Source organism: Sinomonas atrocyanea, assembly GCF_030812675.1.
GTDB lineage: Bacteria > Actinomycetota > Actinomycetes > Actinomycetales > Micrococcaceae > Sinomonas > Sinomonas atrocyanea_B.
The window spans coordinates 1-191756 of record NZ_JAUSTE010000009.1 but is presented as its reverse complement, the minus strand read 5'-3'; the positions used below and the strand labels follow the sequence as shown (position 1 = coordinate 191756).

General features: G+C 71.3%; 181 protein-coding genes, 2 tRNA genes, 1 pseudogene and 1 riboswitch. Of the genes and pseudogenes, 92 read left to right on the top strand and 92 right to left on the bottom strand.

Annotated features, from left to right (window positions below; all coding sequences use genetic code 11):
- Window positions 1–184 precede the first annotated feature (184 nt).
- A complete protein-coding gene (locus tag J2W20_RS13835) occupies window positions 185–1657 on the bottom strand; it encodes an NCS1 family nucleobase:cation symporter-1 (RefSeq protein ID WP_307007261.1) in 1473 nt (490 codons plus the stop codon).
- 227 nt (window positions 1658–1884) lie between these two features.
- On the bottom strand, window positions 1885–2520 hold the full coding sequence (locus tag J2W20_RS13830; protein ID WP_307007251.1) for a nucleoside/nucleotide kinase family protein: 636 nt from the start codon (window positions 2518–2520) through the stop codon (window positions 1885–1887).
- A gap of 113 nt (window positions 2521–2633) precedes the next feature.
- Here J2W20_RS13830 and J2W20_RS13825 point away from each other — a divergent pair, with 113 nt between their 5' ends.
- Window positions 2634–2762 carry a hypothetical protein gene (locus tag J2W20_RS13825; RefSeq protein WP_307007250.1) on the top strand — a complete coding sequence of 43 codons (129 nt, stop codon included), beginning with the start codon at window positions 2634–2636 and terminating at the stop codon, window positions 2760–2762.
- 3 nt (window positions 2763–2765) lie between these two features.
- On the opposite strand, the gene J2W20_RS13820 is transcribed toward J2W20_RS13825, so the two are convergent.
- From J2W20_RS13820 to J2W20_RS13770, 11 genes are all read right to left on the bottom strand, one after another.
- A complete protein-coding gene (locus J2W20_RS13820; protein WP_307007249.1) occupies window positions 2766–3413 on the bottom strand; it encodes a 4'-phosphopantetheinyl transferase family protein in 648 nt (215 codons plus the stop codon).
- On the bottom strand, window positions 3413–7519 hold the full coding sequence (locus J2W20_RS13815; RefSeq protein ID WP_307007248.1) for a Pls/PosA family non-ribosomal peptide synthetase: 4107 nt from the start codon (window positions 7517–7519) through the stop codon (window positions 3413–3415). The genes J2W20_RS13820 and J2W20_RS13815 overlap by 1 nt, the downstream gene beginning before the upstream one ends.
- Window positions 7520–7528: 9 nt before the next feature.
- Window positions 7529–8908 (bottom strand): aspartate aminotransferase family protein, encoded by a 1380-nt coding sequence (locus J2W20_RS13810; protein WP_307007247.1) that lies wholly within the window; start codon window positions 8906–8908, stop codon window positions 7529–7531.
- A 64-nt stretch (window positions 8909–8972) separates the two neighbouring features.
- Window positions 8973–9557, bottom strand: coding sequence for a hypothetical protein (locus tag J2W20_RS13805; protein ID WP_307007246.1), 585 nt, complete (start codon window positions 9555–9557; stop codon window positions 8973–8975).
- 210 nt (window positions 9558–9767) lie between these two features.
- A complete protein-coding gene (locus J2W20_RS13800) occupies window positions 9768–11261 on the bottom strand; it encodes an aldehyde dehydrogenase family protein (protein WP_307007245.1) in 1494 nt (497 codons plus the stop codon).
- A gap of 40 nt (window positions 11262–11301) precedes the next feature.
- Window positions 11302–12195 carry a 4-hydroxy-tetrahydrodipicolinate synthase gene (gene dapA / locus J2W20_RS13795; protein WP_307007244.1) on the bottom strand — a complete coding sequence of 298 codons (894 nt, stop codon included), beginning with the start codon at window positions 12193–12195 and terminating at the stop codon, window positions 11302–11304.
- Window positions 12196–12242: 47 nt separating this feature from the next.
- Window positions 12243–13625 (bottom strand): protoporphyrinogen/coproporphyrinogen oxidase, encoded by a 1383-nt coding sequence (locus tag J2W20_RS13790; protein WP_307007243.1) that lies wholly within the window; start codon window positions 13623–13625, stop codon window positions 12243–12245.
- A gap of 19 nt (window positions 13626–13644) precedes the next feature.
- The gene (locus J2W20_RS13785; protein ID WP_307007242.1) at window positions 13645–15012 is read right to left on the bottom strand and encodes an MFS transporter; all 1368 of its coding nucleotides are present in this window, start codon (window positions 15010–15012) and stop codon (window positions 13645–13647) included.
- A gap of 211 nt (window positions 15013–15223) precedes the next feature.
- A complete protein-coding gene (locus J2W20_RS13780) occupies window positions 15224–15907 on the bottom strand; it encodes a GntR family transcriptional regulator (protein WP_307007241.1) in 684 nt (227 codons plus the stop codon).
- Between the two features lie 3 nt (window positions 15908–15910).
- The gene (locus tag J2W20_RS13775; protein WP_307007240.1) at window positions 15911–16933 is read right to left on the bottom strand and encodes a homoserine dehydrogenase; all 1023 of its coding nucleotides are present in this window, start codon (window positions 16931–16933) and stop codon (window positions 15911–15913) included.
- Window positions 16930–17715 (bottom strand): FadR/GntR family transcriptional regulator, encoded by a 786-nt coding sequence (locus J2W20_RS13770; protein WP_307007239.1) that lies wholly within the window; start codon window positions 17713–17715, stop codon window positions 16930–16932. Before J2W20_RS13770 ends, J2W20_RS13775 begins: the two co-directional genes overlap by 4 nt.
- Window positions 17716–17941: 226 nt before the next feature.
- On the opposite strand from J2W20_RS13770, the gene J2W20_RS13765 reads away from it, so the two are divergent.
- The 5 genes from J2W20_RS13765 to J2W20_RS13745 all read left to right on the top strand — a co-directional run bounded on the left by J2W20_RS13765 (window position 17942) and on the right by J2W20_RS13745 (window position 24267).
- Window positions 17942–19336, top strand: a complete 1395-nt coding sequence (locus J2W20_RS13765) for an MFS transporter (protein WP_307007238.1) — start codon at window positions 17942–17944, stop codon at window positions 19334–19336.
- 1 nt (window position 19337) lies between these two features.
- Window positions 19338–19871 carry a gluconokinase gene (locus J2W20_RS13760; protein ID WP_307007237.1) on the top strand — a complete coding sequence of 178 codons (534 nt, stop codon included), beginning with the start codon at window positions 19338–19340 and terminating at the stop codon, window positions 19869–19871.
- A 105-nt stretch (window positions 19872–19976) separates the two neighbouring features.
- Window positions 19977–21407: an FAD-binding oxidoreductase gene (locus J2W20_RS13755; RefSeq protein WP_307007236.1), complete on the top strand. Its 1431-nt coding sequence runs from the start codon at window positions 19977–19979 to the stop codon at window positions 21405–21407.
- A 202-nt stretch (window positions 21408–21609) separates the two neighbouring features.
- Window positions 21610–22380, top strand: coding sequence for a hypothetical protein (locus J2W20_RS13750; RefSeq protein ID WP_307007235.1), 771 nt, complete (start codon window positions 21610–21612; stop codon window positions 22378–22380).
- 78 nt (window positions 22381–22458) lie between these two features.
- The gene (locus J2W20_RS13745; protein ID WP_307007234.1) at window positions 22459–24267 is read left to right on the top strand and encodes a cytochrome c biogenesis protein CcdA; all 1809 of its coding nucleotides are present in this window, start codon (window positions 22459–22461) and stop codon (window positions 24265–24267) included.
- A 458-nt stretch (window positions 24268–24725) separates the two neighbouring features.
- Here J2W20_RS13745 and J2W20_RS13740 read toward each other — a convergent pair whose 3' ends face one another.
- Entirely contained in the window at window positions 24726–25478 is a 753-nt protein-coding gene (locus J2W20_RS13740; protein ID WP_307007233.1) for an IclR family transcriptional regulator, read from the bottom strand.
- A gap of 137 nt (window positions 25479–25615) precedes the next feature.
- On the opposite strand from J2W20_RS13740, the gene J2W20_RS13735 reads away from it, so the two are divergent.
- From J2W20_RS13735 to J2W20_RS13700, 8 genes are read left to right on the top strand one after another with little or no spacing between them, the layout of a single operon-like run.
- Window positions 25616–26878, top strand: a complete 1263-nt coding sequence (locus tag J2W20_RS13735) for an MFS transporter (RefSeq protein WP_307007232.1) — start codon at window positions 25616–25618, stop codon at window positions 26876–26878.
- Window positions 26878–27198: a 2Fe-2S iron-sulfur cluster-binding protein gene (locus J2W20_RS13730; protein ID WP_307007231.1), complete on the top strand. Its 321-nt coding sequence runs from the start codon at window positions 26878–26880 to the stop codon at window positions 27196–27198. Before J2W20_RS13735 ends, J2W20_RS13730 begins: the two co-directional genes overlap by 1 nt.
- The gene (locus tag J2W20_RS13725; protein ID WP_307007230.1) at window positions 27195–28469 is read left to right on the top strand and encodes an NAD(P)/FAD-dependent oxidoreductase; all 1275 of its coding nucleotides are present in this window, start codon (window positions 27195–27197) and stop codon (window positions 28467–28469) included. The genes J2W20_RS13730 and J2W20_RS13725 overlap by 4 nt, the downstream gene beginning before the upstream one ends.
- Window positions 28466–29806 carry an aromatic ring-hydroxylating dioxygenase subunit alpha gene (locus J2W20_RS13720; protein ID WP_307007229.1) on the top strand — a complete coding sequence of 447 codons (1341 nt, stop codon included), beginning with the start codon at window positions 28466–28468 and terminating at the stop codon, window positions 29804–29806. Before J2W20_RS13725 ends, J2W20_RS13720 begins: the two co-directional genes overlap by 4 nt.
- A complete protein-coding gene (locus J2W20_RS13715; protein ID WP_307007228.1) occupies window positions 29803–30606 on the top strand; it encodes an SDR family NAD(P)-dependent oxidoreductase in 804 nt (267 codons plus the stop codon). Before J2W20_RS13720 ends, J2W20_RS13715 begins: the two co-directional genes overlap by 4 nt.
- Window positions 30603–31187, top strand: a complete 585-nt coding sequence (locus J2W20_RS13710; protein ID WP_307007227.1) for a 3-phenylpropionate/cinnamic acid dioxygenase subunit beta — start codon at window positions 30603–30605, stop codon at window positions 31185–31187. Before J2W20_RS13715 ends, J2W20_RS13710 begins: the two co-directional genes overlap by 4 nt.
- 27 nt (window positions 31188–31214) lie before the next feature.
- Window positions 31215–31388 carry a hypothetical protein gene (locus J2W20_RS13705; RefSeq protein ID WP_307007226.1) on the top strand — a complete coding sequence of 58 codons (174 nt, stop codon included), beginning with the start codon at window positions 31215–31217 and terminating at the stop codon, window positions 31386–31388.
- A gap of 14 nt (window positions 31389–31402) precedes the next feature.
- Entirely contained in the window at window positions 31403–31855 is a 453-nt protein-coding gene (locus J2W20_RS13700) for a hypothetical protein (protein WP_307007225.1), read from the top strand.
- 269 nt (window positions 31856–32124) lie between these two features.
- Here the strand turns inward: J2W20_RS13700 and J2W20_RS13695 are convergent.
- The 13 genes and pseudogenes from J2W20_RS13695 to J2W20_RS13635 all read right to left on the bottom strand — a co-directional run bounded on the left by J2W20_RS13695 (window position 32125) and on the right by J2W20_RS13635 (window position 42323).
- Window positions 32125–32741 (bottom strand): annotated as a pseudogene (locus J2W20_RS13695) (recombinase family protein).
- Between the two features lie 227 nt (window positions 32742–32968).
- Complete coding sequence (locus J2W20_RS13690) at window positions 32969–33493, bottom strand: flavin reductase family protein (RefSeq protein ID WP_307007224.1); 525 nt, start codon at window positions 33491–33493, stop codon at window positions 32969–32971.
- Window positions 33494–33592: 99 nt separating this feature from the next.
- Window positions 33593–34039: a redox-sensitive transcriptional activator SoxR gene (gene soxR / locus J2W20_RS13685; RefSeq protein WP_307007223.1), complete on the bottom strand. Its 447-nt coding sequence runs from the start codon at window positions 34037–34039 to the stop codon at window positions 33593–33595.
- Window positions 34026–34946 (bottom strand): ribonuclease Z, encoded by a 921-nt coding sequence (locus tag J2W20_RS13680; protein WP_307007222.1) that lies wholly within the window; start codon window positions 34944–34946, stop codon window positions 34026–34028. Before J2W20_RS13680 ends, soxR begins: the two co-directional genes overlap by 14 nt.
- A 35-nt stretch (window positions 34947–34981) precedes the next feature.
- Window positions 34982–35815 (bottom strand): urease accessory protein UreD, encoded by an 834-nt coding sequence (locus tag J2W20_RS13675; protein ID WP_307007221.1) that lies wholly within the window; start codon window positions 35813–35815, stop codon window positions 34982–34984.
- Window positions 35812–36423, bottom strand: a complete 612-nt coding sequence (gene ureG, locus J2W20_RS13670) for an urease accessory protein UreG (RefSeq protein WP_307007220.1) — start codon at window positions 36421–36423, stop codon at window positions 35812–35814. The genes J2W20_RS13675 and ureG overlap by 4 nt, the downstream gene beginning before the upstream one ends.
- An 18-nt stretch (window positions 36424–36441) precedes the next feature.
- Window positions 36442–37170: an urease accessory protein UreF gene (locus J2W20_RS13665; RefSeq protein ID WP_307007219.1), complete on the bottom strand. Its 729-nt coding sequence runs from the start codon at window positions 37168–37170 to the stop codon at window positions 36442–36444.
- Complete coding sequence (ureE, locus tag J2W20_RS13660) at window positions 37151–37636, bottom strand: urease accessory protein UreE (protein WP_307007218.1); 486 nt, start codon at window positions 37634–37636, stop codon at window positions 37151–37153. Before ureE ends, J2W20_RS13665 begins: the two co-directional genes overlap by 20 nt.
- Before the next feature lie 25 nt (window positions 37637–37661).
- Window positions 37662–39389, bottom strand: coding sequence for an urease subunit alpha (gene ureC / locus J2W20_RS13655; protein ID WP_307007217.1), 1728 nt, complete (start codon window positions 39387–39389; stop codon window positions 37662–37664).
- A gap of 27 nt (window positions 39390–39416) precedes the next feature.
- Window positions 39417–39725 (bottom strand): urease subunit beta, encoded by a 309-nt coding sequence (locus J2W20_RS13650; protein ID WP_307007216.1) that lies wholly within the window; start codon window positions 39723–39725, stop codon window positions 39417–39419.
- 9 nt (window positions 39726–39734) lie between these two features.
- The gene (locus J2W20_RS13645) at window positions 39735–40037 is read right to left on the bottom strand and encodes an urease subunit gamma (protein ID WP_307007215.1); all 303 of its coding nucleotides are present in this window, start codon (window positions 40035–40037) and stop codon (window positions 39735–39737) included.
- A gap of 569 nt (window positions 40038–40606) precedes the next feature.
- Window positions 40607–41788, bottom strand: coding sequence for a LysM peptidoglycan-binding domain-containing protein (locus tag J2W20_RS13640; RefSeq protein ID WP_307007214.1), 1182 nt, complete (start codon window positions 41786–41788; stop codon window positions 40607–40609).
- Window positions 41789–41867: 79 nt separating this feature from the next.
- Window positions 41868–42323, bottom strand: coding sequence for a GNAT family N-acetyltransferase (locus tag J2W20_RS13635; RefSeq protein WP_307007213.1), 456 nt, complete (start codon window positions 42321–42323; stop codon window positions 41868–41870).
- Window positions 42324–42708: 385 nt separating this feature from the next.
- Here J2W20_RS13635 and J2W20_RS13630 point away from each other — a divergent pair, with 385 nt between their 5' ends.
- From J2W20_RS13630 to J2W20_RS13620, 3 genes are all read left to right on the top strand, one after another.
- On the top strand, window positions 42709–43569 hold the full coding sequence (locus J2W20_RS13630; RefSeq protein ID WP_307007212.1) for a transglycosylase domain-containing protein: 861 nt from the start codon (window positions 42709–42711) through the stop codon (window positions 43567–43569).
- Between the two features lie 458 nt (window positions 43570–44027).
- Window positions 44028–44603 carry a dihydrofolate reductase family protein gene (locus tag J2W20_RS13625; protein ID WP_307007211.1) on the top strand — a complete coding sequence of 192 codons (576 nt, stop codon included), beginning with the start codon at window positions 44028–44030 and terminating at the stop codon, window positions 44601–44603.
- Window positions 44604–44687: 84 nt separating this feature from the next.
- Window positions 44688–45149: a GyrI-like domain-containing protein gene (locus J2W20_RS13620; protein ID WP_307007210.1), complete on the top strand. Its 462-nt coding sequence runs from the start codon at window positions 44688–44690 to the stop codon at window positions 45147–45149.
- Between the two features lie 573 nt (window positions 45150–45722).
- Here the strand turns inward: J2W20_RS13620 and J2W20_RS13615 are convergent.
- From J2W20_RS13615 to J2W20_RS13575, 9 genes are read right to left on the bottom strand one after another with little or no spacing between them, the layout of a single operon-like run.
- Entirely contained in the window at window positions 45723–46964 is a 1242-nt protein-coding gene (locus tag J2W20_RS13615; RefSeq protein ID WP_307007209.1) for a PP2C family protein-serine/threonine phosphatase, read from the bottom strand.
- Window positions 46965–47009: 45 nt separating this feature from the next.
- Window positions 47010–47513, bottom strand: coding sequence for a MarR family winged helix-turn-helix transcriptional regulator (locus J2W20_RS13610; RefSeq protein WP_307007208.1), 504 nt, complete (start codon window positions 47511–47513; stop codon window positions 47010–47012).
- Window positions 47514–47523: 10 nt separating this feature from the next.
- The gene (locus J2W20_RS13605) at window positions 47524–49029 is read right to left on the bottom strand and encodes a cryptochrome/photolyase family protein (RefSeq protein WP_307007207.1); all 1506 of its coding nucleotides are present in this window, start codon (window positions 49027–49029) and stop codon (window positions 47524–47526) included.
- Window positions 49026–49940, bottom strand: a complete 915-nt coding sequence (locus J2W20_RS13600) for a prenyltransferase (protein ID WP_307007206.1) — start codon at window positions 49938–49940, stop codon at window positions 49026–49028. The genes J2W20_RS13605 and J2W20_RS13600 overlap by 4 nt, the downstream gene beginning before the upstream one ends.
- Complete coding sequence (locus tag J2W20_RS13595) at window positions 49937–50332, bottom strand: lycopene cyclase domain-containing protein (RefSeq protein WP_307007205.1); 396 nt, start codon at window positions 50330–50332, stop codon at window positions 49937–49939. Before J2W20_RS13595 ends, J2W20_RS13600 begins: the two co-directional genes overlap by 4 nt.
- Window positions 50329–50664, bottom strand: coding sequence for a lycopene cyclase domain-containing protein (locus J2W20_RS13590; RefSeq protein ID WP_307007204.1), 336 nt, complete (start codon window positions 50662–50664; stop codon window positions 50329–50331). Before J2W20_RS13590 ends, J2W20_RS13595 begins: the two co-directional genes overlap by 4 nt.
- On the bottom strand, window positions 50652–52364 hold the full coding sequence (crtI, locus tag J2W20_RS13585; RefSeq protein ID WP_373458019.1) for a phytoene desaturase family protein: 1713 nt from the start codon (window positions 52362–52364) through the stop codon (window positions 50652–50654). The genes J2W20_RS13590 and crtI overlap by 13 nt, the downstream gene beginning before the upstream one ends.
- The gene (locus J2W20_RS13580) at window positions 52361–53275 is read right to left on the bottom strand and encodes a phytoene/squalene synthase family protein (protein WP_307007203.1); all 915 of its coding nucleotides are present in this window, start codon (window positions 53273–53275) and stop codon (window positions 52361–52363) included. The genes crtI and J2W20_RS13580 overlap by 4 nt, the downstream gene beginning before the upstream one ends.
- A gap of 1 nt (window position 53276) precedes the next feature.
- On the bottom strand, window positions 53277–54410 hold the full coding sequence (locus tag J2W20_RS13575; protein ID WP_307007202.1) for a polyprenyl synthetase family protein: 1134 nt from the start codon (window positions 54408–54410) through the stop codon (window positions 53277–53279).
- 105 nt (window positions 54411–54515) lie between these two features.
- On the opposite strand from J2W20_RS13575, the gene J2W20_RS13570 reads away from it, so the two are divergent.
- The 3 genes from J2W20_RS13570 to J2W20_RS13560 are packed head-to-tail and all read left to right on the top strand — an operon-like array spanning window position 54516 to window position 59232.
- Complete coding sequence (locus tag J2W20_RS13570; protein WP_307007201.1) at window positions 54516–55397, top strand: tryptophan-rich sensory protein; 882 nt, start codon at window positions 54516–54518, stop codon at window positions 55395–55397.
- Window positions 55394–56944 (top strand): SDR family oxidoreductase, encoded by a 1551-nt coding sequence (locus J2W20_RS13565; protein ID WP_307007200.1) that lies wholly within the window; start codon window positions 55394–55396, stop codon window positions 56942–56944. Before J2W20_RS13570 ends, J2W20_RS13565 begins: the two co-directional genes overlap by 4 nt.
- Entirely contained in the window at window positions 56941–59232 is a 2292-nt protein-coding gene (locus tag J2W20_RS13560; protein WP_307007199.1) for an MMPL family transporter, read from the top strand. Before J2W20_RS13565 ends, J2W20_RS13560 begins: the two co-directional genes overlap by 4 nt.
- Before the next feature lie 197 nt (window positions 59233–59429).
- Here the strand turns inward: J2W20_RS13560 and mgrA are convergent, their stop codons facing one another.
- Window positions 59430–60461: an L-glyceraldehyde 3-phosphate reductase gene (mgrA, locus tag J2W20_RS13555; protein ID WP_307007198.1), complete on the bottom strand. Its 1032-nt coding sequence runs from the start codon at window positions 60459–60461 to the stop codon at window positions 59430–59432.
- Between the two features lie 149 nt (window positions 60462–60610).
- On the opposite strand from mgrA, the gene J2W20_RS13550 reads away from it, so the two are divergent.
- Window positions 60611–61399 carry a COG4705 family protein gene (locus tag J2W20_RS13550; protein WP_307007197.1) on the top strand — a complete coding sequence of 263 codons (789 nt, stop codon included), beginning with the start codon at window positions 60611–60613 and terminating at the stop codon, window positions 61397–61399.
- A gap of 6 nt (window positions 61400–61405) precedes the next feature.
- On the opposite strand, the gene J2W20_RS13545 is transcribed toward J2W20_RS13550, so the two are convergent.
- A complete protein-coding gene (locus J2W20_RS13545) occupies window positions 61406–63178 on the bottom strand; it encodes a glycoside hydrolase family 15 protein (protein ID WP_307007196.1) in 1773 nt (590 codons plus the stop codon).
- A gap of 168 nt (window positions 63179–63346) precedes the next feature.
- Between J2W20_RS13545 and J2W20_RS13540 the strand changes: the two genes are divergently transcribed.
- The 3 genes from J2W20_RS13540 to J2W20_RS13530 all read left to right on the top strand — a co-directional run bounded on the left by J2W20_RS13540 (window position 63347) and on the right by J2W20_RS13530 (window position 65704).
- Entirely contained in the window at window positions 63347–64303 is a 957-nt protein-coding gene (locus J2W20_RS13540) for an aldose 1-epimerase family protein (protein ID WP_307007195.1), read from the top strand.
- Between the two features lie 70 nt (window positions 64304–64373).
- A complete protein-coding gene (locus J2W20_RS13535) occupies window positions 64374–65390 on the top strand; it encodes an SDR family oxidoreductase (RefSeq protein ID WP_307007194.1) in 1017 nt (338 codons plus the stop codon).
- Window positions 65387–65704, top strand: coding sequence for a hypothetical protein (locus J2W20_RS13530; RefSeq protein ID WP_307007193.1), 318 nt, complete (start codon window positions 65387–65389; stop codon window positions 65702–65704). Before J2W20_RS13535 ends, J2W20_RS13530 begins: the two co-directional genes overlap by 4 nt.
- Before the next feature lie 32 nt (window positions 65705–65736).
- Here the strand turns inward: J2W20_RS13530 and J2W20_RS13525 are convergent, their stop codons facing one another.
- From J2W20_RS13525 to benA, 9 genes are all read right to left on the bottom strand, one after another.
- Entirely contained in the window at window positions 65737–66222 is a 486-nt protein-coding gene (locus J2W20_RS13525) for a MarR family winged helix-turn-helix transcriptional regulator (RefSeq protein ID WP_307007192.1), read from the bottom strand.
- 56 nt (window positions 66223–66278) lie between these two features.
- Entirely contained in the window at window positions 66279–66557 is a 279-nt protein-coding gene (gene catC / locus J2W20_RS13520) for a muconolactone Delta-isomerase (RefSeq protein ID WP_307007191.1), read from the bottom strand.
- A 9-nt stretch (window positions 66558–66566) separates the two neighbouring features.
- Complete coding sequence (locus tag J2W20_RS13515; RefSeq protein WP_307007190.1) at window positions 66567–67670, bottom strand: mandelate racemase/muconate lactonizing enzyme family protein; 1104 nt, start codon at window positions 67668–67670, stop codon at window positions 66567–66569.
- Window positions 67660–68613 (bottom strand): LysR substrate-binding domain-containing protein, encoded by a 954-nt coding sequence (locus J2W20_RS13510; RefSeq protein ID WP_307007189.1) that lies wholly within the window; start codon window positions 68611–68613, stop codon window positions 67660–67662. Before J2W20_RS13510 ends, J2W20_RS13515 begins: the two co-directional genes overlap by 11 nt.
- A gap of 93 nt (window positions 68614–68706) precedes the next feature.
- A complete protein-coding gene (locus J2W20_RS13505) occupies window positions 68707–71535 on the bottom strand; it encodes a helix-turn-helix transcriptional regulator (protein WP_307007188.1) in 2829 nt (942 codons plus the stop codon).
- A 60-nt stretch (window positions 71536–71595) separates the two neighbouring features.
- On the bottom strand, window positions 71596–72444 hold the full coding sequence (locus J2W20_RS13500; protein ID WP_307007187.1) for a 1,6-dihydroxycyclohexa-2,4-diene-1-carboxylate dehydrogenase: 849 nt from the start codon (window positions 72442–72444) through the stop codon (window positions 71596–71598).
- Entirely contained in the window at window positions 72441–73505 is a 1065-nt protein-coding gene (gene benC / locus J2W20_RS13495; protein WP_307007186.1) for a benzoate 1,2-dioxygenase electron transfer component BenC, read from the bottom strand. The genes J2W20_RS13500 and benC overlap by 4 nt, the downstream gene beginning before the upstream one ends.
- A 21-nt stretch (window positions 73506–73526) precedes the next feature.
- The gene (gene benB, locus J2W20_RS13490) at window positions 73527–74045 is read right to left on the bottom strand and encodes a benzoate 1,2-dioxygenase small subunit (RefSeq protein WP_307007185.1); all 519 of its coding nucleotides are present in this window, start codon (window positions 74043–74045) and stop codon (window positions 73527–73529) included.
- A gap of 25 nt (window positions 74046–74070) precedes the next feature.
- On the bottom strand, window positions 74071–75420 hold the full coding sequence (gene benA, locus J2W20_RS13485) for a benzoate 1,2-dioxygenase large subunit (protein WP_307007184.1): 1350 nt from the start codon (window positions 75418–75420) through the stop codon (window positions 74071–74073).
- Between the two features lie 257 nt (window positions 75421–75677).
- On the opposite strand from benA, the gene catA reads away from it, so the two are divergent.
- Window positions 75678–76535 (top strand): catechol 1,2-dioxygenase, encoded by an 858-nt coding sequence (gene catA, locus J2W20_RS13480; protein WP_373458018.1) that lies wholly within the window; start codon window positions 75678–75680, stop codon window positions 76533–76535.
- 126 nt (window positions 76536–76661) lie between these two features.
- Window positions 76662–76949, top strand: a complete 288-nt coding sequence (locus tag J2W20_RS13475; RefSeq protein WP_307007182.1) for a hypothetical protein — start codon at window positions 76662–76664, stop codon at window positions 76947–76949.
- Here the strand turns inward: J2W20_RS13475 and J2W20_RS13470 are convergent.
- Entirely contained in the window at window positions 76946–77686 is a 741-nt protein-coding gene (locus tag J2W20_RS13470; protein ID WP_307007181.1) for a sigma-70 family RNA polymerase sigma factor, read from the bottom strand. The genes J2W20_RS13475 and J2W20_RS13470 overlap by 4 nt on opposite strands.
- A gap of 255 nt (window positions 77687–77941) precedes the next feature.
- Between J2W20_RS13470 and J2W20_RS13465 the strand changes: the two genes are divergently transcribed.
- On the top strand, window positions 77942–79006 hold the full coding sequence (locus J2W20_RS13465; RefSeq protein ID WP_307007180.1) for a sodium:calcium antiporter: 1065 nt from the start codon (window positions 77942–77944) through the stop codon (window positions 79004–79006).
- 63 nt (window positions 79007–79069) lie between these two features.
- On the opposite strand, the gene J2W20_RS13460 is transcribed toward J2W20_RS13465, so the two are convergent.
- Window positions 79070–79618, bottom strand: a complete 549-nt coding sequence (locus J2W20_RS13460; RefSeq protein WP_307007179.1) for a TetR/AcrR family transcriptional regulator — start codon at window positions 79616–79618, stop codon at window positions 79070–79072.
- Window positions 79619–79713: 95 nt separating this feature from the next.
- On the opposite strand from J2W20_RS13460, the gene J2W20_RS13455 reads away from it, so the two are divergent.
- The 4 genes from J2W20_RS13455 to J2W20_RS13440 all read left to right on the top strand — a co-directional run bounded on the left by J2W20_RS13455 (window position 79714) and on the right by J2W20_RS13440 (window position 83447).
- Window positions 79714–81000, top strand: a complete 1287-nt coding sequence (locus tag J2W20_RS13455; protein WP_307007178.1) for an MFS transporter — start codon at window positions 79714–79716, stop codon at window positions 80998–81000.
- Between the two features lie 32 nt (window positions 81001–81032).
- Window positions 81033–82004, top strand: coding sequence for an ABC transporter ATP-binding protein (locus J2W20_RS13450; RefSeq protein ID WP_307007177.1), 972 nt, complete (start codon window positions 81033–81035; stop codon window positions 82002–82004).
- Between the two features lie 2 nt (window positions 82005–82006).
- A complete protein-coding gene (locus J2W20_RS13445; protein ID WP_307007176.1) occupies window positions 82007–82858 on the top strand; it encodes an ABC transporter permease in 852 nt (283 codons plus the stop codon).
- Window positions 82859–82991: 133 nt separating this feature from the next.
- Window positions 82992–83447, top strand: a complete 456-nt coding sequence (locus tag J2W20_RS13440; RefSeq protein ID WP_307007175.1) for a TM2 domain-containing protein — start codon at window positions 82992–82994, stop codon at window positions 83445–83447.
- A 17-nt stretch (window positions 83448–83464) separates the two neighbouring features.
- On the opposite strand, the gene J2W20_RS13435 is transcribed toward J2W20_RS13440, so the two are convergent.
- Window positions 83465–84367: an ArgP/LysG family DNA-binding transcriptional regulator gene (locus J2W20_RS13435; RefSeq protein WP_307007174.1), complete on the bottom strand. Its 903-nt coding sequence runs from the start codon at window positions 84365–84367 to the stop codon at window positions 83465–83467.
- 45 nt (window positions 84368–84412) lie between these two features.
- On the opposite strand from J2W20_RS13435, the gene J2W20_RS13430 reads away from it, so the two are divergent.
- A complete protein-coding gene (locus tag J2W20_RS13430; RefSeq protein WP_307007173.1) occupies window positions 84413–85042 on the top strand; it encodes a LysE/ArgO family amino acid transporter in 630 nt (209 codons plus the stop codon).
- A 114-nt stretch (window positions 85043–85156) separates the two neighbouring features.
- Here the strand turns inward: J2W20_RS13430 and J2W20_RS13425 are convergent, their stop codons facing one another.
- Both J2W20_RS13425 and J2W20_RS13420 read right to left on the bottom strand, forming a co-directional pair.
- On the bottom strand, window positions 85157–86194 hold the full coding sequence (locus J2W20_RS13425; protein ID WP_307007172.1) for a lactonase family protein: 1038 nt from the start codon (window positions 86192–86194) through the stop codon (window positions 85157–85159).
- Window positions 86195–86233: 39 nt separating this feature from the next.
- A complete protein-coding gene (locus tag J2W20_RS13420) occupies window positions 86234–86656 on the bottom strand; it encodes an SRPBCC family protein (protein WP_307007171.1) in 423 nt (140 codons plus the stop codon).
- 231 nt (window positions 86657–86887) lie between these two features.
- Here J2W20_RS13420 and J2W20_RS13415 point away from each other — a divergent pair, with 231 nt between their 5' ends.
- Together J2W20_RS13415 and J2W20_RS13410 are read left to right on the top strand one after the other, a co-directional pair.
- Entirely contained in the window at window positions 86888–88300 is a 1413-nt protein-coding gene (locus tag J2W20_RS13415; RefSeq protein WP_307007259.1) for an aldehyde dehydrogenase family protein, read from the top strand.
- 176 nt (window positions 88301–88476) lie between these two features.
- A complete protein-coding gene (locus J2W20_RS13410; RefSeq protein WP_307007170.1) occupies window positions 88477–89823 on the top strand; it encodes a serine/threonine-protein kinase in 1347 nt (448 codons plus the stop codon).
- A gap of 109 nt (window positions 89824–89932) precedes the next feature.
- Here J2W20_RS13410 and J2W20_RS13405 read toward each other — a convergent pair whose 3' ends face one another.
- Together J2W20_RS13405 and J2W20_RS13400 are read right to left on the bottom strand one after the other, a co-directional pair.
- Window positions 89933–90454 (bottom strand): SRPBCC domain-containing protein, encoded by a 522-nt coding sequence (locus tag J2W20_RS13405; RefSeq protein WP_307007169.1) that lies wholly within the window; start codon window positions 90452–90454, stop codon window positions 89933–89935.
- Window positions 90455–90514: 60 nt separating this feature from the next.
- On the bottom strand, window positions 90515–91333 hold the full coding sequence (locus J2W20_RS13400; RefSeq protein WP_307007168.1) for an oxidoreductase: 819 nt from the start codon (window positions 91331–91333) through the stop codon (window positions 90515–90517).
- Window positions 91334–91373: 40 nt separating this feature from the next.
- Between J2W20_RS13400 and J2W20_RS13395 the strand changes: the two genes are divergently transcribed.
- The 3 genes from J2W20_RS13395 (at window position 91374) to J2W20_RS13385 (ending at window position 94166) form a co-directional block, all read left to right on the top strand.
- Window positions 91374–92363, top strand: coding sequence for an NADPH:quinone reductase (locus J2W20_RS13395; protein WP_307007167.1), 990 nt, complete (start codon window positions 91374–91376; stop codon window positions 92361–92363).
- 267 nt (window positions 92364–92630) lie between these two features.
- Window positions 92631–92888, top strand: coding sequence for a metal-sensitive transcriptional regulator (locus J2W20_RS13390; protein WP_307007166.1), 258 nt, complete (start codon window positions 92631–92633; stop codon window positions 92886–92888).
- Between the two features lie 63 nt (window positions 92889–92951).
- A complete protein-coding gene (locus tag J2W20_RS13385; RefSeq protein ID WP_307007165.1) occupies window positions 92952–94166 on the top strand; it encodes an aminotransferase class I/II-fold pyridoxal phosphate-dependent enzyme in 1215 nt (404 codons plus the stop codon).
- Between the two features lies 1 nt (window position 94167).
- Here J2W20_RS13385 and J2W20_RS13380 read toward each other — a convergent pair whose 3' ends face one another.
- From J2W20_RS13380 to J2W20_RS13370, 3 genes are all read right to left on the bottom strand, one after another.
- Complete coding sequence (locus J2W20_RS13380; RefSeq protein WP_307007164.1) at window positions 94168–95661, bottom strand: DUF5129 domain-containing protein; 1494 nt, start codon at window positions 95659–95661, stop codon at window positions 94168–94170.
- A 112-nt stretch (window positions 95662–95773) separates the two neighbouring features.
- A complete protein-coding gene (locus J2W20_RS13375; protein ID WP_307007163.1) occupies window positions 95774–96775 on the bottom strand; it encodes an aldo/keto reductase in 1002 nt (333 codons plus the stop codon).
- 42 nt (window positions 96776–96817) lie between these two features.
- Window positions 96818–97216: an RNA-binding S4 domain-containing protein gene (locus J2W20_RS13370; RefSeq protein WP_307007162.1), complete on the bottom strand. Its 399-nt coding sequence runs from the start codon at window positions 97214–97216 to the stop codon at window positions 96818–96820.
- A 63-nt stretch (window positions 97217–97279) separates the two neighbouring features.
- On the opposite strand from J2W20_RS13370, the gene J2W20_RS13365 reads away from it, so the two are divergent.
- Window positions 97280–97426 carry a hypothetical protein gene (locus tag J2W20_RS13365; protein WP_307007161.1) on the top strand — a complete coding sequence of 49 codons (147 nt, stop codon included), beginning with the start codon at window positions 97280–97282 and terminating at the stop codon, window positions 97424–97426.
- Between the two features lie 91 nt (window positions 97427–97517).
- On the opposite strand, the gene J2W20_RS13360 is transcribed toward J2W20_RS13365, so the two are convergent.
- Window positions 97518–98015 carry a uracil-DNA glycosylase gene (locus J2W20_RS13360; RefSeq protein WP_307007258.1) on the bottom strand — a complete coding sequence of 166 codons (498 nt, stop codon included), beginning with the start codon at window positions 98013–98015 and terminating at the stop codon, window positions 97518–97520.
- Window positions 98016–99102: 1087 nt separating this feature from the next.
- Between J2W20_RS13360 and J2W20_RS13355 the strand changes: the two genes are divergently transcribed.
- Both J2W20_RS13355 and J2W20_RS13350 read left to right on the top strand, forming a co-directional pair.
- Complete coding sequence (locus J2W20_RS13355; RefSeq protein WP_307007160.1) at window positions 99103–99546, top strand: GNAT family N-acetyltransferase; 444 nt, start codon at window positions 99103–99105, stop codon at window positions 99544–99546.
- A gap of 308 nt (window positions 99547–99854) precedes the next feature.
- On the top strand, window positions 99855–101378 hold the full coding sequence (locus tag J2W20_RS13350) for a DHA2 family efflux MFS transporter permease subunit (protein ID WP_307007159.1): 1524 nt from the start codon (window positions 99855–99857) through the stop codon (window positions 101376–101378).
- Between the two features lie 41 nt (window positions 101379–101419).
- Here the strand turns inward: J2W20_RS13350 and J2W20_RS13345 are convergent, their stop codons facing one another.
- Both J2W20_RS13345 and J2W20_RS13340 read right to left on the bottom strand, forming a co-directional pair.
- Window positions 101420–102214 carry an SDR family oxidoreductase gene (locus J2W20_RS13345; protein WP_307007158.1) on the bottom strand — a complete coding sequence of 265 codons (795 nt, stop codon included), beginning with the start codon at window positions 102212–102214 and terminating at the stop codon, window positions 101420–101422.
- Window positions 102215–102455: 241 nt separating this feature from the next.
- Complete coding sequence (locus J2W20_RS13340; RefSeq protein ID WP_307007157.1) at window positions 102456–103850, bottom strand: bifunctional pirin family protein/GNAT family N-acetyltransferase; 1395 nt, start codon at window positions 103848–103850, stop codon at window positions 102456–102458.
- Window positions 103851–104185: 335 nt separating this feature from the next.
- On the opposite strand from J2W20_RS13340, the gene J2W20_RS13335 reads away from it, so the two are divergent.
- A complete protein-coding gene (locus J2W20_RS13335; RefSeq protein ID WP_307007156.1) occupies window positions 104186–104593 on the top strand; it encodes an ArsR/SmtB family transcription factor in 408 nt (135 codons plus the stop codon).
- Window positions 104590–105078, top strand: coding sequence for an SRPBCC family protein (locus J2W20_RS13330; protein WP_307007155.1), 489 nt, complete (start codon window positions 104590–104592; stop codon window positions 105076–105078). The genes J2W20_RS13335 and J2W20_RS13330 overlap by 4 nt, the downstream gene beginning before the upstream one ends.
- 215 nt (window positions 105079–105293) lie before the next feature.
- On the opposite strand, the gene J2W20_RS13325 is transcribed toward J2W20_RS13330, so the two are convergent.
- Window positions 105294–106175, bottom strand: coding sequence for a rhomboid family intramembrane serine protease (locus tag J2W20_RS13325; RefSeq protein WP_307007154.1), 882 nt, complete (start codon window positions 106173–106175; stop codon window positions 105294–105296).
- A gap of 9 nt (window positions 106176–106184) precedes the next feature.
- Window positions 106185–106730, bottom strand: coding sequence for a peptidylprolyl isomerase (locus J2W20_RS13320; RefSeq protein ID WP_307007153.1), 546 nt, complete (start codon window positions 106728–106730; stop codon window positions 106185–106187).
- Between the two features lie 164 nt (window positions 106731–106894).
- Between J2W20_RS13320 and J2W20_RS13315 the strand changes: the two genes are divergently transcribed.
- On the top strand, window positions 106895–107941 hold the full coding sequence (locus J2W20_RS13315) for a hypothetical protein (RefSeq protein WP_307007152.1): 1047 nt from the start codon (window positions 106895–106897) through the stop codon (window positions 107939–107941).
- A 151-nt stretch (window positions 107942–108092) separates the two neighbouring features.
- Complete coding sequence (locus J2W20_RS13310; protein WP_307007151.1) at window positions 108093–108962, top strand: glycosyltransferase; 870 nt, start codon at window positions 108093–108095, stop codon at window positions 108960–108962.
- Between the two features lie 2 nt (window positions 108963–108964).
- Here J2W20_RS13310 and J2W20_RS13305 read toward each other — a convergent pair whose 3' ends face one another.
- From J2W20_RS13305 to dnaA, 14 genes are all read right to left on the bottom strand, one after another.
- Window positions 108965–109870, bottom strand: a complete 906-nt coding sequence (locus J2W20_RS13305; protein WP_307007150.1) for a DMT family transporter — start codon at window positions 109868–109870, stop codon at window positions 108965–108967.
- A 60-nt stretch (window positions 109871–109930) separates the two neighbouring features.
- Window positions 109931–111013: a DUF1648 domain-containing protein gene (locus J2W20_RS13300; RefSeq protein WP_307007149.1), complete on the bottom strand. Its 1083-nt coding sequence runs from the start codon at window positions 111011–111013 to the stop codon at window positions 109931–109933.
- Entirely contained in the window at window positions 111010–111402 is a 393-nt protein-coding gene (locus J2W20_RS13295) for a GntR family transcriptional regulator (protein WP_307007148.1), read from the bottom strand. Before J2W20_RS13295 ends, J2W20_RS13300 begins: the two co-directional genes overlap by 4 nt.
- 226 nt (window positions 111403–111628) lie before the next feature.
- A tRNA-Ala gene (locus J2W20_RS13290) sits at window positions 111629–111701 on the bottom strand.
- 18 nt (window positions 111702–111719) lie between these two features.
- The gene (locus J2W20_RS13285) at window positions 111720–111839 is read right to left on the bottom strand and encodes a DLW-39 family protein (RefSeq protein WP_307007147.1); all 120 of its coding nucleotides are present in this window, start codon (window positions 111837–111839) and stop codon (window positions 111720–111722) included.
- A gap of 34 nt (window positions 111840–111873) precedes the next feature.
- Window positions 111874–111947, bottom strand: a tRNA-Ile gene (locus J2W20_RS13280).
- 62 nt (window positions 111948–112009) lie between these two features.
- Window positions 112010–112627: a DUF3566 domain-containing protein gene (locus tag J2W20_RS13275; protein WP_373458017.1), complete on the bottom strand. Its 618-nt coding sequence runs from the start codon at window positions 112625–112627 to the stop codon at window positions 112010–112012.
- Window positions 112624–115284 (bottom strand): DNA gyrase subunit A, encoded by a 2661-nt coding sequence (gene gyrA, locus J2W20_RS13270; RefSeq protein WP_307007146.1) that lies wholly within the window; start codon window positions 115282–115284, stop codon window positions 112624–112626. The genes J2W20_RS13275 and gyrA overlap by 4 nt, the downstream gene beginning before the upstream one ends.
- A gap of 34 nt (window positions 115285–115318) precedes the next feature.
- Window positions 115319–117298, bottom strand: a complete 1980-nt coding sequence (gene gyrB, locus J2W20_RS13265; protein ID WP_373458021.1) for a DNA topoisomerase (ATP-hydrolyzing) subunit B — start codon at window positions 117296–117298, stop codon at window positions 115319–115321.
- A 335-nt stretch (window positions 117299–117633) separates the two neighbouring features.
- On the bottom strand, window positions 117634–118173 hold the full coding sequence (locus J2W20_RS13260) for a DUF721 domain-containing protein (RefSeq protein ID WP_307007144.1): 540 nt from the start codon (window positions 118171–118173) through the stop codon (window positions 117634–117636).
- On the bottom strand, window positions 118166–119452 hold the full coding sequence (gene recF / locus J2W20_RS13255) for a DNA replication/repair protein RecF (protein WP_307007143.1): 1287 nt from the start codon (window positions 119450–119452) through the stop codon (window positions 118166–118168). The genes J2W20_RS13260 and recF overlap by 8 nt, the downstream gene beginning before the upstream one ends.
- Window positions 119453–119471: 19 nt before the next feature.
- A complete protein-coding gene (gnd, locus tag J2W20_RS13250) occupies window positions 119472–120356 on the bottom strand; it encodes a phosphogluconate dehydrogenase (NAD(+)-dependent, decarboxylating) (RefSeq protein WP_307007142.1) in 885 nt (294 codons plus the stop codon).
- Between the two features lie 60 nt (window positions 120357–120416).
- Window positions 120417–121541: a DNA polymerase III subunit beta gene (gene dnaN, locus J2W20_RS13245; RefSeq protein ID WP_307007141.1), complete on the bottom strand. Its 1125-nt coding sequence runs from the start codon at window positions 121539–121541 to the stop codon at window positions 120417–120419.
- A gap of 515 nt (window positions 121542–122056) precedes the next feature.
- The gene (gene dnaA / locus J2W20_RS13240) at window positions 122057–123481 is read right to left on the bottom strand and encodes a chromosomal replication initiator protein DnaA (RefSeq protein ID WP_307007140.1); all 1425 of its coding nucleotides are present in this window, start codon (window positions 123479–123481) and stop codon (window positions 122057–122059) included.
- Window positions 123482–124082: 601 nt separating this feature from the next.
- Here dnaA and rpmH point away from each other — a divergent pair.
- The 8 genes from rpmH (at window position 124083) to J2W20_RS13200 (ending at window position 129688) form a co-directional block, all read left to right on the top strand.
- Window positions 124083–124220 carry a 50S ribosomal protein L34 gene (gene rpmH, locus J2W20_RS13235; protein ID WP_074588526.1) on the top strand — a complete coding sequence of 46 codons (138 nt, stop codon included), beginning with the start codon at window positions 124083–124085 and terminating at the stop codon, window positions 124218–124220.
- Window positions 124221–124269: 49 nt separating this feature from the next.
- On the top strand, window positions 124270–124671 hold the full coding sequence (gene rnpA / locus J2W20_RS13230; RefSeq protein ID WP_307007139.1) for a ribonuclease P protein component: 402 nt from the start codon (window positions 124270–124272) through the stop codon (window positions 124669–124671).
- Entirely contained in the window at window positions 124655–125071 is a 417-nt protein-coding gene (gene yidD, locus J2W20_RS13225) for a membrane protein insertion efficiency factor YidD (protein ID WP_373458016.1), read from the top strand. Before rnpA ends, yidD begins: the two co-directional genes overlap by 17 nt.
- 21 nt (window positions 125072–125092) lie before the next feature.
- Complete coding sequence (yidC, locus tag J2W20_RS13220) at window positions 125093–126058, top strand: membrane protein insertase YidC (protein ID WP_307007138.1); 966 nt, start codon at window positions 125093–125095, stop codon at window positions 126056–126058.
- Window positions 126055–126594 carry a Jag family protein gene (locus J2W20_RS13215; protein WP_307007137.1) on the top strand — a complete coding sequence of 180 codons (540 nt, stop codon included), beginning with the start codon at window positions 126055–126057 and terminating at the stop codon, window positions 126592–126594. The genes yidC and J2W20_RS13215 overlap by 4 nt, the downstream gene beginning before the upstream one ends.
- 44 nt (window positions 126595–126638) lie before the next feature.
- Window positions 126639–127277: a 16S rRNA (guanine(527)-N(7))-methyltransferase RsmG gene (gene rsmG / locus J2W20_RS13210; protein ID WP_307007255.1), complete on the top strand. Its 639-nt coding sequence runs from the start codon at window positions 126639–126641 to the stop codon at window positions 127275–127277.
- Between the two features lie 238 nt (window positions 127278–127515).
- Window positions 127516–128391 (top strand): ParA family protein, encoded by an 876-nt coding sequence (locus tag J2W20_RS13205; RefSeq protein WP_373458020.1) that lies wholly within the window; start codon window positions 127516–127518, stop codon window positions 128389–128391.
- A 79-nt stretch (window positions 128392–128470) separates the two neighbouring features.
- Window positions 128471–129688: a ParB/RepB/Spo0J family partition protein gene (locus tag J2W20_RS13200; RefSeq protein WP_307007135.1), complete on the top strand. Its 1218-nt coding sequence runs from the start codon at window positions 128471–128473 to the stop codon at window positions 129686–129688.
- A 3990-nt stretch (window positions 129689–133678) separates the two neighbouring features.
- Here the strand turns inward: J2W20_RS13200 and trxA are convergent.
- The 5 genes from trxA to J2W20_RS13175 form a co-directional block, all read right to left on the bottom strand.
- Window positions 133679–134008, bottom strand: coding sequence for a thioredoxin (gene trxA, locus J2W20_RS13195; protein WP_066501726.1), 330 nt, complete (start codon window positions 134006–134008; stop codon window positions 133679–133681).
- A gap of 27 nt (window positions 134009–134035) precedes the next feature.
- Window positions 134036–135010: a thioredoxin-disulfide reductase gene (trxB, locus tag J2W20_RS13190; RefSeq protein ID WP_307007134.1), complete on the bottom strand. Its 975-nt coding sequence runs from the start codon at window positions 135008–135010 to the stop codon at window positions 134036–134038.
- Between the two features lie 208 nt (window positions 135011–135218).
- Window positions 135219–136916, bottom strand: a complete 1698-nt coding sequence (locus J2W20_RS13185) for an ABC transporter substrate-binding protein (protein ID WP_307007133.1) — start codon at window positions 136914–136916, stop codon at window positions 135219–135221.
- A gap of 77 nt (window positions 136917–136993) precedes the next feature.
- The gene (murJ, locus tag J2W20_RS13180) at window positions 136994–138958 is read right to left on the bottom strand and encodes a murein biosynthesis integral membrane protein MurJ (RefSeq protein ID WP_307007132.1); all 1965 of its coding nucleotides are present in this window, start codon (window positions 138956–138958) and stop codon (window positions 136994–136996) included.
- A gap of 8 nt (window positions 138959–138966) precedes the next feature.
- Window positions 138967–139473 (bottom strand): NUDIX hydrolase, encoded by a 507-nt coding sequence (locus J2W20_RS13175; RefSeq protein WP_307007254.1) that lies wholly within the window; start codon window positions 139471–139473, stop codon window positions 138967–138969.
- Between the two features lie 137 nt (window positions 139474–139610).
- On the opposite strand from J2W20_RS13175, the gene J2W20_RS13170 reads away from it, so the two are divergent.
- The 16 genes from J2W20_RS13170 to J2W20_RS13095 all read left to right on the top strand — a co-directional run bounded on the left by J2W20_RS13170 (window position 139611) and on the right by J2W20_RS13095 (window position 157547).
- Entirely contained in the window at window positions 139611–141083 is a 1473-nt protein-coding gene (locus J2W20_RS13170) for a CCA tRNA nucleotidyltransferase (RefSeq protein ID WP_307007131.1), read from the top strand.
- Window positions 141084–141091: 8 nt separating this feature from the next.
- Window positions 141092–141682: a histidine phosphatase family protein gene (locus J2W20_RS13165; RefSeq protein WP_307007253.1), complete on the top strand. Its 591-nt coding sequence runs from the start codon at window positions 141092–141094 to the stop codon at window positions 141680–141682.
- Window positions 141683–142326: 644 nt separating this feature from the next.
- Window positions 142327–142575 (top strand): hypothetical protein, encoded by a 249-nt coding sequence (locus J2W20_RS13160; protein ID WP_307007130.1) that lies wholly within the window; start codon window positions 142327–142329, stop codon window positions 142573–142575.
- A gap of 79 nt (window positions 142576–142654) precedes the next feature.
- On the top strand, window positions 142655–143515 hold the full coding sequence (locus J2W20_RS13155) for a S1 family peptidase (protein ID WP_307007129.1): 861 nt from the start codon (window positions 142655–142657) through the stop codon (window positions 143513–143515).
- Between the two features lie 69 nt (window positions 143516–143584).
- Window positions 143585–145045 carry a glycosyltransferase family 87 protein gene (locus J2W20_RS13150; RefSeq protein WP_307007128.1) on the top strand — a complete coding sequence of 487 codons (1461 nt, stop codon included), beginning with the start codon at window positions 143585–143587 and terminating at the stop codon, window positions 145043–145045.
- Window positions 145038–146450 carry a sensor histidine kinase gene (locus J2W20_RS13145; RefSeq protein WP_307007127.1) on the top strand — a complete coding sequence of 471 codons (1413 nt, stop codon included), beginning with the start codon at window positions 145038–145040 and terminating at the stop codon, window positions 146448–146450. The genes J2W20_RS13150 and J2W20_RS13145 overlap by 8 nt, the downstream gene beginning before the upstream one ends.
- Window positions 146447–147076, top strand: a complete 630-nt coding sequence (locus tag J2W20_RS13140; protein ID WP_307007126.1) for a response regulator transcription factor — start codon at window positions 146447–146449, stop codon at window positions 147074–147076. The genes J2W20_RS13145 and J2W20_RS13140 overlap by 4 nt, the downstream gene beginning before the upstream one ends.
- 272 nt (window positions 147077–147348) lie before the next feature.
- Window positions 147349–150048 (top strand): ATP-dependent helicase HrpB, encoded by a 2700-nt coding sequence (gene hrpB, locus J2W20_RS13135; RefSeq protein WP_307007125.1) that lies wholly within the window; start codon window positions 147349–147351, stop codon window positions 150046–150048.
- Window positions 150049–150092: 44 nt separating this feature from the next.
- Window positions 150093–151775 (top strand): ABC-F family ATP-binding cassette domain-containing protein, encoded by a 1683-nt coding sequence (locus J2W20_RS13130; RefSeq protein WP_307007124.1) that lies wholly within the window; start codon window positions 150093–150095, stop codon window positions 151773–151775.
- A gap of 37 nt (window positions 151776–151812) precedes the next feature.
- A complete protein-coding gene (locus J2W20_RS13125; RefSeq protein ID WP_307007123.1) occupies window positions 151813–152340 on the top strand; it encodes a GNAT family N-acetyltransferase in 528 nt (175 codons plus the stop codon).
- 191 nt (window positions 152341–152531) lie between these two features.
- A complete protein-coding gene (locus J2W20_RS13120) occupies window positions 152532–152981 on the top strand; it encodes a response regulator (protein ID WP_307007122.1) in 450 nt (149 codons plus the stop codon).
- 143 nt (window positions 152982–153124) lie between these two features.
- Window positions 153125–153400, top strand: coding sequence for a hypothetical protein (locus tag J2W20_RS13115; protein ID WP_307007121.1), 276 nt, complete (start codon window positions 153125–153127; stop codon window positions 153398–153400).
- A gap of 197 nt (window positions 153401–153597) precedes the next feature.
- Window positions 153598–153795: a hypothetical protein gene (locus tag J2W20_RS13110; protein ID WP_307007120.1), complete on the top strand. Its 198-nt coding sequence runs from the start codon at window positions 153598–153600 to the stop codon at window positions 153793–153795.
- A gap of 76 nt (window positions 153796–153871) precedes the next feature.
- Window positions 153872–155905, top strand: coding sequence for a penicillin-binding transpeptidase domain-containing protein (locus J2W20_RS13105; RefSeq protein WP_373458015.1), 2034 nt, complete (start codon window positions 153872–153874; stop codon window positions 155903–155905).
- 40 nt (window positions 155906–155945) lie between these two features.
- Complete coding sequence (locus J2W20_RS13100; protein ID WP_307007119.1) at window positions 155946–156689, top strand: MBL fold metallo-hydrolase; 744 nt, start codon at window positions 155946–155948, stop codon at window positions 156687–156689.
- Between the two features lie 117 nt (window positions 156690–156806).
- Entirely contained in the window at window positions 156807–157547 is a 741-nt protein-coding gene (locus tag J2W20_RS13095) for a GAF and ANTAR domain-containing protein (protein ID WP_307007118.1), read from the top strand.
- A gap of 46 nt (window positions 157548–157593) precedes the next feature.
- On the opposite strand, the gene J2W20_RS13090 is transcribed toward J2W20_RS13095, so the two are convergent.
- Window positions 157594–157842, bottom strand: coding sequence for a DUF3072 domain-containing protein (locus tag J2W20_RS13090; protein ID WP_307007117.1), 249 nt, complete (start codon window positions 157840–157842; stop codon window positions 157594–157596).
- 105 nt (window positions 157843–157947) lie between these two features.
- On the opposite strand from J2W20_RS13090, the gene J2W20_RS13085 reads away from it, so the two are divergent.
- The 9 genes from J2W20_RS13085 to J2W20_RS13045 all read left to right on the top strand — a co-directional run bounded on the left by J2W20_RS13085 (window position 157948) and on the right by J2W20_RS13045 (window position 168418).
- Window positions 157948–158514 carry a COG4315 family predicted lipoprotein gene (locus J2W20_RS13085; RefSeq protein WP_307007116.1) on the top strand — a complete coding sequence of 189 codons (567 nt, stop codon included), beginning with the start codon at window positions 157948–157950 and terminating at the stop codon, window positions 158512–158514.
- 107 nt (window positions 158515–158621) lie between these two features.
- Complete coding sequence (locus tag J2W20_RS13080) at window positions 158622–159884, top strand: MFS transporter (protein ID WP_307007115.1); 1263 nt, start codon at window positions 158622–158624, stop codon at window positions 159882–159884.
- Window positions 159885–159894: 10 nt separating this feature from the next.
- Window positions 159895–161430, top strand: coding sequence for a bifunctional phosphatase PAP2/diacylglycerol kinase family protein (locus J2W20_RS13075; protein WP_307007114.1), 1536 nt, complete (start codon window positions 159895–159897; stop codon window positions 161428–161430).
- Window positions 161431–161576: 146 nt separating this feature from the next.
- A complete protein-coding gene (locus J2W20_RS13070) occupies window positions 161577–162560 on the top strand; it encodes an ABC transporter ATP-binding protein (RefSeq protein WP_307007113.1) in 984 nt (327 codons plus the stop codon).
- Window positions 162557–163420 (top strand): ABC transporter permease, encoded by an 864-nt coding sequence (locus J2W20_RS13065; RefSeq protein WP_307007112.1) that lies wholly within the window; start codon window positions 162557–162559, stop codon window positions 163418–163420. The genes J2W20_RS13070 and J2W20_RS13065 overlap by 4 nt, the downstream gene beginning before the upstream one ends.
- A gap of 7 nt (window positions 163421–163427) precedes the next feature.
- On the top strand, window positions 163428–164675 hold the full coding sequence (locus tag J2W20_RS13060) for a sensor histidine kinase (protein WP_307007111.1): 1248 nt from the start codon (window positions 163428–163430) through the stop codon (window positions 164673–164675).
- Entirely contained in the window at window positions 164672–165388 is a 717-nt protein-coding gene (locus J2W20_RS13055) for a response regulator (protein ID WP_307007109.1), read from the top strand. Before J2W20_RS13060 ends, J2W20_RS13055 begins: the two co-directional genes overlap by 4 nt.
- A 92-nt stretch (window positions 165389–165480) precedes the next feature.
- Window positions 165481–165598, top strand: a riboswitch (SAM riboswitch).
- 38 nt (window positions 165599–165636) lie between these two features.
- Complete coding sequence (locus J2W20_RS13050; RefSeq protein ID WP_307007108.1) at window positions 165637–166980, top strand: MFS transporter; 1344 nt, start codon at window positions 165637–165639, stop codon at window positions 166978–166980.
- A 58-nt stretch (window positions 166981–167038) separates the two neighbouring features.
- A complete protein-coding gene (locus tag J2W20_RS13045; protein WP_307007106.1) occupies window positions 167039–168418 on the top strand; it encodes an LLM class flavin-dependent oxidoreductase in 1380 nt (459 codons plus the stop codon).
- A 145-nt stretch (window positions 168419–168563) separates the two neighbouring features.
- Here J2W20_RS13045 and J2W20_RS13040 read toward each other — a convergent pair whose 3' ends face one another.
- Window positions 168564–169769, bottom strand: coding sequence for a S53 family peptidase (locus J2W20_RS13040; protein ID WP_307007105.1), 1206 nt, complete (start codon window positions 169767–169769; stop codon window positions 168564–168566).
- A 246-nt stretch (window positions 169770–170015) separates the two neighbouring features.
- On the opposite strand from J2W20_RS13040, the gene J2W20_RS13035 reads away from it, so the two are divergent.
- The 3 genes from J2W20_RS13035 to J2W20_RS13025 are packed head-to-tail and all read left to right on the top strand — an operon-like array spanning window position 170016 to window position 172577.
- A complete protein-coding gene (locus J2W20_RS13035) occupies window positions 170016–170522 on the top strand; it encodes a hypothetical protein (protein WP_307007103.1) in 507 nt (168 codons plus the stop codon).
- A complete protein-coding gene (locus J2W20_RS13030; protein WP_307007102.1) occupies window positions 170491–171228 on the top strand; it encodes a glutamine amidotransferase in 738 nt (245 codons plus the stop codon). Before J2W20_RS13035 ends, J2W20_RS13030 begins: the two co-directional genes overlap by 32 nt.
- A gap of 50 nt (window positions 171229–171278) precedes the next feature.
- Window positions 171279–172577 (top strand): M18 family aminopeptidase, encoded by a 1299-nt coding sequence (locus J2W20_RS13025; RefSeq protein ID WP_307007101.1) that lies wholly within the window; start codon window positions 171279–171281, stop codon window positions 172575–172577.
- 25 nt (window positions 172578–172602) lie between these two features.
- Here J2W20_RS13025 and J2W20_RS13020 read toward each other — a convergent pair whose 3' ends face one another.
- Both J2W20_RS13020 and J2W20_RS13015 read right to left on the bottom strand, forming a co-directional pair.
- Window positions 172603–173259: a DUF1345 domain-containing protein gene (locus J2W20_RS13020; RefSeq protein WP_307007100.1), complete on the bottom strand. Its 657-nt coding sequence runs from the start codon at window positions 173257–173259 to the stop codon at window positions 172603–172605.
- A 65-nt stretch (window positions 173260–173324) separates the two neighbouring features.
- On the bottom strand, window positions 173325–173939 hold the full coding sequence (locus J2W20_RS13015; RefSeq protein ID WP_307007099.1) for a hypothetical protein: 615 nt from the start codon (window positions 173937–173939) through the stop codon (window positions 173325–173327).
- A gap of 607 nt (window positions 173940–174546) precedes the next feature.
- Here J2W20_RS13015 and rpsF point away from each other — a divergent pair.
- The 6 genes from rpsF (at window position 174547) to J2W20_RS12985 (ending at window position 178390) form a co-directional block, all read left to right on the top strand.
- On the top strand, window positions 174547–174852 hold the full coding sequence (gene rpsF / locus J2W20_RS13010) for a 30S ribosomal protein S6 (protein ID WP_066501662.1): 306 nt from the start codon (window positions 174547–174549) through the stop codon (window positions 174850–174852).
- A gap of 63 nt (window positions 174853–174915) precedes the next feature.
- Window positions 174916–175512 carry a single-stranded DNA-binding protein gene (locus J2W20_RS13005; protein WP_307007098.1) on the top strand — a complete coding sequence of 199 codons (597 nt, stop codon included), beginning with the start codon at window positions 174916–174918 and terminating at the stop codon, window positions 175510–175512.
- Window positions 175513–175590: 78 nt separating this feature from the next.
- A complete protein-coding gene (gene rpsR / locus J2W20_RS13000) occupies window positions 175591–175830 on the top strand; it encodes a 30S ribosomal protein S18 (protein WP_026820365.1) in 240 nt (79 codons plus the stop codon).
- A 16-nt stretch (window positions 175831–175846) separates the two neighbouring features.
- Window positions 175847–176299: a 50S ribosomal protein L9 gene (rplI, locus tag J2W20_RS12995; RefSeq protein ID WP_066501660.1), complete on the top strand. Its 453-nt coding sequence runs from the start codon at window positions 175847–175849 to the stop codon at window positions 176297–176299.
- Between the two features lie 179 nt (window positions 176300–176478).
- Window positions 176479–177153 carry a CE1759 family FMN reductase gene (locus J2W20_RS12990; protein ID WP_307007095.1) on the top strand — a complete coding sequence of 225 codons (675 nt, stop codon included), beginning with the start codon at window positions 176479–176481 and terminating at the stop codon, window positions 177151–177153.
- Between the two features lie 94 nt (window positions 177154–177247).
- Complete coding sequence (locus J2W20_RS12985) at window positions 177248–178390, top strand: dipeptidase (RefSeq protein ID WP_307007093.1); 1143 nt, start codon at window positions 177248–177250, stop codon at window positions 178388–178390.
- Between the two features lies 1 nt (window position 178391).
- On the opposite strand, the gene J2W20_RS12980 is transcribed toward J2W20_RS12985, so the two are convergent.
- Complete coding sequence (locus J2W20_RS12980; RefSeq protein WP_307007092.1) at window positions 178392–179126, bottom strand: hypothetical protein; 735 nt, start codon at window positions 179124–179126, stop codon at window positions 178392–178394.
- 468 nt (window positions 179127–179594) lie between these two features.
- Here J2W20_RS12980 and dnaB point away from each other — a divergent pair, with 468 nt between their 5' ends.
- Complete coding sequence (gene dnaB, locus J2W20_RS12975) at window positions 179595–180983, top strand: replicative DNA helicase (protein WP_066501646.1); 1389 nt, start codon at window positions 179595–179597, stop codon at window positions 180981–180983.
- Between the two features lie 85 nt (window positions 180984–181068).
- Here dnaB and J2W20_RS12970 read toward each other — a convergent pair whose 3' ends face one another.
- Entirely contained in the window at window positions 181069–181428 is a 360-nt protein-coding gene (locus J2W20_RS12970; RefSeq protein WP_307007088.1) for a VOC family protein, read from the bottom strand.
- A 270-nt stretch (window positions 181429–181698) separates the two neighbouring features.
- Here J2W20_RS12970 and J2W20_RS12965 point away from each other — a divergent pair, with 270 nt between their 5' ends.
- Window positions 181699–183129, top strand: coding sequence for an amino acid permease (locus J2W20_RS12965; RefSeq protein ID WP_307007087.1), 1431 nt, complete (start codon window positions 181699–181701; stop codon window positions 183127–183129).
- A 74-nt stretch (window positions 183130–183203) separates the two neighbouring features.
- Here the strand turns inward: J2W20_RS12965 and J2W20_RS12960 are convergent, their stop codons facing one another.
- Entirely contained in the window at window positions 183204–184007 is an 804-nt protein-coding gene (locus J2W20_RS12960; protein WP_307007085.1) for a class I SAM-dependent methyltransferase, read from the bottom strand.
- Between the two features lie 104 nt (window positions 184008–184111).
- Here J2W20_RS12960 and J2W20_RS12955 point away from each other — a divergent pair, with 104 nt between their 5' ends.
- The 3 genes from J2W20_RS12955 to J2W20_RS12945 all read left to right on the top strand — a co-directional run bounded on the left by J2W20_RS12955 (window position 184112) and on the right by J2W20_RS12945 (window position 186599).
- Window positions 184112–185473 carry an MATE family efflux transporter gene (locus tag J2W20_RS12955; protein ID WP_307007084.1) on the top strand — a complete coding sequence of 454 codons (1362 nt, stop codon included), beginning with the start codon at window positions 184112–184114 and terminating at the stop codon, window positions 185471–185473.
- Window positions 185474–185521: 48 nt separating this feature from the next.
- Entirely contained in the window at window positions 185522–186145 is a 624-nt protein-coding gene (locus J2W20_RS12950) for a hypothetical protein (protein WP_307007082.1), read from the top strand.
- Window positions 186146–186209: 64 nt separating this feature from the next.
- Window positions 186210–186599, top strand: a complete 390-nt coding sequence (locus J2W20_RS12945) for a hypothetical protein (RefSeq protein WP_307007080.1) — start codon at window positions 186210–186212, stop codon at window positions 186597–186599.
- A gap of 4 nt (window positions 186600–186603) precedes the next feature.
- On the opposite strand, the gene J2W20_RS12940 is transcribed toward J2W20_RS12945, so the two are convergent.
- On the bottom strand, window positions 186604–187158 hold the full coding sequence (locus tag J2W20_RS12940; protein ID WP_307007079.1) for a CGNR zinc finger domain-containing protein: 555 nt from the start codon (window positions 187156–187158) through the stop codon (window positions 186604–186606).
- An 81-nt stretch (window positions 187159–187239) separates the two neighbouring features.
- Here J2W20_RS12940 and J2W20_RS12935 point away from each other — a divergent pair, with 81 nt between their 5' ends.
- Entirely contained in the window at window positions 187240–188247 is a 1008-nt protein-coding gene (locus J2W20_RS12935) for an EamA family transporter (RefSeq protein ID WP_307007078.1), read from the top strand.
- Window positions 188248–188365: 118 nt separating this feature from the next.
- On the opposite strand, the gene J2W20_RS12930 is transcribed toward J2W20_RS12935, so the two are convergent.
- The 3 genes from J2W20_RS12930 to J2W20_RS12920 all read right to left on the bottom strand — a co-directional run bounded on the left by J2W20_RS12930 (window position 188366) and on the right by J2W20_RS12920 (window position 191279).
- Complete coding sequence (locus J2W20_RS12930) at window positions 188366–190627, bottom strand: heavy metal translocating P-type ATPase (RefSeq protein ID WP_307007077.1); 2262 nt, start codon at window positions 190625–190627, stop codon at window positions 188366–188368.
- A gap of 4 nt (window positions 190628–190631) precedes the next feature.
- Complete coding sequence (locus tag J2W20_RS12925) at window positions 190632–190862, bottom strand: heavy-metal-associated domain-containing protein (protein WP_307007075.1); 231 nt, start codon at window positions 190860–190862, stop codon at window positions 190632–190634.
- Window positions 190863–190940: 78 nt separating this feature from the next.
- Window positions 190941–191279, bottom strand: a complete 339-nt coding sequence (locus J2W20_RS12920; protein ID WP_307007073.1) for a metal-sensitive transcriptional regulator — start codon at window positions 191277–191279, stop codon at window positions 190941–190943.
- Window positions 191280–191756 lie beyond the last annotated feature (477 nt).

Genomic DNA, 191756 nt, shown 5'->3' with positions numbered 1-191756 from the left:
TTTTTTTGTATGCGACCTCGTTTGGGTGGGCGCGGGGGGGGGGGGGGGGGGGGGGGTGGGGGGGGGGGGGGGGGGGTGGGGGGGGGGGGGGGGGGGGGGGGGGGCGCGCCCGGGGGGGGGGGGGGGGGGGGGGGGCCCCCCCCCACCGCCGTCGTGCTCGTGGAGGCGGACGGACCGGGGAGTCTCAGTGGACGCTGGGGACGGCGATGGCCTCGCCGTCGACGTCCTCGAAGGCCTGCTTCCGGTCGGCCAGCGCGTAGAAGTTCACGGCGGCGATGCCCGCGCCGAAGAACCAGGAGAAGGAGCTCAGGGCGCCCAGGGCCGGGATGAACGCGATCGCGAGGGCCACCGCGGCGGCGGGCACGAGGGCGGCCACGGCCCTGGGGTTGACGCCCCTGCGGTAGTGGTAGGCGCCGGCGGCGTCCTCGGAGTACAGGGCGAGGACGGAGACCTTGCCGCGGCGGACGAGCCAGTAGTCGGCCATGATGACGCCGAACAGCGGGCCCAGCAGGGCACCGAGGCCCCCGAGGAAGTACACGATCACGACAGGGTTGTTGTACAGGTTCCAGGGCAGGATCAGCAGGCCGATGACCGCCGAGACGAAGGCCGCCCTGCGGAAGTTGAGCCTGCGGGGGAAGAGGTTGGTGAGCGCGTAGGTGGGGGCCACGAAGTTGGCCATGAGGTTCACGGCGACGGTCAGGACGAGCAGGGCCGTGCTGGCCGCGGCGAGGAGGAAGGTGTTCGGGATCGAGGCGACCACGTCCGAGGGGCTCTCGATGAGGTGGCCGTCGATCTTGAACTGGGCGCCGGCGAGGACCACGCTGATGGCGCCGAAGAGGAGCATGTTGATCGGGATGCCCCAGAAGTTGCCCTTGACGATCGACTTCTTGGTCCGGGCCGAGCGCGTGAAGTCGCAGAAGTTGAGCACGAACGTGCCGTAGATCGAGACCCACAGGGCGCCGCCGCCGAGGATGTGCAGCCACATGTCGCCACCCGAGAGGTCCTTGCCGGTGCTCCAGGCGATGGAGAAGCCGGCTTTGGCGAACATCCAGACTGCGAGCGCGAGCATGGTCGCGAGGATGATGGGGCCCGCGAAGGCCTCGTACTTGCGGATCATCTCCATGCCGTAGGAGACGATGACGACCTGGACGATCCACAGGAAGACGAAGGCTATCCAGCCGAGCGGGGACAGGCCGAGGATGGAGCCGCCGTCGAGCGGCTTGAGGCCGGGGAAGACGGCGATCACGAGGACGCGCAGCACCACCGAGGCGAGGTACGTCTGGATGCCGAACCAGGCGACGGCCACCCCGCCACGGGTGAGGGCGGCGATCTGGGCGCCGTGGATGCCGAACGCGATCCGGCTCATGACCGGGAACGGCACCCCGGTCTTCTGGCCCATGAATCCCGAGAGGTTCAGGAGGGCGAAGAGGAGGACTGCGCCGACGCCGAGGGCCGCGAGCACCTGCCAGCCGCCGAGGCCGAGGGCGAAGAGCCCGATCGCGAAGGCATAGTTGCCGAGGCTGTGGACGTCGTTGGCCCACAGGGTGAAGATGCTGTAGGCGGTCCAGCTGCGTCCCCTGCGCTGCGTGGGGGCGAGGTCGGTGTTGTAGAGCCGCGGGCTGAGGCCCGCCGGAAGGGTCGCGGTGGTGTGGCTCATGGGTGCCTCCGCTTCGCCTTCGATGTTCAGCTGCTGGACGGCGGTGTCCGGGATGCTGGTCATGGGGGAACTCTCTGGTCTGGGATGGGGGGTCTGCGCTCGAAGGGTGCGATCGCTTGTCCTCGACGGGATGTGATCCCGATCTCTTTGGTATACCAAAGATAGATCCCCCGAAGATGTTCCACAAGAGGGTTTTTTATTTTCGCATTGCGGAATTAGGGAGAGGGTCAGCCCTCTTCGCGGACAACGAGGTCCGCGCGGTGCCGGGCCGCCCTGACGAGGCGCGCGTTGGTCTCGTCCGAGTCGAGCACCCACGCCCGGGCTTGGTCGGGATCCTTCCCGAACTCGATGTGCCGGCGGATGAGCCGGTCAACGCGCACCCCGGGGTCTGCCTCGAGGTACCAGACCTCGCGCAGGCGGGCCCGGGCGGCGGCCCAGGGGGCGTCGTCGAGGAGGAGGTAGTTGCCCTCGGTGATGACGAGGCGCGCCTCCGGCGGGACCTCGATGGCGGCGGCGAGGGGCTGCTCGAGCCGGCGCTCGAACCCGGGCGCGTAGATCACCGAGCCCGCACCGGCGGCGATCCTGCCGAGGAGGGCGGCGTAGCCGTCGGGGTCGAAGGTCTCCGGTGCGCCCTTGCGGTCGAGGAGCCCGAGCCGGGACAGCTGGACATCGGCGAGGTGGAACCCATCCATCGGCACGTGCGCTGCCCAGCCTTCGCCGTGTGAAGAGCGCAGCCTGTCGAGGAGCCGCTCGGCGAGCGTCGTCTTGCCGGCTCCGGGCTCGCCGCAGATGCCGAGGATGGCCCGTCCGCCGCCGTCCGGGACGAGGGCGGCGGCGCGGCGTGCGAGCGCGTCGAGGTTCATCAGCCGTTCGGCGCCGCGGCGGGATCGGACTCGAGCTGGTCCATGAGCCAACCCTAGCCGCCTCGACCGCGTGCCTCGCCCGAAACGGGCCCTCGGACCTCTACGGTCTTGGAGTGGCCACGGATGAGGAACTCGAGGGCCAGACGTCCATCGAGGAGGCGCTGGCGGACCTCGGCGAGCCCTGGACTGCGCCGGCCGACGCGGACCCGGACTCCGACTCGGGCGAGCCCACCCTCTTCTGAGCGCTAGGCCGGGACGACCACGGACGTGGCGACCACCCCGTGCGCAGCCGTCCACCGCCCGGCGAAGCCCGTCAGCTCGACTCCTGCGACGACGGGCCCCGCCACGAGGAGCCCGGCGCGGAACCGGCCGCCCGGACGGAACTCGACGAGCACCTCCTCGAATCCCAGCCACCTCCCCGTCAGGGGATACCAGGCCTTGTACACGGCCTCCTTCGCGCTGAACAGGAGTCGGTCTGCCGCCACGCCCCTCCAGGCGCCCGGGGCCTTGGCCGCCCGCTCCCCCGCGCACGCAACGAGGTCCAGGACGCCGGCGGGCAGCGGCGCGTTCGGTTCGGCGTCGATGCCGAGGCTCGCAACCGCCCGGGACGGGGCCACCGCCGCGGCCCTGTAGTGAGGGCAGTGGGTCATGCTCCCGACGATCCCGGCCGGCCACACCGGAGCGCCATCGGCTCCCGGGACGAGGGGCGCCGGGGCCATGCCGAGCTCAGCGAGGGCCTCGCGGGCACACGCGCGCACGCCCGCAAAGTCGGCCCTCCGCGCCGCCGTGCAGCCGGCCACCGCCTCGACCTCCTCGGGGAAGAGCACGACGCCGGCCCGGTCGCCGAAGCGTTCTTGGGCCCGGACCGCCGCCGGCAGGATGGCCCGCAGCATCAGGTCCGCCGTTGCCCGGACGACTCCGACGCCAGCGCCGGGAGCAGCTGGGCAGGGTTGCCGCCGAATCTGGCGGCGGCCGGCACGTCCTCGCCCTTCATGACGAAGGAATCCGGCTCGACGACCGTCCCGTCGCCGAGGCTCACGCCGTAGTGGACGAACGCCTTGACGCCGAGCGTGCAGCCGGAACCGATAGCGCTTTCACCAAGCTTGAAGGCCCCTCCCTCCATCGAATGGCACTGGATCTCGCTCAGCGCATTGAACGTGCAGTCGTCACCGATGGTGACCGTTGTCTTTTCCGGAATCCCGCAGCCGTCGTCGAACAGCCGGCGGCCGACCTTCGCACCCAGGATCCTCCAGAGCGCCCCTTTGAACGGCGTACCGTTCAACGCCATCATGTAGGCGTCGTTGCCGAGCTTCCAGAAGCGCTCGTGCTGCCAGAATTCGCGCTGATAGATCGAGCAGAACTTTGGCACGAGCCGGCGGAATCCGCGGCCAGCGCATTCGACCACCGCGTAATAGCAGATGGTGAAGAGGAAGATCGCCAGGACCGCCCCTGTTGCCGTCAGCACGGCCTGAGCCCGGTCGATTGTCAGGGCAAAAGTGCCGATCAGCAAGGTCGCGAAGGTGTATCCTTCGCGCGCCAGCAGGAAGAGCAGGATCGTCACGGCATTGTGCCAATTCTTCGCCCTCAGCGCGGCCGTGAATGCAGGTCCGCTCTTGAGCTCGTCAAAGGCGGCGTCGGACTGGACGCTCCGCGGGATCTCGAAGCTCGGCGACCCCAGGAGTCCGACGTTCTGCCGAAGAGGTCCGTCGAGCGGAACCATCGCCTTGGTGGCGAGGAGGCAGTTGTCCCCGGCCTTGGCGTCCGGAGGGTAATGGACGTTGTTCCCCAAGAAGCTTCCCGCGCTGATTGACACCGGCGAAATCCGGAACGAGCTGCTCGAGAACTGCGCGCTCATGACTGACAGGCCATCCGCGACCATCGTGCCGCTCCCTACCGTGCAGGCGAAGGGGCTTTCATGCTTGACCTCGGGGCCAAAGTTGGAGCCGGTCTGCACCAAATCCGGCATCTTGTAGCCGACCAGCCGAAGATAGTGCGCGATGAGGGAGCTGTCGCCTGTGAGCTGGAGGAGGAATTTCAGGTTGGTGAGACGGCCGATTGCGCGATGGAGCCCGTAGTGCAGACCGTACAGCGGGTAGACCGTGCCCGGCCTGAGCAGGAGATTCATCACCCGGGGGACCACCGCGATGCTGAGGAGGAGCGCTGCGATCAGCCCGGTCAGCACGAGGGAGGCGATGCCGAGCAGGCGGAGGTAGTAGGCAAGATTGCCGGTGTCAACTCCAGCAGCATCGACGGCGAGCGGAACCAGGACCATGGCCACGCTGGTTCCGGCCGGGATGACGAGTAAGACGGTGAAGACGAGATTCCATGCGCCATAGAGGAATCTGCGGGCCGTGCCGCAGGGGGCCGGCGGGGCCCCGCTGTAGTCGACCGCACAGGGCTGGGCCGGAGATCCGTGCCACGACTGGTGGTCGGGGATGGCCTGCCCGGCGTAGAGGGCGGACGCGTGGCCGAGCTGGGCGTAGTCCCCGACCCTGGCGCCGAGGTCCACCACGGTGGCCTCGCCGATCACTGCGCCCTCGCCGACCGTGACGGTGCCCGTCTGGATCATCCCGTCGAGCGCGCGGTAGCAGTTGAGGCTCGCATCCTTGCGGACCACGGTCCGGGCCGCGACGGTGAGCAGGTCAGTGCACACCGGGACCTCGGTGGTGAAGACCGTCGCGCCGCGGCCGATTCTGGCCCCCAGTGCCCGCAGGTACAGCACGTACAGGGGTGAGCCAGCCAGCAGCCGCATCGGGCTGCTGCGGATCACGGCGCGAACGAGCCAGAACCGGAAGTAGCGCATGGACCACACGGGGAACTCGGTGGTCCGCCACCGGCCGATGATCAGCCACTTCGCTGCCACGGGCAGCAGGCACAGGGCGGCGTACACCACGCCCCCAAAGAGCGTGGCGCGCAGCCACCGGTCCAGCGGGTCGGCAGCGGCACTGAGGTACTGGAAGCCGGTGGCCATCCCGAAGCCGGCCAGGAAGGCCCCGAGGACATAGGTCAGCGCCTGGAGGGTCCCGCAGAGCACGTACTGGAACGTCGTGGCGCGCGGCGGCGCCGTCGGCGTCAGGGGGGAGGCCGCTGCAGCGGCTGCCGGGGCCGGGGCTGACGGCGTGGACATGGCGAGCGACCGGACCGTCGGGTGAAGGTAGATGTCCTTCATCGAGACCGGCACGAGGCCGGGATCCTTCCTGACGATTGCGCAGAAGCGCGCCATGGTGATCGAGCTCGCGCCGAGGTCGGCGAAGAAGTCGGCCTCGACTGAGACCGTCGGCTCCCCGAGGGCCTCGGCGAGCGCGCCAGCGAGCTTCGCCTCCCGGTCCGTGGCCGGCGGCGCGGGCGCGGGCGCGGCGGCGTCGCCCCGCCGGCCGGGCGGGGGCAGCCGCCGGCGGTCCACCTTGTCGCTGGGCAGCAGCGGGAAGGCGTCCAGCTCCTGCAGGAAGGCCGGCCGCATGTACGCGGGCAGGGCGCGCCGGAGGTGGTCGCGCACGACGGCGGGTTCCACACTGCCGCCGTCGCGCCGCCTGCTGTAGTACGCAGCGAGCTCGACGACCCCGGGGCTCGGCTCGTGGGTGACGACGGCGGCCTGGGCGACGCCGGGGACCTGGAGGATGACGGATTCGACCTCGGCGAGCTCGATCCGGTAGCCGTGGACCTTGACCTGGGAATCGATCCGGCCGTGGTACTCGATCTCTCCGTCGGCATTGATGCGGCCCAGATCGCCGGTGCGGTAGATCCGGTGGCTCGGATTGTCGGGGAGGTCCAGGAAGTCCGGGATGAAGGCCTTCTGGGTCAGGTCCGGACGGTTGACGTAGCCGCGGGCCAGGCCGACCCCGGCAAGCCCGATCTCGCCGAGCTCGCCGGCTCCCACGGTGCTGTTGCTCTCGACGTCGAGGATCACTGCCGCATAGGTCGGAAGGGGCGTGCCCAGAGTCGGCGCGCGGTGCGGGTCCACCACCGACCACGTGGCGGTGACAGTGGCCTCGGTGGGCCCGTACACGTTGAGGAACCGGCGCTCGGGCCGGTGCCAGCGCTCCACGAGGTCCGGCGGGCACGCCTCTCCGGACACGAGCAGGAACCGCAGGCCCGGGACGTCGTCCTCGATGGTGGACAGGAGGGTGGGGACGCAGCACAGGGCCGTGACCGTGCGGCGCTGCAGGAACTCGGCGAGCTCGATCCCCACGAGGCTCGTGCTGCCGTCCTTGGGCACGAGGGTGGCGCCGCTCATCCAGGGGACCCAGATCTCCTCGACGGAGAAGTCGAAGGCCGTGGTCATGCCCTGGTAGACCCGGTCGTCCGCCTGGATCCCGTAGACGCCCGCGGCCACGCGGACAAAGTTGCAGATGCTGGCGTGCTCGACCGCGACCCCCTTGGGCCTGCCCGTCGACCCGGAGGTGTAGATGATGTACGCCAGCTGGTCCTGCTCCGGGCCGCGCTCGTCGCCGCTGAGGCGCCACGGCGACTCGGAGCCGATCGTCGCCTCCTCCTCGTCGAGGTACACGGCCCGGGCTGTCCCCTCCGGCACCACGTCGCGGAGGTGGGACTGCGAGAGCAGGGTGGTCACGCCGGCGTCGTCCATGATGTAGGAGAGCCGCTCCGGCGGGAACGCGACGTCCAGCGGCACGTACGCGGCGTGCGCCTTGAGCACGGCCAGCATGGCCGCATAGGTGAACACGGGCTGGTCGAACAGCAGCGCCAGCCGGTCCCCCGCCCGCACGCCGCGGGCGCGGAGGCGGCGGGCGAGCCGGTTGGTCCAGGCGTCGAGCTGGTCGTAGGTGAGGGTGAGCCCTCCGGCGTCGACCGCCAGCCTGTCGCCGTGCCCCGCGTCCCGGAGGCGGTCGCAGGCCTCCTCGAAGAGGGTCTCGAGCCGCTCGCCCGGGCGCCACCGGATCCCGTCGTCGCCCGAGGCTGCGAGGAGGACGTTCCCGCGCGGGCTGCTGTCTCCGGAGCCGGCACGGGCTGGGGCCTCCCGGGTCGCGAGGTGCTTGGGCATGGTGGCCTCCTACGCGCCCGGCTGGGCCGCGACTTCCTCGGTGACCGCGTCGCGGAGGATCGCGCAGGCGGTGGCGACGACCTCCTCCGTGACGTTAAGCGGGGGCAGGAGGCGTACCACGCAGTCCTGCCGTCCGCCGCATTCGAGGATCAGCCCGTGCTGGAGGGCGGTGAGCTGGATGCGGCGGGCGAGGTCACCGGCGGGCTCGCCTGAGACCGGGTCCGCCATCTCGATGCCCCACATGAGCCCGCGCCCGCGCACGTCGCGGACCCAGGGGCTGGCCGTGAGCGGTTCCAGCAGCGCGACGATCTGCTCTCCGCGGGCGCGGACGTTGCCGAGGATGTTGTCCCGACGCATGATCCGCACTGCGGCGGTCCCGGCGGCGAAGGCCAGCTGGTTGCCGCGGAAGGTCCCCGTGTGCGCGCCGGGTGCCCACACGTCGAGGGACTTCCTGTAGAAGATGACGGCCACGGGCAGCCCGATCCCACTCAGCGCCTTCGAGGCCACGATGACGTCCGGCTCGAGGTCGTACTGCTCGAAGGCGAACCAGGTCCCGGTGCGGCCATAGCCTGCCTGCACCTCGTCGACGATGAGGGGCACCCCGAGCTCATGGGCCACGCGCCCCACGCGGCGCGCGAACTCGGGAGTGGCCGGGATCACGCCACCCTCGCCCTGGATTAGCTCGAGGATCACGGCCGCGGGCCGGGGCACTCCCCCGTTGCTGTCGTGGAGCGACCGGTCGAGGTAGACGGCGCAGTTCGTGTCGCAGGTCTCGGGCGTCAGTCCGAGCGGGCAGCGGCTGCAGTAGCTGTAGGGGAAGAAGTGGACGCCGGGCATCTGGTTGCTGACCGGTTCCTTCTGCTCGAGGAGGCCGGTCACAGCCATGGCGCCGGCAGTGCTGCCGTGGAAGCCGCCCTGGAACGAGACGATGTCCCCGCGCCCGGTGGCCGTCTTGCACAGCTTGATGGCGGCCTCGACCGCGTTGGCGCCCGTCGGCCCGCAGAAGTGCACCCTCATGGAGTCGCGCAGGGACTCGGGGAGCGTGGACAGGGCAGCCTGCGTGAACTCCTCCTTGAGCGGGGTGGGAAAGTCCAGCCCGTGCGTCAGCCGTGCCAGCTGGTCCGTCACCGCGTCCGCGAGCTCCGGATGGTTGTGGCCCAGCGAGAGCACGCCCGCACCGGCGAGGAAGTCGATGAAGACGTTCCCGTCGACGTCCCGGACGAAGGACCCGGAGGCCTCCTCGAGGGCGATCGGGAGGTGGCGGGGGTAGGTGCGCGCGGCCGACTCGACGTCGTCCTGGCGCGCCAGCATCCGCGCCGAGACCGGCCCGGGCAGCGGTCCGGCGACCCGAGGCCCGCGGAAGGTGTCCGAATCTGGGGTGACAGTCATGGACAGCGCCTCGTTTCTCTCATCGCGGCGGGAAGGCGGACTGTGATCGTGGGGGACGGTGCGTTCAGGCCGTCCGGCGGCCGAGGTGGAGCCCCGCATCGAGTGCGTCGATCGCCTCGGGGACCCGGGCGGCGGGTATCACCACGGCCAGGCAGAAGTCCGAGACCGAGATCGGGCCGGTCGGGATGCCGGCGGCCGAGAGGATGGCGACGAAGTCGGGCACGATGGTCGAGGCGGACCGCAGCCCGTTCCCCTTCAGCGAGAGCTTGGCCGCGTCGTCCCGGTAGCGCAGCCCGCTGAACCCGATGGACGTCCTCCGGCGGCGCAGGGCCTCCATGGCCCGCGGCCGGTCGCGCACGGGCGAGGTGAACATGATGTCCCTCATGCCGTCCCCGGGCATCGGGCCGCTCTCGGAGAACATGTCCACGCCCGTTCCGGCCTCGGCGAGGGCCAGCAGGACGGCCGCGACGCGGTCAGCACCGCCAGGGCTGCCCGCGACGGTGATCTCGGCGACCGGGCCGTCCACGCTCAGGCCGGAGATCTCGGCCTCCTCCGTGAACGGTCTGTGCCGGGGAGGCTCCGTCAGGAGCCCGCCCTCCGGTCCCGGCGCGGCACTCCTGCGGGTCCCGGAGTAGCTTCCGCGTGGCACCAGGAACAGTTTTGCGGCGCGGAAAAGCGTCGATAACGTGACCATGTCGGGCCTCCTCACAGTGCGCCCTACCGGTCTGAGTTGCCCCCTCGCCTCAGTCGCTGCGGCTCTGCTACAAGAGTGGAAGCATTGCTCGGGCCGCTGGAGGGGAAAAGGTCCTGTCCCTTCCAGCGGCCCGGATGTTACTGCTGGGGCACGTGGCGCTCGGCCTCAGCGGCCGTGGCTGTACATGACGTGCTTGGTCCGGGAGAAGTCCTCGAGGGCGTAGAGGGAGAGGTCGCGGCCGTAGCCGGATCCCTTGAATCCGCCCCAGGGGGCCTCGGTCGCGATGACCAGATGGGAGTTGACCCAGACCGTGCCGAAGTCGAGCCGGCGCGGGATCGAGAGCGAACGGGCTGCGTCCGCAGTCCAGACCGAGGCCGCCAGGCCGTAGACGGTCTCGTTGGCCCGGGCCACGGCCTCCTCGTCGGTGCTGAACGTCTCCACCGACACGACCGGGCCGAAGATCTCGTTCCGGACGATCCCGGCGCCGGGCGGGACGTCGGTGACGACGGTGGGCTCGATGAAGTAGCCCGGGCCCTCGAGGGCGTGGCCGCCGACGGCGACCGTGAGCCCCTCGGCGCGGATCCCGTCGAGCGCCGCGAGGACCCTGCGGTGGTGAGCGGCGGAGATCATGGATCCCATCTCGGCGCCGGTGCCGGGACTGCCGACGGTGATCGCCGCGACCTCCCGCACCAGCAGCTCGGTGAAATCCGCGGCAACGGACTCGTGGACGAGCACGCGGCAGGCGGCCCCGCATTCCTGGCCGGCGTTCCAGAAGCCGGCCGAGCGGACGCCGCGGGCGGCCGCCTCGAGGTCGGCGTCCCCGAACACCACAACGGGCGCCTTGCCGCCCAGCTCGAGGTGGACGCGCTTGACGGTTGCCGCCGCGGTGGCGGCGACCTTCTCCCCGCTGCCGACGCTGCCGGTGATCGCCACGAGGTCGACGTCGGGGTGCTCGGAAAGCCGCTGGCCCACGACGCGGCCGGTTCCGGTGACAATGTTCAGCACGCCCGCCGGCACCTCGCCCGCGATGAGCTCGGCCAGCTTGAGCGTTGTCAGCGGGGTCTGCTCGGAGGGCTTCAGGACGAGGGTGTTGCCTGCGCCGAGGATCGGTGCGATCTTCCACGCCGCCATCAGCAGCGGGTAATTCCACGGGGTGATGACGCCGACCACCCCGACGGGCTCCCGGTAGACGACCGACGTGTGGCCCTTCGCGTAGTCACCGGCGCCGAGGGCGGTGAAGGCGCGCGTGGCCCCGGCCGAGAACCGGAAGGTGTCGATCGCGCTCGAGATGTCGTCCTCGGCCACCGCCTCTGGCTTGCCGGTGTTCGCGGCCTCGAGGGCCTCGAGCTCCTCACGGTTGCCCTCGATGAGGTCTGCGATGCGCAGCAGCACGGCGGATCGCTCGGCCGGGGTGGTCTGGGCCCACTCGGCCTTCGCCGCGACGGCGGCCGCCACCGCGGCGTCCACATCCTCCACCGAGCCAGCCGGGACCCGCATGAGGAACTCCTCGGTGGCCGGATTCTCCACCTCGGAGACGGCGCCGGAGCCCGGGGCCACGAAGGCGCCGTTGATGAAGTGGCCGAACGGTGGCAGCGACGGCGCGGGGGCGCTCTCCGCCCGCTGGACGGTGAACGATTCGGCGGCTGCTGATGTGGTCATGGTTCCTCCTGTGGTCGAGGGAATCGGGGGCTGCTCCGGGCTACGCGACCGGCTGACGGAGCGAGGCGAGGGCCCGCTCGAGGCGGGCGTGGTCCGCGGCGGTGAGCGGCGCCGTCGGACGTCGCGGAGAGCCGGCGGGGAGCCCCTGGAGGGCGAGGCCCGCCTTGACGGCCGGGATGAAGGGGGCGGAGAGGAGGGCGTCGATGACCGGGTACACGCAGTTCCACGTCTCCCGGGCGCCGGCGAGGTCGCCCTCGGCGATGCGCCGGGCGACGGCGACGATCTCCTCGGGCACGACGTTGGCGGTGCCGGCCATGACGCCGGCGGCGCCCTCCACGAGGGCGCTGTAGAGGTAGGCGTCCCAGCCGATGAAGGTGCCGATCACGTCGCTGTGGTGGTGGATCAGCTGGAGCGCCTGCTCCCAGTCGGCGCTCGAGTCCTTGATGTAGCGGATGTTCCCCACGCGCTCGGCCAGCGAGCGGACCGTGGCGGGATCAAGGTTGACGCCCGTCACGGCGGGGATGTTGTAGAGCATGACGGGGAGGTCGACGGCGGCGGCGACGTCCTCGATGTAGGTGACCGTCTCCTCCACGGAGAGCGGCTCGTAGTAGGGGGTGACGAGCATGAGCACGTCGGCGCCGGAGGCCTGGGCGTGCTTCGAGAGGCGGATCGCCTCGGCGGTGGAGGTGGCTCCGGTCTGGGCGATGACCGGGACACGGCCGGCGGTGTGCTCGATGACCGTGTCGATCAGGAGCAGGCGCTCCTCGGAGGAGAGGGCGCCCACCTCGCCGGTGGAGCCGGCGGCGACGACGCCGTCGACGCCGGCGTCGATCGAGCGGTCGACGACGCGGCGGAGGGCTGCGACGTCGATCGCCTCGTCGGCGTCGAAGGGGGTGGTGAGGGCGGTGAGGACACCGCGGAGGTCCTTGGACATGAGTGATTCCTTCGGTGGGTGGTGTTCGTGGGTCTCTTCAGGCGCCGTCAGGCGACGGACTTCACGGCGCTGGGGCGCGCCTGGCGCGCGGTGGCGAGCAGGCTCGCGGCCTCCTGCGCGGCGGAGAAGCCGGAGGTGATGGAGCTCTCCGTGTAGAGCGTGCCTAGGAAATCGCCGGCCAGGAAGACGCGGTCGGCGCCGCGCATGAGGGTGGACTGGATCTTGGCCCGCCCGGGGAAGCAGTAGGGGGAGGCGACCTTCCACCGTTCGGTCCGGGCCTCGACCACGCTGTCGGCGAAGCCGTGGCCGAGGACTTGGTCGAGGTCGGCGAGGTGGGTCGCGATGACCTCCTCCTCGCTCTTCTCGAGAAGGGCCCGGCCCAGGCTGGCGGGGGAGAACGTCATGAAGCTGCCGCCGGGCTGGCGCACGGACTCGGTGCCGCGGACGATGCTGGCCTGGTTCAGGGCGATCGCGAACGAGCGCTTCGGCGCGGCGATCGCGTAGATGTCGTCCCAGGGGCGCGGGCCCTCCTCGTCGGTGAGGAAGGCGGTGCTGACGTGGGGGCCGTACTTGATCTGGCCGAGGGCTCCGCGGAGGTCCTCGGGCAGGTCCACCCCGATCCGGTGCGAGACGTCCGCGGTGGTGGCGAGGACGACGGCGCGGGCCTCGACCTCGCGCTCGACCCCGTCCTGGGTGTAGCGGACGAGGACGGAGTTCTTCCGGTGGACGACCTCGTGCACGGCGGCGCCGAGCTGGATGCGGTCGCCGAGCGCCACGGCGATGGACTCGGTCAGGGTCGAGGGGCCGCCCACGATCCCGCGGTTGAGGCCCTGGCCGAAGCCGAGGACGAGGCTGAAGTATCCGATGCCGGCGCCGGCGGAGATCTGGTCCATGTCCCCCGCCGAGCGGGTGACCGTGGTCTTGAACAGGGCCGCGGCGTCGTCGTCGATGCTGCCGATGAAGTCCTGGAACGAGGTGGTGTTCTCGAAGTCGTAGATGCGCTGCTGGCGCTGGGCGCCGGACTCCCCGGGGCGCTTGCGGACCACGCCGGTGTACTTGGCGACCCCGGCCACGACCTTCATGCCGGCCCTGAGGGTGTCGAAGCGGCCCCGGAGGGACATCGGGATGCGGAACGGGTAGGTCGCGATGTGCCCCTTGCGGATGAACTTCCCGTTCATCGACAGGGCCTGGAGGGAGCCCGGGATCTCGACGGCGGAGACGCCGACCTCGTTCAGCAGCGAGTCGGTGGAGGAGCCGGGGCCGGCGAAGACGTGGCCTCCCCAGTTCAGCCAGTACGGGCCGCGCCGCTCCGAGCGGATCCTGCCGCCGACGCGTGTGTCGGCCTCGAGCAGGAGGGTGTCCCAGTGGCGCAGGCGCCAGCCGGCTGAGAGGCCTGCGAGTCCGGCACCGACGATGACTACGTCTTTCATGTCCTTTGCGTTCTTTCTTCTAGGAGCGGGAGAGCTTGGGGGAGCGGGCGCGGACCCGGCGCGGCTGGGGGGCGGTGAGGGCTGCGCTCTCGGTGAGCGAGAGCCCGCGGGTCTCCGGGGCCCAGACCAGCGAGATCAGGGCGCCGAGGAGGGTGATCACGCCGGCGATGATCATGGTGGTGCCGATGCCGAGGCCGGTGAGGGCGAGCGGGACGAGGTAGGTGCCGGCGGCTGCGCCGATGCGGGAGAGCGAGGAGGCCAGGCCCACCGCGGAGCCGCGGATCTCCGTGGGGAAGAGCTCGTTGGGGTAGACCCACTGCATGATCTGTGTGCCGCCGATGAGCACGGCGTAGCCGGCGAAGAGGGCCATGATGGCCACGGTCGGGGCGCTGGGGAACAGGCCGAGCAGGAGCAGGGCGATGCCGGACCACAGGAAGCTGTGGATCATGAGCGGCCGGCGCCCCATCTTGTTCACGAGCAGGACGGCGACGATGCAGCCGATCATGAACATGATGGTGATGACCGCGGAGCCGATCTGGCCCATGCTGCCGTCGAGGTGCAGGGCGCCCAGGATGGCGGGGGCGAAGGCGTAGACGGCGAAGAGCGGGACGACCGAGGCGGTCCAGAAGATCGTGACGAACGCGATCCGGCCGCCGTAGCCCGAGCGGAACAGGGCCTTGACGTCAAGGTTCTCCTTGACCTCGTCCGGCAGGTCCGACACGGTGACACTGGGGCCGAAGACGGTCTGCAGGGACGCGTTGGCCTCCTCGATGCGGCCCTTGCCCGCGAGCCAGCGCGGGGATTCCGGGGTGCCGATGCGGGCCAGGACGATCGCGATCGCGGGGAGGGCGGCGCTGGCGAGCATCCAGCGCCAGCCGTCCGGTCCGAGCAGGGTCAGCAGCTCGCCGACGACGTAGGCCACGGCCGCGCCGACGAACCACATCGTCACGAACAGGCCCAGGAGCGGGCCACGGTACTTCCGCGGCGAGAACTCGGCCAGCAGGGACGTCGCGATCGGGTAGTCCGCCCCGACCGCCACCCCGATGAGCAGGCGCAGGACGAACAGCCAGCCGAAGTCGCCCACGAAGAACTGCAGGGCGGAGAAGACAATGATGGCGATGAGGTCGACCGTGAAGAGGACCTTCCGGCCGAACTTGTCGGTCAGCCAGCCGCCGAGGAACCCGCCGAAGAGGATGCCGACGAGGGACGATGCGCCCACCAGGCCCTGCTGGCCGTCGTCCAGGTGCCATTGCGGGGTGAGCTGGGCGAGAGCGACTCCGATGATCGAGAGCACGTAGCCGTCGAGGAACGGGCCCCCGGAGGAGAACAGGGCAAGCTTTTTGTGGAAGGTGGACAGCGGGGCGTCGTCCAATGCGTTCTTCGTCATTGAAAACTCCTTGGTGATATGGCACCGCGAGAGGGCGTCTGAAGGAAGGACCGAGACGTCGACCCCTGTGCTGCACATCCAGGGCCCCGGGTCGCTGTGTGATCTACGCCTCACCACCAGATTAGAATTTGATCAAAGATCGCGCAAGACTTTTTGATCAAAGATCTAGCTAGGTGGCAGGGCTCGCACCTGCCGACATGGCCTCAGCTGCTCAGTGGCCGTCCCGCTGGGCGGCGAGGAGCGCGCGGATGCGGTCCGTGGCGTTGGCGAGCGAGGCATCGTTGATCCGTGCCGCGGCCGCGGCATCGTGGCCCCGGGCGGCGGCGATGAGGTCCTGCTGGTAGCGCCAGAGCACGTCGTCCTCCTGGCGCTCGAGGCTCCCCTGGGCGCCCACCATCTTGTAGGCCCGGCACTGCTGCCACAGGCTCCGGATCATCTGCACGAGCACCGGGTTCCCGGCCGCCCGGTAGAGGATCTCGAGCAGCGCTTCATCGTGGTCGAGGAGCGCCGCGGCCTGATGCTCGTCGATGGCCTTGCGCATGAGGTCGTACTCGGCCTGCATCCTGTCGCAGTCCTCCGGGCTGACCCGCTCGCTCCCGAGCCGGGCCGCCTCGACCTCGAGGAGGCGTCGGACGTCGTAGACATGCAGCAGCTCCCCAAGCGTGAGGGACTTCACGACCGCGCCGCGGTGGGGCTGCCGCTCCACCATGCCGGCCTCTTCGAGGCGGCGGATCGCCTCCCGCACCGGCATCGGGCTGGTCCCGACCTGCTCCGCAAGCTCCCGGACGGTCAGCCGGGTCCCGCCGGGCAGGTCACCGCTGAGGATCGCCTCATGGATCGTCTCGTAGACCTGATCCGTCAGCAGGGCGGGCTCGGCCTTCCGGGAGATCGGCATAGATCAAATATACAAATGCTCCGGACCGCGCTCGGCCAAGAGGTGCTCGAAGTCCTTGAGCGCGGCGGCGGCGGTAGCCCGGGGGTCCGAGGCACCGCCGGTCACCGTCAGGGTCCCCATCTCGGCGGTCACCGCGCGGAGGCCCTTCATGCTCCCGCGCAGCTGGGCGAACGGGTGGCTCCCCCCGTAGAGGCGGAGCCCTACCCCGGCGCGGAACCCGCCGCCGTCGTGCTCGGCGAAGCCGACGAGCCGCGGCGTCAGGCCCTCGGACGCCCACCGGGCGATGTCACCGGGAGTCACCGCCGCGATCCCCTCCCGCGGGAGGTCCTCGAGGCGCAGGCCCGCGTCGAGGACGGCGTTAGCGATGATGACCAGCTTGGCGGCGGTGTCCCAGCCGTCGACGTCGAAGCGGGGGTCCGGCTCGGCGATGCCCCGGGCCTGGGCGAGCGCCACCGCGTCCGCCAGCCCGAGGCCGGCGGTGGCCATCTGGTCGAGGACGAAGGTGGTGGTTCCGGTCAGGACCGCTTCGAAGCCGTGGAGCGTGGCGCCGGCGAGGCTGTGCGCGAGGAGGTCCACGGTGGGCAGGGCCGAGGCGGCGGCGCCGCTGAAGCGCAGGCTTCCGCCGTGCTCGCCGGCGAGGCGCAGGAGCCCGCGGAGGTCGACGACGAGCGCGCCCTTGGACACCGCGATGGCGTCCAGGCCGTGCGCGAGGGCCCAGCGGAGGTAGCCCAGGGCTGGGCCGCCGGTGGCGTAGTCGCTGGGTCCGGCCTCGATCAGCACGTCGGGGCGGAGGGCGTCGAGGAAGGCCTCGCCGGTGAGGCCCGGCACGAAGCCGCCGCGGTCGGCGAGCCGTTCTGGCGCGAGGCCCGTGGCATCGATGAGGCCCCCAGCCGAGCCGCAGACCCCAGTGATCCTCGCGTGGACGCCGTGGCGCGACCGGTAGGCCGCAGCGCGTGCCTGGAGCATGCCGGCGACCTCCCGGCCTATCCGGCCGTAGCCCGTGACCGCGACGTCGACGGTCCTCACGCCGGCGCGCCCCTGTGGGACGAGGCGTCGCCGAGAGCTGCGCCGCCGTCCGGCGCGTGGAGCTCGCTGAGCTCGGCCATGGTGCGCGTCATGATGGCGCGCATGGCGGCGTAGGCGGCGTCGGGGTCGGAGCGCTGGACGGCGGCGGCCACGTCCATGTGGAGCTGGAGCGCGTCCGGGTGGGGGCGGGAGGGCATGAGGCCGAAGTGGGTGCGCCCTGCCAGGACCTCGGCGACGCTGGGGTGCAGCGCCGCGAACATCTCGTTGCCCGAAGCGGCGAGGATGAAGCGGTGGAACTCAGTGTCCACCCGCAGGAAGCGCTCGGCATCCTCGCTCTGGCCCGCGGCCCACAGCTCCCCCGCGAGCTCGAGGAGCTGCGCGGTCTCGCCCTCGCTCGCGCGGGTCGCGGCCAGGCGGGCGGCCTCGGGCTCGACGGCGCCGCGCAGTTCGGTGAGCGACCGGAGCTGGGCGAAGCGGCCCGCAGAGGCCAGCCGCCACTGGATCACCCGGGGCGCGAAGACGTTCCACTCGTTGGCCGGGAGGATCTGGATGCCCAGCCGCCGGCGCATGGCCACGAGGCCCATGGCGGCGAGGACGCGGAGCGCCTCGCGGACCACCGAGCGGGAGACGGCGTAGCGCTCCTCGAGCTCCTCGATCTGGATCACGCTGCCCTCGGCGAGGGCCCCCTCGGCGATCGCCGATCCGAGGCTCTCCACGAGCTTGGTGTGGAGGCCACCCGACTCGGAGGGTCCCGCCCGACGCGGCGAACCTGCCTGTGCCATGGCGCTCCTTCCCCGTCCTGTTCCCTCCGTTGGGGACTTCTACATCATAGCTGTTGCACAGATCACCTCTTTAGATATGATCTAAACCTTGCCGGAATGGCAAAGAACAGATGTAAGAACCATCGGGAGTGACTATGGCGTCAGCTCATGCGGCCGCGCTGGCCAGTGCCGCGCACCGGGACTCCCAGCGAGGGAGACCATGATGGACCAAACGACAATCAGGCGGTTGTCCGACCAGGCAACCGACGTCCTGCTCAACAAGAACGGCACCTCCTCCAGCCGCCGCGGCGGCTGGATGATGATCGCCACGATCCTCATCGAGGCGTGGGACCTCTACGCGATCTCCTTCGTGCTCGTCTTCATCAGCGCCGAGTACCACCCCACGGTCGCGCAGCTCGGCCTCGTCACGGCCGGCGTGCAGGGCGGCGCGCTCGTGGGCGCCCTGCTGGGCGGCTACGTCGCGGACAGGCTGGGGCGCAAGCGGGTGTTCGTGCTCACGATGGTGCTGTTCATCGTGCTCGCGATCGCGCAGGGGTTCTCCCAGAACGTCTGGGACCTGATCATCCTCCGCGTCCTCATCGGCATCCCGCTCGGGTCCGACATCTCCAACGGCTACGCCTACATCATGGAGTCGATGTCGAAGGGCTCCCGCGAGGTCATGGGCAGCCGGTGGCAGTTCATGTTCGGCCTCGGCGAGGTCTTCTCGATCGTGGTCATCACCGTCATGTACATGACCGGCATGGACCACGCGGTCCTGTGGCGCGTGGCCCTCGCGATCGGCGCGATCCCCGCGTTCATCCTGCTGCTGGCCCGGCTCGACCTGCCCGAGACCCCGCTCTCGCTCATCCAGCGGGGCAAGTTCACCAAGGCCAAGGAAGTCTCGCTGCGCCTCTTCGACGAGCCGCTGGACATGCTCCCGAACGAGGACGTCGAGATCGAGCGGCCCAAGGTCGGGGACTTCCTGCGGGTCACGTGGGCCGACAGGACCCGCCGCCGGGCCACGATCTTCGGCTGGATCTCCAACGCCTGCCAGGGCGCGGAGTTCACGGCGTTCGGCTTCTACCTCCCCGTCATCCTCGTCAGCGCGGGCGTGGGCGTGGTGGGCGGCGGCGCCGCGGCGAACATCACGGGCACCAACTTCGTCACGGCCGGCATCTACGTGCTTGCTACCATCTCGGGGCTCGTGGCCCCGATCATGATCACCAAGATCGGCCACCGCGGCGTGTCCATGTGGGGCTTCGGCCTCGCCTTCGTCGGCCTCCTGATCGGTGCCGCCGCCCTGGGGGCGAACATCCAGTGGCTGATCGTCCTGGGCGCGTGCGTGCTCATGTGGGGCCACTACTGGGCCGCGTCGAACGGCATGACGGTCGTGTCCATGGTCGCGCCGGCGCGCTTCCGCGCCACCGCCTCGGGATTCGGCTACGTGTTCGTGAAGGCGGCCTCGTTCTTCGGCGCGTTCGTCTTCCCGCTCATGACCGCCTCCTGGGGCAAGGTCGGGGCCACGGTCGCGGTGTCCGCCCTCTCGCTGATCGGGTTCCTCTCCGCCAAGTTCATCCTGCCCGAGCTCTACGGCTACGTGGACCGGGAAGGGGCGCCCGAGGCCGCCGAGCTCAAGGCCTGACATGGAGCTCTCCCCCGAACCGGGCCTGTGGGTCGTGATGGGCGTGTCTGGCGCCGGCAAGACCACGGCGGGCCAGGCCTTGGCGGCACACCTCGGCGTCCCGTTCGGCGACGCCGACGATCTGCACCCCGCGGCGAACGTTGCGAAGATGCAGTCCGGGATCGCCTTGGACGACGCCGACCGCTCACCATGGCTGGCCGCGGTCGGGGCGTGGCTGGCCGAGCGCAGTGGCGGAGCGGTGATGAGCTGCTCCGCCCTGCGCCGGGCCTACCGGGACACCCTGCGCGAGCACGCGGGGCCGGTCAGGTTCCTGCACCTGGCCGGGGCGGCCGAGGTGGTCCGCGCCCGCGTCGAGGCCCGGGAGGGCCACTACATGCCGGCCTCGCTCGTGGAGAGCCAGTACGCGGCGCTCGAGCCCCTCGGGGACGAGGAGGACGGAATCACGGTGGGCTTCGACGAGCCGGTCGAGATCATCGTCGGACACGCGGCGGCCTTGGCCCGGCGCGTCACAGGGCACACGCGCATGGCCTCTTGACCCGCCCGAGGAGGGAGCGTAGACCGAAGGGGTCATCGGATCGCTCTGGCTGGGTTTCGCACGGTGCGGTCCGCCCTCGGTCTCGTGAGCATGCTGGAGCCAGCCATGGGTACCGAGCGCTTCGATGTTCTCCGCGAACAGGTCCGCGGGCAGGTCATAGAAGACGATGATCCCGAGTACGAGGCGGCGCGCCACGTCTTCAACGGCATGGTGGACCGGCGGCCCGCCGCGATCCTGCGGGTGTCTCAGGTCGCCGACGTCATGGCGGCCGTCCGGTTCGCCCACGGGCTCGGCATCGACGTTGCCCTCCGGGGCGGCGGCCACAGCGCGCCGGGCTTCGGGACGGTCGACGGCGGGCTCGTCCTCGACTTCTCGGCCCGCCGCGGGGTCCGGGTCGACCCCGCGGCGAGGACGGCCCGCGTCGAGGCGGGCGCGACCTGGGCCGACTTCAATCACGCCACCCACGCGTTCGGTCTCGCGAGCACGGGCGGCATCATCGGCACGACCGGCGTCGCCGGCCTGACCCTGGGGGGCGGGATCGGCTACCTGGCCCGGAAGCACGGACTCTCGTGCGACAACGTGATCTCTGCAGACGTCGTCCTCGCCGATGGCACCTTCGTGACGGCCAGCGAGACGGCAAACGCTGACCTGTTCTGGGCCCTGCGCGGCGGCAGCGGGAACTTCGGGGCCGTGACCTCGTTCGAGTTCCGGTTGCATCCGGTCGACACGGTCCACGTGGGGCTCGTCTTCTACGACGCGGCACTCGGGGCCGACATCGGCGCCTCGTACCGCGAGTGGCTCGCCGACGAGCCGGAGGAGATGGGCGCCTTCCTCGGGTTCCACCAAGGCCCGCAGGTACCGTTCCTCCCGGAGGAGTGGCACGGCAGGCCGGTTGCCGTGGTTGCCGGCATGTGGACGGGCGACGTCGACGCCGGACCGGCCCACTGGCAGCCCCTGCTCGACGCCGGACCGGTGCTCGGTTCCATGTTCGCGCCGCTGCCGTATCCGGCCCTCAACGTCATGTTCGATGGCCTCAGCGGGATCCCCGGCCTCCAGGGCTACTGGAAGGCGGACTTCCTCCGCACGCTCAGCGACGACGCGCTCCGCGTGGCGGTCGAGCACTCCCCCGGCATCCCCACCGTGCACTCGGCCAACCACTTCTACCCCATCGACGGAGCGGTGCAGCGCGTTGCACCCGATGCCACGGCCTTCCCCTACCGCGACGTCCGGTTCGCTCCCGTCATCGCCGGGCAGTGGCCCGACCCCTCGGAGAACAGCCAGAACATCCCTTGGGTCCGCGACTACTGGTCCGCCCTCCACGAGTACTCAGAGCCCGGAGGCTACATCAACTTCCAGGACACTGACGACCAGTCCAGGATCGAGGCCAACTACGCCGGGAACTACGCCCGGCTGTCCGCGGTGAAAGCAACGTACGATCCGGACAACTTCTTCCACGTCAACCAGAACATCAAGCCTGCAGCGGCAGCAGCGGCAGATGCGGTGGCCGCGCCGACTGAAGGTGCCCCCACGTTCTGAGCGAGAGCCTGGGTTCCGGCACTCCTACCTGTTCTGCGTGCCCTCAGTACTTGGTAGCCACGCGGGGTGAGGACCCTTCCACTCGACTTGCGCCTGATCAGGACGCTATTCGGCTTGACCGCCTTTACCGCCTTTCCCGCCTCTGAGGACCGTGGATATCAGGCACCGGGAGCCGGTTCCGGCCCGATCAGAGGTCGTCGCCATGGCCCAGCTCCCAGCCTTCAAGAGCTCGCGCGTCGTGCCGTCAGCGGTCGTCGCCTGCCTACTGGGTATCGGAGGACTGTCCGCCGTCGTTCCTGCTCCCTCTGTTCCGACCACCGCGGTCCGCGAGGCCACCCTGGCTCCCGATCCCGCCGTGGAGCAACGCGCGCTGGCCGAGCTCGCCCGTGAAGCAGCTGACCTGCAGGTTGCGCAGACCGTCGAGAGCGCCCGAGCGGAAGAGTCGCGCCACCGCGCTGCACAGGAAGCTGCCGCCCAGCAGGCGGCGGCACGGCAGGCGGCGGCGCAGCAGGCCAAGCGGCAGGCCGCTGTCCAGCAAGCCGCGTCAGCCGAGGCGCAGTCCCAGGCGCAGGCCTCCCACACACAGCCGGCGCAGGTCACGGCCATGCCTCCCGCGGCGGTCCAGCGGCCCGCACCCGCCCAGCCACCGAGCACCTTCATCCCGGTCGTCGGCGCCGGAGCCCAGGCCTCCGTGGACGCCTGCCAGGGACCAGTCCGCTTCACCCCCGTCACGGTGTCGATCAGCATCGCCGAGCACGACCTGTGCGGTGGATGGAACAGGATGAGCTGGATCCAGCCGGGTACCAAGGTCACGGTGCAGGGGTACGGCACGTTCACGGCTTTCGCGCGGATGGTGGTGCCCAAGGGCGCAGGGGAGGGAGTACTCGGAGGCTTCGCCGGCGGCTACCCGCCCATCTTCCTCCAGACGTGCATTCCCGGGACATCGCAGATGCTGCTCATCGCACTCCACTGACGGCCTGTGCGGGGGCCCTCGGCTGCCGTCCGGTGCCACGACCCAATCCGTGCCCGGTCCCCGCCCCGAACAGGAGGCATGGGCGAGAACATACTCATCGGCTTCCTCGGCGGGCTCATCACGGGCATCTCGCCCTGCATCCTCCCGGTCCTGCCGGTGATCTTCTTCTCCGGCGGGCTCGACAGCGCGCGGAGGCGGTCGCCGTCGTCCGTCTCGGTCCCGGCAGGCGCAGGGGGCGACCTCGGCGCCGCACGGGGTGACCTCGGCGCAGGGGAACGGCAGGCGTCCCGCTGGCGGCCGTTCCAGGTGATCGGCGGGCTCGTGCTGAGCTTCAGCCTCGTCACGCTGCTGGGCTCGCTCGCGCTCTCGGCGCTCGGGCTGCCGCAGGACGTGCTGCGCTGGGCCGGCATCGCGGTGCTCGCGGCGGTGGGGCTCGGGCTCATGGTCCCGCGGCTCGAGGAGTGGCTCGAGAAGCCGTTCTCGTGGATCCCGCAGCGCCGCGTCGACGCCCGCCGCGGCGGGTTCGGGCTGGGGCTCGCGCTCGGGGCGGTGTTCGTCCCGTGCGCGGGACCGGTGCTCGCCGCCATCACCGTCTCGGGGGCCACCGGGCGCATCGGGCCGGAGACGGTGGCGCTCACCCTCGCGTTCGCGGTGGGGGTCTCGGTGCCGCTGCTGTTCTTCGCCCTCGCCGGCCGCGGCCTCGCGGAGCGGCTCAAGGCCTTCCGGCGGCGCCAGCGGGGCATCCGCCTCACGGCCGGGGTGCTCATGATCGCCCTCGCGGCGGGCCTCGCGCTCGACCTCCCGGCCACCCTCCAGCGCCTCATCCCCGACTACACGGCGTCCCTCCAGGACCAGCTGCGCCCCTCGGCGGGGACGCCCCTGGACCTCGGCGGCCTCGTCACCGACGAGAACCGCGCCCTCTCCACCTGCACCCAGGGCGCCACCTCGCTCCAGGACTGCGGCCCCGCGCCCGCCCTGCGCGGCGAGACCGCGTGGATCGGCTCGCAGCCCCTGGACCTGAAGAGCCTGCGCGGCAAGGTGGTCCTCATCGACTTCTGGGCCTACTCCTGCATCAACTGCCAGCGCTCCCTGCCGCACATCGTCCAGCTCAATGACGCCTACAGGGCCGCCGGGCTCGAGGTCATCGGCATCCACACCCCCGAGTACGCGTTTGAGCGCGAGCAGCGCAACGTCGAGGCAGGGGTGAAGGAGCACGGCATCGACTACCCCGTGGCGATGGACAACTCCTACGCGACGTGGACCGCGTACCGGAACCGCTTCTGGCCGGCCCAGTACCTCATCGACGCCAACGGCACGGTGCGGCACATCCAGCAGGGCGAGGGCGGCTACCAGACCACCGAGGCGCTCGTGCGGCAGCTGCTCTCCGACGCCCATCCCGGGATCGCGCTGCCGAAGCCCGTCGAGTCGGCCGGCACCGCCGTCGCCTCCGGGACCACGCCCGAGACCTTCCTCGGCGTCGCCAAGCAGAACGCCTACGCGGGCTCCGGCGCCTACCGCGCGGGCCCCGGCAGCTTCTCCTTCCCCGCCCAGCAGCGCCCGGACTCGTTCGCGCTCTCCGGGTCGTGGACGCTGGACTCGCAGCGGATCACCGCGGGCTCCGCGCACGACGCCGGGGCCTCGCCTGCCGCCGCCGGGGCGCCTTCCACTCGGTCTTCGGTGCGGTTGAACTTCCGCGCCCGGCAGGTCCAGGCCGTGGTGGGCGGCACGGGGAAGCTCACGGTCACGGGGCCCGACGGCGAGCGCACCGTCGAGGTGGGCGGGACCCCGCGCTCCTACGTCCTCCTCGACGGGGACCAGCAGCGCTCCGGCGCCCTCGAGGTCGAGGCGAGCCCCGGCGTCGAGCTCTACTCGTTCACGTTCGGGTAGGGGGAGTGCGGGACCGCTTGGTAGGTCGGAACTGCGGCTTCAGACCGCCATATCAAGCGCAATGCCAAGGAATCGAGCGTGGGCGCGCGCTGGGTAGTACATCATCGACGAACCGAAACGGCTGGCTGGACCCAATTCGGCCTGCTGGACTGACTCTTCCGGAGCATCCGGGGCTCGGATGCTCTGCAAGACCCTGCACATATGTCGGCAACTCCCCGTGGACAAAGCCCCACGGCGCACGTGGAGAGGCTGGTTCGACGCTTCCGCAGCCGATGCGAGCCGACCCCAGGCTCACGAAGGGGGCGCCAATAATCGACCTTATGTCAAGCAAATGTTTCATAACCCGCATGCTGACGTCTCAGGCGGTCGCCCCTGCGGGACCGACCCCATCGGAAGCACTGGCAGCGAAGGCCCAATCGTCCTCCAGCTTCGACCACCCGGCTGGCCCTGTCCGGAGGCTACGATCCGAGCGTTTCGCTGATCTGCAGGGCAGTCTTCTTCACTGCGTCGATGATGCCCTCGGCCTTCTCGTCGTTCATCAGGAACGCAGGGCACGGGACCGAAAGGGTTCCGACGAAGACTCCTTCGTTCTGGATCGATGCGGCGGCGCTCCAGACGCCTTCGTCGATCTCCTCGCGGCTGACTGCCCAGCCGCGCTCGGCATCCCTTCTGACTTCCTCGAGGAAGCCCTCGATGCCTGAGACAGGCGGCAGCTCGCCGCGGGCGATCGCCTCCTTAGCGTAGGACAGGCGGTCCTCCTCGGCCTGCGCCGCGAGCAGCAGGTGCGCACTGGCCCCCCGCAGGGGCGGGAGGTGCTGGCCCACCTCGAAGGACAGCCGGAGCCGGCGGGGGGCCTCGATCCGGTTGGTGCAGACGGGCAGCCCCGCGATGGGCTGCACGAGGAGCACGGTCTCCTGGGTCTCCTCGGCGAGGGCCTGCATGAACGGCCTGATGACGTCGATGAGCGAGGTCGCGCGCCTGGCCGCATGGCCGAGCGCGATCACCCTCATCGTGAGGCGGTACTGGCTCCGGCCGGCCTCTTCGACCAGTCCCATGTCCCGAAGCATGGCGACGTACCGATGCGCCGAGGGCACCGGCATCTCCACCGCCTCAGCGAGCTCTCGGACCGTCGCCAGCGGTACCCGTTCGAAGGCGAACAGCAGGTCGATGGCACGTCTGGCACTGTCGGCCCCCGTCTTCGCAGCAGGCATAGCCCCTCCTTGTTGACTCGATCACACGCACTGATCTATCGTCTAATCATTCCTTGAAACTACGTTATCACACAGCGATAGAACTGGCAATGATGGCGCCTCTCCCTTCCGAATCCCTGAGAACATCTGGAGGCTCAATGTCGAGCGTCGAAGCAACCGAGGCGAAGCCTCAAACCCGAGCGGCCTCATACCGGTGGCTGATTCTTGCCGCCTGCTGGGCATCGTTCACCCTCACCTCGATAGACCGCTCCACGTGGGGGCCGGCGTCGGTCTTCGTCGGTGAGAACCTCGCTGTGCCGATCGCGGGCCTCGGGGCCTTCGCTACCGCCTACTACGTCGGCTACGTGGTCACGAACGTCTGGAGCGGCTTCGCCTCGGACGCGTTCGGGGGCCGCATCGTCCTGACGATCTCCCTGCTGGGGGCCGGCGTGACGATGATGCTGTTCGGCTCGGTCACCAGTGCCGCCGTCGGGATCGCCGTCCAGGCCATCGTCGGCTTCTTCGCCGGAGCTGACTACGCAGCCGGAATCCGCCTGATCGTGAGCTGGTTCAAGTCCAAGGACCTCGGGCTCGCCCTGGGCATCTTCACTACCGCCACCTCCATCGGCACTGCTGTCGCCAACCTCGTCGTGCCCGCGCTCATCACGGCCTCCGGATGGCGCACCTCGTACCTGCTCTTCGGCGCCATCTCGGTCGTGCTCGCGATCGCCCTGTTCTTCACCCTCCGGCCGGGCCCGCTGCTGGCCGAGCGGGGCCAGATGGCCAAGGGCGGCTTCAAGCGCGACGTCGTAGGCCTGCTCCGCAACTCGAACCTGCTCCTGACCTGCCTGGGCGGATTCGGTGCCTTCTGGGGCCTGTACGGCTTCGTCACGTGGGCGAACGCCCTGATGATCAAGGGCAAGGGCGTCTCCCCTGTCACGGCCGGGCTCGTCGTCGCCATCGCTGCCTTCGCGGCCATCGCGGCGAAGCCGATCATCGGATGGGTCTGCGACCGCTTCTTCGGGGGAGCCCGGAAGATCCCCTCGATCGTCCTGCTTGCCGCCTTCACCGCCCTCCTGATGGTGTTCGGCGCGCTCGACACCCCGACCGCCTTCATCTGGGCCGCGCCGTTCCTGGGCTTCACCGCCTACGGCTGGTCGCCGCTGCTGGTCTCCCTCGTGCCCCGCATCGTGCCCGGGACCGTCTCGGGCAGCGCCTCCGGAGTAGCCAACGGGATCTGGCAGCTCGGGAGCGTCTCGGCCCCCTTGGTCGTCGGCGCGGTCTTCGCAGCGAGCCACTCGTTCGAATCGGCCTTCCTGGCCCTCGCCGCGGGCCCCGTCGTGGGCCTCGTGATCCTCTTCTTCGTCCGGGAACGACGGGCGGAGCCAACAGTCCGGTCTGCAGAGAAGGAGACGGCGTAATGCCGAAGATCGTATTCGTCCACCCAGAGGGTGAGACGCAGGAAGTGGACGCCGCGGAGGGATCGAGCGCCATGCGCGCCGCCCTCACCGGCGGCGTCGAGGGAATCGCCGCCGACTGCGGCGGCGAGGCCTCCTGCGCCACCTGCCACGTCTTCGTCGACGAACAATGGCTGACCCAGGTGGGCCAGCCCGGGCTCGACGAGGACGACATGCTCGAATTCACCACCTGCACCCGCCAGCCCAACAGCCGCCTCTCCTGCCAGATCAGGATGCGAGACGAACTCGACGGCCTGGTACTGAACCTCCCGGAGTCCCAGTGAACACAGGAACCGTCATCATCGGCGCCGGGCAGGCCGGCGCACAGCTCGCGATCTCCCTCCGAGAGCTCGGCTACTCAGAGAAGATCACCCTCATCGGCGACGAGGAGCACCTCCCCTACCAGCGCCCGCCCCTGTCCAAGGAGTACATGTCCGGGCAGCTCGCGGACTTGGAGCTCCCACTCCGCACGGCCGACTACTACGAGAAGCACGCTATCGAAGTCGTCACCGCAGACCCTGCAGCCCGGATCTGCCGGGAAGAGGCCGCCGTGACCCTCGCCTCGGGCCGGCGAGTGCCCTACACGCAGCTCGTACTCGCAACCGGCGCCCGCAACCGCAGGCTGCCCTTGGAAGGCAGAGAGCCCGCCAACGTCCACTACCTGCGGACCAGGGACGACGCCGCGCGGCTGCGCGAGGCACTCGGCGCCGCCCAGGACATCCTCATCGTTGGAGCAGGCTTCATCGGCCTCGAGTTCGCCTCAGTGGCGCGCCTCGCCGGGGCCCGCGTCACCGTCGTCGAGATGGCCGACCGCGTCATGGGCAGGGCTGTCTCCGAGGAGATCTCGGTCTACTTCGCGGCCCGCCACACCGCGTGGGGAGCGGAGGTGCTGTGCAGCACCTCCGTCGACGAATTCCAGCGGGCCGAGGACGGCCGGGTCACCGCTGTGCGTATCGGGGACAGGACGCTGCCCGTGGACCTCGTCCTCGTCGGCATCGGCGTCATCCCCAACGCAGAGCTCGCCCAGGAAGCTGGTCTGGCAGTCGGCAACGGGATCGTCGTCGACTCCGGACTGACGACGTCGGACCCCTCTGTCTTCGCGATCGGCGACTGCGCCAGCCACCCACGCCCCGAAACGGCAGGCCTTGTGCGGGTCGAATCCGTCCAGAACGCCGCAGACCAGGCAAGGTTCCTCGCCCGCCGCCTGTGCAGCCAGGACGGCGACTACGCCGACGTGCCCTGGTTCTGGAGCCACCAGACCGGCGACAAGCTCCAGATCGCCGGGCTCGCCCAGCCCACCGACGGCACCGTCGTGCTGGGCGACCCCGGCGCCGGCCACTTCTCCGTCGCACGGGTCCGGGACGGCAGGCTCGCCGCCGTCGAATCGGTCAACAGCCCCGGCGACCACCTCGCCAGCCGCCGGCTCCTGGCCAACGGTGCCCAGATCACCGAGGAACAGCTGCACCAGCCCGGCTTCACCCTCCGCAAAGCCCTCCACGCCGCCCCGGAAGGGGCCCCCACCAACCACCGACTTCTGGAAAGGACGACACGATGACTGACATCACCACCGAGGCCGTGGACGGCCTCGTCGACATCGAGCGGGGCTACATCAGCCGCGAGCTCTTCGTCGACGCCGACCTCTACAAGGAGGAGCTCGACAAGGTCTTCACCCGCGCCTGGCTCTTCGTCGGGCACGAGAGCCAGATCCCCGAGAAGGGCGACTTCTTCACCTCCCGTATGGGCGAGGAATCGGTGATCCTGTGCCGCGACAAGGCCGGCAAGATCCAAGTCTTCCTCAACTCCTGCCGCCACCGCGGCATGAAGGTCTGCCGCTACGAGTCTGGCAACACTTCCCTGTTCACCTGCCCTTACCACTCCTGGACCTACACCACCGACGGCAAGCTCCAGGGCGTTCCCCAGTACCGCACCCTGTACGAGGGCAACCTCGACCGCGAAGCCAACGGACTCGTCTCCGTGGGCAGGATCGCCAACTACAAGGGCACCATCTGGGCCACCTGGGACAAGGACGCCCCCGATTTCCTGACCTACCTCGGTGACGCGAAGATCCACCTCGACCAGGCCCTGGACTGCCGAGACGGCCGCGCGGGCGGATCCGAAGTCATCGGCATCCACAAGTGGATCCTGCCCTCCAACTGGAAGTTCGCCGCCGAGAACTTCCTCGGCGACACCTACCACAACCCCAGCCACCGCTCAGTGGACCTCATCGGCATCGGGCCCAGCGCCGAGTCCGGGAAGAAGGGCCGCCGCGACGACGAGCTCGAGAAGGCCCAGCACATCTGGGCCAGCTTCCCCCAGGGCCACGGCGTCCACTCCGCGCTGCAGCCCACCGAGAACGAGTACATCGAGTCGTTCCTGGACAGCCCGGTCCTCGAGGAGTACTTCCGCCACTGCTACGAGGAGCGCAAGGCCCGCCTCGGCGAGGAGGCCCGGCTCCTGCCGTTCGTCGGCTCGATCTTCCCGAACACCTCCTACCACGGCCGCCAGCCGCGCGGGCTGTGCGCTTGGCACCCGCACTCCCCTACGAGCACCGAGGCCTGGCGGTACTTCCTCGTGGACAAGGACGCACCCACCGAGGTCAAGGACTACCTGCGCCGCTACTACATGCGCTACTCGGGCCCTGCCGGGATGACCGAGCAGGACGACATGGAGAACTGGCTCTATGCCACCGCGGCGAGCACCGGCACCGTGGCACGGCGCTACCCCTTCAACTACCAGCAGTCCCTCGGCCTGGCCCAGGACGGCTACGAGGGCTACCGCGGCGACATCACCCTCCAGCCCACCGAGCAGATGGCCCGCGGCTACTACCGCACTTGGCAGAACTACATGCGCGGCGCCTCCTGGGACGCGATCCTTGGCGGGGCAGGGAAGTGAACGGATCCAAGGTCGCGGTCGTCACCGGGGGGACCTTCGGCATCGGTCGTGACATCACCCTCGGCCTGGCCGAGAAGGGCCACAGTGTCGTGGCATTCGGGCTCGAGGCAGCCCAGGTCTCCAGCACCGCCGAGGGATCGGTGAGCAGCCTGCGCTCAGAGGTCGAGCGGCGCGGCCTGAGCGTGGAGGTGCTCGATGCCGACGTCACCGACGCGGCGGCAGTCGCCGGAGTCGTCGACCACACGCTTACCCACCACGGCAGGATCGACGCCCTCGTGAACAACGCCGCCGTCGGCCCCCTCGGAACGGTCCTGGACACCGACGAGGAACTCTTCGAGCGGATCCTCTCGGTGAACCTCAAGGGCCCGTACCTGACCTCCCGCGCCGTGCTGCCGCACCTGCTCGAGGGCGGCGGCGGCTCGATCGTGAACATCGGCTCCGGCGCGGGCTGGGGGAAGCCGAACATGGCCGCGTACGCGGCCAGCAAGGGCGGGCTGTTCGCCCTCTCCGCCGCGACGGCCTACGACTTCTTCCACGACCGGGTCCGGGTCAACACCGTCGTCCCTGGCGGCGGCGGGATCGTCTCCGGGATCTCGCTCGGCCGCATGGGGGCGAACGCGGCCTCGTTCGGGAAGGGTGCCGCCGGCTCGGCCGCGGGACGCCCCGTCAACGGCAACGACATCGCCAATGTCGTGGCGTTCCTCATCAGCGATGCGGCCGAGGCCATCTCCGGCACGGTCGTGGATGTCGGCTGCTTCTCCCACCAGGGCGGCCCCGTGAACAGGAAGAAGGAATCATGACCATCCAGGAAACCACCGCGGAAGCGCCAGCCGGATACCACCCCGCTCGGGACGAGACCTACTACCGTCTCAGGGCCGACCTCGAGGACTTCCTCTACAGCGAGGCCGAGCTCCTCGACAGCCGCAACTTCAAGGCCTGGCTCGACCTCTTCACAGAAGACGTCAAGTACTTCATGCCGATCCGGCGCAACGTCAAGTTCGGCCAGCACTCAGACCGCGAGAACACCCGCTCCGGCGAAGGAATCAGCTGGTTCGACGAGGACAAGTGGACCCTCGGCAAGCGCGTCGACCAGATCCTCACCGGCGTGCACTACGCCGAGGAGCCCCTCTCACGCGTCTGCCACATGGTCTCGAACGTCCAGATCCTGACCACAAGGGAGAACGAGAACAGCCAACTCGAGGCCGAAGTCCGATCCCGGTTCCTCGTCTACCAGAACCGCGTCGAGTACGAGACCTACACCTTCGTCGGCAAGCGCACCGACACCCTCAGGCTCACCGAGGAAGGCTGGAGGATCGCCCGACGGGAGATCATCCTCGACCAGAACGTCCTGCTCGCCAAGAACCTCACCGCCTTCTTCTAAACCACCAATTCACGCAAGGAACAGCCGATGATCAACATGCTTGACCTCGCAGCGGGCACCCGAATCGAGCTCGTCGACGGGCGCAGGGCAACAGTCGAGGAGAACATGGGCGATGGCCAATGGGTTGAGGCGCGGCCGGACGGCGCCGAGGCCGGCGAGCTGACCCATTCCCAGGACATCGCACGAGTCCTGCACGACTGAACCAAGGAGGGATCATGCTGCGCTTCGACCACATGCCCAGCGACTACAACCCGATGTTCCTCTTCCTCGGCAACCGCGAAGACCTCGTGGCATTGGCCGAGGTCCTCCGGGGCTACGAACAGAACCCGGCACCGGTCGACGTCCGCAAGGTGCTCCGAGACGCCGGTGGGCGCTCGAAGTTGACCATCATCCCGGGAGAGGGAAACGACGCACCCTATGGGCTCAGACCCACAGCCGACCACAACCAGTTCACCTGGATGGTCAACGCCTGGCAGGCCGGGCAGATCGCAGCCCGGATCGAGGCCCTCGCAGCCGAGGACCTCAAGTCGGGGAACGACATCATCGAACTCGGCCTCGAAGGCGAGATCCCCGTGAAGGTCTCAAGAGGCGAGTTCACCGAGAATTTCCTCACCCCCTGCCACCATCTCGACCCCGACTACCGTCCAGGACTCAGCCGGGAGCCCTGACCTCGGCTCAGGACACGGGTGCCGCCGAGCATTCACCGTTTGCACGATGCGCCGGCGGCACCCCACCATCTCCCCTCATGAGGCGTCCGCCGCCGAACCACACCGGCCGCACACCCATTGAACGGGGGCGTTCTGCGACCGAGGCGCCGGTCGCTAGAAGGGCCTTCACCGGCACGGCCCCGGATTCCTCCAGACACCGACCTCGACCAGTCGCTCCTGAAGAGCCCGGCCGAGGGCGGAAGCACTGGCTGGGGGCTCTTGTTCCGACGTCAGCGCCCTGACTGCTTCGAGAGGTGCCGGTAGGTGGTCGGCCGAGTGACTCCGAACTCGGCGGCGATCTGCGCCACCGTGTGGACACGCTTACCGTCAGGGCCGGTCTCCTCGTACATCTCCCGGGCCAGGCGCACCTGCCGTGGTCCGAGCTTGGGCTTCTGCCCACCGGTGCGGCCGCGAGCCCTGGCCGCCGCGAGGCCGTCACGCGTCCGTTCGGACATCAGTGCGTGCTCGAACTCCGCGATCGCACCGAGGATGTGGAAGAACATCTTCCCCACCGGGGTCGAGGTGTCGATCCCCTGGTCCAGGACCACCAGGTCCACGCCCGTGGCCTCGAGGTGTTTGGAGACCTCGATCAGGTTTTCTAGCGACCGACCGAGCCTGTCCAGCTTGGTACCACCAGCTGGTCCCCCGCCCTGTTCGCCGACAGCAGCGCCTTCTCCAGCCCAGGCCGGGAGGCGAGCTTCCCGGAGGCCGAGTCCACGAAGACCTGCTCGCAACCGGCCGCCGCAAGAGCATCCTGCTGGGCATCTACATGCTGGTCCCTCGTCGAGACCCTTCCGTGCCCACCCGCATGCGCGAACCGTATCAGCAACAGGGGAAAGCAAAACATAGTCGCGTACACGACAAACATTACAGATCGAGCCTTGGAAATCCGTGGCAGCTTAAGGGTGTCTACGAACTGTCTCAGAAACGATCGTTTCCACACATGAGCGGACGCGGGCGTTCTTGACGATCGTACGGCCAGAGGAAGCGTCGTCTGACGCCCGAGCTCGAGGCGAGTGCCGGCGTCGACGCCTACTCGCTCACCTCCAGCGAGGCCCTCGCACCAGCCGAGAATCAGTCGACCCGCGAATGCGCGCCCAGCGCGTGGAACGCGCGGTCGTGGTACACGAGCGGCGCACCGTGGTGCCCCTGGGCGAGCACCTCGAGCACGGTCGCGGCCAGCAGCACGGAGCCGCCCACGGGCACCCGGTGCGTGATGGCGCAGCGCAGCGCCCAGGGCGCGGCGCGGAGCCAGGGCTCACCGGTGGGGAGCTCCTCCCAGTCCATCGCGTCGGTGAACCGGGGGGAGCCAGGGGTGGCGAACGTGCGGACCAGGCCGACCTGCCCGGCGTCGGCGAGGTGGACCAGGACGGTGTCCGCCTCCGCGATGTGCACGGCCGAGCGGCCGCCGGAGACGGACAAGGCCAGCGAGGGCGGATCGACCGCCACCGACGCGACGGAGGAGGCCGTGAGCCCCACCGGCCCCTCGGGGCTCGCGGCCGTCACCACGGCCACCCCCGCCGGGTGGGAGCGGAAGGCGTCCCGGAAGAGGGCGGAGTCGGCGCCGGAGACGCTCAGGAAGGTCGGGGTCACAGTCATGCCTGGTCTTTCGTCGGGGCGCCCGAGCACCTCGGGACCTCCTACGACGCTAGGACCTCAACAATCGTTGAGGTCAATCGAACGTGACCATTGTCACCCCTACGGCTCGAGTGCCGAAGCCCCGGACGTGCCGAGCCTGTCCTCCGGGTTGACGAGGCTGCAGGTCGAGAGCGAGAGGCAGCCGCACGCGATGCACCCGTCGAGCCGGTCCCGCAGGTGCTCGAGCCGCGCGATCCGCCCGTCGATCTCGTCGCGCCACGTCCTCGAGAGCCGGCCCCAGTCCTGCTGGGTGGGCACGCCGTCGTGCGGGAGCAGCTCGAACGCGTCCGCGACCGTGGCCAGCGGGATGCCGGCGCGGTGGGCGGCCTTGATGACGGCCACGCGCCGCAGGATCGAGCGCGGGTAGCGCCGCTGGTTCCCGGACGTGCGGCGGCTGTGGATGAGCCCCTGCCGCTCGTAGAAGTGCAGCGCGGAGACGGAGAGCCCGCTGCGCGCCGCCAGCTGGCCCACCGTCAGCTCCTCCGCCTCGCCGCTACCCGTCGCCATCGCGGTCCCCCTCCCCCATCCAGGCCCCGCGCCGCCGCGGGAAGCCGAACCTGTCCAGGTCCGCGGCGGCGCGCACGACGGCGTTCCCCGCCCGCCGCCGCGCCTGGCCTTCCAGCCCGCCCACCTCGGGATACCGGGACGAGAAGTGCGTCAGCACGAGGTTCCGGGCCCCGGCGGATCCGGCGAGCGCGCCCGCCTGCCCGGCGGTGAGGTGGAGGTACTGCTCGGCGAGCGCGGCGTCGTCGTCGCTGAACGTGCACTCGGCGACGAGGAGGTCGGCGCCGTCGGCCAGCGCCTCGGCACCCTCGCACGGGGCGGTGTCCATGACGAAGGCGAAGCGCTGCCCCCGCCGGGGGACGCTCACGTCCTCGAGCCGCACGCGGCGGAGGCGGCCCTCGCGCTGCAGGCGCGCCACGTCCGGGCCGCGGATGCCGGCGGCAGCGAGCCGCTCCCGCACGATCGTGCGCCCGTCCGGCTCGGCGAGCCGGTAGCCGAAGGTGTCGATGCGGTGCCTGAGGGGCTCCACCGCGAGCCCGGCGGCGATCTCGCCGGCCGCGCCGTGCGGCACAAGGCGCAGGTCGATCCCCGGCGTCGACACCGAGACGAGGGCCCGGACCGTGCCCTCCCCCGAGGCGGGGTAGTGCAGGTGGACGGGATGCTCCACGCGGTCGAGGGCCAGGCGCGAGAGCACCCCGGGCAGCCCGTAGCAGTGGTCCCCGTGGACGTGGGTGAGGCAGATGCGCGTCACCTTCGTCGCGGCCGCGCCGGCGTGGATCATCTGCCGCTGCGTGCCCTCGCCCGGGTCGAAGAGGATCCCCTCACCGTCCCAGAGCAGGAGGTAGCCGTTGTGGTTGCGGGCCCGGGTGGGCACCTGCGAGGCGGTGCCGAGGACCACGAGTTCGCGCATCTGCCCAGTATCGCCCGCACGGCTCCCCAGCAGCGTCAGTACTTGCGCAGGTCCAGAGCGCCCTGCCCGTGCCAGGCGGCGCGGAGCGCGTTGACCACGGCCAGGAGGAGCCCGTCCACGGCCTGCGTCGAGCGGCCGAGGACCCTCAGCGCGAATCCTGGCACGGGCAGGGCCGAGACGCCCCCGAGCAGGTCCCCTGCCCGCTCGGCGAGGAGCGCCCTGGCCAGGCCCACCGTCTCCTCGCCCGCGCGCGGGTCCACCACGAGCAGCGAGCCGAGGTGGGAGCGGCCTTCGAGCAGCCCGAGGGCCGCCATCCCGCCCCGGCTCGCCGAGGGCTCGAGGACGAGGTTGTCCAGGGCCACGGGCCGGCCGCCCATGGTGACCTCGGTGCGCAGGCGGAGCCTCTCGTAGCCGAACGGCGCCCCGGACGGCGACCAGCCCGGGGTCACGACCTCCGCCACGACGAGGCTCGCGGACGGGTCCATCTCGATCCGCGTCTCCTGCTCGTAGCGGGAGGCCCGGTAGGCGATGAGCTGGTCCGGGAGGTAGTCGAACCGGCTCCCGGGGCCGAGCCGGACCGTCAGGTCCTGGGCGACCCGGTCCCGCGGCGTGCGGTACACCTTGGTCGCGGCCTGGGTGGTGAGCAGCAGCTGGGCACCGTCCTGGACGGTCACGCCCAGGCGGTAGCGGTCGCCGTCCAGGTACGCGCCGCCGGGATTGACGACGACGTACGTCACCTGGCCGGTCCCGTCCAGGTACATAGGGCGCAGCACGCGCAGCGCCCCGCGGTGGTACTGCGCGGCGGCCACGGACCGCTCCCCCCGCAGGCCGATCACGAGGTCGAGCTCGCCCCGGGCGAGCAGGCTCATACGAGGTCCACCATGAGGACGTCGTGCTTGAGCCAGTGGACCACCTGCTCGAGCCCCTCGTCCGTCTTGAGGTTCGTGAAGCAGAAGGCCTTCTCGCCGCGGAATTCCCGCGAGTCCGCCTCCATCACGGACAGGTCGGCGCCCACGTGCGGGGCGAGGTCCGTCTTGTTGATGATGAACAGGTCCGACTTGATCATGCCCTGCCCGGCCTTGCGCGGGATCTTCTCCCCCTGCGCCACGTCGATGATGTAGATGGAGAAGTCCACGAGCTCGGGGCTGAACGTCGCCGAGAGGTTGTCCCCGCCGGACTCGATGAAGATCACCTGCAGGTCGGGGTGCGCCTCGATGAGCCGGTCCACGGCGGCCTGGTTCATCGAGGTGTCCTCGCGGATCGCGGTGTGCGGGCAGCCGCCGGTCTCGAGGCCCACGATCCGGTCAAGCGGGAGCACGCTCGTGCGCGCGAGGATCTTGGCGTCCTCGACCGTGTAGATGTCGTTCGTGATGGCGGCCATGGAGATCTCGTGGCTCAGCGCGCGGGTCAGGCGCTCCACGAGCTGGGTCTTGCCGGCTCCCACAGGGCCGCCGATTCCGATCTTCACCGGGTGCATGCTGCTGTCCTTCCGTCGTCAGCTCATGAAGAGCCGGGCCCTCTGGGTCTCGTGCTGCATCTGGGCGATCTCGAGCCCCGGCGGCACGGCGCCGAGGTCCCTGCGCTCGAGCCCGCGGATCCGGTCCGCGGCTGCGTCCACGCGGGGCCGCAGGGCGCCGAGGACCCGCTGGCCCGCGTTCTGGCCCAGGGGCACGCCGCGGACCGCGTTCTGCGTCAGGGTGGTCACGGCGGAGAACAGGTACGCGCGCACGAGGTCGTGCGCGGGCACGCCGTGGTCCGCCCCGATGAGCGCGAAGGCGATGGCCTGGTGCCCGCGGCAGCGCCCGGCGTCCACGAGCTGCCCGTACCGCTCGAGCCGGGACCCCGGCAGCGCGTTCCGGCCGATCTCGATCAGCCGCCGGCCCATGGTCACCCCCGCGGTGCGGAGCTGGAGCGGGAGGGCCTGGGCGTGCAGGAGGGCGTCGAGGTCGTCGAGGTCGTCCGCGGCGCCACGTTCGACGCCGGCGCTCGCCTCGGCGGCGAGGCGCACCGCGAGCCCGTCGGCCGGCACGAGCTGGTGGTCGAGGAACTGCTCGAGCCACGCCCGGAAGCTGGCCTCGTCGTGGACGGCGCCGCGGTCGAGGTAGGTCTCGAGCCCGAAGCTGTGGGCGAAGGCCCCGGTCGGCAGGGCCGAGTCGCACAGCTGCAGCAGCGGCAGGAGCCAGTCCGTCACGTCCGCGCGCCCGTCAGTGCGTGTGCCCGGCATGGCGGAACGGCACGGGCATCACCCGGTCGCCCCGGGCGTAGGGGACCCGGTGGTGGTCGAGGTAGTCCTGGACGGTGTGGTCGTACTGGACCACCATGACCTCCGCCCCATACTCGGAGGCGGCGTCGAAGAACTGCGCCTGCAGGTGCCGGTTGCCGAGGGCGTGCGCGGTCACCCCCATTTCGTGGATCGACCGGGGGGCGATCACGAGCACGTCGGTGGCCTCGACGGAGACCACGACGACGCCGTGCTCGTCCCGCACGAGGATGTCGCCGTCCCGGAGGTCGCCGTCGGGCCCCGGGGCCGCGGCGAGCCGCAGCCCGATCTCGCGGCCGTGGTCCGTCGTGACCCGCTGGATGCGCCGGACGAGGGCGGCGCTGGGCAGCACGACCTTCTCCACGTGCAGCCCCTCGAGCTCGTCGTCGGTGAGCTCGGAGACGTTGCCTGCAACGGCTTCAACGATCATCGAGAAGACCATCCTTCCGTCAGCCTCAGAAGAGGAAGTAGCGCTGGGCCATCGGCAGGACGTCCACCGGGTCGCAGGTGGCCTGCTCGCCATCGACCCTGACCTCGTAGGTCTCGGGGTCCACCTCGATCTGCGGCGTCTCCCCGTTGAACTTCAGGTCTGCCTTGCGCAGGTTCCGGATGCCGCGGACCGGGCGGACGCGCTTTCGCAGGCCGAGGGCCTCGGGCACGCCGGCGTCCACGGCTGCCTGGGACATGAAGGTGATCGAGGAGTCGTGCACGGCCGTGCCCATCGCCCCGAACGCGGCGCGCATGGTCTGCGGCTGCGGCGTGGGGATCGACCCGTTGGAGTCTCCCATGAGCGAGCTGACGATCTGGCCCCCCTTGAGGATCGCGTAGGGCTTGACGCCGAAGAACGCGGGGTCCCACAGGACGAGGTCGGCGAGCTTGCCCACCTCGATGCTGCCGATGTACTCGGCCACGCCGTGGGCGATGGCCGGGTTGATCGTGTATTTGGAGATGTACCGCTTGATGCGGAAGTTGTCCCCGCGGGCGCTGTCCCCCTCGAGCTTGCCGCGCTGGGCCTTCATCTTGTCCGCGACCTGCCAGGTCCGGATGACGACCTCGCCCACGCGGCCCATCGCCTGCGAGTCGGAGCTCGTGATCGAGAAGACCCCCAGGTCCTGCAGGACGTCTTCCGCCGCGATGGTCTCGGGCCGGATCCTCGAGTCCGCGAACGCCACGTCCTCTGGGATGTCAGGGTTGAGGTGGTGGCACACCATGAGCATGTCGAGGTGCTCTTCTTCGGTGTTGCGCGTGTAGGGCAGCGTGGGGTTGGTCGAGGCCGGCAGCACGTTGGGCAGCCCGGCGATCCGGATGATGTCAGGGGCGTGCCCGCCGCCGGCTCCCTCGGTGTGGTACGTGTGGATCACCCGGCCGGCGATCGCCGCGATGGTGTCCTCGACGAAGCCGCCCTCGTTGAGCGTGTCCGTGTGGATGGCGACCTGGACGTCGTACTGGTCGGCCACCTTGAGCGAGTTGTCGATGGCCGCGGCGGTGGCCCCCCAGTCCTCGTGGACCTTGAGCCCGATCGCCCCCGCCTTGATCTGCTCGGCCAGCGGCCCGACGGAGCTCGCGTGGCCCTTGCCGAGGAAGCCCACGTTGAGCGGCACGTCCTCGACCGCCTTGAGCATGTTCGCGAGGTTCCACGGCCCGGGCGTGACCGTGGTCGCCTTGGTGCCCTCGGCCGGGCCGGTCCCGCCGCCGATGAAGGTGGTGATCCCGGAGTTGAGGGCGGTGGCGAACTGGTCGGGGCTGATGAAGTGGATGTGGGTGTCGATCCCGCCGGCCGTAACGATCCGGCCCTCCCCGGAGATGACCTCGGTGCTGGGCCCGATCACGATCGTCACCCCGTCCATGATGTTCGGGTTGCCGGCCTTGCCGATCGCCAGGATCCGCCCGTCGCGCAGCCCGAGGTCGGCCTTGTAGATCCCGGTGTAGTCCAGGACGATCACGCTCGTGATCACCGTGTCCGCCACCTCGAGGTCCCCGGGCGCACCGTCGCGCACGGTGTTGCCGTCCTGGCCCATCCCGTCGCGGATGACCTTCCCCCCGCCGAAGACCGCCTCGTCGCCGTGGCCGGTGAGGTCATCCTCGATCTCGAGGAAGAGGTCTGTGTCGGCCAGGCGCACGCAGTCGCCCCGGGTCGGTCCGTAGAGGTCGGCGTACTGGCGCCGGCTCATCTCGAAGCTCATGGATCTCCTCCTGCCGCCGGGTCCGATTCAGTCGAGGGGTCCGTTGACGGCATTGGAGAAGCCGTACACGGCCCTCGCCCCCGCCATGGCCACCAGGCGGACCGTCTTCCGGTCCCCCGGCTCGAACCGGACGGCGGTGCCCGCCGGGATGTCGAGGTGGAAGCCGCGCGCGGCCGCGCGGTCGAAGTCCAGGGCCGGGTTCGCCTCGGAGAAGTGGAAGTGGGAGCCGACCTGGATGGGCCGGTCGCCGGTGTTGGTCACCGCGAGCTCGACCGTCGCGCGCCCCTCGTTGCACACCACGGGGCCGTCGGCCAGGACGTATTCGCCGGGGATCATGGGCTGCTCCTATCGGATGGGATGGTGCACGGTGACGAGCTTGGTGCCGTCGGGGAAGGTGGCCTCGACCTGCACGTCGTGGACCATCTCGGGCACGCCGTCCATGACGTCCTCGCGGGTGAGGATCGTGGTCCCGTGGCTCATGAGCTCGGCGACGGTCCTGCCGTCCCGGGCGCCCTCGATGAGCTCGTAGGTGATGATCGCCACGGCTTCGGGGAAGTTGAGCTTGAGCCCGCGCGCCTGCCGCCGGCGCGCCAGGTCCGCCGCCACCACGATCTGCAGCTTCTCCTGCTCGCGGGGTGTGAGGTGCATGGGCAGCTCCTTGCGCGCGGTACGACCGGGGCGGACCCCTTCACCCTAGGACCGGAGCCGGGGGTTGTCGCGCACGGGAGGGGAAACTCCCCGGGAACTCCCAGACGCGCGGCCCCTAGACAGGGAACCATCTGAAAGTCACCTCTTGGGAGTCACCTCCTGTGGGTGCTCTTAGCTGCTTGATTCAGGACCACCTGCCCCCGGACCGGCGTGCTGTGACGGTTTCTCTCGGCCCGCTGCTTGCCGTGCACCAACGAGCCCAGGCAGCACGGACCCCACCCTTGTAGAGGGAGCGTGAGACGAACCGCACCGTCACGGACCGCCACGGCTGATCGCTTGCGGCCTTCCCCGCGCGCCGGAGCCCAGCGCCGGTGACGAGCAAGGAACACGGCGGCCCAGAGGACAGGCTGGGCGAGCACGACGAGGGGGAGGCCGATGTCTCCCCAGAGAGGCCCGCCGTAGCCGAGGATCCGCACCGCGCTCGAACTCGTGCGTGCGCACCACAGTCGCTGCCGTCGCCGGCCAGTCCTCGTGAAGGGGCCTGGCCAGGAACCAGAAGCTCGTGACGGTCATCTGTGGATGGGTTTGGTCAGATCGAGGCTGATGGTTTGACCTGGGGCCAACTCTCCCGAGGACAGATCGGCGAAGGAGTACCAGACGGTGCTGGTGCCCGTGACTGGGCGGTTCGCCCGTTCCAGATCCGCGACCTCCGGCACTCCGAAGCGAAAGGCCACCTGACGCTCGGTGTCCCCCGGCGCGGTGGTGTAAGTCAGGGGAATCCCGTCGGCGTCGGCGGTGAAAGTGCCATGCGCACCCTCGATCGTGACTTCACCAGGTACGAGTCTTACCTTGGTCCCGGGCGGGATGGGCCGGTCTGCTGTGAGGGTCGTGTTCCACCGCAGCAACTGATCTGTGGTGCAACGGAATTGGTAGCCGAGGCTATCGAAAGAGTCACCGTCGACGGTGGTGTAGTAAACGGCCTGGCCGAAGGAATTGCTGACGCTCGTCCCTCGACCGGATCGGCTGTCAACGGGGTTCTTCTGGAGCTGTATGTAGGCGCCAGTCCGGACAAAGTAGACATTCCCTTTCTCGTACGTGAAGGCCACCTTGTTCGCCTCGGCCAGCTGTTCTTCTGTGATTCCAAACCGGTAAGTAATCCCGCCAAGGGTGTCACCGGGCTCGATGGTGTAACCGGTGGGTATACCGTTCGTATCCACGGTTGCCGTCCCTTTCGCACCGTCGATTGGACCTGGAGCGGGGATCAGTCGAAGCCTGGTGTTGGGCACCAATGCGCTGCCGGGCTGAATCCCGTTGAATTCAGCGAGTTTCCTCTCCGTCATGCGGAAGGACGCAGCCACAGCCGCTGTCGTGTCACCCGGGACTGCGGTGTAGTAATCGACGTTGCCAAAGGAGTCGGCAACCGTAGGTCCAGCCAGGGCAGCTTTTCCAGAGCCGGTCGGTGTCGCCGCCGGGGTGACTGCCACGCCGGTCGGGACCGCAGCAGTGCTGCCGGGATGCGACGCCAGCGTCGAGGCGGCCAGCACACTCGCAGCGACTGCCGCTGCAGCAAGCCCGGCGACTGCGTAACGCCCCCAATAGCGCTTGGCGGCCGTTCGGCGGAAGGTCACAAGCGCACCATACATCCGTCTCTCTATGAGCGAACGCAACAACAACCGCGTCAGGCGTATCGAACTCAAGGTCGTGATACTGATCAAATACGCTTGGGCGCGGTGTTTCAACTGAGCTGGCATCTAACGGATGTATCCGACGAAGTTCATGACTTCGCAGAGGGTTGGCGGCGGAACCGATTCTTGAGTGCGCGCGCGATCCCTATCGTGACGCTTCGAAGAGGATCAGATCTGCTCGTCCGTCGTCTGCTCTCACCCCACGGATTTCCTTGGTTCGGCCTCTGGGCTGGAACCCCAGGGCCTCGTGCATCTGGATCGAGGCGGTGTTGTGCTCGTTGGCGAAGTAGTAGGCAGTGGACGACCGGGTCCAGATCCACTCAAGCCGTGCTCGTGTGAGTGCGGACCCGATTCCGAGCCTTCGGCTCTTCGGCCCGACGACAACGCCGCCCAGATAGTGGCCTGCTGGTGCGGCTCCGTCGGGTTCTTCGTGGAAGTGGGTCTTGGCCATGCCGACGACTTGGTCGTCCGAAACCGCGGCAAGGACAACCCTGTCCTTCGATCGGGCGATCATCGCGGCGGTCCATCGCGGCCGATTGCTGGCGTCGCAGAGAGCTTCAACCGCGGCCAGATCGTCCGGAGTCGCTTCGCGAATCAACATGAGAACAGCGTATTCAGGGAACTATTGTCGGCCCGTGCCCGGTCCTCGATGGCGAAGCGCGCCGGCCCGCCTTCCGGGGTAGGGGGCCGTTTGCTCTGAGGTTCGTCGCCTAGACTGACCCGGCCCGCCCTCTCCATGGGACCACCTCGCTAACCTCAGGAGCCCGTTCACCATGGACTATCAGGCCGACACGACGCCTTCGCCACCTCCACGCCTCCATGGGCGCGGGGTCACCCCGTTGGGCCCGGTGGACGCCGAGCCCTCGGCGCCGCCGCGGGGCTGGAAGGACCGCCGTCGACTGCCGGCCCTGACTGCGCCAGAGCAGGAGGACCGCGAGCCTCGCGAGCGGCGTCCGCGGGGGCACCTGCCCCGTTTCCCGCAGCCATTGAAGCCCAGGCGGGGCAAGGACAGGAAGCCTCGGGGCCGGTTCCGCAGAGCCCTGCGGCTCACGGCGGTCGTCAGCGTCGTCGCGATCGTCGCGAGTTTCGTCACAGCGATCGCCTACAACTGGATCACGCCTCCGCGCACCGCGTTCATGCTCGAGGCCGGCGAACCGACCGTGTACCAGTACGCCTCGCTCGACCACATCAGCCGCTACACGGTCGCGTCTGTCATCGCGCATGAGGATGAGGAGCTCGGGACGCGTGTGGGCGCGTTCTCCATGAACGACTTCACAGCGCGGGCGCAGGCCTTCGCATCGGGACAGCCTGATCCGAGCGGTTCGACCGTCCCCCAGCAACTCGTCAAGAACATCTTCCTGTGGCCGAGCCAGGACCCGCTGCGGAAGGGCATCGAGGCCGGGCTCTCCGAGGAGTTCGACTTCCTCATGCCGAAGAGCCGGATCATGGAGCTGTACCTCAACTACGCACAGTTCGGCCCGAAGCTGTTCGGCATCTGCGCGGCGAGCTGGTACTACTTCAACACGCCACCGTCGCAGCTCACCCAGTACGAGTCTGAACAGCTCATGGGGGTGCTCCCGGACCCCGACAACGTGCGGCGAGCGCCCAGCGGCGGCCTCGACATCAGCGCGAGCGCGAATCCCGAGGCGGTCGATCTCATCAACGGCGCGGCGAACGTCTGGGTCCCCCAGCAGCTCGCAGGGATGGGCGGCTGGCAGGCCGCCGTCAAGACCATCGGCATCACGGACACCGCGGCAGACCACGCGGCGACCGAGGGCAACCCGGACGGCTGCTCGACAATGCCGCAGGACGTCGCCAAACGACTGCAGTCCGAGGGCGTCGGCTAACTAGCCCTGGCTCACTGCGGCCAGGGGTACAGGGACGGGGCAGCCCGGTGAAGGTGCCCATGCTGCCGTCTTCTTCGACGAGGAGTTTGCCGTGCTCGTGCGATCCGGCGGCGTGCGCGAGGGCGGCGATGACGAGCTGGAGGTTGTGGCGGTCGGACCTGTCGCAGCGGGCGTCCGTCCCGAGCCAGACCCGGCCTTCTTCCTGCTGGATTCAGGGGGCGGCAGAGGTCATCGACACCGCACACATCACAGCGGACCAAGCCGCGCAGCAGATCGCGGATTCGGTGCTTGGCCGCTGAGGGGCGCCGCAGCCGCGGTGACTGAACGACCCTTCGCTCGCGCGCCGCCGAGCGCCAGGGTGTGCCGGCCGAGAGCTTGAGCCCATGACAGAGCTGGGCGTCGTCGGAGCGAGAATATGGGGGCATCAGGCGAGATTCACGGGGACAAGGGACACGACGATGCCGGAACTCCTGATCGACTTCATCACTTCACTCGACGGCAATGCGGCCGCCGAGGGCTGGCCGGGCTGGTGGGGACTCGAGGGGCCCGAGTACCTGGCCTGGCTGAGAGCCTCACCCGAAGCGACCCACACCGTCCTGATGGGGGCGACAACCTACCGTCTCATGTCTGGCTTCGCCGCTGCGGGCGAGCCCGGCACGGAGCCCCTGGCGGGCATGTCGAAGATCGTCTTCTCGACGACGCTGCGCGAGCCACTCGCCTCGGCGAACACAGAACTCATCGCCCGTGACGCCGTCGAGGCCGTCCGGGAGATGAAGTCCGGCGCCGTGAAGCCGATGCGCACGATCGGCAGCCTCACCCTTTGCCGCTCCCTGCTGAAAGCCGGTCTCGTGGACCGATTCCGGGTAGTCGTCTTCCCCGTCATCACCGGCAGCACCGGCCGAGAGCGGATCTACGACGGCCACCCGGATGTCGCTCTCGAGATGGTCAACAGCCGCACCTTCGACGGCCGCATCCAGCTGCTCGAGTACACCCCGACCGTTCTCTCCGGGCCCCCGGGCACCGCGGGCCCCTGAACCGGGCCAACCACGGTTCGGCCGAGGATTGCTCATCTCAACCGTGGGTGCAGCAACGGCAAATCCTCGGTCTACACTCCAGTCATGACGGTCTCCGTCGACGTGCGCACTGTTCTCCCCTGCAAGCTGGCCGCGGTCCGGCGCGCGGTCGCGCCGGGCGAGGTCGGCTCGGCATGGGGGCCCGCGGTGGGCAAGGTCTGGAACTTCATCCGCAGCCAGCCGGGTCTGTGGTCGAACGGCCATAACGTCTTCGTCTACCACCACTCGAACGAGCCGGGCACGCCCATCCTCTGCGACTTCGGCGTCGAAGTCACGCGAACCTTTGAAACGGCGGGCGAGGTCTACGCGACCGAGACTCCAAGCGGCGAAGCCGCTGTTGCGGTCCACCGCGGAACGTACGATCGCCTGAACGAGACGTACAAGGCGATCGACGAGTGGATGGCGGCGAATCGTCGGGAGTCTGCCGGACACTCCTGGGAGATCTACGGAGATCCGACGCCGGATCCATCCGAGACGGAGACGACGATCGTGCGCCTCCTCAAGTAGGAGACGGGTCCAGTCCCCTGCCCTGCTTGAAAGGGGCGTCATCGGGTCGGCCTCCGATACTCGCGCACGGGGCTGCCCAATGAACGGGAAGGAAGTTATCTGGCCGGCGCAGGATCTGCCATTTCTCCGCGGGTGCCCGGGACAAGTGAGAAGCCTCGATACATCAAGTCAGAGAAAATGACCGGAGCAGCCGCTCTCGGATACTGGGCGAGACACGTATGCCGGCCGGACATCGTGCCCAGCGGAAACCTCCGGTGCGTCCGGACAGGATCGGCCGATCGGAGCTGCGTCTACCCGGCGCGATGGGTTGCCCGGTGAGCGTACGACGAGCGCAGCATCCCAGCACCGGCACGAGTCCCGTACTGGTCTTGGTCTCGAGTCAAGGCGCCATCCGGTCCAAGTTCTGACTGACAGACCCACGCAGGAGGTGACTCCCAGAAGGTGACCCACAGGAGTGGCCTTCAGGACGTGGCCACGCTGTACCGGGTTGGGCTGTCTCATCGAGGGGCGAGGCCGCAGGTAGCACCTGCCAGCGATGGTCTTCTCATGCCATGGGACGCGGCGCGCAAGGAGCTACTGCCGCGCTGCGGCCTCGCCCGCGGACGGGAGCCGGCGCAGAGCCAGGACCGTGGCGTCGTCGTCGTGCCCCCTCCGCTCGGAGAAGGCGATGACCCGGTCCACGAGCTCGCGGACCGAACCGTCGGCCACGCGCTTCCGCAGGACCTTCGCGACCGCCTCCTCGAGGCTCGGGAAGAGGTCCAGGAGCCCGTCGCTGACCACCACGAGCGTCTCCCCGGGCGCGAGGTGCTCGGCCCGGGGCTCCCACGCGGCGTCAGGCAGCAGCCCGAGCGGCGGACCCGAGGTCGCCAATCGCCGAAGTCCGCCCTGGAGATCGAGGATGAAGGCCAGCCCGTGGCCGGCGTCCACGTACTCCATGGTCCCGGTCTCGGGGTGGACGCGCACCGAGTGCAGCGTCGCGAAGCTGGCGGAGTCCTCGAACAGCTGGCCCGTCGCATCGGCGACCTTGCCCATGGTGTCCCGCAGCGTGTTGAACTGGGAGGCGCCGAGCAGCACCGCGCGCAGCGAGGCTGCCACGAGCGCCGCAGGGATGCCATGGCCCATCACATCGGCCAAGTGGAGCTGGATCTCGCCGGTGGAGAGGAGCTGCCAGGCGAAGAAGTCCCCGCCGATGTCCTGCGAGGCCACACATCGGCCGGCCATCTCGTAGCCGGGCACCTCGAGCGCCAGGCTGGGCATGAGCATCTGCTGGACCTCGCCGGCCCGCCGGAGTTCGCCGGAGAGCCCGATCTCCCGTTCGGCAAGCGCCGCGAGGTCGGCAAGGGCTGCCCGGTCACGGTCGTCGAAGGTGCGCGGGACGGTGTCGACGATGCACAGGGTCCCGATGACCACGCCGTCTCCGGAGTTGATCGGGCAGCCGGCGTAGAAGCGGATCCCGTCCGCGACGAACATGCCGTCGCAGAAATCGGCGTCCTCGGCGGCGTCCTCGATCACCGTCAGAACGCCGCTGCGGACGGTGCGGGCACACATCGATTCGCCCAGGGGGACGGCAACGAGGCCCTCGAGACCGGATTCGGCCTTGGTCCATTGCCGGTCCTCGGCGATGAAGTTCACGGCAGCGCCGGAAGCATCGAAGAGCCGGCGGGCCAGCCGCGCGATGCGGTCGAACCTCTCCTCCCGGGGCGTGCCGAGGATGCCCAAGCTGTGCAGGGCCCGCAGGCGGACTTCCTGGCCGGCGTCCACGGCTGCGCCTGTGCTGCGCGCGCCGCCCTCCGGGCGCACTGATCCCTCACTCACGCCGCCAGCCTACCGGTGCCCGCAGCCCGGGACATGCCCGCGGCGTCAGCCCGGGGCGTTCACCTCGTTGCGGGCGTCCGTGATGGCCTGGATGAGGCGCGCGACCATGCCCTCCACGAGCTGGAGCTGAGCGGGGGTGTACTCGGCGAGCACCGGGAGCATGTGCCGGACCATGGGGTCGAACATCTCCCGGCCCGTCTCCCGGGCGCTCGGGGTGGGCGTCACCTCGACCTGCCGGCGGTCGGTGCTCGAGTGGCGCCGCTCGAGGTGGCCCGACGCCTCGAGCCGGTCGATCACCGAGGTCATGGCGGCGGAGCTGAGCACGAGCCGCTCGCGCAGCGCACCGGGGGTCGCCCGCTCCCCATGACGCTCGGCCTCCATCACGGCATTGAGCGCGTGGACGTCGTTGCGCGCGAGCCCGTGCTTGCGCCGCACCGTCTCTGCGTAGCGGTCTGCCTCGTTGGTGAACTTCTGCAGCAGGAACATGAGCTCGAAGCCCGGGGCCCCGCGCATCTGCTCGCGGCCCGCGCTCGGGTCTGAATCATGCACGGCGGACATTCTAGGCCCGCCGCCTTCCCTGGCCGCGGCCCTGCGCCTCGCTGAGCGAGCGGTAGGCCTCGAGCGCCTCAGCCCGGCTCTCTCCCAGGTCCACGCACTCGGCGGGGTACTCGTCGGTGCCGAGCTCCGGGATCCAGGCCCTCGCGTAGGCGCCGTGCGGATCGAACTTCTTCTGCTGGGTGCGCGGGTTGAAGATGCGGAAGAACGGGGCGGCGTCCGCGCCCGAGCCCGCGACCCACTGCCAGTTGAAGGGGTTGGAGGCCGGGTCCGCGTCCACGAGGGTGTCCCAGAACCACCGCTCGCCGAGGCGCCAGTGGATGCCGAGGTTCTTCACCAGCAGGCTCGCAGAGACCATCCGGACCCGGTTGTGCATCCAGCCGGTGGCCCACAGCTCGCGCTGGCCGGCGTCGACCATCGGGAAGCCGGTGCGCCCGCGCCGCCACGCGTCGAGCAGGCGGTTCGCCTCCCGGTCGCCGAGCACGACGGCGGGCGGGCCCCCGTGCGCGCGGCCGCGCCCGGCGTCGTGCGCGCCGCCCTTCCCCGCGTGCGGGAGCCACCACGGGTACGCGTCGAACTCGCGGCGGAGGTTCTCCGAGGCGAGGTCGGCGTGGTGGTAGAGGGTGTGCCAGGCGAACTCGCGCCAGCCCAGCTCGGAGGCGAACACGGCGCTGCCCTCGGGGGCGGCGCGGCGCCGGTCGGCCACGGCGTGCCAGACCTGGAACGGGCTCACGTGGCCCCAGCGCAGGTACGGCGAGAGGCGGCTCGTGCCGGGGCGGTCTGGCAGGTCCCGCTCGTCGGGGTACAGCGCCACGGCCGTGTCCGCGGTGTCCGGCCCCACGAAGTCCTTCAGGAGGGCCAGCCCGGCCTCCTCCCCCGGCGTCCAGGCCTCGGCGAGCGGCCCGGACCAGTCCGGGTCCCGGGGCAGGAGCGCCCATGCGTCCAGGCCGTCGCCGGCGGGGACGTGCTCGGGCGCCTCGCGCTGGGGGCGCGGGATGGGCAGCGGGTGGCGGTGGTCCCGGCCGGAGAGCTCCTTCCAGAACGGGGTGAAGACCTTGTAGCCGGTGCCCTGCTGGGTCAGGACGTCCCACGGCTCGTGCAGGAGGGAGGCCTGGAAGCTCTCCGCCTCCCGCCCCGCGCGCCGCAGGATCGACTTCACCGCGGTGTCGGCGCGGCGCTCGGGGCCGCCGTAGCGGCGGTTCCAGGCCACGTAGCCGGCCCGGGCCTGCGCGGCGACGTTCGGCACCACCGCGGCCGCCGTGCCCCGGCGCAGCACGAGCGGCACCCCGAGGCGCCCGAGCGAGCCGCGCAGGTCCTCGAGGGCGTGGTGGAGCCACCACCGCGCGGCCCCGCCGAGCGGACGGATCCCGGGCGACTCCTCGTCGAGGACGTACAGGGCCACGGTGGGGCCGTGGGCGAGGGCCGCGCGCAGGGCCGGGTTGTCGCGGACGCGCAGGTCGTCGCGGAACCAGACCAGGGCTGGCGTGGGGGCGGTGTCGGTGGAGGTCATGCGTGCATCCAGACGGAGATGATGAGGAGGGTGACGGCGAAGCCGGTGAGGTAGTTGAGCCAGAGGAAGCGGCGCCAGCCGGCCCGCGTGGCCCCGGCCGTCGCGTCCGTGACGGACCAGAACGCGCCGGAGCTGGCCGCGTACGGGAGGGCGAGCACGGGGGCGAGCCGCACGAGGCCCTCCGCCCAGGCGGTGAGGGCGAGCAGCAGTGCGCCCGCGGCGAGGTAGCCGAGGACGGCGAGCCGCACCGTGGCGCGGGCCCCGAACAGGGTGGCGATCGAGCCGATCCCGGCCTCCCGGTCCGGGCCGATGTCCTGCACGGCGCCGAACGCGTGGCTCGCCATTCCCCAGAGGAAGAACGCCGCGAGGACGGCCACCGCGGTCGGCGGGGCGCCGCCGCCGGCGAGGGCCAGGCCGTACACGGCCGGGGAGACGAAGTGGGTGCTGGAGGTGATGGAGTCCAGGACGGGGCGCTCCTTGAACCGCAGGCGGGGCACGCTGTACGCGGCGACGGCGAACAGCGAGACCGCAAGGACCGCCCAGCTCGCCGGCGGCCCTCCCGCCACCAGGGCCAGGACGAACGGCACGCACGCCCCCCACGCGGCCACGAGCGCCGCCCGGTGCATGGGCGGCGGGAGCACGGCCCCCTCGGCCCCGCCCTTGCGCGGGTTGAGGACGTCCGAGGCGTAGTCGAAGACGTCGTTCGTGCCGTACATCGCGAGGTTGTACGGGACGAGGAAGAACAGCGTGCCGACCACGAGCCGCCAGTCCACCCCGCCGCCGGCGAGCAGGTACGCGGCCGCGAACGGGTAGGCGGTGTTGACCCATGAGAGCGGGCGGGAGGAGACGAGCAGGGCCGCGGGGAGGGAGTGGCGGGCCCGGCTCGCCGGGGCGGCGGAGGCGGCGGTCATGGGCGCTCCTCGGTTCTCAGGGCGCGCGCCCCCGGCGCACGACGGCGGTCTTCCGGACGGCGGCGTTCATCCGCACGGGCGCTGCGGACGGCCTGCCGGGCCGTGAGCGCGCGCCACAGGAGGGGCACGAGGACGGCGGCGACGATCGGGTAGGCGAAGTCCTCGATCGGCACGGCGCCGAGGAACAGGCCAGTGAGCGCCGAGGGAGCGTACGCGTACAGGCCCAGGAGGATGAGCACGTTGTCGAACGCGGCGGTGAGCACGAGCAGCACCGCGCCGCCGGCGAGGATCGCCGCCCAGGGCCCCGGCCGGCGTCGTGCGCGGCGGACCAGCAGCGCGGCGAGCGCCGCGGCCAGGGCGAGGAAGACGAGGTCGACCACGAGGTAGCTCACGGGCGCACCCCCCGCCGGCGGGCCGCGCGGGCGGCGAGGGCGTGCTCGGCCCCGGTGTACAGGGCGAGGGCTGTGTAGCAGAAGAACGCGAGGAAGAGGGGCTCCTCGAGGGGCAGCTGCGGCGCGAGCATGATCCCGGTCATGAGCGGCGAGCCCGGGTGGAGGAAGATGCCGGCCGCGATCCCGGCGGCGTCCCAGGCGAGGAAGAAGACAGTGCCGGCCGCGACGGTGAGGGCGGCGGCGCGGGGGGCGCGCCAGAAGGCGAGGCGGAAGCGGGCGTCCAGGGTCGCCACGCCGGCGGCCGAGACGAGGAGGGCGATCAGGTAGGCCACGGGGCCTCCTCCCGGTCGCGCAGGTCGCGCAGGGTGTGCGGGCCACGAGGGGCAGGGCCCGCCCCGGCCTCGACGGGCCCGCGCACGGGAACGAGCGCCGGGCCCACGGGGCCGGGCCGCCGCTCGCCGCGCACGCGCTTGAGCACGAGCTCGGCGCTGATGAGGCACATCGGGACGCCGATGCCCGGGCGGACCGAGGCGCCGGCATAGAGCAGCCCCGCCACGCGCCGGCTCGCGTTGGGCGGCCGGAAGAAGGCGCTCTGCCCGAGGGTGTGGGCGAGCCCGAGGGCGCCGCCGCGCCACGCGTTGACGTCCTGGGCGAAGTCCGCGGGGCCGAGGGTGCGGCGCACTGCGATCCTCTCGGCCAGGTCCGGGATTCCGGCCCAGCCGGCGATCTGCCGGACCGCGCCGTCCGCGATCGCCTCGACCTGCGGCGAGCCCGCCCCGTCCACGCCGCCGCGGCCCCATGCGGGGGCGGCGGCGGTGGGAACGAGGACGAAGAGGCTCTCGTCTCCGGCCGGGGCCACGCCGGGGTCGGTGGCGCTGGTGCGGGAGACATACAGGGAGGTCGTGGCGGCGGGGGCGCGGCCGTCGCCGATCCGGGCGAAGCCGTCCTGCCAGTCGCGCGAGAAGAACAGGCTGTGGTGGGCCAGCTCGGGCAGCGTCCCGCGGACGCCCAGGTACGCGAGCACTGCCCCCGGGCCCGGATCGCGCCGGGCCCAGGCGGACTCGGGCTGGCTGCGCAGCGCCGGGGGAAGGAGCTCGGTCTCGAGGTGGTGCAGGTCCGCGGCGCCGACCACCACGGAGGCGCCGGCGCGGTGCCGGCGCCCGTCGGCGCCGCTCCAGATCACGCCCTCGACCCGGGCCCCGCCGGGGGCCGGGCCGGTGACGATGCTCTCGGCCCGCGCGCCCGTGCGAATCTGCACGCCGGCGGCGCGGGCCAGGCGCTCCATCGCGTCCACGAGGGCCGCGAAGCCTCCCTCGGGGTACAGGACCCCCTGGGTGAGGTCGAGGTGGCTCATGAGCTCGTAGAGGGCTGGGGCCCGGTACGGGGTGGTGCCGAGGAACACGGCCGGGTAGCCGAGGATCTGGCGCTCCCGGGGGTCCGTGAAGCGCCGGGCCACGCGCCCGTGCAGGGTCTGGCCGAGGAGGGCCGCCAGGCGCGGCAGGCGCCGCAGGACCTCGCGGTGGGCGAGTCCGCGGAGGGAGGCGAAGTCGTCGTAGAGGAAGTGCGCCAGCGCCACGGCGTAGGCGTCCTCGGCCTCCTCGAGATACCGGTTCAGGGCTCCTCCGGAGCCGGGCTCGAGGGACTCGAACAGCGCCGCGGCCGCCTCGCGTCCGGCCGGCACGTCCACCGGGCGCTGCTCGCCCTCGAAGAACACGCGGTAGCCGGGGTCGAGGCGGTGCAGGCGCAGCTCTGCGGAGGCGCTGGAGCCCATGAGGCGGAACCAGTGGTCGATCACCTCTGGCATGAGGTACCACGAGGGGCCCGTGTCGAAGACGAAGCCGTCCGCCTCCCAGCGCCCGGCGCGGCCGCCGAGGGCGGGCTGCTGCTCGAGGAGCTGGACCGCGTGGCCGTCCCTCGCGAGCAGGCCGGCAGTCGCGAGGCCGGAGATCCCGCCGCCGATCACCACCACCGTGCTGGGCTGCCGGGGGCGGCCCGGGATCCTCGCGGGGCGCTGGCGCTGGGGGCGGTTCACGCCGCCCTCCCCTCGGCCGCCGCCGGTGAGCCGCCGGCGTCGTGCGCGAACGCGGGGCCCGTCCCCGCCACGGCGGCGGCGGCGAGGCGCAGCTTGACGTGCCCGGGGACGCGGACCCGGGTGGCGACCAGCACCGGGGCCGGGCACGCGTCGATGCGCTCGGCGAGCTCGGAGAAGAGCGAGTGCGCGAGGGCCACGGCGCGCCGCGGACCGGGCGGGAGCATGCGCAGCCCCGGCAGGGAGGCGTCGAGGTCGCCGCGCAGGTCCGCCACGAGGGCATGCTTCTGCTGCTCGGTCAGGCGCCGGGGGTCCACGCCGGGGAAGTAGGCGCGGCCGAGCTCCTCGCCGTCCTGCCCGAGGTCACGGAGGAAGTTGACCTTCTGGAACGCCGCCCCGAGGCAGCGGGCCGAGTGCTCCATCGTGGCCCGGTCGGTGGGGAGCACGGCCAGCCCGGCGAGGAACACGCGCAGGCACATGAGGCCCACCACCTCGGCCGAGCCGTAGATGTAGGCTCCGAGGGAGTCCGCGGAGTGGGCGTGCGGGTCGCAGTCGCGGCGCATCGAGGCGAAGAAGGGGGCCACGAGGTCGCCCCCGATCCCGGCCCGGCGCGCGGTCTGGGCGAACGCGTGGACCACCGGGTTGGTGCTGTAGCCGAGCTCGAGGGCCAGGGTCGTCTCCTCCTCGAGCCGGTCGAGCTGGGCCAGGACCTGGGGGCCGGTGAGCCCGGCCTCGGCGGCGGCACCGTCCACGGCCTCGTCGGCGATCCGCACGAGGGCGTAGACGTTCTCGATGTCTTCGCGCTGCCCGGCGCCGAGCAGCCGGCAGGCGAGCCCGAACGAGGTCGAGTAGCGGCGGATCACCACGGCGGCGCCGGCCACGGCGGCGGCGGTGTACGCCTCGAGGGGCCCCATCTCAGCGCTCCCGGTGGAGGACGTGGTTGCAGATCCGGGTCAGCTCGGACCGCAGCGCCGGGGGAAGGTCCCCGCGGCGGGCCTCCTCGAGCGCGTCCGTGACCATCGAGTGGGCGAGGGTCAGCGCGTAGGACTCGGCGCCGCTGGCCTCGAGGGCCGCCCGGACGCGGTCGACGTCGGCCTCCTCGCCGGGCGAGGCGGTGCCGGGGGCCAGGTGGCGGGCCACGTCCGGGTGGCTGCTCGCGTAGGCGGTGAGGACGGTCAGCTTGCCCTCGCGCAGGTCCGAGGTGACCGACTTGCCGGTCTGGCCGGCGTCGCCGAAGGTCCCGAGGACGTCGTCGATCACCTGGTACGCGGTGCCCACGAGCATGCCGACCCTGGCCACGTCCTCGGCCCGGTCGGCCGGTGCCCCGGCGAGGATGGCGCCGAGGCGCAGCGGGGCCGCGAAGGAGTAGGCCGCGGTCTTGAGCTGCTCCATGGCGAGGACGTCCTCGACCGTGCGCCCGGCGTCGTGCGCCATGAGCACGTCGTCGAGCTCACCCGCCGCCGCGTCCGTCACGGCGGAGTGCAGCACGTCCGCGATCCGCGGGGCCAGCTCCTCGTCGCGGCAGGCCCGGTCCGCGAGGCGGAAGGCCCCGGCGAGGAGGAGGTCGCCGGCGATCACGGCGATGGAGGCGCCGAGGTGGCGCGCCTCGGCGTCGGGCAGGCCCCGCGCCGCCGCGTCCTCGCGGTACTGGCCGGCCAGGTTGGTGCGGCCGCGGCGCGTGAAGTCGCGATCGATCACGTCGTCGTGCACCACGAGCGCGCCGTGGAGGAGCTCGACGGCGGCCCCGAGGGTCGCGCAGGCCTCGGCGTCGGTGCCGCCGAAGGCCGAGTAGGCGTGGAAGACGAGCTGGGGCCGCAGCCGCTTGCCGCCCTGCAGGCACTCCTCGATCCGCTCCCACAGGAGGGCGAGCCCGGGGGTGCCGGCGGTGCCGCGGGAGGTGCCCACCCAGGTCTCGAGGACCTGCTCGGTGGCCGGCCCCACCTCGTCCCAGATGAGCCGGCGGCCGGGCTCCCGGGGCTCGGCGGCCTCGCCGGCGCGGGCCCTGGTGGTGGGAAGCGTGAGACCGGGGGTCGTGGTCGCGGATCGCATGGGTCCTCCTCTGGGGGCCGTTCCAGCCCGTCCTCTCGACTTCTTGATGTCTCGATTAACTACAAATATGATTGTCTAGGATCGTCCGGATGTAAAGGGGGAGCGATGCACCAGCAGGAACACACCGCCCACGGGGCCGGGCCCAGGCCGGTGGCCGCCGCAGCCCTCACGGCCGTGTCCGCCGTCGCGGCGATCGTCCTGGCCGCCTGGGGTTCCGGCGCGTTCGGCGGCACGACCGTCCAGGACGCCGCCGGCGGCTACCTCTCCGCGACGGCCACGCCCGTGGCGCCGGCAGCCGCCGCCTTCTCGATCTGGAGCCTCATCTACCTGGGCCTGCTGGCCTACGCCGTGTGGCAGTTCCTTCCCCCCGCCCTCGCCAGCGGGCGGCAGCGGGCCCTGCGCCCCTGGGCGGCCGCGTCGATGCTGCTCAACGCCGCGTGGCTCTGGGCGGCCCAGCTGGGCTCGCCCTCCGTCGCGCTGCCGGCCACGCTCGTGGTCATGCTCGCCCTCCTCGCCGTGCTGTGCCGCATGCTCGTGCTCCACCTCAGCACCCCGGCGGGCTCTTTCCTAGAGGCCACGGTCTCCGACGGCACCTTCGGCCTCTACCTCGGATGGATCTGCGTGGCCACCGTCGCCAACGCCGCCGCCCTCGTGGCCGCCCTCCTCGGCATCGCCCCCGGCGAGGCCCGGCCCGCCCTGCCCGGCGGGACCAGCGCGGCGGCAGTCGCCATCATCGTCCTCGCCGTGGCCGTCGCCGTCGGCGTGGCCCTCGCCCTGCGCGGCCGGATCTCTCCCCTGCTGTCCTTCGCGTGGGGCCTCGCCTGGATCGCCGTGGGGCGGCTCACCGGCCCCCTCGCGATGCCCGAGGTGGGCGGCACCGCGGCGGTCGCGGCCGCCGTCGTGCTCGCCGTGGCGATCGCCGCACGCCTCAGGGCCGGACGCCCCGGCCGCACTCCCACCCGCCGTTCCAAGGAGGCCCCCGCATGAGCCGCGTCATCGCCGTCACCGGCGCTACCGGATACATCGGCGGGCGCCTCGTCCCCCGCCTGCTCGCCGCCGGCGACCGGGTCCGGGTGCTGACCCGCGACGCCTCCAAGCTCCGCGACGTGCCCTGGGGGCACGACGTCGAGGTGGTCACCGGGAGCCTCGACGACCCCCGGGCGGCCGCCGAGCTGTGCGCCGGGGCCGAGGTCGCCTACTACCTCGTGCACTCGATGGGCAGCCACGCCGACCATGACTTCCCCGCCCGCGAGCGCGCGTGCGCCGAGACGCTGGGGGCCGCCGCCCGGGACGCCGGGGTGCGGCGGATCGTCTACCTCAGCGGCCTCAACCCCGGCACCCGGCTGAGTCGCCACCTCGCCTCCCGCACCGAGGTGGGCCGGATCCTCCTGGAATCCGGAGTGCCCACCGCAGTGCTGCAGGCCGGGCTCGTGATCGGCTCCGGCTCGGCGAGCTTCGAGATGGTCCGCCACCTCACGGACGTGCTGCCCGTCATGCCGGCGCCGCGCTGGGTGCTCAACCGGGTCCAGCCGATCGCCGTCCGGGACGCCCTGCACTACCTCGAGGCCGCCGCGGACCTCCCCTCCGACGTGAACCAGGCCTTCGACATCGGCGGCCCGGACGTGCTCACCTATGCAGACATGATGCGCGGATACGCGAAGGCCGCGGGCCTGCGCCCGCCCGTGATCCTCGCCCTGCCGGTGCTCACACCGTGGCTCGCGGCCCAGTGGGTCAACCTCGTCACCCCGATCCCGCGCGCCCTCGCGATCCCGCTCGTCGAGTCGCTGCAGAACGACTGCGTGGTCCGGGAGCACACCATCGACGCCTACGTCCGCCGCCCCGAGGGCGGCCTCACGTCCTACCAGCGTGCCGTGGAGCTCGCACTCGGGAAGATCGCCAAGGGCGAGGTCGAGACCACATGGGCCAGCTCCGCGCCGCTGGACGCCCCGAGCGACCCGCTGCCCAGCGACCCGGGCTGGTCCGGCGGCACCGTCTTCACCGACGTGCGCACCGAGGCCTCCACCGCCCCGCCCGAGCGCCTCTGGGAGGTGGTCGAGGGGATCGGCGGCGAGAACGGCTGGTACTCGTTCCCCCTCGCGTGGGCCGTGCGCGGCTGGATCGACAAGGCCGTGGGCGGGGTGGGCCTGCGCCGCGGGCGCCGCAACCCGCACCGGCTCCAGCTCGGCGAGGCCCTGGACTGGTGGCGCGTCGAGGCCCTCGAGCCCGGCCGGCTCCTGCGGCTGCGCGCCGAGATGCGCGTCCCGGGCCGCGCGTGGCTCGAGATGACGGTGGAGCCGCGCGGGACCGGCAGCACCTACTCCCAGCGGGCCGTGTTCGTCCCCCACGGGCTCGCCGGGCGGCTGTACTGGTTCTCCGTGCTCCCCTTCCACGGGGTGATCTTCCGCGGCATGGCCTCGCGGATCGCCGCCGCGGCCGAGGCCGACCGCTCCGCCGGCGGCCCCGCTCCAGCCGCCGCCCCCACATCCGCCCCCGCGGCCGCCGCCCCCGCGGCCCCCCGAGAGGACCATCCATGACGACGTTCCGGCGGGGCCTGCGCTGGCTCTTCCCCACCCTCCTCGTCCTCGCCTGGTTCGCCCTCAGCGGGCTCGGCGGCCCGACCTTCGGCAAGCTCTCCTCCGTCTCGAGCAACGACCAGGCGACCTTCCTCCCCGCGAGCGCGGAGTCCACGGAGGTGCGGGCCTGGCAGGAGAAGTTCACGGCGTCCACCGCGATCCCCGCTCTCGTGGTCGTGGAGAAGGACAGCCAGCTCTCCCGGGACGATCTGGCCGCCCTCGCCCCCCTCGCGGCCAAGCTCGCGGCAGTCGAGGGCGTGGCCCAGCCCACCGGGGGCGTGCCGTCGAGCGTGGCCGGCCCCATCCCGTCCAAGGACGGTCGGGCGGCGGAGTTCATCGTCCCCGTCGCGGACCAGATCCGCGGGGTCGTCTCCGGCCTGCGGGACGTGGCCGGCACGGCGCCGGCTGGCCTCCGCGCCTACGTCACGGGCCCCGCCGGGCTCACCGCGGACCTCGTCTCGGCCTTCGGCGGGATCGACGGCATCCTGCTGCTCGTCGCAGTGGGCGCCGTGTTCGTGATCCTCGCCCTCGTCTACCGCTCCGTGGTGCTGCCGTTCGTGGTGCTGTTCTCGGCGATCGCGGCGCTGTGCGGGGCAATCCTCGCGATCTACTGGTTCGCGAAGGCCGGCTGGATCACCCTCAACGGCCAGAGCCAGGGCATCCTCTCGATCCTCGTGATCGGCGCGGCGACGGACTACGCGCTGCTCCTCGTGGCCCGCTACCGCGAGGCCCTCCACACGGTCGAATCGCGCTGGGACGCCATGCGCCGGGCCTGGCGCGCCGCCTTCGAGCCCATCCTCGCCTCCGGGGCCACGGTGATCCTGGCCCTGCTGTGCCTGCTCTTCTCCGACCTGAACTCGAACCGCAGCCTCGGGCCGATCGCCGCCCTCGGCATCGCCTTCTCGCTCCTGTCCTCGCTCACGTTCCTGCCCGCGCTGCTGGTGCTGTTGGGCCGCTCGGCCTTCTGGCCGCTGCGTCCCGCGTACGACGCCGGGCACGCGGCTCCGCGGCACGCCGCGCCCGCCGCGGGGGCCGGGGCCGGGGCCTCGGCTGTCCGGGGCGCGGCGGGCCGGGGTACAGCCGTCCGGGGCGCGGAGGGCCGGGGCACTGCCAGCGACCCGTCCGGTGTGCCCGAGGGGCTCGAGGGCGTGCGCGGCCTGTGGCGGCGCGTCGGGGGGCTCATCGCCCGGCGGCCCCGCACTACGTGGATCGTGGCCCTCGTGCTGCTGTGCCTCGGGGCCGCCGGGCTGCCCCAGCTCAAGGCGAACGGGGTCGAGCAGACCCAGCTCGTGCTCACGGCGACCGACTCCGTGGCCGGCCAGCAGGCCCTCGCCCGCCACTTCGACGCCGGCTCCGGCAGTCCCGTGGTGGTCGTGGCCTCGCAGGACCGGGCGGCCGACGTGCTCAAGAAGGTCCAGGACACCCCGGGGATCAGCTCGGCCTCCGTCTATGCCGGGGCCACGGCGCCCGGTGCGCCGGGCGCGGGGGCGGGTGCCGCCGTCGTGCGCGACGGGCGGGTGCTGGTCAACGCCGTGCTCGCGAGCCAGCCCGACTCCGCGGAGGCCGAGCGGACCGTGACCGACCTGCGGTCCTCGCTCGACGCCGTCGACCCGCAGGCGCTCGTGGGCGGCGTGACCGCCATCGCGCTCGACACGAACCTCACCGCGCAGGCGGACCTGCGCAGGATCATCCCCCTTGTGCTCGGCGTGATCCTGCTCGTGCTGATCCTGCTGCTGCGCTCGCTCGTGGCGCCGCTGATCCTCATCGGCTCGGTGGTGCTCTCCTACGCGGCCGCGCTCGGGGTCTCGGCGCTCGTGTTCAACCACGTGTTCGGATTCCCCGGGGCCGACGCCGCCGTGCCGCTGTTCGGGTTCGTGTTCCTCGTGGCCCTGGGCGTGGACTACAACATCTTCCTCATGACCCGGGTGCGGGAGGAATCGCTCGCCCACGGGACGCGGCCGGGGATCCTGCGAGGGCTCTCCCTGACCGGCGGGGTGATCACGTCCGCGGGGATCGTGCTCGCGGCGACGTTCGCGGCCCTCGGGGTCATCCCCATCCTGTTCCTCGTGCAGATCGCCTTCATCGTCGCGTTCGGGGTGCTGCTGGACACCGTGGTGGTGCGGTCGCTGCTCGTGCCGGCCGTGGCATACGACGTGGGGCGCGCGATCTGGTGGCCCTCCCGCCTGGCCCGGACGCCCTCCCCCGGGGCCCCGGCCTCCCCGGCGCGCAAGGAGCCTGTCACACGCTGAGGAGACCCGGGCCTGCGGGGAGCACCGGCGCCCCTCCCCCGCGGTGAGGGGTCATGTCCCTGCGTTGAGGGGTCATGTCCCTATGCTGCGGGGACACGGCGAATCCGGCCGACTTCAGGCGGCCGCTGTCCGGAAACGCCAGTCGGAGGCCAAAGCCGGTCGGTCTCAACCGGCTTTGGCCTCGAGAGCAGGCGCCCCTACTCCGCGGTCTGCTTGGCCCAGAGGTTCACGCCGGCATCGACGGCGTCGCGGTCGATCGCGTTGAGCTCCTCGGCGGTCAGGGGCGGCCCGGAGAGGGCGTCGAGGTTCGTGTCGAGCTGCTCGACCGAGGACGCCCCGATGACGGCGGAGGTCACCCGTGGGTCGCGCAGCGCCCACTGCAGGGCGAGCTGGGCGAGCTTCTGCCCGCGGGCGGCGGCGATGTCGTTGAGCCGGCGGACGTGGGCGAGGGTGGCCTCGTCGAGGTGCCCCTCCTGGATGGTCGAGCCCTTGCGGGCGGCGCGGGAGTCCGAGGGGATGCCGTTGAGGTAGCGGTCGGTGAGCACGCCCTGGGCGAGGGCGGTGAAGACGATGCAGCCCATGCCCTGGGTGGCCAGCTCGTCGAGGAGGTCCTCCTCGATCCAGCGGTTGAGCATCGAGTATGAGGGCTGGTGGATGAGCAGCGGGGTGCCGAGGTCGCGGGCGATCTGCGCGGCCTCCCGGGTCTTCGCCGCCGAGTAGGAGGAGATGCCCACGTAGAGGGCGCGGCCCGAGCGGACCGCGGCATCGAGCGCCATCATGGTCTCCTCGATCGGCGTGTCCGGGTCGAACCGGTGGCTGTAGAAGATGTCCACATAGTCGAGGCCGAGCCGCTTGAGCGACTGGTCCAGGCTCGCGAGCACGTACTTGCGGGAACCGCCGCCCTGTCCGTAGGGGCCGGGCCACATGTCCCAGCCGGCCTTGGTGGAGATGACGAGCTCGTCGCGGTACGGCGCGAAGTCATCGCGCAGGTACCGGCCCATGTTCTCCTCGGCGCGGCCGTACGGCGGCCCGTAGTTGTTCGCGAGGTCGAAGTGGGTCACACCCCGGTCGAAGGCCCGGCGCAGGATGGCGCGCTGGGTGTCCTCCGGCCGGTCGTTGCCGAAGTTCTGCCACAGGCCCAGCGAGAGCGCCGGGAGCTTGAGCCCGCTCCTGCCGGTGAAGCGGTACTCCATGCGGTCATAGCGGTCATCGGCTGCTGTGTAGGACATAGGGTCCCCTTCGCTCGGCTGCGGTCTGCTGGATGTTCCGCGGTGCTCCGCGGGCGTTCCGCGCCTAGCCTACGGAAGGCCGGCGCCGTACACGACCGGGACGGGGAGTTCTTAGAGATCGCTTAGACCGGGGCCCCTAGCCTCATCCCATGACTCGTCCCGGATCCGGCCCGACCGCGGCCAGTCCCCGCCTTCAGCAGGCCTCCGCCCTCCGGAAGGTCCCCGAGGTCACCGCCGCGTTCTGGGCGGTGAAGCTCCTGACCACCGCCCTGGGCGAGTCGGCCTCCGACGCCCTCGTGACCACCGTGGACCCGTACCTCGCGGTCGGCGGCGCCTTCCTCCTCTTCGCGGCCGCGCTGGCCCTGCAGCTGCGCGTGCGCCGGTACGTCCCGTGGGTGTACTGGGCGGCCGTGGCCATGGTCGCCGTCTTCGGGACCATGGCGGCGGACGTGCTCCACGTGGTCCTCGCCGTGCCCTATGCGGCCTCGACCGCCGGGTTCGCCGTGGTGCTGGCGGGGATCTTCTGGCTCTGGCACCGCACCGAGGGGACGCTGTCCATCCACAGCGTGACCGCCGGCCGGTCCGAGCTGTTCTACTGGGCCGCGGTCTGCGCCACCTTCGCCCTGGGGACGGCGGCGGGAGACCTCGTCGCCTACACGGCGGGGCTCGGGTTCCTCACTGCCGGCATCGTCTTCGCGGCCCTCTTCGCCGTTCCGCTGCTCAGCCGGCGCTCGGTGGGCCTGCCCGAGACCGCCGCGTTCTGGAGCGCCTACATCCTCACGCGCCCGCTCGGCGCCTCGTTCGCGGACTGGACCGGCAAGGGCCCGGAGGCGGGCGGCCTGGGCTGGGGGGACGGCCCGGTCGCGGCAGCGCTCCTGATCCTCATCATGTTCTTCGTCGGCGGCCTCCAGCGGCGGCAGGCCACCGCGACGCCGTGACGGCCCTCAGGCGTTGAGGCCGCCCCACGGCGGCGGCTCGTCCGCGAGCCGGCGCGAGGCCTCGAGCATCGCGGCGTGCACGAACGCCTGCGGGAAGTTCCCGCGCAGCTGGCGCTGCTCGACGTCGTACTCCTCGGTGAACAGCCCCGACGTGCCGCACGCGGCCCGATTGCGCTCGAAGAACCGCGCGGCGTTGATGGGGTCACCGCTCTGGTGCAGCGCCATGGCGAGGTCGAACCCGCACAGCAGGAAGGCGCCCTCGGACTGGTCGAGGGGCCGCTCGTCCTGCCGGAACCGGTAGACGTAGCCGTGGCGCGCCAGGTCCTCGCGGACGGCGGCCAAGGTCGCGACGGACCGGGGGTCCTGGGGGGCGAGCGCGCCGCGCAGCACCGGCCGGAGGAGGGCGGCGTCGACCCTCTCGTCGTGGGGGGCGCGCTGCCAGCGGCCGCTGGGGTGGAGGCAGTCCTTCGTGACGTCCGCGATGAGCTCGTCGGCCTGAGAGGTCCAGCGCGAGCCCTGCCGGGCGGGGGCGTGCCGGCCGATGGCCCGCAGCCCCGCGGCGCAGATCAGGCGGGAGTGCGCCCAGCGCGCCGGCTCCAGCTCCCAGATCCCGGCATCGGGCTCGTCGTGCCGCTGCGCGATCGCCTCCACCGCGATCTCGGCGGCCTTCCACTGGTCCAGGTCGAGGCGGTCGTGGTCGGCCGCGGCGGCGAACAGCAGGAGGGCCTCCCCGAACGCGTCGAGCTGGAACTGCTTGTTGACCCAGTTCCCGGCCATGCCGGAGCCGCCCGGGTAGCCCGGAAGGCCGACGTCGTGCTCGTCCGGCACGCGGCCGCCGTCGACCGTGTAGGCCGGGCGCATCTGCGCCCCGTCCTCCTGGAGCCGCGCGGCGACGAAGGCCACGGCGTCGTCCAGGAGGGGGAACTCCTTGCACGAGGCGACCGCGATCCCCGTGAAGCACTGGTCCCGGACCCACGCGTAGCGGTAGTCGTAGTTCCTCCGCTGCTCTGCCCGCTCGGGCAGGCCCATGGTGGCCGCGGCGACCATCGCGCCCCCCGCCCCGGTGAGGCCGCGGAGCACCGCATAGGACTGCCGCGCGTCGTCGGACGCGATGGTGTTCTCGAACTGGGGGATTTCCTTGTGCCAGCCGTACTCGGTGGCACTCCACGTCTCGTCCGGGCGCACCGGCTCGGCAGGGAGTTCGGCGTCGGAGACCTCCAGGACGAGGTCGTGGCGGCCCCCCTCCTCGAGCCGCACCGTGAACTCGAGCGCGCCGTCCACTGCCTTCGCCCCGGCCGCGCCCGTCAGCCGGATCCGCAGCGGACCCGTGCGGGCGTTCCACACCCCCTCGGAGTCCTCGCGCAGCCGGGACATCCGGTGCCGGCCGAAGCCCGCCCGCGGGTCGACCACCACGCGCAGCTCGGCAGGCCCCTCCACAGCCCTGATCCGGCGCAGGATGATGGCCCGATGCGGGTCGCCGGGATAGGCGAGGGCCTCCCGGCACTCGACGATGCCGCCGGGCGTGATCCAGCGGCTGACCCAGATCAGGGTCCCGTCCTCGTAGCGGCCGCCCCAGACGAACCGGGGGTCGGTGGGGGTCACGGCGAAGCTGCCGGAACCGCCGATCATGGAGGAGAAGACGGCATCGTCGTGCCACTGCGGCGCGCACATCCAGACGATGTCGCCGCGCGGCCCGAGCAGCGCCGCACGCTCCCCATCGGCCAGCATCGCGTACTCGCGCAGGACATGGGGCGGGAACTCCTCGACGCTGCCAACCATGGCAGCAGGCTAGGGCAATCGTTGCGCCAGCGCAATGATTCAGGCCGCGGGGCGCCTCGGAAGGCGCGGCGGTGTTTCACAGTCGGCCATTGCGGGTACGCAACCGTTGCGAACGGATCCGAGCGGTGCCCCATCACGGGAGCATCCCGAACGGAAGGGAGCGGCAGCATGGACGCAGGAGAAGGCACCCCCGCCGCCCAGGAGGCTGCGCCGCCCTCGGGGCGGCAGTTCACCCTGGCGTTCGCGGGGCAGACGGCCATGGTCACCGAGGTCGGCGGCGCCCTGCGCCGCTACAGGGTGGACGGCCACGACCTCCTCGACGGCTACGGCGAGGACGAGATGTGCACCGGCGCCCGCGGCCAGTCCCTCATCCCGTGGCCCAACCGCATCCGCCACGGGCGCTACGACTGGCACGGCCGGACCGAGCAGCTGGACCTCAGCGAGCCCGCGAAGGGCGGCGCGATCCACGGGCTGACCCGCTGGGCGAACTGGGAGGTCGAGCAGCATTCGGAGAGCTACCTGAGCCTCGTCCACACCCAGCACGCCTGCCAGGGATGGCCCTGGGTCCTCTCGTGCCGCCTCGAGTACCGGCTCGACGCCTCGGGCCTCTCCGTCCGCACCACCGCGGTGAACCGCAGCAGCACGCCGTGCCCCTTCGGCACCGGCGCCCACCCCTATCTCACCGTCGGCACCCTGGTCATCGACGAGGCGCACGCCCAGGTGCCCGGCAGCGTGTACCTCCCGGTCGACGCCGAGGGCATCCCCACCGGGCACGAGCCGGTGGACGGCACCCAGTACGACCTGCGCAGCCCGCAGCCCCTCGGCACCCGCCAGATCGACGTGACCTACACCGACCTCGCGCGCGACGACGACGGCCGGGCGCGTGTCCGGCTCGCCCACCCCGACGGCTCGCCCGCGATCGCCCTGTGGGCCGACGAGGCCTACCCGTACTTCGAGATCTTCACCGGGGACACCCTGCCCCAGGAGGACCGGCGCCGCACCGGCCTGGGCGTCGAGCCCATGACCTGTGCCCCGGACGCCTTCAACTCCGGAGAGGGGCTCCTCACCCTGGAGCCCGGGGAAGCCCACTCCGCCACCTGGGGGATCGAACCGCACACGAGCTGACGGGACGCCTGCGCCAGCGCGGGCAGCCGCCAGCACCGACAGAACCGCCAGAACCGAAGGAGAGGTCCAGATGGGAACAGCACGCCGCATCGTCGTCGTCACCGGGGCGAGCGGAGGGATCGGCCGCGCCTCGGCGATCGCCTTCGGGAAGGCGGGCGACGCCGTCGCCCTCCTCGCGCGCGGCGACGCGGGCCTCGCCGCGGCCGCCGCAGATGTCGAGTCCGCCGGCGGGACGGCGCTGCCGATCCCGGTGGATGTCGCGGACCACGAGGCCCTCGACGCTGCCGCCGAGCGGGTCGAGCAGGAGCTCGGTCCGATCGACGTGTGGGTCAACGTCGCGTTCACCTCGGTCTTCTCGCCGTTCCACGAGATCAAGCCGGAGGAGTACAAGCGGGTCACCGAGGTCAGCTACCTCGGCTTCGTCTACGGCACGATGTCCGCCCTCAAGCGGATGCGGCCCCGCAATCGGGGGACGATCGTGCAGGTCGGCTCGGCACTGGCCTACCGCGGCATCCCGCTCCAGACGGCCTACTGCGGCGCCAAGCACGCCATCCAGGGCTTCAACGAGTCCCTCCGCACCGAGCTGCTCCACGAGCACAGCGGCATCCGGACCACCATGGTCCAGATGCCGGCGGTGAACACGCCCCAGTTCTCGTGGGTGCTCTCGCGCCTGCCGAATCACGCCCAGCCGGTGCCGCCCATCTATCAGCCGGAGGTCGCGGCCCGCGGGGTGTTCCACGCCGCCGCGCATCCGGAGCGGCGGGAGTACTGGGTGGGAGGGAGCACCGCTGCCACGCTCATCGCCAACGCCGTGGCGCCGGGGATCCTGGACCGCTATCTGGCCAAGACCGGCTTCAAGGCCCAGCAGACCTCGGACCCGCGGGACCCGGACCAGCCGGTGAACCTCTGGGAGCCCGCCGACTCCGAGCGCGACTTCGGCGCGCACGGCGTGTTCGACGCCGAATCCTCCCCGCGCAGCTTCCAGCTCGTCGCGTCGCAGCACCACGGGGCGGTGGCGGCCGCGGCCGGGGTAGTCCTGGCCGGGGCGGCCGCGGCGGTCGGCGCACTGGTGCGGAGGTCCCGGTGAGGCCCCTCGAGACGGTCCGGGCAGCCTACGGGACAGTCGAGCTGGTGGCCCCCGGTGCGGTGGAGCGCCTGCTCCTGGGCCACCGGCCGGATGAGCGCGCGCGCACGGTGATCCGCGTCCTCGGGGCCCGGCACCTGGTCCAGGCGCTCGTGACGGCCCGCGGGGGACGCACGCTCCACCGCCTCGGCGGCGCGGTCGACGTGATCCACGCCGTCACGATGGCAGCGCTGGCGGGCGCGGATCCGAGGCGCCGCCGTGCCGCGGCCGTCAACGCGGCGATCGCGCTGGTGTTCGCGGCGGGAGAGCTGCGCTGAAGGGCAGTCGGCGCTGACGGCGGGCGGCCTGTTCAGCCGCCGAGGCCGAGGGTGAACCTGCCGTCCTCGGTGCCGAGGCCGCCGCCGGCGTCGGCGAAGGCGGCCATCGCGGTGGCCACGGCCTCCCGGGAGCCGGGGGGCACGTTGCCGATCACGTCCGCGATGGCGCGCCGGCGGTGCTCGATCACGGTCTCCACGAGCTCGCGCCCCTTGGGGGTCAGGTCCAGCTGGAGGAACCGCCGGTCGGCGGGATCGTCCCGGCGGCTCACGAACCCCGCGACGACCAGCCGATCGCACGTGCGCGTCGCGTTCGAGGCGTGCACGCCGAGCTCGCGCGCCACGGCGCCGAGGTTCTGCGGGCCGCGGAAGCCCAGGAACACGAGGACGCGCAGCTGCGGCGTGGTCACGAGGTCCTCGACCTCGACCACGGAGGTCGCGGCGACACGAAGGAGGACGTCGGCGGCCCTCATCACGGCGTCGACCTGATCGCGGCGGGTGTGGAACCCGATCTTCTCCATCGTCCCAGTATCGGCCCTGCCCTTGCGAGCGCGCAAAGCTTGCGGCGGCACAGGTTTCAGGCGATGGCGGAGGGGTGCTGGGCGAGGGGCGTGACGGCGATGTCCATGTAGGGGAAGAGCGGCAGGCTCGTCAGGAGCCCGTGCAGCTCGTCATGGCTTCCCACGTCGAAGACGGAGTAGTTCGCATACTCCCCCGCGACGCGCCAGAGGTGCGGCCAGCGGCCCTCGCGCTGGAGGGACTGCGAGTAGGCCTTCTCGCGGGCCTTGATCTCCTCCGCCTCGGCGGGCGGCATGTCCGCGGGCAGGCGGACGTCCATGCGGACCAGGTACAGCATCGGGGCCTCCTAGGCGTCTTGGCGGTAGCGGGCCAGCTTGGCCTCGTCGATCTCGGCGCCCACGCCGGGCACCTCGCGGGCCCGCAGGGAGCCGTCGCGGATCTCGAGCGGCTCGGCGAGGAGGTCGTCGGCCATGTCGAGGAAGTTGGAGAGCTCGCCGGCGCGGCGCTGGCTCGCCTCGTGGGCTGCACCGAAGGCCACGGTGGCGAGCGAGCCGATCTGGGTGTCGATCTGGTTGCCCATGGTCACGTCGACGCCGAGGCCCGTGCAGAGGCCGAGGATCTCGGTGGCCTGGGTGAACCCGCTGCGGGCGGTCTTGATGCAGATCGCCGTGCAGCCGCCGGAGAGCAGCTCCCGGGAGACGTCCCCGGGGGTGGGGACGGACTCGTCGCCCACGATCGGGATGGCCGAATGCTGCACGAGACGCCGGCGGCCCAGGGCCTCGGCCGCGTCGCAGGGCTCCTCGAGTGCGCTCAGGCCCATCCCCTCCGTGCGGCGCAGCACCTCCATCGCCTCGTTCGCGGTCCATCCGCGGTTGGCGTCGAGGTAGATCTCCACCTCGTCCCCGAGTCCCTCCCGCAGCACGCGCACGGCCTCGACATCGAGGGCGAGGGGGCGGCGGCCGGTCTTGAGCTTGAAGCTGGTGACCCCGTAGTGCTCGCGGAAGCGCTGGGCCTCCTCGAGCAGCTCGGGGGCGGGCCGGAAGCCGAGCATGTGGGAGATGCGCATGCCGTCCGCGTACCCGCCCAGGAGCCGGTGCACGGGGACCCCGAGGGACTTCCCCACGAGGTCCCACAGGGCGATGTCCACGGCGCCCTTGGCGGTGGCGTTGTTGACGGTCCGCGCCAGGATCCGCTGCGCCTTCTCCCGGTCCAGCGGGTCCAGGCCCACCAGCTGCGGCGCGAACAGGTCCCGCACGGCGGCGATGATGGACGCCTGCGTCTCGCCGTAGGTGTACGGGCGCGGCGGGGCGTCGGCGACGCCCACGAGTCCGTCGTCGGTGTGGACGCGGATCAGGACGTGCTCGGCGGCGTGCACCTCCCCGCTCGCGAACCGCAGCGGGTGGGTGTAGGGGATCGAGTAGGGGACGGCCTCGATGCGCTCAATCTTCACGCGCGGCCTCCTTCTGCAGTGGGGAGCGGACGACGGCGAGTGGGCGGGGTCCGCGTGGACCCCGCCCGACTGCCGGGACGGTGTCGAACAGTTCGAGGAACCGGTGCACGAGGGGCGACTGCTCCCCCGCGCGCCAGGCGACCGCGAGGTCGATGCTGGGGGCGTTCCGCACCGGGCGGAACACGATGCCGGCGAACGCGAAGGTGGGCGATTCCATCGGCACGAGGGCCACGCCCATGCCGGCGGCGACGAGCGAGAGCAGGGTGGACGTCTCGGCGGCCTCCTGCACGACCCGCGGGGTGAAGCCCTCGTCGCGGCAGGCCTGCCGGAAGGTCCTCGTGACCACGGAGTCGGAGGGGTAGCCCACGAAGGCCTCCTCGGCGAGCTCGGCGAGGTCGAGCTCCGGGCGCTGGGCGAGCGGGGAGCCTGCGGGCAGCGCGGCGACGAGCCGGTCCTGCTCCAGGGGTGCGAGGTCGAGCTCGGGCGAGCTGACCGGCGGGCGCAGGACCGCGACGTCGAGCCGTCCCTCCTCGAGGTCCAGGGCCATCTGGGGGGTGAGCATCTCGCCGCGCACGGTCAGCTTGAGGTGGGGCAGGTGTGTCCGGGCCTTGGCCACGAGCGCCGGGAGGAGGCGGTAGGTGGCCGAGCCGGAGAGGCCGATCCTGAGGACCCCGGCGGCGCCGGCGCCGACCTCGGCGACGTCCGATTCGAGCTCCTCGAGGTCCTGGAGGATGCGGCGGCCGCGGTCGAGGAGGAGCAGGCCGGCGGGCGTGAGCTCGACCTTGCGCGTGGTCCGTTCGAACAGCTGGGTGCCGAGCTGCTCCTCGAGCTGCCTGATCTGCTGGGACAGGGGCGGCTGGGCCATGTGCAGGCGCTGCGCGGCGCGCCCGAAGTGGCGCTCCTCGGCGACGGCGATGAAGTACCGCAGGTGCCTGGTCTCCATTGCTCTCCTCGTCGCGCCGCGGGGCGCCTCGCTGGCCACCCTCCCCCTCAGGTTAGGACGAGCGTTCGGTCAGGAGAAATACCCAATCACGACTTATTGAGACTGTTCGGATATTGATCGGTCCGGAGCGGCGGGCGGCTCGCGCCGGTACAGGGCGGCGAGTTCCGAGCGGGACCCGATCCCGAGCTTCGCGTAGATCCGGGTGAGGTGGTACTGGACGGTCTTGACCGAGACGAACAGCTCGCGCGCCGCCTCGCGGTTGCTGTGGCCGGCGGCCACGAGGCGCGCCACCGCTTCCTCCTGGGACGTGAAGGCCGCCGGGGCGGGGGCGTACGGGGCTGGCGCGGCGGCGTCGGACGTCCCGGCGGCCCCCGGGCGGGTGCGGAAGGCTCCGGTGCCGGCCGCCTGCAGCTCCCGCTCGCACCGGGCCACGTAGACGCTCGCACCCAGCGCAGCGAAGGCGTCCCTCGCGGCGGCGAGGACGGCGGTGGCGTCCCGGCGCCGCCCGGCCCGCCGCAGCGTCTGGCCGTAGGCGAAGCGGACCCGCGCGACGCCCCAGGGGAAGGTCAGGCCCTCGAGGGCCGCGAGCGCCGACTCGAAGACCCGGACCGCGCCGTCGACCTCGCCGCGGGCACCGAGGAGGCGGCCGCGCACGGAGGCGAGGCGCGCCGTGGTGCTCCTGTGCCCCACCGCCTCGGCGGCCGCCTCGAGTGGCGTGAGGAAGGCATCCGCCGCCTCGAGGTCGCCGACCATGACGAGGGCATTCGCATACACGTCCTGCCACGGCCAGAATCCGGGCTCGTCGAGCCCCGGCGGGCGGTCGGCGACGAGCGGCGCGTAGGCGCGGAGCACACCGGCGTAGTCACCGGCGCTCTCGTCCACGGCCGCGGCAGCCATGGCCGCGGCCACCCGCATCACCGGGTACGCCTCGGGGCCGCACTGCGCGAGGGCGCTCTGCTGCGCCGCCACGGTGCGCTGCCCGCGCAGGGCGCTGATCTGGGCCACGGTCAGGTGCAAAAGCGGTGAGACGAGGTCCATCCCCACGGGGCCATCGAGGGCGAGCCCGGTGCGCGCCGTCGTGAGCGCATCGTCCCACCGGCCCACGGCGAATTCGGCCCGCGCCAGCCACGCATGGGCCCAGAGGCCGATGCGCAGGGATCCGGGCCGCGGTGCGGGCGCGATCGCGGCGCGCAGCTCGAGCCGGGCGGTGTCGAGGTCATCCAGTGCCAGGGCGAGCCACCCCCTGCCCAAGTGCAGGCGCTGGTCGCGGGCGGCGAGATGCGGGGAGGCGGAGAGCTCGTCGTAGGCGCGGCGCGCCTCATCCCGGCGCCCCAGGGACCCGAGGGCGAGCCCCAGCATGGCGCGGGCCTCGATGCCCGCTGAGCTGTCCGGGCCGGCGAGCCGCACCGTGGCTTCGGTCCACGCGAGCATGGCGTGGCCGTCCCAGTTCCCGAGCGCGTCGAGGACGCGGTACTGGGCGATGCGTGCGGACAGGTCGGCGGAGGCGGTCGGGGGGCGGGTCTCCCAGGCGCGCTCCAGCAGCACGCCCGCCCGGCGCGCCTGGCCCGTGTGGATCGCATGGTAGGCCAGCGCGGCGTCACGTCCGGCACTCTGCGGGAGCGACTCGATCTGGCGGGCCAGGGGGGCGGCGCGGGCGAGGTCGCCGGCGCCCACCATCGCCTCCGCCGCCCGCACGAGCCGGTCCTCGCGCAGCGCGGGGTCCACGTGGAGCCTCGCGGCCGCGACGAGGGCATCCGCGGCGGCGCCCCAGTCGCCGGCGGCCGCCTCTGCCTCGGCGAGGCCGTCCACGGTGGCCGCGAGGGCGGCGTCGGGCAGGACCGCGGCGGCCACGAGGTGGCGGACCCGCTCGGCCGTCCCGGCGGCGGCCCCCGCGGCGCGGGCGTGGAGGACGGCACGCCGCTGCGGGCCGAGGGCGTCGTGGACGGCCTCGAGGGCGAGCGGATCCGCCGCCTCGAGCCGCAGGGCACCGTCCTCCCGGCGGACCGTGAGGAGTCCGGCGGCCCAGGCGGCGTCGGCGGCGGCGAGGAGGGCGGCGTCGTCCGGCAGCCCGCTCAGCCTCGCGGCCTCGGCCGCGCCGGCCGCCCCGCCCAGGACGCTCATCGCCTCGACCAGGGCGCGGGCCGGGGGTGGAAGGGCCGCGAGCGCGGCGGCGGTCCGGGCGGCGAGGGACCGCACGACGCCGCGCGGACCCTCCGCGGCGAATCCCGCCTCCCCGAGCTCCTCCACTCCCTCCGCGAGGGCCGTCACAGCCAGCCCGGGGTTCCCGCGGGTCACGCGCCAGAGGGCCTCGAGTGCTGTGGGAGCGAGGCCTGTGCCGAGCCGGGCCTCGGCGAGCTCGCGGAGGCCCGCGCGGGTGAGGGGCCCCAGCCGCAGCCGGCGCGCGCCCACCGCGTCGGCGAACACGGCCGCCGCGCTGTCCGGCCGGGTGCCCGCGGCGGTGCACGTGGCCAGGACCGGGAGGGGACCGGGGGCGCGCCGCAGCGCAAAGGCGAGGGCCTCGAGGGAGAGCGCGTCGGCGTGCTCGATGCCGTCGAGCAGCACGAGGAGGGGACCCCGGGCCGCGAGGGCCCCCAGGTGTTCGAGGGCCGCGCGGCCGGCGGGGAGCCACTCGGGCTGTCCGCCGGCGTGCTGCGGCGGCTCGGCTGGCGGCCCCGGCCGGTCCTGGGCGGGCGCGATGCCGAGCTGGGCGAGCACGCCTCCCGCCAGCGCCTCCTCCCAGGGAGTCGCGGACGCCCGGAGGAGCGTGGCTCCGGTGCGGTGCGCGGCGGACGCGCGGGCCAGCGCGGTGGCACCCACGCCCGGCGGGCCCTCGATGACCACGCAGCGGCCGGCGGCCAGGAGGCTGTCCAGCTCGGCCAGCTCCCGGTCGCGCGCAACCACGTCCTCGTGGGGATTCAGCATGCCTACGAGGCTAGCGCGGACCCCGCGCGGGCGCCGGGGACGGCGTCCGGCCGGGTACAGCTAGCCCAGGTCTCCCCCGGCCACGGGCAGGACGGTGCCCGTGATGTACGAGGCCTCGTCCGAGGCGAGGAAGCAGATGGCAGCGGCCTGCTCGGCGAGCGTGCCGTACCGCTTCATCAGCGAGGACTCGACCGTCTGGTCCACGATCTGCCGGTACCACTCCTTCTCCTGCTCCGAGGCGGGGAGCGGCCCGCGCTGCACGGCGCGGGGCGGCGCCTCGGTCCCGCCCGGGGCGGTCGCGACGACGCGCACGCCGTGCGGAGCCGCCTCGAGCGCGAGCGCGGTGGTGATGGCGCGGACCCCGCCCTTGGCGGCGGCGTACGGGACGCGGTTGACGCCGCGGGTGGCCACCGAGGAGACGTTGACCAGGGTCCCGGAGCCCTGGCCGATGAGGTGCGGCAGGGCGGCCCGGCACATCCACAGCGTGGGGAACAGGGAGCGGCGCACCTCCTTCTCGATCTCCTCCGGGGTGTAGTGCTCGTAGGGCTTGGCCCAGATCGTCCCGCCCACGTTGTTGATGACGACGTCGATGCGCCCCGCCGCGGCGACGGCGGCCTCGACGGCCGCCAGCGCGCCGTCGAACGTCTCGAGGTCCGCGGTGACGGAGTGCGCGGTGCCGCCCCCCTCGACGGCACCGCGCACGCCTTCCGCGACCTCGTGCACGAGGTCCGCGCGGTCCACGAGGGTGACCTCGCCGCCCTCGGCCGCGATCCTCTCGGCCACGGCGCGGCCGATCCCCTGGGCCGCTCCGGTGACCACCACGGCCCTGCCGGCGAACCGCCCGGCATGGACGGACGGGGCGGGGGCCTCGGCGGCGTCTGCCGTGGCTGCGCGCGCTGCAGTGCTCACGCCGCGCCCGCCCCAGCGAGGGCCGGGGCGGCCGCGCCGACCGCGAACCGCTCGTAGTAGAAGTTCGTCGGCTCGATGCCCTCGGCGTCGAAGTAGCGGCGCACGGCATCGACCATCGCCGGCGGACCGCACAGGTAGACGTCCACGTCGCCGTCGTTGAGGTGCTCGGGCAGCAGGTGCCCGGTGACGTAGCCCTTGCGCGGGTGCTGCGAGTCCGCGTCGGCCACGATCGTGCTGAACGTGAAGCCGGGGATCGTCGCCGCGTAGCGCTCGAGGGCCTCGACCTCCACGAGGTCCTTGTCCCACGTCGCGCCGTAGGCGAGGTGGATCGGGAACGCGGGGACGGTGCCGGCGGCCGCCCCCGCGGAGAGCTTCTCGAGCATGGCCAGCTGGGGGGCGATCCCGGTGCCGCCGGCGAGCATGAGCACGGGGCGCTTGACGTCCCGGAGGAAGAAGCTGCCCTTGGGGCCCTCGAGCGTCAGGGTGTCGCCCTCGGCGGCCCGCTCCTTCAGGTAGGTGGTCATCGCGCCGTCCGGCGCGGTGCGGACCAGGAAGGTGAGCTGCTCGGCGTCGGGCCCGCTCGAGAAGGAGTAGCTGCGCTCCTGGTCGGTGCCCGGGACCTGGACGTTCATGTACTGGCCGGGCAGGTAGGCCAGCCTCTCGCGGTCCTCGACGGCGAGGGTCAGGCCCGCGGTGTTGTCGGCGTACCAGTGGAGCTTGACGATGGTCGCCTGGAACGTGCCGATGCCGCTCTTGGCCATCTCGGCCGTGCCGGAGATCCGCAGGACGAGGTCGCTCTCGGGGGTCATCTGGCACGGGAGGCAGTAGCCTGCCTCGGCCTCGTCGTCGGTCAGCGCGTCCTCGATGTAGTCGCCGCCGTCATACTTTCCGCTCTCGCAGAAGGCCTTGCACGTGCCGCACGCGCCGTCGCGGCAGTCCAGGGGGATGTTGATCCGGGCGCTGTAGGAGGCATCGGCGACCGTCTGGCCGGATGCAACCGTGATGAAGCGGGTGACGCCGTCCTCGAAGGCGAGGGCAACGGAGTGGTTCGTGTCAGTCATGGAGTCCTCCTGAAGGCCTTCTCAGATGTGGTAGATGTCCACGACGTGGTGGATGTAGTCGTTCTTGAGGACGACCTTCTTCTTGGTGATGACCGGCTGGGTGCCGGAGAAGTCGATCGTGTAGAACGAGACTCCGAAGTAGGTGTCCACCGTGTTGTAGCGGTAGTAGAGGGTGAACCAGTTGAAGCGGACGTCGACGACGTCGCCCTCCTGGCGCAGGATCTCGACGTTGGTGATGTTGTGCCCGGTGCGCGGGTCGGGCAGGCTCGTGGCGCCGGAGCGCTCGGTCTTGATGCGGAAGACGCGGTCCTCGAGGCCGCCGCGGTTGGGGTAGTAGATGAGCGAGATCTCGCGCTGCGGGTCCTCGGTGAGCGTGTCGTCGTCGGCCCAGGCGGGCATCCAGAATTCGGCCTCGGGGTGGTAGCAGTCCACCCAGCGGTCGAACTCGCGGTCGTCGAGGAAGCTGGCCTCGCGGTAGAGGAACTGGCGGACGTCCTCGAGCCCGATGGTCCCGGGCACGATCGTGGTCATCAGCGTCATGGGGGTCTCCTTCTGTGCCTGCGGGTCAGTTGGACTCGGCGTCGACGGCGGCGCGCATGCGCTCGCGCCAGTAGCCGTGCTGGATCGGGTAGAGTCCCTCGTCCTCGGTCCTGACGCCGCTCGAGATCGGGTTCAGGCCCAGGCCCTTCGCCGTCTCGTCAGGCCCGGTGATCTGGTGGGCGGCGCCGCGGCTCATGTCGTTCCACGGGGCGGCGGTGGCGAGATAGGTCTTCTGGCAGGAGCGGAACTCCTCGAGGTCGTCCGGGGTGGCCATGCCGGTGGCGTTGAAGAAGTCCTCGTACTGGCGGATGCGGTTCGCGCGGGCATCGGCCGACTCGCCCTTGGGGGCGATGCAGTAGATGGTCACCTCGGTCTTGTCCACGGAGATCGGGCGGAAGTGCCGGATCTGCGAGCTGAACTGGTCCATGAGGTAGACGTTGGGGTAGAGGCACAGGTTCCGGGATGCGCCGATCATGAACTCCGCGCGCTCGGCCCCGAACTGCTCGGTCCACTCCTCGCGCTTGTCGAAGTTCGGGCGGTCCTGCGGGTTGCCCCACCACATCCACAGCAGGAGGTGGCCATGCTCGAACGAGTAGTAGCCGCCGCCCTGCTTGCCCCACGTGCCGGCGTCCATGGCCTTGGTCTCGTTGGCGGATTCCCCGGTGCCGCGGCGGGCGGTGGTCGCGGCGTAGTTCCAGTGGGTCGCGGAGACGTGGTAGCCGTCCGCGCCGTTCTCGGCCTGGACCTTCCAGTTGCCGTCATAGGTGTAGGTCGAGGCGCCGCGGAGCACTTCGAGGCCCTCCGGCGACTGGTCCACGATGAGGTCGATGACCTTTGCGGCCTCGCCGAGATGCTCTGCGAGGGGCTTCACCTCCGGGTTGATGCTGCCGAAGAGGAATCCGCGGTAGCTCTCGAACCGGGCCACCTTGGTGAGGTCGTGGGAGCCCTCCGTGTTGAACTGCTCCGGGTAGCCGGCCCCCTTGGAGTCCTTGACCTTGAGCAGCTTGCCGTTGTTCGAGAAGGTCCACCCGTGGAAGGGGCACGTGAAGGTGGTGCGGTTGTCCGTCTTGCGGCGGCACAGCATGGCCCCGCGGTGGCTGCACGCGTTGATGTGGGCGTGCAGCTCGCCGTCCTTGGCCCGCGAGATGACGACCGGCTGGCGGCCGATGTACGTGGTGAAGTAGTCCCCGACGTTGGGGATCTGGCTCTCGTGGGCCAGGTAGACCCAGTTGCCCTCGAAGATGTACTTCATCTCGAGCTCGAACAGCTCCTCATCGGTGAAGATGCTGCGCTTGGCGCGGTAGGTGCCGGTCGATGCGTCCTCGATGAGCGCGTCGGAGAGCTGGTCGCGGACGTGGTCCAGGGCTTCCGTCATGGTTTCCTCCCTCTGCCTTCAGGCTGCCCGCGACATCCTCGTTGCGGGCTTGATCGATCCTTCCAAGGAGTGGGGTGGATCACACCGGAGTTTTGCCTAGGGTCGGCCAAGGGTGCTTTTGAAACGTTGGGCATATCAATTGAATGGAACTAGGTATTTGTGCCGACGCAATGGCGGCTCGTAGCGTGAAGGCCAAGGCGAGCCCCTGTGCCGCACATCACCACTTTTCCCAAGCCACATCATCGAGGAGGATGACCATGAGCCAGACCCTGAGCGAATTCGACGCGAAGGCTGCCGAATCGGGCAGCAAGGCCACCGAGCGCTTCAAGGAGAGCGGCAAGCGCAACCGCCTGGAGGTCCCGAAGGAGCGCGTCTCGCTTCTGGCCCGCGAGGTCCTCGAGGCCGTCTACGCCACGATCCGCGAGCACAAGGTGACCTACGACGAGTACAACGCCCTCAAGGAGTGGCTCATCGGCGTGGGCGAGGACGGCGAGTGGCCGCTCTTCCTCGACGTGTGGGTCGAGCACGTGGTCGAGGAGGTCGCCACCGAGGACCGCAAGGGCTCCAAGGGCACGATCGAGGGCCCGTACTACGTCCCGGACTCCCCCGAGCAGCCCACGCCGGCCCGTCTGCCGCGCCGGGACGACGAGCCCGGCACCGAGCTGACCTGGAAGGGCCAGATCCGCGGCCTCGACGGCAAGGGCCTGCCCGGCAAGGTGGAGATCTGGCACGCCGACGGTGCCGGCTTCTACTCGCAGTACGCCCCGGGCCTGCCCGAGTGGAACCTGCGCGGAACGGTGCTGGCCGACGAGGACGGCACCTTCGAGATCCAGACCATGCGTCCCGCGCCGTACCAGATCCCCACGGACGGCGCATGCGGCAAGCTCATCGCCGCGGCCGGCTGGCACGCATGGCGGCCCGCCCACATCCACGTGAAGGTCTCGGCGCCCGGGCACCAGCAGATCACGGCGCAGCTGTACTTCCCGGGCGACGCGCACAACGACGACGACATCGCCTCGGCGGTCAAGCCCGAGCTCATCCTCGATCCCAAGCCGGCAGCGGACGGCCACGGCGAGGAGATGGTCTACGACTTCGTCCTCGATCCCGAGGACTGACCCGTCCCGGACCGGCAGGTGACGTGCCCGCCCTGCGCGACGCGCAGGGCGGGCACCGCCGCCTGCACACAACCGATTCGACCACTCTCGGTTTCCCCGTCCTGCCGGCCGGGTATGTTCCCAGACATGCCCCTCCCCGATACGGCCTCGTCGCTGCACGTGACGATGCTCGAGATGATCCCCGAGGCCCGCAGGCGCGGGATGTCCCACGGCACGTACTCGCTGGGGGACTGCGAGCTGCTCCTTCAGATCCATGCCCCAGCGGGCGAAGAGGTCGGATCGCCGTGCGGGGACTGCCTCGAGCGCTGGCCCTGCACCACCGTGCTGGCCATCCTCGGCGGCCTCGGACGCTCCGCTGAGCGACGGTTCCGGCTCGTGGGCCGCCACTCGCGCGGGCCCGGCCGGCCGGCCTAGGCGCCGCCCCACTCCGAGGCGTCGACGCCCACGCGCGGGCGGAGCCTCGTGAACAGCCGGTTCAGGCAGCGCGAGACATTCATCTGATTCGTCCCGAGCCGGCGCGCGATCTCGGCCTGGGTCAGCTCGAGCCCGAAGCGCAGGCGGAGGAGCTCGAGGTCCTCGGGTGACGCGTCCGCGAGGGCGGCGGCCACGGTCTGGGCGGCTTCCACCTGGGCGAATCCGGGGTCCTCGCAGGCCGCGATCCTCACGGGAGGCCCCTCGGCGCCCTCCTCCTCCCGATCGAGCACCTCGATTGACGGTGCCATCCTGGCGGAGTCCGCCACGTTCGCCTCGATGATCCTCTCCACCGAGACGTGCATCTCGTCCGCCACCTCCTGCGTCGTTGGCTCGCGGCCCAGCCGCTGCTGGAGCCGGGGCGTGACGGAGCGGATCCTGAGCCGCAGGTCCAGGACAGCACGGGGCGGCCTGACCATCCAGCTCTGGTCCCGCAGGTAGTGCTTGATCTCCCCCTCGATGCTCACCACCGCGTAGGGCACGAAGCCGTGGCCCAGGTCCTCGCGATACCTCCTCGCAGCCTTCACCAGGGCCAGCCGGGCCACCTGGCGCAGATCCTCCTGGTCATGGGTCGGGCACCTGAAGCGGTGGGCGAGCGCATCGGCGAGCCCCACGTACTCGGCCGCGAGGTCAGTGGACCCCTCGGCGGCCTGTCGGGGCGGATTGCGGGTGCTCTTCATGCCGGACCTCCTTGCCGGATGACGCCGATCAGATCGTGGCGGCCAGGGGAAGCAGGAGCCCTCACGCGCCTGCGCCGTCTCCGCCTGTCTCCCAGGCGAGTCCATCCGCAGCGGTGCCGGTCCGCTTTAGCCGTGATGTTAGAGCAACGATTGCGCCGATGCAATTGTTTGGCTCGCGCAATGAGCGGGAAGGAGGTCAGGCGTCGGCCCGGCGGCTCTCCTGCCCCAGGGCCTTGGAGGCGAGGAGGATCACGGATGTCATCATGGCCGCTCTGGGCGCTCCTGCTGCTCTTCGTCGCCGCAGCCGCGGTGGTCTGGGTAGCGGGGATCCAGCTCTCGAAACAGACCGACGTCCTCGACGCACGGCTGCACCTCGGCTCGGCACTGGGCGGCCTGATCCTGCTCGCCGTCGCCACCAACCTGCCCGAGATCGCCATCACGGTCAGCGCGGCGCTCTCGGGCAACCTGGGCGTCGCCGTCGGCAACATCCTCGGCGGCATTGCGGTCCAGACCGTGGTCCTCGTTGTCCTGGATGCCTTCGGCACGCGGAAAGGGGAACCCCTCATGTACCGGGCGTCCTCCCTGACGCTCGTCATCGAGGCGGTCACCGTCGTGGGGGTCCTGGGAGTCGTCGTCGCCGGCAGCCAGATGCCCTCGAGCCTGGTCGCCTTCCGCCTGACCCCCGCCGCCGTCCTGATCACGGCCGTGTGGGTCGTCGGCCTCCTCGCCGTCCAGCGCAGCCAGAAGGGCCTTCCCTGGCACGAGCAGGGCAACGCCCCCGGGTCCCAGGCCGAGCCGAAGGGGCACAGCAAGGACTCGGGGGACGGCAGCAAGGGCGCCAAGGCCAGCACAGGCCGGGCCGCCCTCATCTTCACCGTGGCAGCCGTGGCCACGCTCCTCGCCGGTGTCGCGCTCGAGCGCAGCGGCGACGCGATCGCCGGTCACATCGGGCTCTCGGGCGTGCTCTTCGGCGCCACGATCCTGGCGCTGGCCACCTCCCTGCCCGAGATCTCCACCGGCCTGGCGTCCGTCAAGCAGGGCGACTACAGGCTCGCCGTCAGCGACATCTTCGGCGGAAATGCCTTCCTGCCCGTGCTCTTCCTCGTCGCAGTGCTCATCTCGGGCCAGCCGGTGCTGCCCCAGGCCCACAACACCGACATCTACCTCACTGCCCTGGCCATCCTGCTGACGCTCGTCTACGTCATGAGCCTGATCTTCCGCCCGAAGCGCCGGATCGTGGGCATGGGTGCCGACTCCTTCATCGTGCTGGTCCTCTACCTGGCGGGCGTGGTAGGACTCTTCGCCGTCGCCTCCGGATAGGACCACCCCGGGTCGCGGACAGCCCTCCGGGGGCGAAGGAAGGCCGGGGTGCCTGCGCGTGGGCTAACCGAAGAGGCGGCCGACCAGTCTGGGGGCGAGCTCCGGGGACAGGTCGCCGGGCTCGAAGAGGATGCGGTAGACGATCGGCGCGAGCACCACGTCGAGGACATCCTCGAGTTCCGGGGCCGCCTCGCCACGCTGGCGCGCGCGCCCGAGCATCGTCTCGACCCGCTCCCGGGCGTAGGCGCCCCCGCGGACGGCGCTGGCACCGTCGGTGCCGCCGGAGACCATGTCGCGCATGAACTTCCGTCCGGTAGGGGAAGCGGCCTCCTCGATGTACTCCTCGGCCCAAACCGTGAGGTCCCCGCGGACCGAGCCCGTGTCCGGGGGTCCCTGGGGCCGGAGCCTGGCGACGGCCACGTCGGCGAACAGCCCGCCGAGGCCTCCCCAGCGGCGGTAGATCGTCGAGGGCGCAACGCCCGCCTTGGCGGCGATCCGGGGCACCGTGATGGCGTCGCCGCCCTCCTCCGCCCGCAGGGCGCGCACCGCATCGTGGACGGCCTGCTGGACGCGGGCGGCGCGGCCGCCGGGACGGGGATCGGGAGTGGACACCCCTCAGGATAACGCGAATATTTTGCGTTATGGCGAACGAGGACTACGCTCAAACGCAAAATCTTCGCGTTCTTCCGTCTCTGCGAAAGGCCCGCATGTCGTCCCTGCGTCGGCGTCTCCGTCCCCTCCTCTCCGAGCGCACCGCGTTCTGGATCCAGGCGTCCGTGCTCGTGGTCCTGATGGCCGCCTCCAGTGCACCCAGCCCGCTCTATCCCCTCTACCAGGCAATGTGGGCCTTCCCGCCGGTGGTGCTGACGGTCATCTTCGCCGCCTACGTGCTGGCCCTGCTCGTCGCGCTCCTCGTCGCGGGCTCGCTCTCGGACCATCTGGGCCGGCGCCCGGTCCTCCTCGCAGCCCTGGCCCTGGAGCTCGTGGCGATGCTGGTGTTCATCGGCGCGGACGGCCCGGCGGCGCTGATCCTGGCGCGGCTGCTGCAGGGGCTGGCCACTGGGGCGGCTGTCGGCACTTTGGGTGCCTATCTGATCGATCTCGAGCACGCGGTGCGCCCGGGGCTGGGCACGGTGTTCAACGGCGCCGGCCCGGGCCTGGGGCTGGCTCTCGGCGCGGTCGGCTCAAGCCTGCTGGTCGCAGCGGCCCCGGGCTCCGTCCAGCTGGTCTACGTGGTCCTGGGCGCGGTGCTGGCCCTGCAGCTCGTGGCCACCGTGCTGGGCCCGGAGACCACCGCCCGGGAGCCGGGAGCGCTGGCCTCCCTCGTGCCGAAGGTGCGGTTCCCCCGGGCCACGCGCCGGACCGCGCTGTGGGTGCTCCCCGCCGCCGTGGCCACCTGGTCGCTGGGCGGCCTGATCCTCTCCCTGGGCCCGAGCCTCGTCCGGTCCCTGGCCGGTCCGCAGGCCGTGCTCCTCACCGGGCTCGTCGTCGCCGCCCTGACCGGCACCGGCGGCGTGGCCACCCTGCTGCTGGGCTCGGCCCGCCCTTCCGCCGTGCTCGGTCTCGGCATGGCCGCCCTGATCGCGGGCATGGGCGGCACGGTGGCGGCGCTGGCGCTCGGCTCCACCGGGCTGTACTTCGCCGCCACGGTGGTCGCCGGCGTCGGCTTCGGTGCCGGCTTCCTCGCGGTCCTGAGGATCCTGATGCCCCAGGCTGCCCCCCACGAGCGCGCGGGCCTGCTCTCGGCGGTCTACGTGGTCAGCTACCTGGCGAACAGCGTTCCGGCGGTCGCCGCCGGCGCCCTCGCCCAGGGGATCGGGCTCACCCCCACCGCGATGGGCTACTGCGGGATGATCGTCGTCCTGGCGCTGGTCGTCCTGGCCGGTTCCGCCGTCCGGGCGCGGACCCCCGCAGCCGCTGAGGCGTCGGGGGCGCCCGGTGCGCGGCTGCCGCAGGCCGCCTCGGCAGAGGGGCCCCGGGCCCATCGGCCCTGACGCCGCCGGGGGCGCCTGCGTAGCCTCGCAGTATGGACGCTGCGCCAGCCATCCGCGTCCGCGACCTGGTCAAGGCGTTCGGTGAGGTCACCGCCGTCGACCGTCTGAGCTTCGACGTCGCGGCCGGCGAGGTGTTCGCCTTCCTCGGGCCGAACGGCGCCGGGAAGTCGACAGCGATCAACGTCCTGTGCACCCTCGCCGCACCCACCTCGGGGACGGCGAGCGTGGCCGGATTCGACGTGGTCGCCGACCCCCACGAGGTCCGCGCCCACATCGGCCCCGTGTTCCAGGAGACGACGCTGGACAAGCAGCTCACGGCCGAGGAGAACCTCCGCTTCCACGCCGTCCTCTACGGGGTCCCGCGGGTGCAGCGGGCCGCGAGGATCGCCCATGTCCTCGAACTCGTGGGCCTCTCGGCACGCCGCAGGCATCTGGTGGCGACGTTCTCCGGGGGCATGGCCCGGCGGCTCGAGATCGCCCGGGCCATGCTGCACACGCCGGCGGTCCTCTTCCTCGACGAGCCCACGATCGGCCTCGACCCGCAGACCCGGTCGGTCATGTGGGAGGACATCCTCACCCTGCGCCGGGACGAGGGGGTGACGGTGTTCCTCACGACCCACTACATGGACGAGGCCGAGGTCGCCGACCGGATCGGGATCATCGACCACGGCCGGCTCATCGCGCTCGGCACCCCCGAGGAGCTCAGGGCGGCTGCCGGGGCGGAGAGCATCCTCCTGCAGACGGCGGACGACGCCGCGGCGCGGCTCACGCTCGAGGCGTCCGGCTACCGCTGCACGCAGGACGGCGGCCGGCTCGCGGTCGAGGCCGCGCATGCCGCGACGGAGCTGCCCGCGGTGATCGCCCTGCTCGGCGGGGGCGTCCTCTCAGCCCAGATCCACGAGCCCTCCCTGGATGACATGTTCCTGCACTACACGGGCCGGCAGATCCGCGACCAGGGCGAGCAGCAGCAGGCGTTCTCGCCCGCGTGGAGGAGCAGGAGGTAGCCATGTCCGGCACCCGGGCGGTCGCCCGCGGCAGGGTCTCCGCCAGCACGGTCTCCCTCGGCACGATCGGCATGGTCTGGCAGCGCGAGCTGCTGAGGTACGTGCGCACGCCGTCGCGCATCTTCACCGGCCTCGCCCAGCCGCTGCTGTTCCTCTTTGTCCTCGGGTACGGCATGGGCAGCCTCGTCGGGACCACGGGAGGGCTGGACTTCCGCAAGTTCGTGTTCCCCGGGATCGTGGCAATGAGCGTCGTGTCGACGTCGATCTTCAGCGCGATCTCCATCGTGTGGGACCGGGAGTTCGGGTTCCTGCGCGAGATGCTCGTGGCTCCGGTGCCGCGCTGGGCGCTCGTGCTGGGCAAGACGGCGGGCGGCGCGACGGTGGCCACGGGGCAGGGCACCATCATGCTCGTGCTCGCGCCGCTCGTCGGGGTGGACCTGACGTTCCTGACCATCGCGGCGGTGATCGCCATCGAGTTCGTCATGGCCGCCGCGCTCACGGCGTTCGGGGTCTTCGTGGCAAGCCGCATCACCCGGATGGAGGGCTTCCAGATGGTCATGCAGCTCGTGCTGCTGCCCATGATCTTCCTCTCGGGCGCCCTGTTCCCGCTCGCCGGGCTGCCGCTCTGGCTGGAGATCCTCACCCGGCTCAATCCGCTGACGTACGCGGTCGCGCCGCTGCGGTCGGTCGTCTTCGGGGCCCAGAACCTGCCGGCCGCGGCGCTGGCCCGCTTCCCCAGCGACGTGACGATGTTCGGCTGGACCCTCTCGATCTGGACCGAGCTGGCGATCACTGTGGTGTTCGCGGTCGTGTTCCTCGCCCTCGCCGTGCGGGGGTTCGGGCGGCGGCTCTAGCGTGCCGCGACGGCTTGCTTTGGACATGTCCAAATGACACGATCGTGCTGCCGCGCCATGCAAGCCTGTCCGTGCTCTCTGGGGGGAGGGGTGCCGGACGCGGTCCCACAGTCTGACGCACGAAAGGTCCGCCATGAGCGAGCAGTACCCCGACCACGCCCAGAACAAGGGCACTCGGCCCTCACCCTACGGACCGCAGGGGCCCGACGCCCACCTGCAGGGCCAGCCGGCGCCCCAGCCGTACCCCCAGCAGTACCCCCAGGCGCAGCCGCAGCAGGGCGGCCAGGGCTACGCACCCCAGTCCTACCCGCCTCCCTACCCCCAGGTCGTCGTCCAGCGCCAGCCCAAGTCGAGGGTCGCGGCAGGCCTGTTCGGCATCTTCCTCGGTGGGCTGGGCATCCACCGCTTCTACCTGGGCTACACGGCGATCGGCCTCATCCAGCTCCTCGGCTGCCTCTTCCTCGGCCTGTTCTCGCTGGGCATCCTCAGCTTCGCGATCGGCATCTGGGGCTTCATCGAGGGCATCCTGATCCTCGCCCGCACGGACTACTTCCGCGTGGACGCCCACGGCATCCCGCTCAACGACTGAGCCGCCGGAGGCGCGCCTCACCGCCGCAGCACGGCGGCGGCGCGCACCACGGCGTCGCCCACCTCCGCGAGGCCGGGCGAGTCGAGCGTCCACGACTGCCAGTAGAGCCTGAGGTCCTCCCGCCAGTCCGGGGCCAGCTCCACGAGGTCGCCGCGGGGGTCCTGCTGATCCGGCACCATGCCCCAGCCGAGCCCGGCGTGCACGGCCTCGACGTACTGCACGGAGTCCGGGATGAAGTGCTGCGGCGGCGTCGCCTCCGGCGCCACCCGGGCCAGGAGGGCGAGCTGGTGGCTGTCCTTGCGGTCATACTGCATGACGGGCGCCGCCCCGAGCGCCTGGGCCGTGGCCCCGCGTGGGAACCACCGCGCGGCGAACTCCGCCGAGGCCTTCGCCCGGTACACCATGGTCCCGAGCGGGCGCACGCTGCAGCCCTGGACGGGCCGGGGATCCGCGGTGACGGCGCCGACCGCGTCGCCGGAGCGGAGGAGGTCCGCCGTCGCGTGCTCGTCGTCGCGCAGGAGCTCGACGGCGATCCGGCCTCCCAGTGCCACCTCGCGGATCGCGGGGGGCAGCCAGGTGGCGATCGAGTCGGCATTGGCCACGATCGGGACCCGCAGCAGCTCGGTGACGCCGCCGGCGGAACCCGGCCGGGCGGCGTCGTGCGCCTGCTCCGAGCGGAGGGCGAGCAGCGCCTCGTCGGCGAGCAGGAGCAGCTGGCGGGCCGAACGCAGGAGGCGCTCCCCCGCCGGGGTGGGGACCACGGGCTTGAGCCGGCGCACCAGCACGCTGCCCACCGAGCGCTCGAGGGCCTTGATCCGCTGGCTCACGGCGGAGGGGGTGATGCGCAGCTCGTCGGCGGCGGCCTCGAACGTCTCCTGGTCCACCACGGCGGCGAGGGCCCTCAGCTGCTCCAAGTCCATGAAGAGATCCTAATGCCTCTGTAGATACGGTTAGTTGATCTTCATATGGGGCGCCCGTACCGTCGAAGGGTGTTCCTCTCCTACCTCGCCGGATTCGGCGCCAGCCTCGGCCTGATCGTGGTGATCGGCGCGCAGAACGCGTTCGTGCTCCGGCAGGGGATCAAGCGCGAGTGGGTGCTCCCCGTGGTGGTGCTGTGCGCCCTGAGCGACGCGGTGCTGATCTTCGCCGGAGTGGCCGGGATCGGCGCGGCCGTCCAGGGCGCGCCCCTCCTCCTGCAGGCGATCCGCTGGATCGGGGCGGCCTTCCTCGTGGCCTACGGGTTCTTCGCCGCCAAGCGCGCGCTCCATCCCGGCACTCTCCACGCCGCCCGAGGGGCCGGTCCGGCGGGCCTCGGGGCCACGCTCACGACGGTCCTCGCGCTGACCTGGCTCAACCCGCACGTCTACCTCGACACCCTCGTGCTCCTCGGCTCGCTCGCCAATGCGCAGGGTGCGGGACGCTGGGCGTTCGGGTCCGGAGCCGCCTCCGCGAGCGCCCTGTGGTTCCCGCTCATCGGCTACGGGGCGCGGGCGCTGAGCGGGTTCTTCGCCCGGCCCGCGGCGTGGCGGGTGCTGGACGGGTGCGTCGCGGCGCTCATGCTCGCCCTCGCCGCGCTGCTCGCCTTCGGGGGCTGACGCCGCCAGGAACTGCACCGCTCGGGCCGGCGTTTGCCCTCCTCGCCCTTCTCCTCGGGGATGGGGCCAGGGCCTCGCCGCCACGGTGGCCGCCGGGCGGCGCGGCCCGAGCGCTCAGGCGGCCGGGCCGCAGTCGAGGGCGACCGGGCCGGCGCTCGTCCGGGCCCTCGAGACCGGAGAAAGCGAGCCGTCCTCGTTGATCAGGTAGCTCGTCACGGCGTGCGAGGCCTCGCCAGACACGAGGAGGAACTGCCCCGCCGGATCGATCGCCGCGCTCCCGGGCACCTGCTCGGTCTCGATCCGGCTGAGGAACTCGAGCAGGCCCTCCCGGAGCGCGAAGCACGCCAGGGTCCCCGATGACCGCTCGGTCGTGTAGAGGAAGCGCTCGTCCGGGGTGATCCTGAGGTCCGCGGCCCAGACCACGCCGGGTCCCGGGTCCGGCGTGGTCGCCGAGCGGACGACTCCCGGCCCCAGGCCCAGCCCGGCCACGGCGGAGGCCCGCTGGAGGAGCTCGAGCCGGCCGCTCCCGGCCTCCCTGGCATACACGGCGACGTCCCCGGAGAGCTCGTGCACCACGTACGCCCGATCCCCCGCCCGGTTGAGCCGCAGGTACCGGGGACCGGACCCGGGCTCCGCCGCGACATGCCCGCTGGGCTCGCGCGTGCCCGGGCCCGAGCCGTCCGCGTCCATCGGAAACCAGCTCACCCTGTCGTCCCCGAGGGACGTCGCGTAGAGGAAGCGCCCGTCGGGGCTGACGGCAGCGCAGTGCGTGTTGCGCCCGGTCGCGTAGGTGAGGTGGCCGGCGTCGTCCGCGGCTCCTGGAAGGGGGACGAGGTCCAGGCGGCCCTCGCCGTACGAGGCGCTGAACAGCCCGCGGCCGTCCGGGGCTGCCGCGATGAAGCAGGTCGACGCGGGAAGGGGGCGCTCCTCCCCGATCCTGCCGTCGGAGTCGAGGACGACGGCGCGCGGCCGGTCCCCGTTGCACCCGGCGTAGAGCATGCCGTCAGGCCCGAAGGCGAGGGCCGCGGCGCCGTCGAGGCCGCCGATTCGCCGCGACGGCTCGAGCTGCCCGGTCTGCGCATCGAGGGTGAGGAGGTCCACGGCGCCGGCGTCGGCGCACGCGACGGCAACGAGGGAGGTCTGCTGGGTCACGGTCGGCCCTTTCCGTGGTCGGATGCTGTCCTCCCGCTGCTACCCGCTGCCGCCCGGGGGAACACACGCGCCGTCCTCCAGCAGCCGGCGCAGGGCGTCGAGGTCGGCCTGGACGGCGGCCGCATCGGACTCGAACGCCTCGTCGGTCGTGCCCTCCTCGCGGCGGAGGTGGAAGACAGCGAGGCTGTGCGGCCCGTCGGCCAGGATGCGGAACTGGTTCAGCACGGTGGTGCCGTCCGGGAACAGGACCTCGTGGTCGAGGATCCCGGCCGAGGTGTCGCCGACGAAGCGCACCTCGACCGCGCCCAGGGGCGAATCGGCGAGCCACCGCCCGCGCTCCTCGCCGATTCCGGCGGCCAGTCCCGCCGCCCAGCGGGGGAGGTTGGCGGGGTCGCCCGCGAACGCGGACACGACGCGCGGGGACAGGCCGATGGGGACGCTCAGGTGGCGGAACTCGGACACGCGCCCACGCTACCCCTCCCCCGTTTCGGGTACGCATCTCGTCGCCCACTCCCGGTTCCGGGTACGCATCTCGTCGCCGATTCGGCGTTCCGGGTACGAGGCCCTGCACGCCGCCCGCCCAAGCGTGCACCGATGGACAAGCGGCGATCACGGCAAGCCAAGCCGCGGCCCGGGACGCGAACGCACTCTGGGAAGGACACAGCACTCGACGAGGAGGACTCGATGGAGACCCTGCAGACCACGGATTCCCTGCTGGAAGCGATCGCTCCGGCACCGGGCGCGCCCGGCACCGAGCTGTTCGACCCGGCCACGGGCGAGCTCGTCGGCGTCGCCCCGGTGCACGGGCTGGCCGAGCTCGAGGCCGCCATCTCGGCCGCGAAGGCGGCGCAGCCAACCTGGGCCGCCGCCGGGCACCAGGCCCGCTCCGCCGCGCTGGTGGCTGCGGCAGAGGCGGTCGAGGCCCACGCCGAGGAGCTCGCCCGGATCCTCTCCCGCGAGCAGGGCAAGCCCCTCAACGGCCCCAACGCCCGCTTCGAGGTCGGCGCCTGCGCCGCCTGGCTGCGCACCGCCGCCGCCACGGAGCTCGAGCCCGAGACCGTCGTCGACGACGGCAGCACCCGCGCCGTGCTCCAGTACCGGCCCATCGGCCTCGTCGGGGCGATCGGCCCCTGGAACTGGCCCCTGATGATCACCGTCTGGCAGATCGCCCCGGCGCTGCGCATGGGCAACGCCGTCATCGTCAAGCCGAGCGAGTACACCCCCTTGTCCGTCCTGGCCCTGGTCAAGGTCATCAACGCTGCCGTCCCCGAGGGCCTGCTCACCGTCGTCGCCGGCGGCCGCGAGGTCGGGGAGGCCCTCGCCGAGCACCCCGCCATCGGCAAGGTCATGTTCACCGGCTCCACGGCCACGGGCAAGGCCATCATCCGCTCCAGCGCTGACACCGTGAAGCGGCTCACCCTCGAGCTCGGCGGCAATGACGCCGGCATTGTCCTGCCCGACGCCGACCCTGCCCCGATCGCCGAAGGCCTCTTCTGGGGCGCGTTCATCAACACCGGCCAGACCTGCGCCGCCCTCAAGCGCCTCTACGTCCACGAGGACATCTACGACCAGGTCTGCGACGCGCTCACCGAGTACGCGAAGAACGTCCCCATGGGCGTGGGACTGGACGAGCAGAACGTCCTGGGCCCGCTGCAGAACAGGGCCCAGTACGAGATCGTCGCCCGCCTGGTCGAGGCCGCCAAGGCCTCCGGCGCCCGCGTCCTGCTCGGCGGCGACCCCGACGAGACCAGGCCCGGCTACTTCTACCCCACCACCCTCGTCGCGGACATCGACAACAACAACCCCCTCGTGGCCGAGGAGCAGTTCGGCCCCGCCCTGCCCATCATCAAGTACTCCACCGTCGAGGACGCCATCCAGATGGCCAACGGCCTCGAGGTCGGCCTCGGCGCCTCCGTCTGGTCCGCCGACCCCCACGCCGCCCGCCAGGTCGCCCAGCGCCTCGAGGCCGGCAGCGTCTGGATCAACGCCCACGGCACCGTCCACCCCATGGCCCCCTTCGGCGGCGCCAAGCAGTCCGGCTACGGCCTCGAATTCGGCGCCGAGGGACTCAAGGCCCTCGGCCAACCCCAGGTGATCCACGGGTAGGCATTCCTGTCGCGGCATGTATCGATAGAAGTATGGTTCGATTTCATATTTCCGGAAGGTGAGGGCGCCGATGCCACGTCGGCGCCCTCGCCGCCGTCCCCGCGAAGGAGGCGCCCGAGCAGCCCAGTCCACTAGGCTTGATGTACCGGATACGGCAGGGCAAGGAGGGGCACAACGTGGCCGAGAGCGACACGGGGCCGGACCCCGTCCTCGTCGGCGGCAGGTACCGTCTCCTCGAGCTGGCCGGGAGCGGTGCGATGGCCACGGTCCACCGGGCCCGCGACGAAGTCCTGGGCCGCGACGTTGCCGTGAAGACCTTCCGTGCCCACGCCTCCGACCCCCGTCGGGAGGAGCGCCGGCGGAGCGAGATGCAGGTCCTCGCCCGCCTCAACCACCCCAGCCTCGTGCGTCTCTACGACGCCGGCACCGATGCGCAGGACGACGGCACCCACCACGTGGCCTATCTCGTCATGGAGTTCGTGCACGGCACCGACCTCCGCAAGCGGCTCGCCTCCGGTCCGCTCACGCACGACGACGTCCGGCAGCTCGGTCTCGACCTCGCCGGAGCGCTGGCCTGCGTCCATGCCCTGGGGATCGTGCACCGAGACATCAAGCCTGCCAATATCCTGGTCCCCGATCCGGGACCGGGCCGGCGCCGGCCCGCGAAGCTGACTGACTTCGGTATCGCCCGCCTCACCGACGCCTCGCGGCTCACCGTCACCAACACGACGATCGGCACTGCCAACTACCTCAGCCCCGAGCAGGCGCGCGGCGAAAAGGTCGGACCGGCTTCGGACATCTACTCCCTCGGCCTGGTGCTGCTCGAATGCCTCAAGGGCTCGATGGAATTCACCGGCGGCGCCGTGGAAGCCGCCGTCGCCCGCCTTCTGCGCTCCCCCAAGATCCCCGAGGAACTGGGCGAACCGTGGGGCCCCCTGCTGGCGCGCATGACGGCCCGCGAAGCGGCAGACCGTCCCACCGCAGCCGAGGTCCTGGGCATCCTCCGCGGTGAGCTTCCTGCCGCCGGGCCCGGCCCGGTGCAGGGTGGGGCCACCGAGGTCCTCCTTCACGCCGCCCCCTCCTCACCGACGCGCCTGCTCCCCGCCGAAGAAACGCGCCCCACAACCGCCCGGACTCCGGTCGTCGGCCAGGGTGCGTCCGCAGCCCCCCGGGGCGGCGCGCCGTTCACCCGCCCGGCGAAGCCCACAACCACGAGGACTGGCGGGCGGACGCGGACTCAGGGCCGGACCCTGAAGAGGGCCGCGGTCGTCGTCGGGATCATCGCGGTGCTCCTGGTCGTCGTGCCGTTGGCCCTCCGGGCGGCCATGCTGCCGTCGGCGCCGGTGCAGCCCGCTCCGGCCTCACCCGCCGCACCTGCTCCCGGCGGCTCCGTGGGGCCGGCCGCCACCGACCCGACCCTGACGTCCCCGGGCGCCGCGACCGTACCCGCCCCGCAGCCGGGGAAGGCCAAGGGCAAGGAGAAGCGGCCCCACCAGGCACCGCCGCAGGGCTCCGGCGGGTAGCGGAAGGCCAGCCGCCTCCCGGGCGTACCCGAGTCGCCGATTTCCCGGCGAGATGCGTACCCGAAACGGCGGAGGGGCGACGAGATGCGTACCCGAAACGGGAGGGGAGCTACGGGGTCTGGCCCGGAATGGGCGCGCCGCACGGGAGCCCCGCGGCGACATAGCCGTCGTAGAGCGTCTGCCACTCGAGCGGGCCAGACCCGGCCCGCGGCCCCGCGCCGGGAGGCCCTCCGAGCGCCCTCTCCAGTGCACCGAGGCAGAGATGCCAGCCGGCGGCGTTCCGCGCGGCAGCCGTCGAATCGGCGAGCCAGTTCCGCAGGGTGAGCTCAGCCGCGGCCTCGGTGCCCTCGACGGCGAACTCCAGGAGGTCGCCGCCCCAGCTGAACGCCCACCGGGTCGGCGGCTCCCAGTCGAGGATCCTGCCGGTGCTCGGCTCCGCTCGCGGGTCGCCGCTGAAGGACACGGTTCCGGCCCCGGGATCCAGGGCGACCTGCGAGGGGAACCATGCGCCAAGCCCCTCGGGCGTGGCGACGGCCGCCCACAGCTGACCGGCGCTGGCCTCGTAGGAGCGGATGAACGTCACGAGACCGCGTCCCTCGATCTCGGCGTACTGTCCGTCGAGCTCTTCCATGTCGTGCTCCGTAACATGCCTCAAAACGAATACAGGCGGCACCCCCGCGCCGGGCACGCCTCAGTGCCGGTAGATCGCGCGGACTATCCCGTCGAACAGCCGGTCGGGGAGGACCTTGCGGAGCGCCAGGAGCGGCCGGGCCCCGGCACCGACGCGGTAGCGTGCATGGGGCCGGGCTGACTCGACGGCCTGGAGGATGGCCCCAGCCACGGCCTCCGGAGGGGATGCCATCCCGGGCAGGTAGGCCGCCTTCATGACCCCGGCCACCCGCCGTGCCCCCTTGGCGTAGGGGCCGTTCCCCGACACGGCGAGGAGCGAGCCGCGGGCGATCGAACTCCACTCGGACCGGATGGCGCCCGGCTGGATGACCACGACGCGCACACCGAAGGGACGCAGCTCGATCCGCAGCGAGTCGGAGAGGCCCTCCACGGCGAACTTGGTCGCGTGGTACCACGAGCCGAGCGGCTCGTAGAACTGTCCGCCCATCGAGGAGACATTCACGATCGTCCCCGAGCGGCGTTCCCGCATGCCCGGCAGGACCAGCTGGGTCAGGCGGGCCAGGCCGAAGACGTTGACCTCGAACTGGCGCCGCGCCTCCTCGAGCGGGACCTCCTCGAGGGCGCCGAAAGAGCCGTAGCCGGCGTTGTTGACGAGCACATCGATGCGGCCCGTCTCACCGAGGACCTTCCGGACGGCGTCGGTGAGCGAGGCGTCCTCGGTGACGTCGAGCGCGAGGAGGCGCGCGCCGTCGTGCGCGAGGTCCTCCATGCGCTCCACGCGCCGGGCCGCGGCGTAGACCGTGTATCCCGCCCCGAGGAGGGCGCGCACGGTGGCCTCGCCGATCCCGCTCGAAGCGCCTGTGACGAGAGCAACCTGCATGCCGCCACGCTACCCTGAGGCAGCGTCGAAAGGACACGCCATGGATCTGCCCGCGACGATGCGCGCCGCGTTCATCCGCGAGACCGGGGGCACGGACCGGATCGAGGTCGGCGAGCTCCCCACGCCCCGCCCCGGGCCCACCGACGTCGTCGTGCAGTTCCAGGCGAGTGCGGTCAACCACGTCGACACGTTCGTCCGGTCGGGGGCCTACCGGACCCCGCTGGCCTTCCCGTTCGTGATCGGACGGGACCTCGTGGGCACCGTCGCGACAGCAGGCCCGGGCGCGCCGGGATTCGCCCTGGGCGACCGGGTGTGGACCAACAGCCTCGGCCACGCGGGCCGGCAGGGCGCCTGGTCCGAGTACGCCGTGGTCGCCTCGGAGAGGCTCTACCACCTTCCCCCGGACGTCGATGCCGGAGACGCCGCGGCGGCGCTCCACCCGACGGCCACGGCGTACCTCGGGCTGTTCCGCCGGGCCCAGCTCACCGCCGGGGACACGGTGCTCGTGGGCGGCGCGGGCGGAGCCGTGGGCAGCGCAGCAGTCCAGCTGGCGGCGGCCGCGGGGGCACGTGTCATCGCCACCGCTGCACGCAGGGACCACCAGTGGGCGGCCTCGTGCGGAGCGGCCCTGGTCCTCGACTACCGGGATCCGGAGCTGCCCGCGCTGATCCGGGATGCCGCGCCGGAAGGGGTCGACGTCTGGCTCGACACGAGCGAGCACCACGACCTGCCCACGGCGGTGCCCCTCCTGCGGCCCGGGGGAACCATCGTGGTCATGGCGGGGCTTGCGGCCCAGACGCCGCTGCCGGTGGGCGCGCTCTACACGCGCGACGCCAGCGTCCGCGGCTTCGCGATCAGCAACGCCTCGGTGGACGACCTCGCGGCCGCGGCGCGCGCGGTCAACCGGCTCATGGCCCGGGGCCGGCCGGTAGTCCGCACCGCCGCCACGCTGAGGCTCGACGACGCCGCCGAGGCCCACGCGCTGCAGGAGGGCCGCGCGGTCCGCGGGCGCATCGTCGTGGCACGCTGACGGGCGCCGCGCGGAGGGACCGTGGGGGCCCCGGGCCATGGTGGGAAGGGGGGCTCCCACCATGGCTCGGCGCCTCGCGGTACCGCCAATTTACCCAACAGTAACTATGGAAACCGTCAGCCGGGACGGCGCGGCCGCCGCCTGTTCCGCCGGGCCGGCTTCCGCATCGCCCCGTATCCATGATACCCGACGGGGTATGAAGCGGATACCCAGAGGGGTACACTGGAAGGTGCCTGTCGCGAAGGGCGTGCCAGAAGGAGGAACACCATGAATGTCGAGCCGGAGTCCATGAGGGCTGCGATCAACCGCCTCAAGCGTGCCCAGGGCCAGCTCAACGCCGTGGTGCGCATGCTCGAGGAGGGCCAGGACTGCAAGGCGATCGTCACGCAGCTCTCCGCCGTCTCGAGCGCCGTGGACAAGGCCGGATTCAGCATCATCGCCACGAACCTGCAGCAGTGCCTCGCCAACCCTGAGCGCGGCGGCGACGTGGCCGAGCTCGAGAAGATGTTCCTCAGCCTCGCCTGAGGCCCCGACCCCTCCGCCGAGCCGCCGGCCGCCCGGCGCCGCGCGTGTGACAAGCTGGAGCGCATGAGCTCCCGCTTCGCCGCCTCGTCCCGCTCGCAGGTGCCGCCGTTCGCGGTCATGGACATCCTCGCCCGCGTCGACGGGCTGCGGTCCCAGGGCCGCGACGTCGTGAGCCTGTGCGCGGGAGAGCCCTCCGGAGGCGCGCCCTCCGCGGTCTCTGCCAAGGCCGCGCAGATCCACGCCTCGGGCCGGGCCCTGACGTACACCCCGTCACTGGGCACGGCGGAGCTCCGCGCGGCGATCGCCGACCACTACCGCCGGTGGTACGGCCTCGCGGTGGATCCCGCCCAGGTCGCCGTCACCACGGGGTCCTCGGGTGCCTTCCTGCTCTCGTTCCTCGCCGCCTTCGAGGCCGGGGACCGGGTGGCGCTCGCCCTCCCGGGCTACCCGGCGTACCGGAACATCCTCGCCGCGCTCGGGTGCGAGGTGGTCGAGCTCGACGCCGGCCCCGAGTCGCGCTTCCAGCCCACCCCAGCGATGCTCGATGCCGCCGCCTCCGAGCGCGGGCCCCTCGCCGGCCTCGTGCTCGCCTCGCCCGCGAACCCGACGGGGACCATGGTCGACCGGGACGAGCTGACCGCGTTGAGCGACTGGTGCGCGGCGAACAGCGTCCGGCTCGTGAGCGACGAGATCTACCACGGCATCACCTACCCGGGGGCGGGCACGGCCTCCGATGTGCACAGCCCGCGCGGGGTGTGCGCGTGGGAGCTGGACCGGGAAGCGGTCGTGATCTCGAGCTTCTCGAAGTACTGGGGCATGACGGGGTGGCGGCTCGGCTGGATGCTCGTGCCGGAGGAGCTGGTCGGGGCGGTGGACGCCCTCGCCGGCAACGTCGCCCTGTGCCCGCCGGCCCCGTCCCAGCTCGCGGCGGTCGAGGCCTTCTCCCTCGAGTCCTACGCCGAGGCCGACGCGTGGGTCGCCGGCTACGCCCGCACCCGGCAGACGCTGCTCGACGCGCTGCCTGCCCTGGGGTGGGGGCCGGCCGCACCGGCCGACGGCGCGTTCTACCTCTACGCCGAGCTCGGCGACCAGCTCGCCCGGTTCGGAGATTCCCGCGAGTACGCCCGGGCGCTGCTCGAGGCCGAGGGGGTGGCACTCGTGCCGGGCACCGACTTCGATGCGGTCCACGGATCCCGCGCGGTCCGCCTCTCCTTCGCGGCGGGCCAGCCGGCGGTCGAGGCGGCCATCGAGCGGATCCTGCGCTTCCAGGGCGCCTGAGTCAGAAGCCGGACGAGCTGCCGGAGCCGGAGAAGCTCCCCCCGCTGCTGCCGTAGCCGGTGCTCGAGGAGGACGAGCGGGCGGAGTCCACGGCCGAATAGCCGGCGGCGATGCCGGTGTTGAAGCTCATGATGCTGACCACGGGCAGCTGCGGGTAGGCGACGTCGAGGATGCTGCCCTGGGTCCGGTGCGTGCTGCGCCAGGACCGCGTGGACGCCTCGAGCTTGCGGTGCATGAGGTCCCGCTCCTTGGCGTTCTTGGCGTGCGCGTCGATCACGGCCTGCGCGTGCGCCCCGAGGAGCTCGCCGATGCGCTCGCGCTGGGCCTTGAGGCCGTCGAGTGCCGCCTCCGGGGTGAGGGATCCGTCCTCGAGACCGCCCCCGAGCCGCTCGATCTCGACCCGGGCGAGGGCGACGCCGGACTCGAGCGCCTTGGCGCTCTCGGGGGCGCCAGCGGTCGTCGCGGCCGCGAGCATGGCGTCCACCCCGTCGAGCTGGCCGGTGAGGTCACCCGTCTGGCGCTGCCACGCGGAGCGCCAGCTCGCGCCCCGGTTCAGGATCGAGTTGGTGTCCGCGATCGCATCGTCGAGCCCGTCGAGGGTCTGGGCGAGCTCCTCGTATCTGCGGGCCTCCTTCAGGCTCGCCGACCTCGAGCGCTCCCGCGCCGGCATGGGGGTGAGGCGGTCCCGGAGCCGCGTGGCCTCGCGGTGCTTGGCCCGGAAGCCCTCCCACCGCTCGAGGACCAGGCCTCCATAGGAGGACGAGGCCGGGATGGTGGAGGCGTTGAGCTCGGTCTCCTCGAGCGCGAGGGTGACCGAGGAGTAGGACCGGTCCCCGGAGGCGAGCGCCTCCGCGAACTTCCGCCGCCGCCGAGCCCGCATGCCGGCCCACGTCCCCGCGCCGCCGAGCACCACGATGCCGGCGATCCCGCCGCCGATCAGGAACGCGGGGGAGAGGTACCAGGGGCGCCCGATCCGGGACGCCGCGGACTCCACACCGGCGATGGTCCCGTCCGTCCACTGGGCCGCACGGAAGAGGTCCTTGGTGTCGTCCTGGATGGCCTTCTGCTCGTCGAGGCTCACCTTGCGGTCCTCGCCGAAGTAGGTCCCGACATGCCGCCCGGTCGTGTCGAGGGCGAAGATGAACAGCCCGTCCGCCCACTTCTGCCCGTCGGCGCTGATCCACTCGGGGTGGTTGGCCCTCGCGTACCGCAGGACCTCCTCGTTGAGGTTGTCCGCCGCCGTGCCGGCGCGCGTGAAGACCACGACCTTCGTGGGCTCGTAGAACGAGATCTTCGCGAGGGCCTGATCCAGCTGCGGGCGGTACAGGGCTCCCGCGGTGTCCTCGACCACCACCTGGGTGGGCGGGTCCGCCAGCGCCGCTGGCGCGGACGCGAGCAGCGCCCCGGAGGCGACGGCGAGCCAGCCGACGACGAGCAGCAGGGCAGAGCCCCCGGCCACGAGCGCCCGCACGGCGCCCCCCACGAACCGTCCCACGACAATCCCCCTCCGCGCGGCCCCGTGGGCCGACAACGCCAGCGTACGCAACGCCGTCGTCCGCGAGCAGGGGAGAAGTCCCCTGCAGGTGCCCTGCGAATCCGAGGGCCGCTCAGGCGGTCTGGAACTCCTCGGTGTCGACGTCGGCCTGCGCGGCCTGGGAGTACCGGCCGCCGGAGACGGTGCGCTCGTTGACCAGCTCGTCCACGGAGGCGAGCACCTCGACGGGGAGACCGAGGGACCCCGCCGCGAAGTCCTCGTCGAGGTGGGCCGCGCTGCGCGTGCCGGGCAGCGCGATGACGTGCTCGCCGCGGGAGAGGACCCAGGCGATCGCGAGCTGCGCGGGCGAGCAGCCGGCGCCGCGCGCGAGCCCGGCGAAGCGGTCCAGGAGGGAGAGGTTGGCGGCCCAGTGCTCGGCAGCGAAGCGCGGCATCGACCGGCGCAGGTCCCAGTCCGGCAGCCCCGAGGGGTCGCGCAGCACCCCGCCGAAGGCGCCGCGGCCCACGGGGCTGAAGGCGACGAACGCGATGCCCAGCTCGCGGCACGCCTCCAGCGTGCCCAGTTCGGGGTTGCGCGTCCACGGGGAGTACTCGTTCTGCAGCGCGGCGACGGGGTGCTCGGCGTGGGCGCGGCGCAGCGTGTCCGCGCCGATCTCGGAGAGGCCGACGGCGCCGATCTTGCCCTCGCGCTCGAGCTCGCCGAGTGCTCCGACGGACTCCTCGATCGGCACAGAGCGGTCCCAGCGGTGGAGGTAGTAGAGGTCGATCTTCTCGGTGCGCAGGCGGGCGAGCGAGGCCTCGACGTGCGCGCGGAGCGTCTCGGGCCGGCCGTCGATGACGCGGCGCCCGTCGTGGGAGGACATGCCGCCCTTGGAGGCGAGGAAGAACTCGTCGCGGCGGCCCGCGAGCGTCTCGCCGAGGAGGGTCTCGTTGGCGGTCGCACCGTAGATGGTGGCGGTGTCGAAGTGGGTCACGCCGGCGTCGAGCGCGTGCAGGAGGAGCTTGGCGGCGTCCTCGCGGGACGGCAGGGGGCCATAGGACTGACTCAGGTTCATCCAGCCGAAGCCCACGGGCCCCACACCGGTTCCGGCGATCGTTCGAGGAGTGCAGGTCATCCTCCGATCCTGTCAGATCCTTCCGGGAAGACTTTCAGGCGACTACTCAGCCTGCTGCCCGCGCAGCCGTTCCATCTCGCGCCGGTCCTTCTTGGTGGGCCGCCCCGCCCCGCGGTCGCGCTGCGGCAGGCCGAGGAACGGAACCGGCGGCCGCTCGGGCGTGTGGTCCGTGTAGCACCGAGACGCGGCCTCGGCGCCCACGCGCTTGACGATCAGCACGTGCACCTCGAGGATGCGCTCGAACCCGGGCTGGCGGAGCCGGATCGTGTCTCCCGGGACCACCGTCTGCGAGGCCTTGACCGGGTTGCCGTTGAGCCGGACGTGCCCCGCCCGGCAGGCGGCGGTGGCGGCGGAGCGCGTCTTGAAGGCGCGCACGGCCCACAGCCAGGAGTCGATCCTCACCGCTGAGGGGGACGATGCAGGTGCATTGGAAGGAGGCATGGTGCCCAGCATCCTACCGGCGTATCGTCATGTGAATCGGGGGACGATCAAAGGAGCTCTGACATGCCTGACAAGCAGCCTCACCAGCCCGAGACCCACAAGAAGCCGTCGAAGACCATCAAGGAGCAGCGCGCGGCGAAGAAGGCCAAGAGGGCGGTCTCCCTCGACGCCGATCCGGTGGCGCACCTGCGCAAGCCCCGCAGCAAGTAGGCACCCTCACGCAACGGAAGCGGACGACGCCGGCCGGGTGGCCGCCGTCGTCCGCTTCCGTGCCTCTGGGGTGCTGCCCAGGCTCCGTGCGCTAGGCGCGGCCGGCCTGCAGGCCCGCGCGGGCCATCGCGTCGGCGTACGCGCGGCCCATCTCGATGAGCCACTCGGTCTGGCGCTCCTTCGAGCCGGCGAACGCGCGCCCGTGCAGGGCGCGGGCCTTGTAGACCTTGAGCCCGCGGCGCCAGATGAGGGGGTTGTCCGTCTTGAGGAGCATCTGCGCGAGGCGGTTCGCCTCGGTGCCGTGGGCCACGATCGCCGACACCCTCGGGACAGTCTTGAGGAAGGTGAGCAGCGGCTTGAGGCCAGCGTGCAGCTGCTCGGGCGTGAGCTTGCCGTTGGCCTCGCCCGGGGTGAACCAGGGGTAGGCGTTCCAGGGCATGATCCACTCCGGCCGCAGGCCCAGCTGGTACTGGAGCCCGAGCAGGCGCGTCGCGGCGGCGTCGTCGCCGGCCCAGACGTAGCCGCGCGGGCTGGCCTCGCCGGTGTTGGAGAACAGGCTCACGATCCGGCACTCGTCGACCGAGTGCATGGGGTCGACGTACGGGACCTCGAAGCCCGGGCGCAGCTTGCGCAGGAACTCCACGTGCTGGTTGACCGGGGCGATGTGGGGCGCGAAGTTCGGGTCGGAGGCCGGCGGGTTCCCGGCGGGGGCGGCGGGCGCCTCCTCGGCCTGGACCAGCTCCTCCTTCTGCGCGGGCTCCTCCTGCGCCGAGGTCACCTCGCCAGCGCCCGAGGTCACCCCGGGGGGCGCGGCGAGCACGAGCTCGAGCTGCTCGGCAGCGCGCACGGCATCCTGTTCGGCGGCCGTCGAGGCGTCGAGCGCAGCCTGGGCAGCCTGCTCGGCGGCGGACGCCTCGGCGGCGGCAGCCTTCGCGGCAGCGGCCTTGGCGACGGCGTGCGCCACCGCCTGCTTCGCCGCGGCGGCGGCCTCATCGGCGGCCGCCCGGGCCCTCTCCGCAGCGCGGCGGGCGGCGGCGGCAACCTCGTCGGCGGCGGTGGTCCGCGGCAGGTCGGCCACCGGAGCGGGCGCAGGCTCGGCCACCGGAGCGGCAACAGCAAGGGCGGCAGCAGGCGCCGCAACAGGAGCGGCCAGGTCCACGCCTGCGGCGGCACGGCGCTCGGCGATGCTCGTCACGACCACCTCGGACGCGGCGGGGGTGCCCTTCGCGGTGGCCTTCTTCGGCGCGGGCGATCCCGAGGATGCCTTGGCTGCCGCCTTCTTGGGCGCGGCCGTGGGCCTCAGGGGCTCCGCGTCGTCGTCATCCTCGTCGGAGGCGTCGAAGAGCCCCGCGAAGAGGTCGTCCAGGCGGTCGTCGTCCTCGTCCTCCATGTGGGGGCTGTAGCCGAACCCCTCCTCGTACTTCGCGTCGAGCTCGGAGCGGAAGTCGGAGTCGAAGTCGTCGTAGTAGTCGGGCTCGGCCAAAGCGGTCATGAGGTCGGGGATCTCCTCTTTTCGGGCGCACGCCGTTCCGGGCGCGAAGGGGGGCTGCGTCCGTGTCGGGCTGTCGTGGGGTGGCGAGCCGTGGGTGGCTCAGCTGTCCGAGTGTAGCAAGCTGCAGTTGGGCCTGAGGTCGCCCGCCGTTCACCTTCCCTGGCGGAGCGCGTAAGCTCGGGCCGTGGATGCGGACAACGCGCCCAACATCACACTCCGCCGCCTCGGCCCGCACGACGCCGGCCGGCTCACGGCCGCCTCGGATCTGTTCGACGCCCCTGTCACGGACGCGGGGGCCCGCGAGTTCCTGGCCAAGCCGGGACACCACCTGCTGCTCGCCGAGGATGCAGGGGGCCGGGCGGTCGGCTTCGTGAGCGGCGTCGAGACGGCCCACCCGGACAAGGGCACCGAGATGTTCCTCTACGAGATCGCCGTGGCCGAGGGCTGGCGGCGCCGCGGCGTGGGCTCCCACCTCGTCAATGCCCTCGCCGAGATCGCCCGGGAGGCCGGGTGCTACGGCATGTGGACGGCCACCGAGCAGGACAACCAGGCGGCCCTGGCCACCTACCGCTCTACCGGGGCCCGTCTCGAACCCGGGACTACCGTCGCCGTCTACGACCTGGCCTGACCGCCGGAAAGGCTCCTGGGCACCGGTTCGTTCCACCTGATCCTCTGGGTCACAGCGGCCGACTCCGGCTGGGCACCGGTCGCGTGGATCCTCGCCATCACGGCGGCCCTCCCCGCTGCGGATTCCTCGGCTACCGCGTGCGGAGCATCCGCGGGGGCTGAGCCGTCCCGCGCCTGTCCGATGTGCCCGCCTTCTGGAAGAATGGGAGCCTTCCCCGCGTTGGACTCGACACCGGTCCTGCGCCGGGCGCGCCCCGGCGCGCCGCACCCTCCCCTTGTCCTTCCCTGAAAGCACCTCAGGAGAACCCCTTGCCTCCCGCATCCGAGCACCCCTCGCCGTCGGCCGCCCCGCGCGCCGCGACGCCGCGCGAGGCGCACCCCATCAGCCCGGAGAACCGGCTCGTCGTGACCGTGCTGGTCGTCGCCGCCTTCGTGGTGATCCTCAACGAGACGATCATGAACGTCGCCCTGCCCCGCCTGATGGCCGAGCTGCACATCGACGCGCCCACGGTCCAGTGGCTCTCCACCGCGTTCATGCTGACGATGTCGGTGGTCATCCCGACCACGGGCTTCCTCCTCCAGCGGCTCTCGACCCGCGCCGTGTACATCCTGGCGATGAGCCTGTTCAGCACCGGCACGCTGCTCGCCGCGCTCGCGCCGGGCTTCGGGGTGCTGCTGCTCGCGCGCGTGGTCCAGGCCTCCGGCACGGCGATCATGATGCCGCTGCTGATGACGAGCGTGCTGAACCTCATTCCCGTGCCGCGCCGGGGGCAGGTCATGGGCACCGTCAGCATCGTCATCTCCGTGGCACCCGCCGTGGGTCCCACCCTCTCCGGGCTGATCCTCCAGTTCTTCTCGTGGCGGTTCATGTTCCTCACGGTGCTGCCGATCGCGGTCGCCGCACTGCTGTTCGGTGCCGCGAAGCTGCGCGGGGCCTCCGGCGGGGAGCGCAGCGCCCTCGATGCACTCTCGGTGCTGCTCTCGGTGCCGGCCTTCGGCGGCGTGGTGTACGGGCTCAGCCAGCTGGGCGGGGAGGGATCGGGCGGACTCGGCCCGGTCGTGCCGCTGCTGGTCGGGGCCGCGGCGCTGGCGGCCTTCGTGCTGCGGCAGCTTGCGCTCCAGCGCTCCGGCTCGCCGCTGCTGGATCTGCGCGCGTTCGCGTATCCGATGTACACGATCGCGACGGCGCTGCTCATGGTCGGGATGATGGCCCTCTTCGGGGTCGTCATCCTCCTGCCGCTCTACCTCCAGCAGCTTCGCGGGCTCGACACGCTCGGTACGGGTCTGCTCCTCCTGCCGGGCGGCCTCGTCATGGGGCTGCTCGCGCCCACCGTCGGCCGGTGGTTCGACCGAGTCGGCCCGGTGCCGCTGACCCTGACGGGAACGTCCCTCATCACCGCCGTGCTCGGGGCGCTGGCGTTCATCACCGCGGAGACGTCGGTGTGGCTCGTCATGGGCCTGCACATCGTCCTGTCGCTCGGGCTCGCCTTCCTGTTCACCCCGACGTTCACGAGCGGGCTGAATCCGCTGCCGCCGCGCCTCTACAGCCACGGCTCGGCCATCCTGAGCACCCTGCAGCAGGTGGCGGGCGCGGCGGGGACGGCGCTGCTCGTCGCGGTCATGGCCGGCACGGCGCAGGCGGCCCGGGCGAGCATGCCCGCGGCGGCCGCCGCGATGGCAGGATTCCGCGCGGCGTTCCTCGTCGCGGCCGTGGCCGGGGTCGCCGCGATCGTGCTTGCTGCCTTCCTCCGGAACCGGCCTGCGGAGGAGGCGGGGGACCAGGGCCCGTCTGAGCCGCATGCCGCACCCTCGGAGCCGCGGCAGGCTGTCTGATACTTTCCCTGCCCGGAATATTCCGTTGAGGGGATCCAAGCTCAGGGAGCCGAGAAGCCTCCGTCGGCGTGGAGGAGCTGGCCGTTGACCCAGCCGCCCGGGCCGCTGAGGAGGAAGGCCACCACGCCGGCAATGTCCGCCGGGGTGCCGAGGCGCCCCCAAGGCTGCCGGGCGGCCAGGGCTGCGCGGGTGTCGTCATCCATCCAGCCGGTGTCGACGGGCCCCGGGTTGACGACGTTGGCAGCGATGCCCTGCGGAGCCAGCTCCCGTGCCGCCGCAGTGACGATGCGGTCGAGTGCGCCCGTGCTTGCCCCGTAGGGCATGTTCCCCACCGTGTGGTCGGAGGTGAGCGCCACGATGCGCCCCGCACCGTGCCACTCGGCCGGGAACTGCCGGGCGTAGGCGCGGACGAGGAGCCAGGAGGCCCGGACGTTCACCGCGAAATGCCGGTCGAAAGATTCGAGCCCCGTGTCCAGCAGCGCCGAATCGACGGACTCCGCATGGCTGAGCACGAGCGCCCTGACGGGCCGCTCGCCTCCCGCCTCCGCCAGGAGTCGTTCCGGGGCTGCGGGGTCGGCGAGGTCTGCCTCGATCGTCGCGACGGAGGCCCCGAGCCCGCGCAGTTCCTCGGCGATGGCCTCGGCGTCGGCGGCCTGTACACCCCAGGGCATGCGGCTGTCGTAGGGGCGCCAGAACGAGAGGGCAAGGTCCCACCCCTGGCGCGCGAGCTCGCGGGCGATGCCCGCGCCGATACCGACGGTGCGTCCTACCCCCGTGACGAGCGCGAGGGGCCGATCCCCGTCTGTCGGGACGGGTCCATCCACGGTGGGCTCCATTCGGCCATGCTAACGGCGCTCCCGTACCCGGAGGGCGGGAGCGGCGCCGAGATCCGTACCCGGAACGCCGCATCGACGCCGAGATCCGTACCCGGAACGGGGGAGCGAGGTTGTACACGGGGTGTGCACAGCGCCGGCCGAGTTATCCACAGGGTGTGGGAAAGTCGGTGGATACCGGCCCGCTGCGGGGAACTACATCAGTGTGAGTTATCCACGGCGTGGACAACCCTGTGGACAAACCTCAGTCCTCGTCTATCACGAAGCCCTCCTCGACGAGGTCCGCATAGTCGGGGTGCCGCTTGAGGAAGGCCCGGACATAGGGGCAGTACGGGCGGATCCGGCGTCCCGCCGCACGCACGTCGTCGAGCGCGTAGGTGACGAGCCTGCTCGCGAGCCCCATGCCCGAGTAGCCGTCGGCCACCTCGGTGTGGTCGAACGCGTAGACGGAGCCGCCCTCCTTCTCCCGGTACTGGGTGAAGCCGGCAACCACCCCTCCAACGTGCACCTCGTAGCGGTGCTTCTGGTCCGCGTGGACGAACTCCGTCTTCCCAGACTGCCTCTCGGATTCCTGCACGGTCATGGGTCCCTCCTTCTCGGCTGTTCCTGCAGTGCCGTGCGGCGTGTGCGCGCTCGGCCGTGGGCGGAGCCTGACGTTGGGCAGCGGGGGAGCGGGCAGCGCCGGCTCGCCCCCGGTGAGCTCGACGACGGGACCGAACGGTGCGCCGTCGTCCGTCGGTCCCTGCCCCGCCAGCTGCCCGTTCCACGCGTCGCGGAAGGCCACGACCTCCTCGTGGGAGCGGCCCACGAAGTTCCACCACATGGTGATCTCCTCGGGGAACGGCGGGCCGCCGAGGATCACCGCGCGCACCGGGCGGGGTCCCTGATTGGCGAGCCGGATGCGGCCGCGTCCCGGGGCGAGGAAGGCCAGGTGCGCCTCGGCCAGCGCGGTGCCCTCGACCTCGAGCGCCCCACCGTCGGCGAGAATCGCGTGCTCGAACTCCTCCGCGACCTCCAGGAGCGCCTCGCCTCCCGGGTCGAGGACGGCCTCGGCTCCGAGCAGTGCCGTGTACGTGCGGACGGGGGAGGACGACCCGTGCAGCGAACCGAGGAACACCCGCAGCTCGCCCGCGCGGGCCCCGTTCCGATCGTGGAGCCCGACGGCGGGCGGCACGTACCGCTCGAACCCCGGAGGGGCGGAGCGGAACGGCCCGGGCAGCGCTGTCCACAGCTGGACGCCGTGCAGCGTGGTCGTCTCGGGCGTCGAGTACTCGGAGTGGTTGATGCCCCGCCCCGCGGTCATGAGGTTGAGCTCCCCAGGGCGGACCCTCGCCTGGTGGCCCGCGCTGTCACGGTGCTCGATCTCGCCCGTGAAGAGCCAGCTCACGGTCTGCAGGCCGGTGTGCGGGTGCGGCGGGACGCGCATGCCGCCGGTGGAGGAGACGTCGTCGGGACCGTAGTGGTCGAGGAAGCACCAGGCGCCCACGAGGGAGCGCTGCCGGGATGGGAGCGTCCGGCGCACGGGCATCGCCCGCGGTCCTCCGAGGGGCACGTCGCGGGGTTCGATGACCTCGATTCCCTGGGCGGCGGGCTCGTCCGCGCAGAGTGTCTCGGCCGGGTCGAGTTCAAGATTGCTCACGCCAGCTACCTCCTTGGCCCGAGCCTACGCCCGGGCGCCGACATCGGGGAGGAGCCCGGGGGGTTGTCAACAGCGTTATGCCCAGAGTTGTCCACAGGCTGGGGACAAGGCTGGGGGAACGGGCCGGTGAAAGCGCTCCTCGGGCGCGCCTGCACGCGGCGCGCGCCGCGAACTACACGCCTGTAAGTTACGCACACTGTGGACATCTCCTGTGGACAGGAACCCTTGACCGCCGCGGGGGACGGGCGTAGCGTGAGTATATTCAACCATTTAGTTGAACAACCGGACCATTGAATAGCGTCCGGATCCGGACGCCGCACGGAGGTCCAGCGCCGATGAGCTCCGCCCCACCCGCCACGGAGACCGAGGAAGACCGGCTCAACCGCGCGTTCGCCGCGCTGTCCGATCCCCTCCGGAGGAAGCTGGTGGCACGCCTCGCCTTGGGGGATGCCACGGTCAACGAGCTCGCGGCGCCGTTCGCCGTGACCGTCCAGGCCGTCTCGAAGCACCTGAGGGTGCTCGAGGGTGCCGGCCTGATCACCCGCAGCCGCGACGCCCAGCGCCGCCCCTGCCACTTGGACCCCACCGCCTTCGGCCCGCTGGCCGCATGGATCGATGCCTACCGGGAGCGCACCGAGGAGAAGTACAGGCGCCTCGACGCGGTCCTCGCGGCCGAGCCGGACCTCGGCGGGGAGCAGGACGCGGCCCAGACGGCCGCGCAGCAGAGAGGACACCAGCCATGACCGCCACCCAGACCTCGACCGTGACCGCCGAACCAGGCCTGCCGTTCGTCGACGTCGTCCGCGAATTCGACGCTCCCGCCGACCGCGTGTTCCGCGCCCACACCGACCCCGCGCTCTTCGCCCAGTGGATCGGTCCCCGGGCCTACACCACGGTGATCGACCACTTCGACGCCCGCAGTGGCGGTTCGTACCGCTTCACCCAGACCGGTGCCGAGGGCGCGAGCTACAGCTTCCACGGGTCGTTCCACGAGCTGACCGCACCGCGGCGCATGGTCCAGACCTTCGAGTTCGAGGGCGCGCCCGGGCACGTCTCCCTCGACGCCGCCGTCCTCGAGGACCTCGACGGGGGCCGCTGCCGGCTCCGCGTCCACTCGTCCTTCCAGACGGTCGAGGCGCGGGACGCGATGCTCGCCGCCGGGATGACCGAGGGCATGAACGAGGGCTACCAGCGGCTCGACGAGCTGCTCGCGTCGGGAGCCGCCTGAATCCACAGCCGTCCACAGCGTCGGCCCCATCTTGTCCACAGGCTGGGGACCGGGTCCTCCTACAGCCCGCCGCTCGCGTCCGGAAGGCCTGTCGCGGCCCGGGACGGCGGCGGCGCAGGCCGGCGCGCGCAGAGCTCAGTTTGTGCACAGATGTGGAAAACCCCTGTGGAGAAGGCTCTCCACAGGGGGTTCCAGAGGGTGCGCCTGCCACCGCGCTACAGGGAGATTCCCCCGAGGGCGGGCACGCTCGAGACCTTCACGACCGTAGCGAGCGCCAGGAGGACGGCGACGGCCACGAGCCCGCCGGCCTGGACCGCGAGGCGGGCCCGGCCGCCCGGTGCGTAGGCGATGACCGCCGTCGCCAGGGCCCCGGTGACGAGGCCGCCCAAGTGCGCCTGCCAGGCGATGCCCGGGACCACGAAGCCGAGCACGGCGTTGATCGCGATCAGCACGACGAGCTGGCGGACGTCGCCGCCGCGCTGGCGCTGCACCACGAACAGGCCTCCGAACAGGCCGAAGATCGCCCCGGAGGCCCCGATCACGGCGACGGGCTGGCCCGGGGCGAGCAGCAGGAATCCGACCGATCCCCCGATCGCCGAGAGCAGGTACACCGCCAGGAACCGGGCCCTGCCCAGCAGCGGCTCGAGGGCCTGTCCGAACAGCCACAGCATGTACATGTTCAGGACGATGTGGAGCACGAAGCCCTGGGAATGGAGGAACGCGCTCGTGAGCATGCGCCACGGCTCGGCCGCGGTCAGCGTGGCCGAGTTCGCGTAGGCGAAGTCCGCGTAGACGGCGCTGCCGGGGATGATCCACTGCAGCGCGTACACGAGCGCGCACACGGCGATGATGCCGATGGTCACCGCGGGCCGGCTGCCGGGCCGCGCCCGGCCCCCGTAGACCGTCCGGGTGGCCCGAGCACTGCCGGAGAGCTCGCGGACGCAGTCCACGCACTGGAAGCCCACGGCGGCCGGCCGCTGGCATTCGGGGCACGCCGGCCGCCCGCAGCGCTGGCACGTCACGTAGGAGACGCGGTCAGGGTGGCGGGGGCAGACGGGGACGGCTTCGGGGCCGGCCGCCGGGCTTCCTTCAGTCACGTCAGCGGGTCAGAGCTGCTCGACGTCGATCGAGCTGATGACGACGTCCTCGACGGGGCGGTCCTGCATGCCCGTGCGGACGGCCTCGATGTCGTCGACGACCTTCTTCGACGCGTCGTCGGCGACCTCGCCGAAGATCGTGTGCTTGCCGTAGAGCCAGCTGGTGTCCACCGTCGTGATGAAGAACTGGGACCCGTTGGTGCCCTTGCCGCCCTGGATGCCTGCGTTCGCCATGGCGAGCTTGTAGGGCTCCTTGAAGTTCAGCTCGGGGTGGATCTCGTCGTCGAACCGGTAGCCCGGGCCGCCGATGCCCTTGCCGAGCGGATCGCCGCCCTGGATCATGAAGTCCTTGATGATGCGGTGGAACACGGTGCCGTTGTAGAGCGGGGTGCCCGTCTTCTCCTCGCCGGTCTCGGGGTGCGTCCAGGCCTGCTCGCCGGTCGCGAGGCCCACGAAGTTCTTGACCGTCTTCGGTGCGTGGTTGCCGAAGAGGTTGACCACGATGTCGCCGTGGTTCGTGTGGATGGTTGCCTTGGCAGTTGCGATTGCGCTCATGGCGGCCATTCTTCCACGGGGCGCCGGGGGCTCCCCGGGTGCGGCGGCGGTTCCGCGCTCGGTGAAATCCGGGAACGGCGGGGGCACTCCGGCCGTGTGACCGTAGCCTATGCCACGCGTGGCACGTAGGCTGGCGTTGGCCCAGCAGACTCCCGGAGGTAGCCGTGAAGAAACCAGTCGAGAAGAGCCTGAACGCGTCCGAGTCGCTCGCCCGCGACGTCCAGCAGAATGTGAGCGCGGGCGTCGAGAGCGCACGCGACTGGGCCCAACCCCGTGTCGACGCTGCAGTGCAGTGGGCCGTCCCGAGGATCCAGCAGGGGCTGGACACGGCCTCGCCGCGGATCCAGGAGGGCCTCAAGTCCGCAGCGCACAACCTCGCCGAGGGCGTGGCCACCGTGACGCCGAAGATCCAGGACGGCCTCTCCCAGCTCGCGCCGCGGATCACCGATGTGGTGGACAGCGCCGCCCCGCGCCTCCACCAGGCTGTGGACAAGGCGGTGCCGGCGATCAAGGATGCAGCCGACGAGTACCTGCCGAAGATCTCGGAGGGCATCGCCCATGCAGCGGACTCCGTCAACCGGGGCCTCTCCACCGCCCCGGGGCGGGTCGACGCCGTCGCGCAGAGGCTCGCCGACTCGGGCGTGGTGCGCCAGGCCGACGCCGCCGCGAAGGAGGCGGTGAGCACCGCCCAGCAGGCGGTCCGCAAGGCCGCGAAGGAGGTCTCCGGCCCGGCCCCGAAGAAGAAGGGCCGCGGCCTGCTGATCTTCGGCGTCATCACGGCCGCGGTCGCTGCCGGCATTGCGGCCTGGAAGGCCGCCAAGCCGGTCGAGGACCCGTGGAAGACTCCCGCCCCGGTGACACCGGCCCCCAAGCCGGCCGAACCGACGGCCTCGACGTCCACCGGCAGCGCCGCGACCCCCTCCCCGGTCCCCGCCAGCAGCGGGCCCGCCACGGATCGGGTCGTCACGGCTGAGAAGCCGGTGGACGAGGCTCCGGATGCGGCCGAGGCTGAGGCCGCCGCCACGCTCGACGCCGGCCAGGCCGCCGTCCTCGAGGGTGAGAAGGCAGGCGAGGAGGCCGCTGAGAAGGACGCCGCCGAGAAGGCCGCGGCCGGCGAGGGCAAGCATGTCGCCCCCGATGCCACGACGGCGATGAAGAACATCCACGCCGCGTCCAACGGCGGCGAGGACAAGGAGACGCCGGGCGCCTGACGTCCGCTTCCCACCGGCTGAAACGGGCGCGGGAGACGCATGATCGCGTCTCCCGTGCCCGTTTTCCATGCCCTGCCGGGCCGCCGTCATCCAGGGGCGGCACGCCGGGCGCGCCCCCCTGGCGCCGGAGCCCTTTGCTAGATTTGTGGTGATGTCCCAGGACCCTGCGCTCCCCGCCACGACGGCTGCTCCCGAACCGCCGAGCGTGTCCATCGTCGTGCCGGCGTACAACGAGGAGAGCGTGATCCGCCAGTGCGTCACGGCGGCCATCTACCAGTCCGTCCCGGCGCACGAGATCATCGTGGTCGACAACATGTCGAAGGACTCGACGGCGCAGATCGTGTGCCAGCTGCAGTCCGAGTACCCGGAGTCCCGGATCATCCTCCTCACCCAGGACCGCGATCAGGGGCTCATCCCGACCCGCAACTTCGGCCTCGACGCGGCCACGGGGGACGTCATCGGCCGCATCGATGCTGACTCGCTCCTCGAGCCGGACTGGGTCGAGGAGGTCCAGCGGGCCTTCATGGACAGCACGGTCCAGGCGGCGACGGGCCCCGTGATCTACTACGACATGCCGATGCGGCGGTTCGGCCTCAAGGCCGACGACAAGGTGCGCCAGCTGCTCCTGAAGCTCTCGCGGCACGAGTACCACTTCCTGTTCGGCTCCAACATGGCCATCCGGCGCACGGCGTGGGAGTCCATCCGGGACTCGACGTGCCGGGACGAGAAGGACGAGATGCACGAGGACATCGACCTGTCCCTGCACCTCGCGGAGCGTGGGCTCAAGATCCAGTACTGGCCCGACATGGTCTCGGGGATGTCTGCCCGGCGCCTCGAGGACTCGCCCAAGGACTACCGGTACTACGTGCAGCGCTTCGACCGGACGTACAAGGCGCACAACATCAAGAAGATCGCGCTGCGCGCCCCCATGGCGGTGATCTTCTCGGTGTACTACCCGGCCAAGCTCCTGCGCGCCATCCACTCGGCCAACCAGCCGCCGGTCAAGCGCGGTGGCGTCTAGCGTCAGTCCGCCCCGAGCTCCGGCGCGACCCGCGGCTCGCGCCGGGTGCGCCGCTGGCCGGAGACGACGACGGCGAGCCCTGCGAGGATGAGCCCCAGCCCCGCGTAGGTCCCGCCCGGCAGCACCTCCCCGAGGAACACGGCGGCCAGGAGCGCCGCGCCGGGGATCTCGAGCAGGATGAACATCGAGACGACGAGCGGGCTCAGGGTTGCGACGAGGTGGTTGAACGCCGTGTGGCCGACCAGCTGGGCGGCGGCCGTGATCGCGAGGATGCCCGCCCACCCCGCGGGCTCGAATCCGGTGAGCCGCTCGCCGGTCGCGAGGGCCATGACGGCCACGAGCGCGGCGCACACCCCATAGCAGAGCGCCGTGTAGGTTCCCGTGCCCATGGTCTGCCGGGCCTTGCCGCCGGCCATCGTGTAGAGGCCGGCGAGGATGCCTCCCGCGACCGCGAGGAGGTCTCCGAGTGCCGCCTCGTGGGAGGAGCCGAGGTCCAGCCCCGTGATGGCGACAACGCCGAGGAACGCGAGCCCGAGTCCTGCAAGCACGGGCACGGGGAGCTTGCGGCCGCGCAGCACCGAGAAGACCGCGATCCACCCCGACTGGAGGCACACGAGGGCCGTGGACGCCGCGACCGATGTCAGCGTCAAGGACACGATGAAGCACACGAAGTGGAAGGCGAGCGCCACGCCGGCCAGGGAGGACCAGAGCAGGTCCCTGCGGGTGAGCCGGCGGAACTGGCCCGGGCTCCGCACGGCGACCGGCGCCGCCATGACGAGTGAGGCGATCGCGTTGCGCCAGAACGCGATGGCGAGCGCGGTGACCGAGGTTCCCGCGAGCGTTCCGGCGATGAGCGGGCCGGAGGCAGAGACGCCGAGCACTCCGAGCACCACGAGGAGGGGGATCACCAGCCCACTCTAGTGCCGGGCGGTATGGCAGCCGCGCGTGACCCAGGTGACCTGCCGGGGTCAACCCTCGAAACGGAGCGTGATCACGAGGCCAATCAGCGCGACCACGCCGGCCGCGAGCATCGCTGTCGTGGGATTGCCGAAATTGAGCGTCCACCCCAGACCGAACCGGCGAGGAACCATCAGCGCGGGGTCTTCGCGGTTGATGTAGAACAGTCCGCCGCGCCAGTACCTGTCATCGTCCCGGTGGGATAGGCCGGTGTCCTCGTCGCCCGCATCCGGCTCGCGATTGTTCCGGGCCAGGACCACGGCGGCCACCGCGACAGCGGCCAGGATCGGGAGTGCGACCACAGCATGCGCCCATGGGGTGGCCGTCCCGGTCCACATCAGCAACGATGATCCCAGCATCCCGACGTCGATCATCGCGGCCAGCCCGAGCAGGGCCCTGGCGCCCAGCACCACGTAGTGGCGGTGCCAGCGCGCGGACCCGCTCGGGTGTGCTGGGTCGATGTCCGGACGGCTGCGGAAGATGATGGCCCCTGCCATACCGGCGAGCAGTGCGGTAATGCCGATCTGCACGAACACCAGCGAGAAGGCTGCGCCCACCGATTTGGACGCCAACCGGTTGGGCACGCCCTTCGCGTAGTGCACGGCGAGCACCTCAGGCATAGACGGGTAGCTGAGCACACCGATCACCACGGTTGCCACCGTGACGATCAGTGCGGGCGCCAACCAGAGCCACGGAAACCGCGGAGGGGCGGTCCGCAGTCCGGTGTCCACGGCGATGCCCTGGTGAAGGCCCTCGTACCATCCCTCGGCAGCCTTGGCCGCACGGATCTCGCGATTGGCCAGGAAGAAGCAGCCGTACCAGAATCCGACGAGAAGCAGCACCGACAGCGACAGTGTGAGTGTCTCGCCTGTCAGGCTGTAGAGGGCGACGCCGACCGCGGCCGCGACGATCCAGCTGGCCGATACCCGCCATCGGTAGATGCGGGTCTGCCGCTGCACCGTCGGGTCGTCGGCATGGTGCACCGGCACCCGCACGCCGAAGGGCACCGTCGGACTGTTGATCGAGGGAAGCGCGAGGGCGACTGCCAGCACCAGTGCCGACAGCACCGAGCTCAGGACGATGGCAATGGTCATGGCATCTCCTCTGGCGGGGTGGAACCGAACGAATCGAGCACGGACCGACAGGTCGCGAGGACCTCCTCGGCCGGCAATCCCCTGGCGATGGCCTCTGCCAGCAAGGTCCGCGCCCTCGCGGTCCACTCTGTGCGGAACGGCGCGCCCGCGTCGGTCAGAGCCACGACCGCACCGGTCTTGCGGTTGAGCCGGATCAGGCCCTGCTGGCGCAGGAGGTCGTAGGCCTTGTTCACCGTGTGGAAGTTGATCCCGAAGTCCGCGGCGAGCGCTCGCGTGGACGGCAGTGAGCTGCCCTCGGTCAGCACGCCCCGTGCGATCGCCTCGACGATCTGGTCGCGGAGCTGCTGATAGATCGGCACCTCGCTGTCGAGGTCGACGGTGAGGATCATCGCTCCCGCCTTCCGCCTTTGATATAGGAGTTATAGAACAGGTGACGAGCGGAGGCAAGCACTCGTCGCATCGTGGTGCTCTGGGGGGGGCCATCGGCGATAGACGCGGCCGACTCGGGCCTCCCGCGGGTGCGGCCGGACGCACGTCACGGCTGTGGCACAGGTCCAGCGGAAAAAAAGGAAGCCAGGCGTTCAGAACGCCTGGCTTCCTCTCTTCATCTCACGGTGGAGGCAAGGGGACTCGAACCCCTAACCCCCTGCTTGCAAAGCAGGTGCGCTACCAATTGCGCCATGCCCCCGTGTTCTCTGGAGCGGTGCTACTCGACCTTGTCCGTCGAGCCGCTCCAGATGCCCTTCTGGGCCTCGGACTCCTTGGCCTTCCGATACAGGAAGGCACCCGCGAGAGCAGCGACTGCGATCGCAATCAGTCTCTTCACGGGCACCTCCACATGGTTCGGATACCAGGATCCGTGGGCGTACCAGGACTTGAACCTGGGACCTCTTCGTTATCAGCGAAGCGCTCTAACCGCCTGAGCTATACGCCCTCAGTGGCCCTCGGGCCGAGATATGACTCTACAGCACACCTCGGCCCGCGGCCAAATCCCCCTCAGTCGTCGGTGAGGGTCACTCCGACGCCGCCCACGAGGGTGGCCGAGATGTTGTACAGCACGGCCGTGAGCATCGACAGCGCGGTCAGCAGCACCACGTTGACCACGGCGATGATGGTCGCGAACGAGGCCACCTGGCCGAGCGAGGCGATCTTCTTCAGGTCGAGGGCGCCGCCGCTCTCCGAGCCGCCGATCTCGCCCAGGAGGCCGTTGATCTTGTCGAAGATGCCGGTGACGTCGAGGACCATCCACAGCACGATCGATGCGACGACCGTGACGATGCCGAGCGCCACCGAGAGCAGGAAGGACATCTTGAGCACGGACCACGTGTCGACCTTGCTCACGATCAGGCGCGCACGGCGCTGCTTGGCCTTCGGCGCCGGCCGGACGAGGCCTGCCTGGCCGGGACGCTGGCCCGGGCCGACGGGGCGCTGCTGCGCGGTGGCGGCACGCTGCGCCGCGGCCGCGGTGAGCGGACGCTCCGCGGGGCGGCCTCCCGGCCGCTGTCCCGCGGAGTTCGCCGACTGGGGCGGCACCGTGGGACGCTGCGGCGGCCGTGACGGGGACGCGGCCTGCGGATAGCCCCCGGACGACGGCGTGTTCTCGGGCGTGCTCACTCGTTACCTCCCGGAGTCTGGTCAGAGTCTGGGGACAACGTTACGGCATGAGCCTCCACCGCTGCCTCCTCCTCAGTGCCGGGAGCACCCTCGGGAGTGCCCTCGGCTCCCTCCTCCGCCTCGTCGCCTTCCACCGCGAGCGAACGCTCGCTGTTCTTGGCGACCGCGATGATCCGGTCGCCCTTGTCCGGCTTGGCGAAGATGACGCCCATCGTGTCGCGCCCGGTGGCCGGGACCCCGGACACCGTGGAGCGGACCACGCGGCCGCCGCCCATGACCACCAGGACCTCGTCCTCGTCGGTGACGATCAGGGCCCCCATGAGGTGCCCGCGGCCTTCGGCGTACTTCCCGACCTTGATGCCGAGGCCGCCGCGGCCCTGCCGGCGGTACTCCTCGACACTGGTCTTCTTGGCGTATCCGGCCTCGGTGACGATGAAGACGTACGAGCCCTCGGCGACGACGTCCGCGGCGAGCAGCTCGTCGTCGTCACGGAACTTCATGCCCGTCACGCCGCTGGTCGCCCGCCCCATGGGACGCAGGGCGTCGTCGTCCGCGGTGAAGCGCACGGACTGGCCGTGCCGGGAGACGAGCATGAGGTCGTCGTCCTCCGAGACGATCTGCGCCGAGACGAGCTCGTCGCCGTCGCGCAGGTTGATGGCGATCACGCCGGCGGAGCGGTTGGTGTCGTAGTCCTCGAGCCGGGTCTTCTTCACGAGCCCGGCCTTGGTCGCGAGGACCAGGTACGGCGCCTGCTGGTAGTCCCGCAGGTCCAGGACCTGGGCGATCCGCTCGTCGGGCTGGAACGCGAGCAGGTTCGCCACGTGCTGGCCCTTGGCGTCGCGGCCGCCCTCGGCGAGCTCGTAGGCCTTCGCCCGGTACACGCGGCCGAGGTTGGTGAAGAACAGGAGCCAGTGGTGGGTCGTCGTGACGAAGAAGTGCTCCACGACGTCGTCCCCGCGCAGCTGCGCGCCCCGGACGCCCTTGCCGCCGCGGTGCTGCTGGCGGTACTGGTCGCTGCGGGTGCGCTTGACGTAGCCGCCGCGGGTGATGGTGACGACCATCTCCTCCTCGGGGATGAGGTCCTCGACGCTCATGTCGCCGTCGAAGCCAGCGACGATGCGCGTGCGGCGGTCGTCGCCATGCTTCTCGACGATCCCGTTGAGCTCCTCGGAGATGATCTGCCGCTGGCGCGCAGGATCGGCGAGGATCGCGTTGTACTCGGCGATGAGCGCCTCGAGCTCGTCGTTGCGGTCCTGGATCTTCTGCCGCTCGAGGGCCGCGAGGCGGCGCAGCTGCATGTCGAGGATCGCCCGGGCCTGGATCTCGTCGATGTCGAGCAGCTCCATGAGCCCGTCGCGCGCCTGCTCGACTGTGGGGGAGCGGCGGATGAGGGCGATGACCTCGTCGAGCATGTCCAGCGCCTTGAGCAGGCCGCGGAGGATGTGGATCTCCTCCTCGGCCTTGCGCAGCCGGAACCGGGTGCGCCGGACGATCACGTCGATCTGGTGCGTGACCCAGTGCCGCACGAACGCGTCGAGCGAGAGGGTGCGCGGCACGCCGTCGACGATCGCGAGCATGTTCGCCGCGAAGTTGTCCTGCAGCTGCGTGTGCTTGTAGAGGTTGTTCAGCACGACCTTCGCCACGGCGTCGCGCTTGAGCACGATCACGAGGCGCTGGCCGGTGCGGCCCGAGGTCTCGTCGCGGAGGTCCGCGATGCCGGAGATCTTGCCGTCCTTGACGAGCTCCGCGATCTTCATCGCGAGGTTGTCCGGGTTCGCCATGTAGGGCAGCTCGGTCACCACGAGGCACGTGCGGCCCTGGATCTCCTCGACGTTGACCACGGCGCGCATCGTGATCGAGCCGCGGCCGGTCCGGTAGGCGTCCTCGATGCCGCGGCGCCCGAGGATGGTCGCCCCGGTGGGGAAGTCCGGGCCCTTGATGCGCAGCAGGAGGGCCTCGAGGAGCTCCTCCCGGGTCGCCTCGGGATTCTGCAGGTACCACTGCACCCCATCCGCGACCTCGCGCAGGTTGTGCGGCGGGATGTTGGTGGCCATGCCGACGGCGATGCCGGAGGAGCCGTTGACCAGCAGGTTCGGGAACCGCGCCGGCAGGACCGTGGGCTCCTGGTTCTTGCCGTCGTAGTTGTCCTGGAAGTCGACGGTCTCCTCGTCGATGTCCCGGACCATCTCCATGGCCAGCTGGGCCATCTTGGTCTCGGTGTACCGCGGGGCCGCGGCGCCGTCGTTGCCGGGGGAGCCGAAGTTGCCCTGCCCGAGGGCGAGCGGGTACCGCATCACCCAGTCCTGGATGAGGCGGACCAGGGCGTCGTAGATCGCCATGTCGCCGTGCGGGTGGTACGTGCCCATGACGTCGCCGACCACGCGGGCGCACTTGTTGAACGCGCGGTCGGGGCGGTAGCCGCCGTCGAACATCGCGTACAGCACGCGGCGGTGGACGGGCTTGAGCCCATCGCGCACGTCCGGCAGCGCCCGGCCCACGATCACGGCCATCGCGTAGTCGAGGTAGGACCGCTGCATCTCCGTCTGGAGGTCGACCTGCTCGACGCGGTCGCCTTCGGCGGGGCCCTCAGGCACGAAGGCCGTCGGGTCGGTTCCCGGCGTGCCCGCGGTGGGGTCCTCGGGAGTCTCGTCGCTCAAAGATTCTCTCCTCTAATTGCTTTCCGACCCGAGATCAGATGTCCAGGAAGCGGACGTCCTTGGCGTTCTGCTGGATGAAGTGGCGCCGGGACTCGACGTCGTCGCCCATCAGGACGGTGAAGGTCTGGTCCGCGGCTGCGGCGTCCTCCATGGTCACCTGCAGCAGCGTGCGCCGGTCGGGGTCCATGGTGGTGTCCCACAGCTCGGTGTAGTCCATCTCGCCGAGGCCCTTGTAGCGCTGGATGCCGTTCTCCTTGGGCAGCCGCTGGCCGTTGGCTAGGCCCGTCCGGATCGCCTCGTCCCGCTCCCGGTCGCTGAACACGTAGTCGTGGGCGTGGTTGGACCACTTGATGCGGTAGAGCGGCGGCTGCGCGAGGTAGACGTAGCCGTTGTCGATGAGCGGGCGCATGTACCGGAACAGCAGGGTCAGCAGCAGCGTGGTGATGTGCTGGCCGTCCACGTCGGCATCGGCCATGAGCACGATCTTGTGGTAGCGGAGCTTGGCGATGTCGAAGTCCTCGCCGATCCCCGAGCCGAACGCGGTGATCATCGACTGGACCTCGGCGTTGCCGAGCGCCTTGTCGAGGCGCGCGCGCTCCACGTTGAGGATCTTGCCGCGCAGCGGCAGGATCGCCTGGGTCTCGGGGTTGCGCCCGCGCTTGGCGGAGCCGCCGGCCGAGTCGCCCTCCACGATGTAGACCTCGCAGCGCGAGGGGTCCTTGCTCGAGCAGTCCGAGAGCTTGCCCGGCATCCCGAAGGACTCGAGCGGGCTCTTGCGGCGGGCGTTGTCGCGGGCCTTCCGGGCGGCCATGCGGGCCTGTGAAGCCTGGATGGCCTTGCGGATCACGTCCTTGGCGGGGCCCGGGTTGCGCTCGAGCCAGTCGCCGAGCTGGTCGGTCACCACGCGCTGGACGAAGCCCTTGGCCTCGGAGTTCCCGAGTTTGGTCTTGGTCTGGCCCTCGAACTGCGGCTCGGCGAGCTTGATGCTGACCACGGCGGTGAGGCCCTCGCGCACGTCCTCGCCGCTGAGGTTGTCGTCCTTGTCCTTGAGGATGCCCTTCTCGCGCGCGTAGCGGTTCACGAGCGAGGTCATCGCCGCGCGGAAGCCCTCCTCGTGGGTGCCGCCCTCGTGGGTGTTGATCGTGTTCGCGTACGTGTGCACCGACTCCGCGTAGGCGGTGGTCCACTGCATCGCGACCTCGAGGGCCATCTTGCGCTCGTGGTCCGTGCTCTCGAACGCGATGACCTCCTCGTGGATCACCTCGATCTTCTTCGAGGAGTTCAGGTGCTTGACGTAGTCGAGCAGGCCGTCGTCGTACTTGTAGTCGACCACCCGGCGGGTGGGAGTGGACTTGGCCTCCTCGGCGGGGATGCCGGCCTCGGCGCTCTCGCCGGCGACCTCGCTCTCCTCCTCCTCGCCACGCCGCTCGTCCGTGAGGGTGATGCGCAGGCCCTTGTTGAGGAAGGCCATCTGCTGGAACCGGGCGCGGAGGGTCTCGAAGTCGAATTCCGTGCTCTCGAAGATCGACGGATCCGGGTAGAAGGTCTGGATGGTTCCGGTGGAGTCCGTCGCCTCGCCCTCGATGAGGTCGCCGACCGGGTGGCCTCCATCGCGGAAGGACATGCGCCAGGCGTGGCCCTGCCGCCGCACCTCGGTCTCCACACGGGTCGAGAGCGCGTTGACCACGGAGATGCCGACGCCGTGGAGGCCGCCGGAGACGCTGTACCCGCCGCCGCCGAACTTGCCGCCGGCGTGCAGGATCGTCATGACGACCTCGACGGTGGGCCTGCCCTCGGTGGGATGGATGTCGACGGGGATGCCGCGGCCGTTGTCCTCGACCCGCACGCCGCCGTCGTCCTGGAGCGTGACCTGGATGTGGTCGCAGTACCCGGCCAGCGCCTCGTCGACCGAGTTGTCCACGACCTCGTACACGAGGTGGTGGAGGCCACGGGGCCCGGTGGAGCCGATGTACATGCCCGGCCGCTTGCGGACGGCTTCGAGGCCTTCGAGCACGGTGATGCTGCTCGCCCCGTATTCACGGGTTTCGGGGCTGGATCCGGAGGGCTGCGATGGAACCTGCTGCCCGCTGGGCTCGTACTCGTTCTGCTGGGTGTTTGGGTCCACTGGACTCTCGTCAGCCACAGGCGTTCTCGACCCCTCTTCCGTTCGGCAGGCTTAACGTGTCAATTCTACCGGTTCCCGCGCGCGGGGGCCGACAACGGCACCCCGATTGCCTCTGGGAGGCGCGCAAGCGGCTCGTGGCGACTCGCAATGGAGGCCTTCCAAGGGGGAGTGCGGGTCCCGGGCTGCCGAGCGCCATACGCGCCGTCCACGGGATCCGCCCCTCCTCACCCGTACGTGTCGCGTGGTCCTCGCCCGCGGACATGGCGGGGTCCCTTCCGCCAGCTCGGCGCCGAGGGGCCCAGCACATGGATCTTCGTGACGATCCCGTCCCCGAGCTCGCGCCGGAAGCGGTCCATGAGGCGGGGGGCCAGGAGGCGGAGCTGGGTGGCCCACGCCGTGGAGTCGCAGCGGACGCGCAGCTCGGTGCCCTCGAAGCTCTCCGGCGTGCAGTGCGCCGAGATCTCCGGCCCCACGAGCTGCGCCCACCGGGACATGACCGACCCGACGGACACGGGGGAGTTCCAGCCGCGCTCGGCGACCATGCGGCTGACCACGCTGCCGAGTCCCTGCGGGTCGCGCCCGCTGTAGCCGGCCGCCGGCCGCTGACGGGTCCGCGGCCGGGGGGCGTTGGGATCCGCCACGAGCGGGCCCGTGGCACGGACGCGGACCTCGCCACGCGCCTGGGCGGCCTGGCGCACCCGGTTGAGGGCGGTGCGGGCGGCATCGATCCCGTCGGGGAGCCCGGGGCCCGTCTCCTCAGGCATCCCCGTGCTCCGGGCGCGCGGCGTCGCCGTCGTCGACAGCGCCGGGGAACACGCGGATCCGCCGCCCGCCCAGCTCGGGCGGAATGTCGGCGTCGACCGCGGCCGTGACGAGGACCTGCTCCGCCTTCGCCACGATCGCGGCGAGCCGGGCCCTCCGCGTCGCGTCGAGCTCGGCGAACACGTCGTCGAGGATGAGGATGGGCTCGTCTCCCGGCACGGCCGAGTCGTCGAGCATCACGTAGTAGGAGGCGAGGCGCAGCGCGAGCGCGAACGACCAGGTCTCGCCGTGGGAGGCGAACCCCTTCGCGGGCGCCTCACCCAGAAGGAGCTCGAGGTCGTCGCGGTGCGGGCCCACGAGCGTCAGGCCCCGCTCGAGCTCGCGTGGGCGCGCCGCCGCCAGGGCGGCGAGGAAGCGCTCGGCGATCTCGTCGACGCCGAGGCCGGCGAGACCCGGGGAGCCGCCCGCCGCCGGCGGTTCCCCGAAGGACGACGGCGCGTGGCCGGCGTCGTCCGCATCCTCCTCCGCGTCGGGGACCGCACCCTCGACGCTCGAGCGGTAGACGGCGCGGGTCACCTTCGATCCGTCCGTCAGCTGGGCGTAGGCGGCATCGAGGTGCGGGGCGAGGCGTCCGACGAGCGCGACCCGTGCCGCCAGCAGGCGTGCTCCGGCCTGGGCCAAGTGCGTGTCCCACACCTCGAGCGTCGACTCGACGCTGGCCCCGCCCGAGGCGTCACGGGCGTCGGGGCCGCCCCGGCGCGAGAACCTCGCGGCCCGGGCGCTCTTCAGGAGCGCGTTGCGCTGTTTGAGCACGCGGTCGTAGTCCGCGCGCGTCCCCGCGAGGTGGGGCAGGAGCACCGTGAGGAGCTCGTCGAGGAAGCGGCGCCGGGACGAGGGGTCGCCCTTGACGAGCGCGAGGTCCTCGGGGGCGAACAGGACGGTGCGGGCGATCCCGAGGAGGTCCCTGGCGCGGATCGTGGCCCCGCGGTTGATGCGGCCGCGGTTGGCGCGCCCGGGGTTGATCTCGAGTTCGAGCGCCGAGCGCTGGGTTCCCCGCACGAAGGCGGCGCGGACCAGTGCGCGCTCGGCGCCGAAGCGCACGAGGGGAGCGTCCGAGCTGACCCGGTGGGAGCTGAGCGTCGAGAGCATCCCGAGCGCTTCCACGAGGTTGGTCTTGCCGACCCCGTTCTGGCCCACGAGGACCGTCGCACCTGGGGACAGCTCGAGGTCGAGCTGGGCGTAGGAGCGGAAGTCGGTCAGGGAGAGGCGTTCGGCGTACACCGGTCGGCGGGGCTCCGCTCTACTTCGCCGGGCGCGTCGCGTGCCCGCCGAACTGGTGGCGGAGGGCCGAGACCATCTTCATCGCGGGGGAGGAGTCCTCACGGGACTCGAAGCGCGCGAAGAGCGCCGCGGTGATCGCGGGGGCAGGCACCGCGTTGGCGATCGCCTCCTCGACCGTCCAGCGGCCCTCGCCCGAATCCTCGACGTAGTCGTCGATGTTCGCCAGGCCTGGGTCCTCCTCGAGCGCCTTGACCAGCAGGTCGAGCAGCCACGAGCGCACCACGGTGCCCTTCTGCCATGCCCGGAAGGTCCCCGGCAGGTCGGTGATGATGTCCTTGGCGGCCAGCAGCTGGTAGCCCTCTGCGTAGGACTGCATGAGCCCGTACTCGATGCCGTTGTGGACCATCTTGGCGTAGTGGCCCGCCCCCGTGCCGCCCACATGGACGAAGCCATCGGCCCGCTCGCCCTCCGGACGGAGCGCGTCGAAGACCGGAAGCGCCCGCTCGACATCCGCCGCATCGCCGCCGACCATGAGCCCGTAGCCGTTCTCGAGTCCCCACACGCCGCCGGAGACGCCGCAGTCGAGGAAGCGGATCCCCTTCTGCGCGAGCTGCTCGGCGTGCCGCTGGTCCTCCGTGAAGCGCGAGTTGCCCCCGTCGATGACGAGGTCGCCCGCCTGGAGCTTCTCGGCGAGGTCGGCCACGACGGCGTCGGTGACAGTGCCGGAGGGCACCATGACCCACACGATGCGCGGCGTCGGCAGTGCGGTCACGAGCTCGTCGACGGATGCGGCGTCCGAGACCTCGGGGTTGCGGTCGAAGCCGGTGACCTCGATGCCCGCGCGGCGGAGCCGCTCGCGCATGTTGAAGCCCATCTTGCCGAGGCCGATGAGTCCGATGTGCATAGCCGGGTCTCCCTTCGTGGGGCTGTGGTCGTCGTGAGCGGCGGGGGCTGCCGGACCCGGTCAGTTCGGCAGGCGCACGGGCATGACGAGGTACCGGTAGTCGATCTCGTCGTCGCCGTCGAGCTCACGCTGGGCGGTGATCATCGCAGGCTTCGGGGCACTCGTGAACGAGAAGCGCACGAACGGCGTCTCGATGACGGCCAGGCCTTCGATGAGGTAGTGCGGGTTGAAGGCGACGGTGATCGCCTCGCCGTCGAGCTTCGCCTCGAGCTCCTCCGAGGCCTGGGCGTCTTCGCCGGTCCCGGCGTCGAGGGTCACGAGACCGTCCGTGAACGCGAGGCGGACCGGGGTGTTCCGCTCCGCCACGAGCGAGACGCGGCGCACGGCCTCGACGAGCTCCTGCGTCGCGACCACGGCGTGGATCGGGGTGGACTCCGGGAAGAGCGACCGGATCTTCGGGTAGTCGCCGTCGACCAGGAGCGAGGTGGTGGTGCGGCCGCCGCTCTCGAAGCCGATGAGCCGGGAGTCGTCGTCCGCCAGGGCGAGGTTCAGCTCGCCGGAGCCGCCCAGCGTCTTGGCGACCTCGCTGAGCGTCTTGGCCTTCACGAGGGCGGCGGTGGAGGTCCCGGGGCTAGCGGGCTTCCACGGGATCTCGCGCATTGCGAGGCGGTAGCGGTCGGTGGCGAGCAGGGTGATGAGCTCGTTCTCGATCTCCATCCGCACGCCGGTGAGGATGGGCAGGGTGTCGTCCTTGCTCGCGGCGATGGTCACCTGGGCCACGCCCTTCGCGAACGTGTCACCCGAGACGGATCCGAGGATGGCGGGGAGCCCCGGCAGGGGCGGGTACTCGGCCTCGGGCATCGTGGCGAGGTGGAACGAGCTGCGGCGGCACGTGAGGGTGACCTTGGTGCCGTCGGTCTCGACATCCACCGGGGCGGCGGGAAGGCTGCGGCAGATGTCCGCGAGGAGCCGGCCGGAGACGAGGATGGTGCCCTCCTCGCGGATCTCGGCCGGGATCTCGAGGCGGGCGGACGTCTCGTAGTCGAAGCTGCTGAGGCTCACGACGCCGTCGTGTGCCTTGAGCAGCAGGCCGGCCAGGACGGGCACAGGGGGACGCGGAGAGAGCGAGCGGGCCGCCCAGCTCACGGCCTCGGTGAGGACATCCCGTTCGACTCGGAACTTCACGGACGCGTTCCGCCTTTCATCGCTGTCTCATTGGCCGCGGGGGCACACGTTCAGGGGTGCCGGCCGGGCCCGGCGAAGGCCTCGGTTCGAGGCTGCGGACCCACAGCAAGCGTTGAGCACAGCTTAGCCCCATGGGTGCTCACGGATTCAAGCCGGCCTGGACCCGGCTCGGCTGGGTGGCTGGCCCCAGGGGAGTGCCGTCCGGGCGGGGAAGGGCAACTGTTGGCTAACTGCCTGAAGATTCTTGTAATTGGTGGTGTTAATAAGTGCTGTGGAAACTGTGGATAACCGGCTCTGGCCGCGGACGGCCGCGGAACTGGCCTGTTCATCCGGTGTTGATCCAGAGCGGAGAGCCTGAGGGTGGGCTGTGGACGCCCGGATTCGTGTCATTCCGACTCTCCACAGCGGTCCTGAGGGTTTTAAGCCCATGCCGGCAGGATGTGCACTTAACCATCCACAGCCTTGTCCACAGGTGCCTGTTAATAAGGCACGCGCAGGCGCGAGGCCCCCGCCGGCTACAGACCCCGCTGGGCCTGCTTGATCTTGTTCGTCAGTTCCGTCACCTGGTTGTAGATCGCGCGCCGCTCGGCCATCAGCTCCCGGATCTTCCGGTCGGCGTGGATGACAGTGGTGTGGTCGCGGCCGCCGAGGACCTGCCCGATCTTCGGCAGCGACATGTCTGTGAGCTCGCGGCACAGGTACATCGCGATCTGGCGGGCCGTGACGAGTGTGCGCGTGCGGGACTTGCTGTTGAGCTCGTCGACCGTGAGCTTGAAGTACGCCGCGGTCTCCGTCAGGATCTGCTCTGCCGTGATCTCCAGGGCGGACTCGTCGGTGATGAGGTCCTTGAGGACCATCTCGGCCAGCGCGACGTCGACCGGCTGCTTGTTCAGGCTCGCAAAGGCCGTCACGCGGATCAGGGCGCCCTCGAGCTCGCGGATGTTCGCCGAGATGCGCGACGCGATGTACTCGAGCGCGTCGTCCGGCGCGGAGAGGCCCTCGCTGTTGGCCTTCTTGCGGAGGATCGCGATACGGGTCTCGAGGTCCGGCGGCTGGATGTCGGTCAGGAGGCCCCACTCGAAGCGGGACTTCATCCGGTCCTCGAAGCCGTGCAGGGCCTTGGGGGGCTGGTCCGAGGTGATGACGACCTGCTTGTTGCTGTTGTGCAGGGCGTTGAACGTGTGGAAGAACTCCTCCATGGTCCCCGTGCGGCCGGCGAGGAACTGGATGTCGTCGATCAGGAGCAGGTCCACGTTCCGGTACGTGGTCTTGAAGCTCGTGCCCTCGTCGTCGCGGATGGAGTTGATGAAGTCGTTCGTGAACTCCTCGGAGTTCACATACCGCACGCGGATGCCGTTGTAGAGGCGGCGGGCATAGTGGCCGATCGCGTGCAGCAGGTGTGTCTTGCCGAGGCCGGAGTCGCCGTAGATGAACAGCGGGTTGTACGCCTTGGCCGGTGCCTCCGCCACCGCGACCGCCGCCGCATGCGCGAAGCGGTTGGAGGCGCCGATCACGAACGTGTCGAACACGTACTTCGGGTTGAGGCGACTGACCTCCTGGGACGTGCTCGGCGGCGTCGGCGCCGGGCGCAGCTCCTCGCGGATGGCCTCCCGGATCTCAGGCCGCTTGACCGGCTCGAACGTCTCGGCGCGCACCGGGACCAGATCGGTGTCGACGTCGATCGCGCACCGGATGTCCTCGGAGAAGACGGACCGGAGGGCGTCGTCGAGGGCGGACTTGATCTGGCCCTGCAGGACCTCGCGGGTGAGCTCGTTGGGGACGGCGACGAGGAGGGTTGAGCCGATGAGCCCCTGCGCCTGCGCCAGCGAGACGAATCCGCGCTGGCGCGGCGAGACCCGGTCATCCTCCTCGAGGAGGCGCACCACGCGGCGCCACGAACTGCCAAGGGTGTTGGCTTCGTTGGCTTCCTCTGGTCCCATGTGCTCCTCTACCTGCCTGCTTCGCTTCTCACGCCGTCGCTGCCCCGGCGTCCGTGACGCGACGATGACCGGGGGCGAACCGGACGCGGGCAGGGAGGCGTTTCACCCCCGTCAGTGCGCCGGCATCCTCTGAACCGCTTGTTTCATCCACAGGGATACCCACAGGCGTGGAGGAGGGCGCTCGAACAGACTAGAGGATGGGACAACCCAGAAGATAGCTGGCATCGGCGGGCCGAGGAATTACACTGGTGAAGTTCTCCGCGGGGGCCGCGCAAGGGCGCTGTCCACAGGCCTGTGAGTGGAGTTGGCCACAGCTGGGGACAACCTCCCCACGAGGAGTCCGGCTGCGCTGGCGCCGCCGAGGACTGGTACGGCGAATTGACGCCGCCCCTTGCCGTGCCCTAACGTCGTTAAGTCCTTTGTGTCTGCCTACTTCTCCTGTCGCATGCCCTCGGCACGCCCCACGCACAGCCCTTCATCGGGTGCTCGTGCTGCGGATGCCGGCATGAGGCGCGGCGGGGGCGGCAGGCCCTGAATACATAGCGTCCGCCAGCACTTCGACCCGTCCGGCAGACGCGCTCGATCTACTGGAGTGAGAGAAGTGAGCAAGCGGACTTTTCAGCCGAACAACCGCCGTCGTGCCAAGAAGCACGGCTTCCGTCTGCGGATGCGCACCCGCGCCGGCCGCGCCATCCTGGCTGCGCGCCGGTCCAAGGGCCGCGTTGAGCTCTCGGCCTGAGTCCTGACTCGGCCGGGTCGGATCGCGGGCACGCGCTGATGGCGGACTGATGCTCGCCGCGGCCCATCGCCTGCGCTCCGGCGCGGACTTTACGCATACCGTACGTTCCGGCGTCCGCCAAGGGCGCCGGAACGTCGTGCTGTATGCGGCCCCCAACGATGGACGGGCGAGCCGGTTCGGCTTCATCGTGTCCAAGGCCGTGGGGAACGCAGTCACCCGCAACCTCGTTAAACGGAGGCTGAGGGAGGCTGCTGCCTCGACGGTACGCGGGCGGCCCGTGGGGCTCGACGTCGTCGTGCGCGCACTGCCCGCATCGTCGACGGCGAGCTGGGACGACCTCAGCACGGACTACGAATCGGCGCTCGGCGCAGCCCTGCGCCGCCTCGATCGGGGCACCAGCCCCGACGGGGCCGCCGGGCGGGAGAGGACAGCGGATGGCAGCGGTGGCTGAGATGCCCGCCGGCGCGCGGCGAGCTGTGCTCCTGAGGTGGGCGGCCGCCGTCGGCCGTTTCGTCTGGACCCTCCCGCAGCACGCGCTCATCCTGCTGCTGAAGGCCTACCGCGCCATCGTGTCCCCGCTGTACGGGCAGGTGTGCCGGTTCTTCCCCTCCTGCTCGGCGTACGCGCTCGAGGCCGTCACGGTGCACGGCGCTGTGCGAGGATCGTATCTGGCGGTGCGCCGGCTGGTCCGATGCCATCCCTGGAACGCCGGGGGCATCGATCCGGTCCCGGAAGGCCATCGCCACTGGCCCGACGACCGCATCCCGCGGATCGTCGTGCTGAACCACCCGGACCGCTTCTGGACCGACGCTGGCCCTGAGGGTCCGCGCCCCAATGACACGAGCAATTGACATGAGGAACAGGGAAAACGCATGGACCCTCTAGGGACAATACTTCTGCCCTTCGAGTGGCTGGTCTCCTTCGTCATGGTGGCCTTCCACGAGGCCCTGTCCTTCATCGGCCTGCCCGCAGCGAGCGGCTGGACGTGGACGTTCTCCATCATCGGGCTCGTCCTGGTGATCCGCGGCGCACTGATCCCGGTCTTCGTCAAGCAGATCAAGGCTCAGCGGGGCATGCAGCTCCTGCAGCCCGACCTCCAGAAGCTCCAGGCGAAGTACAAGGGCAAGACCGACCAGCTCTCGCGGCAGGCCATGGCCCAGGAGCAGATGGCGCTCTACAAGCAGCACGGGACCAACCCGTTCTCGGCCTGCCTGCCCATGCTGATCCAGATGCCGTTCTTCTTCGGGCTCTTCCGCGTGCTCTCGGGGATCAGCAACGCGCAGGCGAACAACACGGGCATCGGTGCGATGACCCACGACCAGGTCGAGCAGTTCCACAACTCGAGCATCCTGGGGGCACCGCTCTCCGCCTCGCTGCTGCACGGGGGCGGCGGCGACGCGGTCGCCGTGGCCATCCTCTCGATCCTGATGATCGTGGCGATGACGGCCTCGCAGTTCATCACCCAGAAGCAGATCATGGCGAAGAACATGTCCGATGCGGCCATGGCCAGCCCGTTCATGCGCCAGCAGAAGATCCTGCTCTACATCCTCCCGCTCGTCTTCGGCATCGGCGGCATCAACTTCCCGATCGGCGTCCTGATCTACTGGACGATCTCCAACCTGTGGACCATGGGCCAGCAGTTCTACGTGATCCGCCGGATGCCCGCTCCCGGTTCCCCGGCGGCGCGCGCCCTCAACGAGCGCCGGGCTGCGAAGGGCCTCGCCCCGATCGACGTCACCACGGGCAAGGTCATGCGTCCCGAGGACATCCCGCCCCCGCCGGAGCCCAAGACGCAGCGCCAGCAGCCGCAGCGGAAGAACAGGAAGAAGAAGTCATGACCTCCGAGAGCACTGCCGTGAACCTTCCCGAGGACCACGACGCCGAGGCCGCCGGCTCCGAGACGCCGCTCAGCCGGCTCGAGGAGGAGGGCGACGTCGCCGCCGACTACCTTGAAGAACTCCTCGACATCGCCGATATCGACGGTGACATCGACATCGAGGTCCGCAACGGCCGGACTTACCTTTCGGTGGTCGGCGACGACGAGGCCGAGGGCCTCGACACGCTCGTGGGGGCTGACGGCGAGGTCCTGGAGGCCCTCCAGGAGCTCACCCGCCTGTCCGTGCTCTCCGCCACCGGCAACCGCTCGCGGCTCGTCCTGGACATCAACGGCTACCGCGGCGAGCGGTCGGTGCGCCTGCAGGAGCTCGCCGAGCAGGCCGTCGAGCGGGTCAAGGCCGGCGAGCCGACCGTCCACCTCGAGCCGATGAGCTCGTATGAGCGCAAGATCGTGCACGACGCCGTGGCAGACCTCGGATTCACGAGCGAGTCGGAGGGCGAGGGCGCCGCGCGGCACATCGTCGTCTCCGCCGACTGAACGCCGTGGCCGAGAAGTCGTCCGCTGAGGCCGCAGTCGGCGGTGTGCCCGAACTGGCCGGGCGCGATCTGGCCGCCGCCGAGCACCTGTTCGGTGACCGCCTCGACCTCGCGCGCCGCTATGTGGACCACCTCGCCACGTCCGGCCTCGAGCGCGGCCTGATCGGCCCGCGGGAGGTCCCGCGACTGTGGAGCAGGCATGTGCTCAACTGTGCCGTCATCGAGTCCGAGTTCCCTCCGGGGGCCCGGGTCGCAGATGTCGGGAGCGGGGCAGGGCTTCCCGGCCTGTGCCTCGCCATCGCGCGCCCCGATCTGCACCTGACGCTCATCGAGCCGCTCGAGCGGCGCGTGCTGTGGCTCGAAGAGGTCGTCGCCGACCTGGGCCTTGGCAACGTCACGGTGCTGAGGGGGCGCGCCGAGCAGGTGGCTGGTGAGGTGGAGGCCGGCTTCGTCACCGCCCGTGCCGTGTCCGCGCTTTCCACGCTGGTGCCGATGACGCTCCCGCTGCTGCGGGGGTCCGGGACCCTCGTGGCGATCAAGGGGCGCAGCGCGGCGGAGGAAGTGGAGAAGGCCGCCAAGGCCATCCGGAAGTTCAGGGGCCATTCCGTAGACGTGCACACCGTGGGCGAGAGCCTGCTGGAAGAGCCGACCACCGTTGTGAGGATCGACGTCGGCGAGGCCTGAACTCCCGCGGGAGGACGGGTTGAGCGGCTAGTCTAGGGAGAGGCAATCGACGCGAATCGAGAGTGAGTTGACAGTGACCAGTGGCGAGACGTCGGCCCAGCGCATACCTCCCTTTTTGACGCTGGGGTCTGCGCGCGCCACGGCCGGCGGAGCCGCGGAAGTGGGTCCTCAGCCACCGTCAGCTCCGGCAGAGCTCCTGGCCGCGCCGAGGGGCGATGCCCAGTCCTTCCTCCAGAACCTGGACGAGGGCAGCCCGATCGCGAGCCAGCTCGCGAGCGAGGCGCGCCGCCGCGAGAGGCTTAGCGGACGCACGCTCCGCCGCCCGGACCGAACTCGCGTCTTCACCGTGTCCAACCAGAAGGGCGGGGTCGGGAAGACCACGACCACGGTCAACATTGCTGCGGCGCTGGCCTCCGCGGGGATGCAGGTCCTCGTGATCGACATCGACCCCCAGGGGAACGCGTCGACCGCCCTCGGCATCGAGCACCACTCAGAAGTCGAGAGCATCTACGACGTCCTCATCAACGATGCCCCGCTGAAGGACGTCGTCGCCCCGTGCCCCGACGTGGAGAACCTGGTCTGCGCGCCGGCGACCATCCACCTGGCAGGTGCCGAGATCGAGCTGGTCTCGCTGGTGGCGCGCGAGCAGCGTCTGCGCCGCGCCATCGACAACTACGCCGCCGAGCGTGAGAAGGCCGGCCTCGAACGCCTCGACTACATCTTCATCGACTGCCCGCCGAGCCTCGGCCTCCTCACCGTCAATGCCTTCTGTGCTGCGACCGAGGTCCTGATCCCGATCCAGTGCGAGTACTACGCCCTCGAGGGACTGAGCCAGTTGCTCAAGAACATCGAGATGATCCAGAAGCACCTCAACGCCGACCTGCGCGTCTCGACGATCCTCCTGACGATGTACGACGGTCGGACGAACCTCGCTGCCCAGGTAGCGGCAGAGGTGCGCGAGCATTTCCCCGAGCAGGTCCTGGAGGCCGTGGTGCCGCGTTCCGTGCGGATTTCCGAAGCCCCCAGCTACCAGCAGACGGTGCTGACCTACGATCCGACGTCGACGGGTGCATTGTCGTACCTCGAGGCCGCGGCAGAGATCGCGGAACGCTAGCTCGTCGGCGGGTCATCCGTCTCGCACCACCTGTGAACAGCCAGTGCCCGGGCGATCGGGCTCAAGGGAGGAAACCGCTATGAGCGAGAAGCGCCGAGGACTCGGCCGGGGCTTGGGAGCCCTCATCCCGAGCACGGCCCCGGCTAGCGGCTCGACGACGCCGTCGCGCCCCGTCGACCTGTTCTTCCCCGACACGGGGCGCCGGACCGCTCAGGGGTCGCAGGAGCAGGCGGAGACTCCTGATGCCGAGACCATGGATGACGCGCAGGCCTCGACCGGTGACCGTGACAGTCGGGGCACTGCGGGGTCCTCTGCGTCGTCTGCGGATCTTCCTGCCTCCGGGCCCTCCTCTGTCGACGCAGACGCCGATCCCGGGGAGGACAGCCCCGCGGTCGACTCATCGGCCCCCGGGCAGCCTCAGCCACGCGCGGGCCGTTCCCGGGCAAAGCGCGCACCGGCGGAGGACGAGCTCGACCTCGTCGAGGTTCCGGGAGCCCAGTTCGCCGAAGTCGGCGTGGACGACATCCACCCCAACCGGAAGCAGCCCCGTACGGTCTTCGATGAGGACGACATGGCGGAGCTCGTGCACTCAGTGCGTGAGATCGGGATCCTGCAGCCGATCGTTGTCAGGAAGTCAACCGAGCCCGGTAGCGAAAGCTATGAACTCGTCATGGGCGAGCGGCGCTGGCGGGCGGCGAAGGCCGCAGGACTGACCGCTATCCCGGCGATCGTCCGCGAGACAGGTGACGACGCCCTGCTCCGCGACGCGCTCCTCGAGAACCTCCACCGGAGCCAGCTGAACCCCCTTGAAGAGGCAGCTGCCTACCAGCAGCTCCTCCAGGACTTCGGAACTACGCACGAGGAGCTCGCGGATCGCCTCGGCCGCTCACGGCCCCAGGTCTCCAACACCATCCGGCTGCTCCGCCTTCCGCCGCTCGTCCAGCGTCGGGTGGCCGCAGGCGTGCTCAGCGCCGGCCATGCGAGGGCACTCCTGTCCCTGCCTGACGACGCTGCAATGGAGCGCATCGCTCAGAAGATTGTTGCCGAGGGTCTGTCGGTGCGCGCCACCGAGGAAGCCGTGGCCCTGTATCAGGAGCCTCAGGAGGCGCGGCGCGCATCGACGCGGAACAACGCCCGGCACGAGCGGCTCGACTTCTTGGCCTCGAATCTGGCGGATCGTCTCGACACGAACGTGAAGATCACCCTCGGAGCACGGAAGGGCAAGGTCAGCATCGAGTTTGCCTCCGTGGAGGATCTCAACCGCATCATGACGCTGATCAGCCCCGAAGAGGAATAGCGTTTTTGCTCGCTGACATCGCACAGGGCCCGTTTCACGTGAAACGGGCCTTGTTTTTGGCTGATGCGGCTCGGCCAATGTGGGGCTCTGCAGTCGCAAAGACGTCCCTTGTTACCGAGACACGTCTCAGCACTGGACGGCAAAACTGCTCATCGTGAGTTTCACCGTTTGTGGGGCTGTGCATTGTGCCCCGTTTTGCGCAGACATATTTCTCAGAAGATTGACTCATCGGCGGTGCTGTACCTGCTCTGGTGGGCCAGGAATTTGTCGTCGTGTCCTGCGCCTGGCTGCGGCCACCGGTAAGACGTTCTCCTGACAGGATCCGACCCCCGCTGACCTTTTCGGATCACCGTTGCGGTACCGGTCGCCCTCCAAGATGCGGAGCGCGCCCTCCGCGCACAGTGGGCCTGACTGGTCGACTTCCCTGGTGAGCCGACTAGTCAGAACGCACACGGCGCGCCGACCGGTCAGAAAAGCACACGGCGCGCCGTCTCGTCACCGTTCTATGGTTTCGCACAGTGACGAGTGATGACGTTGCTGCCGGCGGTGCTTGTCGCGTTCGAGGGGTAGGGCGCCTGCATGTAACGGGGTGGTACCGGGTTGACGGTGCGGATGAGAGTCATCTCATCTGCAGGCCAGACCGCTTATGGGTTCGACAGGCATCAGACTGCGGTTGGCGTGAGAGCTGGGAGCTGGACAGTGCTCCACTCGATTGTCGCGGCGGTTGCATCATTTCTGTTCCGCTCCTGATCCGACCGCTACAGATCAAAGGAAGAAGGTGTACTGGAATTGCGCCGAGTGCACGCAGGAGGCTCAGTCTTCTTCCGGACCCACCGTGCTCACCGCTCCATAAAAGTCGCTGTTCTGTCGTGGGCAGCAACGAGCATCGCTCCAATTTGCGCCCACCTTCCGCTCACCTGTTGAGAAGCCCTTCGGTGTTTCACGTGAAACGGCCGCGCCGCGCTCCCGGGTGGCACCGGTTAGGATGATGCGGCCGTTCGCCGATGAACGTGCGCTGTTCGAAGCCTGCCAGCAATCCCGGCAGTAGGCCGAGTCGACTTGTTTTCGCATGGGGCAGCGAATCGCCGGCTTTCGCGACGCCGCGGCGCCGGCGCTATGGCCGTTAGCCATAAAACCGCTGTCGACGCCAAAGTGGTTCAGGCCCACATCTGCCCGGTCGTTTCCGGCGAATAGTGGGTACTCGCGGTATTGCCTGTATACCGTGGCGGCCGGAGAGCGTGCACGGCAGCGTTTCACGTGAAACAGCGGACGTTGTGTCAGCACTGCCAAGCACGCGTTTGGCCGCTGGCGTGCGACGGCTCGGCGCGCCGAAATGACCCTCATCCGTCCTCGCGCTCTGGTGGGCCGTCACTCAGCCTCTGAGCTGTCTTTTGGAGAGGACGCTCCTCTTCCGGAGCTGGCGCAAGATCTCTCCGTCAACTGCGCAGCGGTCGCCAGCTGGTGCGCCCAAAATGACGCCTTTTCAGGAGCGTGAGGAATCGGTGGCAAGGACCAGGACATGCACGTGCGTAGGTCCCTTGTACCAGCGGGCGGCGCGACGGGCAGACCGGTCACAGATGAGTGATAGCAGCGCAGATAGACATGGACCAGCCACTCGTGGAGTCCGTTCATTCTGAACTTGTTCTACCTTGCGGACGGCAGCGTCGGCGGCCTCATGACGCTGTGCATTCGGCCGAATGGGCTGGCTCTGCGCGCAGAACGCACACTGCCGTCAGCCCCGCCGCGGCGGAACCGTCGCTGCTGTGACCGCAGGTGCTCAGCGCTGCCGCTGTGGATATCCCTGTGATCACCGGAGAGCCTCGCGACGGCCGGCTGTGGATAACGCTGTGGATAGCAGCTGGGGATAGTGGCGGCGAGATCCATTATGTGGCCCTCGGAAGACCGCTCCTCCGCCATTTCCTACCCAGTACACCGCCTCGCGGCGACAGCTGCCCGGCGCCCGAGGCGTCGCGAACGAGTTTTCCCGCGAACCTGTGACCTCGTCATGTGAGCCTCCTGCATCGAAAGTAGACCGGAAACGGCCGAATTCAAGGGCGGAAACCCCATAGGCGGGTCCACACGCCGGCTTACGCCTGCCGGGAGGACCTTCAGCAGTGCGGACGAAAGGCAGGCGAAGTGGGCTGGGCCGCGGCGAAGCATCGGTGTCGTGCCCCAGGTGCTGAGTGAGATCCGCGAGCTTCTGACAGGCCTCTGTGGATACCGACTGTGGATAACTCTGTGGAGAACCGCGGTCCGTTCCAGAACGGATGTGGATAAGCCAGTGGATGCCTAGCCTCCCGCGAGTGTCGAAGTGCCGCCTAGGCAGTGTCATGGCGACATGTTTCACGTGAAACCGCTCGACCAATGGGCGCCGTATTCCAGCGCGGCGGGTCCGCCCCACTTTTAGGACGGGGCGATCAGTCGACTGGGAACGCGCGGGTGAGCTGCTTAGCCCGCCCGGATGAGCGGGCCGACGGAGCAGGGGAAAACTTCTCACACCGCGCTTGCCCCGCACTGTGAGGGTAAAGACTCACCATCGGCCATGCGTGCACCATCTAGCATGAATGACGCCGCGCAACAAAGGGGGCACGGGTGCGTGACGGTGGGGAGGAGGAGGCCGTTGCACTCGAGCCCGTGTATCGCCCCGGTCCCCGATGGAAGGAGCTGAGAAGTGGCGGGCCGCACCTGGACCAGACTGTCGTAGTGCCCGGACGGCGACGTGGAGGAAGAGACGGCCCGATGATCCTCGCCCTGCTTGGCCCGTCTGTCAGGAACGACGACCGCTTGATCATCAGGAGGAGGTGTCTCGAGCACTGGGCGTTCCGTCAGATTCTCACAGGATATGGGCTCACCGCGACGCGGTCACCATCGCGGTGGACTGAGCCGACGGCTCCTCTGTTCACGCAGATAGAAGTTCGAGGAACGGGCCGGCCGCAGTGGAGAGAGGCTCAACGAGGTTTACCTCGGAAAGCGCGCCGTTCCGCAGACTCGCACCGTTGCACGGATCTGTACGAGCGCGAGGACCAGATCTCACTAGTCGCCCGGGCTCGCTTGTCAGATCGTGTGCCAATGGCTGGCTCCGCCATCTTCTGGTGCCGCAGCCGGGTATGGGTCCGCCCGCATTCCATATGGCGGTCGGCGAGCGTAGTGTCGGCACGTACGGAGGATCGTATCTGGAGAGTTGCGACCGGCTGGGCGTCGCGGATGAACGGTTTGCGCTGAGCGGTCTTGAGGGCCGTCCGCGGGTATGAGGCGACGTGTCGGCTCCTCAGGTGAGCTCTGCGCACAGGCCACTATCCATCGAAGGGTCTGTCAAAGAGCGCGCTGCCCTCCGCACCTTGCGTGGACGGCACGATGTCTCAGCCACGTGTCTGAACGAATCGCACCACCCCGGATCGTCCGATGCCGCCACCTGAAGCAGCGCACTGTTTCACGTGAAACAAGACGGGAATCCGCCCGCGACGCATCTCATGGCGTGACCGGGAGCTCGCGCACTTTAGGCACCGCTTTCAGACACCGCGCACAGGAGGTCTGTTACCGATAATGAAAGATGAGCCGCCTTCGCACGAAGTGCGGGATTGCAGCAGCCACTGGGCTCGCCAAAGCTCACCGAACCGCCCAAGCCCTGCGGAGCGCCGCGCGCCCCTCCCATTGGGTCAGCGCGACGGCCTTACCCCCGGTTCGCGGCGCGCGCTTCTCCGGGTGGGAAGCGGCGGGTGCCCTAGCGTGCTGGCCCTACACATCCCGACGCTTCAGGAATGCGCTTGAAATGGGTATCGGGAGGGCTGCTGGTCGGCGGCATCTCGCTGAGACGTCCCCGTTCGGTTCGCATAACCGGAACGTCGTGTTTCACGTGAAACGCCCGCTGAAGGGCCCACCTTTGATGAGCCTTTTGGACCCAGTGAGCCGGTGCACCGAAGAACCCGGGCATAGAAAAAGGGGAGGACGCAACGCGCGTCCTCCCCTGGAGCGTGGGGCTCTCCGAAGTATCTACTTCGCGAGGACCTCGTTCCACTCCTTCTCGAAGTACTGCTTGGGCCGCGCACCGATGACCGTTCCGGTCACCTTGCCCTTCTCAAAGAGGTAAACCGCAGGAATGGAGGTGATGCCGTACTCGGCAGCGATGTTCGGGTTGTTGTCGACATCGACCTTCACCACATCAACTTTGTCGGCGTACTCGACGGAGATGTCATCGAGGATGGGGCCGAGCTTGCGGCACGGCCCGCACCATTCGGCCCAAAAGTCCACAATGACCGGCTTTTCGGACATGAGGACCTTGTCGGTGAACTCGGCATCGGTAACGTTCTTGGCGTTGCTCATCTCTTCTGTTCCGATCTGTAGGGGGGCTCAGGACTGTGCGGCGAGGGAACGAGCTTCGACGTCCGCGAGATAGTGCTCGACGTCCAGGGCGGCGACACAACCCGAACCGGCTGCAGTGATCGCCTGCCGGTACGTGGGGTCGACGACGTCACCGGCGGCGAAGACGCCCGGGATGCTCGTCTTGGAGGATCGGCCCTCGACGGCGATCGTCCCTTCTGGGGTGAGCTCGAGAACGTCCTTGACGAGGCTCGTCCGGGGATCGTTGCCGATGGCCACGAAGACGCCGGTCACGGCGATCTCGGACTCGCTCCCGTCGACGAGGTTGCGGAGCTTGAGACCCGTCACCTTGTCGCCGCCGACCACGTCTGCGACCTCGGAGTTCCACACGAAGGTGATCTTCTCGTGGGCGAGCGCACGGTCGGCCATGATCTTGGAGGCCCGCAGCGAATCGCGCCGGTGCACCACGGTGACCGAGCGAGCGAACTTGGTGAGGAAGAGCGCCTCCTCCATCGCGGAGTCGCCGCCGCCGATGACGGCGATGTCCTGGTCCTTGAAGAAGAATCCATCGCAGGTCGCACACCAGCTGACGCCGTGGCCCGACAGGCGCTTCTCATTCGGGAGGCCGAGTTCGCGGTACGCGGAGCCGGTCGCGATGATCACCGTGCGTGCCCTGTAGGACTCACCACCGGAGAGGGTCACCGTCTTGATGTCGCCCTCGAGCTCGAGCGACTCAACGTCCTCGAATTCGATCTGGGCGCCGAACTTCGAGGCCTGCTGCTCGAACTTGTCCATGAGCTCGGGGCCCTGGATCCCCTCAGGGAAGCCGGGGAAGTTCTCGACCTCGGTGGTGTTCATGAGCTCACCGCCGGCGGTCACGGAACCCGCGAAGATCAACGGATTCAGGTTGGCTCGCGCGGTATAGATGCCAGCGGTGTACCCCGCGGGACCCGAACCGACGACGATGACGTCGCGGATCTCTGCGCTCGTCTCTGCAGTGCTCACGGAGTGCGTACCTCTTCCTTGGCAATCAATGGTTGGCGTCAGCATCCACAACGCGCCGATGAGGGCCGATATTCCGGGACGCTGTCTGGTCCAAGGGTACCCATGGGCCCGCGCTCAATCCCAAGCGCGGGTCATACGTGCTGGGACACGGCAGAGGGCCCCGGGGATCACCCCGGGGCCCTCGCCTTGCCGCCGTGCGGACTCGGCGCTACTCGACCTTGATCTCTGCGAGCCGGAGTCCGTACGGGTACTGCGTCTTGGGCGCGGAGAGCCGCGGGAGCGCGTTGATCTGGATGATCACGTACTGCGCGGTGGGAGTCCCGCTGACGGGCACCGACACCTGCGGCCCGGTGAAGGACGTGGTTCCCGCCAGGGTGGCACCGCTGAGGCTCGGCTGGCTGTTGGTGTAGATGCTGAGGTTTCCGCCCGAACCCCCGGACTGGATGAGCGTGACCTGCTTGACCTGGGCGGGGTTCGCGAGCTTGACCGAGAGGGCAACGCTCTTGGTGAATCCGCCCCAGTCCTCGCGTGCGAACTCCATGTCGGACCAGTACGTGGCGGTGTTCCCGTCGAAGGTCAGCGGCAGCCTGCTGTCGAACGAGTTCGCGAAGGAGAGGTCTTCGGGGTTGAGCCGGGTGACCGAATCGATGGCGGGCGGCGCCGTGGGTGCCGTAGGCGCGGCCGACGCAGACGCCGTGGTCTCCTGGCTGGCAGTTGGCTGCTGGCTGGGCTGGCTCGTGCTGTTGGCCGTGCCTCCCTGCTGCGGCTGGAACAGTCCGCCGAGGGTGGTGAAGGCGAAGATGAGCGCGGCGATGAGCACCACGGCGAGCACCCCGCCGACGAGCCAGGGCATCGAGCGCGGGCGCGTCGCCTCGTCGTCGTCCTCGTAGTCGGCGACGCGAGGGGCGGATGACGACGGCCTGACCGCCGCAGGCAGGAAGGGCGCCGCGCCGGCCGACGGCTCATGGTGGCGCTGCTGCGGCTGCGGGGCGGGCTTCTGCTGAGGCGCGGGCGCCGTCGGGGTGCCAGCCGAGGCATCCCGGTCCCCGGGTGACCAAGGGCTGACCTTCGGGGACGCGGCCTCGGACGCGGGCTCGGCACCCGCACCCGTGGCACCCGCACCCGCAGCACCAGCACCCGCAGCAGCGGCTCCTGGAACGGCCGCCGAACGGAAGGACTGCGTGGCGGCGTCAGCGGAGGACGACGGGCCGCCGCCCGAGCGAGGGGGCGCCTGCGGGGGCGGCGGGACGGATCCGGGGGCTGCGGCCGGCCCCTGCGCCGTGCGCGGAGGCTGCTGCTCAGGCCGGGCCTGCGGGGGAGGGAAACCGCCCTGTTCGTACTGCTGGTGCTGCCGCCGTGCTGCAGCCGCGGCGGCGGCGGCACCAGCGGCCCCGCCAGCAGCTGCCGCGCCGGCAGCACCGCCGTGGGCGTCCTCGCCCTCGTGATGCTCCGGCTGCCCGTAGTCGTCATAGCGGATGTACTGGTCGGGGCGTCCCGGGTCCACCATGCCGTCGTACGTCTCCGGCTCGCGCGACCGGGATTCGCCGAAGATCTCGCTGCCCAGGGTGTCGGTGAAGAACGGCTCGACGTAGGGCGTCTCCTGCGGGACGATCAGGTCGAGCAGGTCCGCAGGCGACGTGTGGTTCGTGATGAGGTATGTGGACCCGTGGCTGATCCCGAGGTCCAGCACCTGGACGGAACCGTGCCGCTCGCCCATGGCCACCTCGCGGGCGCTCTGGGCGAGCTGGTCGGCATTCGAGGGGCCCGCGACGAGAATGCTCACGGGCCGGTTCAGGACTTGGTCCACGCCGTCGAGGACGAGGTCGCTCTCGTGGGACGTCACGATCGAAGACGTGACTTTGTACCGCCCCCCGAGTACGGTGCCGACGTCGATGGACTGGGCCACGGATACCTCCTGGTCGCTGGCGCGGGCACGACCGGTGGCCGCGCTTGTGCTGCTAGTGATCCTAGCGGAAGGGGCTGTCAAGCCTCGGGGCGGTGGTGGTCGGAATCGTCCGGGAAGTGCGGATTCTCCCCGGGCGGGCCCTGGAAGGTGTGCCGGCCCGGGATCTTCTCGACCGGCGCGGTGGCCGGCCTGGCCCGGTACATGACGGGGTCGAACTGGCCCGAGATGCGCGGGATGATGCCGGTGTCGTCCGAGATCGTGCTCAGCGCCGCGGTGATGGGAGCCTCGGCGGGCCCCCCGCGGGAGCCGGCGGCAGCGCCGTCGTCGTGCGCGGGGGCGGACGACGACGTGGCGCCTCCTCGCGCGAACCGGCCGCCGAGCCGGCCGAGGATCGGGCCGAGCAGGTCCTGCACCTCGGTGACGCGGAAGAGCCGCAGCAGCACGAAGTAGACCACGAGCATGGGGACCGCGATGATCACGATCGCCGCGAGCGCCGCCCAGTTGGAACTCCAGATGAAGCCGCTCGGGTTGTAGCCCCCGAGCACCCCGACGGCGAGGGCGCCCACTACGGCCGAGCCCGTCGCCGCGTAGCCCATCCGGACGTAGGAGCGGGCCACCGTGGGCCCGTCGAGGTGGCCGAGCTGGCGGCGGAGGTAGTGGCTGCTGAGGACGACGGAGAGGATGTTCCCCACCGTGTACAGCCCGGCGATCGAGAAGATGATGTACCGCGGCGGCAGGAACTGGATCACGAAGGCGCCCACCACGTTGAGGATCGCGAGCCACAGCTGGATCTTGAACGGGGTCCGGGCGTCCTCCTTGGCGTAGAAGACGCGGGCCATCATGAAGTTCGCGCTCATGAACGGCGTGCTGAGCGCCAGGATGCTCAGGGTCTGGGCGAGCATGACGCCGTCGGACGCACGGCCGCCGGAGAAGAACATGCCCAGCGGGGCGGCCAGGGCGAACAGGGCAAGGGCCGCGAAGACCGTCGCGACGGCCATGGTGCGCAGGCCGTGGGAGAGCGCCTCCCGGACGCCGGCGCGGTTGCCGGCCTGGGACGCCTCGGTCATCCGGTTGAAGAGCACCGTGGCGAGGGACAGCGCAATGATCGAGTGCGGCAGCAGGTACAGCTGCGACGCGATCTCGAGGACGGTGTTGCCGGGGACCTGCTGCCACAGCGGGTTGCCTGCCTCCTGGAGCCGCTCGCGCTCTGCACCCGGCTGCGAGGCGACGCGCATGACGTAGAGGAAGGTCAGCTGGCCCACCGCGGTGGTCGCGAGCGTCCAGGTCCCCAGTCTGGCTGCGGCCCCGAGGCCCACGCCCCGCCAGCCGAAGCGGGGCCTCAGGCCGAGCCTGAGCTTGAGGACCGGAATGAACAGCAGGGCCGTCTGGATCGCGACGCCGATCGTGGACACCGCTGCGATGAAGAAGGTGTGGGCGCCGGTCCAGTTGTCGAGGCTGTGCGGATTGCTCCGGTTGGCCCCGAAGATCCACACGAACATGCCCAGGCCGCTGATCGCGACGATGTTGTTCACGATCGGCGCCCACATCGCGGGCCCGAAGGCCCCGTGCGCGTTGAGCACCTGGGTCAGGAGGGCGTACAGGCCGTAGAAGAAGATCTGCGGGAGGCACCAGTAGGCGAACACTGTCGCGAGGGCCAGCTGCTGCGGGCTGTACCCCGAGGTGGTCAGCCGCATGACCCACGGAGCGGCCACGGTGACCGCGGCGGTGAGGACCAGCATGACGATCACGCCGAGCGTGAGGAGGCGGCTGATGTAGTCAGCTCCTCCGTCCGCCGCCTTGCTGGCCTTGATGATCTGCGGGACCAGGACGGAGTTGAACACTCCGCCGGCCACGAGCAGGAAGATCAGGTTCGGCAGGTTGTTCGCGTTGACGAACGTGTCCGCCACCGTCGATCCCAGGCCGAGGGCCAGGATGAGCATCCACGAGCGGATGAAGCCGAGCGCCCTCGAGACGAGGGTGCCGGCGGCCATGATCGCGCTCGAGCGGGCCTCGGAGGCGGGTGCGGACTTGGGTGACGCCACAGCCTGCCTCACGAGAGGAGGTGCTCGGGAAGCACCTCGCGGGCCAGGTCCGCGATGCGGCGCTCATTCGGGAAGGACAGGCGCCGGGTGAGCTCGGAGATGGGGATCCACGCGACGTCGACCGCCTCGTGGTCGGGATCGTTCTCGATGGTCAGGCTCCCGCCGACGGCCCGCAGGAGATAGTGGTGCACGGTCTTGTGGACACGGTGGCCCGTCACGGTGAACCAGTAGTCGATGCTGCCCAGCGGGGCGAGGATCTCGCCGGAGATGCCCGTCTCCTCGCTGATCTCGCGGATGGCGGCCCGCTCGTTCGACTCGCGGCCCTCGGGGTGGCCCTTGGGCAGGCACCACTCGAGGCGGCCGCCGCGGTTGAGCCGGGCGATGATCGCCACCGGCAGGTTGGGGTCCGCCGTGTCGACGACGACACCTCCGGCCGAGACTTCTTCGACCGTGGGGAGCGACGACGGATAGGCGTGCCCGGCCGGGGCGATGTGCGGCCCGACGGCCGACGGCAGGGGCGCACTCCTCCTCTTCTGAGGATCGCTCGGCAACGGGATGACCATGCAGTCCACTCTAACCAACGAGCCCCGGCCCGCAGGGCACCGGGGGCGCGGAACGCGCACGCGCCGGGATCTGCCAAGCTTTAAGGACTATGGCAGCAGATGACACGGCAGCGCAGGGGCCCCAGTTCGAGGTGGACCCGGTGGTCCTGGAGCTCGGGCGGAGGTTCGCCGGGGCGGGGTTCGAACTCTCCCTCGTGGGCGGCCCCGTCCGCGACCTCTTCCTGGGCCGCACCTCCCCGGACCTGGACTTCACGACCGATGCGACGCCGGACGAGACGCTCGCCGTGGTGAAGGGGTGGGCGGACGCCCACTGGGACATCGGCCGTGAGTTCGGCACGATCGGGCTGCGCAAGGACAGGCACCAGATCGAGGTCACGACCTATCGGGCCGAGGCCTACGACTCCGACTCGCGCAAGCCCGAGGTGGCCTTCGGGACGAGCCTCGAGGCGGACCTCGGCCGACGCGACTTCAGCATGAATGCGATGGCGCTGCGCCTGCCCTCGCTGGCCCTGGTCGACCCCTTCGGCGGCCTGGCGGACCTGCGCGCCGGGATCCTCAGGACGCCGGGCGCGCCCGAGCTGTCCTTCTCGGACGACCCGCTGCGCATGATGCGCGCCGCCCGCTTCGCCTCCCAGCTGCGCGTCGGGGTGGCCCCCGAGGTGCGCGCCGCGATGGCGGACATGGCGGAGCGGATCGCCATCGTCTCGGCCGAGCGGGTCCGCGACGAGCTCGTGAAGCTCGTCAACGGCGCCGAGCCCGGGACCGGGATCGACCTGCTCGTGGAGACGGGGCTTGCCGAGCATGTGATCCCGGAGGTCCCGGCGCTCCGCCTCGAGGCGGACGAGCACCATCGCCACAAGGACGTGTACCACCACTCGCTCAAGGTCCTCGAGCAGGCCGCCGGCCTCGAGACCGGCCCGGACGGCCCCGTGCCCGGCCCGGACTTCGTGCTGCGGTTCGCGGCGCTGATGCACGACGTCGGCAAGCCGGCTACGCGGCGCTTCGAGCCCGGCGGCGGGGTCACCTTCCGCCACCACGACGTCGTCGGGTCGAAGCTCGTGAAGAAGCGCATGAAGGCCCTCCGCTTCGACAATGACACGATCAAGGCCGTGGCGCGGCTCGTCGAACTCCACATGCGCTTCTACGGCTACGGAGAGGCCGGGTGGAGCGACTCGGCCGTGCGCCGCTACGTGACCGACGCCGGCCCCCTCCTCGAACGGCTGCACCGGCTCACCCGCTCCGACGTCACGACCCGCAACCAGCGCAAGGCGGACCGTCTCGCCTTCGCCTACGACGACCTCGAGCGGCGCATCTCGGAGCTGGCCGAGCAGGAGGAACTCGCCTCGATCCGCCCCGACCTCGACGGGCAGCAGATCATGTCCATCCTGGGCGTCCGTCCGGGCCCGCTGGTGGGCCGGGCGTACAGGTTCCTGCTCGAGGAGCGCATGGAGCACGGCCCCGCGTCCGAGGACGAGGCGCGCGGACGCCTGCTCGAGTGGTGGGTGCAGCAGCCGGAGTCGGCATCAGCGGCAGCAGAGAACGTCGAGAGCAGGGAGCACTAGTGGACGGGATGGGCCTTCCGGGCATGGAGGACTTCGGTCTCACGCGGCTGTGGCTCCTGCGCCACGGCGAGACCGAATGGTCCAGGAGCGGGCAGTACACCGGTCTGACCGACCTGCCGCTGACGCCGATCGGCGAGGATCAGGCCCGTGCGGCCCGCCGGGCGCTCGACGGCGTCAGCTTCGGCCTCGTGCTGACCTCGCCGCTGGTGCGGGCGCGCCGCACGGCGGAGCTCGCGGGCTTCCCCGACGCGCAGCCGGAGCCAAACGCCGTCGAATGGGACTACGGCGACTACGAGGGCGTCCGGTCGGCCGACGTACGGGCCGAGAACCCGGACTACCTCATCTGGAAGGACGGCGTGCCCCACGGCGAGACCCTCGAGCACGTCGGAGAGCGCGCCGACAGGATCGTCGAGCGCGTGCGGACCGCCGGCGTCGAGAACGCCCTCGTGGTGGCCCACGGCCACTTCTGCCGGATCCTCGCGGCCCGGTGGCTCGGGCTTCCCGCTTCCGCCGGGCGTCACTTTGTGCTCGGCACCGCCAAGGCCTGCCGGCTGGGCTGGGACAAGAGGACCCCGGCCATCGAGGCCTGGGGGCTCTGAGGCCTCCGCACCGGCAGCTGGGAATTCTTTCAAAGAATCCTGATTTTCCGCTTGCGGTTTATCGCAGCGACCGGGTACTTTAATTCTGCACGGCCTTTTGTGCCGTTCCCGAAGCAGTTGCCCAAGGACCTACTGGAGAAGAAGGAGGCTGGACCGATGACGATTACCAAGGTTCTCAACCGTGGTTGGACTGCGTTTGCGACGGGCCGTCGCCGCGGCCTCCTGCCGGTCTTTGGCGCCCTCGGCGCCTGATCCTTCGGCCAGCGGTCCTCTGCACCTCACCTCGCCTCTGAGCGCCACCTGACGGGTGGCGCGTCCGGGCGGGTGGTGACAGGAGGCTGCCGCGGAGCGATCAGCGCTCCCGACGTGCCCGATCGGCCGTCCGGACCAACCGCCACGCTTCCCTTCCCCCGCCGTCCCTGATGCCCCCCGTGGGCCCGCGACGGCGGCACGTCCTGCGGACCCCTGATATTCCGCGGGCCATTCCGGTGCCTCGCCTTTCCCCGCATTTGCCGCGGGCGAAATTGGGCTGCGGAATTCGATGCGTTATTCCCCTTCGGCGATAACGCATGCCTTTTCATCGCGCCCCGCGATGAACCGCCCGTGCCGCGCCCTCCTGCGCTGCCCCCTGCCCTGGAGCTCCCATGCCCTCGCGCACCCCGCCCCTGACCGACGCCGAACCGCAGCCCGCCGAGCGGACGGCGGCCCGCACGCCGTCGTCCGCACCCGTGCTCCCGCCGGCCCACATCCCCCACGAGGAGGTGACCCCTGTGGCCCACCGCATCCGCCGCGCCCTGAGCGCCCTCACCATGGCCCGGATCGACGCGGAGCGCATCGACGCGCACCGCGACGCCGTCCAGCGCGAGCTCGTCCTCTCCCGGCCGATCCTCTGACCGCACCCTTCCCAGGCCGGCGGCCATCCTGAAGAATCCCTTTCACGTGCGCTGCACCCGCGCACGTGAAAGGGGAACCATGCACAGGAAACTCGCCGCCCTCATTGCGGCCCTGACCACGGCCTTCAGCGCGGCCTTCATCGCGGCGCCCGCCCAGGCGAGCACCGGCGGAACCGCCGACGGCGATACGCACCCGGGCGTCGCGATGATCGCCTTCTACGACGGCACCGGCCGGTACCGCTGCTCGGCGTCGCTCGTCTCACCGACCGTGCTGCTGACCGCCGCGCACTGCACGTCCGGCACGGTCGGCAAGGTCTACGTGGACTTCCGCTCGGTGGTCGCCGAGCAGCCGGCGGCCGGCGTCCTGCCGGCGGCCGCGGATCCGAGCGTCGGCTACACGCCCGCGGACCTCGAGGGGAAGGTCTCGGGCACCGCCCACACGCATCCCGGCTACTCGGACTTCACCGACATGAAGAACTGGAACGACGTGGGAGTCGTGGTGCTGGATGCTCCGGCGCCGGCGGGCCTGCCGATCTATCCCGTCGCCACGGCCGGCACGCTCGACGCGATCCGGCCCGGCGACGTGCCCAAGACCCTCGTCACCGCGGTGGGCTACGGCACCGAAGTGCGCAAGCCGGACTCGGGGCCGCAGAAGCCGACACCCATGAGCTACCCGCTCCTGCGCCGGTATGTCGACATGCCGCTGCAGAAGGTCGGCCCGCAGGTGTTCCAGGCCAACGGCAACCCCAACGACACCAAGGGCACCGGCGGCACGTGCTTCGGCGACTCCGGCGGCCCGGTGCTCTACCAGGGCGCGATCGTGGGCGTCACGAGCTACGGCCTCACGGCCAACTGCCGGTACATCGACGGGTACCAGCGCGTCGACATCGCGGCGGCCCAGACCTGGCTCGCCGGATTCGGCGTGACCGCGGCCGCCTGATCCCGCGCACCCCGACGGCCCGCCCCGACGCCGGGGCGGGCCGTCCTGCCAGCCGGTAGGCTCGACGCCATGGTGGTGCGCCCCGACGAGAAGCCCGAAGCGCGGCAGGCGGTCATCTCGCCGACCCGCAACGACCCCCTGCTCCACACGCTCTCCGAGGCCGTGGGCGGACCCCTCGGCGAGCATGCAGCGCCCGGGATCATCCGCAGCGGGTTCTGGACCCCCGAACGGGTCCTCGTGATCCTGACCGTGGTCGCGGCGGTGCTCGGCGTCCTCCTGAAGGGCTATTGCCGGGTCAACGGCTGGACCAGCCCGCAGCACTTCTACGCCACGTGCTACTCCGACTTCCCGGTGCTGTTCAAGGAGCGCGGGCTCGCCGACGGCGTCCTGCCCTTCCTCAACGCCAACACCCCGTTCGAGTACCCGGTGCTCACGAGCCTCATCGCCGGCCTCACCGCCCTCCTCGTCCCGGGAACCGGGAACACCGCGGCGCGGGCCCTCGGCTACTTCGACATCAACGCCGTGCTCGTCGCCGTGATGTGGATCGTCGCCGTCGTCGCGACCGCCCGCTCGAACACCCGGCGCCCCTGGGACGCCGCCATGCTCGCCGTTGCCCCGGGGGCGGTCCTCGCCGGGTTCATCAACTGGGACATGTGGCCCGTGGCGCTGCTGGCCCTCGGCACCTACGCGTTCGCCCGCCGCCAGCCACTCTGGGCCGGGGTGTTCATCGGCCTCGGCACGGCCACGAAGCTCTACCCCGTCCTCGCGCTCGGCGCCATCCTCATCCTGGCCGTCCGCACCGGGCGGTACCGGCCGCTGTGGCTCGCGCTCGGCGGAGCCGCGGCCACGTGGCTCGCGGCCAACCTGCCGTTCATGATCCTGGACCCTCGCGGCTGGCAGTACTTCTTCGACTTCACGCGGGACCGGCAGGCCGGATTCTCCTCGGCGTACTACGCCTGGAACCTCGTTGCCGGCCGCCTGCGCTGGGCCGCGCTCGACGCGCCGGCCGTCACCGCGATCGCGGTCGTCTCCTTCGTGCTCGCGTGCCTGCTCATCGCCTTCGCGGCGCTCCACGCCCCGCGCCGGCCTCGCCTCGCCCAGGTCATGTTCCTGCTGGTCGCCGCCTTCATCCTCACCAACAAGGTCTACTCTCCGCAGTACGTCCTGTGGCTCATCCCCCTGCTCGCGCTCGCGCGGCCACGCTGGCGCGACTTCCTGATCTGGATGGCCGTCGAGGCCCTCCACTGGTGGGCCGTCTGGATGTACCTCGGCGCGATCACGGGCGGCGGTCCGGCCACCAACAACATCGACTCGCCCTACTATGTCGGAGCCGTCCTCGCCCACATGGGCGCGGTCGCCTATCTCTGCGTGCGGGTGCTCATGGACATCTACGATCCGGGCGGCGACCCCGTGCGCCGCAGTCGGCAGGACGACCCCCAGGGGGGAGAGTTCGACCGCGCACCTGATGCCCTCACCGTGCGGTCCCTCGCGCGCCGGCTGGCCGCTCGGAGGCAGGCCGTCGATGCCTGAGTCGGCCGCGCCGGGCTCCCCGGCGCCGGCCATCCGGACGCCGCCGGCCCCTGCCCCCGCAGCCCCTGCCCCCGCCGCCCGGACCGAGCGGGTGCTGCGCTGGCTCCGCGTGGCGCTGCACGTCGGCTTCGCCGCGCTCCTGCTGGTGGGGACTGTGCGCTCGCTCCTGCCCGTCACCGCCGCCGAGGCGGGCGGCCCCGCGAAGGCGCCCGCCGGCGTCGTCCTTCCCCTCGCCGTGCTGCTCGCACTCGTCTACCTTGCCGGGACCGTGCTCGAGAAGCGGCACTTCCAGGGGGCCGCACCCGACCCCGCCCGGTACTCGCTGCCGTGGCTCGGGGTGGTATGCGGGCTGTGGCTCGTGCTCGTGGCGGTCAGCGGGGAGTTCGCGTGGGTGGCGTTCGCCCTCTTCTTCCTCCAGCTTCACCTGCTGCCGCGGTGGTGGGGGGCGGGCGCCGTCGCCGCCACGGCCGCCCTCGTGGTCCTGGGGCTGGGGTGGCACGCCGGCGGCCTGTCCGTGGCGATGGTCCTCGGCCCGCTCTTCGGGGCCGCGTTCGCCGTGGTCACGGCGTTCGCCTACCGCGCCCTCTATGCGGAGGCGGAGGCCCAGCGCGCCGCCGCCGACGAGCTGCGCCGCACCCGTGCCCAGCTCGCCGAGAGCCAGCACCGCGCGGGCGTCCTGGCCGAGCGCGAGCGGCTCGCCCGGGAGATCCATGACACCCTCGCGCAGGGGTTCTCCTCGGTGGTGCTCATGGGGCGCTCCGCCGCCGCCGCGTTGGACGACGGCGACTCCGCCGCTGCCCGCGAGAGGCTCGGCATCGTGCAGGCCACGGCCGCCGAGTCCCTCGCCGAAGCACGGGCCTTCGTGCGCGGGCTCGGCTCGCCGGCGCTCGGCCCCGAGCGGTCGGAGGGGGACGGCGCCGAGCCTGCGGGAGGGGAGGTGCGCACCGCCTCCCCGCTCGCCGACGCGCTCGGCAGGCTGTGCGAGAAGACGGCCGCCGAGGCCGCCGCCCGCGGCGCCGGATTCATGTGCCGGTTCGAGGCCGACGGCGAGCCGCGCCCGCTCGGCACCGGCGCGGAGGAGGTCCTCCTGCGCGCCGCCCAGGCGAGCCTCGCGAACGTCTGGGCGCACGCGCGGGCGAGTGCCGCCGTCGTGAGCCTTGCCTACCTCGACGGGGAGGTCACGCTCGACGTCTTCGACGACGGGGTGGGGTTCGACCCCGCCACGCTGCCCCGCGGGCCGCGCCCGGACGGGACCGGGTACGGGCTGCGCGGCCTGCGGCACCGGGTCGAGGAGGCCGGCGGGGCGCTCACCCTCGAGTCTGCGCCCGGCGAGGGCACCGTGGTGGCCGTCCGGCTGCCCGCGGGCGCGCACGGGCCCGCGGGCGACCATGGGGAGCGGCCGTGATCCGCGTGCTGCTCGTCGACGACCATCCGGTGGTCCGCGCAGGACTCCGCGCGATGCTCGCCGGCTTCGAGGGGGTGGAGGTCGCGGCCGAGGCCTCCGACGGCGCCGCGGCGCTCACCGAGCTCACCCGGGCCCGGGCGCTCGGGGAGACGGTCGACGTGGTGCTCATGGACCTGCAGATGGCCGGCATGGACGGGGTCACGGCCACGGCCCGGCTCCGCGAGCTCGTGGATCCGCCGCCCGTGCTCATCCTCACCACCTACGACACCGACGCCGACATCCGGGCCGCCCTCGACGCCGGCGCCTCCGGCTACATGCTCAAGGACGCCCCGCCGGAGCGGATCCGCCGGGCTGTGCTCGACGCCGCCGCCGGAGCGCGCGTGCTGGCTCCCGGCGTCGAGGCGCGGATCGAGCGCACCCGGCTGGAGGACGCGCTCTCGGACCGCGAGCTCGAGCTGCTCGCCCTGCTGGCGGGCGGCGCGAGCAACCGCCAGCTTGCGAAGTCGCTCTTCATCTCCGAGGCCACGGTGAAGACGCACCTCGTGCACATCTACGCCAAGCTCGGCGTGGAGAACCGGACGGCGGCGATCGCCGAGGCGCGGCGCCGGCGCATCATCCGGGCGTAGGCGCTCGGTCCCGCGCTGCTGACGGTCGTGGCCAGGACGACCCTAAGGCGACCGCCGCCCCGACGAGGGTCTCCACGGCACGGTCACGGGTGAGGACCTCCCCGGGCACCGGGCTGACGAACTGCCCGATCAGCAGCGCGACCGGCGTCATGAGGACGACGCCGCCAAAGGTCCCCACCGCGCGGTGGACTGCGCGGACGAGGGCGCTGCCGGCATCGGCCGGCGCAGCTGTGCGGCCCTCACCGATCGCTTTCCCCCGGCACAATGGACCGATGACCACCCGCCCGCCCGCACAGCCGTTCGACCTGGCCCGCATCGGTGCCGGCCTCACGTTCGCCGGCTCGCTCGCGGAGCTCGGGGCTGCCCTTGCCGCCCCGGGAGCGGCCGCGGTCGTGCAGGCGCCGCCGGGAACGGGCAAGACCACCCTCGTCCCGCCGCTCGTGGCGAACCTTGCCCTCGCCGAGGCGCACGACGGCGGCGCCCCGCCGCGCGTCGTCGTCACCCAGCCGCGTCGGGTCGCAGTCCGGGCCGCCGCCCACCGGCTGGCCGCATTGGACGGCGCCCGGGCGGCGAACCGGACCGGGTACACGGTGCGGGGCGAGCGCACCGCCGGTGCGGGCACCGTCGTCGAGTTCGTCACGCCGGGGGTGCTCGTGCGCCGTCTGCTCGCCGATCCGGGGCTGGAGGGAGTGGGTGCCGTGGTCCTCGACGAGGTCCACGAACGCGGGCTCGAGACCGACCTGCTCGTGGGCATGCTCGCCGAGGTCCGCCAGCTGCGCGGCGACCTCCGGCTCGTTGCCATGTCCGCCACCGTGGATGCCCCGCGCTTCGCCGCGCTGCTGGGCGACGAGGAAGGGCCCGCGCCGGTGGTCGACTGCCCGTCCGCGCTGCATCCGCTCGAGGTCGCCTGGGCACCGTGGGACGCCCCGAGGATCGACGAGCGCGGCGTGGCCCGCGCCTTCCTCGACCACGTGGCCGATACCGCGGCACGCGAGCACGCCGCCGAGCTCGCCGCCGGCAGGGATGTCGACGCCCTCGTCTTCGTGCCAGGGGCCCGGGAGGTCCGGCACGTGGCCGAGCGGCTGCGCGCGCGGGTGCGGGGCACCGAGGTCCTCGAGCTCCACGGGCAGGCCCCGGCCGCCGAGCAGGACCGCGCAGTGTCCGGCCGCGGCCCCGGGGACGGGCCGCGGATCGTCGTCTCGACCGCGCTGGCCGAGTCCTCGCTCACGGTCCCCGGAGTGCGGCTCGTCGTCGACTCCGGGCTGGCCCGTGAACTGCGCCGGGACGCCTCGCGCGGGATGTCCGGCCTCGTGACCGTCTCCTGCTCCCGGGCCTCGGCGCAGCAGCGCGCCGGACGTGCCGCCCGCCAGGGGCCCGGCCGCGTGGTGCGCTGCTACGACGAGCGGTCCTACGCAGCGGCACCGGCCCACTCGACCCCCGAGGTCGCCGCCGCCGACCTGACGGAGGCAGCGCTCATCCTCGCCTGCTGGGGTGCGCCCGGCGGCCTGGGGCTCGCGCTCCCGGACGCGCCGCCGCGCCCAGCGCTGGCCGACGCCGTCTCCACCCTCGCCGCGATCGGCGCCGTGGACGACGCCGGACACGCGACCGCGCTCGGGCGCCGGCTCGCGCGCATCCCGGCCGACCCGCGGCTGGCGCGCGCCCTGCTCGAGGGGACACGACTGGTGGGCGCGCGGGCCGCCGCCGAAGCCGTCGCGATGGCGGCCCGCGACCTGCGCCCGCCCGGCGCCGACCTCGGACGCCTGCTCTCGGCACTCCGCTCCGGCCGCGACCCGCAGGCGCGCGCCTGGGCCGAGGAGGTCCGGCGGTTCGAGCGGATCGCGCGGGACGCCGGGGCCGGGTCCGCGCAGGGACATGACCCCTCAACGCAGGGACATGACCCCTCAACGCAGGGACATGACTCCTCAACGCTGGGACATGACCCCTCAACGGAGGTGGGGGCCGTGGTTGCCCTCGCCTTCCCGGGGTCGGTGGCGCGCCGCGTCCCCGGCGGTCCGGAGGCCTACCTGCTCGCCTCCGGCACCCGGGCCGGCATCCCCGCCGGCAGCTCCCTGTCGGGACACGAATGGCTCGCCGTGGCCGAGGCCGCGCGGGCGGCGGGCCGGGACGCGGCGGGGACGGGCGCAGTCGTGCGCGCGGCAGCCCCGATCAGCCGTGAGCTCGCCGAGTCGGCCGCCGCGCACCTGCTGACGGACCGCGTCGAGGCCGAGTTCGAGGACGGCCGGGTCGTGGCGCGGCGCGAGCGGCGCCTGGGTGCCATCCAGCTCGCCTCGACCCCGGTGCGTCCCACCGCCGAGGAGGGCCACGCCGCGGTCATCCGGGCACTCGCGGCGCACGGGCTCGGCGTCATCGGCTGGTCCGAGGGCGCGGAGGCGCTGCGGCGCAGGCTCGCGCTCCTGAACCGCGAGCTCGGTGCACCGTGGCCGGACGTGGCCGACTCCGCACTGCTCGCCCGCCTTGACGACTGGCTCGCCCCGGAGGTCGATGCGCTCGCGCAGGGCGCCGCGGCTCGCGGGATCGACCTCGCAGAGCCCCTGCGTCGGCTCCTGCCCTGGCCCGAGGCCTCCCGGCTCCCCGAGCTGGCGCCCGAGCGGCTCGAGGTGCCCAGTGGGTCGCGCGTGCGGATCGAGTACCCGCCCGTCGAGGACGTCCCCGGCCCGGACGGCACCGCGGTGCCGGGGGCGAGCCCGATCGTGGCGGTCAAGCTCCAGGAGTGCTTCGGCTGGGCTGAGACGCCCCGTCTCGTGGACGGGCGCGTGCCCGTGCTCTTCCATCTCCTCTCCCCGGCGGGACGCCCGCTGGCGGTGACCGCCGATCTCGCCTCCTTCTGGTCGGGCCCGTACGCGCAGGTGCGCGCCGAAATGCGCGGCCGCTACCCCAAGCACCCCTGGCCGGAGGACCCATGGACCGCGGTGGCGACGGCAAAGACCAAGCGGCGCCTCGCGGGGGAGTGACGGCCGGCACCGGGGTGCCAGCGGCCAGCCACTACGCTTGATGGGTGGCCCACCTCGACCTCTCCGGCATCGACTACGTCCTCTCGGACGGCACCCCGCTCCTGAACGGCGTGACCTTCAAGGTCCCGGAAGGCTCGAAGACTGCGCTCATCGGCCCGAACGGCACGGGCAAGACGACCCTGTTCAAGATCATCGCAGGCGACCTCGCACCCGATGAGGGCGTGGTGGGGCGGTCCGGCTCCCTGGGCGTCATGCGCCAGTTCATCGGCCAGGTGCGCGACGGCTCCTCGGTGCGTGACCTCCTGCTGGGGGCCGCTCCCGCCGACGTCGCGGCCGCCGGCCGGGCACTCGACGCCGCCGAGCTGGCCATGATGGAGGACGACGGCGAGGCCACCCAGATGGCCTACGCCCACGGGATCGCCGAGTGGGGGGACGCCGGCGGGTACGAGTGGGAGACCGTCTGGGACGAGGTCACGATGGCGGCGCTAGGCGTCCCGTACGAGCGCGCCCAGCACCGCGCGGCTGCCACCCTCTCCGGCGGCGAGCAGAAGCGGCTCGTCCTCGAGGCCCTCTTCGCCGGCCCCGACGACCTCCTGCTCCTCGACGAGCCGGACAACTACCTCGACGTCCCCGGCAAGCGCTGGCTCGAGGCCAAGCTCAACGCCTCGCGCAAGACGGTGTTCTTCATCAGCCACGACCGGGAGCTGCTCAACAACGCTGCCCAGCGCATCGTCACGCTCGAGCCCGGGATCAACGGGGCGAGCGCCTGGATCCACGGCGGCGGGTTCGCCTCCTATGTCGAGGCACGGGCCGAACGGAACGCCCGGTTCGAGGAACTGCGCAAGCGCTGGGACGAGGAGCACGCGAAGCTCAAGGAGCTCGTGACCATGTACAAGACCAAGGCCGCGTTCCGCTCCGACATGGCCAACCGCTACCACGCAGCCCAGACCCGGCTCGAGAAATTCCTCGCCGCCGGGCCCCCCGAGGCGCTGCCCGTGGAGCAGAACGTGCGGATGAGGCTGCGCGGCGGGCGCACCGGCAAGCGCGCGGTCGTGGCCGAGAAACTCGAGCTGACGGGACTCATGAGGCCGTTCTCCAGCGAGATCTGGTTCGGGGACCGGGTAGCAGTGCTCGGATCGAACGGCTCGGGCAAGAGCCACTTCCTGCGCCTGCTCGCCCTCGGGGGCACCGATCCGGCGCGCGAGCACCTGCCGGTCTCCGAGGTGGTCATCACGCCCGTCCCGCACGAGGGGACGGTCAGGCTCGGCGCCCGCGTCCGGCCCGGGTACTTCGCCCAGACCCACTCCCGGCCGGACCTTGCGGGCCGGACCCTGCTCGAGATCCTGCACCGCGGCGACGAGCACCGCTCCGGCCTGGCGCGGGAGGCCGCAGCGGGCGCCCTCGACGGCTACGGGCTCGCGGGCCAGTCCGAGCAGAAGTACGAGTCGCTCTCGGGCGGCCAGCAGGCCCGGTTCCAGGTCCTCCTGCTCCAGCTCTCCGGGGCCACGCTGCTCCTCCTCGACGAGCCCACCGACAACCTCGACCTCCACTCGGGCGAGGCGCTCGAGAGGGCCATCGATGCGTTCGAGGGCACCGTCCTGGCCGTGACCCACGACCGCTGGTTCGCGAAGTCCTTCGACCGGGTCCTCGTGTTCGGCTCGGACGGCACCGTCCGCGAGGCTGCCGAACCGGTGTGGGACGAGGGGCGCGTCGAGCGAGCCAGGTAGGCCCCGGGACGGCGGCCCGGGCGCGTACCATCGCCCCATGGACGCCCATCCCGCCGAGGCCCGGCACGCCCTGACAGCCCGCGACGCCACCGCCGGGGACTGGCCGCGGATCCGGGACATCTACGCCGCGGGGATCGAGCCGGGCGATGCGACCTTCGAATCGGCACCGCCGCCCACTTGGGAGGCCTTTGTGGCGAGGAAGGAGTTCGTCCTCGTGGCTTGCGAGTCGGGCTCCCACTCTCCGGTCCTCGGCTGGGCCGGGGCGGGCCGCGTGTCCGCCCGCGAGGTCTACCGCGGGGTGGTGGAGCACTCGCTCTACGTGGACCCCGCGGCCGGAGGACGCGGCGTGGGGACGTTCCTCATGGACGCCCTCCTCGAGGAATCGCGGAACCGCGGGATCTGGACCGTCCAGGCCACCGTCTTCCCCGAGAACGCCCCGAGCCTGGCACTCCACCGGAAGTTCGGCTTCCGCGAGGTCGGGCGCCGCGAACGGATCGCCCTCATGGGGCACGGGCCGCTCGCGGGGACCTGGCGGGACACGGTGCTGCTCGAACTCAGGCTCTGACACCTGCCGGCCCTGCGCCCGCTGGTCAGGGCCCGCCCCGAGGATCCTTTCGAAGTCCATGGGGATTCCTGCCCTATCCAAGAGGCCGCGGCAGCGGGAGAACGGCAGGACTGGGCGATCCCCTTCCGGACCGAATGAGTGCGCGGTGCACTCTGGGTCCCCTTCTGGATCGAACTGGAAGGAGCCAGCCCATGTACCCCCAACCATCCTCTGCTGCCGCGCGCCCGCGGGCCCGGCTGTTCATCTATGACCGCCATGACCTGGCCCGCGAGAGCCTTCACGAGCTCTTGCAGGACGAGGGATTCGACGTTGTGGGCACACACCGGGACCCCGACGCCGCGGTGGCACAGATCCTCGACCTGCGGCCGGACGTCTGTGTGCTTGATGTCGGGATGCTCACCGGAGCGGGCGTGGACATCTGCCGCCGCGTCCGGGAAGCGGCCCCCTCGATCCGGTGCGTGCTCCTGGCCGCGTGGAAGGCCCCCGAGCTCGACCGCCGCGCCGCCGCTGCAGGGGCCTACGCGCTCGTCCTGAAGAATGTCCGCACCGCCGAACTGCTCGCCGCCGTGGACGCGGCAGCCGCAGCGGATCCGGCTGTGGACGGGGCATCAGTCCGGGAGGGCGCGGCGGGAGGGCGGTGACGCTCGTCCAGCCGCCGCCCGCATCCCCGACCCGGGGAGCGCGCGTCCGGGAGGGCCAAGATGTGGGACTTTTGGCCCTCCAGACGAGAGCCGCCGTCTCGGACTCTGGGAAGAAGCTGTCCCAGGATGCAGAACGGAGTCCGATGAAGAACGCCCCTGCTCGCCCCCCGCGCCACCACGACCGCCCCGCGGCCGCACGCAACCACTCGCCCGGCCCCTTCGACCCGGCCGACTCCGGCCGGCCGCCGCGCGACCCGGTCCGCCCGCAGCTGCCATCCCACGGGACGGCTGCCCTCGACCCCCAAGCGGTCCGGCGCCGGGAGCAGACCCTGGAGGAGCTCCGTCGCGCCGGCCTCGACATGGAACAGGCCTTGGCCCAGATCAGCCGCCTGGAAGCCGGCGACGTCTGGAGCGGATAGGCCCGCGGGCACCCCGACCTCCCCGGTGCTGGGCGCCCGGGCCGTTGGACTCTGGCCCGGATCCCCGCCGCGGGACGACCCTGATTCCAGGGGGCTGGGGCATCGTGGACAAGCAGGTCGCGGGGGAACAGGCTTCACCTTGGGCTCGGCAGCCCTCGCCAGAACGTGCCTTCCAGCATGACCAGGAGGCGAGGGCGATGGCTGTCAGCTCTCACCAGAAGACCCCGGTTTCCCGACGCGTCCGGATACGGGTCGCGGCCGCCGCGGCACTGGCGGTGATCCTCGTCCTCGTCTGCGCCGGGGGCATCGTCGGAACCCTCGCCTACCCGCTCTCCCTGGCCCTCCTGGCTGCCTGGTCGCTGCGGGCGGACGAGGCCCGCAACGGCAGGCGCTGACCCGCCGCCCCCGCCGGATCCACGGCGTCGCCCGGGCGGTCCCAGTCCTGTCGGAGCCACCGCTTAAGCTGTCGGCGTGGGGAACTTCCGTGTGGTCTTGCTCGTCCTCGCCGCCGCCCTGATGGGCGCGGCGCTCACCTCGTGCGACGACGGTCGCCAGACGGCGGCCAAGCAGGCCGCCGGACAGCTCGCCTCGGCGCTTGCCGCCCGCGATGTCGGCGGCGTGCCCCTGAAGGGCAAGGACCCGGCGGCTGCCCAGCAGCAGCTCGCCGCCGCCTTCAAGGGCCTCGGCGACGTGAAGCCCGCCGTCACGGCCGGTGAGCCGAAAGTGGACGGCGACAAGGCCGACGTCGTCCTCGCCTACGACTGGAAGCTCGCCGGGCAGGACTGGACGTACCAGACGACGGCGCAGCTCGCCCGGGACGGCGACCGCTGGCTGACCCAGTGGAAACCCGACCTCCTCGCCCCCCAGCTCGCCGAGGCGGAGGTCCTCGCGGTCGACACCGCCGCACCGGCCCGCGCAGACATCCTCGGGGCCGGAGAGGCGAAGCTCGTGACCGAGCGGCCCGTGCTCCGCGTGGGCATCGACAAGTCCCAGCTCGCCGCCGACCGGCAGGCCGATTCCGCCACGAAGCTCGCCGCCCTGGTCAAGATCGACCCCGGCGAGTTCACGAAGCAGGTCAAGGCCGCCGGCGAGAAGGCCTTCGTGGAGGCCATCACGCTCCGCGACGAGCCCGGGCGCACACCCACCGACAGCCAGATCGCGGCCGTCCCCGGCGCCATCACCGTCAAGGACAGCATGCCGCTGGCACCGACCCGCACCTTCGCCCGGCCAGTCCTCGGCGTCGTCGGGCAGGCCACGGCCGAGCAGGTGAAGGACTCGGGCGGGGCGATCCAGCCCGGCGAGACGACCGGAGCCAGCGGGCTGCAGGCCCAGTACGACGCCCAGCTCCGCGGCCAGGACGGCGTCACGGTCTACGCACAGCCCGGCGACCTCACGGCGGAGAAGCTCAAGGCCGAGCCGGGGGTGCGGCGCACGCTCTTCACGAAGCAGCCGGTGCCGGGGACGCCCCTGAAGACCACCCTCGACCCCCGACTCCAGCAGCTCGCGGAGGACGAGCTCGCCGGCATCGGGCCGGCCTCGGCGATCGTGGCGCTGCGCCCCTCCGACGGCGCGGTCCTCGCCGCCGCCTCCGGGCCCGGCAGCAACGGCTACAACACCGCGATGCTCGGCCAGTACGCACCCGGGTCGATCTTCAAGACCATCGACTCCCTCGCACTCATCCGCCAGGGCGCCACCGCCGACCTGAAGGTGCAGTGCACCCCCACGCTCACCGTGGACGGCAAGACCTTCCAGAACGCGACCGGCTACCCGGCCTCCTCGCTCGGCGAGATCACCCTGCGCGACGCCTACGCACACTCGTGCAACACCGCCTTCATCTCCCAGCGCGACAAGGTCTCGCAGGCTCAGCTCGAGTCCGCCGCGACCTCTCTCGGGGTGGCCGTCGACGCCCCCAGGCTCGGGGCGCCGGCCTTCCTCGGATCCGTCCCCGGCGACGCCGGCTCCACCGAGCACGCCGCCTCGATGATCGGCCAGGGCAGGGTGCTGTTCTCCCCGCTCACGGCCGCGATCATGGCCGCGTCGGTCGCGAAGGGCTCGCCCGTCTCGGCGCAGCTCGTGCTGAACCCGCAGACAGGCACGACGCCGGGCGGGTCGCCGTCCGCGGTCGCGTCCGCCACCGCCGCGGGTGCCGCCCCGGCTACCGGGAGCGGCTCGGCCAGCCCCGCGCCGTCGCCCGCGGGGACGACGGCGAGCCCCGCCTCCCAGCCAGGCCCACCGCTCACGGCGGCCGAGGCGGCGGTGCTGAAGGACATGATGCGGGCCGTGGTCACGAGCGGGCACGCGGGCTTCCTCGCGGATGTCCCCGGCGCCCCCGTAGGGGCGAAGACCGGCACGGCGGAGTTCGGCTCCGACAGCCCGCCCAAGACCCACGCCTGGATCATCGGAACCCACGGCGACCTCGCGGTCGCGGTGTTCGTCGAGGAAGGAGGCCTCGGTGCGACCGTGTCCGGGCCGCTGCTGAAGAACTTCCTCGTCAAGGCGGGCTGAGCCGCCGTTTCGACCCGGCCCGGCGGGGTAACCGGTCGCAATGTTCACCAAGAACGCGGCCCCCGGGATCCACCGGCTCGAGCACGCCGCCACCAACCTGTACGTGGTCGAGGACGGCGGGAGCCTGATGCTGGTGGACGCCGGATTCCCCTCGAGCGAGCGCTTGCTCGCGCGGGCCGTCCGGACACTCGGCAGAGGACCGGAGGACATCAGGGCGCTCGTCCTGACCCACGGACACTTCGACCACATCGGGTCGGCCACCCGTCTCAGGGCGAGGCTGGGGATCCCGGTGTACGCGCATTCCGCCGACCACTACATCGCTGCCCATCCCTACCGCTACCGGCACGAGCGGAGCGCGCTGCTCTATCCGGTCCGGTACCCCAAGTCCCTCGCAGCCCTCGGGCGGATGGCGGCCGCCGGCGCGTTCGCCGTGCCGGGCATCCGCGAGGTGCGCCCCCTCGATCAGGACGCCCTGCGGTCGCTGCCGGGCGCCCCCACCCTCCTGCCGGTACCCGGCCACACCGCCGGTTCGGTCGCCCTGTGGTTCCCCGAGCGCGGCGCAGTGATCACCGGCGACGCCCTCGTGACCCTCGACCCCTACACGGGTGGCCGCGGCCCGCAGATCGTGGCCCAGGCGGCGACCGCGGACAGCGGGGCCGCCCTGGCCTCCCTGGACGCCCTGGCCTCGACGGAGGCCTCGATCCTCCTGCCCGGCCACGGTGAGCCGTGGACTCAGGGCGCCGGGGCCGCCGTCGCCCGCGCCCTCGAGGTGTCCCGCCACTGACCGGGAACCGCTCAATCCGTGCGTGCTCGCAATCGTTGCGTTCGGGGAGAACCAGTCGGATGATGGAGGAAACGGAAGGGGAGTTTCCACCCGACGGGCGCCGAGGGAGGCGGCAAGGTGACGAGCGAGAACATCGAGACACGGACGGTGACCGCGCTCCAGCTGCAGGAAGCCCTGCTCGCGAGCGAGGACCTGGAGGCCTTCCTGGGGCAGCTGGCCGGCGCTGCCGCGGAACGGCTCGCCCCCCGTGGGGCCGACTACTGCAGCGTGACCCTGCAGCGGCGCCGCCGAGGCACCACGATCGCCTCAAGCGACCCGGAGGCCTCGCGGTGGGATGAACTCCAGTACGCGGCGGACGAGGGACCCTGCCTCGAGGCGGCTCGGACCGGCTCGGCAGTCAGCTCCGGGGACCTGTGGTCCGAGCAACGATGGGCCGGCTTCGTCTCGCATATCAGGGACTACGGCCCGCGGTCGCTCATGGCCGCGCCGATCCCGCTGCAGAGCGAGGCGAGCGCGGCGCTGAACTGCTATGGCGTCAGGCGCAACGCCTTCACGGCACCGGACCGGGAGGAACTCTCCGCCGTGGCCGCCGAGGCCGCCGGCGCGCTCAGGATCGCGCTGCGCCTCGCCGCGGGAAACGAGCTCGCGGGCGACCTCATGGCGGCGCTCGATTCGCGCACGGCGATCAACCTCGCCCTCGGCATCATCATGGGCCAGTCCCACTGCACGCAGCGGGAGGCGATGGAGATCCTGGTCCAGGCGTCCAACCACCGGAACCGCAAGCTCAGGGACGTCGCGCTCGAGATCGTGGGCGCCCACGATCCGGGCACGCCTACCAGCGGCTTCGAGTGCCCGTGAACCCCACCCGGAGTGGGACCTCGCTCACCTCCGGGAGGGCCGCGGACTACTGCTGGCCGGGGTCCTCCGAGAGCCGTCCGCTCTTGCCCTGGAGCCTGTCGATGTGCCGCGAGGCCTCCGCCTTGGTGATGTCGGCGGGGAGCTCCTCCCCGGCCTCCCTCGCGAGCGTGTCGAGGTAGCTGCGCTGGGCGGCCGTCATCGGCTCGTCTCCGGTCACCCAGTCGCCCGGGTCACGGTCCAGCCCTCCCTGGGGCTCGGGGTCGGGGCTGCCGAGGGTCGCGGTGTCGTCGCTCATACGCATTCCTGTGCCCGCGGCGGGCCCGGGCCAAACAGGCCGGGTCAAGGGACGGGAACGGGGTAGGAGGCCAGTGAGCACACGCATTCGTCGGAAGGCCACGCCATGCAGCACAGGTCACGGATCCTGATCTTCGCCTCGGCCGTCGTCACCTGCGGCGCCCTCTGTTCCGCCTGCGGAGGCGCCGGCCCCGCAGCGGGGCAGTCGACCGCTCCGATGGCGTCCCCGAGCGGCTACGCCGCGGGAGCCGAACGCCCTGAGGCATCCGGGAAGGCGACCACGGGCCTGAAGACGGCGACGGTGGACGGGCGGAGGGTGGTCGTCGACGCGGACGGCCTGCCGGTGTACTTCTACACCGAGGACAAGCGCGGCGAGTCGAAGAGCGTCTGCCTCGGCGGCTGCGCGACCCTGTGGCCGGCGGTGACCAGCGCCCAGCAGCCGACAGCGGAGGGCATCACGGCGCAGGTCGGCAGCATCCCTGCCGCGGACGGCGGCAAGCAGATCACCCTCAACGGGCTGCCGATCTACTACTACGCCAAGGACACCGCGGCCGGCCAGGCCAGCGGCCAGGGAGTGGCGGGCGTCTGGTACCTCGTCGCACCCGACGGCAGCATGGTCACGGCTGGTGCCGCCTCCGGCACCGGGACAGCCTCGCCCTCGGCCACCCCGTAGAGCATCGGATTCCCGGCCGCTCCGACGCGGCGCGCGCGGCCCGCCGCCCCGGGGTGATTGAGTAGGGCCATGCGATCGACGGATTGGGGGACGCCGGTGGGCGCCCCATGAGTACCCGCACCGACTCAGCCGGCACCGTCCGGGCAGCCGCCATCGCCATCTTCGTCATCTTCGGCACCAACGGGTTCATCTTCGCCTCCTGGGCAGCGCGCATCCCGTCCGTGACCGAGACGCTGGGACTGAGCACCGGCGAGATGGGCGCCGTCCTGCTCGTCGGCGCCCTCGGCTCGCTCGTGTCGCTGCCGCTGACCGGGACGATCGTCGACCGGATCGGGCTCAAGGCCACCGTCCGCTTCGGCGGCTCCCTGGCCATCACCGCCGGCGCGGTCCTCGGCATCGGCCTGCTCGCGCACTCGGTGTGGGTCGTCACCGCGGGCATGGTCCTCTTCGGCAGCGGGATCGCCTTCTGGGACGTCGCCCAGAACATCGGCGGTGCGGACGTCGAGCACCGGCTCGGCCGCACCGTGATGCCCCAGTTCCACGCCGCGTTCAGCGGTGGCGCCGTCCTCGGCGCCCTCATCGGGGCAGCCCTGAGCGCCGCCCGGATCGACCTCTCGCTGCACCTGTTCGCGATCGTGGTGGTCGTCGCGGCGATCATCGCCGTGGTGCCGCGGTACTTCCTTGCGCACGACGCCGGCGGGTCGCCCCATGAGGGAGCCGCGGCTGCCGCGCCGGGGGACGGCGGTGCGGAGCGGATCCCCGCGGCCGAGACACGGGCGCCGAAGGGCACCGTGCTCGACGCCTGGCGCCATCCCCGCACCGTCCTCATCGGGGTGGTGGTCCTGGGCGCCACGCTCACCGAGGGAGCTGGGAACGACTGGATCTCGAAGGGCGTGGTGGACGGCCTGGACGCCAGCGAGGCCGCCGGGGCCGCGCTCTTCGCGGTCTTCGTCGGGGCGATGACCGTGGCCCGCTGGTTCGGCGGCCGCATCATCGACAGGATCGGCCGCGTCGCCGCCCTGCGCATCAGCATGGTCTCGGCCCTGATCGGCCTGAGCGCATATGCCCTGGCAAGTACCTACCTTCTGTCCGCAGTCGGGGCCGTGTTCTGGGGACTCGGGGCGGCGCTCGCGTTCCCGATGGGCATGTCCGCCGCCGCGGACGATCCCCGCCGGGCGGCCGCGCGGGTGTCGGTGGTGTCCACGATCGGCTACATCGCCTTCCTCGCGGGGCCGCCGTTCCTCGGATTCCTCGGGGACCACCTCGGGCTGCGGCACGCACTGCTCGCGATCCTCGTGCCCATCCTCGTGGCCCTCGCCCTCGCCGGCGTCACCCGGAAGGAGGGGTCCGGGCATGGGGCGGCGCAGTAGGCTGGCACGCATGAGGCGACCCCGCCGGCTCCGTGACCTCCGGCCTCCCGGCCTTCCGTTCCATGCCGTCCAGCGCATGGACACCGCCCTCGTCGACCGGGTGGCCCGGCTCCCGCGCGGCCCGTGGGACCCGGCCTTCTCCTGGCTCACCCGGGCCGCCACGCACTCGAAGCTGTGGATCGCCATCGCTGCGGCGCTGGCCCTGAAGAAGGGGCCGCCGCGGCGCGCCGCCGCGCACGGGCTGATGGCCGTGGCGCTCGCCTCCGCAAGCGTGAACCTCGTGGCCAAGCGCCTCCTCCCTCGCACCCGGCCGCACCCCGAGGCGCTCCCGGTGCACCGCTTCCTCAGCCCGCAGCCCACGAGCTCGTCCCTGCCCAGCGGCCACTCGGCCTCCGCCTTCGCGTTCGCCACGGGGGTGGGTCTGCTGAGCCCGCCCCTCGGAGCGGCGCTCGTGCCCCTGGCCGCCGGCGTGGCCTACTCGCGGGTCCACACGGGCGCCCACTGGCCCAGCGACGTCGTCCTCGGCTCCGCCTGCGGGGTCGGCGCCGCGTTCGTGACGCGCACCTGGTGGGCGCGCCTCGAGACCGCGCCGCCCGCGCGGACGACCCCCGCACCCGCCCCCGCCCTCGAGCGGGGGGAGGGGCTCGCCGTCGTCCTCAATCCGGCCAGCGGGCCGGCGGGGACCGACTCCGGGGCCAGGGTGCGGGAGCTCTTCCCGGCCGCGATGGTCAAGGAGCTCGGCGAGGATGACGACGCCGAAGACGTGGCCCGGTCCCTCGCCTCCACCTCCGGGGTGCGCGCGCTCGGCGTGTGGGGCGGCGACGGCACGGTGGGCGCCGTGGCCGGCGTGTGCGCCGACCTCGGCCTGCCCCTCGCGGTGCTGCCGGGCGGGACCTTCAACCACTTCGCCCGCGACCTCGGCGCGCTCGAGGGAGCCGACGTCGCCGACGCGGTCGCCGCCGGGACCGCGCTCGTGTGCGACCTCGGCCGCGTGCGGGCCGAGCGGGGGAGCAGCGAGGCGCCGGAGGAGGTACGCGCCGTCATGCTCAACACGGCGAGCGTGGGCGTCTACCCCAACCTCGTCCGCCGGCGGGACCACCTGCGCCGCCGCCTGCCCTGGCTGCCCAAGCGCGCGGCCGGGACCCTGGCCGCCCTGCGCACGTTCGGCGCCTCGACCCCCACCCGGCTCGAGATCGACGGCGTCCGCCGCAAGGTGTGGACGCTCTACATCGGCCGCGGCCGCTACTGGCCCCGCGACATCGCCCCCCTCGAGCGCCCCATCCTGGACGACGGCATCCTCGACCTCCGCGCGGCCAGCGCCCGGCCCCGCTTCGCCCGTCTCCGGCTCCTCACCGCCCTGGTCACGGGGACCGCCGAGCGGAGCCCGGCCCTGCACGAGTGGGATGCCGAGGAGGTCGAGCTCGCGGCTGTCGGACGGCCGCTGGTCCTTGCGGTGGACGGCGAGGTGATCTCCGGCGTCCAGCGTGCGAGCGTGCGGGTGGAGCGCGGCGCGCTCACGGTGTACTCGCCGCGGGCCGCCAACTGAGGGAGGCAGGCGCAGGAACCGCCGGCGGGAGTCATCCTTGAGGACGAGGCCGGCCCTGCCAGGGGGCCGGAGTTCATCCCCACGGCCGTCGCGGCGGCCCGCGCGGACCCCTAGCGTGGAACCATGCGAACACGAAGGGGAATCTCATGATCCAGGCGCACGACCTGGCCAAGGTCTACGGCGACAAGACGGCCGTGGACGGTGTCACCTTCACCGTCCAGCCCGGCCGCGTCACCGGCTTCCTCGGCCCCAACGGTGCCGGCAAGTCCACCACCATGCGCATGATCATGGGCCTCGATGCGCCCACGCGCGGCACGGTGACCGTCAATGGCGAGCCGTATGTGAAGCACCGGGCGCCGCTGCGGGAGATCGGCGCCCTCCTCGAGGCCCGTGCCGTGCACCCCGGCCGCACCGCCTACACGCACCTGCGGGCCCTCGCGGCCACGCACGGCATCCCCACCTCGCGCGTCAGCGAGGTCATCGAGATGACCGGCCTCGGCGCCGTGGCCCGCAAGAAGGTCAAGGGCTTCTCCCTCGGCATGGGGCAGCGGCTCGGCATCGCCGCCGCGCTGCTCGGCGACCCCCAGGTCGTGGTGCTCGACGAGCCCGTCAACGGCCTCGACCCCGAAGGCGTCCTGTGGGTCCGCAACCTCGTCAAGTACCTGGCCTCGGAGGGGCGCACCGTCTTCCTCTCGAGCCACCTCATGAGCGAGATGTCCCAGACCGCGGACCACCTCATCGTGATCGGCCGCGGGAAGATCATCGCGGACGCCCCGATCCAGGACATCCTCAACGGCGAGGGCCGCGCCCGCACCCGGGTCCGCACCGACAGCCCCGAGCAGCTGGCCTTGCTCCTCGCCCGCGAGGGCGTGAGCATCCAGACCCAGGAACGCGAGCTCCTCGAGGTGTCCGGGCTCGAGCCGCGCGAGATCGCCCAGGCCGCGCTCGGCGCCGGCGTCCTCGTCTACGAGCTCACGCCGCTGCAGGCGAGCCTGGAGGAGGCCTACCTCGAGCTCACCAAGGATGACGTGGAGTACCGCTCCGACCGTCCCGACGCCGGGCACGGGGCCGCCGCGCCCGCCCAGACCGCCGCGGCCACCCCCACGCAGACCCAGGAGGCGAACCGATGAGCACCGCAGTCCAGCACGCCCGCCGCTCGGCGGCCCCGGCCCTCAGCGGCCCGACCTTCCCCCGGGTGCTCAACTCCGAGCGCATCAAGCTCTTCTCGCTGCTGTCCACCCGGATCCTCCTGCTGTGCTCCGTGGTGCTCATGGTCGGGTTCTCGGCCCTCCAGGCCTGGGGATTCGGCCAAGTGTCCCAGGCCCAGCACAACGGCACCGTGACCAACCCGCGCGAGGCCATCGACGTCTCGGCGCTCCTCCCGCAGCTGCCGGTCGCCGGCGTCTCGTTCTCCCAGCTCATCCTCGGATCGCTGGCCGTGCTCATCATCAGCGCCGAGTTCACCTCCGGCATGTCCCGCGCCACCTTTGCCGCCGTCCCCAAGCGCTGGCCGGTGCTCGCCGCCAAGGCCGCGTACGCAATCCTCATCGGGTTCGTGCTCACCTACGTCGGCGCCTTCCTCGGCGGCCTCGCAGCCCAGCCGATCCTCGGCAACTACGGCCTGCACCTGGACATGGCGAGCTGGGACATCCAGCGCATCATGCTCCTGAGCGCGGCCTACGTCGCGGCGGTGGCCCTCATGGGCCTCTCCCTCGGCGCCCTCCTGCGGAACTCGGCCGGGGCCATCGTGACCCTCGTCGCGGCCCTGTTCGTCCTGCCGATCATCTTCCAGCTCATCCCGAACGACTTCTTCAAGGAGGCGCGCAAGTACCTCCCCACGAACGCCGCGAACGCGATGATGGAGGCCGGCTCGGGCAACCCGCTCAACACGGCGTACCTCGAGCCGTGGCAGGGCACCCTGGTCATCGTCGCCTACGTGGTGGTGCTCCTCTTCGCAGCCTTCACCACGCTCAGGCAGCGGGACGTCTAGGAGGACCGTGCACTCTCCCGGCGCGCAGGCGCTCGCCCTCGCGGTCCCGCCACGGCGGGGCCGCGTCCGCGCGTACCTGGCGGACCGCCCGGTGGCGATGGACTGGATCGTCGTCGCCGCGGCCGTATTCCTCGCGGCCCCGCTCTTCGCCGAGTACGCGCTCCACGGGAACCGGTGGCAGTTCGCCCTGCTGGCCCTCCAGCAGGTGGCCCTGCTGGGCCGGCGCCGGTCCCCGTGGGCCGTGCTGGTGGTGACCGTCGCGATCGACGCCGCCCTGCTCTACCAGTCCCCGAACAGCTCGGTCATGAGCGCAGCGATCTTCTTCGCCCTCTACGCCGTGGCCGCCTCTGCCCCGGCGCTCATCGCCTTCGGCGCCTCCGTGCTGGCCTCGGTCCCCGCCTCGGCGTACTACGCGTTCGTCTACAGCCCCCGCGGGCCCGCCGTGTCGGAGAACGCCCGGTATGTGGGCCTGGTGGCGGCGGTCTCCGTGCTGCTGATGGACGTCCTCGCAACCGGTCTCGGTGCCTGGGTCCGCGGCACGCGCGAGCACCAGGCCGAGATCCGCGCCTGGGCCATGCGCAGGGCCGAGCTGGCCTCCGTCCAGGAGCGCAACCGGATCGCCCGCGAGATGCACGACGTCGTGGCGCACTCGCTCACCGTCATGGTCGCCCTCAGCGACGGCGCGGCGAAGATCGCCGCCAAGGACCCGGACCGGGCCCAGGAGGTGCTCGGCGAGCTGTCCCGCACGGGACGCACCGCGCTGGCGGACATGCGCCGCGTCCTCGGGGTGCTCCGCGAGCCCGCGGCGGGCCCGAGCCTCGCCCCCGCCCCCGGGACCGAGAGCCTCCAGTCGCTCGTCGCGGGCTTCCGGACCGCCGGCCTCCCCGCCGTCCTCACCCTCACCGGGGCCGCGCCGCCCGAGGACCCGGCCTTCCAGCTCGCCGTCTACCGGATCGTCCAGGAGTCCCTGACCAATGCGCTCCGGTACGGGCGCGGTGTCTCCCGCGCCGAGGTCGGGCTGGCGAGGGAGGGCAGCACCGTGCGGATCCGGGTCGAGAACGACGGCGCGGCGGCCGACGGCGCGCAGCCTCGCCTCGGGACGGGCGGCGGCATCGCGGGGATGCGCGAGCGCGCGGCGCTGTACGGCGGCACCCTCCGTGCCGGTCCGCGGGCCGGGGGAGGATGGACCGTGGAGACCGAGCTGCACTGGGACGAGCACGGGGACGAGCAGCACCGGACGGAGGGGGACGCATGAGCGAGACGGAACACCAGCACGGCGAGGGGCCCCTGCGGCTCCTGCTCGTCGACGACCAGCCCCTCCTGCGGATGGGCTTCCGGCTCGTCCTCGAGTCCGAGGATGGCCTCGAGGTGGTCGGCGAGGCGGGCAACGGCGCCGAGGCCGTGAAGCTCACCGAGTCGCTGCGGCCCGACGTCGTGCTCATGGACGTTCGCATGCCCGTGATGGACGGCATCGAGGCAACCCGCCGCATCGCGGCCGCCCACAGCGCCGCCCGGGTCATCATCCTCACCACCTTCGACCTCGACGAGTACGCGTTCTCCGGCCTCCAGGCCGGGGCCTCGGCGTTCCTCCTCAAGGACGTGGCCCCGGCCGAACTCGTCCAGGCCGTGCGCCTCGTGGCGAGCGGGGACGCCGTCGTGAGCCCCCGCGTGACCCAGCGCCTCCTCGAGACCTACGTCCGCAGCGCGGGCGCGCCCGCGCGCGGCAACGGGGGGACCGCGCCGGACCCCCTGCTGAAGGATCTGACGCCGCGCGAGCTCGAGGTCCTGCGGGCCATCTGCGAGGGCCTGAGCAACGCTGAGATCGCGCACCGCTTCTTCCTCTCGGAGGCGACCGTGAAGAGCCATGTGCGCCGGATCCTCACGAAGCTGCACCTGCGCGACCGGGTCCAGGCCGTGGTCTACGGGTACGAGACCGGGCTCATCATCCCGAGCAACCCCGACTACTGAACCCCCGCCCCAGACGGCGGGTGGGGCCTGTGTGAACCTCCGTGACGGGCGCGTTTTCGTCCCGCGGGCAGCCACCGGCAGACTGGGCGAAGAATCAAGAGTTCCGGCAACAAGCCCTGGCTTGCCGGACGGCAACCCTCCGGCTGTAGTGGGGTGCCCCAGGTGAGGATTCGACGGCGCGCGGGACCCCCGGCGTCGTAAGTATGGCGCCTGAGCGAGCCTCGCGCCGCGACCCGAAGAGGACCTCCATGGCCACCCTCCTGAGAACCGAGCCGGGACTCGGCAGCGCCCTGCGCGCCAAGCGCCGCATCCTCGCCTCCGCGTTCGTCGGCACCACCATCGAGTGGTACGACTTCTACCTCTACGGCACGGCCTCGGCGCTCGTGTTCAACAAGCAGTTCTTCCCGGACGCGAGTCCCCTCGTGGGCGTCCTCGCCTCCTTCGCCACCTATGCGGTCGGGTTCATCGCCCGCCCCCTCGGCGGCGTGATCTCGGGCCATCTCGGCGACCGGATCGGCCGCAAGGCCCTGCTCGTGGCCTCCCTGCTGACCATGGGCATCGCCTCCACCCTCATCGGCGTCCTGCCGAACTATGCCTCGATCGGCATCCTCGCCGTGGTGGGCCTCGTGGGCCTGCGCCTCATCCAGGGCCTCTCCGCCGGCGCCGAGTGGGGCGGCTCCGCGCTGCTCTCCGTCGAGCACGCCCCGGCTGGCCGCAAGGGCCTGTTCGGCTCCTTCACGCAGGTCGGCTCGGCGGCCGGCATGCTCCTGGCCACCGGCGCGTACGCGCTCACCCAGGCATTCCTCACGCCCGAGCAGTTCCAGTCCTTCGGCTGGCGGCTGCCGTTCCTCCTCTCCGGCGTCCTCGTCCTCATCGGCCTCTGGATCCGCCTCGGCGTGACCGACGCGGAGGAGTTCACGGCCGTCAAGGACTCCGAGGGCATCGCGGCCCGGCCCGTGGCACGCGTGCTGCGCGAGCACCCGCGCGGGATCCTCGTGACCATCGGCATGCGACTCGTCCAGCCCGCCATCTACACGCTCATGACCGTGTACATCCTCGGCTACCTCAAGGACCGCCGCCACGACACCACCTCGGGCCTGGCCGCGATCCTCATCGTCTCCGCCATCGGCCTGCTCTCGGGGCCCTTCTGGGGCTGGCTCTCGGACCGCGTCGGGCGCCGGCGCATCGCCGTCGCTGCGTCCGCGGGCGTGGTGGTTCTCATCTGGCCGTTCTTCTGGTTCCTGGACCACGGCAGCCTGACCTTCCTGCCGCTCGTGCTGCTCGTGGGCATGAACATCCTGCACGACGCGATCTACGGCCCGCAGGCCGCATGGTTCGCCGAGCAGTTCCCCACCGAGCTGCGCTACTCGGGGGTGTCCTTCGGCTACCAGGTCGGGACGGTCCTCTCCGCGGCCGTCACCCCGCTCGTCGCCGCGGCCCTGCTCCAGGCCGGCGGCGGGACGCCGTGGCTCGTGTGCGGCTGGTTCGCCGTCCTCGGCGTCCTCACCACCGTGGCCGCACTCGCCGCCAAGGACCCGGTCGTCCAGGCCGCCGGCCAGCCGGCCACTCCGGAGGGCGGGGCGGCCGCCTGAGGCGCCGCCCGCCGTCGTCCGCAGACCCCCCGCCGCACCCGAACCCGGAAGGAACCCCATGACCAAGCCCCTGCTCCTGAATGCGTTCGAGATGCTCGTGCCGGTGCACCAGTCGCCGGGCCTGTGGCGGCACCCCGAATCGCAGGCCCACCGCTTCGCGGAGCTCGGCTACTGGACGCAGCTCGCCAAGGCCCTCGAGGACGGCGGCTTCCACGGGATCTTCTTCGCGGACGTGCTCGGGCAGTATGACGTCTACGGCGGCAGCGCCGACGCCGCCGTGCGCGGCGGGGTGCAGTACCCCGCCCTCGACCCGCTGCTGATCGTGTCCGCGCTGGCGGCGGCGACCGAGCGGCTCGGCTTCGGCGTCACCGCCTCGGTCACCTACGACCACCCGTACCTGCTGGCCCGCAGGTTCGGCACGCTCGACCACCTCACCGGAGGCCGGCTCGCGTGGAACATCGTCACGTCGTACCAGGAGTCGGCCGCGCGCAACCTCGGCCTCGACACGCAGGTGCCGCACGACGAGCGGTACGACCGGGCCGAGGAGTTCATGGATGTCGCCTACAAGCTGTGGGAGGGCTCGGTGGACGACGGCGCGCTGGTCGCCGACCCCGCCGCGAACGTCTTCGCGGACCCCGCCGGGGTGCGCGGGATCGCGCACGACGGCGACGCCTACCGGGTGCCCGGCCCCGCCTTGGTCGGGCCCTCCCCGCAGCGGACCCCCCTGCTGTTCCAGGCCGGGGCCTCGGCCCGTGGGAAGGCGTTCGCCGCGAAGCACGCCGAGGCGGTGTTCTTCTCGAGCTCGACGCCCGCGCAGGCGAAGAAGTTCACCGAGGGACTGCGGGCGGAGCTCGTCGCGGCCGGCCGCGCCCCCGATTCGGTGAGGGCCTTCAACCTCGCGACCGTCATCGTGGCCGAGACGGACGAGGCGGCCGCTGCGAAGCTGGCCGACTACGAGTCCTACGTGGACACCGACGCGGCGCTCGCGCTGTTCGCCGGGTGGACCGGGGTGGACCTCTCCGGGCTCGACCAGGACGCTCCGCTGACCTACATCAGGAGCGAGGCCAACCAGTCCGCGCTCGCCCAGTTCACGCTGCTGGATCCGGAGCGGACGTGGACCCTCCGGGAGGTCGCGAAGTTCATCTCGATCGGCGGCCGCGGGCCCGTGATCGTGGGCTCCCCGGCCACCGTCGCGGACGCTCTCGAGCGCTTCGCCGTCGAGGGCGGCGTCGACGGGTTCAACCTGACCTCGGCCGTCCGCCCCGCCGACCTGCTCGAGTTCGCCCGGCTCGTCACGCCCGAGCTGCGCCGCCGCGGGCTCCTGGCCGAGGCAGCCCCGGGCGCGACGTTCCGGGAGACCGTCCTCGGCGCCGGGCCCCGCCTGGCCGCCGACCACCCTGCGAGGCGGGTGGCCGGCGTCGTCCCCGCGACGGCCTAGCGGCGACGCCCTCCGGCCTCACAGTTGAGGGGTCATGTCCCAAGCGTGAGGGGTCATGTCCCTGTCGCGATCGGCAAGGACATGACCCCTCAACGTAGGGAGGTGACCCCTTAACGCAGGGACATGACCCCTCAGAGCAGGGCGGTCAGAAGCCGCCCACGCCGTTTGGCGTGCCGAGGCCCGTGGGGCCGTCCCAGCCGGCGCCCGCGGTGCACCACTGCGACGTGGGGCACGTGCCGTTCGAGCCGCTCGTCACATCGAACAGGCTCGAGGAGTGGCCGTACGGGATCGAGTTCGCGTAGGTGCCCGCCGCCGCCGAGCCCGTGTTGCCGCTGAGGGCGTACACCGAGGAGATGATCGGCGAGGCCTCGCTCGTGCCGCCGAACTGGCCCCACGTCGAGGCGCTGCTCGAGGTCGGGTAGTAGACGGCCAGGCCGCCGTTGTTCGGGTCGGCCGCGGCCGAGACGTCGGCCATGGCGCGGTGGGCGCATCCGGTGTTGAACGGTGCGGCCGCGGGGAGCGCGGCGTTGTAGGTCGAGCAGCCGGAGCCGGCGCCGCTCCACGCGGACTCCGACCAGCCGCGCGCGGTGGAGGCGGCCGTCAGGGACGTGCCTCCCACTGCGGTCACGTAGCTCGAGGAGGCCGGGTAGGAGCCGCCCTGGTAGCCGTTGTCCCCGGTGCTCGCGGTGACCGCGATCCCCGGGAAGTTGTAGTACTTCCCGTAGGTGGCGTCGGAGGCGTCGGAGCCGCCGTAGGAGTTGGAGATGGCGACGACGCCGGGGGTCCTGGCCGCCGTCTGCACGGCCGTGCCGAGGTCCGCGAAGCTGGCCGACTTGGCCTGGAAGACGGCGATCTTGCAGTCGGGGCAGGCGGCGGACACGGCGTCGACGTCGAGCGCCTGCTCCTGGGACCAGCCGAGGTCGAACCGCGGCAGGCTCGTGCCGCCGGTCTGGTTGCGCACGCTCAGGCAGCCGTTCGCGGACGTGCAGGCGGGAAGGCCGAACTGGGAACGGTAGACGCCGAGGTCGCGCTCGAGGTTCGGGTACCCGTAGGCGTCCACGATCGCGACCGTCCGCCCACCAGAGGAGGTGCCCGTGAGCTTGTAGGCGTTCTGCAGCTGGGCGGGGGTGATTGCCGTGGCCGGCGGAGCCGCATTGCTCGTCACGGGCTTGCCGTTCGGGTCTGCGGCCTGGCGCGCCGTGCAGGCGGCCTCGCCTGCGCGCGGGGTGGAGCAGACCTGGATGGAGCGGTCGGAGTGCGGGTTCGGCCCGGGTGTTGCCGACGCCGGAGCCGCCGCGGCGACGCCCGCGAGCAGCAGACCTGCTGCCGCTGCGGCGAGGAGCTTCCTCATGTCATGCCCTTCTGTTGGGGACAACGTGGTGTCACGCCGGGTGGACGAGAGCGTTCACATCGCTTTACACATTCCGTCACACCGACGGACCGAGACTCGCAGCGTCCGGGCGCCGCAACAAGGGTGCGCGCAGGATTGCCAGCAAACTCTCAGTTATGTATCCGAACCGGTGATTCCTGCTGGCCCCCGCGTCGCGGCAGGCGCCGGGGAGGCATCCGCCGGGCCTTGTCGCTCCGAATGCTGTGCATGGACACGGAATCGCGGCGTGGACGTCGCAGGTCGGCGGCGGCGGCACTGGTGGGCGGACCGGCGGCGGTGGGTCTCGGGCTTGTGGCCCACCTCGTCTCGGGCGGGGCCGCGCCTCCCACGGTGGTAGTCGCTGCGCTCGTGGTGCTCGTCAGCCTGCTCGCCTCCGTGGCTGCCCGCGCCCCGGTGGCCCCGTGGATGGTCGCGATCGCCAGCGGGGCACTCCAGCAGGCGCTCCACCTTGCGTTCACCGCGCTTGCCGGGCCCAACGGACCCCTCTTCCCCGCAACGGGACACGCGCACCATGGAGCGACGTCCCCGGCCGCGCCTGCCGGCGCCCTCCAGGGAGCCCCCGTGGATTTCCACCTCCTCGTGGTCGCGCATATCGCCGCGGCGCTCCTCACCGTCCTCGCCCTCACCGCCGCGACACGGTTGGCCGCTTCGCTGCGGGCGCCGGGGAGCCCACAATATGGTCATGAGGCCCTTCCTTCTGCTGGCATCCCGTGACCACGACGAGGTGGCGGACGACGAGTACCGGGCCTTCTGCGCCTACGCGGGCCTCGAGCCCGAGCAGCTGCACCGCGTCCGCGCCGAGGCCGGCCCGCTCCCGCAGATCAGGCTCGAGGACTACTCGGGGGTGATCCTCGGCGGGAGCCCGTTCACCGCCTCGGACCCGGGAGAGGAGAAGGGCCCGGTCCAGCGCCGCGTCGAGGAGGAGATCGGCGTCCTGCTGCGCCGGATCGTCGAGGCGGACTTCCCGTTCCTCGGCGCCTGCTACGGGGTCGGGCTCCTCGGCGGCCAGATGGGCGCCGTCATCGACCGCCACTTCGGCGAGCCCGTCGGGCCCGTCAAGGTGAGGCTGAGCGCCGTCGGCCTCCGCGATCCCCTCTGCGCCGGGCTCGACCCGGCCTTCCATGCCTTCGTGGGGCACAAGGAGGCCGTCCGCACGCTACCCCCGCACGCCGCCCTGCTCGCCGGCTCGGACACATGCCCGGTGCAGATGTTCCGCGTCCGCCGCAATCTGTACGCGACCCAGTTCCACCCCGAGCTCGACGTGCCGGGCCTCGAGCGGCGCATCGACGCGTACCGGCACTCGGGCTACTTCCCGCCGCACGAGGCGGAGCAGGTCAAGGAGCGCGCCCGCGGCACCCGGGTGAGCGAGCCGCAGAAGATCCTGGCCAACTTCGTCCACCGCTACGCCGCGGGGGACTGACCCCGCCGGCGCCCGCCGGGCGCGGGAACCCTGCTGGCTAGACTCGCACCATGCCTACTGCCGCCCTTGCGCACGCCCTGGACCTCGGCCGCTTCGTCATGGCCTCGCCGTCGAGCTTCCATGCCGCCGCCGAGGGCGCGCGGCGGCTCGCCGCGGAGGGCTTCACGGTCCTCGCCGAGGCCGACGAGTGGCCGGCCGGGCCGGGGAAGTACGCCGTCATCCGGGACGGTGCGCTCATCGCGTGGACCGTGCCCGAGGGCGCCGGCCCCACCACCGGGTTCCGCATCCTCGGCGCGCACACCGACTCGCCCTCCTTCAAGCTCAAGCCCCGGCCCACCACGGGACGGCTCGGCTGGCTGCAGGCCGGCGTCGAGGTGTACGGAGGCCCGCTCCTGAACTCCTGGCTCGACCGGGAACTGCGGCTCGCCGGCCGCCTCGTGACGCTCGACGGCGAGCAGCACCTCGCGGCGACCGCCCCGCTCCTGCGCTTCCCCCAGCTCGCGATCCACCTCGACCGGGCCGTCAACGAGGGCCTCGCCCTCGGCAAGCAGCAGCACATGAACCCCGTCTGGGGCCTCGGCGACCCGTCCGCCGAGGACCTGCTCGGCGTGCTCGCCGAGGCCGCCGGAGTCGATCCCTACCAGGTGGGCGGCTTCGACGTCGTGGTCGCGGACACGCAGGAGCCGGCGGTCTTCGGCGCCCACGGCGAGTTCTTCGCCTCGGGGCGGCTGGACAACCTCTCCTCGGTGCACGCGGGCCTCGCGGCGCTCGTGCAGGCCGCCGAGGCCTCGGCGGCCGAGCCGGGGGAGGGGGGCCCGATCGCCGTCCTCGCCGCGTTCGACCACGAGGAGGTCGGGTCATCCTCCCGCTCGGGCGCATCCGGCCCGTTCCTCGAGGACGTCCTGGCCCGCATCGGCGACGCCCTCGGCGCGACGGCGACCGAGCGGCGTCGTGCGTTCGCCGCCTCGTGGCACCTCTCCGCCGACGCCGGCCACGCCGTCCACCCCAACTATGCCGAGCGCCACGACCCGGCCAACCACCCCCTCCTGAATGGAGGGCCGCTGCTGAAGATCAACGCGAACCAGCGGTACGCCACCGATGCCGCCGGCGCGGCGCTCTGGGCCAGGGTGTGCGGCGAGGCCGAGGTGCCGTACCAGGAGTTCGTCTCCAACAATGATGTGCCGTGCGGGTCGACGATCGGGCCGCTCACGGCAACCCGTCTGGGCATCCGCACGGTGGACGTGGGCATCCCGCTGCTGTCCATGCACTCGGCCCGCGAGCTGGCCGGGGTGCAGGACCCGTGGCGGCTGGCCCGTGCGGCGGAGCGGTTCTTCGTCCACGCCGGCTGAGACCGGCCGCGGAGGCCAGCGGGGACTAGCCTGCGAGGCCGATCACGAGGTTGATGGTCGCCGCGAGGATGAGGGTCGCGAACACGTAGGCGAGGAGGCTGTGCTTGAGTGCCTCCGTGCGGATGGCGCGGGTCCTGATGGCCGTGTCGGACACCTGGTACGTCATCCCGAGGCTGAAGGCCATGTAGGCGATGTCCGTGTACTGCGGGGGCTCGTCCTGGTTGAAGTCGATCCCGCCCTCGGGGGTCGCGTAGTACAGCTCGGTGTACCGGAGCGTGAAGATGGTGTGCAGCATCAGCCACGAGGCCGCCACGACGGTCAGGGCGAGGAAGGCCAGCGCGGCCTTCGCCGGGCCGTTCGCATTGTTGCCGGAGACGATGACGATCACCACCGCGACGATCGCCGCGACATTGGCGCTGAGGATCAGGAAGTCGCGCGCGCTGCGGCGGGGGTCCTCCTGGCGCGCGTGGACGCGCGTCTCCTCGGGGCTCATGGGGGCGATCCGCACCCACACCCAGACGTCGTAGACGAGGGCGGCCGCGCCCCAGCCGGCGGCCGGAGCGTGCCACCACGAGCTGAAGATGCCGGTCAGGACGGCCACGGCCGCTCCGGCGCCGAACATGATCCAGACGCGGCGGCGGGCAATTCGCGCACGATGGGTGAGCTCGGCATCTGGCTTCATGCGCCCGATCCTTCCAGCCGAGTCTGGGAACGGGGTGGATGTCCGCGAGCGGGTGTGTCGGCGCCTCAGTGGAGCGCGATGAGCAGCATCTCGAGGGTCCCGGGGATGCACGTTTGCAGGACAATCGGCGGGGATCCGCCGGCGAATCCGCCCAGGACGGCCTCCTTCGATCCGCGCGGGACGACCATGCGCGCGAAGGCGGTGAAGGTCCCGTAGCCCTGGACGGTCACCGCCGTGCCCGGCTGGATCCAGGACATCCTGCTCCACCCACCGCAGAGATCGTGCTCCGCGATGCTGACCGACACCGTGACCGGGGTGAAGCGGACGGGGCCGGCGCAGGCATCGACCGCGGCCTGCCCGCCGGCCCCGACCACGGGGATGAAGGCGCTCGGAGTGGTGGGCGCGGGCGGGGCCGTCGGTGTCTTCTGGACGGGTGCGGCCGCAGGCTTCTTGGACGCTGGCCGGGCGGGCGGGGCAGGGGGTTGCACGGACGCCGACTGGGCGGGCTTCTGCTGCTGCACTGGCGCGGAAGGCTGCTCGTCCGGTGCCGGCCGGGACGGTGGCTGCGGACTGGACGACGTCATGCGCTCCTGCTCGCCCGCGGCGCTGGAGCCGCGCTCCCCGGCCTGCTGGGTGACCGCACGCCCCTCACTCGGCAGATCAGTGGCACGGAGGTCCACGGCAGGCTGCTCGGCCGAGGAGTCGACGCGTTGGACGGTTGCCGGAGCAGACCCGCGAGGGGGAGAAGCGGGCACCCCCAACAGCCCTACCCCGATGAGGAGGCCGCCCGCCCCCGCGAGTCGGATGAGCTTGACTGCTGCGCTCGCTGCCATCGGACTACCTCCGGCCCGGGCCGGTCCTGACGCCGGCCTCTGAATCCACGGTCTTCGCGCGCGGGGACCGCGGTACAGAGGCTTCCTCGGAATCGGGTCCTCGTGCGCGGCACATCGAGTGGTCGGTCGCTCGCGCCGCGGCCGGACCGCGTACCCGAGGGGCCGGCCTCAGTGCCCCCGGCGGCTGGGATGAGTAGCGCCGGTCCCTCCACAAGCCCGCTTCCGGCGTGTCGTCCACATGGCGGCGGCCGTGCGGACGACGCCGGGCGGGCGGCGCTAGCGTGGATCCCGGGATGGGTGCCGGGCGGCTCGGGGGACGGACCGGCATCGGGTAGACTTGTGCAGTCTGTGCGCCACCTCCCGCCCTCTGCGGGGGACGGGGCACGGGCGCGCACATGAACCTCCTGTTGCGGAAAGACCGCAACCGCTTAGCCCGAAGGAGGTGGGTTCACACATGCGTCCTTACGAACTGATGGTCCTCATCGACCCCGAGGTCGACGAGCGCACGGTCCAGCAGTCGCTGGATAAGTTCCTCTCTGTGGTCACCACCAGCGGTGGCTCCATCGACAAGGTGGACATCTGGGGTCGTCGCCGTCTGGCGTACGACATCAAGAAGAAGAACGAGGCGATCTACGCGGTCGTCAACTTCACCGCTGAGCCGGCCACGGCCCAGGAGCTGGACCGCCAGCTCTCCCTCAACGAGACGATCCTTCGCACGAAGATCATCCGCCCCGAGGACCAGAAGGTTTCCGCCAAGTAGTCTTGGCGTGATTCCCTCAAGTACATCGATCTTCAGCACGCGTCGGACGAACCAGGAGGAAGCATGGCAGGCGAGACCACCATTACGGTGATCGGCAATCTGACGAATGATCCCGAGCTGCGGTTCACGCCGTCGGGCTCTGCCGTGGCCAATTTCACCGTGGCCTCGACCCCGCGCACGTTCGACCGCCAGGCCAACGAGTGGAAGGACGGGGAGACCCTGTTCCTCCGCGCGTCGATCTGGCGCGAGGCTGCCGAGAACGTCGCCGAGTCCCTCACCAAGGGCATGCGCGTGATCGTCTCCGGCCGCCTGAAGAGCCGTTCGTACGAAACCAAGGAAGGCGAGAAGCGCACCGTCATCGAACTCGAGGTCGACGAAATCGGCCCGAGCCTGCGCTACGCCTCCGCGAAGGTCAACCGCACCCAGCGCTCCGGCGGCCAGGGCGGCAACTTCGGCGGCGGCCAGGGCGGGAACTTCGGCGGCGGCTCCTCCGGGGGCAACTGGGGCGGCAACCAGGGTTCGCAGAACCAGGGTGGCGGCTCCGGCGGCAGCTGGGGTGGCGGCGGCGGTGGCCAGCAGCAGGACGACCCGTGGGCAACCCCGGGCGTCAGCAGCTCTGGCGGCTGGGGCACGGGCAACGACTCCGAGCCCCCGTTCTGATCCCCTCACCTTCCACATCACACATCACAACCATCCCGTGGCTGATGCCACGGGCTCCAGAGACTAAGGAGCTCCACGATGGCCAAGGCTGAAATCCGTAAGCCGAAACCAAAGTCCAACCCCTTGAAGGCCGCTGACATCACCGTCATCGACTACAAGGACGTCGCCCTGCTGCGCAAGTTCATCTCGGACCGCGGCAAGATCCGCGCCCGCCGGGTGACCGGCGTGTCTGTGCAGGAGCAGCGCAAGATCGCCCAGGCGATCAAGAACGCCCGCGAGGTCGCCCTGCTCCCCTACTCCGGCGCTGGCCGCGGCTGAGAAGGGAAGCAATCTCATGGCAAAGCTCATTCTGACGAACGAGGTGACGGGTCTCGGCTCCGCCGGTGACGTCGTCGAGGTCAAGGACGGCTACGCGCGCAACTACCTGCTGCCGCGCGGCTTCGCGGTCACGTGGTCGAAGGGTGGGGAGAAGCAGGTCGAGCAGATCCGCGCTGCCCGCGAGGCCCGTGCCCACAAGTCGCTCGAGGCCGCCCAGGCCCAGGCCGCCGCTCTCGCGGGCACCCCGGTGCGCCTCGAGGTGAAGGCCGGCAAGGAAGGTCGCCTGTTCGGGACCGTCCGCCCGGACGCCGTGGCCGGTGCTGTCGAGGCTGCTGGCCTCGGCGCCATCGACAAGCGCAAGGTGGTCATCCCCGGCCACATCAAGTCGACCGGCAAGTACGAGGTCTCCGTGCGACTGCACGACGAGGTCTCCGCCGTGGTCAACCTCGAGGTCGTCGCCGCGAAGTAGTCGCAGCATCGGCCCATGCCGTCAGGCATGACGGGTTGAGGAGGCCCCCACCGCTCGCGCGGTGGGGGCCTTCCGCATGCGCGGGGTGCACGGGAAAGCGGTCCCGGGAATAGGGGACCGACCCAGCCAGTTACCAGAGGTAGATGCAAACGCATGTACTTCGAGAGCAAGGCAGGATCATGGCAGCCACCACCTCCATCGTCGTCATCTCCGCGGGCCTCGGCGTCCCCTCCTCGAGCCGTCTGCTCGCAGACCAGCTGTCCGCGGCGGCGGAGAGGCTGGGCCGCGCGGCCGGGATGGAGCCCGTGGTCACCACCTTCGAGCTGCGCGACCTCGCCGTGGACATCGCCAACAACTTCGTGACCGGCTACGCTGCGCCGGATCTCGCCGAGGCGATCGCCGCGGTGGAGGGCGCCGACGCCATCATCGCCGTCACCCCCGTCTTCTCGGCCAGCTACAGCGGCCTGTTCAAGTCCTTCATCGATGTCCTCGAGCCGCGCTCCCTCGAGGGCAAGCCGGTGCTCCTGGGGGCCACCGGGGGCACGGCGCGCCACAGCCTGGTGCTCGACCTCGCGATGCGCCCGCTCTTCAGCTACCTGCGCACCCGGACGGTGCCCACGGGCGTGTTCGCTGCCCCGACTGACTGGGGCCAGGGCGGCGCGGATGGTGCCCAGGGCGCGGGCCTGACAGCCCGCATCGAGCGGGCCGCCACCGAGCTCGTGCGCGAGGTGGCCGCATCCCGGCCCGCCAAGTCCGCCGAGGGCGCCGGGTCGCTCCCGGCGGTGGCCACGCGGCCCGAGGACAGGTCATTCGAGGAGCTCCTCGCGGACCTCACCGCCCCCCGAACCTCCTGAGCGTCACCTTCTGGGCGTCACCTCCTGCGGGTCCCCTTCTGGGGGCCACCCGATGCGCCCTCCAGGAGGTGATGCCCAGACGTACGATGGCGGGATGCAGCAGCCAGCCCCCGGCCACGCGCCGGTCTTCGACGGCCACAACGACCTCCCCTGGGCGCTCCGCCAGGACTTCGGCTACGACGTCGCCGCGGCCGCCCTCGGGGGCCGCCAGCCCCGGCTCCACACCGACATCCCGCGGCTGCGCGAGGGCGGCGTGGGCGCACAGTTCTGGTCCGTCTTCGTCCCCTCGACCCTGAGCCCGGCGGAATCGGTCGTCGCCACCCTCGAGCAGATCGACTGCGTGCACCGCATCGCCGCGGCGCACCCGGACGTGTTCGAGCTGGTGCGCACCGCCGACCAGGTGCGGGAGGCCGCCGGACGCGGCCGCATCGCCTCCCTCATGGGGGCGGAGGGAGGCCACAGCATCGCGGGCTCACTTGCCGTGCTGCGGATGCTCGCGCAGCTGGGAGTGGGCTACATGACCCTCACGCACAACGACGACGTCCCCTGGGCCTGCTCGGCCACGGGCGAGGCGATGGGCGCCGGCCACGACACCGGCCTGACCGCGTTCGGGCGCGAGGTCGTCGCCGAGATGAACCGGCTCGGCATGCTCGTGGACCTCTCGCATGTCTCACCGAGGACCATGGAGGACGCGCTGGACGCGACCGCCGCCCCCGTGATCTTCTCCCACTCCTCGGCCCGCGCCGTCTGCGACCACCCCCGCAACGTGCCCGACCACGTCCTCGAACGCCTCCCGGCCAACGGGGGCGTCCTCATGGTCACCTTCGTGCCCAAGTTCGTCTCCGAACCCTGCCGGGAGCACGCCCTCGCCGTGCGGGAGACGCGGCTCTCCCTCGGCCTGCCGGTGGACTTCCACGACGTCGCCCCCGAGGAGGACCCCCAGGCCGCCGCAGAGTACTCGGCCTGGCTCGAGTCCCATCCGGCCCCCGAGGCGACGGTCGACGACGTCGTGCGCCACCTCGAGCATGCCCGCGACGTGGTGGGCCCGCGCCATCTGGGCCTCGGCGGCGACTTCGACGGCACCACCGACCTGCCCCGGGGCATGGACGGCGTGGCCGGCTACGGCCCCGTGCTCTCGGCCCTGGCCGAGCGAGGATGGCCGCAGGAGGACCTCGACGCGCTGTGCTGGGGGAACGCGCTGCGCGCGCTCGAGGGCGCGCAGGAGGCCGCGGACTAGCTCACAGCAGCGCGACGAAGGCGCGCGCGTCCTCGATGGTGATGTCCGAGTGGCGGTGCAGCATCTGCGCGGCGTCCTCGGCGTCCCCGATCCGTGCCAGGGACTTGATCTCGTTGTAGATCTCGTCATTGAGCATGTTGGAGGCAACCTCGAGGGTCTGCCGCCCGTTGCTGACGATGGCGCGGTACCGGTAGGGGAATCGCTCCGGGCGGCTCTCGCCGGGATCTGGGGCGCGCGTCCCCCCGTCCGACGGCGCGCCGTGGGCGCTCCTCGTGGGTTCCCCTGACGCCTCGGCCGCGGTGCGACGCGCGACGGCGGGTGGCTGCTCCGGCGCGGCCGGCCCCTCCGCGGCCGCCTGCTCGGGCGCCGCCTGGTCCCGGGGTGCGGCCATCTCCTGAGGGGCCGAATGGACCTCTGGCGAGGGCGCGGCAGTGCGGAAGGCCTGGGGGTAGCGGTCGAGCAGGATGACGGCGTTGCGCGCCTCCACGAGCCCGGAGCCCGTGGCTTCGCGGTAGGCAGCGATCGCCTGGACCGTGAGGCCGCGGGCGATGAGCGAGTAGACGGCCCGATGCTGCGCCTCGTTCAGTCGCGCGGAGGCCGCCGCCGCGGCGGCCGGACCTCCGGAGAGGGCACCCTCGAGGGATTCCCTGCTGCGTCGTGCGCCGGCACGGAGCACGAAGACGACGATGGCGGCGACGACGAGGAGGATCAGGAGCGGAGGCAGGAGGTTTTGCATGCGGGCTTCTCGGGTGGCGGAGTGTGCACTTCCAGCGTAGTGCCTGCGGTCATCCGGCTGCGAGGACGCGCGAGCATGCCCCCAGGCGGATAAACCCGCTCCGCTGGGCCCATGCATGTGGCCCAGGCCACATAAGACCCTGATGCATGTGTGCGCGGGCATGCGGCCGACCGCGCCCGCCGAGTGCTGCTGTGGATTGCCCCTGTGGACAAACTTCTTTGTTCCACAACCTGTCAACAGAGTCTTCCCACGTCAGGAAGCACTTTTTGGCAGCGATGAGAAGTTGTCCACAGATATCCACAGGTCCGTGAACACCTGTGGGTCCTTTTCCCACAGGTTGTCCACAGGGGTGGTGAAAACCCAGCTTCACGACTGTCGGTGGGCCCCGATACGGTGTGCACGTTCCTCCGGAGGCGTGGTCTCGACGGCCGGCTCCGGAACGATTGCCAGCGGCCCGAGGTGTTGCCCATGTCCACGTCCCACGTCGATTCAGCACCGTCCTTCCGCGACGCTGACGCCGCGCGCACTCCGCCGCAGGACATCGTGGCGGAGCAGTCCGTCCTGGGCGGCATGATGCTCTCGAAGGACGCGATCGCGGACGTCGTGGAGGTGGTGCGGGGCATCGACTTCTACCGCCCTGCGCACGAGGCCATCTACGAGGCCATCATCGACCTCTACGGCCGCGGTGAGCCCGCGGACGCCGTGACCGTCTCGGATGAGCTGACCAAGCGAGGCGAGATCAACCGGGTCGGTGGCCCCGCGTACCTCCACGAGCTCATCCAGTCCGTGCCTACGGCTGCGAACGCCGGCTACTACGCGGAGATCGTCGCCGAGCGCGCAGTGCTGCGCCGCCTTGTCGGGGCCGGCACGAAGATCGTCCAGCTCGGCTACGGCCAGGACGGCGAGGTCGAGGACCTCGTCAACCAGGCCCAGGCCGAGGTCTACGCCGTGGCCGAGCGCCGAACGGCCGAGGACTACGTCCCGCTCTCCCAGGTCATGGAGGGCGCCATGGACGAGATCGAGGCGGCCGGCCACCGCGGCGGCGGCATGACCGGCGTCCCGACCGGGTTCTACGAGCTCGACGAGCTCACCCACGGGCTCCACCCGGGCCAGATGATCGTGATCGCGGCGCGTCCCGCCGTGGGAAAGTCGACCTTCGCGCTCGACTTCGCCCGCTCCGCCGCGATCAAGCACAAGATGGCCACCGTCTTCTTCTCGCTCGAAATGGGCCGCAACGAGATCGCCATGCGCCTCATGAGCGCCGAGGCCTCGATCCAGCTCCAGGACCTCCGCCGGGGCACGCTCCGCGACGACCAGTGGGCCAAGATCGCCTCGGTGCTCGGCCCCCTCAACGAGTCGCCCCTGTTCATCGACGACTCGCCCAACATGTCCCTCATGGAAATCCGGGCCAAGTGCCGCCGCCTCAAGCAGCAGCACGACCTCAAGCTCGTGGTCCTCGACTACCTCCAGCTCATGTCCAGCGGCAAGAAGGTCGAGAGCCGCCAGCAGGAGGTCTCTGAGTTCTCCCGTGCCCTCAAGCTCCTGGCCAAGGAGCTCGGCGTGCCCGTCATCGCCCTGTCCCAGCTCAACCGTGGCTCCGAGCAGCGCACGGACAAGCGCCCCATGGTCTCAGACCTGCGCGAGTCGGGCTCGATCGAGCAGGACGCGGACATGGTGATCCTGCTCCACCGCGAGGACGTGTACAACAAGGAGTCGCCGCGGGCCGGCGAGGCGGACATCCTCGTCGCCAAGCACCGCAACGGCCCGACCAAGGACATCGTGGTCGCCTTCCAGGGCCACTACTCGCGCTTCGCCAACATGGCGGCCGACGCCGGGGGCGAGGGCGGCGGCTTCTAGGCGCACGGCACGGCGGGCCCGGCCTCGTGGGGAGCCGGGGCCGGTTGGGAGCCGACCCTGCGAAGCGGCCGTGCCCTCGGGACGCTCAGCTGAGGCAGAGGCAGAAGGGGTGTCCGGCCGGGTCGAGGAAGACGCGGAACGACGTCCCCGGCTGGTGCGAGTGCTTGGTCGCGCCGAGCCCGAGGACGGCCTGCTCGGCGGCGTCGAGGTCGTCGACCACGACGTCCAGGTGCATCTGCTGCGGCACCTCCTGGCCCGGCCACTCCGGGGCGGTGTAGTCCCGGACGCCCTGGAAGGCAATGCACTGGCCGTAGTCGGCGCGTATCTCGGCCCAGTCGGCGGATGACTCCTCGACCTTCCAGTCCAGGAGCCCGGCGTAGAACTCTGCAAGGGCGCCGGGCTCGGGACAGTCGATGACAACGTTGGGGAACCGTGCGATAGCCATACCCGGGAGGCTACCCGGGCCAGAGGACAGGGTGTGTCCGCAGCTTCTCCGGCCGCTGGCGTGTCCCGAATCACCCGTGGTGGTGGTGCCGTCTACGTTGCGACGATGTTTCGGGGCACTCCCAAGAGAACATCCGGTGACCAGAGGTGAACTCTTTTGGGCGTATGCCCTGCAGCCGGGGGCAAAGACTGTGCGATCGCCCGCGCAGACCGCTTGGGTATGGGTCCACCATTGATTCCGGCATTGACCCTAACGATGGAAGTGAGCCTGATGGCTTCCCAACCGGAACTCCACAAGACCCTCAAGCCCCGACACCTGTCGATGATCGCCATTGCCGGTGTCATCGGCGCCGGGCTCTTCGTCGGCTCCGGCGCTGCGATCAAGCAGGCCGGCCCCGGGATCATCCTCGCCTACGCGGCCGCCGGCATCGTCGTCATCCTCGTGATGCGCATGCTCGGCGAGATGGCCGCGGCGAACCCCGAGACCGGCTCCTTCTCGGCGTACGCGGACAAGGCGCTCGGCCGCTGGGCCGGCTTCAGCATCGGCTGGCTCTACGCCTGGTTCTGGATCATCGTCCTCGGCATCGAGGCCACTGCCGGGGCGGCCATCATGCACCGCTGGCTCCCCGGCGTCGACCAGTGGGTCTGGGCGCTCGTGCTCATGGTCGCGCTCACGCTCACCAATGTGTGGAGCGTCAAGTCCTACGGCGAGTTCGAGTTCTGGTTCGCCTCGGTCAAGGTCACCGCGATCATCCTGTTCCTCATCGCCGGCATCGCCGCGATCTTCGGCCTCATCCCCGGCCTCCCCGCGCCCGGCACCACCAATCTCCTCGGTCACGGGGGCCTCATGCCCAACGGCGCCAGCGCGGTCCTGGCGGGCATCCTCGTCGTCGTGTTCTCCTTCTTCGGCGCCGAGATCGCCACGATCGCGGCGGGCGAGTCCGCCGATCCGGCGACCGCGGTCCGCAAGGCCGTCAACTCGACGGTCTGGCGCATCCTCGTGTTCTACATCGGCTCGATGGCGATCGTCGTGACCCTCCTGCCCTGGGACGACGCGTCGGTGGCCAAGAGCCCGTACGTGGCCGTGATCGAGCGGTTCGGCGTCCCCGGCGCGGGCACCATCATGGACATCGTCGTGCTCACCTCGGTCCTCTCGTGCCTCAACTCGGGCCTCTACACGGCCAGCCGGATGATCTTCTCGCTCTCGACCCGCGGCGACGCGCCGTCGTCGTGGTCCCGCATCTCCGCCCGGGGCGTCCCGGTCCGCGCGGTGCTCGTCTCGACGGTGGTCGGCTTCGTCACCGTGGGCCTGAACTACCTGTGGCCCGACACGGTCTTCCTGTTCCTGGTCAACACCTCGGGCGCGATCGCACTGTTCGTGTGGCTCGTCATCGCCGCCTCCCAGCTGATCCTGCGCCGCCGGGCCGACGCCGCAGGCACGAAGCTCGAGATCCGCATGTGGCTCTTCCCCTACCTGACCTGGGCCTCGATCGTGGCGATCGTCGCGCTCCTCGTGGGCATGCTCTTCCTCGACGACACCCGCGACGAGCTCATCCTGTCGGTGGCACTCGCCGCCGTCGTGGTGGCGATCGGCGTCGTCCGGTACCGCCGCCGCGGCCCCGCGGCCGCTGGCCCGCTGGTGCTGGCCAAGGACGCCGAGGCCATGGAGGTCGACGCCGAGGCCCACGGGCACGGGGCCTGAGGAACGCCTCGCCTCAGGCGCGCACGACGGCGCGGTGACGGCTCGAGCGGGAGCCGTCACCGCGCCGTCGTGCGTCAGGCGACGCCCGAGAAGAAGATCGCCGTGGTGGGTCCCGAGAACGGCCGTCCGCCGAGCCGGTCACCGAGCACCCGCGCCACGTCCGCCGTGATCTGGACCGGATCCCCGTAGCCCTCGCGCAGCTCGTTGGCGAGCGGCGTGCCCTGGCAGTGGGCGAGGGCGATCGCGTCCGCGGAGGTCGGGGCGCTGACGTGCCCGACGGTGCGGACGTCGACGTCCGAGAAGCCGGCCTCCTCGAGCTCGGACCGGATGAGATCGTGGTCGGTGTACCCGAAGGGCACCCGGCGGTAGAACGTCGGCGTCCTGCCGGGGAAGAGCTCGGCGAGGGCCTGCTCGACGAGGAGGGTCACCTCGTTGCCCTCGAGCGGGCCCCAGACGGCCGCGGTGATCCGGGCCCCCGGCCGCAGCACCCGGCGCGCCTCCGCATAGGCCCGCACCCGGTCCGGGAAGAACATGATCCCGAACTGGCTCACCACCGCGTCGAAGGCCCCATCCTCGAACGGGAGCTCCTGCGCGTCGGCCTGCTGCCACCGGACGGAGTCCGAGGCGGGGAGGACGTGGTCGGCCCTGACCAGCATGGCGGGGTTGAGGTCCGTGGCGGTGATCGTGGCGCCGGGGAGGACCCGGTGGAGCGTCCTCGTGACCACCCCCGTGCCGGCGGCAGTTTCCAGCACGCTCGCGGGGTCGGCGGCCGCGACTTCGGCGGCGAGATCGTCCGCGAAGTCCTGGAAGACCATGGGCACGAGGACGGTGTCGTAGAGCTCCGGGATGGACCCCGTGAAGGCTGAGTCACCTGACATGCGATCAGTATGGGACCGCGGTACGGGGCCCGCCAGATTCCGGGGCCCTCTCGCCCCGCGCCGGCGGCCCACGGCTGTCGGCGCCGCCGCCTACAGTGGGACGCATGGAGCAGGAGCAACGGGTCCACATGCGCCCTGAGGGTGCGGCGCCACGGTCTACGGCGCGCGAGATCCTGCGCCTCGCCGTGCCCGCCTTCTTCGCCCTCATCGCGGAGCCGCTCTTCCTCCTCGCCGACTCCGCGATCGTCGGGCACCTCGGTGTCGCGGAGCTGGCCGGGCTCGGGATCGCGACCACGGTGCTGCAGACCGCTGTGGGGCTGATGGTCTTCCTCGCCTACGGCACCGGGCCCTCCGTGGCCCGCTTCCTCGGCGCGGGGAAGATGGGCCACGCCATGTCCGCCGCGCGCGACGGCGCCTGGCTGGCCCTGCTGCTTGGCCTCGCCCTCGCGGCGCTCGGCTGGCTCACGGCACCGGCCGTGGTCGGACTCCTCGGGGGTCCGGCGGAGGTGCGCGGCTATGCGGTCGACTACCTCGTCTGGTCGATGCCCGGCCTCGTGGGCATGCTGCTCGTCTTCGCGGGGACCGGCGCCCTGCGGGGGCTCCAGGACACGAGGACCCCGCTCGTCGTGGCCACCGTCGGTTTCACGGGGAACATCCTGCTGAACCTGCTGTTCGTCTACGGCCTCGGCTGGGGAATCGCGGGCTCGGCCATCGGCACGAGCATCGCCCAGCTGGGGATGGCCGCCGCCTACCTGGGCATCGTGCTGCGGCGCATGCGGCACGAGGGCGTGGGCCTCGCACCGAGCCGGCGGGGCCTCCTGGGCGCCGCGCACGTGGGCTCGTGGCTCATGCTGCGCACCCTCACGCTGCGGGCGGCGATCTTCGCGGCCGTTGTCGTCGCGGCCCAGCAGGGGCCCGCGAACCTCGCCGCCCACCAGCTGGCCATGACGCTCTTCAATGTCCTCGCCTTCGCCCTCGATGCCCTGGCCATTGCCGCCCAGGCCCTCATCGGCAAGGAGCTCGGCGCCGCGAATGCGTCCCGGGCGCGTGCCCTCACCCGGACCATGGTGCGGTGGTCCCTCGTCTACGGCGCCATCACCGGGGCCCTGCTCGCGGCCTGCGCGCCGTGGATCGGATGGATCTTCACCCCGGACCGGCAGGTCCACGAGGCCCTGCTGCCGGCCCTGCTCGTGCTCGCCGCAAGCCAGCCCGTGTGCGGCTACGTGTTCGTCCTCGACGGCGTGCTGATCGGCGCCGGGGATGCCCGCTACCTCGCGCTGGCGGGCGTGCTCAACCTCGTGGTCTACGCGCCCCTGCTCGTCTGGGCGGGCCTCTCCGGGGCGGGCGGCCCGGCAGGGCTCATGTGGCTCTGGGCGGCGTTCGCCGGCGGCTACATGCTCGCGCGGGCACTCACCTTGGGCCTGCGGTCGCGCGCCGACGCGTGGATGGTGCTCGGGGCGCACTAGCCGGCGCCCGCGGCGGGGCGGCCCGTGCCGGCTGGCTAGACTTGGCCCGTGCCCGAGAACCCGTCGACCCAACCCGCAGGCGTGCCTTCGGGCGCCCCCGCTCCCTCCGAACAGCGTCCCCTGGCCGGCCCGGTGATCCTCCGGGCGATCGTCGCGCTCGTCTTCGGGGCGGTCACCGTCTTCTGGGGGACTCCGACGGCCGCCGGTGCCGCCTGGGGCCTTGCCGCCTACTTCGTGGGGCTCGCCGCGGCCCGCGCCTGGCTGCTGCGCGAGGAGGGGCGCGCCGGGGACTCCGCGGTCCGCCCCACCGCCGCCGTCCGCCTGGTCTCCTCGGCCTGCTTCGGGCTGGCTGCGGCGCTCGGCCTCGGTCTCGGCGCGGCACCGGAGGCTGCCGTCATCGCCGTCGGCGGCGCCGTGGCCTTCGCACTCACCGGGGTCGCGGACGTCGTCGCCGCGGTCATCGGCCGGGCCCGAAGCCCGCTCGCGCGGGACGAGCTCATCGCCGGCGCCGTGCACCTCGGGGCCGGCGTGCTGCTGCCCTTCGTTGCCGGCCTGGGCGTCCACGCGCTGCTCGGAGTCGCCGGCGGCGCGGCCATCATCACGGGCGTCCTGCTCCTGATCGGCGGCCTGAGCCTGAGGCACGATTCCGCCGCCCAGCCCGACGTGGCCTAGAATCGATACGTTCTTTCTACTGTCCGTAGAAGCTCCCACGTTCCCGGCCGCTTGAGGAGGGCCCATGTCTGATACACCGCGCGGCCCCCGCGTCGGGATCAAGGGCCCGCTCATGTTCTCGGCATTCTTCGGCGCCGTGGCCTTCGTGACCGTGCTCATCTTCGGCTCCGGCGGGACGGGCCACGGCCTCCGCTTCGACCTCGCGTTCAGCGCCGCCGGCATCGCGTTCATCGTGTGCCTCGTCGTGGCCGCGATGCTCTCCATGAGCTACAAGGAGAACGCGGAGCACCTCGGCCGCGGCGACGGCGTCAACCTGCGCTCCGAGGACCGGCTCAAGCGCGCCAAGCGTCCCGCCAAGGGCGCTCCCGCGGACACCGCCGAAGGCGCCGCTGAGCCTGGCCGCGAGGCCGACGGCGGCGGCGAGGCGCCCGGCGGGTCCGGCCGGGAGGCCTGACCCCTCAGCCCGCCGCCTTGCGCTCCCGGTAGGCGCGCACGTGCGACCGGTTGGCGCAGTTCCCGGTGTCGCAGTAGCGCTTCGAGCGGTTCTTCGTCAGGTCGATGAGCACGGCCTCGCAGTCCTCGGCCGCGCACACGCGCAGCCGGTCGAGCTCCTTCGAGCGGATCACGTCGACGAGCGCCATCGCTGCCTCGGTGCCCATCCGGTCCGCGAGCGGCGCCTGCGGGGTCGTGGCGTGCAGGTGCCAGTCCCAGTGGTCGTGCTTGACGAGCTGGGGCAGGGCCCGGGCCTCCCTGAGCAGGGCGTTGACCAGGTCCACGGCCTCGTCCTCCGCGGCGTCCCAGAGGGTGCGCAGCCGCGTCCGGAGCGCGCGCACGCCGGCCAACTCCGCGGCGTCATGCGTGCGGGAGCCGGTGAACTGCTCCTCGACCAGGAAGCGGTCGAGGTCCTCGCCGGTGGCCAGATGCTCGCCGGTGACGGCGTCGAGGGGGTCGAGCGTGTTGACGAGGTTGACGACGCTGCGCAGCGCCACCTCGGTGTCATGGGCGAAGATCACGTTGACTCCTGACAGGATCGGGATCTACTGTCATCACCATACCCTTGCTTCACTCATGACACGATCTCTGGGAGGTGCCCCGTGCTGTCCGCGAACCGTTCTGCATCCGGCCTCGTCTTCGCCCTGCTGTCCGCCGCCACATTCGGCGTGTCGGGGCCGCTCGGGAAGTCGCTGCTCGAGGCCGGGTGGACGCCCGGCGCGGTGGTCGGCGGCCGGGTCGGGCTCGCCGCCCTCGTGATGGCGGTCCCCGCGGTGTGGATGATGCGTGGGCAGTGGCCGCGGCTGCGGGGCGGCGTGGCCCTCATGGCGGCCTACGGCGCGATCGCCATCGCGCTGTGCCAGTTCTTCTACTTCAATGCCGTCGCGCGCATGAGCCCGCCGGTGGCGCTGATGCTCGAGTACCTCGCCCCGATCATCCTCGTGGGCTGGGCCTGGCTGCGCACGCGGCACCGCCCGGGAACCCTGACCATCCTCGGGACCGTGACGGCGATGCTCGGGCTCGTGCTGGTCCTGGACCTCATGAGCGCCCAGCACGTCGATCCGGTCGGGGTGCTGTGGGGCGTCGCGGCGGCGGTCTGCCTCGCTGTCTACTTCGTCCTCTCCGCGAAGTCCGACGGCGTCCTGCCGCCCCTCGTGACCGTGGCCGGCGGGATGGTCTCCGGCGCCCTCACGATCGGCGTGCTGGCCCTCGTCGGGCTGCTGCCGCTCGAGGCGACGTTCGGCACCGTCCAACTCCTGGGCGGCGAGGTCAGCTGGCTGGTCCCGTTGGTGGGGATCACGCTCGTCGCCGCGGTGCTCGCCTACACCTTCGGGATCATCGGCACCCAGCGGCTCGGCTCGAAGGTCGCGAGCTTCGTCTCGCTCACCGAGGTGCTCTTCTCGGTCGTCGCCTCGTGGATCATGATCGGCGACGTCCCGGGCCCGGTGCAGTTCGTGGGCGGCGCGCTCATCGTGGCAGGCGTGATCATGGTGCGCATGGACGAGCTCCGCGCCCCGGCCGCCGCCGTGGTCCCCGACTCCGCGCCGGAGGCCCTGCCGGCGGCGGACCTCGCGACCGGCTCGCTGCCGGCCGTCAACCGCCCCGCCTGACCCACCCCCTTCCGGTTTCGGGTACGCATCTCGTCGCCCTTTCATCGTTCCGGGTACGTGGACGCGTACCCGGAACGGTGTATCTGCGTCGAGATGCGTACCCGAAACGGGGGAGAAGCTAGGGGGTGAAGCGCGTGAGCCGCAGCGAGTTGGCCACGACCAGCACCGAGCTCGCCGCCATGGCCGCGCCGGCGATCATCGGGTTGAGTAGTCCGAGCGCCGCGACCGGGATGCCGACGGTGTTGTAGAAGAACGCCCAGAACAGGTTCTGCTTGATGATCGCGAGCGTCCTGCGGGACAGGGCGATCGCCGCGGCCGCCTGGTTCAGGTCGTCGCCCATCACGGTCAGGTCCGCGGCCTCCCGGGCCACGTCCGTGCCCGAGCCCATCGCGATCCCGAGATCGGCCTGGGCGAGCGCGGGCGCGTCGTTGACGCCGTCGCCGGCCATGGCCACGCGGGCCCCGCCGGACTGGAGCCGCCTGACCGCCTCGACCTTGCCCTCGGGGCGGACCCCCGCCTGCACGTCCTTCGCGGCGATGCCCACCTCCCCGGCGACCCGGGCGGCGACGGCCGCATTGTCCCCGGTGACGAGTACCGGCCGCAGGCCCAGCGCCCGGAGCCTGCCGATCCCGGCGGCCGAGCCCGGCTTCACCGAGTCGCGCAGCGCCACGATGCCGGCGAGGGCGCCGTCGACGGCGACCCACACCGCGGTCGCTCCCGCCTCCTCGCGCTCCGCGAACCTGGCGGTCGCCTGCTCGTCGGGCGCGGAGCCGAGCTGCCCCCCCACCCAGTCGGTGCGGCCCACGAGCACGCGGCGCCCTTCCACGGTGCCCTCCACGCCGCCTCCCGGCGCGGAACGGAAGCCGACGACGGCGGGCAGCGGGCCGCCGTCGTGCGCCTGGCGCGCCGCTGCGGTGATGGCGAGGGCGAGGGGGTGCTCGCTCGCCGACTCGACGGCCCCGGCGAGCCGGAGCAGCGCGGCGCGGTCGAGGGTCCCGAGGGCGTCGACCGTGTCGACGGCCAGCCGCCCGGTGGTCACAGTCCCGGTCTTGTCGAGCACGATCGTGTCGACGGCGCGGGTGTCCTCGAGGACGTGGGCGCCGCGGATCAGGATGCCGAGCTGTGAGCCGCGTCCGCTGCCGGCGAGCAGCCCGATCGGGGTCGCGAGCCCGAGCGCGCACGGGCAGGCGATCACGAGCACCGCGACGGCGGCGGTGAATGCGGCGGGCAGCACGCCGCCGAGCACGAGCCACAGGAAGAAGGTGACGGCCGTGACCGCGAGGACCACCGGCACGAACACGGCGCTGATCCGGTCGGCGAGCCGGGCGATCGGGGCCTTGCTCGTCTGCGCCTCGGACACCAGCCTCGCCATCGCTGCGAGCGTCGTGTCCGAGCCCACGCGGGTGGCCTCGACCACGAGACGGCCCGAGGTGTTGACGGTGGCGCCGGTGACACGGCTGCCCTCGCTGACCTCGACCGGGACGGACTCACCGGTCAGCAGGGAGGCATCGACGGCGGAGGCGCCCTCGCGGACCACCCCGTCGGTGGCGATCTTCTCGCCGGGTCGGACCACGAACAGGTCCCCGGGCACGAGCTGTTCCGCCGGGACCTCCGTCTCGGCGCCGTCGCGCAGGAGGGTGGCGCGCTTGGCTCCACGGTCCAGCAGCGCGCGCAGGGCGTTGCCCGCCCGGGACCTGGCCCGCGCCTCGAGCCAGCGGCCGAGGAGCAGGAAGGTCGTCACGACGGCGGCCGTCTCGAAGTACAGCGCACCGCGGGACATCTCCATCGCGGGGTCCGCGGTCAGGCCCGGGTCGGCCAGCAGCTGGACGAGCGAGTAGACGTACGCGGCGGTCACCCCGAGGGAGACCAGAGTGTCCATGGTGGAGCCGCCGTGGCGGGCGTTGACCGCGGCCGCGCGGTGGAACGGCCACGCCGCCCAGGTGACGACCGGCAGGGCGAGGGCCGCGGCCCACCAGCCCCAGTGGGGGAAGTGGGCAGCCGGGACCATCGAGATCAGGACCACCGGGACGGTGAGCACCGCCCCGACCACGAGCCGCGGCAGCAGCGTGGGCGCCTGCGCCTCGTCGGCCCCCGCGGACGACGGCGGGGCCCCACCCTCCGGGGGGACGGCGCCGGGGCGGGGCCGGGCCTTGACCTTCGCGGTATAGCCTGCGGCGGCCACGGTGGTGATCAGCTGCTCGTCGCTGACGCCGGCGGGAACCTCGACGCGGGCGGACTCGAGGGGGAGGTTCACCGAGGCGTGGACGCCCTCGATCTTCCCCAGCTTCCGTTCGACCCTGTTCACGCAGGAGGCGCACGTCATGCCCCCGATGTCGAGCTCGACAATGCGGGGCACCTGCGCGGTGCGGTGCAGTTCCATGGACCTACGCGTCGTTGTCGACGACGACGTAGCCCGCCTCGGCGACCGCTTCGCTGATCGACTCGTGCTTGAGCCTGCGGTCCGACTGGATCGTCACTTCCGAGACGCCGCCGGCGTTGAGGTCGATCGAGACGTCCTCGACGCCGTCGATCGACTCGATCTCCTCGGTGACCGAGCTGACGCAGTGGCCGCAGGTCATGCCGTCGACGTGCACGGTGGTGGTGAAGTGGCTCATGGTGCTCTCCTCTGGTTCGTGCTCTCGGTGTGGTGGTGCCCAGCGTAGGCCGGGCAGTGGGGCACGGCCCCGCAGCCGCTACCGCAGCAGCCGCCCGATGGCCTCGGCGGCCTCCTTGACCTTGGAATCGATCTCCCCGGCCCGTTGGTCGGGGTCCGCCACGTTCGCGGCGCCGACGACGCAGTGCCCGATGTGCTCCTCGACGAGGCCGAGGCTGACCGCGTGGAGAGCCTTGGTGACGGCCGCGACCTGGGTGAGGATGTCGATGCAGTACTTGTCCTCCTCCACCATGCGGGCGATCCCGCGGACCTGGCCCTCGATGCGCCTCAGGCGCCTCAGGTAGGCGTCCTTGTCCGCGGTGTAGCCATAGGGAGGCCCGGCATGCTGGTGTCCGGGAGCGTGGGTGGTCTCGTCCATGGCCCCGAACCTATACCCATCGGGGGTATAGGTCAAGTACCCCACCGGGGTATGGTGCAGGGACTGTGCTCCGCAAGCCGGTCCGCGGGCCGCCCCGCACCCGGCGGCAAGTCCCGAGTGGCCAAGGGCACAGCCTCCCGATTTGGCCGAACCGCGCCGAGCCGGTAATGTTTTCTGAGTCGCCGGAGCGGCTGCGAACTGATCGCAGACCGAACAGGGCGGCCAAACCCCTTAGGAATTCCACCGAAATGGTGCACGTCCGCGTGCTCCCCGAAGGCGGAATTCTGGTTCGAATTTCTCGATCCCGTCCCGAAAACGGGATTTGGAAAAGGAAATCGGATCGGGTAGGATTGAATCTTGTTGCCGCGGGGATGTGGCCGGTCGGTTGGCTGGTCGGAGTACCTGCGGGGGCGTGTTGTTTGAGAACTCAATAGTGTGCCAAGTTTGTTGATGCCATTTTTTATGGTTGTCAAATGT

Bases quoted from the DNA above. Each gene is read 5' to 3' on its own strand.
- J2W20_RS13835 (WP_307007261.1), bottom strand. From the start codon at position 1,657: ATGAGCCACACCACCGCGACCCTTCCGGCGGGCCTCAGCCCGCGGCTC.
- J2W20_RS13830 (WP_307007251.1), bottom strand. From the start codon at position 2,520: ATGAACCTCGACGCGCTCGCACGCCGCGCCGCCGCCCTCGTCCCGGAC.
- J2W20_RS13820 (WP_307007249.1), bottom strand. From the start codon at position 3,413: ATGCTGCGGGCCATCCTGCCGGCGGCGGTCCGGGCCCAAGAACGCTTC.
- J2W20_RS13815 (WP_307007248.1), bottom strand. From the start codon at position 7,519: ATGCCCAAGCACCTCGCGACCCGGGAGGCCCCAGCCCGTGCCGGCTCC.
- J2W20_RS13810 (WP_307007247.1), bottom strand. From the start codon at position 8,908: ATGACTGTCACCCCAGATTCGGACACCTTCCGCGGGCCTCGGGTCGCC.
- J2W20_RS13800 (WP_307007245.1), bottom strand. From the start codon at position 11,261: ATGACCACATCAGCAGCCGCCGAATCGTTCACCGTCCAGCGGGCGGAG.
- dapA (WP_307007244.1), bottom strand. From the start codon at position 12,195: ATGTCCAAGGACCTCCGCGGTGTCCTCACCGCCCTCACCACCCCCTTC.
- J2W20_RS13790 (WP_307007243.1), bottom strand. From the start codon at position 13,625: ATGAAAGACGTAGTCATCGTCGGTGCCGGACTCGCAGGCCTCTCAGCC.
- J2W20_RS13785 (WP_307007242.1), bottom strand. From the start codon at position 15,012: ATGACGAAGAACGCATTGGACGACGCCCCGCTGTCCACCTTCCACAAA.
- J2W20_RS13780 (WP_307007241.1), bottom strand. From the start codon at position 15,907: ATGCCGATCTCCCGGAAGGCCGAGCCCGCCCTGCTGACGGATCAGGTC.
- J2W20_RS13770 (WP_307007239.1), bottom strand. From the start codon at position 17,715: ATGGCACAGGCAGGTTCGCCGCGTCGGGCGGGACCCTCCGAGTCGGGT.
- J2W20_RS13760 (WP_307007237.1), top strand. From the start codon at position 19,338: ATGGAGCTCTCCCCCGAACCGGGCCTGTGGGTCGTGATGGGCGTGTCT.
- J2W20_RS13755 (WP_307007236.1), top strand. From the start codon at position 19,977: ATGGGTACCGAGCGCTTCGATGTTCTCCGCGAACAGGTCCGCGGGCAG.
- J2W20_RS13750 (WP_307007235.1), top strand. From the start codon at position 21,610: ATGGCCCAGCTCCCAGCCTTCAAGAGCTCGCGCGTCGTGCCGTCAGCG.
- J2W20_RS13745 (WP_307007234.1), top strand. From the start codon at position 22,459: ATGGGCGAGAACATACTCATCGGCTTCCTCGGCGGGCTCATCACGGGC.
- J2W20_RS13740 (WP_307007233.1), bottom strand. From the start codon at position 25,478: ATGCCTGCTGCGAAGACGGGGGCCGACAGTGCCAGACGTGCCATCGAC.
- J2W20_RS13735 (WP_307007232.1), top strand. From the start codon at position 25,616: ATGTCGAGCGTCGAAGCAACCGAGGCGAAGCCTCAAACCCGAGCGGCC.
- J2W20_RS13730 (WP_307007231.1), top strand. From the start codon at position 26,878: ATGCCGAAGATCGTATTCGTCCACCCAGAGGGTGAGACGCAGGAAGTG.
- J2W20_RS13720 (WP_307007229.1), top strand. From the start codon at position 28,466: ATGACTGACATCACCACCGAGGCCGTGGACGGCCTCGTCGACATCGAG.
- J2W20_RS13710 (WP_307007227.1), top strand. From the start codon at position 30,603: ATGACCATCCAGGAAACCACCGCGGAAGCGCCAGCCGGATACCACCCC.
- J2W20_RS13705 (WP_307007226.1), top strand. From the start codon at position 31,215: ATGATCAACATGCTTGACCTCGCAGCGGGCACCCGAATCGAGCTCGTC.
- J2W20_RS13700 (WP_307007225.1), top strand. From the start codon at position 31,403: ATGCTGCGCTTCGACCACATGCCCAGCGACTACAACCCGATGTTCCTC.
- J2W20_RS13690 (WP_307007224.1), bottom strand. From the start codon at position 33,493: ATGACTGTGACCCCGACCTTCCTGAGCGTCTCCGGCGCCGACTCCGCC.
- soxR (WP_307007223.1), bottom strand. From the start codon at position 34,039: ATGGCGACGGGTAGCGGCGAGGCGGAGGAGCTGACGGTGGGCCAGCTG.
- J2W20_RS13680 (WP_307007222.1), bottom strand. From the start codon at position 34,946: ATGCGCGAACTCGTGGTCCTCGGCACCGCCTCGCAGGTGCCCACCCGG.
- J2W20_RS13675 (WP_307007221.1), bottom strand. From the start codon at position 35,815: ATGAGCCTGCTCGCCCGGGGCGAGCTCGACCTCGTGATCGGCCTGCGG.
- ureG (WP_307007220.1), bottom strand. From the start codon at position 36,423: ATGCACCCGGTGAAGATCGGAATCGGCGGCCCTGTGGGAGCCGGCAAG.
- J2W20_RS13665 (WP_307007219.1), bottom strand. From the start codon at position 37,170: ATGCCGGGCACACGCACTGACGGGCGCGCGGACGTGACGGACTGGCTC.
- ureE (WP_307007218.1), bottom strand. From the start codon at position 37,636: ATGATCGTTGAAGCCGTTGCAGGCAACGTCTCCGAGCTCACCGACGAC.
- ureC (WP_307007217.1), bottom strand. From the start codon at position 39,389: ATGAGCTTCGAGATGAGCCGGCGCCAGTACGCCGACCTCTACGGACCG.
- J2W20_RS13650 (WP_307007216.1), bottom strand. From the start codon at position 39,725: ATGATCCCCGGCGAATACGTCCTGGCCGACGGCCCCGTGGTGTGCAAC.
- J2W20_RS13645 (WP_307007215.1), bottom strand. From the start codon at position 40,037: ATGCACCTCACACCCCGCGAGCAGGAGAAGCTGCAGATCGTGGTGGCG.
- J2W20_RS13640 (WP_307007214.1), bottom strand. From the start codon at position 41,788: ATGCCAGCTCAGTTGAAACACCGCGCCCAAGCGTATTTGATCAGTATC.
- J2W20_RS13635 (WP_307007213.1), bottom strand. From the start codon at position 42,323: ATGTTGATTCGCGAAGCGACTCCGGACGATCTGGCCGCGGTTGAAGCT.
- J2W20_RS13625 (WP_307007211.1), top strand. From the start codon at position 44,028: ATGCCGGAACTCCTGATCGACTTCATCACTTCACTCGACGGCAATGCG.
- J2W20_RS13620 (WP_307007210.1), top strand. From the start codon at position 44,688: ATGACGGTCTCCGTCGACGTGCGCACTGTTCTCCCCTGCAAGCTGGCC.
- J2W20_RS13605 (WP_307007207.1), bottom strand. From the start codon at position 49,029: ATGACCTCCACCGACACCGCCCCCACGCCAGCCCTGGTCTGGTTCCGC.
- J2W20_RS13600 (WP_307007206.1), bottom strand. From the start codon at position 49,940: ATGACCGCCGCCTCCGCCGCCCCGGCGAGCCGGGCCCGCCACTCCCTC.
- J2W20_RS13580 (WP_307007203.1), bottom strand. From the start codon at position 53,275: ATGGGGCCCCTCGAGGCGTACACCGCCGCCGCCGTGGCCGGCGCCGCC.
- J2W20_RS13575 (WP_307007202.1), bottom strand. From the start codon at position 54,410: ATGCGATCCGCGACCACGACCCCCGGTCTCACGCTTCCCACCACCAGG.
- J2W20_RS13570 (WP_307007201.1), top strand. From the start codon at position 54,516: ATGCACCAGCAGGAACACACCGCCCACGGGGCCGGGCCCAGGCCGGTG.
- J2W20_RS13565 (WP_307007200.1), top strand. From the start codon at position 55,394: ATGAGCCGCGTCATCGCCGTCACCGGCGCTACCGGATACATCGGCGGG.
- J2W20_RS13560 (WP_307007199.1), top strand. From the start codon at position 56,941: ATGACGACGTTCCGGCGGGGCCTGCGCTGGCTCTTCCCCACCCTCCTC.
- mgrA (WP_307007198.1), bottom strand. From the start codon at position 60,461: ATGTCCTACACAGCAGCCGATGACCGCTATGACCGCATGGAGTACCGC.
- J2W20_RS13550 (WP_307007197.1), top strand. From the start codon at position 60,611: ATGACTCGTCCCGGATCCGGCCCGACCGCGGCCAGTCCCCGCCTTCAG.
- J2W20_RS13545 (WP_307007196.1), bottom strand. From the start codon at position 63,178: ATGGTTGGCAGCGTCGAGGAGTTCCCGCCCCATGTCCTGCGCGAGTAC.
- J2W20_RS13540 (WP_307007195.1), top strand. From the start codon at position 63,347: ATGGACGCAGGAGAAGGCACCCCCGCCGCCCAGGAGGCTGCGCCGCCC.
- J2W20_RS13535 (WP_307007194.1), top strand. From the start codon at position 64,374: ATGGGAACAGCACGCCGCATCGTCGTCGTCACCGGGGCGAGCGGAGGG.
- J2W20_RS13525 (WP_307007192.1), bottom strand. From the start codon at position 66,222: ATGGAGAAGATCGGGTTCCACACCCGCCGCGATCAGGTCGACGCCGTG.
- catC (WP_307007191.1), bottom strand. From the start codon at position 66,557: ATGCTGTACCTGGTCCGCATGGACGTCCGCCTGCCCGCGGACATGCCG.
- J2W20_RS13510 (WP_307007189.1), bottom strand. From the start codon at position 68,613: ATGGAGACCAGGCACCTGCGGTACTTCATCGCCGTCGCCGAGGAGCGC.
- J2W20_RS13505 (WP_307007188.1), bottom strand. From the start codon at position 71,535: ATGCTGAATCCCCACGAGGACGTGGTTGCGCGCGACCGGGAGCTGGCC.
- benC (WP_307007186.1), bottom strand. From the start codon at position 73,505: ATGACTGACACGAACCACTCCGTTGCCCTCGCCTTCGAGGACGGCGTC.
- benB (WP_307007185.1), bottom strand. From the start codon at position 74,045: ATGACGCTGATGACCACGATCGTGCCCGGGACCATCGGGCTCGAGGAC.
- benA (WP_307007184.1), bottom strand. From the start codon at position 75,420: ATGACGGAAGCCCTGGACCACGTCCGCGACCAGCTCTCCGACGCGCTC.
- catA (WP_373458018.1), top strand. From the start codon at position 75,678: ATGAGCCAGACCCTGAGCGAATTCGACGCGAAGGCTGCCGAATCGGGC.
- J2W20_RS13475 (WP_307007182.1), top strand. From the start codon at position 76,662: ATGCCCCTCCCCGATACGGCCTCGTCGCTGCACGTGACGATGCTCGAG.
- J2W20_RS13470 (WP_307007181.1), bottom strand. From the start codon at position 77,686: ATGAAGAGCACCCGCAATCCGCCCCGACAGGCCGCCGAGGGGTCCACT.
- J2W20_RS13465 (WP_307007180.1), top strand. From the start codon at position 77,942: ATGTCATCATGGCCGCTCTGGGCGCTCCTGCTGCTCTTCGTCGCCGCA.
- J2W20_RS13455 (WP_307007178.1), top strand. From the start codon at position 79,714: ATGTCGTCCCTGCGTCGGCGTCTCCGTCCCCTCCTCTCCGAGCGCACC.
- J2W20_RS13450 (WP_307007177.1), top strand. From the start codon at position 81,033: ATGGACGCTGCGCCAGCCATCCGCGTCCGCGACCTGGTCAAGGCGTTC.
- J2W20_RS13445 (WP_307007176.1), top strand. From the start codon at position 82,007: ATGTCCGGCACCCGGGCGGTCGCCCGCGGCAGGGTCTCCGCCAGCACG.
- J2W20_RS13440 (WP_307007175.1), top strand. From the start codon at position 82,992: ATGAGCGAGCAGTACCCCGACCACGCCCAGAACAAGGGCACTCGGCCC.
- J2W20_RS13435 (WP_307007174.1), bottom strand. From the start codon at position 84,367: ATGGACTTGGAGCAGCTGAGGGCCCTCGCCGCCGTGGTGGACCAGGAG.
- J2W20_RS13430 (WP_307007173.1), top strand. From the start codon at position 84,413: ATGGGGCGCCCGTACCGTCGAAGGGTGTTCCTCTCCTACCTCGCCGGA.
- J2W20_RS13405 (WP_307007169.1), bottom strand. From the start codon at position 90,454: ATGGAAGAGCTCGACGGACAGTACGCCGAGATCGAGGGACGCGGTCTC.
- J2W20_RS13400 (WP_307007168.1), bottom strand. From the start codon at position 91,333: ATGCAGGTTGCTCTCGTCACAGGCGCTTCGAGCGGGATCGGCGAGGCC.
- J2W20_RS13395 (WP_307007167.1), top strand. From the start codon at position 91,374: ATGGATCTGCCCGCGACGATGCGCGCCGCGTTCATCCGCGAGACCGGG.
- J2W20_RS13390 (WP_307007166.1), top strand. From the start codon at position 92,631: ATGAATGTCGAGCCGGAGTCCATGAGGGCTGCGATCAACCGCCTCAAG.
- J2W20_RS13385 (WP_307007165.1), top strand. From the start codon at position 92,952: ATGAGCTCCCGCTTCGCCGCCTCGTCCCGCTCGCAGGTGCCGCCGTTC.
- J2W20_RS13375 (WP_307007163.1), bottom strand. From the start codon at position 96,775: ATGACCTGCACTCCTCGAACGATCGCCGGAACCGGTGTGGGGCCCGTG.
- J2W20_RS13370 (WP_307007162.1), bottom strand. From the start codon at position 97,216: ATGCCTCCTTCCAATGCACCTGCATCGTCCCCCTCAGCGGTGAGGATC.
- J2W20_RS13365 (WP_307007161.1), top strand. From the start codon at position 97,280: ATGCCTGACAAGCAGCCTCACCAGCCCGAGACCCACAAGAAGCCGTCG.
- J2W20_RS13360 (WP_307007258.1), bottom strand. From the start codon at position 98,015: ATGCACTCGGTCGACGAGTGCCGGATCGTGAGCCTGTTCTCCAACACC.
- J2W20_RS13345 (WP_307007158.1), bottom strand. From the start codon at position 102,214: ATGGAGCCCACCGTGGATGGACCCGTCCCGACAGACGGGGATCGGCCC.
- J2W20_RS13335 (WP_307007156.1), top strand. From the start codon at position 104,186: ATGAGCTCCGCCCCACCCGCCACGGAGACCGAGGAAGACCGGCTCAAC.
- J2W20_RS13330 (WP_307007155.1), top strand. From the start codon at position 104,590: ATGACCGCCACCCAGACCTCGACCGTGACCGCCGAACCAGGCCTGCCG.
- J2W20_RS13320 (WP_307007153.1), bottom strand. From the start codon at position 106,730: ATGAGCGCAATCGCAACTGCCAAGGCAACCATCCACACGAACCACGGC.
- J2W20_RS13310 (WP_307007151.1), top strand. From the start codon at position 108,093: ATGTCCCAGGACCCTGCGCTCCCCGCCACGACGGCTGCTCCCGAACCG.
- J2W20_RS13300 (WP_307007149.1), bottom strand. From the start codon at position 111,013: ATGACCATTGCCATCGTCCTGAGCTCGGTGCTGTCGGCACTGGTGCTG.
- J2W20_RS13295 (WP_307007148.1), bottom strand. From the start codon at position 111,402: ATGATCCTCACCGTCGACCTCGACAGCGAGGTGCCGATCTATCAGCAG.
- J2W20_RS13260 (WP_307007144.1), bottom strand. From the start codon at position 118,173: ATGCCTGAGGAGACGGGCCCCGGGCTCCCCGACGGGATCGATGCCGCC.
- gnd (WP_307007142.1), bottom strand. From the start codon at position 120,356: ATGCACATCGGACTCATCGGCCTCGGCAAGATGGGCTTCAACATGCGC.
- dnaA (WP_307007140.1), bottom strand. From the start codon at position 123,481: ATGGGACCAGAGGAAGCCAACGAAGCCAACACCCTTGGCAGTTCGTGG.
- rnpA (WP_307007139.1), top strand. From the start codon at position 124,270: ATGCTCGCCGCGGCCCATCGCCTGCGCTCCGGCGCGGACTTTACGCAT.
- yidD (WP_373458016.1), top strand. From the start codon at position 124,655: ATGGCAGCGGTGGCTGAGATGCCCGCCGGCGCGCGGCGAGCTGTGCTC.
- yidC (WP_307007138.1), top strand. From the start codon at position 125,093: ATGGACCCTCTAGGGACAATACTTCTGCCCTTCGAGTGGCTGGTCTCC.
- J2W20_RS13215 (WP_307007137.1), top strand. From the start codon at position 126,055: ATGACCTCCGAGAGCACTGCCGTGAACCTTCCCGAGGACCACGACGCC.
- J2W20_RS13200 (WP_307007135.1), top strand. From the start codon at position 128,471: ATGAGCGAGAAGCGCCGAGGACTCGGCCGGGGCTTGGGAGCCCTCATC.
- trxA (WP_066501726.1), bottom strand. From the start codon at position 134,008: ATGAGCAACGCCAAGAACGTTACCGATGCCGAGTTCACCGACAAGGTC.
- J2W20_RS13170 (WP_307007131.1), top strand. From the start codon at position 139,611: ATGGCAGCAGATGACACGGCAGCGCAGGGGCCCCAGTTCGAGGTGGAC.
- J2W20_RS13165 (WP_307007253.1), top strand. From the start codon at position 141,092: ATGGGCCTTCCGGGCATGGAGGACTTCGGTCTCACGCGGCTGTGGCTC.
- J2W20_RS13160 (WP_307007130.1), top strand. From the start codon at position 142,327: ATGCCCTCGCGCACCCCGCCCCTGACCGACGCCGAACCGCAGCCCGCC.
- J2W20_RS13155 (WP_307007129.1), top strand. From the start codon at position 142,655: ATGCACAGGAAACTCGCCGCCCTCATTGCGGCCCTGACCACGGCCTTC.
- J2W20_RS13150 (WP_307007128.1), top strand. From the start codon at position 143,585: ATGGTGGTGCGCCCCGACGAGAAGCCCGAAGCGCGGCAGGCGGTCATC.
- J2W20_RS13145 (WP_307007127.1), top strand. From the start codon at position 145,038: ATGCCTGAGTCGGCCGCGCCGGGCTCCCCGGCGCCGGCCATCCGGACG.
- hrpB (WP_307007125.1), top strand. From the start codon at position 147,349: ATGACCACCCGCCCGCCCGCACAGCCGTTCGACCTGGCCCGCATCGGT.
- J2W20_RS13125 (WP_307007123.1), top strand. From the start codon at position 151,813: ATGGACGCCCATCCCGCCGAGGCCCGGCACGCCCTGACAGCCCGCGAC.
- J2W20_RS13120 (WP_307007122.1), top strand. From the start codon at position 152,532: ATGTACCCCCAACCATCCTCTGCTGCCGCGCGCCCGCGGGCCCGGCTG.
- J2W20_RS13115 (WP_307007121.1), top strand. From the start codon at position 153,125: ATGAAGAACGCCCCTGCTCGCCCCCCGCGCCACCACGACCGCCCCGCG.
- J2W20_RS13110 (WP_307007120.1), top strand. From the start codon at position 153,598: ATGGCTGTCAGCTCTCACCAGAAGACCCCGGTTTCCCGACGCGTCCGG.
- J2W20_RS13100 (WP_307007119.1), top strand. From the start codon at position 155,946: ATGTTCACCAAGAACGCGGCCCCCGGGATCCACCGGCTCGAGCACGCC.
- J2W20_RS13090 (WP_307007117.1), bottom strand. From the start codon at position 157,842: ATGAGCGACGACACCGCGACCCTCGGCAGCCCCGACCCCGAGCCCCAG.
- J2W20_RS13085 (WP_307007116.1), top strand. From the start codon at position 157,948: ATGCAGCACAGGTCACGGATCCTGATCTTCGCCTCGGCCGTCGTCACC.
- J2W20_RS13080 (WP_307007115.1), top strand. From the start codon at position 158,622: ATGAGTACCCGCACCGACTCAGCCGGCACCGTCCGGGCAGCCGCCATC.
- J2W20_RS13075 (WP_307007114.1), top strand. From the start codon at position 159,895: ATGAGGCGACCCCGCCGGCTCCGTGACCTCCGGCCTCCCGGCCTTCCG.
- J2W20_RS13070 (WP_307007113.1), top strand. From the start codon at position 161,577: ATGATCCAGGCGCACGACCTGGCCAAGGTCTACGGCGACAAGACGGCC.
- J2W20_RS13065 (WP_307007112.1), top strand. From the start codon at position 162,557: ATGAGCACCGCAGTCCAGCACGCCCGCCGCTCGGCGGCCCCGGCCCTC.
- J2W20_RS13055 (WP_307007109.1), top strand. From the start codon at position 164,672: ATGAGCGAGACGGAACACCAGCACGGCGAGGGGCCCCTGCGGCTCCTG.
- J2W20_RS13050 (WP_307007108.1), top strand. From the start codon at position 165,637: ATGGCCACCCTCCTGAGAACCGAGCCGGGACTCGGCAGCGCCCTGCGC.
- J2W20_RS13045 (WP_307007106.1), top strand. From the start codon at position 167,039: ATGACCAAGCCCCTGCTCCTGAATGCGTTCGAGATGCTCGTGCCGGTG.
- J2W20_RS13040 (WP_307007105.1), bottom strand. From the start codon at position 169,769: ATGAGGAAGCTCCTCGCCGCAGCGGCAGCAGGTCTGCTGCTCGCGGGC.
- J2W20_RS13035 (WP_307007103.1), top strand. From the start codon at position 170,016: ATGGACACGGAATCGCGGCGTGGACGTCGCAGGTCGGCGGCGGCGGCA.
- J2W20_RS13030 (WP_307007102.1), top strand. From the start codon at position 170,491: ATGAGGCCCTTCCTTCTGCTGGCATCCCGTGACCACGACGAGGTGGCG.
- J2W20_RS13025 (WP_307007101.1), top strand. From the start codon at position 171,279: ATGCCTACTGCCGCCCTTGCGCACGCCCTGGACCTCGGCCGCTTCGTC.
- J2W20_RS13020 (WP_307007100.1), bottom strand. From the start codon at position 173,259: ATGAAGCCAGATGCCGAGCTCACCCATCGTGCGCGAATTGCCCGCCGC.
- rpsF (WP_066501662.1), top strand. From the start codon at position 174,547: ATGCGTCCTTACGAACTGATGGTCCTCATCGACCCCGAGGTCGACGAG.
- J2W20_RS13005 (WP_307007098.1), top strand. From the start codon at position 174,916: ATGGCAGGCGAGACCACCATTACGGTGATCGGCAATCTGACGAATGAT.
- rpsR (WP_026820365.1), top strand. From the start codon at position 175,591: ATGGCCAAGGCTGAAATCCGTAAGCCGAAACCAAAGTCCAACCCCTTG.
- rplI (WP_066501660.1), top strand. From the start codon at position 175,847: ATGGCAAAGCTCATTCTGACGAACGAGGTGACGGGTCTCGGCTCCGCC.
- J2W20_RS12990 (WP_307007095.1), top strand. From the start codon at position 176,479: ATGGCAGCCACCACCTCCATCGTCGTCATCTCCGCGGGCCTCGGCGTC.
- J2W20_RS12985 (WP_307007093.1), top strand. From the start codon at position 177,248: ATGCAGCAGCCAGCCCCCGGCCACGCGCCGGTCTTCGACGGCCACAAC.
- J2W20_RS12980 (WP_307007092.1), bottom strand. From the start codon at position 179,126: ATGCAAAACCTCCTGCCTCCGCTCCTGATCCTCCTCGTCGTCGCCGCC.
- dnaB (WP_066501646.1), top strand. From the start codon at position 179,595: ATGTCCACGTCCCACGTCGATTCAGCACCGTCCTTCCGCGACGCTGAC.
- J2W20_RS12970 (WP_307007088.1), bottom strand. From the start codon at position 181,428: ATGGCTATCGCACGGTTCCCCAACGTTGTCATCGACTGTCCCGAGCCC.
- J2W20_RS12965 (WP_307007087.1), top strand. From the start codon at position 181,699: ATGGCTTCCCAACCGGAACTCCACAAGACCCTCAAGCCCCGACACCTG.
- J2W20_RS12960 (WP_307007085.1), bottom strand. From the start codon at position 184,007: ATGTCAGGTGACTCAGCCTTCACGGGGTCCATCCCGGAGCTCTACGAC.
- J2W20_RS12955 (WP_307007084.1), top strand. From the start codon at position 184,112: ATGGAGCAGGAGCAACGGGTCCACATGCGCCCTGAGGGTGCGGCGCCA.
- J2W20_RS12945 (WP_307007080.1), top strand. From the start codon at position 186,210: ATGTCTGATACACCGCGCGGCCCCCGCGTCGGGATCAAGGGCCCGCTC.
- J2W20_RS12930 (WP_307007077.1), bottom strand. From the start codon at position 190,627: ATGGAACTGCACCGCACCGCGCAGGTGCCCCGCATTGTCGAGCTCGAC.
- J2W20_RS12925 (WP_307007075.1), bottom strand. From the start codon at position 190,862: ATGAGCCACTTCACCACCACCGTGCACGTCGACGGCATGACCTGCGGC.
- J2W20_RS12920 (WP_307007073.1), bottom strand. From the start codon at position 191,279: ATGGACGAGACCACCCACGCTCCCGGACACCAGCATGCCGGGCCTCCC.